The organism is Alteromonas gracilis, from assembly GCF_036870955.2.
GTDB classification, from domain to species: domain Bacteria; phylum Pseudomonadota; class Gammaproteobacteria; order Enterobacterales; family Alteromonadaceae; genus Alteromonas; species Alteromonas gracilis_A.
The window spans coordinates 1,326,444-1,557,129 of the sequence record NZ_CP145482.2; the positions used below are offsets into that span (position 1 = coordinate 1,326,444).

The window sequence follows — 230,686 nt, forward strand, 5'->3', positions numbered from 1 at the left end:
ACACTTAGCAGCCAGAGGGGAGGGCGTTTACCTTTTTCTGCTTTTCCTATGATCATGTGCTGATACAAATGCATAGGTATGACAGACTGCCAACCAGACTGGTTGGCGCTGGTGCGTTTGAGCCAGAGCCATAATATTGCAAGTGGAATAAGCGCAATAAACCAGACGGGGCGCAAGAAATGAAATTCACTTAATTGTGATAAAGAGGGTAAGGTTAAAAAATCCATCATTGAATAACCTCATCCGTAGATGTGTTGTTCTTGTCTATACTTTTTCGTTGCTTTAATGCATGAAACCCTTTTACGCTTAACGCGCCAAATGTCCAAAGTGCAGATAGCAGAAGCGCAAGTGCTAGGGGAAATAAAACAATGCCGTTAGCGGACGCATCTTCCTTGTTTCACCTTCTATCGGTTCAAGCTGATCTAGCTGCTGATAGATGGCATCGAGCTCCTGTGCATTGCGAGCTCTAAAATATTGCCCCCGGTAGCTACGGCAATATCCGTCAGCATGTCCTCGTCGAGTTCTTGAGAAGGGTTGACTTGCTTACTACCAAAAAAGCTCTGTATCAACATTTTATCAGCGCCAACACCAATTGTGTAAACCTTAATGCCTTTGTTTATTGCAAGTTCTTTGGCCTGCTCTGGAGTGATGTTTCCTGCCGTGTTTTGGCCATCGGTCAATAATATAAGTACATTATTTGACTCATCTCGTTCATTGAAACGCTTAACTGCAAGTCCAATAGCATCACCTATTGCGGTTTGCTCACCAACCAAGCCAATAACGGCCTCGCTAAGTAACGTTGCTACAGTATCACGGTCGTAAGTCAGAGGAGCTTGAACGTATGCAGTGTCAGCAAACAAAATAAGTCCAATACGGTCACCGACACGTCTTTGTATAAAGTCATATACAACGGACTTTGTCATCGTTAGACGATTTACTTGCCTTCCATTTAATTGCATATCGTCTATTTTCATACTGCCTGACAAATCAACGGCTAGCATCATTTCGCGCCCTTCGTTGGGAATACTAACAGGCTCCCCAAGCCATTGCGGCCTGGCCGACGCTGTTACGAGGAGTATCCAGATTAGCGCGCTTAGCAACATTGGAAGTTTGCCTGTCGAGGTGCTCGACTCTGCAGCGGTATCGCCGGGGCGAAGGCTAGGTACTTTAAGCGAAGCTAGGGGTGTTTGCTTTGCTTTAGGTAATACAAATCGAATGATTAAGGGAAGCGGAAGCGCAAAAAATGCCCACCACCACGAAAATTCAAGCATGGCCTGCCTCCACGTTCACTTTGCTAAGCTTGTTCATGTCCGACAATTTAGCGTTCTTTAGCCATAGCTCTACAGCGCGGTAGCACAATGTGAAATCTTGACCGTTTGTTTTTTGCTGATAAGTATTTTTCGAAAGCAGCTCAAAACCTTTTTCTATATCTTTCTTGCCCTTATCAACGTGGTCTAAAAGGAACGCGTGCCACAACTTACCATGAAGGCCTGCTATGCTGGCATCATTACAATACGTCAGCGCTGTGCGCTTTAACAAAGCGTTTAGTGCAGCTAAGCCAGTTATCCTGTGTATTGGTAATATCATTTATCAATATGAGGGCTTGTTTACGCGGTTTGTTAAAGCGTCTTTGAATCACAATCCACCTGATTAGCGCAAATGTTGCAAAGAGTGCCGTCGCTAGCAGGACCCACCATCCCCAGTCGAATGGCCAAACGTTAACTTCACTAGGTACATGAATATCCCTTAGCTGCGAGAGTGGGTCTTGTACAGGATCGACTTGTGGCGGTGTGTAGGAAGGAAGTCCCCCCTGTTGGAGCGTGTTTATGGGAGTTTGTCCTTTTACCTGCATTATAACTGTTCCCTCTGCATACTTTGGAGCTGCTCATCGAGTGGCACACCTGCTGATACAGAATAGCGAGAAATATTGTTAACCTTGAGTGTCTCACTAATATAGTGATTTTCATCCTCTCGCCATTGACGGTAAACCTCATGTTCTCTCGCATCACCCAAGATCCACTGCTGTTGGTTTACGCCATCAGATACACTAACGGGTTGCGTATTAGTCATTCGAGGCAATGTGTGCTCAATGGGATCATTGATAACCACTGCTCTCACCTCACAGTGGCGCGTTAAATGATTTAGGTGTCCTATCGCTTGAGGGCTCAAATGCTGAAAATCTGAAACCAAATATACCAAGCTACCAGGTCGTGCCAAGCGGCGTGCTCTAGCGCATGCATCGGCAAATGCTTGTTTATCATCGTTGCTATTTGGTTGTTGTATCTGACTTTGGCCGTGTAATTCTAGCAGTTCATGACAAACACGAAGCACCGCTTTCTTTCGCGTCAGTGGTTTTATTTCCTTGTGCTGATTGGCGTTAAAAATAAGCGCGCCAACTTTATCGCCTCTTGCTGCAGCCGACCAGCTAATGAGCGATGAAACATGTGCAGCCTGCACGGCTTTTGTCAGCAGCTGAGTGCCAAACGCCATTGAAGGTAAATAGTCACAAAACAAAAAGACAGGACGTTCACGTTCTTCTCTGTACACTTTGGTGTGGGTTTTACCCGTACGCGCGGTTACGCGCCAATCAATGGCTCGAATATCGTCGCCGGGCTGGTAATGACGAGCTTCGTCAAATTCCATACCCCGGCCTTTGTGCTTAGTTAGATAGCTTCCGGCGAGCCGAGCTTGAGGGGGCGCTTGGGCGCAAGACTAAAAAGCTTCGCGAGTTGTTGATAACGTAATAACTCGCCCGTTGATAAATTAACCCCGTCGCTCAGCAACTTCTGAAGCTGTGCTTGAACATTTGTCATGGTCTACGGTACTGCAACAGTGGCAACAATCTTATCTAAAACGTCATTAACCGTGATGCCTTCAGCTTCTGCTTGATAAGACAAGATAATGCGATGACGCAAGACATTATGCACTACAGCCTGAATATCGTCTGGTCCCACAAAGTCTCTTCCGCTTAGCCAAGCATGCGCTCGCGCGCATCTATCTAAACTGATTGTGGCACGAGGACTGGTCCCCATTGCAATCCACTGCGCTAGGTTGGTATCAAACTTCTCTGGTTGCCTTGTCGCAATAATAAGCTGCACAAGATAGTGCTCTAGCTCAGGAGCCATGTGTAGCGATAACGCCTCTTTGCGCGAAGCAAAAATATCTTGTTGCGTTAGCGTAGGTGGTGTCACTGGAGGTTGCGATAAGGCTTCACCTCGAGTTAAACGCAGAATCTCAAGTTCGGTTTCGGCACCGGGATAGTCGATATCAACATGCATTAAAAATCTATCGAGTTGTGCTTCTGGAAGTGGATAAGTGCCTTCTTGCTCAAGAGGGTTTTGCGTTGCCATGACCAAAAATAGTGGAGGGAGCGGATAGGTTTTACTTCCTACGGTTATTTGCCTCTCTGCCATCGCTTCAAGTAATGCAGATTGTACCTTCGCGGGGGCTCTGTTGATTTCATCAGCAAGAACAAGATTGTGAAATAAAGGCCCTTTTTGGAAAACAAACTCGCCAGTTTCTGGTCTGTAGATATCTGTGCCCGTCAAATCAGCGGGTAGCAAGTCAGGAGTAAACTGTACGCGATGGAAATCGCCATCAACGCCATTAGCAAGGGCATTGATAGCACGTGTTTTAGCGAGCCCCGGTGGACCTTCTACGAGAAGGTGCCCGTCCGCAAGTAGCGCAATAAGAAGACTTTTTGTTAGCGCGTGCTGACCAATAATTTGTTGGTCTAAGTAAGCATGTAACTGCTGAAACTGCTCTGCTGCCATGATGCAAAATTCCGTTTGAGTTCTCGTTATTAGGGAAGTGTCAGTTTAACGGTGCTAACGCCAGAAAAATTGTTATTCAGACGTTAGTACAGGAAAGTCTCTTACTGAGCTTTCAAAAATACCGGTCAGAATGACACAAAACAGACTATGATTTCCATATAAGGTTCATTCTATCTTTCTTCAAGTCGTTTAAATGCGATAAATGTGCGATGTAGTGCAGCAATGCACTAAATATTTGCTTCTACGTATAATTCACACAATAAATATTACATTTATCCTGACATCAACCCGGCATTATTTGCTATTTTGTTCATTGTTTGTAAAAATCGGGTGTATTACAGGTCAGACCACTTCGTGAGCATACAGCTTAAAGTGAAGTTGGTCATTAATTTAGGTGCATTATGGCAACAAAACAATCAGTTACTACCCGAGAGGGTGATCGCATCGCCATTGTCGCGGGGTTGCGTACTCCGTTTGCGAAAATGGCGACATATTTCCACGGTGTTCCGGCTGTTGATTTAGGCAAAATGGTCGTAAACGAACTTCTCGTTCGCCATGGTGTTCAAAAAGAATGGGTTGATCAGGTTGTTTATGGTCAGGTAGTGCAAATGCCAGAAGCGCCAAACATCGCGCGCGAAATCGTGCTTGGCACGGGCATGAACATTCATACTGACGCTTACAGCGTATCTCGCGCATGTGCGACGAGTTTCCAGTCTACCGTTAATATTGCTGAGAGCATGATGGCGGGTACGGTTCAAGTAGGTATCGCTGGTGGTGCAGACTCGACTTCAGTATCACCTATTGGTGTTTCAAAGAACCTGGCTCGCGCGCTTGTTGATTTGCAAAAAACCAAAACCCTTGGCCAAAAGCTCAATATCTTCAAGCGTTTAAGCTTAAAAGATCTTGCGCCAGTTCCTCCTGCGGTGGCTGAATATTCTACAGGTTTGTCGATGGGACAAACTGCAGAGCAAATGGCAAAAACACACCAAATTTCTCGTGAAGAACAAGACAAACTTGCACATCGCTCGCACAGCCTAGCAGCAGAAAGCTGGGAAGCCAAGCAAACTGGCTAGTGAAGTGATGACCGCCTACGCAGAACCGTACAAAGGAGCACTTGAGCGCGATAACAACGTACGTTTTGATTCAAAGCTTGAAGGTTACGCAAAACTTCGTCCTGTATTTGACAAAAAATACGGCTCAGTAACAGCGGCAAACGCTACTCCGCTTACCGATGGCGCTTCTGCGGTACTTATGATGACAGAAAGCCGAGCAAAAGAGTTGGGTTACACGCCACTAGGCTACATTAAGAGTTACGCGTTCTCAGCAATTGATGTATGGGAAGACATGCTAATGGGGCCGTCGTACGCCACACCTATCGCGCTAGACCGTGCGGGTATGACGTTAAATGACTTAACACTTATCGAGATGCACGAAGCGTTCGCCGCGCAGACGCTAGCTAACGTGAAGATGTTTGCGAGTGATAAGTTCGCCAAAGAAAAATTGGGCCGTGATAAAGCGACGGGCGAAATTGATATGGACAAGTTCAATGTAATGGGCAGTTCAATTGCCTACGGCCACCCGTTTGCTGCAATAGGTACGCGTATGATTACGCAAATGCTTAACGAACTGAATCGCCGTGGCGGTGGTACGGGTCTATTAACGGCTTGTGCTGCTGGTGGTCTTGGTGCCGCAATGATTGTGGAGACAGAATAAGATGAGTCAGGAACAAGAAATGACAAATGAAGTTCAGCCAACATCAGGTGCATTTACGTTAACGAAGCAAGATAATGGCGTAGCTATTCTTAGCATGGACGTACCTGGTGAAAGCATGAATACGCTAAAAGCAGAGTTTGGTGATGAAATTTCTACCATGCTTGACGACATTGAAAGCGACAACAGCATTAAAGGTGTCGTGCTTACAAGTGGTAAGCCAAGCTCATTTGTAGCGGGGGCAGATATTACCATGCTTGCTGCGTGTAAAACTGCTGAAGATGCAACAACAATTGCGGCTGGTGGCCAGGCTATTTTCGATAGAATTGAAAATATGAAGGCCACTTTCGTTGCTGCAATTCACGGTCCTGCATTAGGCGGTGGTTTAGAGCTTGCGCTAGCGTGTCACTATCGCGTATGTACTGATTCACCAAGCACACAGGTAGGCTTACCAGAGGTGCAGCTTGGTTTGTTACCAGGAAGTGGCGGAACACAGCGCCTTCCTCGTCTAATCGGTATTCAGCAAGCAATGAAAATGATGCTTACTGGCTCGCCAGCAAGAGCAAAACAAGCGAAGAAGTACGGTATTGTTGACGATGTAGTGCCGCAAAGTGTCTTGCTAAAGGTTGCAGAGCAATTTGCGCTGAAGCGCAAACCAGATCGTGAATCGCCGCAGAAAGGCGTGATGAATAAGATGCTTGAAAACACAGGCCCTGGTCGTGGCATGTTGTTCAAAAAAGCCCGAGAAGCTACGTTTGCAAAAACAAAAGGCAATTACCCAGCACCAGGTTACATCATTGATGTCATTGAAACTGGCATGAATGAAGGCATTAAAGCCGGGCTTAAAGCCGAAGCTGAAGCTTTTGGTAAGCTTGTTATGACGCCTGAATCATTTCAACTTCGTCAAATCTTCTTCGCAACAACTGAAATGAAGAAAGAGAATGGCGTAGAAGGTGTTAAACCAGAAAAAATGAAGAAGGTAGGTGTGCTTGGTGGCGGCTTAATGGGCGGTGGTATTGCCTATGTGACGTCAACTAAAGCAGGTGTGCCTGTACGTATAAAAGACGTGCGTGCTGAAGGTATCGCCAACGCAATGAAATATAGCTATGACATCTTGAATAAAAAGGTGAAAAAGCGTTTCATGCGCAATAGTGAAATGCAAAAGCAGTTAGCGCTTCTTACCGGTACCCTTGATTACAGCGGCTATCAAGACGCTGATATTGTGGTTGAGGCGGTTTTTGAAGATCTAGATCTTAAGCAGAAAATGGTGTCGGATATTGAAGAAAACTGCAAAGAGAACACAATCTTCGCATCAAATACTTCGTCTATTCCAATTACTCAAATTGCAGCTAAAGCAGCGCGACCTGAGAATGTGATTGGTCTACATTACTTCTCTCCAGTAGACAAAATGCCGCTGGCTGAAGTTATTGCTCATGATAAAACCTCTGACCAAGTCATTTCGTCTACTGTTGAATTTGCTAAAAAACAGGGTAAGACGCTTATTGTTGTTAAAGACGGCGCAGGTTTTTATGTAAACCGTATTTTAGCGCCTTACATGAATGAAGCAGCTAACCTTATTCTTGACGGTGAGCCAATTCAGCACATCGATAAGTCTTTGGTCAAGTTTGGCTTCCCTGTGGGCCCTGTGAAGCTTCTGGATGAAGTGGGTATTGATGTTGGTACTAAGATTATCCCGTTTCTTGTAGAAGCATTTGGCGACCGTTTCACTGCACCAAGTGCGTTTGACAAAGTGTTGGCAGATGGTCGTAAAGGCAAGAAAAACCAGAAAGGGTTTTATTCCTACGAGGGCAAAAAGCCGGGTAAAGAAGTCGATGAATCAATCTACGAACTTCTTGGGTTATCACCGTCTGCAAAACTTAGCGAAAAAGAGGTTGCTGAGCGTTGCGTGTTGATGATGCTTAACGAAGCTGCGCGCTGTCTAGATGAAGGCGTAATTCGCAATGCCCGCGACGGCGATATTGGTGCTATTTTCGGCATTGGTTTCCCGCCGTTCTTAGGTGGCCCATTCCGCTATATGGATACGCTAGGTGTTAAGCATGTGGTCGCTAGATTAAACCACTTCTCGACAGCGGTTGGTGACAAATTTGCGCCAGCTGACATATTAGTTAAGATGGCAGAATCTGATCAATCATTTTACTAACCTGTAAATAGATTGTTAAAAGCCGGGCTTTGCCCGGTTTTTTTATGTCAAATGTGTATTTTTGCTGGTTTATTGTTCAGTAATGAGTAAACTTCGGACTGTTAATTGATGTAGTGAGTCAATTTGTTGTCACTACAATCATGGGCTTATCAGTGGTAACTGCAAAAAGGTAAGCTTTATCGTCAATATTGTGTATCGGGAGGCGTCATGTTTTCACTTGTAGTACTTTGCGCACTGTTTTCTGTGTATTTTTACGTAGAAGCATTTAAGTGGGGCATGCATGCAAAAAAATGGGCGTTAGGTGGGCTAGTGTTTGGTCCTGCATTGCTTCCCATGTTCTCTATCGCACGTCATATTCACTGGCGCAACGCTGTGGGATTCAATAACCTTTATATCGCTGCCTAGGTCGTCTGGTAGGACGTTTGCTTCATCGGCATACACGAGATAAAAAAAGAGAGCCAAGCTCTCTTTTCAAAGAATTCGTTGTTTAAGGACGGCCACCAACGCCACCCCAAGTGCCTGCGCCGGTTTGTGGGCGTGTTGTTTGTGGCTGGGTCACCGTCTCTTTTTGAGAGTCACTTGTAGGTTTAGCACCTTCTTGCTTATCTGCTGCTACTGGAGTTGTGGTAGAAAGTACTAGTGCAACCGCGTACTCTTTCAACATAATAATTTCCTCTAAATTTTTTGAACGAACAAACAAAACCGAACTATTATTTTTGTATTCGGTTCTTTGTATAAGCTATTACTATGCCAATTTTGAAAAATTCTTTAAAATCAATTGGTTATTGATTTACTTCTGCTATGCGTCACATCATTGACGCAGAAGTTCAATAAGTGCGGTAGAACATGGCTGGTTAGTGCCAGATTTTTGAAACAAGAAGGAAAAGGTGTGCCGTTCACATGTGTTTTTGCAAAAGAGCATATGTCGGCAAGTACAATGTTTATCTAAACACTGCACCTGCTACAAATACGTTAGAAGTTGGATTGCCCAAGTAGCGTGTGAAGCTTCTGGTTTTCTGATAGGAGCTTTTCAAATCGTTCTGCGTTGAGCGGGCGGCTATACAAGAAACCTTGCAGCATTTCGCAATCATAGCGTCGAAGAATGTTTAGTTGAGCTTCTTCTTCAACGCCCTCAGCCACTACTTTTAGTCCCAAATTGTGCGCAATATTGATGATTGCTGCTGCCATGTGCCTATCGACATTGCTTTTCGCGATGTCGTCAATGAATGCTTTATCGATCTTTAGTGTGTTCAGCGGGAAGCGCTTTAAGTATGCCAATGAAGAGTAACCTGTACCAAAGTCATCTAAGGCTAGATGAATACCGCGTTCACGCAGTCGATTCATCATTCTAAGTCCGTTTTCGGGACTCTCCATTAGCGTGCCTTCTGTGATTTCGCATTCTAAGTGAAGCGGCGATAAGCCAACCTCATTCAATATTTTATTAATGCGTTCGTCTAAATCAGGCAATTCAAATTGCTTTGCTGAAATATTGACGGCGACACGACCGCTAAATAACCCTTGGTTTACCCACCGTTTGGTATCAGCACAGGCTTTGCGCAGGACTTGTTCGCCGATTTCTATAATCTGTCCTGTCTGTTCTGCCAATGGAATAAATTGACCCGGGCTAACAATCCCTTTCTGTGGATGTTCAAAGCGTACCAATGCCTCCATGCTAACCAGCTTGCCAGAGGCTATGTCGACTTTGGGCTGGTAGTAAACCGTAAAGAGATCGTCTTTAATTCCTTGTCTAATCAAATTTTCAATTTGCAGCTGACGCACGGCATTTTGGTTCATTTCACCACTGAAAAACTGGTAACTATTTCCACCATTGTTTTTAGCGAAATACATAGCGGTGTCGGCGTTTTTCAGCATTTCCTGCGGTGACGTACCGTCATCGGGGAAAAAGGCAATACCAATACTTGCACCCAGCACAAACTCTTGTTTATTGATGATAAACGGGCGCGATAGGGTATCCAACAGGCTCTGAGCATAGTGAGTCACTGTATGAATATCTGCGTTGTCATCCATAAGAATACTGAATTCGTCGCCGCCCAACCTATAACAGGTGGCGCTCTTCCCTGTAATACGTTGCAAGCGTTTGGCTATTTGTTTAATTAGGATATCGCCAGTTTGGTGACCTAAAGAGTCATTTATTTTTTTGAAGTTATCCATGTCCAGGCACAAGAGCGTATGCTGAGCACCTTTGCGTACCAAGTTTTGGTGACTTGCTTGAAAAAACGAGCGGTTTGGAAGTTCTGTTAGTGGGTCGGTGTTAGCTAGCTTCAACAGCTCTTTTTCGGTGCTCTTACGCGATGTAATATCACTGAAAACACCCACAAAATGACTTATTTTTCCATCTTCATCGTGAACAGCATCGATGTTAAGTTCCATCTCGTAACGCTCGCCATTTACGCGAACGCTCTCTACTTCTCCTGACCAATTACCTTTGGCTTTAAGTGTCTTCTTTATTTCTTCTGTAAAAGCATCAGGGTAAAGATGAAAATGCATGTAGCTAGCCAAAGCCTGGTCTCGTGTTTCACCTAGTTGTACGTGCAATATGCGTAGTTGACGCTAATAAATTTAAACTGCGTGTTAGTGATGAAAACACCTTCTGAGATGTTTTCAATAGAGCGTTTAAAAAGGTTTAATTGCTCTTCAGCTTCTTTTAAGTGATGGATATTTTTTAGTGTACCCGTCATGCGCACGGGTTGGTCATTGTGATCTCGAGACACTACTTTGCCGCGATCCAAAATCCATATCCATTGATTTGTAAACGTTTTCGCTCGATATGCCAGTTCGTAGAATTCGCTCTTACCCTCTAGGTGTTCCCTAAGCGCCTCTTTTACGCGATTGATATCGTTAGGATGAATATTGGCATCGTATGAACCAGTGGTACGTATATCGTCTTGGGGGAAGTCTAGCGTTCCCCATGTATTGGCACGATATACTTGTCCACGGTAAACATCCCAATCCCATAGTTCATCGCCTGAGCTCCAGAGGGTTAACTTTAGCCGCTCTTCAGACTCTTTTATCGCTAACTGATTAGCTTTACGGAGCTGATATTGTCGAATGATAAAACCGAACACGGCCATTGCAACAATGCAGTAAAAAACGAGTGCAACCGAGTGTAACCAAGGTGGTCTATCGACAGTAATACTAAATAATTTGCTTTCAGACCATTGTTTCCTCGGCTCTTTAGCCTGAACTTCAAATGTGTAAGTGCCAAAATGAATATTGTTGAATTGTGCTGTTCTTTCATTACCTGAATACGTCCACGTATCATCAAGACCTGTGAGTCGGTATCGGTAAGCAGTTTGACCTGGATAAATCGAATTTAAGAGGTAGAAAGAAATACTGAAGCGAGTCTCGTCATATTGCAGAAAAACCTCATTGCTGTATGTAACATTTTGCTCTGATGAGATGAAACTCTCGTCTTTCCCTTGTGTATCACGCTTATTCTTTGTTTCAATTTCGGTCGCACCAAAGATTTTAAACTCTGAAATCTCTGGCTTGGGGGTACTCGAAGCAATTGTGGATTTACTTATTTTGTTTTGGGTTATTCGATTGTACCCTTCCATACCACCAAAGAAGATGTCGTTTTCAGAAGAAACAAAGACCGAGCTCTCTCCGAGCGAGTTGAAGTTCAACTCAGAATTAGGGATCGTAACCACTTCTTCCAAGCTAGGTAATTCAATTTGGTGGATTCCTTTAGAATCCACATACCAGATACTATTTCCTAGGCCAGTAGAGGAGATAATGTAGCCAGAACCATCGTTTCTAGTTTGATGCTTTACTATTTCTAGTGTTTGGGCGTCTACCATGACAACACCATTTGCTCGCGTCGTTACCCAAAAGGCGTCATTTGTTTCGTATACTCCATACACACCATTTATTAATGAGTCGGATTCACCTTCACTTTTAAAGCTTTTAATAAGCCTGCTCTTTTCCAATGAGTAGACCATCAAACTGTTATCACTTCTCAGCCAAAGTCGATTAGAAGAGTCTTTATAGATAGGGATGAATTGCGTTGAGTCAGTTGTATTGTCAATCTTAGTGATGCTTATTGGCGTGGTTCCGTCGCCATGCTTAGCTATGCTCAAACCCTGAAGGCCATTAGCTTCTGACCATAACCATATGTTGTTGTCGCTTTGATACAAAAAATCAATAAACATGCCTTCAAAAATATGTTCTACAAGGCTTAGGCTGTTACCTTTGCGTTCAAAAATGTAAACACCATTTGAAGATGCTACCCAAAAGAATCCATTAGCATCTATTTCTAAATCCCAAAATGTAACAGTCTCGGGTAACTGTTTGAATGCATCAAAAAAGGAAACCTCAGCCGTATTATTCTGGATTAGCCCAATTCCTCGTTGCTGGGAGACAACATACATATTCTTGGCGTTATCCTCAGCAAAGCCCCAAATAGCAGAATAATCATCTTCTAGTTTTTTGTCTGAATTGAACACAGACTTGTATCGACTGATTGCATATTGGGAGTGGTATCTGTGGGCTCCCTTCTTTAGTGTGGTCAGCCAGATAGCATCCATTCTATCGATATAGATACCCGTGATATCAGCTAATGGTAACCCCGTGATTTCTTGATTTAGTCTATTTAAATAGGTGTATTTGAAGGTGTAAGCGTCGTCTATGGAGTTTTCAGCGGCATCATTAAGTATGTAAAGACCAGCTTTCGTTCCTATCCAGATGTCGGTCCCAATTTTTCGAATTGTGTTGACGTTGAGCGGATAAGTAGATTGGCCGAGTAGCTCTCCGGTAATGTGCTTTAAAATTCGCCCTGATGCACTTACAACAAATACGCCGTTGTCAGTAGCCAGCCAATAATTTCCGTTTATAGCTCTTATATCGCTTAATTTATCTATATCTAACGAAAAGCCCCATGGGTTAACGCTATCAGCACGGTAAAGCTCGTTATTCGTTTTATCAAGAATAGATATCCCCCGATTAGACCCAAGCCAAACACGGTTGGCTTCGTCTCGGATAACATGAATGAATGCTGGTGTATCTGAGAACTTAACAACCATCTCTATGCGATTGTGGTTCTTGGAATATTTGTACAAGTGTTTTGGATCTGTGAAGAGAATTTCACCAGTCGATGATTCGCTTAAATGCGTGATGAAATCTGTCTTAATAACAGAGTTTTCTTTGTCGAAAACTTTAAAGTTGTCTGATTCAGGCACATACTTTGCCAAACCAGCTTGCGTCGCTGCCCACAATTCACCTTCTGAATCCAACAATAACTTAGGAACATAACCTGAAGGGATTGAGTTAGGGTTTACATCAGAAGGGTGGTATTGCTTTACGTCATACCCAGAGTAGCGGTTAAGGCCGTTTGCGGTAGCTATCCAAATATACCCTTTTCGGTCTTCAACAATGTCGAGCACCGAACTATCAGAGAGACCGTGGCGTTTGTTAATTTGCTTAAAATTGAGATCAAATATCTCCGTCGCTTTCGCGGGAGAAGATAAAAGTCCCGACAAAACCAACCAAATAAGCGATATTGAAAAAATTAGGGTTGAGCGCACCTACACACCTTTGGCAAAACGCCATTTATTATTTTTTATTTTTATCTGGCGGCATCCCTAACGCCAGAATAACAAATATGCCGAATTAACCGCATCGCTACAAGGACTTTTTAAGATTAAGGGAATGATGGTTTACTTCTTAAGCAAAGATCCTTCTGACTCGAATCTCGTTATCGGCCAAAAGCTGTATAAATTAACGAAAATAGCGAATTGCCGCTCAAAAATTAACGTCGGTGAACGTTAAATCTTGAGGGGTTAGTAATAAGGAATTTGTTGCTTGAATTCAGAAATATCGTTAATTGTTCTTTCTCTTACATGTGGGATGGCTTCGTATTTACCCCGCGAAAACAGAATAAGTTCGCCACAGTATTGGCGTTCGGCGAGCTTTTCTGCAAAAGCGAGAATTTCTTCAAAACCAAGCTGCTTTATCCGCTCAGCCAGTTTTGTATTTCTATCGAAACCGAAATCCTGGGTGCCTAAGCTTACCCAAAGACGCTGTGACTTCATTGATAATGTCAGATCGCGTTCTTCCAACTGCTTAATTAGATTTTGTTGGATATTGGGCCAGTAAAAGCGATAAAACTCTATTTCACGCAGTTGCTGAAACAAAAAGGTAGTGGTCGCGTCGAGGAGGTGTTTTGGGCTGCACTGCGGGCTTTGAATATAAAACGCCATGCCTGGATGTTGGTTGTGGGGCACGTACCCCGTTCCCACAATATAGCCTAATTGTTGCTCGGTTCTCAGTGCATTGAAGAAAGGTGCGGCGAGCATTTGCTCTAAAACCATACATAACGCAGTATCGGTCAAATCAGGCGAGGGCGCTTGCAAATACAATACTATTGCTGCGTCATCATGATCGCACACAACTTCGTGGTAAAGACTCTTGCCTACAGGCAATTTAGATACAGCGCGGGAGAGTGCTTCGCCCCCTGCATTTTTGTTGCGATGTCCAACGGCTTGGGCAAACGCATTAGCCTCTTCGCTTGTCCAGTTTCCGTGCATAAACGCTTCTACAAAATAACGACTAAACGCCGCTTCTCTGTAGTGTAATAGCTGCTCGTAGCTAATATTTCCTACTACATCTAATAGTTCTACTGGGGCTTGAGTGTTGCGCTGTATCAATACACTCAATCGCGAAAACAAACGGTTTGTGGGTTTGTTTAGCAATGAATTCTGTAAACTTTGCGTTTGTAATGCCTTGTGGTGTTCAAAAACACGCTCGTCGGGAACATAGCTTTTTACCGCCTCAAGCAATTGGTCCGCTAACAACGTCTGTTGATTTGTAAAACCTCGAGTATGCAGCGTAAAGCCCGCTTGATGACCATAAATTCTATAATGCAAACCAGCAATTTCTGCACGATAGTACTTAGCCTGCAAGAAATCATTTAGCGCCCCTAGCCATATTCGCTTGGCGGCCACCGATTCAAGCGTGTCAGAAAAACTAGCGGCATCGAACGACATGTAGATATCGCCTTTAGGGCTATGAAATTGTTGGTCTTGCGCGAACCAAAAACGAAAGTCTTTATCATCGATAAGCTTGTTTGGTGAGTTATAGCCTTGCTCTGGCAATATTAACTGGTATTCCTCCCCTAGGTAGGGGTTCGGCGGAGGCAGACGGAGCGCTTCTATGGTGTGTGTCTCGCAAAGCGCATCGAGCAGTGTACTCTCCATTTTTTCTACGTGATATTCCGCCATATAAAAGGCGCACACATTTGTGGTCTTTAGGCTTTTTGAAATCAGTTTTACTCGCATGTTCTGTGGAGTGAAGTATGACAAAGCATGTTCCAACACACTCTGGTCGTAATCGCCGATGGTCGACCGTAAAATACCAATCTCATCAGGTGAAAAAATGAAAAGATGCTGGGCGTATTCTGACACCATAGATAGTGGTTTCACATTCTCTTCATACTCGAGCGCCAACGCGTTGAGCTTTGCTTTTTCGTTGTATCGCCAAGCTTGAGTTGTTGCATCTTTGATCAATGCAATGTAGCTAAACAGTGCCTTTAGAATTTCGGACTTATTGTCTAAACCCTTCTGTGTTAGCTGAAAACTAACGTTAAAGTCTTTAAATTGATCTCCCTCGATACCAGAGCTAAGCGATCAGGTTTAACGCCCAATCTTTATTTTTCAAATAGGCTAATAAACTACCTTCACCTTCATCACCAATAAGATGACTTATATAGTTCAGCGGCTTACTTCTAAAATCATTTTGAAGAGCGGGAAGCGCAAAAGTTACAATCATCCGCTTTGCATCTTGCAATGGATGAATGTTGATTTGTACGCCTAACTCTTTTTCGGTATACAGCGTAGGCCAATTGTCGTTTGCAACAGAGCCTTGTTCCATAGAGCCAAAACATTGATTTATCAACGCTTCAATATGCTCCAAGGGCATAGGGCTGGCAATACATAAACACATATTTTCAGCGCAATAAAATGTGTTGTGAAGGGAACGTAATCGCCGTTTTAGTTCATGAACAGCGTGTTTCGAGAAAATGTCACTATTGCCCACAGAAAACTTTGCGAAAGGATGCTCAGGGTTACAGGTTTCCTTATGAATTTGATAAAGGCGTCGAAGGTCGTCTTTCTTTTTAAACTCGAATTCCGCATGAATGTTGTTTATCTCTTTGCTTAACGAGTCTTCTTCAAATAAGGGTTGCCTGAGCATGTCTGCAAATGCAGGTAACGTCTGAGCGAGTGCATCGCCAGCACAGTTAAAATGGTAGTTCGTGTATTCAGTCCCTGTCCAGGCATTAATTGAGCCGCCGTGCTGTTCAATAAAACCATTAATTGCATTGGGCTTAGGTAGGTGGCGACTTCCCATGAATAGCATATGTTCAAGTAAATGCGCCAAACCCTGACAGTCTATAGGATCATAAAAATGTCCGGCTCGAACAGCCATCGAAACATAAGATTCATGTGCTGTTGGTGTGTGACAGAGCATAGCACGTAAGCCGTTAGGCAGAGTGATGTGGTGCGCATTTTCAAAGTTTATTGTGTTGCTCACGTTGTCTCAATGTAGTTATGGACGCCTTGCTGCCGTGGCGAAATTGTAGTTAGTGCTCGCGAAACAACTGAAAATGGATAAATTTTTCACTATTCAGCGTTTATCGCTATGCGTGATTACTGCTCTCTGATATCGTTACCATACTTTCATTAATACTATGCGCAATGTTATGTCAGGTCAAAGTAGCAACGACGACATTTATTTGTTTATTATGCGTCACGGTGAGGCAGAAACGCCTCGGTTAGACGACAAAAGTAGACAATTGACCCAGGTTGGTCGAGAGCAATCCAAGGCAGCTGCAGCATGGCTGAAATTACACTACTGCGAGAATGGGCAGATTGATCTCGCTCTCGTCAGTCCTTATCGACGCGCCAAACAAACTCACGATATGGTGTCTTTAGACATTGTCGCTAACAAAATAGAAAGTAGCGAAGACATTATTCCTGAAGGTTCGCCGAAAATTGTGAGCGACTACATTGACGCCCGCATTCACGCGGCGGCAAATGCAAAAAAACCTATCCGTTCTATGCTGCTTGTCAGTCACATGCCGTTTGTCAGTTACTTGGTTGATGAGCTGTGTCAGTCATATACGACGAGCTTATTTTCTACTGCATCTATTGCGGTAATAAAATATTCATTAAGCGCACACAAAGGCACCTTAGTTACCCATTACCAAGGGCTTTAAATCAGTACTTCTTTTATTATTTAAATAGACGCTTTTTTTACAAAAAAACGTCAAGTAAATTTCTCAACGGTCGATAGCAATTTTGAGAGTGTCAGAATTATTCTATTGAAGGGTTGGGAAATGGATAGCAAATCTATTCCTGAGCTCCTTAAGCGTTCGCTTCAGTCCCATATGGCTGAGGCTGATTTGCGTGAAGACGAGGAGACGCAGGATATTATTGCGAAGTTGTCTGTATTGTCAGACAAAGTTGCAGAAGCGAAAGCGAAAGCGCTGGCCAAAAGAGCACAGCGCCTTGTTGACGATGCTTAGTTGAGTTTTTCTATTCCGTTTTCTCTTGGAGGAACATAAAACTCTGGCATGATCCTCACGGTTTTTATCATATTCTCTGTTATATCAACGATTTCTAACGGGTATCCCGCCAAACGCACGCTTACCTTGTTTTCTGGAATATCTTCAAGATACTCAAGCAAAAGCCCGTTGAGTGTTTTTGGTCCCTCTGTTGGCAAATTCCAGTCCATTTCTTTGTTTAGCTCTCTGACGTTAGCACTTCCGTCTACGAGTACAGAGCCGTCCTGCTGAACATGCGCTTCTTTACTGTGATCTGGGACCATACTAGTAGTAAAGTCGCCAATGATTTCTTCCAAAATATCTTCAAGCGTCACTAGACCCATGATATCGCCGTATTCATCAACAACGAGGGCAATGCGTTCTTTCTCTGCTTGAAATTTGTACATTAGCGTATGCAGAGGTGTAGATTCAGGCGTGTAGTAAATTTCTCTAACCGCGCGCAATAGACTCGATTTAGTAAACTGATCTTTAGAAAGCAATCGCAACGCATCTCTCACGTGAACAAAGCCTACGGCATCATCAATGCTGTCTCGATACAACAAAACGCGGGTATGCTGAGCGTGAGTCAGTGACTTTTGGATTTTTTTCCAATCATCGTTGATGTCTATCGCAAAAATTTCAGCGCGAGGCACCATAATATCTTCCGCGGTCACGCTCTCTAAGTCGAGAATACTGACCAACATATCTTGGTGTTTTTTCGGAATCATCGTACCTGCTTCGAATACCACAGTACGCAATTCTTCACGACTTAATGAGTCATCACTGCCGTTAGCTGGGCTTATACGCAATAGCGCTAATATACCGTTTGTTATGCCGTTGATTGCCGCCACAAACGGATAAAGTAGCGTTAACAACGGAAGTAGGATGATAGAGCTAGGAAACGCCACTTTTTCAGGATACAACGCCGCCAATGTTTTAGGTGTTACCTCGGCGAAAATAAGTAGTACCAATGTAAGTCCAAACGTAGCTGCAAAGAGTCCCCAGTAGTCCCCGAACAACCGTATGCATAATATGGTAGCCAATGACGAGGCAGCAATATTTACAAGGTTGTTGCCTATTAAAATAAGGCCAATGAGGCGGTCTGGTCTGTCGAGAAGTTTCGCTACGCGAATAGCAGAGCGGTTACCTTCGCCTTGAAGGTGTTTAAGTCGATAACGGTTTATCGACATCATTCCAGTTTCAGAACTAGAAAAATACGCAGATAGTAGTATGAGTACGCCGAGCGCGATAAACAGCGTACTCGTTGATATGTCGTCCAATTAAGGGGTTCCTGTCTTGATCTAGCCTTCAAATGTAGTAATTTGAGTTCATTGTTTCAAGCGAAAAATGTCGATATGAGGCTAATTGCTTAGAAAACGTAACATTAAAGCAAGCTAGGTAATTTTAAAGAATAAGTTCTCTTACAAGTTTACTGCCAAAGTAGGCAAGAGATAACAAAATAACGCCGACAACGGTCATCACAATGACCTGCCTGCCTCTCCATCCTCGTAACTTTTGGCCGACAAGCAGTATCAAAAATACGACTAGCGCTGCAAGCGAGAGTGCGGTTTTGTGAGCATATGTTTTGTTAAACATATCGTCTAAAAACAGAAAACCACTTAACAACGACACGGTAAGAAGCGATGTTCCCGCCAGCAAAAGTTTAAATAAGATGCCTTCTACCAGCATAAGTGGCGGCAGCGAAGAATGCAGCAGCGAAGCTCCTTTTTGTTTTAACCTATATGTGATGTATGACATTTGTAGCGCATACAGAAATGCGATTACCAATGTACAATATGCAAAAAGCGACAAGCTAATGTGTACAACTAAACCTGGCTGCAACTCTATGTGCATTATGTAGGAGACTGGTATAAAGGTAGCTGCTAACACGGCGATACCTGCAAAACCGAATACCACGGGCAGCAAAATAAGATTTGGTATTGCGCGCGCGAAAACCAGCATTGAGACAGTTATTATCCACGAGACGAGCGATAGCACGTTTGTTACGCTCATGTCTTGTCCTGGCGCGACCATTATCACATTTACCAAAAACGCAATGTGCGCGATAGCACCAACGCTTGCCAACGACAAACCGAGGCGTTTATTGGGGCCCTCATGGTGTACAAACTTACCAATTAACACTGCGGCAGCTAAGGCGTACAAAAAGGCAGCGGAAATGGCAAAAAGGGTGTTCATGTTACGTCCTGTGATGTGATAGTGAGAATAGTCACCGTAAGAGTCGGTATTGATACTGCAACTTGAAAGTAAATTCAACCATCTACTTGATTTTGTTTGTTTCAGACCTCAACTAGAACACCTTGTGGGTGGAGAGCTCAGAATTTAAAATTTAACGCCAAATGCGGGTACGTTACGCGCCGCTTTTACGATACAATGTACGCATTACGTCTGAAATAAAAAGAAGTTTCATACTATGTTTGAAAATTTATCCGAACGCTTAGGCCAGACATTACGCAATGTTAGTGGCAAAGGGCGTCTTACCGAAGACAATATAAAAGAAACGCTGCGCGAAGTGCGCATGGCGTTGCTTGAAGCTGATGTTGCTTTGCCAGTAGTTAAAGCGTTCGTTGCTCAAGTAAAAGAGCGTGCAGTAGGCACGGAAGTTACTAAGAGTCTTAAGCCAGGCCAGGTTTTTATTAAGATTGTCCAGTCTGAACTAGAGTCAGTGATGGGTGAGGCGAATGAAAAGCTGAACTTGGCAACGCAACCTCCAGCGGTTGTTCTTATGGCTGGTCTCCAAGGTGCGGGTAAAACAACCTCTGTAGGTAAGTTGGCCAAGTACCTTACCGAGCGTGAGAAGAAAAAGGTTATGGTGGTCAGTGCCGACGTATATCGTCCGGCAGCGATTAAACAGCTTGAAACGTTAGCAAGCGAAGTTGACGTTGCGTTCCACCCTTCAACTATTCTGCAGCAGCCTATTGATATCGTTAATGATGCAATCGCCGAAGCGAAGAAGAACTTCTTTGACGTGTTGCTAGTGGATACTGCGGGTCGTTTACATGTCGACAGCGATATGATGGACGAGATCAAAGAGTTACACGCCGCAGTTAAGCCAGTAGAAACCTTGTTTGTGGTTGATGCCATGACGGGACAAGATGCGGCAAATACGGCGAAAGCCTTTAATGACGCGTTGCCACTAACCTATGTTATCCTGACCAAAGCGGATGGTGATGCGCGCGGTGGTGCGGCACTGTCAGTGCGCCATATTACCGGCAAACCGATAAAGTTTATTGGTATGGGTGAAAAGGTTGATGCGTTAGAGCCATTCCACCCAGAGCGTATTGCGTCTCGTATTCTTGGTATGGGTGACGTGCTTAGCCTTATTGAAGAGGTTGAGCGCAAAGTTGATAAGTCAAAAGCTGAGAAGCTTGCCAAAAAAGTTCAAAAAGGCAAAGGCTTCGACCTGCAAGACTTTAAAGATCAATTAGAGCAAATGAAGAACATGGGCGGCATGATGGGTATGCTAGACAAGCTGCCTGGCATGGGCGGTATGTCTGACAAAATTAAAGATCAGGCAAACGACAAGCAGTTTAACCAAATGGAAGCCATTATTAATTCCATGACGCCTAGCTGAACGTGCGCGCCCAGATATGATCAAGGGTTCTCGAAAGCGTCGTATCGCTGCGGGTTCTGGTACCCAGATCCAAGACGTTAACCGCTTGTTGAAGCAGTTTACGCAAATGCAGAAAATGATGAAAAAAATGTCGGGCGGCGGCATGAAGAAAATGATGCGCCAAATGAAGGGCATGATGCCTCCGGGTGGTGGCTTTGGAGGCCCAGGTGGTCCAGGTGGCCCGGGCGGATTCGGCGGCCCTGGTGGGTTCGGCGGTGGTGGTGGATTCCCACCACGTTAAAGAATTACCGCTCAGCTTAACAGTGGTTAAAAACCTCAATCGCAGCAATGCATTGAGGTTTTTTTATTTTTTTGCATCCAGTACCCCTCATCAAACGTTTGGCTTGTTGAACAGGACGTGAGCAGTACTTCTCGCATTGTGCGTTGAAGTAACGTCTCTTCACGAATCAACAAGTACGGAGATGAAGATGGAATTCAACAAAACATCACAACAAAAATTAAAACTATCATTACTCGCTACTGCTATGGCGTTCTCTTTAAGTGCCTGCGATGGTGATGACGGCGCCGATGGTATGAACGGAGTAGATGGAATTAACGGCGTACCCGGGCAAGATGGTGCTCCAGGTCAAGACGGAACTCCGGGCTTTGCTTCAGCCACTTTTTTAGTAGCAAATAATGGCGATGAAAACCGTAATACGGTTACCTCTATCGACCAAAACGCGAACGTGTTATCAACAGTAACAACAGGGGCCAACGAGGGGATTGTATTCACTCAGGGTGGAACGTTAGTGCAAGCTGGCGATAGTGATTTACCATTACTGAGAACGCAATGTAATTTTGATGCTCAAGCTGATTACATGATGAATGCAGGACACGAGATAACAGGCGCAACTACCGGGCTAGTTAATCCTAAAGGTATTACTTTTGCACAGAGCTCGGGTTTAATCATGGTAGCTGATTTCAATGGTCAAAAGGTAAGTGTTTTTGGAAGTCAAGCGGCAGGGAATGTTGCACCGATAGCTGAAATAATGACATCTGCAAAACCGTGGGACGTGGCTTATGACGAACAAAGCGATAGATTATTTGTAGCACTGACCGATGGTACATTAGCAGTATACGATAACGTCGCCGGATCTAATTTTGCGCCTTCTGTTATGCGCTCTGTAGTACCTTCCGATGCAGATGGAAATCAAATTTCGATTAATCTGCATGGTATTGTCTACGAGCCTATGTCTAATCGTATGGTGTTGTTTGATGTGGGTGATGCCGCTGTTGCCGATGATGGTCAAATTTTTGTCCTAGATAATGTTTCTTCGGCAGATGGGGCTGTCGTACCAAGCAGAGTGATTAACGGCGCGTCCACCCAGCTTGGTAATCCGGTGGATATTGTTCTTACGGGCTCTGACCTACGTGTAGCAGATAAGTCAAATGACGCTATTTTGGTGTTCTCAAATATTTTTAACGGTGCTAGTGGTGACGTTTCACCAACGCTATCAACGCCTTCTGTAAAACCAGAGTCGTTGGCCGAGCTAACTCCGCTCGATGAGATAAAGGATGCTTCAGACGACGGCATAACTACCATGCCCATAATGGGCCTTGCGGTATCAAGTAACCCCTCAAGTGACAGTGCAACAACAGGACAAGTAGCGCAATACAGTGCCGTTTTATCCAGTGAGTTAAGCACCTTCGACGCTAACATGAGCATTGAGAGCGCAGCATTCACAGCAAGTGGCGACGGTGTGATTACATTTGATAATGTGGATACTTCGACAGGTGGTTTACTTGTGGTAAATCGACTTAAAAGCACGCGAGACGGTATGGTATTTAGCGACAGTTTCGACCACATGATAGTGGGTAGCGAAACAGGTCTTGTTGCCCCTAAAGGGCTAGATATCGCCTCAAAAGCCGGCGTTGTATTTGTTGCTGACGTCAACGAAACTACACCCGCTGTGCGCGTGTTTTCACCTTGTGCGTCAGGCAGCGTCGCACCTCTGTTAACGCTCGAAGCCAACAACGGGGCGCGTCCTTGGGACGTGGACTATGACCCATCGACAGATAGCGCTTACTTGGCTTTGACCAACGGTTCAGTAGCGGTGTTTGAAGAAGTGTTGCGTAAAATGGAGAGTGGTGAAACCGTTATTACTGGTGAAGATAGACTGATTATTCCAGCGAGTGGGGGAGCAGCGTTTCCTGCGCCAACCAACATACATGGCATAGACTATGACACCCAAAGCGATAGCCTAGTTATTTCCGATGTGGGCAGCGCAGCAGATGCTACTGACGGGAAACTGTATGTCATACCCGGAGCGGGAGGTGCTGATGGCTTAACTGATGTATCGGTGAATATTGCTGGACCGAACTCAATGTTGGGTAATCCAGTGGACTTAATGCTTAGCAATGGTCACGTCTACGTAGCGGAAAAGTCAAATGGTATGATCCTGCGGTTTGACAATATTATAAACTCAGCTTCAGGGGATATCGCACCGACTTTCAACATGATGTACCCATCACCCGAGTCGGTTCATGTGTTGTCAGTGAAGTAAGAGATGTCTGTAGTAATTGCCGCAGCGGTACGTATTTATCGCCTAGCTTACTAAGGTAATTCAGTAGTCAAAATGTCGGCACGTTCAGAGTAGTCACGAACGTGCCACTTATCTTTTTTCCACTTTGTCGTCGAAACTCTGGTCCTCCAACACTAGCCTTTCCCTTTTTTGATGTTTACTGGTTTGCGATAGTGTACTTTGTAGCCAACAAGTAATAGTGCATCTGTCCAAGCGCGTAATTTCATAATACACTGACGTGCTACATCGTGCGCGTGTGCTCGCTTTCTATCAGATATGCAACTTTCTCCATATCGAAGCAGGTACAGTTTTGTGCTGTGTGAGCTTTCATACGGCAGAGTTATTGATACAGGAACACTATGGCAGGCTTAAAACGTATTATTCTTATCGACACCCACTTGCCAGGCGTTGTCGAATTAAAGCTTGATGGACATACCAATATTTGTGGTACCAATGCGTCGGGTAAAACCACGCTTCAACGACTTATACCCGTGTTCTATGGGGAATACCCTAGTCGAGTAGTACCAGCAACCCGCGACAGTTTCGAGCGTTGGTACTTACCCCGTTTGTCGAGTTTTATTATATATGAGTATACACGTGCTGAAGGCGATCTATGCCAGGCCGTACTTAGCTCAAACGGTACCGGTGTTAATTACCGTTTGGTAGGTAAGCCGTTTGATATCAATGATTACCTTATTGAACAAAAAAACGGTAAGCACGCCAGTGTCAGTAGTGCAGAGTTAGCGCGCGCTATGAAGCGCAATAACATTATGGTAACGAGCCTGCTCAATACCAAAGATTTTCGCGCCATTATTCAAAATGATCATGGCGTGTTGAATCAAAGCAACAATGCCAGGGAGTTGTTGGGCTACGCAAAAATCTTCAGCCTATGTGAGCCGTCAAAGCACATGCGCCACATAGAAAAGTTGGCCAAGGCGGTGCATTCCAAAGAAGGCAAGATGGAAACCATAAAAGCGATGATAGCCGCTATTTTGGAGGAAGATGGCGTAACACCGCCTACGTCGGGCTTAAGCCGCAACCGTGTAGATGACTGGATCAAAGAATGCCACCTTATAAAGCAGTTCGATAAAATTCGCCCAGAGTTTTCGAAATTAGAACAAGCTGATATGGCGCTGACCAGCACAGAGCAGGTACTTGCTAACCTCAAACATAGCTTTGAACTTGATAAAACCTATTTGGCTGCGCGTGTCGAAACCACCAAAAATGGGCTGGATGAAAACAGCTTTCAGCGTAAGCAAACTGACAGTGAATGGGGCGACACCCGCGACCACTTAAATCAGGTCATTTCATCAGCCCGTGCAGATGTAGAAAAGTTTACTAGTGAGCTTGATACTGTCGAGCGCGAATTTGACAAATGGCAAGACGAAAACATTGAGCAGCTTAAAGAAGACGTAGCCAATCTATCGCAATGGCAAAATGAAAAGTCTTTAGCTGATAGCCGCTACATATTGCTTACTGAGAAGCACCAAGATATTGAATCGGCATATAATAAGCGTTTGGCCGAGTTGGGTGAAAGACTCTCGATCACACTGGAAGAGATGTCTGCTGCACGTCAAGAAGCAGCAGAAAACAAAGCCGAGCAACAGCAAAATGAACGCGAAGCGCTGAGCCGAATTCGCGATGACTACAGTGGCCAGTTAAATGCGCTACAAAATGACTTTCAACAAAATACCAATGCGCTAAAGGTCACTGAGGCCGAACTGAAAGCGTCATTATCAAACGCCGGTTATAACGAATTCGAGCAATCACAGCTAGACATTCTAGATGCTGCTATTAAAGAAGCTTCAATAAACGAAGATGCAGCGAGAGCAGAACTTCGTCAAGCTCAACAAATACATAGTAAAGCCGTTGAATTTCGAAAAGAATGTTCAAGTGCGCTAGATAAAGCCCGGCATGCATTTCAAAACGAAGAAAAAGCCGTTAATAAGATTAATGGCTTACTTTATCCCGGTGAGGGAGCGCTGTTAGAATTTCTACGAGCCAACGTGGATGATTGGGAGCTCTCGTTAGGTAAAGTCATTCGTCCAGAATTACTGGAACGCACTGATTTGGCCCCAAGTATGGAAGGGACAAATGAGACATTCATGGGGGTTAAGCTTGCCCTTTCAGAGCTTGACACACCAGAATACGCGCAAACAGAGCAAGCCCTAAAGCAACAGCTTCAAGAAGCAGAAGTACGTCAAGCCGCTGCGCTCGCTGCACAAAATGAGTGTGAGCAACGACTGGCTAAAGCTAATGAAGATGTGCGTAATGCTGAGCTTATTGTTACCCAAAAAGACAACGCAGTAAAAAGTGCAGAGGCAAGCCGTAAGCGTGCCCAGCAAGATCGCGACACTGTGCTTAGCGAGTATCAACAGGCACTGTCAGCACGCAAGCAAAAGGCAAAGACTAAACTTGAAGCCAATCAACAGGCGCAAAACCAAGCGAAAGCACAATTTGAGCTAAGTCGCGACGAGATTAAAGATCAACAGCGCGAGGCAGAGACTGAGCACAAGTTTCATTGGCAACAACTTATTGCCGATAGCGAAGCGCGCATATCGCAACTTGATAGCGATATGAAAAAAGCCAAAGACAACGCTGCGCAAGACCGACAGGATATGCAGGACTGGCTAGAAAGCGAGTTGAATAACCGTGGTGTTGATGTCGATGAAATTGGTCAGCTTAAGAAGCAAATCAATAAACTCAAGGAAGATATTGCACGCACTGAAACGCACCGCCATAAGGTTGCCGATTACGAGCGTTGGTATACCAATGTATTCACTAAGCAAAAAGTCATTTGGCAAGAAGGGCTGTCTAAGTCGCGAAAACTTCTTGGCGAATCGGAGCGCAATTTGGCCAGCAAGCAAAGTGCGTATAAGACAGCGCGAGAGCAGCTGCAAGAGCAGCACACACAGCTAGAGCAAACACAGAAAACGGCCACCGAGCACTTAGAACAAGTGAAAGCGCTTAGCAAGTCATTGGCAAAGCTGACGCTGCATGCAGGAGATGAAATCTCAGATATCAAACACGATGATGTGAGCATTGGGCAGCGTATTTCAGAAGTGCAAAGCCAGCTGCAAGAGCGCGAAAACCTGCTGAGTGATATACGTGCTTATGTAGAGCGTTTCGATCAGCTTATTGCTGCACAAGCCGGAACCGGGCTGTCTGACACATGGGAGCGGGCACGAGAGGAGTGTGCAACGCTTAACGCCCATGGGGTTAAGAGCTTTGATCACCGCCGAATGGTATCGCACCTTGCCCAACTTCTTAACGTGATTGTGCCGCAAAAGCTTCAAGGCTTACGTGAGCAAGGCCGTATTTTTGGTGCAGACCTCTCGCAGTACTATTTTGTACTGGCTGATATCGATAAGCGAATTGTGTCTCAGAGTCGACGTATTACTCAGGAAGTTGATGGCGAATTGTTCCTTGACGGAGTTTCAGACTCGGCAGTGAAAATTCGCTCTCGCATCAGTGAACTTGAGTTTTGGCCTGAGCTTGAACAGTTTAGAAAGCTCTACGAGCACTGGATGGAAGAGGGCGCTAATGAACTACCAGAAGAAGAATATGGACAAAGTATGCGCCGTGTTCTTGATATTCTTGGTCGCGCCGCGCTTACAGGCGGAATTAGTAAATTGTTAGACATTGAATTACACCTTCGAGAAGGTAACAGCGACCTGGTTATTCGCACAGACCGTCAGCTTAATGAATCATCGAGTCATGGTATGGCATACCTGATTTTATGTAAGTTCCTGTTGGCCTTCACGCGCTTGCTGCGTGGGGACGCTGAAGCTACCGTTCATTGGCCTATTGATGAGCTAGGTACACTACACCAAAGCAATGTTAAAAAGATTTTTGATGCGTGTCAGAACAACAATATCAGCGTTGTGGGTGCTTTCCCTAACCCAGAGTCAGAAGTACTGACGTTGTTTGAAAACCGCTATCTTATTGACAAAGTGACACGCCAGCTTCAAGTGGTGCAGCCAAAAGCCAGCACGATTGCAGCACGTATTAAAGCGCGAAAAAATGAAGCAGCAGGTGAGGAGACATCAGCATGATGACAGAACAAGGCCGTGTACTTAGTGCACTTTTACAAGGCGCGTTTATTTGTCAGGTGACCGATGAAGAGGCGTGGCGTTTTCTAAAAAGTCGCGACAAAGCCGCACAACTTGAGCCGCATCTTGCGCTGCTTAACCGAACCTTATCGACCACCGCAGAAGGTGACGTTTTCTTTGCAAGCTACCTAACCATTGGTGAGAGTGAGCGCAAAGTACTGACTCAGCAGTTTCAGGATACGGCGTCAAACCTAGTACCGTTGGTGGAGTGGTTGTTGCTTGTACAGCAAGCCAATGAATCTGATATGCCGATCACAATGGGCAGCGCCATTCGTTTGAATGAGCTGCAAACAACCATTGAAGATACGCCAGCCTATGCAGAGCAGCTAGAAAAAATTTCGCGCTATCGCATGTTCGGCTCTACCAGTGTGAATTTAGATGGTCAGCTTAAGCAAGTATTTAAGCGATTGACGGAAATGGGGTATCTGATAAAACCCAACCCAGATAAGCAGATTTATTTGGGTACGGGCAAAATAGAGCACCTTTACGAGATGCTGCGATTTATCGATGAAACCGAAGCCCTAAGCTTGTCTGAGCAAGCGGAGGCCGCTATTTCGCAAGGTAGCTTGATATGAGTCAGGTGCTAATACAAGTTTAAGCACTAAATTGCTTAACGCCTTGGGGCGTCATAGTGATTTAATTATGCAGGCTTACATTAATGGTTCAGTGAAAGAACGCGACCATAGCCCAAAAGTCCTTGAACAGCTTGTACAGCTGGGCGTGCTTTGGCGCCCTGAAGCGCAGAGTGAGTTGCGTCTTAAAAGCGCGGTAAGAAGCCTGCTTGAAGGAAGCCTTCAGGACGAGCGAAATCGCACTATCAATGCCAATATTGGTGCGTCACTGGCAAGCCTCAAAACGCTGACAGAACACTATAAAGAAGCGCTCCATTACAATAAGTACAATGAAGCGGCTGCCCATATGGGAGATTTGACCGAACATGTGTATCAGCTGTCTGAGTCGCTTAGTAATAGTGTTCGCGTTATGTTCGGGCGCATTAATAATGAGTTTGGTTATGTGTCTTCTGTAGAAGCGAAGATTCGTGAAAATGAACTGGCACAAGGGCAGGTGACAGACTTGCTTTCTCAACTTGAGTGCTTTCGCTTCGACGAACTTAGTGAACTCGCTGGCTCTAACCGCGAACTACGTCACTTATTAGTGGTTTCGCTACAGCAACGCTTCGCAAAAGCAGCGCAAGAGCTGTCAGTGGTGCAAGCGCGCTTATTGGATTTACTAGGACGGTTCAGAGAGTTTCAAGGTCGCACGCGCTTGTTAAAAGGCTTCTTATTGCATATGGAGCAACAGCCTGATTTCACGCCGGGTAACTATGCGAACTTGACTAATGTTCCCGTTCTGTTTAATCAGTCTGCTAACACCATTGTTAATGCAAGTCCTGACGTGAACAATGTTGAGCACGAAGCTGACTACCAATATATTGTAGCGTCCCTAACCCATGTACATAAGCGTCAAAACAAGCATCAGGACAGCAAACCTGTCGATATTGATGTAACTGAGCAATCCACAGTTTCGCTTGAGAAAGACCCATTGCAAAAAGCCGTTGAGGATTATTTCTGCGATGTGATTGACTCAGGTCAGCCAAAAACAGCGCTAGATTATTTTGAAGAGAAGTCTCTTGATTTCGACCCTGAAGTTTGGATTTATCAAGTTATTGGCGGCTATCAGGCACTTGATGATCAGGACAAACAATTCTTTGCACTTGAGCCTCATGGGAACAATGACAAAATTTACACAGGAAACTTCTTCATCAACGATATTACGCTGGGCTTACGCTAGCGTTAGATAACACGTGTACACATCGCGGTTTGTAAAGCCAGCGGCAGAATATTTCTTCGTTTCTGTTTGCTGGCTTTTCTATTTATAGCATGCACGCTTTTCATTAAACCACTCATTTTTTGCTGTTATCAAAGCTTGGAATAAAGCGAAAAGGACCTATAATATACATACCGTTTACATAAATTTAACAGTGTGAACTTAAACATTCATCGCGGCGTAATACGGGTGTCAATTGAGCGCCTTACATTGCCCAATGTGCGGTGAACATATGAGCTCGCGTTTTTTAAGGCGTTTGCTCATTAGCTTCTGCAGGATGCAGAACATGTTGTGGTACTGCCGCGTACAGTACGAAGAGGAAGAATGTTATGCAATTATCAGATCAGCAAAATTTTAATCAGGCGTTAATAAAACTCTCTGTGCTGTTATATCAAGTAGATGGCATGGTGAGCCTCTCAGAACAGGACTACTTGAGTGATATGGTGGACTCACTAGATTGGCAAAGCCCAATTTGTCCAGAAGCTTTTCTCAACGATACGATTTATCAAACCCGAAAAGCGATTGATACGGGAGACGCACTGACGCTATTGCGTAGCCTAAAAAATGATTTAGCGTTTGACGCAGAGAAAACCCTTGAAGTGGCAATGGCAATTACTGGTGTCGATGGTGAGCGTAGCGAAGCTGAAACCGAACTGTTATCTGTGCTCACACATAAACTGCTAGCCAAAGCGCTTATTTCCGGTAAAGATACCCTCCAGTAATCACTGTCATAAATGGGCAGAATAAAGTTTGAATCTCATTTTATGTGCTAAAAAAACAGCGGCACTGGTTGCCGCGTCTGTTTCCCTTGCTGTGCTTAGTGCTTGTCATTCGTCACACAGCGCGCAATTCGATGCAGGAGAACAAACTTTCCCGCTTAAGGTTGCGCCATATAATGCATATCTCAAACAAGTGGAACGCTATATCGAGAAAAACCGTGTGTTCATTGGGGAAAACACATCTCAAGCGCAAGAAATAGCCATGAATATGCCCTTTGAGTGCGGAACCCAACACACTGAAACGGGCGTGCTTTTAGTACATGGTTTGGGAGATTCGCCTTATTTTTTCGTGATGTCGCAACAGCGTTGTGTTCTGAAGGAATTTATGTGCGAACCATATTACTTCCGGGGCACGGTACTAAACCAGGCGATATGCTGTCAGTGAGTTATGAGCAGTGGCAAACTGAAACCAATTTTCATATTGAGCTGTTTTCTCACGAAGTTAAAAATCTTTATGTTGGGGGCTTCTCCACAGGAGCCAATTTAACGACCATTGCGAGCTTTTTTAGGGACGATATTACTGGCTTAATACATTTCTCTCCGGCCTTTAAATCTCGCTTTTTTGTCTCGCGACTTGCTCCCTATATAGATACGCTTGTGCCGTGGCCAAATGTGGAAGAGGAAGACAACCCTTCACGCTATAACTCAACAGCTATGCCTGGCTTTGCAGCCTACCAAGAAAGCGTTAATCAACTACAAGCATTGTTTAACCGAGACGATGGTCCTAACTCACTTAATATCCCAGTGCTGATGACAGTGGCAGAAAAGGACAGCGTGGTTGATACAGAGAAAGTCGCAGAGCAATTTCGAGACAATTTTACTCATCCGCACAAGTGTTTGTTGTGGCAGGGGAAACAAAGCCAGATGTCTTGCCCAATAGCGTTGTTGTTCAAACAATGCAGCTGCCTGACGCGCATATCAGCGCTGCCTCTCATATGAGTAATCTGTTTTCGTCAACCAACAGTCTGTACGGCACACAAAGCAAATTTCGTATTTGTGACAATGGACAGGGCAGTAATAAAGAGTCGAAATGTAAGGCTGGTGATGAAGTGTGGTATGGTCCCTGGGGGTATAAAGAAAATGACAAGGTACACGCGCGCCTCACGTATAACCCGTATTTTACTAATATGGTAGACAATATTTTGAGCTTTATCGGTAAAACTAAAATAGAAGGGTTTTGCAAGGCTGTTTAGCACGACGTTTGCAAGCAGTCTTTACACATAAAAAAACGCCACGTATTACCGTGGCGTTTTTCGTTTACTGCGAACAGTAAACTAGTTGTGCGCTTGTGCTTCTTCCATCTCACGTTCAAGCCTTGCACTTTCATCTGCTCGAGGCTTGGTAAAACGTGCCAGTGCCAAGTAGAGAACTGGGGTAAGGTAGAGTGTAAAGACTACCGCGATACCCAAGCCACCAAAAACTACCCAACCGATAGCATTGCGTGCTTCAGCGCTAAGCGCCTGTCGACAAGATGAGGGGCAGGCCGCCTAGAATGGTCGATACCAACGTCATCATAATAGGGCGAAGACGTACTTTCCCAGCTTCTACAATAGCGTCATAGATTTCATAGCCTTTGTCGCGAAGCTGATCGGCAAATTCAATCAATAGAATGGCATTTTTAGCGAGCAATCCAATAAGCATGACCAAGCCGATTTGCGAATAGATGTTAATGCTAGTGCCAGTCAAAAATAGCGCATAAACCGCGGCAGCAATACCAAACGGTACGGTGAGCATAACTACCACAGCGCTATTAACACTTTCAAATTGTGCCGCGAGGACCAGCAAAACGATAACAAAAGCTAATATATAGGTAAGCGCAACCTGCCTTGAGGTTTCTTCAAAAGTTTGTGCTTCACCTAGAAAAACTAAACCAATTCCATCAGGAAGTGTGTCTTGAGCCAATAATCTGACCTTGTCTACAACATCTGATAATGGCACATCTTCAGGCAATTCCATTTCCAGCTGTATTGCACGTCTTTGCGCTTGACGCTCCAATTCCGCGGCCACACCCTCTTCAGTAATGAATGCTACGCTTGATAGAGGAACCAAATTTCCGCTATCACTCTTTACGTAAAGGCTAGTGAGATCAGAGGGATTGATAGTGCTGCGATTGTCAGTTTGTAGCATAATTGGAATTGATTGGTCACCCACATTAAGATCTGCAATATCGTCACCGTTTACAGCCGCACGCAGAGTGCTTGCAATGTCATTCAGCGGCACGCCAAGTTCTTCTGCGCGGCGTCTGTCTATGTTCACACGCATTTGAGGCTGTGTCGGATCATAGCTAATACGAGGGCGCCCAAGCTCAGGCAATGTATCTTCTATTTGCTTGGCAAATGCTTGAGAGGCTGCAAAAATATTCTCGTATGTGTTACCCGTCAACGCTATTTCAAGTCCGCCGCCTTGCCCGCGCAAGTTTAGACTGTTGCCACCAAACGCGTTGCCCGGTGCACCAGGAATTTGCTGAAGTTTGGGACGTATCTCGTTGACCACTTCTTGCAGCGACTTGTCGCGCTCGTCCCAATGTTTTAATGGCGCAGTTATAAAAATAATGTTGGGATCCCAGCGACCTACGATGGTGTAAATTGAGTCAATGGTGCCATTGTCGACATAAGGAAGCAGTAATTCCTCCATCTTTTCCGCTTGTCGGTCCATAAAGTTTAAACCTGCGCCATCAGGACCTCTTGCGAAAATTCGGATAGTACCTCTGTCTTCGCTTGGCAGTAATTCATTGTCGATATTTTGAGAAAGAATATATGCGCCGCCACCCGCTGCTAGACTCAATATGCCAACTACCCAACTATATTTTAGCGCCTTCAAAAGTGATGATTGATAAAGGCTAAGACAGGCATTGCCAAAGCGCCCAAAGGTTTTACTAAAAAGCCCGTTTGATTTGGCTTCTTTGACTTTAAGTCTGGCAGTCAGTGCAGGCACTAACGATAGAGCCACAAAAGAGGAAATAACCACGGCACTAAGCTAGGACACCGCCAAACTCTCTGAATAGTCTTCCCGCCGTTGAAGGTAAAAATGCAATAGGTATAAACACTGACGCCAAGACTGCTGTTGTTGCCACTACGGCGAAAAACACTTCTCTTGTACCAACAACAGCAGCTGCGCGAGCGCCTAACCCCATGCCACGACGACGCTGAATGTTTTCAGAAACTACAATAGCGTCATCAACGATCATGCCTGTCGCCAACACTAGAGCGAGTAATGTCAGAATATTTACGGAAAACCCCATAGCCCAGATAATGGCTAGTGCACCAGCAAGTGATACGGGGATTGATAAGGCGGGCACAATTGTGGCGCGCCACGAGCCGATAAATACCAATAACGTCACTACCACTAATGCAATGGTTAAGCTAAGAGACACCACCACTTCTTTCACGGAGTCACGAATAAACTCTGCGTCATCTGAGGTGACGACAATATTCATGTCAGTAAAGCGCTTATCTAAATCAGCAACCATAGCGAGCACTTCATCCGAAATTTCAATGGTGTTAGAGCTCGCTTGGCGAATGACGCCTACGCCAATCACGGGCGTACCGTCTAAACGGACCATGCTTGAGGTATCTGCTGGACCAAAATAGACGCTTGCGACATCATTAATTCTGATGTCACCAACAACAACAATGTTTCCCACATCTTCTGCGTTAACTGACGTCGCGTCGGCGCGAACAATTAGCGCTTGCTCGGCAGATTGAATGCTGCCTGCGGGGACATCAAACGGAGCCAGCGACAGGGCATTAGCAATATCTGTCATCGATAGACCGAAGCTGGTTAATCTAAGCGGGTCGACCGATACGCGTAGTACACGCTCTCGATCGCCATTTAACGTCACATCGGCAACACCTGGAATGCTCAGAAATAAGGGAGCAACGTCGGTATCAACGCGCTCCGTTAATGTTTCCATGTCCAACGTTTCGCTTGATATAGCAAGACTGACCACCGCTTGCGCATCACTGTCTGCACGGATAATGGCAACTTGCTCAACGTCTTCGGGTAGTTGTCGTTGTACGCGGCTTACCGACTCCCTCACTTCATTTGCAGCGTCTTCTAGATTAACACCAGGGCGAAATTCAACGCGCACGCGTGCAGAGTTCTCTTCACTTTGGGCATAAATGTTTTTTACACCGCTCACGCGGGCAACAGCACCCTCTAATAAGTAGGTAACTTCTGCGTCAACAGTTTCAGGTGAGGCGCCAGGAAAATTGGCTGTAACGGTAACGCGCGGCGTATCCACGTCAGGCAGTTCTCGTACTTCTAAGCCACTTAATGCTGCAAGACCTGCAATAGCAATTAGCAGATTGAGTACTACAATAAGAACCGGGCGTCTGATTGATAGTGATGGCAAATCACTGGTTGATGAGGATAGCTGTGGATCACTCACCTTGTGGTCCTCCTGCCAGTTCTGTGGTGATGGCTTGACCCGTTCTTAAGCGCTGAACACCTTCGGCAATTAGCGTGTCGCCTTCCGATATTTCGCCAGATACTAAAATTGTACCTCGGAGTCTCTGGTGAACACTTACATTTACGCGTTGCGCTTTACCTTCTTTGGCTAACCAGATGTATGCTCCTGTAGCTCCCCACAACAGCGCAGCTTCTGGAACTGCAGCGTAGCGATCTCCTTCAATGCTAAGATTGACACGGAAGCTCATCCCAGGGCGAAACGCATCTGAAGAATTATCAAGAATGGCACGAGCACGCAATGTACGGTCTGCTTCATTGATGCGAGAATCAATTTGCGCGATCTCCGCTTTAACTGTCTTTTCTTTGTCGCTCCAAGGCTCTAGCACAACTTGAGGTGCATTCATTAGCACCGAAAGTGCGGCTTCGGGCGCTCTGAAATTAATAAATAGCTTACTGCGATTGTCTAAAGTCGTAATAACCGTTTGTTCGGTGATACGGTCACCCACTTCAACATCGGTAATTCCAACAACACCGTCAAAAGGAGCGATAATATGACGGTCGTCTAAATCGGCTTTTGCTTCTTCTAGCGCAACTTCAGCCAAATCACGTTGAACGCGTGCCAAATCTAACTCGCTGACAGGCACAGCACCCTGTTTATAACTTGAAGCCAAACGTTCAACGGTTCTTTGGGCGTCAGCAAGCGTAAGCTCAGCGCGTTTTACCGCCGTTTGTTGCCGTCTGTCGTCAAGTCGGACAAGCACTTTACCTTTTTCTACCGCTTGACCCGGCACGAAGTTAATTTCAGTTACCTCATCTGAGACAGCGGGGTATAACACGATTGATTGAACAGCTTCTGCACTACCAACGGCCTCAACCTTGCGTGTCTCGTTCATAAACTCAACAGGTTTCGTGACCACAAGTTTGGCCTGCCTATCTCCCATATATTGGGCGTTGGCTAATGGCATCATTAACAACAAAGCACAAAAACTCGTCCATGTTTTTGCAGCGCTTAAAACTGATTTATTCATTTATTAACCCGTAGCGATATTCTATTTTTTACATTTGTTTGAATGAAATTGCTGTGCAAAAAATAATCTTAAAGCAATGTTCATTTGTACCTAATAGCATCGCATGCGGTTCAACTTAGCAGTTGCAGTTCAGCGTATTCCCTATACAAGGTATCGCTTTTCATTAATGACGCGTGAGTACCCATACCTACAACACGACCCTGATCCATCACCAATATACGGTCTGCGTGCTGAACGGTGGCCAAACGATGCGCTATAACGATACTGGTTTTCCCCTCCATTAATTTGTCAATGGCTTGCTGCACCATGCGCTCGCTCATAGCATCAAGTGCGCTGGTGGCCTCATCTAAAAGCAAGATAGGACGATCAGCGAGAATAGCTCGTGCAATCGCAATGCGTTGCTTTTGCCCACCAGAGAGTTTCACGCCGCGCTCTCCTAGTTGCGTTGCGTATCGAGCATCTAAATTATCGATAAACTCGTGAGCGAATGCTTGCTTTGCTGCCTCGATGACATCTTCATCACTCGCTTGAGGTCGGCCGTAGCGAATGTTTTCCATCACTGAACTTGCAAAAACAACGGGTTCTTGTGTCACCACAGCAATATGTTGGCGCAGATGCTCAACAGACATGGTATGAATAGCTATTCCATCAAAGCATATTTGCCCTTGGTTTGGATCATAAAATCTAAGCAGAAGTTGAAATAGCGTTGTTTTCCCAGCTCCACTAGGTCCTACAAGAGCAAGCCTTTCGCCTGCACGTATATCAATCGTTAAGTCATCAAACAGGGGGGAAGTATTTGGATAGGCAAAACGCACGTGTTCTAGTGTTATTCTAGGGGCGCTAGAAACAACCGCATTTAGTGCTTCTATCGATATATTAGGTTTTGTTGTTCTGCTACCGCGTGCATCATTTGTTTCTAAGGTTGTAATAATATGACTTGGCGATGATATATCGGGTTTGGTGTTTAATAACTCAAATAGACGCTCGCTTGCGCCTACGCCGCGCTGAACTTCGCCAATAACTTCACTGATTGTGGCAACGCTGCCCCCAGCCATAACTGCATAAAAAAGAAATGCTGAAAGTTCGCCTACCGTTATAGCGCCGCTAATGACTTGTCGTGCTCCCACCCAAGCAATAAAAATAATGGCTGTCATGCTAATACACATAATGCATCCGATTAGCAGCGAGCGGTAATGAATCCGCTTCTTTGCGACATCCATAGCGGATTCCACATGCTTCGAGAATAGTACTCGCTCATTTTCTTCTGCTGTGTAGGCTTGTACGGTCATGATTTCGTGCAGGCTTTCATCAATGCGTGCGCCTAAATCAGCCACCTTATCTTGGCTCTCTTTAGCAAAACGACGCACTTGTGGTGCCAATACCTTTATCGGCACCAAAACGGCGGGCACCGCTACAATGACACAGAATGTCAAAAGTGGACTTGAAAACCCCATAAGGCTTATTGCACCAACAAAGGTGACCACTGAACGTAGTGTCATTGAAAGACTCATTCCCACAACGGTTTGAATAATCGTCGTGTCGCTTGTAAACCTTGAGATAACTTCACCTGTGCGAAGCTCAGCGAAAAAAGAGGGGGCAAAGACAAAAGGTGTGAATAAACTTGTTTACGAATATCCGCGCTAACGCGCTCGCCAAGCCATGTCATGAGGTAGAAGCGAGCGTAAGTAGCCATGCATGCAATAAATGTCACCACGAGCACCAAGATAGTGGCTTGGTTAAGTGTTTCTGATGCATTGTCTACAAAACCATTGTCAATGGCGTATTTTATACCCTGACCTAATACCAACCAAGACAGCGCTGCCGTAAAAAGTGCAATAACAGCACCGACAACGCGCATGCGGTATTTCATCAAATGCGCGCCAATCCAATGAAACACTTCTTTGGTTGCTACGCTCTTAAGCCCCTTTGTCAAACTAACTCCACTACATTTCTATTTATTCAATGCTGTATGCACTATACGTGACTTGAAGGGGAAGTGGTTTGAATATTCGATGGCTTTGCCAATGTGAGTGATAAGCGTACGGATGCCCCATAAATCGATGGCCTATATTGCTGGTGCACCGCCTTCGAAAATTATCTTAATTTAAAAGCCCTTATTGCGGATAAAAACTTGCAATCAAACCCCATATCCGTATAATTCGGCGGCCTTCTAATTGGCGTCTATTTTTTAGTCGTCAAACGAAGGCTTAAGTTAACGGTAACGCTACAACGAGTTTGAGGCATTTATGGTTACTATTCGTTTACAGCGTGGTGGCGCGAAAAAGCGTCCATTTTATCAACTAGTGGTGGCTGATAGCCGTCGTGCAAGAAACGGTCGTTTCATCGAAAACATCGGTTTCTTCAACCCAACTGCACAAGGTCAAGCGGAACGTCTTCGCATCGACCTAGAGCGTGTTGAATACTGGGTTGGCGTAGGCGCGAGCTTATCAGATCGCGTTTCTAGCTTGGTAAAAGAAGCGAAAAAATCTGCAGCGTAAGCTGTTATTAACTGGTGGTATAGATGAGTCTAGCGTCTGACAAAGTGATTGTTGGCAAGATTGGCGCACCGTACGGTGTTAAAGGTTGGGTCAAAATCAACAGCTATACAGAAACACCAGAAGGTATTTTTGAGTACACGCCTTGGTTTCTTGGCGAAGAAAACGAATACCAAATTGACCAATGGCGACCGCACGGTAAAAGCCTCGTTGCAAAAATTGTGGGCGTTGATAGCCGAGATGATGCCGAGCGCATCAAAAACTTGGATATCAACATAAACGCTTCACAGCTGCCTGATTTAGGCGACGAAGGGGTTTATTGGCGTGAGCTCACCTGCATGAAAGTGGTAACAACGCAAGGTTACGACTTAGGTGTGGTGAAAGAAGTATTTAATACAGGTGCAAATGACGTTATTCACGTTAAAGCGAATGTAGGTGATGCTTTTGGTCAAAAAGAAAGACTAATACCTTTTGTGTTCGACGACGTCGTACAAGAGGTAGATAAAGAAGCGAAGGTCATTAAAGTTGACTGGGACCCGGGGTTTTAAGTGACGCCGGAAAAGTGGTTTGGAGTTGTTAGCCTGTTTCCAGACATGTTTGCCCCATTTACCCAACAGGGTGTGATAGGTCGAGCAGTTAAATCTGGAACATTATCGGTTGATACCTTTAACCCCCGTGACTTTACACATGACCGCCATCGTACAGTAGACGATCGCCCCTATGGAGGCGGCCCCGGTATGCTGATGATGGTTAAACCGCTAACTGACGCAATACAAGCCGCCAAGAAAGTGGGTGGCGAAAACAGTAAGGTGATCTACTTATCACCCCAAGGGAAACCCCTTGACCAAGCAGGCGTTCAGCGCCTTGCTAATATCGACCGCACAATTTTAATTTGTGGTCGATACGAAGGCATCGACGAGCGGGTAATCGAAAGCCATGTTGACGAAGAAGTCTCTATTGGTGATTACGTGTTAAGCGGCGGTGAACTACCAGCAATGGTCCTTATGGACGCGGTTGCTCGACTAGTTCCTGGCGTGCTGGGGCATAAAGCTTCAGCGGTTGAAGATTCTTTCACTGATGGTCTTTTGGATTGTCCGCATTATACGCGGCCCGAAATACTTGATGGTCAAAAGGTACCTGAGGTGTTGTTAAGTGGAGACCATGAAAAAATTAGGCAGTGGCGATTGATGCAATCATTAGGTAGAACCTGGCAGCGTCGCCCTGAATTGTTAAATCACCTAGCTCTGACTGAGGAGCAGCAGCGTTTGCTTGAATTATTCCAAGCGCAACTGCAGCAAGATGACAGTTAACTAGGACGAGAGGATATGATGAGCAAAGTCAGTCAAGATATCATCAAAAAAATCGAAGAAGCACAGCTAAAGACTGATGTTCCTGCGTTTGGTCCAGGTGACACAGTAGTTGTTAAAGTTCGCGTTACCGAAGGTGACAAAGAGCGTCTTCAGGCTTATGAAGGTGTTGTTATCGCTAAACGTAACCGTGGTCTGCACTCGTCTTTTACCGTGCGTAAAATTTCTAGCGGCGAAGGCGTTGAGCGTGTGTTCCAAACACACAGCCCGGCAGTTTCTTCAATTGAAGTTAAACGTCGCGGTGCGGTTCGTCGTGCTAAGCTTTACTATCTACGTGAGCGTTCAGGTAAATCTGCACGTATCAAAGAGAAGCTTAACTAAGATTACTAATCCTTGCGTTATTGTTAACTTCGAAAAAGCCCGCGTTATGCGGGCTTTTTTGTGCCTGCCTGTTAACACGAGTTTGACAATTGTGCAGTCTAGATATAGTTTCATTAGATAGACGGGTCACATCCACAGCGGAAAACTCTTGGCAAAATCATTGTTAATCAATAACTTTGAAATATACTCGGCGGTTGTTAAAACAAGACTCGTATGCGTTAATTTGAAACGCATCATGGCGTTGTTTGTTTTATTGTCGTCAACGGGAAGCGTGTATGCTGACGATAACGAAAGCAACGCAACAACGCGAGTTATTACCGCTTATTCCTATCACCTAAAACCACCTTATATCATTAATGAAAAAGTTGAGTCGGGTTTGTATTTTGATTTGCTAACGCTTTTAAGTGATGACGAAATTCAATATCAACTTGCCTACATGCCCAGAAAAAGAATAAATAAGCTGTTAGAACACGGTGACTTAAACGGCGTCATTATCGGCGTCAGCCCACACTGGTTTTCGGATAGAGGCAGAACCAAGTACTTGTGGACAGTGCCGTTTATCGAAGATAGAGATGAGATTATTTCTCACGCACAGGCTCCGTTTGAGTTTCGTATACATGCATTAACAGACAGAACAATGGCTTAAGCGTGAGAGGGCTATTTTATGTTGGGCTCAATGAGGCCGCCACATCGGGGCGATTAGAACGTTTTGATACTGAGTCGGAAGAACAAATCATCGATATGATCCATCATCAAAGGGTTGATTTTGGGGTGGTAAGTAGAAGCACGCTAGATTTTTTGCGCGACAAAAACAGCTACGTTGACGGTATGCATATCTCTACTATCCCTCATGAAACTTATTTCAGGCACCTCTTAGTGCCGCGAACGCTCGATAAAGTAGAAGCGCACTTAAGTCATAAGTTAGAGAGCGAATTGAAGTCACAAGCGTGGCGAAACGTACTAAATAAGTACTCCTTGACACTAACCGACGTCAGCGGCGCGCACTAGTACAATAAAATACGTTAAACTGTATTTGTGCGCTTTCATTCTGCTAATTGGCTTACTCAACTACCAAAGTAAGTGAATCGATAAGCGGTTTGTTCTCACTTTCAATGATATTAATGATGTGCTTGTGAAGGCGCTTTTTGTGTTCACCGAAAATAGCCCGTTTCTTGTTGAACGTTTTGGCGTAGTTCAATGCGCCTTCCATTAGAGTATCTTGGGTGTCAAAAGACTTCTCTACTACGTGGTCGTGTTCCAGTTCTTTCCCAGAAGCACGCTTGCCTGAAAGTTTCATTTCATTGAAGCGATGATACGGCATTGCCTTTTTAACGAACTCGATCATTCCTGGTAAGAATGGAATACTGAGATCAACCTCAGGGAAACAGAAGAAGCCTTTATCTGCGCGCATAAATCTGAAGTCGCAAGCACAGGCCAAGATCGCTCCATTACCAAACGCGTGGCCATTTATGGCGGCTATAACTGGAATAGGGAAGAGTAACAGCGTTTTAAATACATCATCCATTCCATGCATAAATGCCTTAATTTCATCAAATTTTTTGGCCTTCATCGCGGGCATAAGCCAATCTGTATCGATTCCCAAGCTAAAACATTTTTCATCGTTTGACGTTATGACCAAAGCTTTACAGTTTGCATTGTCTAAAATGCCATTTAATGCATCGAGCATCGCTGATGCAAAAGCCGAATTGTGGCGGTTTTCGCCGTTTTGCATTATCAGAAGTGCCACGTCGCCTTCATAGGTAACTTTTACTGGGTTCATGTTCGTTCTCTTTTTCATTTTTCGGCAATTTTCCTATAAAGTGAAAGCCATGAAAAATTGTCTGTACTTATTTTTACAAATAAGTGCCAAATACGATTTGTTACGTAATTGCATTCTCGATGTCGACATTGACTCGCGTTAATTTTACATCTGATTGAAAAGTGAGCGGTGCCAAGTTAGGTTGACAAATAATCACGTTAATCTCTCTGAATTCTAGGCTAGATTAAAGTATTATTCGTTAATGCTTGCGTTGTCTTTCGTGAGTTGTTAAAAAGTCAACGACGTTAAAGAAATATAGAAAAACTGGTTGTACAATAAAGTTTACATGCAGATTGCATACTCTTTTAACGTTTTATTTTTTGGTTTGCACAGTTAAGAGAGCTCCCATGATTAAGGACACAGTCAACAATGTTCACGTAAGTACGGAAGACGTACTTATCACTCCTGAGGCGTTAAGCGCCGAGTTACTGATTTCCGATAAGGCCTTAGCAGCCATATCAGCATCGCGCCAAATAGTTTCAGATATAATCCATCGTCGCGATCACAGAATGCTAGTGGTTTGTGGCCCTTGTTCAATTCACGATATTGAGGCTGCCAAGGAATATGCGCTTAAACTTAAAGAGCTTCATGAATCATGCAAGGATACGCTGTTCATTGTAATGCGTGTGTATTTTGAAAAACCAAGAACAACAACGGGCTGGAAAGGCCTTATAAATGATCCTCATATCGATGGTAGTTTTGATATTGAAACAGGTTTACGCAAAGCACGTGAACTACTTATTTGGTTAGCAGAACTTGAGCTTCCTGTCGCCACCGAGGCGCTTGACCCCATTAGCCCTCAGTATTTAGCTGAACTTTTCAGCTGGGCCGCGATTGGCGCACGTACGTCGGAGTCGCAAACTCACCGCGAAATGGCAAGTGGACTGTCTATGCTTAGTTGGATTCAAAAACGGAACTGACGGTAGTCTGGATATAGCGATTAACGCACTAAAATCGGCAGCATCTGGCCATCGGTTTATGGGTATAAACAAACAAGGGCAGGTGAGTATTATCGGCACCAGCGGTAACCCAGATGGTCATATTATTCTACGCGGCGGTAAGCAGCCAAACTATGATTCTGTTTGTGTATCCGAGTGTGAGCTAGAATTAGAAGATGCGGGTCTGACCGCAGGCCTTGTCGTTGACTGTAGCCACGCGAACTCTGCGAAAGACTATCGTCGTCAGCCGTTGGTAGCACAAAATGTTGTTAATCAGATCCTCGAAGGTAATCAGTCTATTATAGGCATTATGCTTGAAAGTCATCTTAAGCCGGGTAACCAAAAGTCAGACGGTAAAAAACCGGAGGAACTGGAATACGGTGTATCTATAACTGACGGTTGTATTGATTGGGAAACCACAGAGAACTTAATCGCTCAAACCAGAGATAAGTTAATAACTGTGTTACCCTTACGTCAAAATAAGCGCACGGTGGCATAAGCCTAATTAGGCGTGCCATTTGATCTAAGGACAACAAGAAATGGCAGATTTTTCGCAGCAGCTTTCTGCGCTGCGTGAAGGAATTGACGAGCTGGATACCCAGCTCGTCGAACTATTGGCAAAACGAAACCAAATCACTACTCAAGTAGGGCAATTAAAAGCACAAGCGGGTATGCCCGTTTATGTACCTGAAAGAGAAAAAGCGCTTATTGCGTCAAGACGTGCACAGGCCGAGGCTTTGGGTGTATCTGCAGACTTGACCGAAGATTTGTTGCGTCGTGTGATGCGGGAGTCCTATCATACCCAAAATAATAACTATCGTTGTGTAAAGCCGGACCTTGATAACGTGGTTGTTATTGGCGGCGCAGGGGCGTTAGGTCGTGTGTTTGTTAGCTTGTTTGAACGAAGTAACTATACGGTTTCAGTGGTTGAAAAAGACGACTGGGATAACGGTCGAGCTTATGCGGTATTGAGCTCAGCATCCCTTGTCGTTGTTGCTGTACCCATCAATTTAACCGAGTCGGTGATTGGTAAGCTTACCATGCTGCCAAAAGCGTGTGTGCTTGCCGATATTACAAGTATCAAAGCCAAACCGCTTGATGCCATGTTAGCTGTGCACGAAGGGCCTGTGGTTGGCCTTCACCCGATGTTTGGACCCGATGCGCCTGGAATGATAAAACAAGTGGTAGTGGTGTGTGACGGAAGACGTAGCGAGCAATATGCGTGGCTTATTGAACAAATGCGAATTTGGGGCGCTACTATTCACGATTCAACCGCCAAAGAGCACGATCAAGCGATGGCCTATATTCAGGTAATGCGACACTTCAATACCTTTGTTTATGGGCAACACTTAAAAGGCGAAAACCCCGACCTCGAGTCATTAACCATGTTTAGCTCGCCAATTTATCGTTTAGAACTTGCTATGGTAGGGCGCCTTTTTGCACAGTCACCACAACTGTACGCAGATATAATTTTTAATAACCCTGATAATTTTGCTTTGTTGAGACGTTTTCATGAACGGTTTGGCTTAGCTCTGACACTACTTGAAGAAGGCAACAAGAAAGGCTTTGTCGAGCAGTTTATGAAGGTTGGAGCTTGGTTTGGCGATTATGCTAAGAAGTGCCTTGTCGACAGCAAACAGATGTTGCTAAAAGCCGACGATGGGCAACTTCTTCGCGATAAATAAATATCAAAGTGGGGCACTAATTGGCCCCGCTTAATTGGTAAACTGCCTTAACCCTTCCTGCGTCGCCAATGCTAAGTATTGCGCTTCTTTAGCTTCGTCATTGGTCACGACCATCTGAGATTGGATGTTGTCGCTGAGCGAAGTGATGTGCTCGACCTTGTCTGTTGTTTGTTCGTGTTGTTCTTTCAAAGCATTAACAGAAGAAAGGATAACGGCAAACGCTTCAATGTTGTGTTGAAAGTCCGTCATCATCTGATCAAATAATGTCATAGTGGCATCTATATTGACTTTCATGGTGTCCGAAGCGTCAATAAGCTTCGTTGACTCCTGCTGTGTTTCACCCACAAGGCTTTCCATATCGTTCAAAAAATGGCTAATCTTTTGTGTTGCATCGGCCACTTTAGCAGAGAGTGTTCTGACTTCGTCTGCTACTACAGCAAAACCTCTACCTGCTTCACCCGCTCTAGCCGCTTCGATTGCTGCATTTAGTGCCAATAGATTGGTTTGGTCGGCAAACTCTTCGACCATTTTAAGAATACTTCTAACGTTGTCTGCATTGTCTTGCAGGCCTTTCACCGTTGCTGAGAATTGTTGAAGCAATGTTGTAATTTTTTCTATTTGTTGATGAGAGAGCTCCAGGTTACTGTTGGCGTTTTTAGCACTGGATAGGTTTTGTTGGTTTGTCGTGCTCACCTGGTGCGCTGAGCTGACAATATCATCTATTTTGTGACTCACCGTGTGCGTGGATGTATTGATGTCGTGGCTGAGTGTTTTTTGCCTATCGACCTGCTGATTGACTTCTACGATCGCCGTTGCCATAACATCATTTGCACTTGCTGCCTTTTGCGCATCTTGATTAATCTTGTTGATAAGTTGCCCTAAATTTTCGGCAAACAAGTTATAGGCTTGGGATACATCTCTGAACTCATCTCGGGTGAAAGCCGGTAAGCGGGTCGTAAGGTTTCCCTGCGTATGATTGATATTGTTCAGCGTGTCTAGCAGCGAACGAACAGGCCTAACAATAAGATAGTGTAAATAGAAAATAGTAAACGCAAAACTGAACGCGCCCAAAACAGATAAGGTAACCATTGCTGAGAACAGTGAAGCGCGCTCATCCGATGGCGCAGCGGCTACCTGATAAAATAGATAGAAATTTGCCACCTGAAATAAAAACAAAAACGTAATGTTCCCGACAATTTTCCGTGTAAGGGTGTAAAAGAAAGTCCGTTCTATCACATCATAAATTTGCCAAAACGCCTGCATAACAACATACACCTATTGATTGGTAAACTACTCTCCGAATCTAGTGTAGTACACAATGAAATGCTAAAGCTTTGCGCTAAATCATAAATTGTGCGTTTTGAGGGAATGATGCTGTTTGAAGCCCTAATTCAGGAGAAAAGAATCATGTAGATGAGGAATGGCGAACCGTGGAGGTTGCTTCGCATAAAAAACTGCCCCAACATGAATGGGGCAGGGGCATTTCTTTTACCTAAAATTGCTATTGTGCCAGCGCACTGGCGGCTGCCACCTTAGTCGGGCTAATTTCTTCACTAGGATAGCACCCGAGCACTTTGATATAGCGCGTAATACTGCGCAAAGACTCAAATGCTTTTTGAACCGGACCGTCTTCTACATTGCCTTCAACGTCAATGTAAAACATCTCTTCCCACGGATTACCCGGTATAGGGCGAGACTCGAGCTTGGTCATATTGATACTGTTGTCTTTTAGTACGAGCAAGGCTTCTACAAGCGCCCCTGGCTTTTGAACGGTAGACATCACAAGTGTTGTTTTTGCGGGAACCTGTAGCGGCACAACAACAGGGTTTCTAGCGACAACAATAAATCGACTGTGGTTCTCTTTCTGGTTAGCCAAATTGCTTTTTATAGCCATCAAACCATAAAGGTTGCCGCCAGCTTCACTACCGATGGCCGCGACGTCATCTCGTTCAAGTTCACTTACGGTCAACATTGCAGAAGATGTGCTGTCCATGGTTTTAACTTCAACATTGCCAAGCTCCGCTAAAAAGTGGCTGCACTGGGTGAAAACTTGCGGGTGGGCATACAGGGTTTTGATTTTATCAATACTGGTATTGGTTCCAACCAACAATGTGTGTCTAATTGGATGGGTTAGCTCACCTATAATACTCAACTGTGTATGCTGCAGTTGGTCGTATACCTCATTGATACTACCTGACGTAGTATTCTCAATAGGAAGCACGGCATAGTCCGCTTCTGTGTTTTCAACTTTATGAATGATCTCAGCAAAACTCTGACAGCCAATTTCAAGTAGCTCACCGGGGCGGCGAGAGAAATACTTTTGTGTAGCTAAGTAAGAATACGATCCTTTGTCACCTAAAAAGGCGACGCGATTGAGTGGTAACGAACTACCAGGGTTGGCTCTTTCCGCAAGCATGGCTTGTTGGTTCAATACAGAATCTTCGATAATTACGTGAAAGATTTGAGTTACATAATGGGGGTCAAGACCGATGCTCTGACCTTCCTTTATCAATCGCACGAGAAGTTGTTCTTCACGTTTTTGATCGCGCACTGGAATGTGGTGCTTAATTTTGGTTTCAGCCACTTCATTGGTGAGCTTTCTGCGCTCGGCAAGCAAGGTGAGTAACTCACTGTCAAGCGAAGTAATGCGCTCTCTTACAGTATCTAGTGCGTTGTCTGACATGATTTTCCCATTAATAATAGCTAAAAAAAACCTCCCAGTTGGGAGGTTTTTATGCATGCAACTGCGCCTCCCTAGTAAAAGGATGTAAACGCAAAAAAGAAAAGTGATGCATACAATGTATTCTGTTTCATGGTACTGAATGTATGTTGAACAGGTTTGTGTGTCAACTGATTTTTACAAAACCTGGTATGCTTTTTTAAAGCTGTGCTTGATAGTATGCATAAATTGGTATAGCCAAAAAAAGGCAGCTTTCATGCTGCCTTTCTGAATACGCAATAGGAGGCGCAATAAAGAGAAAACGCGTTACATTCGTCGAACGCTGATTTTCTGGTGCTTAATTGCCTAATAGTGCAGACAACATTTGGCGCACTTCAGTTGGCTCAAACGGTTTATCGCATAGTGCATTTACACCTGTCTGCTGAATGTTGGCCATGTGTGCACTCTCCGCAGACTCAGACGTTACCATGATAATTGGAATGTGTGTGGTCTCTGGGTTAAAGCGAATGAACTCCGACAACTCCCTGCCGTCCATTTCTGGCATGTTGTAATCGGTAACAACCAAATCGAATGGCTCGTCTTTAATAAAAGTCAGGGCCATTGCACCGTTTTCGGCTTCTTTGATTTTTTTCAACCCCATCCCTTCAAGAACTCGGCGAATGTGATTACGAGCTAGCTTACTATCATCGACAAGAAGCACTCTCACTTCCTGAACGTCAAAGAGTTCAAGGTCGAGTTCATCGTGATTAATCAAATCTAAGCTTGCGTTCAATGCGCGAGATAGATGAAGCGGTTCAAAGGGTTTTGGTAGAATTGCTGCAACGCCAGCTTGTTTAAACTCTTCTAGTTTGCTGATGCGATTTTCACTAGACACCAACATAAACGGGATGGTCTTAAACTCATCGTCTTCTTTAATGAATTTGAGCAGTTCGATAGCGGTACCGTCTTCGTAATACATCGCGCTGACGATAAGGTCTGCACCATGTGCTTTAACGGCTGAACGCGCTTCGGAAAGGGTACTGACAGGGTCAATTTCCTTCACGTTTTCTTTAAGAAGTAGAGTGGTAATAATCTTCCTTTGTGTATCAGAAGGTTCTACCAAAATAATATGTAAATCAGAAATTGACAGCTTTTCCATTTCAGACTCTTTTTGTATTTGTTTATGAAAATGTCAGGAGCAGTTAGCCCCCAGCAAGCTTTACCTTATAGCCTTTATCGGTAAGAAGTACACGAAGCTTTTCTCTATCATCCGTTTGTACTTCTATAATGCCGTCTTTGACAGCACCACCACATCCGCACTTTTTCTTTAATTCAGTGCCCAGCTTCTTAAGCGCGTCCGGCGCTAAATCCAAGCCCTTTATTAATGAAACGCCTTTCCCTTTTCGCCCTTTCGTTTCCCTGTGGATCCTGACGATACCATCAGACGATACCGAGCGTGTCGCTTCTTTGGCTTCAGGCTTGATTTTGCCGCCATCGGTACTGTACACCAAAAGGGCTTCTTGCCAATCTTGCATGGATACCTCAAATCATTGGATTTTGCCACCATAGCTAAGCATCAGTTTTTGCAATTAAAAACTTTAAACCTTTAACGATGGCGTTGTAAAAAAGTTCGGCTACTATAAAGAATAGCAAAACTGAAAGCTTGAGACGAAGCATTCTGCTTATTTAATTTAAAAGGAGTGACAATGGAAATTACGGCAAGCTACCGAAACCAAGGAAAAATGCTAACAATTGATGTGGGAACTAAATTTGATTTCAGTAGAGTAGAAGACTTTCGCAATGCGTACGCTGATTTAAATCCAGATGTAGAGCATATTGCGGTTGATCTATCTAGAACCGACTACATGGATAGTTCAGCGCTTGGTATGTTGCTAAATATGCAAAAAGCCCTTTCTGAAAGAAAGCTTACGTACAGTATCGATAATGCTCGCCCACAGGTGGCGAAAATTTTAAAGATTTCTAGATTTGATAAAAAATTCGAGATCAGATAATCACGTCTAGGAAACGCCTATGAAGATCCTGATTGTAGACGATGAAACAATTAATCGTACTTTGCTGGCGAATATGCTTTACAACGCAGGCTACGAGGACTGTATTGCGGCCGAAAATGGCGAAGAGGCGCTTGAGTTGTTTAAGCAAGAGCAACCTGACTTGGTTTTGCTTGACGTTGTAATGCCTGGTATGTCGGGCTTTGACGTTGCGCCTCAAATACGCGCTATTTCGGACAGCACTTATCTACCCATTCTTTTTATCACCGCGCTTGAAGACAAAGAAAGCCTTGTACGATGTCTGGAGGTTGGGGGAAATGACTTTGCGACAAAACCTTTTGATAGGCACATACTGGTTGCGAAAATTCGAGCGCACTTAAAAATAAGGGCCTTGAGTCTTCATATTGAAGAGCAAAACCAGACGTTAAGAATGTACCAGCAACGTGTGGCACGAGAACACGCTATTGTAGAGCATATATTTAGCCACGCTATTATCAACAGTCCCGACGTATTGTCGCATTTTGACTGTTGTTTGAAGCCAGCTGAAACATTTAACGGCGACTTATTTCTGTGTGAAGCAAGCCCAAGCGGTGGGATCTACTTTTTGGTCGCAGACTTTACAGGCCATGGCCTTGCCTCTGCAATAGGGGCTTTACTGGTTACACGCGCCTTTCATGAATACAGCCAAAAAGGTGTGTCCATTGCCGAGATTGTTTCTGAACTCAACAGTATCCTGCTACAAATATTGCCTGGTGATATGTTTATGGCGGCAGTGGTTGGTGAAATAAACGCGCAAGGCGATAAAGTCAGCTTGTGGCAAGGCGGAATGCCATGCGGTTATCGTACCATCGATGTCAAACTTCGCATTCCGCGTTTTCCAGTCACGCCACATGGCGCTGGGTGTTTTAGAGGACCACGAGCTCAACACCGACTACGACATCGTCCAATTAGGGCAAGGAGAGCAGCTCATTATCTATAGCGACGGTCTTATCGAGAATGTGGATGAGGATGATGAGATGCTGATGGAGGATGGCTTAATTGAACTTGTTAAGAATGATTCTAGTGAGCATGGCAGCGTAAGTGCGAAGCGAATATACAGTAAAGTGCAGGAGCATGCCGCGGCGCCTTTATTTGACGATGATGTCACCCTGGTCATTTTTACATCAAGACCCATAGAAACAAGAAATAAACAGACAACCAGCGGTTTGCCTTCAGTGCACGAAGTGACACTTGAGCCAGACCATTTACGGCAAGCTGACGTTCTTCAGCGAGTTTTGCAACTGGCAAGTAGCTGTGAAGGGGTACAGCGGGTGCGCTCTATTATGTATACCGTGTTGTCTGAATTGTTCAATAATGCGCTTGAACATGGAATTTTGCATCTTGATTCCAAGTTAAAATCTGAAGCAGATGGTTTTCAGTTGTATTACGAAAATAGAGAAACATCATTGCAGGCGTTAAAAGCTGGGCATATAAAAATACGTATAGAATCACAGCTAGGTAAAAAACCATATAATTATTAGTGTTGAAGACAGCGGCGATGGATTTGAGTGGAAAGGTTCGCAGCAATTCAATCACGAGGAATTTCATGGGCGTGGACTCGCGCTTATACACACGCTTTGTGAAAAGATGTGGTTTGAAAGTAATGGCAGTAAAGTGAACTGCATTTTAAATACAACGAACACAAACTTACTTTAACGTCAAATTAGTGTCACTAAACGAATATACTTACAAAACTAACGATAAAGGTGTTACACACATAGTTTTTTCTCGTGGGGTTTTATGCTAAAGGCATTTTTGAAGTTGTTTGAAGATATTCAGTCTAAAAAGACATCTTCGGTAACTGTGGAGCTGGCGACTGCCGCATTGCTGTCAGAGCTTGTCAAAGCTGATAACAAAGTTACGCAGAGTGAGTTGGCGGAGTACAAAAAGCAAATGCAGCGTCATGTTAATATTGACGATGAGGCCATGTTACTATTGCTTGAAAAGGGTGAGGAAACCGCAGATGACGCAGTAGACTTGGTTCGATTTACTCAGGTGCTTAATGAGCATTGTGACGCAGAAGAAAAACGTGATGTTGTTCGAAGCCTTTGGTCTATTGCCTATGCAGACGACACGCTTGCGCCCCTGGAAGAAAGCACTATTCGCCAAGTCGCTGATTTACTTTACGTACCTCACAGTCAGTTTATTAAAACAAAGCTTGAGGTGTCGGAAAACAGGCGCGGCTAGCGCCAAACTTCATTGATAAAAAAGGTTTTTATTTTTTACCTCTGTCCCTTACTATGTGTGGCGCTGAAATTGACTGCAAGTTGATTTACTGTGGTATTGCGGTGAGGAAGATGGTGTGTTTAAAACGTTAAAAGTGCCAATTGGCTTGGCGATCATGATATTTATGTCAATTCTTGTGGCATGTATCGTCGTGGTGACAAAAGCCGAGCAAAATTCGTCACTTAAAGCCGTTATGCAAGAAAATACCACTGCGCTTAGCAACACACTTGCGCTGCAGCTTGCGGTAGTGATGGAGCGCAGCCCTGGCGACCGAGCACTGTACTCACAACTTTTTCAGCCCCTGCGCGAGCACCAGTTTATCGTCTCAGCGACGTTGTATGACAACAACTACAATGCGATTACGCGGCTAAACGCTGAAGACGTCATCTCTTTCGAAGACAGTAAAGTTCCCACTCGCCCTGAAGACGTACCTTTTGGCGTCACCAGTCATGACAATATTATTGTTGCCCATCAACTAATTGGGAGCAGTTTATACCCGTTGGGTCATATTGTTATCTATGCAGACGCAGGGCAATCAGCGTCGAGCGGAGCATATCGCAACGTACTAAGTCAATTACCTGTCATTGTTGGCCTTTGGCTACTGTGCGTTAGCATGTGTACCTTTATTCTGTATCACCTCATAGCACCATTAACCTCGTTGAAAAAATTTACCCAAGAAGTTTTTGAGACCAAGGATTATTCACTGCGCTGCTCACACGACAATAATGATGAAATTGGTCGCCTAGCCAGAAACATTAACAGCTTGCTTGATACCATCGAAGTCGAATTGCTTATCAACTTCGAACAAAAGCAAACCTTGGTTGATCAACAAGAGACCATGTCGCAGTTAGCGAACTTCGACAGTTTGACCTAGTCTACCTAATCGCCAATTTGTATTGGATAATTTGCGCCTTGAACTAGCAAGGGCGAAGCGAAACGACGAAGACTTGATGCTACTTTTCTTTGACCTAGACGGCTTCAAAGGTATCAATGACTCGCTTGGCCATGAAACAGGTGACTTGATCCTTATAGAGGTGGCGGAGCGTGTGCAGAGGCTGCTGCGCGATGGCGATTTATTCGCGCGTCTTGGAGGCGATGAGTTTCTCGTCCTTCCTGATAGGGATGTATCACCTGCTGCCGCAGAAAGCCTAGCTTCACGCTTGATCACGTCATTTGACGAACCTTTTGAACTGAGAGGGTTGTCGCTGACCGTTGGACTGAGCGTTGGTATAGCAACGGCGTCAGATGCGAGTTATGACTTAAGTGAGCTGATGAGTAATGCAGACCTTGCCATGTATCGTTCAAAAGCCCGTGGTCGCGGTAGCTATACATTATTTACCCCAGATATGGTTGAGTCACATAAACGAAAACTACATCTCGCTAACGGTATAGAGCAGGGCTTGGCTAATGATGAGTTTGTTGTTTTCTACCAGGTCAAAGTAAATAACGAAGGGCGCGTGATTGGTGTAGAAGCTTTGATCCGCTGGGAGCACCCGGAATTTGGCCTGGTTATGCCAAATGAGTTTATCCCAATTGCTGAGCAGGGCGGGAAGATTACTGCTATAACTCATTGGGTTATAAAAAGAGTGTGCATGGACATGCCCGATATCAAACAGTGGGCCTCTAACACATTTAGGGTGTCTGTTAATCTGTCGGGGCATGATTTACGCAATGCCCAGCTCTTCGATTATATTTATAACACGTTTAATCTTTACGACATTAATCCAGAGAATTTTGAGTTCGAGGTTACCGAGAGCGCCTACTTAGAGAACTTTGCATTGTCGAATAAGTTTTTTAGAAGAATTGGTAACATGGGATGTGCCATTGCCCTCGATGATTTTGGTACTGGCTATTCGTCGTTGAGTTATCTTACCCAGATTAATATCGACACGCTGAAGGTGGACAGACAGTTCGTGACCGAAATTCAAACCTCAGAAAGAAGTAGGCTGGTTACGGGGGCTATCATTGATTTGGCAAAACGCCTCTCACTGTCGGTCTGTGCAGAAGGTATAGAAAACCACGAGCAGTGGGATTATCTTAAACTTCATGGCTGCGATAGCGTACAAGGCTTTATGTTTAGTAAACCTGTTCCGCTGAGCGAGTTACTAGAGTCACCTTCGCAATATACGTCGGCCGAACTTCACGTTTAGTGGGCTTTAATTTTTAAACAGTATTCCTATTCTCACTCTGATTTTTACATTAGAGTGTTTCTTATTGGCAACATTTCTCTGTTGGTAATTAACAACTGTTGGGTGCGTGTTGTGCTACAGCGTTGAACTTTATAGCTTTTTCTTAGTTGGTCTGAATTTAGCATATCTCATACCGAAAGCAGATGTATTTTGAATGTTGTCGAAAGTCTAGTCTTTGGTGTTTTTGCCGATGCGCACTGACAAAGTAAATGGTCTGTGTGACAGGGGAGTACCTGTACAATCGAGATAGATGGATTTTCGAATACTTACGGAGGATGCATGATGAAACGTCTTGAAAAAGTTCTACTTGGCTTGTGTACTGTTTTTGCTGTGCAAATTATTGTAGTTGCTGAGGCGCATGCGTCGTCGGCGGCAGATTTAATAGATAAACTAGACACAAACAAAGACGGTGAGATTTCATTGAAAGAAGCTGTTCGGCACACAGAATTACTGCGTAATTTTGGTTTAATTGATGACAATGAAGACGGCAAGCTTTCAGAAAGTGAGCTGGCAAAAAGTAAACTAACACCAAGTAACACCAATGTTGCTGCTCAGCCTTGAGGTGGTGAGACCTAAGAGAAAGAGGACAAGGTTCTGATAACAAAAATTTCGCTTGCTGAGCGCCTGGTTCAGTTAGGCTCCTTAAGACAACTAACGTTAGCAAGCTTTGTATTAGCGCTTATTCCTCTTGTCGCGTTATTGTGGCAAAGCCAAAGTGACCTCGCAAAAGTGGGTCAAATGACTACGTTGGAAACTCGCTTTGTTGTAGACGTTGTCGGCGATATGCAACGTCTCGACAATGCTGTCACCGACGTGGAGCGCAGTATTCGTCAATTCACCGTGCTGCGAAACGAACAAGTGGCAGCGCTGTCTGACAACGCATTGGAACAATTCGCATTAGCTGCAGATAAGTTATGCCAAGCGCTATCTGTTCCTCCTACATGCCAGCGTCTTTCTGAACAATTGGGAGAGTTAGCAGATTACCGCACTATAGAAGATCAGCTTCTGTTAAACGCCTATCTGGCGTCTATTGCAAGTAGTGTTGAACAATTGAGAGAAGACGTTGAGTCCACTATCAACCAACGGGTGCAGTTGCAGCAAGACGACTTAAATGCCATGCAGGCAAAACAAGCCTGGTCAACCGCAATGCTAGTGAGTGTTTCATTGCTACTTATTTTGTTGGGAAGCCAGTTAATCGTAAATCCAGTGAACAACCTTAAAAAGATCATTCGAATAGTCGCCCATGGTGACAGTGAGTTACCACCATTATCACGGCAGGCTCCAAGGGAGCTTATTGACGTAGAAAAAGACCTCCACTGGCTTTACGATAGAATGCAACAGTTAGAGCATATTCGCACGGCATTATTACGTCATGCAGCGCATGAGCTTAAAACCCCTTTAGCTAGTATCAAAGAGGGATGTAGTCTGCTGTCTGAAAATGTCGTAGGAGAACTAAACAACGGTCAGCGAGAAGTACTGTCGCTATTAAGTGCCAGCACACAGCGGCTAAATACCCTGGTTGAAAAGCTACTAGACTACAATTTGTTGCTGCAACAGGCTCAGCCAAAAATGGCACAAAGTGACGCGCAAAAGTTAGTAAATGCTTGCTTGGAAGACTATGCGCTAGCCATTCAAGACAGAGACGTAGAAGTCAACATTGAGCCGACATCGATTCACATTGACGAAGAGCTATTTCGTCGTATTTTGGATAATTTGGTATCTAACGCCGTAGCACATGGCGCATTGGGGCGACCCATAAACATTAACATCTACCGCCAGAACGATAATGTCATCTTGGACGTTGCTAACCGAGGCAAGCGCATAGCGCCAGAATCGGTGAAAACGCTGTTTGAGCCATTTATAAGAGGGACGGAACCCAGGAATGACAACGTTATAGGTACGGGCCTTGGGCTATCTATAGTGGCTGATTGCGCGCGTTTGATGCATGGCAATGTAAACGTGGTCGATGTAGATTATGCGGATGTTTGCTTTAGGGTAACTATTCCCCAATAGGAAAATTTTAATGAGAATAATAAGTGTGGTAATTGCCTTGATGGCGTTGACGGGATGTCAGATGCTTAAAGGACTTAACGACAAAGCACTGTCGCCTCAACCCTCAGAAAATACACAAACGCTCGCCGACGCGTTTTGTTTTTTCGAACAACCTCCAGCGTCCTTCGAATACAACTGCGACCCAGCCTATTGGCTTAGCCTATGGCTAACAGCAGATGCAACGCAGTGGAACAAACGGAAAGCCAGCATTAAAGACTTAGGCACAAGCGAATTTGATAGATTACAGGCGTACATATATACATTGCCCAACGACACGCCATACCAAGATAGACTGCGTGCTCAGCTAGCTGTGAATGACATGCTCGATAAATTCACTCCCACGGCGCAGCGGGTCGTGTCGGTGATTGCCTCACAGCAAAATACATTATTAATGGAACTGGAATCAGCGCTAGTCGTTTTAGAGAAAGAAAATACCTCTCGCGCACAGCAGCTTGAGGCACTAACTGGCGAAGCAGACAATTTGCGCACGAAATTAGAAGAACTGTTGCAAATCGAGGCAACATTGATGGATAAAAACAGGAGTACTCAACAATGAGCCAACCGTCAGGCAGTAACCCGAACTTATTGTTGGTTGATGATGATAAAAGCCTTTTGCGTTTGCTGACCATTCGTTTGGAAGGTGAAGGTTATGAAGTCACGGCAGTGGAGGACGGTCAATCTGCACTAAAAAAATTGCAAAACGATAGTTATGACGTTGTGTTAAGTGACTTGCGCATGCCCGGCTTAGATGGCTTGAGTTTGTTTGAAGAGATTATGGGGATACGCAAAGACATACCCGTAATATTAATGACAGCACACGGCACGATCGCTGATGCGGTCGCCGCTACGCAACGTGGTGTGTTCGGCTTCCTACCTAAACCTGTCGATCATGATGAGTTGCGCACTTTATTGCAAAAAGCACTTAGCCAGTCTCAAGCTGCACAACCCGGGGACTGGGCGAAAGATATTATTACTCGCTCACCTGATATGCTCAATGTACTTGACCAAGCCTACCGTATTGCACAACGCGAAGTGTCTGTGCTGATTAGTGGTGCCAGCGGAACCAGTAAAGAACTACTAGCCAATGCCATTCACAAGGCAAGCAACAGAAGTGATAAACCGTTTGTAGCAATAAACTGCGGGGCATTGCCTGAAAACTTGCTTGAGTCAGAATTGTTTGGCCATGCAAAAGGGGCGTTTACAGGCGCAGTTGCAGCGCATCCGGGTCTGTTTAGAGAGGCTGATGGCGGCACACTATTTCTAGATGAAATTGGTGATATGCCGATGACCCTCCAGGTGAAATTATTACGCGCTTTGCAAGAACGTCAGATTCGTCCGGTTGGAAGCAGCAAGCATGTTGACATAGATGTTCGCATCATCTCTGCTACACATAAAGACCTGCACAAAGAGATGGAAGAGGGGACGTTTCGAGAAGATCTCTATTATCGATTAAATGTGGTAAATCTCAAGCTTCCTTCATTGAAATCAAGAAGTGAAGATATCCCATTATTAGCGCGATCATTACTACAGCAAAGTGCGCAGCGTCACGCTGTAAATGTCAGTCAATTCTCAGACGATGCAATGCAGCAGTTAGTTACGTCGTCATGGCCTGGCAACGTACGCCAACTGGTGAATGTTGTGGAGCAATGTGTTGCATTAACACAAACCCCTGTCATTCCTCTTCATTTAGTTGAACAAGCGCTGTCTGCAACCAAACAAAGCTGGCCTACGTTAACAGAGGCCCGTGATGCATTTGAGCAACAGTACCTGCATAAGCTGCTAAAAATGACCGACGGTAACGTGACGCGGGCTGCCGAATTAGCAGGGCGAAATCGCACCGACATGCACAAACTGATGAAAAAACATGACTTGGACGCGTCGGACTTCAGAGCTTAGTGCAATGTCGCAGAGACAACACTAAATTGAGTTGTGAGAGTCATCGCTAACGCGCAATCAAAATAAGCTGTCTTGTTCTGGTTGCGCTTTAATCGCTAGGTCAGGTAGCGCGTCAAAAGGCGTTACGTCGTTGTACAAATCAATAAATTGCTGTGCTAACCATGGTGCGTCTTTATTGTCCGGGCGATGTAAAAAGAAATAAACCTCTTTACCTTCTTGTTGCCATTGAATCACTTTGTGCGCCCACGGCGTCAAACAACGTAAATTGTCTGTGTCGCTATCATTGCCTACGAAGCGCACAACGGGTCGCTGGCCTGTCGCTATGACATTGACCGGAACCCGAGGCTTTTTCCCTCTAACCTCTTCTAGCGTCGCGCAATCACTGTCTCCCGTAAAAAGCGCTCGTGTGTCCATAATAATTCTGTTCGCGTTGTGACGAATAAGCAGTTGATTAAGCGCTTTCTCTTCATCACCTTTAGCAAAAAATCGAAGGTGGCGCATTTCTACACCCACCGTTAGCCATGATGGAAGTGACGCTAAGAAGCGGTCCAGAATGTGAAGTTTATCCGGTCCAAAAGAAGCGGGAAGCTGCAACATCATAAGTCCTAAATTGTCTTTAAGAGGCGCTAAGAGATTTAGTTGTGATGTCACTTCATCATCGCAATGCTGAAGTTGATGCAAATGGGTAATATTTTGATGAAACTTAAAAGTGAAGCGAAAGCTTTTATCTACAGTATCGCGCCACCTAAGTACCGCATCTTCATGCGGCAGCGCGTAAAATGTTGTATTCCCTTCTACGGTATTACACTGCTTTGCGTAAACCTCTAACTGGCTATCTGTTTTGACAGAGTTAGCAAACCAGGTCTGCGGCCAGTGACTATGTTGCCACATAGGCAAGCCGATATAGATTTTTCCGTGAGATATGGCCGATTTGTGCATATTTGTCATTGGGCTTTAGGATGCATTTGTTTATACTATGCGGCCTTTAAATCATTACATTATGCATGTAGTGGGCAGGCCAACTAATTGGCCAGCAAGTTTACGCGAATTTAGTCCATCTAATAAGTCCTAAACAATGCTCAAATAAACGCCACTAACACTTCATGCGAAGAAAGAAAAAACATCAGGGGTCAAGGACCATGCGCACAGATTACTGTGGGAATATCGATTCATCATATATTGGACAAGAAGTCACCCTTTGCGGGTGGGTTAACAAGCGTCGCGACTTAGGCGGTGTTATTTTCATCGACTTACGCGATCGTGAAGGTATCGTGCAAGTGGTATTCGACCCAGATCTACCCGAGGTGCTGTCTGTTGCTAACACATTGCGTAGCGAATTTTGCGTAAAGCTAACAGGTAAAGTTCGAGCACGTCCTGAAGGTCAAGTGAACAAAGATATGCGTACCGGTGAAATCGAAATTCTTGGTACTGGTCTTGAAGTGATCAATAAATCTGACGTACTTCCACTTGATTGGAACCAAGAAAACTCAGAAGAGCAACGTCTGCGTTATCGCTACCTTGACCTTCGCCGTCCAGTCATGAGCCAACGCCTGCAGTTCCGTGCAAAAGTCACTGGCGCAGTTCGTCGTTTCTTAGAAGATGAAGGTTTCCTTGATATTGAAACGCCTATTCTTACTAAAGCGACACCTGAAGGTGCCCGCGACTACCTAGTACCAAGCCGTACTCATAAAGGTGAGTTTTTCGCATTACCGCAATCGCCACAGCTGTTCAAACAGCTTCTGATGATGTCAGGTATGGACCGCTATTATCAAATCGTGAAATGTTTCCGCGATGAAGATTTGCGTGCAGACCGTCAGCCTGAATTTACTCAAATCGATATCGAAACCACGTTCCTTGATGCGGACGGTGTAATGTCAATCACTGAACGTATGATCCGTGACTTGTTCAACAAAATGCTAGACGTTGAGCTGGGTGATTTCCCGCGTATGTCATACGCTGAAGCTATGAAGCGTTTTGGTAGCGATAAGCCAGACCTGCGTAACCCGCTTGAGCTTACTGACGTTGCTGATCTATTGGCTAATGTAGACTTTAAAGTCTTTAGCGGCCCGGCAAACGATCCTAAGGGGCGCGTTGCTGCCATTCGCGTGCCGGGTGGTGCATCGCTATCGCGTAAGCATATTGACGAATACACCAAGTTTGTCGGTATCTATGGTGCCAAAGGTCTTGCATGGATAAAAGTGAACGATGCTGCGGCGGGTCTTGAAGGTCTACAGTCGCCTATTCTTAAGTTCTTAAGTGAGGACATCACTAACGCCATGTTAGAGCGCACCTAGGTGCACAAACGGGTGATATCCTATTGTTTGGCGCGGATAGCTACACAGTGGTCACCGAAGCTATGGGCGCACTACGTCTTAAGCTTGGCGAGGACTTCGAACTGCTTGAAGGCGAATGGAAGCCACTATGGGTTGTAGACTTCCCAATGTTTGAAGAGTTTGATGGTCAGCTTCACGCCATTCACCACCCATTCACAGCGCCCCGTGGCTTAACGCCAGAACAGCTAAAAGCGAACCCTGCAGAAGCGTTGTCGGACGCTTATGACATGGTATTAAACGGCGTTGAATTGGGCGGTGGCTCTGTTCGTATTCATAACGAAGATATGCAGTCTGCAGTATTCAATATCTTGGGTATTGACGATGAAGAAGCGAAAAACAAATTTGGCTTCTTGCTAGATGCATTGCGTTTTGGTGCGCCACCGCACGCCGGTCTTGCGTTTGGTCTAGACCGTCTTGTTATGCTTATGACGGGCGCAACATCAATTCGCGACGTAATGGCGTTCCCTAAGACTACCACAGCAGCCTGCCCATTAACGTCTGCACCTAGCCCTGCTAACCCTCAACAGCTTGAAGAGTTGGCCATCGCTACGGTGAAAAAACAGTCGTAATTTATGGCATATAAAAAGCCAGAATCAGCACTGGTGGTGTTGTACGACCAACACCACCAAGTGCTACTTCTTCAGCGCCAGGATGATCCAACGTTTTGGCAATCGGTTACCGGCGCGCTAGAAGAAGGAGAGTTGCCCATCGACACTGCTTACCGAGAGGTAGCAGAAGAAATTGGTATTGATGCCAAGCAACATGGCTTTGTGGTCAATGATCACTGCAAACAAAATCAATATGTCATTCGTAGCCGCTGGCTACATCGTTACCCTCCTGGCACGGTTTACAACACCGAGCATGTGTTTTCCCTTCAAATCAATAGCGATATGCCCTTAACCCTTACCGAACATTTGCAATACGAATGGGTGTCACAACAAGAGGCGCTTGAGCGTCTTTGGTCACCGTCAAACCGAGAAGCGGTATCTTTGTTTGTACCGAGTGTGCCTTAATGGTTATACTGGGTATAGATCCAGGGTCTAGGATCACAGGTTATGGATTAGTTGCGCGCAAGCAAGGTAAATTGGTGTATGTAGCGAGTGGATGTATACGTGTCGGTACTGCTGAACTTCCAGCAAGACTAGCGAATATCTTCACCGGTATTGGCGACATTATTCGACAGTACGAGCCTTCACAGTTTGCTATAGAACAAGTGTTTATGGCGAAAAACCCCGATTCTGCCCTTAAATTAGGTCAGGCTAGAGGAGCCGCTATTGTTGCTGCCACGCAGGCGCAGCTACCCGTCGCGGAGTACAGTGCGCGACAAATTAAGCAAGCGGTTGTGGGAAAAGGCAGTGCTGACAAGTCGCAAGTTCAGCATATGGTTAAACACTTATTGAATTTGAGCGGCACACCACAGGCTGATGCTGCCGATGCACTCGCGGTTGCACTATGCCATGCGCATACTGAACAAAGCCTTATAAATATGGCAGGTCAAGCGCGTAAAACAGTGCGCGGCCGTTTGCGCTAATTCAAACACCGACTTCCTAGAGCCCGTCTTCCATATTAAATGCTTTTTGTGTCATTGCGTTAATTGCACGCAGACAACAACAGCTGTAGAAAAAGACTGACAAAGAGATAATGCATGATTGGACGAATTCGCGGTACGTTGGCTGAAAAACAGCCACCAGAAATTCTTGTAGATGTAGCGGGTGTTGGTTATGAGATTCATATGCCAATGACAAGCTTCTATCAACTTCCAGCCGTGGGCGAAGAAGTAGTGGTGTACACACATTTTGTGGTTCGAGAAGATGCACAACTCTTGTTTGGTTTTGCCGACAAAATGGAACGTGGACTGTTTAGAGAGCTAATTAAAGCCAATGGCGTTGGTCCTAAACTGGGGTTAGCTATTCTTTCTGGTATGTCTGCGACGCAATTTTTGGCCAGTGTGCAAAACGAAGATGTGTCTGCATTGGTGAGCCTTCCTGGCATTGGGAAGAAAACCGCTGAGCGTCTGGTTGTCGAACTTAAAGACAGGCTGGCGAAGTTTGGCAAAGCGCAAAGTATTGCTGTACCACCACCAAGCGCAGATTTATTATCGTCTAACACCATTGTTGAGGTAAATGACGCCCGCGAAGAAGCGCAAAGCGCACTTATTGCATTGGGGTACAAACCTGCACAAGCCAGTAAATTGGTAGAGAGTGTCTACACGGAAGGCATGGAAAGCGAAGCGCTTATACGAGAAGCCTTAAAGGCGGCAATTTAACACCGTTCTGATCATGTGCGACGACCCTGTTAATGTCGCAAGGTGATGTTCTAAGAAGATGAATTATGATTGAAGCAGACAGACTGATTACACCTGATGCCAGCAATGAAGATGAGGTGATAGATCGCGCCATTCGGCCAAAAATGCTGGAAGACTACACGGGTCAACCTCATGTATGTGAACAGATGGAGATATTCATCCAAGCGGCTCGAAACCGGGATGATGCACTTGATCATTTACTTATTTTTGGGCCTCCAGGGTTGGGAAAAACCACATTAGCCAACATCGTTGCAAACGAAATGGGCGTGAATATCAAGACCACTTCAGGCCCAGTCTTAGAAAAAGCGGGGGATTTAGCTGCGCTTCTTACAAACCTAGAGCGCAATGATGTCTTGTTTATTGATGAGATTCATCGTTTAAGCCCAGTGGTGGAAGAAATTCTCTATCCTGCCATGGAAGACTATCAGCTTGATATCATGATTGGTGAGGGGCCTGCTGCTCGTTCCATTAAGCTTGATCTTCCCCCTTTCACCTTGGTAGGCGCTACGACGCGCGCAGGCTCGTTGACATCACCACTGCGAGACCGATTTGGTATTGTTCAGCGCCTTGAGTTTTATTCGGTTAAAGACCTAACGAGTATTGTGGCGCGCAGCGCAAGCTTTCTTAATTTAGATATGAGTGAAGAAGGTGCGCAGGAAGTAGCGCGTCGTTCTAGAGGAACACCGCGGATAGCAAATCGCTTGTTAAGACGTGTACGCGATTATGCAGAGATTAAGGCTGATGGAACCGTGGGTGCCGAAACGGCAGCAAAAGCGCTTGATATGCTTGATGTGGACAAAGAAGGCTTTGACTACATGGACCGTAAGCTACTGACAGCCATTATTGAAAAGTTTGACGGTGGGCCCGTGGGGCTAGACAATCTCGCGGCTGCTATCGGTGAAGAGAAAGAAACCATTGAGGACGTTATCGAGCCGTTTCTTATCCAGCAAGGTTTCCTGCAGCGCACGCCCCGTGGTCGTATAGTTTCAAATCGCGCTTATCTACACTTCGGCTTTACACCTACGAAATAGCATACGTGAGGCTCAGGACATGCTTGAGCTAGTGCGTGAAACAGACAAAAAAAAGCCCGCTCATTGAGCGGGCTAAAACAACAAGTGTTGAAGGAAATAAATCCAGGGAACTCATGTCTAACAGGAGAATGTCTCTTGTATGACCGTGCTTCGCACCATCACACTCTGTATGACTGATGCTGTGCATTATAGGGAGCCCTCAAAAAACTACAATTGAGTAAAATTGTTATTTCAAATTAGAAAATCTAATGTGTTAATTATATGTTTATCAATGGTATAATTTTGATTAAAAGTCCTTTTTAACGGGGTTTGAGGCGCATATTTTTAATGTAGTTAGTCGTATTATTTTGTTGTTTCAACGGCGGGTTGGATTAATAATTTTCTTGGTAAGGGAATAGTTATGCATCAACATCAGGTAAGAGTGTATTACGAAGACACAGATGCAGGTGGAATTGTGTACTACGCAAACTACCTAAAGTTTATGGAGCGCGCTCGAACAGAGTGGTTGCGGGGTCTTGGTTTCGAGCAAGACACATTAATGGAACAATCAGTCGCTTTTGTCGTCAAACGCGTTGAGATGCATAACTATGCGCTTAGCGCGGTTCAACCAACTGTTGAGTATTGAGTCTCACGTTGTAGAATTGAAAGGCGCTAGTATGACGTTTCAACAAATCATAAAAAATGAACAAGGCAATAAATTGGTATCTGGAGATATTCAAGTTGCCTGCGTCGATTTGGCAACTATGAAGCCAAAACGATTACCACGTACTTTGTTAGGGGAAATTTCGCGTGTCATCTGATCTTACTTTTATCGGCTTGTTTCTACAGGCAAGTTTCATTGTTCAATTAGTCATGCTGCTGTTACTTAGTGTGTCGATTGCGTCATGGACCTTTATTTTCCAACGCAGTAAGGCGCTTTCAGCGGCGCGAACTGAAATGCGCCAATTTGAAGATAAATTCTGGTCAGGAGCAGACTTAAATCGTCTTTATCAAGAACTCTCTGCGCGAACCAACCTAAACGGTATGGCAAGCATTTTCTGCGCAGGTTTTAAAGAATTTGTTCGCCTGCGTAAATCAAACACTGCGACGAATGGCATTGTCGATGGTACCTACCGCGCGATGCGCGTTTCTATGTCGCGTCAAGTTGAAGAGCTTGAAAGTCGCTTACCATTCCTCGCTACAGCGGGTTCAATCAGCCCTTATATTGGTCTATTTGGAACGGTGTGGGGCATCATGAATGCGTTTATCGCGCTTGGCGAAGTACAACAAGCGACGTTGGCAATGGTTGCGCCAGGTATCGCTGAAGCGCTTATTGCAACCGCTATTGGTCTTTTTGCCGCCATTCCTGCTGTTATTGCCTATAACCGTTTTAGCCATCAGGTAGAAAAACTGGAAAACAGCTATGGTAACTTCATGGAAGAGTTTTCAGCCATTCTTCATCGCCAAGCAGTTGCTGCGCAAGCACAACAACAAGCCTAAGCGTTTACATCAAAAAGCGGAGGACTTGTTATGTACGTAAGAAAACGTCGTCGACCGGTATCTGAAATTAATGTTGTGCCATACATCGACGTGATGCTAGTACTGCTAATCATTTTTATGGTAACGGCTCCCCTTATCTCACAAGGGGTAAAAGTAGACTTGCCGAAGGCGAGTGCCAATCCTATTGAGCAAGAAGATAACCCACCTATGATTGCGTCGGTAGACGTGAAAGGGCGTTATTTCTTGAATGTAGGGAATGATCAAGAATCACCTATTAGCAAAGATGAGTTAGGCGCAATTGTAAAAGCGCAGTTGACTAAAGCACCAGACACGCTTATTGTGGTTAAGGGTGATGGTCAAGTTGCTTACAATGAGGTAATACAGTTAATGGTGTTATTGCAGCAAGCGGGTGTGCCGTCTGTAGGTTTAATGACGGATCCTGTTGAGTAGTATCGAGATGTCTAAACCTGAGATGCCGGACAAAGGGACTGCGAAAAAAGCACCCAGTAAAATGAGCCCCGAACAACTTGGATTATACAAGTCGTTGGGGCTCCATGCTGTGGTGGCTGCACTGTTGCTAATTAGCGTCAGTTTTTCTCCAGAGCCGTTGCCTAGTGTGCAAACCAATGCACCTGTTATAGAAGCAACGTTTATTGATGCCCAAGCCATTGCTGATAAAAAACGCGCTCAAGCACAAGCTGAGGCACAAGCAAGAGCAGAGGAACAAGAGCGTCAGCGAAAAGCAAAAGCAGCGGCCGAGAAAAAGCGCCAGCAACAGCTGGCAGCGGAAAGGGCAAAAGCGAAGCGAGAGGCTAAGGCGGCAGAGGTCAGACGCCAAAAAGAATTGGAACGTCTAGCCGCACAAAAAGAGCAGGAACGCAAAGAGAGAGAAGCAAAAGCGAAAGCTGACGCTGAGCGAAAGAAAAAAGAAGCGGCTGAACGCGCCGAAATGGAAAGGATCATGCAAGAGCAGCTAGCGCAAGAGCGTGCTGCTCAGCAAGAAAGACGAAGAAAGCAGGTGCTTACTGAGGTTGAGCGTTATACCGCGCTGATACAGCAAACCATCAAGCGCAACCTGTACTCTGACGATAGCTTTGAGGGCAAGACTTGCCGTTTGAATATACGCCTTGCAACAACCGGATTTGTTACGAGTATTCGCGTACTTGGCGGTAACGATGCGTTGTGCCGTGCAGCTGAAACTGCCGTACGCCGAGCAGAGAAGCTGCCTGTGTCAGAAGCGCCAGACGTGTACGAACAATTAAAAGACATTACGTTAAAAGTGGAATTATAGTGGTATGAAAAAACTAGGATTATGGATAGCGCTAATTACGATGGCTTTCAGTGCCAGAGTATTTGCTTCCTTAGAAATTGTGATAACTGAGGGGGTAGATAGTGCTCGCCCCATCGGTGTTGTGCCATTTAAGTGGAAAGGGCAAGGGGCCATGCCTGGCGAGCTTTCTAAAGTGATAATGGCTGACCTTATGCGCAGCGGCAAGTTTAACCCTGTTGCGGTAAGTGACATGCCTCAGTACCCAGAAACCGCTGATGATGTGAGTTATACGGCATGGGCTACGTTGGGTGTAGACACTGTGCTTGTTGGTAGTATTGAAGAGCAAGGCGCAAACCGTTATTTAGTTAGCTATCAGTTGATTGATATCCTTAAAGGTCAGCTTGACGGCGGGCAGGCCAAAGTACTTAAGAATGGTTCGCTAGTGACGAGCAATGAGCATGTTATTGTGGCTCGTCAGGCGGTGATTAATGGAAATGATTTTCGCCAATACGCACATCGTATCAGTGACATTGTGTATGAAAAACTCACCGATGTGCGCGGCGCCTTTCTTACTAAGATTGCCTACGTCATCGTACGAGACAGAGACACAGTGGAAAAACCGTATCAGCTGGTGATTGCAGATTATGATGGTGAAAACGAGACGCGTTTGTTGTCCTCGCCAGAGCCTCTTATGTCGCCAGTATGGTCTCCTGATGGTGAGAAGCTGGCCTATGTGAGTTTTGAAAACCGCCGCCCACAAATTTACATTCAAAACATTTATACCAGTGAGCGTACGCGTATCACAGACTTCCCAGGTATTAATGGTAGTCCGGTATTTTCGCCAGATGGCAAGCAACTTGCAATGGTGCTATCGAAAGATGGGAACCCAGAGATCTATATTATGGATCTCGCGACTAAAAACTTACGCCGTGTTACACGCAATAGAGCGATTGATACGGAGCCGTCATGGCTTCCAGATGGCAGTGGTTTAATATTTAGCTCTGAACGGGGTGGTAAACCCCAGATATATAGCGTAAATTTAAGTTCTGGGAAAGTAAGGCGAGTTACCTTTGTAGGTGAACAGAACCTTGGTGGTACAATTTCTCCTGACGGTAAGCAAATGATTATGGTTAATCAGACCAATGGTAACTACCACATTGCTAAGCAGTCATTAGATGGCGGTTCACCTTTAGTACTGACACGGACGTACTTAGATGAGTCACCAAGTGTAGCGCCGAATGGAAGCATGATTATATATAGCACCTTACATGAAGGTACCCAAGTGTTGTCACTGGTATCTTTAGATGGGCGCTTTAAAGCTAGGTTACCAGCAGCCAATGGGCAAGTTAAATCGCCAAGTTGGTCACCATTTTTGTTCTAACAATTTAACGACTAAACAATAAAATTTAAGGATTAGTAGGATGCAAATGAATAAAGTGATGAAAAGCTTCATTATCGCCTTGCCAGTAGTGACAATGATGGCGTGTTCGTCAGGCCCTAGCGAAGAAGAGTTAGCAGCAGAACGTAACCGTTTAGCACAAGAACAAGCGGCGGCTGAAGCAGAAGCTCGTGCAGCCGAAGCGCAACGCGTTGAAGCGGAAGCGGCTCAGCGGATGAAGCGTCAAGAAGAGATGGTTCAGCAAGAAATGGAAGCGTTGAAGAACGAACAAACCGTTTACTTCGATTTCGACCGCTCGAGCATCAAGCCTGAATTCCAACGTATTCTAGATAAGCACGCTGCATTCTTGGTGAAAAACCCAGGCATGAAAGTGACTATCGAAGGTCACACAGATAGCCGCGGTACTCCAGAGTACAACATCGCACTAGGCGAGCGTCGTGCACAGTCTGTTGAGACATATTTGCTAAATGCGGGTGTGAGCAGCAGCCAAGTGTCTGTAGTTTCTTACGGTGAAGAAAAGCCAGCTGTGATGGGTTCTACTGAGTATGCATTTGCTCAAAACCGTCGCGGAGTGGTTGTATACCGCTAATGACTATTCTAGCGAATAAGACATTAAAGATGGGCGTCACTTTAAGTGCCGCCCTTGCTGTATCTACCGCATTTGCGCAAGCGCCTGTGGTGGATGCAAATGGTGGCAGTGAGTTAGAGCAGCGAATTGCAGTGCTTGAGCGAATTGTTAAAAGTCGAACTGAAATGCAGCATAGGTTGCAAACTCAGTTAGACAACATGCAGATGGAAGTCGACCAATTGCGCGGCGCTGTTGAAGTGAATACTAACGAACTTCAAAAAGTGCTAGAGCGTCAGCGAGAGCTTTATCTTGAAATAGACAAGCGCGTAGAGGCTCTTAAACAAGGCGGTTCACTGCAGGGTAGCGCGACACCAAGCGCTGGTGTTGATACGCCTATGACGGGCTCTCCTTCGACAGCAACACCGCAAGCATCGCAGGCTGGCGAAGATGAAGCTTACGAAAGTGCCGTAAACCTTATTTTAAAATCTCGCGAATACGATAAGGCTATCCCGGCATTTCAATCGTTTATTGAGCGTTTCCCTTCAAGTAGCTATGCACCAAATGCGCATTACTGGCTAGGTCAGTTGTTGTTTAACAAACAAAACTGGAGCGAGGCGAGCGAGCAATTTAATATTGTTGCTAATCGTTTCTCTGACTCAACAAAGCGCCCTGATGCATTGCTGAAACTTGGCGTTATAGCAGAGCGTACTGGCGATGCAGCATCTGCTCGTCAACTACTGCAGCAAGTTATCACTGAATACCCAAATTCCTCGGCCAAACGGCTAGCGGAATCTCGATTAAATAACTTGTAATAAAAAAAGCCTCTTTAAAAGAGGCTTTTTTGTGTCTTTCCCGACCCGGAAAGACGAATTATCTATAGCTAGGTGAGCAAATCTGCGTCACCGATTTTTCTGTGACTCTGTAGAAAATCTACTAAACTCAATTACTACTGGTATAAATACTCAGCGATTTGTTTTCATTTTGACCGTTTAGTCGTAATTTGACAGAAAAATGAAAATAAAAAGACGTTATGGGTTGCGTCAGAAAAAAATCTGAGTATTATATGCCGCCGTTGCCAAGACATAGGCAACAACAGGAAAGAAAGGGTCGTTAGCTCAGTTGGTAGAGCAGTTGACTTTTAATCAATTGGTCGCTGGTTCGAATCCAGCACGACCCACCACTTTCTCTCCTAGCATCAAATGATGGGTCGTTAGCTCAGTTGGTAGAGCAGTTGACTTTTAATCAATTGGTCGCTGGTTCGAATCCAGCACGACCCACCATCATTTGAAATGCATTACACATCTAAGTGTCACTTGATGGGTCGTTAGCTCAGTTGGTAGAGCAGTTGACTTTTAATCAATTGGTCGCTGGTTCGAATCCAGCACGACCCACCATCAAGCTCAATACCAAATACTCTCCAAGAATTAAAACTCGCGCAGCGATTTTGAATGTGCTTTAGCTCTGGCTATTTGATCTTCTCTACTTGTCCCCATGTAACTAAATTCAAGCACTTATCAGAAGCACGGTTTAGTCATCACCAATACGACTATTTTATTACGCTATTGTTGTCTATGCAGTGTGTAATTTTTATGACAGTTGGGTATAATCCGCACCCTTGTCGCAACAGAGATGTAGGTTAATGTCAGTAGCATTTCGAGTGGATCAGGTTGAGTACCCGTTCCCTGCAAAACCACAGCCATTATCAGAAGCACGTAAAGCTGAGTTGAAGGCTGAAATTAAAGCCTTGCTAAAAGCCCGTAATGCGGTGCTAGTAGCACACTATTATACCGACCACGAAATTCAGGCGCTAGCTGAAGAAACCGGTGGTTGTGTAGCAGACTCGCTAGAAATGGCGCGCTTTGGTCGCGATGCGCAAGAACAAACGCTCATTGTCGCTGGCGTACGTTTCATGGGTGAGACTGCAAAGATCCTAAGCCCTGAAAAAAACGTGCTTATGCCAACACTGGAGGCAACCTGTTCGTTAGACATTGGTTGTCCGGTAAAAGAATTCAGTGAATTCTGCGACCAGCACCCTGACCATACTGTCGTTGTATACGCCAATACATCAGCCGCGGTTAAAGCGCGTGCAGATTGGGTGGTTACCTCTAGTATTGCATTAGAAATTGTTGAACACCTCGACAGTCAAGGCAAAAAGATCATCTGGGGCCCAGATCGCCACCTAGGCTCGTATATTGCCAAGCAAACTGGTGCAGACATGCTAATGTGGCAAGGCGAGTGTATTGTTCATGACGAGTTTTCTGCACAAAAACTGGCTGATATGAAAGCGTTATATCCAAATGCTGCGGTATTGGTGCACCCTGAATCACCTAAGCAAGTGTCGTCGAAATGGCTGATGCGGTTGGCTCTACCAGCCAGCTGATAAAAGCGTCTCAAACCATGGACAACGACACCTTTATTGTTGCCACAGATAAAGGCATTTTTTACAAAATGCAGCAGCTTACGCCAGAGAAGACCTTTATCGAAGCTCCAACGGGCGGTAACGGCGCGACGTGTAAAAGTTGTGCTCACTGCCCTTGGATGGCAATGAACGGCTTAGAAGCGATTAAGGCGTCTTTAATGGGCGAAAGTGACGGTCATGAAATCTTTGTAGACGATGATCTTCGCAAAGGTGCGCTTATCCCTCTCGATCGCATGTTAGATTTCTCGGCTGAGCTAAAAGCAAAAGGCGGTTTGTAAAACAGCGCGTTTTATAAGCACTTGCTCACTAATTTATAGCAAGTTCTTGATTAAGCGCGCGGCATTACCTACTATACGCGCGCTCAAGGAATTCCTTGATACCAAATTTGGAGAGATGGCTGAGTGGCTGAAGGCGCACGCCTGGAAAGTGTGTATACGTTTATAGCGTATCGAGGGTTCGAATCCCTCTCTCTCCGCCAAATACAAAACAACCGGCTTTTGCTAGGCTTTTTTTGTATTTGTTGGATTGTGACGGGTGAGAATCCGAGTGCAGGGTTCGACAAGTTGCGACTAAGCAACTTGAAACGAGCGGCTTGTCCGCGAAGCCCGAAGGGGTCAAAACGCATGAGCGTTTTGAATTAATCCCTCTCTCTCCGCCAAACATAAAAGAACCTAGCTTTCGTCGGCTTTTTTTGTATTGGTTGGGTCGTGACGGGTGAGAATCCGAGGGGAGCCACTCAAGGAGTCAGAAAAATCGTCAAGGTGTCGCCAATATTCAAATGGCTGCGGGCTAAACCATTCCATTGTTTTAGTTTATCTACCGTCACATTGTACTGTCTGGCAATCATCCACAAGCTATCGCCCGAGCGCACCTTATGCTCTATTTGCTGTTCGGCTGGTATAGGTAAAATCAACTCGTCTCCGGCGCGAATTCGGCTATGGGTGAGTTGATTAAAGGTACGAATATCGGCCACCGTCACATCAAAGTTCTGTGCTATTTCACTTAGGCTATCGCCGCGTTTAATGCGGTACGTTTTCCATTGGCTATCAGGTATGGCAGGTAGCGATGCCACATAGCTACTCCAACAGTGGGCTTTATCGATTTTTAGCACAATATGCTCAGGCCCGCTCAAAAGGGCACGGTAGCGTCTGTACCCTGGGTTCAGCATAGCTACTTCTTTCCATTCGCTGGCGCTATCAAGAATGACCCCATTTTGTAATGGCGCTACCGTTATAACAGGCGTATTCGCTATGGCTGGAAAGGCAATAGTTTGATGTTTTAAGATATGAGCGGCTGCCAATAATTTAGGCACAAAATCGCGCGTTTCTCGCGGCAGTTGAAGGCTGAAAAAGTCTGTGGATTTACCCGCACGTTTATTTCGCCTGATAGCATTAGCTACTCTGCCTTCCCCCGTGTTATACGCGGCAATGGCGTAAAGCCAGTTGCCATCAAATCGCTTGTGAAGGTAGGTCAAAAAGTCGAGCGCGGCGTTGGTAGACTCGACGATATCCAGCCTTCCGTCGTACCACGAATTCATTTTTACACCAAAATGCTTGGCTATAAGCGGCGTTAACTGCCAAAGGCCAGATGCATGCTTGTCTGAATACGCAGTGGTATTAAAGTCGCTTTCAAATAATGGCACCAGTGCAAGTTCTACAGGCAAGCCTCTGCGCTCAATTTCTGTCACGATATAATACAAGAACGGGTCAGCCCGCTGGCTAATTACATTCATGTAGTTGGGCTGATTGGCGTACCACTGAATACGGTTTTTAACACGCTGATGATCAGGCAAAGCGAATGACAATTGTATTCGAATGCGCTCCCATACATCTTCAGCTTTTGCTGGGTCTAACGGCGACACTGTTGCTATATCATCAGCCGCACTAGCCACGTTTTTAGGTGTGTTTTCTACTAGCTCTGTTGAAAGTGTATTGCTTTCGTGGGTAGGCATACTTTGTTGTTCAGGTCCTGTGCTTACGCAACCACTAAGGAAAATTGCAAAACACAGTACCCACTTACGGCTAATAGTACTGTAGCCGCGTACTTCTTGATACATCATGACTTAAAAAACCTTTAGTTCTAAATTCTTATAGGCAAATAAATAAACGGTTGCTGTTATAGCTCATTAACGGAACACCACGCTGGGGTTAAGGCGCTGTTCATGCCGCATTACTTCTAAATGCAAATGAACGCCTGTGGTCTTCCCTGTGTCACCAATTATCCCGATGCGCTCGCTCAACATGTACCCATTGACCTGGTGTGACATCGATAATAGCGAGGTGAGCATAAAGCGTTTGATAACCCCCTTGTGCTGGATAATGACAGCATTACCAAAATTGGGATGAAGTGTTTGTGCATCGCCTATTACTACAACACCGTCTGCGGCAGCGGAAATTGCGCTGCCGTAGGGGGCAACATAATCTACGCCTTGATGAGGCTTGTAATACCTGATTTTGCTCACGTTTCGAAAGGGCGAGCTAATATGGTAGTTCTTAAGCGGGTGCTGCCATTGTGGTGCATCGTTACCGTTTACGGAATCTATATAGTTTGTTACACACACAAGAAATACGATAGCACCACACAAACCCAAAATGGCTTTAAAGTTCATAGGGTGCTTTGTTTGTACAATATGCGTAAGACGCTGCTTGTAGTCGTCAGAGTCAAGTGCAGCCGTATTAAACTGAGTGACAGGGTTAGTATTGACTACCACGCTGCTGCGCAGCGATTGCAGCAGTGTTTGTGCGTATTCAAACGGTTTTAGCCCAAAACGAGCAATGGTTTGGTGGTCACAGCGGTGCTCCATTGCTCTAATAAACTGCCATTCCATTTTACGGATAAAAGGGTTTACCCATAACACAATACTTAGCAGTCGCCACACAACAACGGACGCAGGGTCTTTGTATGTGATGTGGGTGAGCTCATGCTGTACCAAAATGCGCAGTCTAGCTGCGCTCATCGATAACGCATAGTGCGGAAGCACAATAATCGGTTTTAGTACACCATATACGAATGGGCTGTGATTAAGTGGTGACACTACCACGTTTAAATCGGTATTTAGCCCAACATCTACAGGTTGGGTTTGGCGCATGATGGCGTTTAGTCGCCACCAATTAAGTGCCAGCACTAACATCTTACAAAACACCACGCCGAAATAAATTGCTATAAAAAGCGTCACTGCATAGTAGGTATCACTCAGTTCAGCGTGGGCGAGAGTAGCTTGTTTAAGCAAATGGGCATTCTCGATACTGGTATTAATCCACGCAATGTCCGGCGCAGTAACCGCAATGTTTGCAAATGGTGTTAGTAAGAAAGGCGATAGAGGTAAAAAGGTGACTATCACGCTGCACCACCATACGAGAGGCGAAGTATTTTGACCGCGAGTAAATCGCGCCATCACGCCATACACCGCGCCCGAAAACATCAACCAAGGCAACAACTGATGAGTGATAAAATGAACGACCATCGTTTCCACTATTTTGCCTTCTCATTTTTTGCGAGCTGTTGTAATAGCTCATCGAGTTCATCAATTTCTTCTTTCTCGATTAAACGGCTGTCGGCAAACATGGTAATGGGGAGCGGCTCATCTAGCTCCAATACGTTTACTGCAAAGTCCTGCATATAACTCGCTAAGGTCGGGATTTTTTCTAAATTAGCGGAAAAGATCTTTTTGTTACCGCGAGTGCCAACAGAGACGATGCCCTTATTGCCCATTCGTTCAAGTGTTTTTCGTGTTGATGAATATGACCAGCCGTATTTGGGCGACAAATATTCATGGATATCTTTGGCAGTGCGTGGCTGGTGTTTCCACAGCAGTTTTAAGATCTCTAGTTCTGTCGGATTCGGTGTCATGATAAATGGTTTAAGTGTGACGTGTGTCGCACTTTATCATCTGACTTTCGAGAAAACAAAATTAATTACTGAGTAAATGACAAAGGTGCAAAAGACATTGCTTAGCCTTTTGCGCCTAATCGTTGATTAATTATGATGTTAACGTGCTAACGAGCCGTCAATTTTGATTAAAGGGGGGACTACAAACTCTCGTTTTCATTATAAACAGTATTTGCAAAGCGCTTTAATTCTCTCAATGAGCGTATCACGAACACATTTTTTTCATCTTTTCGGCTCTCAATAGAGTGCAAAAATTTATCATTCCAAAACAAAGGGCAGAGCCGCAACGTCTTAAAAGACTTCACAGTACCATCAAGAACCGAACTGTTTTTTGGCCAACCCTCAGGCTTCTTATATATACTTTTCAACAAGCGTTTTACAACAAGCCAGTAAGTTACAGGGTAAGATAAATCTATATATACAAGCGTGTCGGCAGCAGCGATACGTTGGTAAAACGAATCTAATGAATTGAGCGGTCCGAAACCTTCAATGATCCATTCAGGGGACGAAATAATTTCAGAATGCATTGTCTCATAAGAGCTTCGCTCAATTTCCTTTCCAGAGCTTTCATACAGTATTGAGTCTATAGAATATTTCTTAATTCCAGTAGCCAAGGATAGGCGATGGCTTAATGTAGATTTCCCGTTTGCAGGCTTTCCAAATACTGCTATTTTCTTCATTGTTTGCTGCCAGTGTGGTGTTAGTTAGTTTTCAACAAAGCAAAAGATTTGAGAGCATTTCGAATAGCGTAAGCTGGTTTAGTATGCTCCCGAATCTGTATGCTTCTCATCCACTCAGTAACTTTCTAGTGTCGAGTTGAATCGACCTTTTGCCTTCTCAAGGCATAGAAAATAAGTCCAGCCAATTAAAATGAGCTGAAGCGGAGTTCGAATCAATAAATAGATTGCACCCCATTGGTGTCCACCAAGGCCTGTTGCATTTAGTGCTGCGTAAACATTTGCGGGGAAGAAAATGATAAAGATAGCAATAGCGGACTTAGCAGCAACGTTCTGTAGTTTTGGAACAAAAAGTGCTAGGCCCACGGCTAACTCCAAAGCACCAGTGAGGTAGATTAGTAATAGTCGATAAGGTACCCATGGAGGGAGCATCTCAACCATTCCTTCTGTTTTAACGATGTGCCCTATTGAGAAAAAGATAAATGTAATACCTAACCCCCAAAGCGCATATCTCCTCTTATCAAGTGATGATCCATTTAACTTAGAAGCCAAAAAGGCCAACGTTAATGGGAGAGTCAGTAAAGCAAGTATAATGATTGGCGTTGTCATATCAAAAGTCCGTCATGTTACCCAGTAAATTGTGTTTCGTTAACTTGTCTAGACCTAGGACAAGCAGTTGCATCTAGAGATCAAAGGATCTTCTTTAAACCAAAAAGGTAGAGTTCTTCTAATTCTGACCTGTCAGCGCCAGCGCGCGCGCGTAAGCTGAGCGTTTGCATTAAGCCTTGCAGTAGTTGGGCATTGAGCGTGTTTTGCTCGTCTTCACCGCAAACATCTAACCTAGCTTTTAAAAGCGCATCAATCTTACTCATGATGCCCTTGTAAAAATGATGAACATTACCGTTCTCGGCGCTCTCAGCTGGCATAGTACTTGTCGCCATACAGCCAAGATTGTCACTGCAGTAGAAATCTAACAGACAATCAAAAAAGCGTTTAAAGGCATCCTCTACGTGCTCATGCTCAAGTGCTTGAGCAAGTGGCGCTGATATTTTGTCGAAGTAGTGCTCAACAGACTGAATAAAGATTGCCTCTTTATTGCCAAACGCGTTGTACATGCTTGGTCTGTTGATACCCATAGCTTTTGCGAGGTCGTCAAGAGAAGTAGCTGAATACCCCTTCAGCATAAATAGACTCACAGCTCCGTCTAGTGCCTTATTCTTATCAAATTTTCTTGGACGCCCTCGCGCTTTTGATTTTTCTGTTTGCATAAATGTTCTTGCAATATTTTGTCTTAAATTTATTATATGCGAAACGGTACAAAAATAAAGTATTTTTGTGAAACTCCAATAAAGCATGAGAGATTAGTGCTTCCATGTTTTTGTTATATAAAGGCTTTATATGTATTTAACTATGCACCTGACGCTAAAAGGTGCCTATGATTTATAGATAGGAAATGTGAAATGTTGAAAACAAATCAAAATTCGGTGGAGCAACAAATAGAGATTGCTGACAGAGCTATCATGGAAAAAGACTATGACATGCTAATGTCAATCTATACTGATGATGCTGTACTGGTTGTAGAGCCAGGAAGAAATGCACGAGGAAAAGAGCAGCTCAGAAATGCCTTTGTAAAAATAAGCGAGTTTTTTAATAACGGCTTGCGCGTAGAGCAAAACGGGTTAGAGGTTTTAGAATCAGACGACACTGCATTAGTTTTGGCAAACACGGTTGTTTCTGGTCCAGACTTTCCCGCGGTGACGCGTAAAGCCACTTACGTGTTCAAGAAGTCAGAAGATGGAGTTTGGTTATGTACCATCGATAACTCATATGGGCATGAAATTATTGGTAACGCAATTGCCTAAAGCGCACTTCGCAATAGAAATATAAAAAAGATGTGAGCAGGCTAGCGTTAATAACGACTTTAGGGAAAATTCGTTGAGCTATGTCTTTGTTTCGCCTACTTACAGAAAAAACGCTAGCTTGATAGAGTTGATGATATGCGTAAAACAATCTCTTTGTCTCACTATGTAAAAAAAAGAAATGGCGTTTCTCTTGGCGCAAAGCGCTCGATGAGAAATATGCTGTATCGCTCTTTCGGTGCGAAGTCTTTTTCTGAGTTTTGGTATTATTGGAACCCGATTTGGAGTTTTTACCTTGCCAAGTTTGTCTTAAGGCCTGTAAAAAAGTACACATCTGCTTGGTTTGCTATTTTGGCAACTTTTTCGATAAGCGGTTTATTACATGATCTAGCCATATCATTATTCTACATGGACATTTATGTGCTTTTTACCCCGTGGTTCGCCTTAATGGGCTTGCTGGTTTTGTTGACGCAAAAGTACTCTGTTTCATTTTCGTCTTACCAGTGGTTTGTAAGAGCACTAGCAAACAGTATTTTCATTATTTTTAGTTTTAGTATTGTGCGGTTGCTCTCGTTTTAACATTCACACAAAGACGCAGAACTATTTCGGAATAAGGTTAGAGTTAGGTGGTAAGCGACGTAGAGATTATTCGGCTCCTCTTGTATATCACATTCATTTTCATAAATAATTGCTGTCATTGCTTACTGGGCAGACACATTTAAGTTCGAACCCACCCAGAAGGCTTTTTATTGTTTCTCTACAGTAACCTTAAGCACCCAGTCGCCGATGATTTCTAGTACTTTCGGTGACATGGTCTCTTCAATCTTGGCATATTCCGTCATAAAGCCGGTATTGGCTCGTTGAAATAGATGGTTTACTCCAGCTATTTCTTCAACTCGATGAAGAGGGTGTTCATGTAAAGCGTCGCTAATCTTTTTGAGATTCTGCTTCGCATCCATTTGAGTATCTTTGGCTCCGTGAATTGCTAATACTGGGATCTGCAATTTGCCAAGATACGCCGCAGGATTGTGTGCTAGAAAGAATTTTGTCCAATTTGAAGTCAACTCCTTAATGCGCGCCTGTGATAGCTTACCTCCACCAATTTTTTTGATCTCTGATTTTACATTTTCAGGTAGTGCTTGCCAGTTTCTTTCGTAAGTGCTCATTAGTTTGGAGGTTAGCGTTGTACTATCTGAATTCATCATCACTACTTCATTCAGTGCTCTTGTCATATTACTCCCCGCATTCGCTGCTTCCTCACTCAACCCAGTCGCCTTAAGGATTGTTTTCACTTGCCATACAGCAATCTCGTTTCCGTTCTGTCCAGGTCCAGCAAGTAAAGCAATAAAACTTACATTGGGTGAGGTTGTCGCAGCAATTGGTGCAATAAGGCCCCCTTCACTATGGCCAATTAATCCGATGTTCTCTTTCGCGACATTAGCGTGAGAAGAGAGGTAATTCACTGCTGCGCTCACATCGCTAGCAAAATCGGCGCTGGTGGCAGCTGCAAAATTACCAGTTGAATCACCCACTCCTCTATCGTCAAATCGCAAAACGGCTATCCCTTTCTTTGTCAGGAAGTCGGCTAGTACTAAGAACGTTTTGTGACCCATAACCGTTTGATCTCTATCTTGCGGGCCGGAACCGCTAATCAATACCACAGCAGGGTACTTGCCTGTTGAAGAGGGCAAAGTTAATGTGCCAGCAAGCTCTACATTTTGTTCTTGGTTTTTAAACTTTACTTCTTTGACCACATATTCATAAGGAAGCAATGGATGTTGCGGTCTTTTGACCACTGAGCTTATTTTTTTGCCCGCCTTTTTTAAGCTTAAGGGCAGTTTATTGGGACCTTGTAGCCAATGACCCTTTATTTCATTGTTTGCAAGGGTTAAACGGCCTATAAAAGAAGCACCGGCTGCGGCAATATTAATATTAACTTCTAACCCATCAACGGTTACCGACTCAATGGGTATATTAGTAGCGCCTTGTGCTGGGCTGTCCATTGTTGCGGTCAAATCTGAGTTAATATTAAACACGAGCGGGATACTCTGACCTTGCACTGAAAGTGCACCTTCCCAACTACCTGTTATATCTTTGTTTTTTTGTGGTTCTGCCAATGCATTTTTATTGCTGCAAAGCATGAATAACAAGACTAGCGTCAAAAGTGCTTTTACTGATTTCATGCTAGAGCTCCCCATTTTCGTCGAACTTTGCATTGACGGAACAAGAATGCCTTGCGTGACAACCCATTGAATTCGGTCTAAATAAATAGTGATAAGTAATGTACCAACCGCCTATTGCAAAAATAAACGCAGTAGAGGCGAAGTCTTTGTCTTTTGATAAATAAGCGGTAAGTAGAATTAGCCCTGCCCACACAATACTAAAGGCTATGGGTTTTCTATTTTCTTTTAAACATTTCATGACGCTGATCCTTAGAATAGAGTTTGTTGTACCATTGGTTCGAGTAGTACAAGTAATACATTATGTTTAGTTGTACTGCTAAGTCAAGTGGTACATGTTTAAAAGTTACTGTATGATGCAGGAATAAAGTAAGTGTGGGGATGAAATGAGGTATTGAGTACGATGAATATAGTCATTGATGTAGAGAGCGATACGCCAATATTTACTCAATTGGTAGAGCAGGTTAAGCAAGGAGTAGCGACTAAAACGCTCAAGCCAGGCGCGCCTTTGCCTTCAATTCGCAAACTTGCAAATGATCTAGGCATAAACCCAAATACAGTGTCTAAAGCTTACAAACTATTAGAAAGAGACAGCGTTATAACTGGCAAAGGGTACCGAGGGACCTTTATTCATGAAAACGCGTTAGAGTTTTGCGAGACAGATCTCAACGCGACAGCACTAAGTTTAATGGTAGAAAATGTAAGGCAATTACGAGAGCTCGGATTGACTGATTCTGAAATACGAAATGCTTTTGCGTCAGCCATGAAATAGTTGGAGAGAAGACATTGAATTTCCTTAATGAGTTATCTGAAACAATCATCAACTTTGTATTTCTATTTCAGCTCTTTTTTATTTCCATTTATGTATCAAGATCGTGGCGCGAGAGTAGGCGAGTGCTATTAACAAAGTACCCACAGTCTGTATTTCCAAATTTATACGCGAGGGATGAGGTAACCGAGAATAAACGGCTGATAGTAAGGAAATGGCTAGACTATGCGATATTTGTAATAGGGTTAGCGGTTTTGCTTTATTTACAAACTACGACAAAAAGTCCAAAGAATGTTGCTGATTACATGCTATTGGTCGCACTGTTTCAGCTCAGCCCAATGTTTGTTTCTGCCTATTGGTGTAATCAAAATAGCCGATTGATATCAAATCGTTACCCCAAAAAGAGGCGCACAGCTCAATTAACAAATTACACATTGTTTGATTTCATATCATTGCGCACATTGATTTTCACGTTAGCAGTTTACTTTATTTCAGTTGGGCTGGTTGTTTACATGTATTTTTTTGCAAAGCCAGGGGAGCTTAAGTCTGTATATTTGATAGGTCTTAGTACTGCGGTTACATTGTACATCTTTTGTTTAGTCTGTGTTCTTATATACGGCAAGAAAAAAGACCATTTTATCGAGCAACAAGAAAGAGTGCTTAAATTATCAGATAAGATAAGTACTTTGATGGCATCTCTCGGTGCGTACACTTGCTTTGTAGTAACTGTTCTCCTATTTGACGTGATAAACCTAAACCAAAGTACTGTCAGTATTGTTGCGAGTATCTTTGCGCAAGCAATTGTGTTTACCACACGTAATCAATATTACCCAATTAACCCCAGCGTATACAAAGAATAAGGTTAGGCATTACGGTTGCAAAAGAAACCGAAACGAGTAGGGAAGTGGACAGATTGGAATCAGCGACTAAGTCGCTGCGCTAAAAAGTCATATACAAAGCGTATGCGTTTGTTGTGGCGGAGCTCTGAGTGACAGACCAACCAAGTATCGTATTCGTAGATTGAGTAATCCTGAGTGAACGCAAATTCTAGCTCGTCAATTTCTGAACCGAGATAGGCGGGCAGTAGCACTAGCCCAAGTCCTTGTTTAGCTAACTCAATTTGACTAAGTTGACAGTCACTTAAACAAACGTAGTCAAGGCTTTCTTCAGCGATACCACTGTTGTGCAATAGTTGAGTTGTGTACTCAGTTTCAAGAAAGCCTATAATCGGAATCTGCTTTTCATCATCGTTTGAGTTTCTAAGAGCACTACAAAGACTGGCAGTGCCAAACAGATTAACGTGCATTTCACCAAGTTTACGAATGATGAGTGTTTCTTCATCAGGTCTATAGTGTCGAATTGCGATATCAGCATCACGGTGTATAAGATCGGTGCGGCTGTTCGATACTGTTAGTCTTATCTGCAATGATGGTTCTATAGTCCTGAGCTCAGCAATTAGCGATGGTAAGTTAAACACGGCGTCGATTTGGCTTACAGCAATAGTCACTATGCCAGAATGAGATTCTGTCGCCCCTTGCGCAATAAGAATGGTGTCATTCGCTAATTTCTCCATGCCTTGTAAGGCCTCGACAACGCGCTCTCCTTGAGGAGTTAGAATCAAGCCATTCTTGTAACGCTCGAATAGCACAATACCAAGACTTTTCTCCAACGCTGCTATACGGCGTCCAACGGTAGGTTGACTGGCATGAAGTTGTTTGGCAGCTGCAGTTAAAGAGCCTGTTTCTGCGGTTCTAAGAAAGGCTTTGGCGTCATTCCAATCGAAATCCATTACAAATCTCTATGTTTTGCAAACAACTAGTATACATGTTTGGACAGCCATTCCACACCAACTCTCTCATTGCGCTGCTTTTGATTGAATACCTTGTTTGATAAACCACACGGCAAGTGAAAACTCGCCAACGATTGTTGGAATTGCTACAAAAAGAAGTAAAGAGAAAGCATAATCAGAGTAAGCAGAAAATGTCAGATGTAATATGGTATCAATTAAATACGCTAATCCACCAAAGAACAGAAAGCTTCTAATGCTGGTGGGGACGGGTACAATCATTGAAAGCAATATCAAGTGAATACCGAAAAATGCGAGGCCTAACATCCAGATAGAGTTGAAACGATTTATACCATCTAAGATTAGACCTTCAGAATGGAAAGAAAGACTGTTAACGAGTGAAACAGTAGCTACCGCAAGAACAAGGGCGTGTATTAAGCGAAAAAGTGTACTGGCGATGGTGAGTGAATTGCGTTTGAACAGTTCATATAGCGTATATGCAACGACAACGTCAAAAAATATGGTAAGCACTAGGGCTGTTACACCGAGCTTAATAATATTTGATTGACTATATATAACTTCTAAAGGGGCATTCTTTATCGCTTCAATAACAAAAAAGTTTGCGTAGATAGCTAAAAAGAAAATAAAGAAATAGCTCACACCAGAGGTTAGAAACATGCGCTTTTCGTTTTGTTTTTTAATCATAAGCCCTAAACCCGTAAACATATTTGAATGACTGCCTACAAAAGCGCAAACAGTACTAACATCATCACAACTTGCATCATCAAAAAAACTATTACTGCTAGGCCGCTCAAATTTCGAATTGCTTGCTTGATTTCCTTTTTGCTTATCATTGTTATCCTTAGTGAGTCATTGATAGGCCTCTTATCGTTCTGTATGTTCAAGGTTTATAAGTCTTTTGCCCATTCCATAAAACTGAATGCATTGTATTCAGTAATGAATATTGCTGACGCGCTTCTTATCACCTAATTACTTATCAAGCGTTTCTTCTGCCAAGTGATACCAGTGATCTTGTATAAAAACGATTTTACTGTCTTTGAACTTAAAAATAGCCAAGCGAGATGGACTCGAAGTTACTTCAGTATCTTCTTGATTTCGGTACTGACTCACGAATTCTACCGCTGCTGTTTGATACCCATGAATCACTGATTTTAATACAGTGTTAGCTTCAACGGTGTTGGCATAGCCACCTCTTTCCATTTGACGAAGAAAAGCTTTTCTCCAAATATTCTTATCAAACTTAGCTTCATACTCTTCGTGTAAATAGACAACATCTTCGTGTAGCGAACCCAAAAATACATCAACATTCTCGGTGGTCGAATGTTGAACAACAGAAAGGTTTATTTTTTGATAGTAGTCTTTGATTAGGATTAATTGACACTGATTATCACAGTGGGTGTCCGCGTCAACTTGCATCGCAAGCACGAGTAATAGCATTGCTGTTAATTTTTTCATTAGTTCTTCCTTGTATATCAAGTCGTCACAGGTGGGCAGATATGAAGAGTTCTATTTTGAAGGTATATTAAGATGATGCCCATTCCATAAAACTGAATGTTAGCGATTCAAAAATGTATAGAGGGGGCAATGGATGGATTTAAAAAGGTGCATTTAGGGCGAGCTTGCAGCGCTAGTCATCAGTCCCTTATAGGTGAACTCAGGTTTCATTGTTCAACATTCACTGCTTTTACTCGCTTTATGTAAGTCTGCGCTTAATAAATGTCTGTTTTTAATGGTATAAATAGGAAAAATAAACGTCATGCTACAACAAAATATTTGGGCGAATTTTAGCCTAAAGTATATGATCTGATGAGGTTAAATTGACCGAAAATAGATGGAGTTTTGAGTAGCAAACCAGTAATGTGGAAACAGATGTTTTGATCATATTCCGCATTCAGAGGTAGCTGGTGACTTTTTTATCAAAGCTAGTATCGCAATACCTATCCAAAGCGTTGTTTGTTCCTTGTTTGCTTCTTACTCTTATCGTTACTTATGACGCTATTCACGCTTATTCTTCAATGAAAGATAACGGGTTAGCAATAGACGTTGTGGACACGTCAAAGTTAGCGCTATCACTGGTTCACGAAGTTCAAAAAGAGCGAGGGCTAACCGCGGGTTACCTTGGTGCTAAAGGCAGCAAATTTGGAAGCGAACTCAAATCGCAGCGGCTAAATGTAGACAAAGCTGCAAAGGCTTTTTCAAAAAGTGTGGAAGCAAACGCGGTTCACGGTCAGCTTTTACGTCACGCAAAAGCTATTCTAACCAAGCTTAACTCAGTTCCCGCGTTAAGAACCCAAGTCGATAACCTTGATATTGAGCTATCTAGCGCCTTAAAAACTTACACCGCTATTAATATTATGGGGCTCGACACTCTGCACATTGGTGTAAGCGGCACTAGCAGTGATACGCTTTCTAAATCGTTGAGCGGTGTTTTATATCTTTCTAGCGCAAAAGAAAGTGCAGGTATTGAAAGAGCAGTACTTACCAACGTTTTTTCAGCTTAAGCAGAATGAATAGTACGCTTAGAAGCTAGGTTTCAAACACTACTTACCAAGCAAGAGGTTTACCTTTCATTAGCGTTGGGTATTTTACCTGTCGATATGTCAACAAAAGTTCAGCAAGGGTTGACTAACCCGGCAGTAACTAAAATCAATCCTTACCGCGAAGAAATTCAGCAGAAGGACGCCAACTATACCAGTGATGCCGCTGAATGGTTTGCGGCCGCAACGGCGAGAATAAATGCGCTAAAAGCGCTTGAAGATGAACTTCTTACGTCAACACAAGAAAAAGCATCACGACAGTACACTAATTCACTGGTATCGCTTACCGTTGAGTTGCTTGTACTGTTTGTCGGGCTATTAGTGACATTTTTGCTATTTAAGGCTGTCTCTCTGCGGAAAAAGCAAAGTCTATGTATCGAAAAAGGAATACGAATTGCGTTGGACGAGCGTGATTTGAAAGATGAAATTGATATCATAAGCCGAGACGAATTGGGCACTGCGGCAGGGGATATCAACAAACTAACGCGCACATTCTTTGAAGACTTGATGTTGTTTAAGCAACGCTCGGCTAATATTAAGAACTCTTCTGCGGTGACTGCACAATCTATTGATAGTAACCAGAACTCGCTTGCCTCCCTACAACAAGAAGTTAGTCAAATTGCTGCCTCAGCGGAGGAGCTTCAATACAGTATTCAAAGTATCAGTCAAACAATAGAGAGCAACGTTTCAAGAACCGAAAGTGCATCCCGCGAGTCTCACCTTAGCAAAGACAAAGTTGCTAATGCGGTTAAATTGATAGCTCAAACCAGTCAAGATATGGAACAAACTGTCAGTAAACTTAGCACGCTTAACGAAAAAGTTGAGAGCATATCATCGATGGTCGGGCTTATTAGAGGTATTGCAGAGCAGACAAACTTGTTGGCACTCAACGCGGCAATAGAAGCTGCACGAGCGGGCGAGCAAGGTAGAGGTTTTGCTGTGGTAGCTGATGAAGTGAGAAGCTTGGCTAGCCGCACTCAACAAGCCACCTAGGTGACATTGCTTCATTTGTTGAAGAGCTGTTAGACAGTGCTGCGGAGTCTGCGGATATGATTGAGCGTAGTCACAATCAGTCATCAGATGCTGCGGCACAAGCTCATGAGATAAACGAGTCTTTAACGCGTATTGACGACATGATTGCCGAGATTAATGAATCTACTCAATTAATCTCAGAAAGTTCGAAAGAGCAAACCAAAGCAGTCGAGTCGATAACCAACGGTATTATTCATATAAATGAAGTGGCCACAGAGAACGTGAGAGACAACGAGAAAGTGCTGGAATTGGCAAAAACGGTAGAGGATGAAACTATCGCAGTAAATGAAATTGTACAAAGATATAAGTCTTAACGTTTACCATTTGCCGACGTTATCTCGGCTTTGACCTGCCAGCTTGTAGGCAATCGATTAGCCTAAACAAGTTGGCGTTGCGCCAGTGGTTCAATTATTGAGAAGTCATCATTTTTCTAGTCATTCTGATGCCGCTGAACTGGCGTAAAAACGCTGGAAAGAGTGCGTTATGAGACGCTTAAAGTACGTTATCTTTTTCAATCTGTTGCACTAATTCACCACTATTCAAATTTTCAATAGATGAGGAAAAGCAAGGTGAACTCTGGTGTAGGCCACGTTCTCCCTACGTATCTTCCACTATTTCCCAAATTAATGTTCGCTATATTTTAACAATCATTAAACATTATGTTTACATCTGTTTTCTTACTTGGTTATTGTAGATTTCCCACACCTAATGAGCCGTTCGCTAGCTGTTACTGTGGACAATCGCTCGAATTAAAAAAAGCACAATAATAAGTAAGAGAATTAAAATGAGTAAACGCTTACCCTCAAACTTTAAACGCAAACATGCTGCAACGCTTATCGCGCTAAGCTTGGGCCTAACCAGCCAAGCAGCTTTTTCTCAAGAAACTCCACAGCCAGAAGAAGATGAACTAGTAGAGCAGATCCTTATCACTGCATCAAAACGAAGCACGGGCTTACAAGAAACCCCCATCGCTGTGTCGGTAACCAGTGGCGAAGCCATCGAACAAACTCAGGTGCTCGATATTCAAGATATGCAAGCGTTGGTGCCTACACTTCGAGTAACTCCACTTCAGCGTTCGACCAACACAAACTTTTCAATTCGTGGATTTGGTAACGGTACAAATAATACGGGTATCGAGCCATCGGTAGGCGTATTCATCGACGGTGTATATCGCTCGCGAGCCGCCGCGCAAATAGGCGATCTCCCGCGCGTACAGCAAGTTGAAGTACTCAGTGGTCCTCAAAGTACGCTATTTGGTAAGAATGCCTCAGCGGGTGTTATAAGTATTAGAACGGATGCCCCATCTTTCACACAAGAGGGCAAAGTTACATTGGGCGTGGGTAACTACAACCAGCGCTTGTTGAGAGGGTATTATACTAACGGAATTACAGATGAGTTAGCATTTAGCATCTCTGGCGGCATAAACAAGCGAGATGGCTACACAGACAGTGTTGTTGATGGCGTGGATGAACTTAACAACCGCGACCGCTGGAACGTGCGAGGTCAAGCGCTCTATGAACCAACCTCAGATGTAAAGCTGCGTTTTATCGCAGATTACAGTGAAATTGATGAGCGTTGCTGTACTGTTGCAGACTTTATTAATGGCCCTACAACGGGTGTTGTAAGAGCGCTTGGTGGAACAGTGCTTGATACTGATGATCCGTTTGCTTATGAATCAGCACTCAATTTTAACCCAAATAACCAGGTTGAAGATGGCGGCGTGTCGTTGCAGCTTGATGTTGACTTTGAGACATTCTCATTCACTTCCATTAGCGCCTATCGTAACAATAAATCTAACTACTTCGCCGATGTTGACTACACCTCTTTAGATATTCTTTCAGAGGAAGGGCACACCGATATAGATACGTTTACTCAAGAGTTCCGATTAACGTCAATAGAGGTGACAACAAATTAGATTGGATGGTAGGTATGTTCTACTTCTCTGAAGAAGTAGATACGGGTGACACCTTATTCTACGGCTCTGCGGTACGTCCATTCTTTGATGTGCTTTTGGATGCTGGGGTAGCTCAAGCAATTGCACCGCTGCCATTAGAGGCCGTGTTCCCAAATGGGTTCTTAGGTACTTTTGAGCCACTTTATGGGCAAGCGCCGGGAACCTTCTTTGGTTCAGACCAGTTTGTAAACAGTGAGTTCTTACAAGAAAATGACGCGTTATCAATTTTCTTAAACCTAGACTACCACTTTACTGATCGTCTAACGGGTACATTTGGTATTAGCTATACAGACGATGAAAAGGACGTGTCTATAGAGCAGGTCAACACAGAAGTCTTGTCGTCGATAGACTTCATTACTACTCCTACTGTGTTCGGTGTACCGCTGCCAACCGCTGTTCCAGCACTTACGCCGTTTATTCCAACCTTGCAAGGTGTACAGTTCTTACCGCCGCAACTTACGTTCCCTAATGCCGTTGAGAGCGGCAATACCAATGATGATAAAGTAACCTGGAGTGCGCGCTTCGCCTATGAAGTGAATAAAAACATAAACGTGTTCGCGACGGCAGCTACAGGCTTTAAGGCGTCTTCATGGAACTTGTCTCGTGATACGCGCCCATTCGCTGCAGATCAAGCTGCACTTGAGTCTGCAAGCTTAACGCGCGCTAACCAAAGTTATGGAACGCGTTACGCAGGGCCTGAAGAATCAACGGTTTATGAACTTGGCATGAAAGCCAGATTTAAAGACGGCGCATTTAATATCACGCTATTTGATCAAACAATTGAAGGCTTCCAATCAAGTATTTTCGTGGGCACGGGTTTTGTCCTAGCAAACGCGGGTAAGCAGTCAACCAAAGGTATTGAATTCGACTCTACCTACAATGTGACTGACAACCTAGTATTTAATTTTGCTGGCACCATACTAGACCCTGTTTATGACTCATTTGAAGGTGCAAATGGGCTAAATGGACCTACAGATTTATCAGGAACTATGCCAGCAGGTATTCACGAAAGAAGCTTTGTGGCTGGGCTTACCTATCACCTTGATTTTGATAACGGTATGACGGGTTACGTTCGCAGTGACTACCTGTACGAGAGTGAAGTGCAAATTGTCGAAAACGTGCCACCTGAAATGACACGAGAAGTAGGAACATTAAATGCGAGTGCTGGCCTAGAGTTTGAAAATGGCTTAAGCGTGCAAATTTGGGTGCGTAACTTGAACAACGACGAGTATTTCTTGTCTGCGTTCCCACCGCCAATTCAAGCAGGAAGTTTCAACGGATATCCAAATCAGCCACGTACGTTCGGTGTAACGGTCTCTTATTTATTTGATTAACAGACAGTAAGTCGTTCGTTTTAAAGGCCAATCATTTGATTGGCCTTTTCTTTAATTGGGATGTCGTCGTTGTTCTCGTTCTCGGCTGCGTTCAATATAGACATTAGGCTATATTTTTAGCCAACAGATTGTGTAGCCCCTGCATATCTACTAGCTTTAAAAACATCATGCTTGAGTACAAGGTAATGCGAACTTTTTGGTTGATAGCGGTGTGTTTGCTCTCATTCTATACGTCGGCAAAGCAGGTGGTTTATGTTCCTCATGAAGTTGCCAGTGGGACAAGCGAACAACCTGATGACCTTGGTTTTAGAATGTTCAAAGCGCTTATTTCGGGCTTAGATAAACAATATCAGTTTGTTTATGAAGAAGCGTCTCAAGCAAGGCAGTGGGAATTGTTAAAGGCAAGCGACAATCTGTGTTTGTATAACAAGATGAGGACCGAACCCCGAGACAGACTCGCAAACTTTACAGAGTTTCCCTTATTGACCTTCCCACCCAACCGACTAATTAGTTCATCGCCTGTCATCCAAGGTAAGGAAATCTCTATCCAGTCACTACTTAATAATTCAACGATAACGATAGGAATAGAAGAGGGGAGGAGTTACGGGCGTGTGCTTGACGCGGTGATTACCCAATCTAAAGATAAGTTTTTTGTCGCTAATGGCACCAGCATGAACAAGCGCCTGTACGAAATGTTAGAGCGCGGTAGGGTCAATGCCATTATTGAATACACATTATCTTATAATAGTCTTGCTGCGCCTTATAATCTGCGTGATAAATATGTTTACCAAATTGAAGGCGTGGACAATTATGTTGATGGTTACATTGCCTGCTCTAATTCACTAATCGGTAAAGCTTTGATCAGCAAATTTGATAGTTTAATGAGGCAGGAGGCATATAAACAAAGCGCATCAGCGTTGATAATGCGCTATGTACCCGATGCAGAAAGAAGACAAATTATTAATAGATTGAATTTAAACTAATAGCGCTCTCTCTAATAAAATAAAAACAGAAAGCATATGGTCTTTCGGGGACATTCTCACCGTATCTTCAACGCCATCATTTTCGTCTAACTAATGCGCATCTGCTTGGCTTCATTCATGTATACGCAACCGCTTTTCAAGTCGTGAAAGATTCATTGTAATCGGCCTAGTTTAACGCTGTACAAAAAATAGCTTGTAATTGTGTAACCTTTGGGTATCATTGATACCTAGAGGTTACATATGGTCTGTTTAGGTATCACAATATCCTATGTATCCGCCATGGAATGTCTTCGCTAATCGTGCGTAAGGTGCTATTTTAAAAAGGAATAATACTATGACAAACGCGTCACCAACCGAAGTAACCGCAGCAATGGAAGAGGACTATCTATTGCTCATAGGACAATCCAGCATTGCAGCTGCTTTTGCCTTGTTCTTTATGGCTTTCACAAATGCTGGAATTGGACAAGATACAAATTGGCTGTGGGTGTTAGGTGGCGGTACATTGGCTGCACTAACCGCGGTCATCACTATAAGCATCAAGTCGCTAAAATATGCCAGAAACCTAAAAAGACCTGGGTTTTGGACGCTAAAATTCAATGATGAATATGTCGATCATGTAAGCGGGGCAAGTCTTCGCGTAACCTGCCATATTGTAGTTTGTGGCGGAATTATTATTGGGTTATTTGGCGGTGATGCTTGGTTTGAAACATTGATTTCGCCCCTGCCTTTAAACGCGGTAGTACAGTTATTGATAAGTATTGCGCTGCTTGTTCACGGTACTATGATTGTGACAAAGCTGCGCGAGGATGACCTAGATGAATGATGAGTTGGACAATCATATCCATAAATTCAGGTTACAGCATAAAATCTCTCAACAAGAGCTTGCAGATGCAATAGGTGTGTCGCGTAAAACCATTAGCACGGTAGAAACGGGGCGCTTTACACCTTCTGTGGTTATAGCGCTTCGCATAGCAAAGCACTTTAATGTTCCGGTGGAACAGCTATTCGAGCTGCGTTGAGCTTTTCATAACGCGTATGACGCTACTGCTTGCGTACCATTCAACCCGTCTTGTTCAGGTAGCGTAACCGGGATAAAGGCTTCTTTATGGTTTTCGACTTTGGCATTTACCAGTTCTCCGTTCGAGCGTAAAAAAGCCTTGCCCGCAACGCTGCCAAGTTTGTAATCGTGTTTTAGTTCTGTATCTGAACTTCCTAGAAGTTTGCTCTGCAACTTTTTGTCGGCAAATATTTGTATAATCTCTGCGTCATCAGGAGGGTTATCAATAAACGCCAGCTCTTTTTGGTAAGCACGCTCGTGCTGCAACAGGTAATCAATGGTTTTTGGGCACTGACCTGTAGCGCACATTATTGCACTTATGCGCTGAAGCCATGCAGACTGCGCTTGAAAGCCTTGGTCGACTGTACGGATAACCACAATTTTACGTGCTCCACGTGCATAGGCTTCAGTGACCGGAAGCGGTGCAGCTAAGCCGCCATCCAAATAAAAGTCAGTGTTGGCAGCATCAGTGCGATAGTCTTGTATTGTCTTTAGCGGCACGCCTTGTTTGTAAAGCATGGGCAGCGCACTTGATGCTTTAATTAAATCGACCCATGCATCCTGGCTAGTCAGTGGATTGAGGTAATAGGCTTTTCTATTACGCACATTGGTTGCCGTAAAGAGTACTTCTCGACCATTCACGTTTTCAATGGCAGTGTCGAAGTCCAGTAAACGCTTAGCTTCTTTTGTCTTATCGAAATACCAATCTAGATCAACAATGTGCTTGCCCGTCAATGCTCGTCCTAGCTGAAAGAATCGGCGGTGACGTGTAAGCCCGCGAATCAAACGTTTTGCATACCCTTTTTGCCTCGACACGTAGCTGGTAATGTTTTGCGAACCTGCTGAAGTTCCAATCAGAATATCAAAAGGGTCAAAATTACTTTCTAACCATGCGTCTAACACGCCAGCGGTAAATATTCCGCGCTGGCCCCCGCCTTCCGCAACTAACGCAGTTTTTACTTTGTTGGCAAAAGGCACTGTATTGTTTCGAGTATTTTGAGATGACATAAAATTGGACCTTTTGTTACCACGTTACTAATGACTACTAGGTTGAATGTTAGGCCGATCACGTCAAAGTAGAAAATTGAAAGATTGAATCAGAGCGATTGAAAAACCCGTACTAACAGCTACTTATTTGTAAATGTTGTGTTAAATTGTTGTCTTGGCTGTTTCTTTGCCAGAAGCTTTTGCCCAGTGAGCAGGAAGTTTATGAAAAGCGCTATGAGCTTTAATGAATACTCATATAAACCGGTTTATGGCAGTCAAACGTCAGTCGAGGCATGTAATGGGGAATAAAGATAATAATATGAATAGCGTAATATTCGGTGCAGGAAGTATTGGTTGCTATTTAGGCGGGTGCTTGTTGGCTGGCGAGGCAAGCTTGGCTCGCACATTGACATTCATAGGCAGGACACGCCTTCAAAAAGACATCGCAGAAAGTGGGCTTACTCTGACAGATTGGCAAGGAAGACATAACACTGTCGATTCATCAAGCATTAACTTCTCGACAACTCACGACGCACTTGAAAACGCCGATTTCATTTTATTGTGTGTAAAGAGCCAAGATACGCAAGAAGCGGCTGAGATAATAAATGTCCACGCTAAACCCAGTGCGGTGGTGGTAAGTTTTCAAAACGGTGTAACTAACGGTGACATTCTTGCGCAACGTCTATCGCAAAAAATAGTAAAAGGAATGGTGCCATTTAATGTGTTTTATGAAGGTAATGGTCATTTCCACTGTGGTACAGAAGGGCAACTAGCCATTGAAGATAGACACAAAGACTGTGGTAGCCTGCTACGCTTGTTTGAGCAAGCAGCGCTTCCGGTAACCGTGTATGAGGACATTGCGGCGGTTCAGTACTCAAAGCTCATCATGAATTTAAACAATGCCGTCAATGCGTTGTCTGGCGTTCCCTTGAAAGAGCAGCTTGGCAATAGGGCGTATCGGTTAGTGATGGCACAGGTGCTTAAAGAAGCGCTACAGGTATTTAAAGCACACGGGATAACACTGGCAAGAACTGGAAAGGTTATTCCCAGATTAATGCCAGCTATCATGGTATTGCCCAATGCTTTGTTTCAAATTGTCGCAGCGTCGACACTTAAGATCGATCCGCAGGCACGCTCATCAATGTACGAAGATTTAGTATTAGGTAGGCGAACTGAAATAGACTTTTTAAACGGTGAAGTAGAACGACTAGGTAAAATCAGGGGCATTGCTACGCCAGTTAACAGCAGAATAATTGCATTGGTGAAAGATGCAGAGCGCAAAAAAAGGGGAGCCCGATGCTTACGCCATCACAAATTGCATAACGCTTACGGATAAGGGAAAAACAAGGCAATAATAATTGGGTTAGGGAACAAGTATAGGTTCCCCAACCGCAAGCACAAAACGTAGATTAAAGCCTTAGTTGTTTACCAGCTTATCTAGCTCTTCAAGTGATGTTGCTAACTTAACGCCCGGCACGTTGCTGCCAATCGTTGTTACAAATGAACCCTCTACTTTTCCGCGTTTGAAGGTAGTCAAACTAATACGGTACAAGCCTCTCACCAATGCTTTCGTTGGCGAGCCTAGTTCAGTTTTTATACGCACTAGAGAGTTGTACTCTGAGTGACGTTTCTCTTCATACGTATCATCACCATCATCATCTTCATCAAGCACTTGTATTGCTTCTTTAGCCTGCTGGATATTGGATGGATCAATAACGTCCATTCGTTCTACTCTTAGCCATGTATCGAACCAAGTTTTGTCGTCTTTACTAAACTTTTTGGAAAAGTTGTCTTGAACAAAGTCCCCGTCTTCTGGCTTCGCAAGGTCTCCAACAGGCGAAATCATCCGAACACCAAGCTCATCAATGGCACCGGGTACCCACATGTAAATGAAATAAGCGTCTTTATCATTAATCACAGCATCGGGTTTGACATCAGAGTCAATGTAACCAAAATACTCCACCGTATTGGCGTAGGGCACAGATACTTTTGTGAAACCTACTCGTTTTGTCATTGAAGAGGTCAATGTAGGTAGACCATCACCGTCAACGAGTTTGTTTAGGCTGAATTGAGCAGAAACTGAAGCACTTAATGTAAGGCAACTAAGTGCAAGAAGGGTTTGTCTTATTTTCAAAATGAATGTCCTTTTTAATTTGTCCTAGCTTCACTATTGTTGTCAAAATGAACAGGCAAAGCAAACGCTTTCGAAAAGTAAAAGACAACACTATGTTTTGTTTGATTTTACTTACGCTTTGGCGGCGTATGTTGTGCTTTCGCTTGTATCTTACTAAACAATCTCCAAGAAGTAGCCCAGATATATTTGAGCACAATGCTACAATAGCGGGCCTTCAATTTTTAGACGCGGTTTTTTATGAGTTTTTCATCCTTAGGGTTACAGGCAGAATTACTGAACATACTCGATGCTTCAGGGTACGAAACCCCAACGCCGATTCAACAAGCTGCTATTCCATCGGTTTTAGTAAGCGACGACGTGATGGCTGGAGCGCAAACGGGTACCGGAAAAACTGCTGCGTTTGCCTTGCCGCTAATTCAACGCATTATCACGTCAAAAAAAGCAAATCGTGAAATTCGCGTTTTGGTACTAACGCCAACACGTGAGCTAGCACAACAAGTACATCAAAGTTTTGAACGCTACAGTGAAAATCTGCAGCTTAACACTGTTGTTGCCTATGGTGGCGCTAGCATAAACCCGCAACTTAGCGCGCTTAACAAAGGGTGCGATATACTTGTGGCTACACCTGGGCGTTTGTTAGAGCTTGTGATTAAGGAACTCATTGATCTTAGCAATCTAGAAACCTTGGTGCTGGATGAAGCTGACCGCACGCTAGACATGGGTTTTATTACTGATATTAATCGCATATTGAAGCGCTTGCCCGATAGCATTCAAACGTTGTTTTTCTCGGCAACATTTAACGATGACGTATTTGCCTTGAGCAAAACGATGCTGAACCAGCCGAAGCTTATTGAAGTGTCACAACGAAATGCAACAGCGGCAAAAATTGAACAGCGCTTTTATGAAGTAGATAACTCTAGAAAAGCAGCATTAACGGCTTTTTTGATTGGTGCAAACAACTGGCACCAAGTGCTTATTTTTACGAGAACCAAACAAACTGTTGATGACCTTGCAAAAGAGTTAAAGAAAGACGGTATTAGCGCGGCTGCTGTGCATGGTGATAAATCGCAAGGCGCGCGAGATAGAGGCTTGGAGGACTTTAAAGCAGGTAACGTCAGGGTACTGGTTGCTACCGACGTCGCAGCGCGAGGTCTTGATATTGAACAGCTTCAATACGTCATTAACTACGAACTTCCCTATAATGCCGAAGATTATATCCACCGAATTGGGCGAACCGGTCGCGCAGGAAATACGGGGTTAGCAATAAGTTTAGTGTCACATAAAGAGAAGTACCTTTTAGCTGACGTAGAAAAGCTTACTTCAGAGCACTTTTTATTGCAGTGGCAAGAAGGATTTGAACCTAACCCCGATGCGGTAGAGCCTGCTAAAAACAACAAGCGCAAGCCTTCGAAGAAAAATCTACGCGCGCAAGCGCTAGGGCAAAAAAGCAGTAAAATAGCGAGATCAAGTGGTTCCCGTCGCCGCTAAAAAAGTAAAAACAAGATTAGTGGCTGTTGGTAAATTTTCTAACATACGCTATTTTTGAAACGTGGAGTGAATCAATCAAAGGATGTGTCATGGAAGGTAAGGTAGCGCTAAATTATGTCGAATTTGCATCGTTAAATTTGTCAGCGTCAAAACAGTTCTTTAATGATGTTTTCGACTGGGAGTTTACTGATTACGGCAGCGAGTACAGTGCGTTTTCAAACGCGGGGATCGACGGTGGCTTTTTTTCAAGTGACAGGGTGACGCAGGCACAAAATGGTGCTCCTCTCATTGTTTTCTATTCACCTAACATCAATGAGACGCAACTAAAAGTAGAGCGTTCAGGTGGTGTAATTAATAAACCTATCTTTGCTTTTCCCGGTGGCTGTCGTTTTCATTTTGTCGAGCCTGGAGGCAATGAGTTAGCGGTATGGTCTGAAGCTGAAAACTAAAAAAAACGCCCCACTAGTGTGGGGCGCTTGTCTTTTATTAGGCGTTGAATTTACGCTTGTTCAAGCACAATTCTTAGCATTCTACGAAGTGGTTCTGCGGCGCCCCACAGTAGTTGGTCACCTACGGTAAATGCCGAAATGTACTCAGGCCCCATGGTAAGCTTGCGAATTCGTCCTACAGGGATAGACAATGTGCCAGTTACTTTTGCAGGTGTTAACTCTTGCATTGTGGCGTCGCGGTCGTTCGGCACAACTTTTACCCACTCATTGTGGTCGGCAAGAATCTGCTCTATTTCATTTACGCTTAGGTCTTTCTTCAGCTTTAGGGTAATTGCTTGGCTGTGACAGCGCATTGCTCCCACACGTACACAAATCCCGTCAATAGGGACTTCGTTGTCTGTGGTACCTAAAATCTTATTCGCTTCTGCCTGTGCTTTCCATTCCTCACGACTTTGTCCTGAAGGCAATTGTGAATCAATGTATGGGATAAGACTGCCCGCCAAAGGTACACCAAACTGTTCACTAGGGTAATCGCTGCTTCTGATAAACTCCGCCACCTGCTGGTCGATATCTAAAATGGCCGTGGCTGGGTCATTTATTTTGTCCTTCACATTGCTATGAATAGCACCCATTTGGCTGATTAACTCTCGCATATGCTTAGCACCAGAACCTGAAGCTGCCTGATACGTCATGGGACTTGCCCACTCTACAAGGTCTTTCTCAAATAAGCCGCCTAATGCAAGCAGCATCAGTGAAACGGTGCAATTTCCGCCAACGTAGGTGCGAATACCTTTCTTTATGCCGCTATCAATTTCTTTCTTATTAACAGGATCTAAAATGATTACGGCATCATCTTTCATGCGAAGTGCTGAAGCTGCATCAATCCAGTAGCCGTTCCAACCCGTTGCGCGCAAATCACTGTATACCGCTTTGGTGTAGTCACCGCCTTGGCACGTGATAATAATATCTTGTTTAGATAAAGCGTCGATATCGAACGCATCTTCTAAAACACCTGCATCTTTTCCTGCGAAATCCGGTGCCGCACTACCTTTTTGTGAGGTAGTGAAAAAGGTGGGCTCAATGTGCGCAAAATCCTGCTCTTCTTGCATGCGCTGCATTAATACTGAGCCAACCATACCGCGCCAGCCCACTAGACCTACTTTTTGTTGTGACATTAAACTGAGAACCCTTGTTTCTTAAAATGATAAGTACGCAAGATATGTCTAAAACACACCCGCTCAATACCTGTCGTTTTTATCGTTATTTTCGCAGTCTATGCTGAATTAATCGCACTGGCTAGAAGGTTTTTATAAATATTCCGTCAACCATATAAACAATTTAATGACTACAAATACATTGCGGAAAATTATATAGATTTTGTTGAAGCTGCTTTCGATAAAGTCGCTATTATCATTTCTTTATGGGTTGATAAAGTTGACGGTACTCACTTACAAACAGCTTCAAGGGTTTAATTATGAAAACAATCGTAATAACAGGTGCTACAGACGGCATTGGCTTAGAGACGGCAAAAATGCTAGCGAAAGAGGGGCATCACATTATTGTGCACGGTAGAAGCAAATCGAAACTGACTGCGCTGCTAGAGACGCTTGAAGTAGACTTCCCGCAAAGCAACATCGACACAGTACAAGCAGATCTTTCTTCTTTTGAGGAAGTGAGAAGGCTTTCAAACGACATTAAGCAGAAAGCGGCGAAAATAGATGTATTGATAAACAACGCAGGCGTTTTTGCTATGAAGGATCCGCGTACTGCATCTGGCTTGGATGCGAGGTTTATGGTGAATACGATCGCGCCTTACATGCTGACAAAAGCGCTTCTAGAGAGCATGCACGCACAAAGTAGAGTGGTGAATGTATCCTCTGCCGCACAAGCTCCCGTAAATCTTGCTGCATTGCGTGGCGAGGTAAGTCTATCTGATGGTGCTGCGTACGCCCAAAGCAAACTCGCTATTACTATGTGGACTATGTTCCTTGGCAAACGCCAAAAGGAAAGCGGCCCGAAAATGGTGTCGGTAAACCCTAAGTCTTTGCTTGGAAGTAAAATGGTGAAAACAGCATATGGCATTGCTTAGGTGGCGATTTAAAGCTTGGGGCTAAGATATTTGTCGAAGCAGCGTTATCTACTCGCTTTGCCAATGTTACAGGTGAGTATTTCGATAATGATCATGAAACATTTGCCTCGCCACATGCTTATGCTAACGACGCAACGCATTTAGCAACACTTATTGATGAAATGGAATCAATCATTGCAAGTAACGCATAGTAAGTTCCAGCTAATTTTTATTGCATCAGTCATCGTTTTATCCGGGGAGTTAGACAATGAATGCAAATGTAAACTATCACGTAAAAAAGCCGTTTACTCAGGCGTTTGAGTTTGATGTAGATGGTATTGACGGTAATCTAATTTCACCCGAGCTTTCAACAAAAAGTGTCCAAGTTCACGACGTTCGAAAAAGCCAAACTGCGACGGATTTTGTTCAGCATGGTATCAAGTTCTTAGACGATTTGTCGCCCGCACCACAGCCTTTCAAGGGAGGAGCTGAACAAACTTACAATTGTTCTATTTCAGACTTGCTACGCGCTCATATAGGCGCCAAAGAAGCTATTGTGTTCGATCACACTATTCGCATCGATAGTGATGATGCGTCGCGACGCCCCGCTCGAAATGTGCATAACGACTACAGTAAAGAAGGAATAGAGAAGCGTCTTGTAGACTTACTTGGCGAGCACAGAGCAGCACAGTTTCAAAATGGTCATTTTGGGTTTGTAAACGTGTGGAGGCCTATTGAAAATACAGTAATGTCTTCACCGTTGGGTTTTATCTGCCCTGATTCAATGAACATCAAAGATTGGGTGACCATTGACTTGGTTTACCCCGACCGCAAAGGCGAAATATTAGGTGTTATTGCCAACCCGCAACATCGTTGGTTTTATAAATCTAAAATGGGTATAGACGAGGCAATCGTGTTCAACATCTACGATAACAAGGGCATACCTTTCCTTGCGCATAGCGCGTTAGACATGAAAGAGAAGGGCGCAGAACATACCATTCGTAAAAGTATTGAAAGCCGTATACTGGTGAAATACTAGTTGCAAGCAAGGAAGTCATATTGGCTCTCTTTGCTTGCTATTGACGTAGGCTAAAAGTGTTTACACCACCAGTGATGAAAGCTTTTTGTCCCAATATGGTATACCGCTGAAGCGCTCTGCCAAAAAGTCGATAAATGCACGTACTTTGGGCGCGAGTAAGCGATTTGAAGGGTATACCGCCCATAACGCACAATCCGTAGCCAATGGGTAGTCTTTTAAAATTTGAACTAAGTCGCCACTCTCAAGGTGTGTATAGCTACACCAAGTTGCAGTAAGGGTGATACCGCAGCCTTGAACACAGGCATCGCGAACTGCTTCGCCGTTGTCCATACGTAGGAAGTTTGGTGTTTTGACAGAGGTTATGCCGCCGCTCGTTTTAAAGTCCCATACCTCTAACCCGGTTAGATTTACTATCTTATGGTTTTTCAGTTCTTGCGGGGTTTGAGGGCAGCCATATTTTTCGATGTAAGCCTTGGACGCGACAATGATACGTTTGTCACCTAAGCAAGTTTTTTAGCATGAAGATTTGAATCTTTTAATTCTGCATCACGAATAGCGACATCAAACCCACCTTCAACCACGTCCAGTATACTGTCACTAAATCTGAAATCGATATTGAGATCTGGATATCGCGTGAGAAACTCGTTTATTGCAGGGACTAAATGCATTCTGCCGAACGAGGCTGGCGCCGTTACGCGGAGGGTGCCTTGTGGCGTTTGAGCGCCACTACCGACGGCGGCTCTCGCAGTCTCTATGCTGTCCAATACCTCTTGGGCATGAGGATAAAAGAGCTTTCCTTCATCGGTTAGCGAGACTTTTCTCGTGGTTCTATGAATCAATCGCACACCTAGATTTTCTTCTAATTTACTGATGTGTGCACTGGCCACTGCGGGTGAGATATTAAGCTCTTTACCCGCTAAACTGATGTTTGAAGTACTGGCAATACGCACAAAGAGTTTCAGGTGTTCTACATTCATGACTATTATCAAAAAAATCTATAAAGTTGATGCTTTTATAACTCAACTATCATAATAGATTCCAGTATTAAATCATTCAAAAGTAAGATTGTGCGTTGCGTCTTACCAACAACGAGAGTGCTGTTTTGAGGGCGCTTGCAATTTGCCGCTACTGTTTCTACTCTGATCTATAAACCGCAAGAATAGTTAGTGAGTCGATGGCCGTAAAAAATATCATGTCAAAACGTGTGGTTAGCGTTCACTTAGACGACAGCTTACAGTCGCTAAGGGAATTGTTTGCTGCCACAGGTTTCCATCATTTAGTTGTTGTTCACGACAACGAATTAAAAGGAATAATTTCAGACCGAGACCTTATGAAAGCAGTGAGCCCTTTTGTTGATACAATCAGCGAACGTTCACTAGATAGGGGGACACTGGAGAAAAAAGCACATCAAATAATGACACGAAAAGTGATCACGCTGTATCCCCATGACTCGATATTTACCGCGATAGAGCTCTTTAACAATCACAAAATATCCTGTATTCCCATTGTTGATGATGCTAATCGGCTTATGGGGATAGTATCTTGGCGAGACATCATGAAGTTTATGCAGGAACGCGTTGAGTCTCGTTTGAAATGAGCTTTGCCGTGGCAGATCACAGCAAAGCATCATCTGTTCAAAGTTACCTAATGTTAGTTGTTGCGATAACTCGCTTTAAACATCAAGCTATATAACACTGGCACTGCGATAAGCGTAAGTACCGTAGCAAACGCCAAACCGCCCATTATGGTTACTGCCATGTCGGCAAAAAAAGCGTCGAACAACAGGGGGGCCATGCCCAAAATGGTCGTTACTGCCGCAAGCGAAACGGGGCGAACACGACTTAGCGTTGCCTCTACAATGGCTTTGTGAATAACAAGGCCTTCCTCTATCTGAAGGTCAATCTCTTCAATAAGCACAATGGCATTTTTAATAAGCATACCGAAAAGACTTAAAAAGCCTAACAGTGACATAAATCCAAACGGCATATCGGTTGCCAAAAGCCCTGTCACAACACCCACTACAGCCATGGGGACCACTAACCAAATAATAAGAGGCTGACGAGCATGGCCAAACAGCAATACCGAGATAATAAACATAACTAAGAATCCTGCGGGTAAGTTTAGCTCCCAGTGCTTGTTGGGCCTCGCTGGAACTCTCATATTCACCACCCCACTCAAGGTTATAGCCAGGCGGCAAATCTATGGATTCAATAATAGTGCGAATACGCGCCAACGCTTTGGCTGCCGTTTCATTAACACCAGGCTCGGCTTCAACTGTGATGGTGCGGATCCTATCTTTTCGATGGATGCGCATTTCTTCGGTCATCAACTCTAACCCATGCGAGACTTGCGTAAACGGGATGTATTGGCGCTGTTGAGTAGACCACACTTGTGACTCGCGGATAGACTGTAGGTCTGTATCGTCACTGTTGCCCATCTTAGCGATGATTCCGTATGCATAGTCACCGTCTTGTACGGTACCTAAATTAACGCCGCTGCTGGCGTATTGCACTGTTTGGCTAAAGTCAGAGTGTGACACACCAGCAATGCCTGCATTGTAGTCATCGTATTGAGTATTTACGGCAAAACCTTTTTCACGCCAATTATGCCGTATATCAATGATATCGCCATCTTCAAAGAGTCGCGCCTTAGCTTGCTCTGCAAGCCTGCGAAGCACCTCTGTATCGGGGCCTGAAAAACGTGCTTCAAGCTTGGCGCCCGAGCCTGGGCCAAACTGCATGCGTTCCATGTAAAAGTTTGCGTCCAAGTCAATGTCGTTCAACTGACCGCTTAGCGCATCTTGAATGGCCGGGATATTGTTAAGCGCGTTGGCACGCACCATAAAGAAAGCATAGTTTTCATTGGCACTTTTAGGCGCGTAGGTCAGTGTAAAGCGGTCTGCGCCTTGACCAATAAAAGTGGTGACAGCCGTCACGTTGTCGAGCGCCAATATGCGTTGCTCGGCTTCTTTGGCTATAGATTCGGTAGCGCGTATATCACGGTCCTGAGGTCCCCAGTAGTGCACAAAGAAAAGCGGGGCATTGGACGGCGGGAAGAACCCTTGCTTGACCATACCAAAACTACCGTATGCAACCACGGTAATAAGTAAGAGCGCACCAATAGTTACCCAACGAAGCTTAAGGGCACCAATAAGCATCTTCTTAAACCACAGCTGCATGGTCGATGGTTTCTCTTCATTTTCAATAGACATCCCTTTTTTATAAAAGTGGGCGCCTAGCACGGGAACCAGTGTTACTGCTAATACCCAGCTAATCATTAACGAGACTAAAACTACGGCAAACAGCGAGTACAAAAACTCACCTGTAGCGTCATTCGATAAACCAATGCCTGAAAATGCGGCAATACCAATAACGGTCGCACCTAAAAGCGGCCACTGCGTGCGTTTAACAATAAAGCTTGCTGCTTCTTTCGCCGATGCGCCTGTTGCCATGCGCAGCATCATACCTTCGGCAACAACAATAGCATTATCGACAAGCATGCCCATGGCAATGACCATGGCGCCTAGAGATATACGCTGAAGCTGAATGTCCATCAGCCACATAATAAGGATTGTGCCGAGCACGGTAACAAGGAGCACACTACCTACTACTATCCCCGAGCGCCAGCCCATAAATAAACACAAGGTAAGGGTAACCACAGTCACCGACATGACCAAGTTGCTAATAAAGCCATCAACTGACTCGTCAACCACTGAAGCTTGGTCATATATTGGTGTTAGTGTAATGCCGACTGGCAGCTGCTGTAACAGGGTATTCACTTTGGCGTTAACGCGCTCACCTACATCAACAATATTTACATCACTTAGCGCAGACACACTTAAGGTCAATGCAGCTTCACCGTTGTAGCGAACAAGTACGGGCTGGATATCTGCTGGCTCTAGTTTTAATGTAGCAACGTCTGCAACGCGCAATGAACGGTTGGTTCCAGGCACAACAAGTGACAAATTTGATATCTCTTCTAATCTATCCGGTGCTCGCTCGACTACAATGCGGACGTTTTTTGCGTCTACCTTTACGCGTCCTCCATTGAAAGGGCGAAGGTTGTCTTGAAACAGTGATGCTAAATCGGGAAACGATATACCTAAGCCTGCTAACTGGTAGGGGTTTATGTAAGCAACAATCTGTTCTTTTTGAACGCCGGTTACGTTAACTTTTGCTACGCCCTCTGTCGTTAGCAGGTCGCGACGAATAATACGTGCAAATTCGCGAAGCTCTCGAGTATCAAAGTCTGGGGCACTTAATGCGTAATACAAGCCGTATACGTCACCAAAATCGTCGAATACCACTGGATCTTGCGCACCTGCTGGGAGCGATGAGGCGGTGTCACGAAGCCGCTTTCTTAATTCGTCCCAAATTTGTGGGAGTAGGTGACTGTCGTAAGTGCTTTTCACCTCAACAGTAATCTCTGAGCGCCCTGGTGATGAAACTGACGTTACCTCTTTAAGCTGAGGCATTTGCTGAATAGCAATTTCAAGGCGCTCTGTGACCTCTCGCTCTACTTTTTCGGCGCTAGCACCTGGGTAGGAGGTGTACACTTTTACTTGTTTGATGGTAAACGCAGGGTCTTCAAGTCGCCCTATTTTCGACATGGCAAGTACACCGCCGATAAGCAGTATCACAACCATAAGCCATACATTTACGGGTTTATCTATGGAGTAGCGTGCAATGTCCATAAGCTACTTTTCTCCCTTGTACGGAAGTACCTTAAGACCATCTCGCATTTGTGCTGCGCCTGCGGCTACAACAAGTTGCCCTAGCGTCACATCGCCTTCAATAACCGCAAGGTCGTTCTCAATATGGCGCACATCAATAGCTTGTTTAGCCACCATTTGTGTTTCCTTATTGTATAGCCAAACGGCAAAACCATTTTCTTCGTCACCCACAAGGGCTTTAACAGGTACGACAAAACCGTCAGGGTACAAGGTACCTTGAAGGCTTACTTTAACCACAGCGCGTGCTCCTGGTGTAAGCGGTAGCTCGTCTCGTGGCGCCATAGCAAAGACAACTTCATAAGTCTGTGAAACAGGATCTGGTTGAGTAGAGTGTTCGACATATTCGACGGGGTACCACTGAGTGCTGTTTGTAGCCAGAGTTGCACTCGCTTCTTTAATTCCGCGGCCAAGGTTGGCAGTTAGTAGACGTTCCGGCACATTAATATTGAAATATATTTTTGATACATCTTGCAGCCTCGCAATAGATGTCCCTGACTTTACAAAGCTATTATTTTCCACAAGGCGTTCTGACACTTTCGCATCGAAAGGGGCATACAGTTGAGTGTAACTTAAGTCTTGTTCAGCGTTTTTTAAATCAAGCACTGCAAGCTCATAAGAGGTCATGGCCGAGTCGAGTGAGCTTTGTGCGACAAGTTTTTGAGAAAACATTTTTTCAATGCGATCGAGTTCTCGTTTAGCCTGCTCTAATCGCGTTTTAGACTGTTCTAGTCGACGCTCAAAAGGCTTTCTATCGATGGTCGCAAGCAGTGTTCCCTTCGCTATGTCGCTACTCGGTTATCAAATCTGTTTGTGTAAGGCGACCTGAAACCTCAAAGCTGACATCAACGGTTTTAACCGCAGATACCACCGCGGGAAACGTGAATTCATCAAAGTTAGGAATAGGGCTTACAGAGGCTAACTTCACATAGCGAGGTGCTTCAGTCGTTTGCTCTTGCACATCTTCTGACGTACAAGCACCTAATGTTAAGACGGAGAAAAAGCTCATTAAGAGCGCGTAAGAAAATGGTTTCATGGACATGGCTATAGGTAATCCATTGGTAGTGTGAAAATAAGGTTGAAGCTAAATGCTTTTGTTTACTTGATTCGCGAGTGTAAAAACAGCAGCGTCAACGATTCAAAGTAAACTGGTGAGTGCATTTTAATGCCCGCACATTGAAAAGTAAACTATTCAGTGTAAAATGATGGTAAAGCATGAGATAAACATTTGTTTAAAGCCTAAAAAGTGCGGTTTAGCATGATGCCAATGGCGCGATAGGTAACAATAAAGTAAGGCACCCATTCACAAAGTGTATAAAGCCGTTAGAATGGCGATTGAGAGCAACACGAGTAAAATTTATGACAAACAATACGCGCACGCGCAGTGACCTAAAGCGAGAAGCGATTATTCAAGCCGCTACGCAAGCTTTTCAAGAGTTTGGCGTAAATGGCACCAGTATGGATAAACTGGCTGAGCTTGCGAATGTGTCAAAGCGTACGGTTTATAACCACTTTGCGACAAAAGACGAACTGGTCATGTATTTAGTTACGCAACAGTGGCAAAGCGCAATTCTCAACGTGACGGCGACCTACGACAGCGGCAAAGCGCTCGATACACAGCTATGTGAGCTGATAATGCACGACATCGAGTTTATGGTCAGTGAATCACATCTCGACCTGGCGCGTGTTGCCATAGGGCATTTTTTTTACGAACCTGAAAAGCTTAAAGACGAAGTTGCTCAGTTAAAGGCCCAAGAAACAGCAATGCACAGGTGGCTCAAAGACGCACAAGCAGATGGTAAATTGCAATTTGACGATCTTGACCGCGTCGTGGAAGAAATAGACAGTCTGGTAAAAGGGAAGTGCTTCTGGCCGCAGCTATTTAAGATTGAAGATGCATTGAGTGACCAAGATAAGCTAAACGTGGCGCAAAACACAGTTGCACTCATACTAAGCCGTTACCAAATTTCGTAAAGCACTGTGTGTTGCTAGAGGCCTATATTATAAGAAGCCGTCTTGCTGTATTGAAGGTTAGATTGCAAAAAGGTTTGGCCAGAAATAGAAACGGCTTCTCGTGCATCTCTCGCAAAGCGTACCAGCTTCAATAGCCTCCTCTTTTAAATAACATCGTCTGATTCTGCGTTACCATTAGGGTTATTAGCGCGTGGCAAAGTGTGCAGAGCCCTTGTCCTGTTTATTTATGTAAACCAAACCCGTCCTCAGCGCATAAAGCGTTGCAATGCTTACTGCTGCAATTAATCCACACAGCTCTCGATAACAATTAAATCAATTTATAAAGAGTTTTCAAATTTTGTTGTGTTCGTACTCGTCATTTTTAAATTATTTCTATAGAATACGCCCAATAATGACAATCATTCTTATTTCTAATTGTAAGTAAGCATAAAAAAAGCGTGGTAAACAGGCTTAGCCGAAGAGCACAACATAAAAAATACACACGAATACACATAAGAAAACTTGGAGAATTACATTGAAATTTAAACTGACGAGCATTGCTACTGCAATGTTACTTAGTCCAGCTGTGGCTGCTGATGCGATGGAAGATATCGAGCGACTTACTGTTGAAGGCAAGTATCTTTCTGTAAACCAAGCAAACTCTATCAAAAGCCCAACGCCAATTATCGATGTTCCTCAAAGCTTGTCTATTATGACAGCAGAAGATATCACTGCACGTGGCATTACCAGTATTGGTCAAATTATCGACTACACGCCGGGTGTTAACACTTCTCAGGGGGAAGGCCACCGTGATGCAGTGGTATTTCGCGGCGTACGTTCTACGGCAGACTTCTATTTAGACGGTAATCGTGATGACGTTCAATACTACCGTGCACTATATAATGTAGAACAAGTTGAAATTCTTCGTGGACCAAACGCGCTATTGTTTGGTCGCGGTGGTACAGGCGGTATCCTAAATCGTGTGTCTAAGAAAGCGAAAACTGGCGAGCAGTTTGTAAACTACAATGTATCTGCCAACACATTTGGTGCGTACAACCTGCAGTTAGATACAAACATTGAAACAACTGAAGATTCAGCCGTGCGCATTAACGCGATGTACGAGAGCTTAGATAATCACCGTGATTTCTTCTACGGTGACCGTTACGGTTTTAACCCAACGGCTCGCATCGTATTAAGCGAAGACACCATTGTTGATTTATCATACGAATATATCGATCACGAGCGCTTTATTGACCGTGGTGTACCAACAGGTGCCAACGGAGAGCCAGTAGAAGCGTTTGAAGATATTGTATTTGGCGACCCAGAAAATAACTATCAAACACTAGATGCGGACGTATTCCGCGCAAATCTTCAGCACACATTTTCAGATAACCTAAAAGGTAATTTTAATGCCTTCTACGGTGACTATGACAAAGTGTACGCCAACTTTTATGCTTCTGGTTTCGATCCTGAAACTAACATCGTTACGCTAGATGGCTACGTTGATAATACGCAGCGTGAAAATCTTATTCTTTCTGCAAACTTAGTTGGCGAGTTTACAACGGGTAGCATCGATCACACCGTTATTTTCGGTGGTGAGGTTATCAATACCAAGTCTAACCAAGACCGCTTTAACCCTGTTTTTGACTCTACAGGAAACGACAAAGAAAGTTTCTTAGTGTCTCGTCCACTTAGCTTTAGAGGCCTTAGCGGCACAAATGCAGAAGGCGTTGCAGTTACAACGGCATTTTCTGCACTGAATGACGATACGCACGTTGACCTTGACGTATACTCATTCTACGTACAAGACGAAATTGCGTTGACAGAAAACTTCGACTTAGTTATCGGTGCGCGCTTCGATAGCTTTGATATTGAAGTGTTTGATGCACGTCCAACCGTACTTGAAACACGTAACCGCAAAGATGAAGAAGTATCTCCACGTGCAGGTCTAGTCTATAAGCCACAAGAGAACATCTCTATCTACGCAAGCTATAGCGAATCATTCCTACCGCGTAGTGGCGAGCAATACGCTAATATCAATGGTGACGCAGATCGCCTAGACCCAGATACGTTTACAAACCAAGAAATTGGTATTAAATGGGATTTCGCTGACAGCATGAGCTTCACTGCAGCCATTTTTGAAAATGAGCAAGTGTCTCTTGATAATGATCCTAATGACCCAGAAGGCTTCGTAGAAGTTGATTCTGACGTGTCTGGTTTTGAGCTTCAGCTACAAGGCTACATCACAGACCAATGGCAGATTACTGCAAACTACAGCAACTTAGATGGTGAAAATGCTGACGGTGTTGAATTGCGTGAACTACCTGAAAATACCCTATCTGTGTGGACAACGTATCAAGTAAACGATGTATTTGGTTTCGGTGTAGGTGCAACATACCAGGATGAGAGTAATATTCTGACTGCAGCTAACTCTCCAGTTCTGCCAAGCTACACACGTGTTGATGCATCAGCCTATTACGATGTTAACGACAAAATGCGTCTTCAGCTTAACGTTGAAAACCTAACTGATGAATTATACTTCCCGAATGCGCACTCAACGCATCAGGCAACAGTAGGTGCGCCAATTAACGCAAGATTGTCATTAATTGGTTCTTTCTAAAACCTCAATTCGTTTTAGACAATAATAGAAAAGCCATTCGTTAACGCGAATGGCTTTTTTGTTTGAGTCGTGTTCAATAGGCCGCTGGTTTTAAATGGCTTTATTATGATTTTGCAAAGTCGATAAGTGTCTGTCCATCCATTCTATAGCCTAACCATTCACTTTTAGGTTTTGCTCCTAGCGACTCGTAAAAATCGATAGCAGGTGTATTCCAATCTAATACGCTCCATTCGAAGCGCCCGCATTGGTTATTGACAGCAATGTTGGCCAAGTGCTGTAGCAATGCCTTACCTGCGCCTAATCCTCTTGAAGCTGGCGAAACATACAAGTCTTCAAGGTATAGACCGTTCTTTCCTTGCCACGTTGAGTAGTTAAAGAAGTAAACTGCGAAACCTATCGCTGCACCGCTGTTTTCGCACATAATACAATGGGCCGTTGAGCCCTCAGCAAATAAAGTACGATGCAAATCCTCTTCGGTAGCCTCTACTTCGTGCTCTGCTTTTTCGTAAATCGCTAGCTCTAGAATAAACTGGCGTATCTGCGTTACATCGTTAGGCGTCGCGTTTCTTATCGTTATGCTGTCAGTCATAAAAGTTCCACAGTTGATTTTTCACAAAAGGGTAGGGCTTTTTACTAACGAAGTCTAATAAACTGAAGAAACACCAAAAAAAACGGCCTCATTAGAGGCCGTTAAGTCACTTTTAAAATATGGCGCGTTAATCTACAGCGTTATTGGTCTGAGGTTGACCTAATACATCGCCGTTGTTACCGCCTTTAGATGCCCTTTTACGCATGAAGACTTTTCGTTTAATAAACGAGAATGGACCGCGTAAGTCTAGCAATATAAGGTATAAGCAAGGCACTAGTATAAGCGTTACGAGCGTGGCATACAGTACTGCAAACCCAAGCGCTGCCGCCATAGGGATAACGAACGCCGCCTGTAGACTTGTTTCAAACATAATTGGCAGTACGCCAACAAATGTTGTGATAGATGTCAGAGTAATCGCTCTAAAGCGAGCCGTACCTACCTCGACGACTGCATCTTTAACGCTGTAGCCTTGTGCACGACGTTGGTTGACAAAATCTGTCATAACCAACGAGTCGTTAATAACAACATCGACAGCAGCGATAAGACCAAATGTAGACATCATTGAAAGGTCAAGACCTAAGAGGTAATGCCCCCAAATAGCACCAGTAAGGCTAAACGGTATGACTGACATAATGATAAGCGGCTGGCCGTAACTTTTAAGTGGTACAGCAAGCAGAATGTAAACCATTATCATAGCGGCAAGGAAAAACAAGATTTGCTCGTTTTGCTGTGCCTGCTGCTCTTCAATATCACCACCAAGCTCTGTCATTACCGATGGGAATGAGGTCTTCAGTTGAGGCAAGAGTTTTTCTCTTATTTCCTCTACAACTTCGTTAGGCTCTACTTTTTCTTCATCGATATTGCCCCAAACATAAACGCTGCGATAGCCGCCTTCGCGACGGATATAACTAATACCTGGTTTCTCTTCAAGGGCAACAACATCACCCAACATGACCTCTTCACCTTGTGGTGTTTTGATCAACGTATATTTAAGGTCTGCAAAGCGCTCACGGGTTAGCTCAGGATAGCGCACCATAACACGCACCTCTTCACCATTGCGGATAACGCGCTGTGCTTCACCACCATAGAATCCGGCACCTACTTGAGACGCAATACTCGACAATGTAAGCCCCAAATCGTAAGCAACCTAAGCAGCAGTGTCATTTGAACTTCTTTGCTGGGCGGATCTATCGTTGAACTTACGTCAAACAAACCGTCTTGTTGTTGAAGCATTTCGATAAATTTAAGACCCGCAGCATTGAGCGTGTCTATATCTGGCCCGAACAATAAATATCCAAACTCACCATCATCACCGTCGCCGTTTACATCATCGATAACAGTGAACGACTTCATGCCTGAAATTTCAGGAATAGCCTCTCGCCAGCGTCTGGCTAGCTCAAAGGTATCAATAGGTCTTTCTTCTTCATTTACGAGAGGCGCAAGTATTCGACCCTCAGTGCGGCCATCGTTAAACGCTAATCGGTCGCGGATCATACCCGTGCCAAATTCCTCAACAATCTCGTCTTCAACACGTAGAATGGTTTGTTCAACCACTTTTAGTGCATCAATGGTGGCTAGGTCTGACACGTTTTCGTTCATTTCAATGCGTACGCTTGGGAAATCATGCGGCACTTTTGGGTTTGGTACCATGCGCACATAATTAGCGTTGATAAGACCGAAGCTTAGCATCAGCATAGCGACAAACATCATTAACACTGCCCAGCGCCATTCAATAGCTCGCTCTACGGTGCGTTTGTATGGACCGTTAACAAACTTGAAGAAGTTCTTGTTAAAACGTGAGCGCCAGCTGGTCGATTTTACTGGCGAAAACTTTGTGTGCGCCAAGTGAGCAGGCAGAATAAGCTTTGATTCAACGAGGCTAAATGCCAAGCAAAGAATAACGACCACGGCAATGTTATAGAAGAACGCTCCTTCTGGGCCACTACTTAGCGTGAAGGGCGCAAATACAGCAATAGTGGTAAGTACACCAAAGGTTGCGGGGGTTGCTACACGCTTAGCACCGCGGATAACGTTATCGATGCCGCCGCCCTTACTTTCAATTTCGGTATAGGCACTTTCCCCTATGACAATGGCGTCATCAACGACAATCCCCAGTACCATGATAAAGGCGAATAACGACAATATGTTAATGCTGACACCAAATAACGGCATCATCATCATTGCTCCCAAGAAGCAGACAGGTAGACCAATCATTACCCACATGGCCAACCTAAAGCGCAAAAACAGCGTGAGCATGAACGCTACAAGCACAGAACCTTGCACTAGATTAGACAGCATCATATCGAGACGCGCATTTAGGTAGTAGGTCATATCTACAAGCACTTCTAGGCTGATACCTTGAGGAAGCGTCTCGTTCTTTTTCTCAATGTAAGCTTTTACTGTCTCTGCAACAGGAATGGTGTTTTGCGTTTTGGTGGCTTTAACTGCAATGTAAATGGCGTTCATGCCGTTGTATTTGAAATAACGCTCGCCTTGTTCGAAGCCATCGTTAATGTAAGCTACATCACCTAGGGTTACTTTAGCGCCCGCATTGCCAATTTTAATCGGTATTTGCCTAAACTCTTCACCGCTGTAGTACTGGTTTTCAACGCGTACTGAGATAATTCCCGAGTTAGTACGAAGTTGTCCAGCAGACATATTTGCAGAGTAGCTATTTATTGCCTGAGTGATATCAGAAATGTTAACCCCGTACATGCGTAGCGTGTCAGGCTTTACTTCTATGGCAATTTCGTCATTTGGCGCATTCACTTGAACCAGTGAAATCGAGCCTAATTGAAGTAGCTCATCTTCAACTTCTTTAGCAAGAATTTTCAGCTCAGACAGCGGCAAATCGCCAACTAAAGGCATTTCTATAACCTGTTGCTGAAACTCAACTTGAGAGACATTCACAGGCTCCATGCCTGCAGGGAAGGTTGCAATACTATCTACGCGCAACTTTACCTTGTCTAATACGTCAGTCAGCTCCGCTTTCGTATCAATCTCAAGCGTTACAGCGCCGCCTCCTCGTCTAGCACGCGACACGGTACGCTTAATCTCAGTGACGTCTTTAAGCGCTTCTTCAACTTTTACAAATATGCTTTCTTCAACTTCTTGAGGTGATGCACCAGGGTAATTCGCTTCAACGTTAATATAGTTAATTTCAATGTTTGGAAACATCTGGCGCTGAATGGTGAAAAAGCTGGCAATACCCATAATAATGATAAAAATCATTAACAGGTTGGCGGCGACAGAGTTGCGAGCAAACCAGGCGATAATGCCGTGTTGGGTGTCGTTGTGATTTTCCATGGCAGCTTCCTTAGTTTGTCTGCGCAGTCACAAGATCAGACGAATTCTCTATGACTTTAACTGCCATCCCGTTTTGAGGGTATTCGGGCAATGTCATAACTACTTTGTTTGCATTGAACGTACCCTGAATTAAAAAGTCGCCGTTTTCTTCACGCAAAACCCTAACCTTGTGTGAGGTCAATTTATTGTCTTCATCCAGAGTCCACAATAAGCGGTTTGTAACCAGTTCCTGTGGCACACGGTAAACTTCGCTCAGCGTTTTTCCTTCAAATGCAATCGTGCTGTACGAACCAAACTTTACAATGGGCTTGTTTGAGTTGATGGCATAGGGGTCTTCGATACGCGCAACAAAATAGCTCATGCGAGTATTGTTATCGATGACACCAGTATCGCGATGAATAGTGCCTTTTACAGTAGCGCCCTGTACATCGGCAATATCAATAGCTATTTCGCTGCCCACGGTATTATCTGCCAGAAACTGTCTGTCGAACCCTGCTACGGGAAACGTAATTTCGCCATACTCGATATTGTTAATGACGGCAACAGGACTGCCTTGGGTTACGTAGTCACCTGTGCTAATACTACGAGATACTACCAGCGCATCATAGGGAGACTTCACGTGACAGTTGTCGAGGTCGCGCTTGGCTATCTTAAGCTGTGCTTCTGCAGACTTAACACCTGCTTTCGCACTCATCACCTGTGGTTTGCGCAGGTAAAGGTCGGTAACCCGTGCGTCTGGCATTGTTTTGGCTTCTTTGGCCGCCACGTCCGCTTGCGCTTCTTCTTGAATAAGGGTGGCTCTGGCGCTAGCTAGATTAGCTTCAGCAAGTAAAAGCGCTGCCTCATACGCGTCTGGCTCAATGGTGAACAGGGTCTCACCGCGTCTAACAAGACCGCCAGAAACAAACTTCGGATTCCAGCTTTGAACTTCACCAGATACTTGTGCTGCCAAATTGGTCGTTTCAAGGGGAGTAATTTCACCATAGGACGTCAGTTGAACGCGAACGTCTTCAGGCGATATTGATTCAATGGTTACCGTAGGACGTGTGTCTACTTCTTCTTGTATTGCTGAGTCAGAGGCTGAGGCTTCTATACCTTTCATTCCCATATAACCAGCAACTAAAACTCCAACGGGTAACGCAAGTCTCATCCATTTCATAACCAATTCTACTTTAGTATCAAACACAGCCTATAGTGTAGCGCTAAAGTGTTTCAGTTATATAGTCCAAATGTAACGAAACATGAGTCAATTTTGTGTAAAGAGTGATATCGAGGACACGATGTGTTTACAGTTGGTCAAGTGATGACGCAGCAACTACATTGTTTCTACCTGTATCCTTGGCGTGATAAAGGGCTTTGTCAGCTTGCTTGATTGCAAATGAAACCGTGTTGTTTGTGTTTACTTCGCATACACCAAAGCTACTGCTGACGGGCAGTTTGAGGTTGTTGATATTTAACGGAGAGTCACTCAAGTTTTGTCTAATTTGTTCAAGTGCCTTAACGGCACTGGCTTCATCGGTTTCAGGGAAAATGAACATAAACTCTTCGCCACCCCAACGGGCCAGAATGTCTTGGCCTCTTAGTCGAGATGTAAAAATTTTCGAGATTTGTTTCAGCACTTCATCGCCTTTTTCGTGACCCAGCGTGTCGTTGATGGTTTTGAAGCGGTCAATGTCTGCAATGGCGACAGAGAAGGGACGTTCACTGCGCTGCAAGCGTGCGTATTCTCTTTCAAGGCACTGCTGTGCTCCGCGACGATTGAGCAGCTGTGTTAGATGGTCATGTTTGGCTTGACGCTCAAATTGATCGCTTAAATACAAAGCGGTTTCGTAACTCTTTTGGCGACTGTATTCGTAAAATGCTGAAAGGAAGGACACCGTTAAAAAGGAATAGAGTAGCCGAGATTTAAACGCATATGTATAGCTGGTAAGTAACAGTATGTCGTCCAGTGCAAACAACAAAACAGCGCTTACTATGGTATAGGCGAGTAGGGCGAGCATGCCCATAACGAAACCCGCGAAAAACATAGTGACAGGGGGCACTAAATAGATCCAGAGCGGCCCAGTGTTGTCTTTTCCACCTGTAACTAATAGCAAAAGAGTTAACACCATCAGACATGATATTAAAAGGCTAATCGACGCTGTTCGCGCCGCTGGCGACCTAAACCGAATTTGAAGCTGTTGGGAAACTGCAAACACCGTGCTGGCAATAAGAAGGATGATTGCCAGCGGTAATTCTTGGGCAAATAAGGCTCGCATACCCAGTAAAAAGGTAATCGACATACCTACCGCAGCGAATAGGTTAACCACCACTATTCTGCGATTGGTTTCATCTCTGTAGTGGTGACTTACACCACTGTAAACATAGAGCTTAATGCGACTTATCATTTATTCTTTTTATTGGTTCATATCTTTCGCAATCATTGCTGACAGTGTATCAACGGCTTCTCGCATCGCATTGATACTCGCTGAAAAGCCATCGTTTGATAGATTAGTTCGCAAATGAAAAGGCGTAATTGTGCTTTTATCGGCTATAGATGTTATCACATACTCACCACTAAAGATGACTTCTCCCGTATGACTACTTACAAGGTCATTGATATACAGTGAAATATTTGCAGACGTTGCCGCATTGTAATGGTCTTTTCGGACCAGTCTTACATTGTGACTGGCCAGTGAGTGACTCAGTGCTTTACTTAAACCGGCTTCAACAGGCTCAGCCCAAAGGTGTTTTGTTGATATGTGTAGGTTGGTATCGCTTATTTGATAGACCAATCCGCGTTGTTTTAAATACTCCGGTAAGCTTATGCCGTTAAGCACCAGTGTCGACGTAACCTCACTTGATGCTGACTTGGCAGGCGAATGCAATAAATAATAAGTGAGCGAACTGGGCGTACCGCTACACGCTGTCAACAAAAACGCTGCGCTAAGCCAAAATGTGGCAACCTTCAACGTCCTCATGACGAAATTCTTACGAATGTGTCCCAGGCGTCTCATCCTCTTGTTTCCTTTTTTGCAAACTGTACAAAAGTCATAGGGATACTCTTAATCTTCACGCTTTGCTTTAGGTTGAATATCTGCACCATCGTTACTCGAAAAAATCAGGCTATTAGGTGTTTGATTTAACTTAAGCAATAGGGGCTGGATATTGCGCATGGTCTCTTGCAGCGCATCAACTGTTTCTTTAACTTCAGATTGATTAAAGCCGCCTTCGCTGTAATTTTTTAGCAGGCCATCTAAGCTTAGTAATACTTGGTTCAAATTGTTATTGAGGGCTTTCGCGTCAATGTCTTCGATAAGTAAATCGAAGTCATTGCTGGCCGTCTCAACTGATTCGGCGGCCTGTTTCATATCTTCAACGGCAAGCTGAACATTTTCAACCATCTCTTTTAGGGGAAGCTGATTAATTTTATCCAAAATTGCATCGGCTTTTTGGGTGAGCTGCGTAAACTCATTACTGACGGTAGGTATAACTTCATAGCCATTGATTATCTCAATTTTGGCATCGCCTGCATGTTCTGGAAAGTGCTGTAAGTCAACATACAGGCCTCCGGTCAAGACGTTACCCATGCGAAGCGATGCGCGCAAATCGCTTTCGAGCCAATTTCGTATGGTTTGCTTAATGGCGTTAAGACCTTCTTCGGTATCAGGTTGCCTTGCTTTGCCAGGGTAAATACTGATAAGCACAGGAATAGGGTAGTCTTGCTGTAAAATATTGCCCTGAACCGCAGGCTGTGTATTAATGCCTGTTACGTTACCAATTTCAATGCCGCGATACTCTACAGGGGCGCCTACAGTGAGGCCTCGAACACTTTCATCTATAAGAAGAAGGTACTCCGCTGAAACTTTAAATCGAGCGTCTGATGCAGCCGTTTTGTCGCCATAGATAGTAAAAAAGGCGTTTTCTACAACCTGCTCGCCCGTAGCCACACCTTCAGGAATACCAAATGTTACCCCGTTGGCCAACAAAGTTTCTAAGCTACCGGTTTCAACACTTAAACCACTGGATTCTAGAAGCAGTTTTACACCGCTTACATCCCAAAAGCGCGTATTTTCGGTGATCAGCTTGTGATACGGGGCTTCAATAAAAGCATCGTAATAAACCACTCGCTCTTCAATGTTGAAGGTGGCATCTTCAAATTCACCCACCTGGAAGCCTTTGTAAATGATAGGGTCGCCAGGTTTGTAGGCAAACTCATCATCGCTTTTCAACATAACATGTAGCCCCGGTGTACCTGCAGGTGTAACTGGGGGTCTATCCAATGCAGTGAAATGCAGTTTTTCGTTGCCTTTATCATTGGCAGACATGGCAATGTAACTGCCTGAAAGTAAGGTGTTTAGGCCGGAAACTTCAGAAAAACTGATGCGCGGCGCCACGACCCAAAAATCGGCATTTTCATTGAGTAAGTGTGCCGCACTTGCATCTATTCTTGCGGTGACCAAAACGCCATTCAAATCCGGCTTGAGCGTTATTTTTTTGACTTGCCCGATGTCCAGATCACGCACTTTTATCGGTGTTTTATTTACTTCAATACCCGTTGCCGAGGGAAGCTCTATGGTAATAAGTGGGCCTTGGTTCTTCCACTGATAGTAAACCATCCAGCCGCCGATAATAATCACCAAAATAGGAATAATCCAAATGCGTGATATCGAGCTTGTTGGTTTCACTGTCGCTTCATCGACCTGCGAATGTTCGGTCATGGTAATTGCTTCCACGGCTGCCATATTAGCCGCGAGTCAAAGGTCATTGCGGCAATCATTGTTACAAAAACCACTGCACAAAAGGCTAACGCCGCTTGGCCTGGGTAAATAGAGAGAGTGCTGCCCATCTGAATAAGTGCAACGAGTACTGCAACCACAAATACATCAATCATTGACCAACGGCCAATAGCTTCGGTAATACGATAATAACGAATCCGTAGTTTCTGCGAACTTGTTTTTTCGCGCTGAACGGAAAAATTGAGCCATGCAAGTATGACTATTTTCGCAACAGGTACAACAACACTAGCAAATAAAATAACTAATGCTACAGGGTAAGAGCCTGACTCCCATAAGGAAATAACACCACCAATTATGGTGTTAGGCGTTTCTTGCCCGAAAAGTTCAGTATACATAATTGGCAGAACATTAGCAGGAATATACAACACACAGGCTGTCAAAAGCAGTGCCCATGTACGCTGAATACTTTCACTTGCTTGCGCTTCACTCAAGGGCTTGGGCGAGGGGGAATGCCCCTAGCCAGCCACATTTCAGTTCGCGTCGTGTCGAACTGACTTATACATAGGGCAGTAAACGCCGAAAAACCAATGAATGCGTAAAACGACATGCCTATAGCCACATCGGCAAGCTCGGTGATTTTTATCAGGCTTACCAGTGCTCCAACCAAAAAGATCTCGGCCATACTCCAAGGCAGCAAGGTTTTAACAACACGAAATAACCTGTATAGATAAAAAGGGCGACGCTGCCTCATTTGAGCAAAAGAAAGTAAAAACATGCCGGATAACACAATGCCGGGTAGTAAAACGGTGGCAAGACTGGTGATAATAGCCAGCGATAAGTAGTCTTGCTCAATAAGAACCGTAATTCCACTGGGTAAATCGATACTGTGTTTTTGACCGCTTGCTTTAAACGTTAGAAAGTTAAACTGCAGGGAGAGCAGTAAAAGCACTAGAGCACTAAAAGAATACGCCATTAGTCTTTCATTAGCATAATTGCGAAACGACACTAGGGTGTGATTACAAACAGGGCACACCGCGCGTTGTCTGTGGGCAAGATGAGGAATTTTAACGGGTGTATGGCATTGTTCACATACAAACGTTAGGTTTTCTGTTTGTGCCATAAAAATTAGTGTGTCGCACCGCCAATGTGTATTATCAAAACTATTATAACTTGTTGATTTTCAGAATTTACAGCATAGCGCATTGCGAGGGTATCGGGAAGTGATGCAATTTTTAAACAGCGAAAAACAAGCACACCTCAAAAGTAAACTCACTGAAACGTCTGATGGGGTGCAGCGCCTTTATCACACTGGGAGAAGGCGAGGACGGCACTTTGTGTCAAAGCGTAGCATCGGCATTGTACGTTTTTGGCGCAGCCTGACGTTTGCTCAACGGTGCTACCTTGTTGCAACGGGTATGGGGGTGCTGGGGATGTATTTTAACGTCCAAAGTGCCGCTTTTGATGTTGTAATGTATGCCTTTGCGTTAGCAGGGATTGTTAATGAAATATGGCCCCGTTTTATGATTGTGTGGCACAGTCTGCCAGGCAAGGCGGTCATATTATTTGTGTACGCCATTATTGCTAATTTTGCATTAGCGTCGGCAAGTGGCATGGTTAACGATATCGCGGGGGTATCGGCCAGCGCATTACCATATAGTCACAACTTCGCGCTTATCCTTACTATGCCAACGTGGTTCTTCATTACGTCAATCATGGCGCTGCTCCTTTTAATACTGTTAACGCCACTGTATATGATGGTACTTCTGGTGCTTAAGCCCTTTGGTGTTAAGCGTATTTGGCATCCGCCTGAGTACCGATTTGTGCTAACCACCACATTCATTCGCTTCATTTGGACTATTTTGTTACTGGTTGAGTTTTCATTGCTTTCGGCGCAAGCGGGATTGATGTGGGAGGATGAAGAGCAAGTAGCAAGCGATATGGTTTCGGTTCAATTTGCTTATGATTCCTTTGTTCAGAAAATTGCCGAACAACAAAAAGCGCAAAAAAACGAAGGCGATTTGTTGTCTGATGAGGGGGCTGAATCGCCCGGCTCAACAGTTAAATTAGGGGATGAGACAGGTGATGAAGCGAGCAATTCGGAAAATGACGTGGCACTTAATGACGCAACCAAAGCGACTAATGACATCAACAATGCAAACGCAGACATTGAGGAAGAATTTGAACAGGCATGGAAAGATGCAAAAGTGAGAAGTAAAGAATTCAAAAAGATGCAGCAACGCGCTCTAGCTGACTTCATTTATGTATTTGAAGCTGATTCACGCTCTCGATGTGCACACGCCGAAAATACTAGAGTAATAGAGCTAAACGACTATGAAATTTTAGAAATAACAAGAGATAAAGACGAAAGTAACGAAATTGGATATCAGTTTGAAGTTATCCCTTGTAAGTCTGCTGCTATAGGGCTTTAGGGCAAGGAAGTGTCGGATAAATTTACATGTGAAATTTTTAATGTCTTTATCTGGTTGATAGTAAAGAGTTTTGTTGTTTGGCTTGTTTCTTGCCTTGCCAAAGACTCATTACAAAAGAAAACGGAGTTTCGATACACATGACTAGCGATAGATCTACTTTTTTCTCAAAAAGCCTTTTGGTTGGTACGCTTGCACTTTGTGCCTCTAGTGCCATCAGTGCACCAATCATTCTTAACAATCACGGTTTTGAAACTGGCGATTTGACAGGTTGGGACTACATTGGCGAAGTATTGGCCGCGGGTGTTACTGACGTCACTACCAACAACGACACAATCTATACACTTAGCCCTTTCCAATCACGTATGGCATACCTTAATGGCCAAGGTGCTTCAGTTACTGAAATTGAAGAGTTCTTAGGTATAGAGGTTGGAAGCCTATACCAGGCGCAAATTGTGGGTGATTCAACTAACCAAAACGGTGGTGGTGAAGGCCCTGAAATCCCTGAGGGTCCGGGAGACGGTGAACAGCCTGGCGTCTTTAATACGGCCAGTCAGTCTGAGCTAGAAGACAGCCCAACTAATGGTAATTACGAACTCACAAATGGTTCTGCCATTGCGCAGACGTTTACTGCTCAGGCTGGTGACACCATTTCTATGTCATGGAACTATGTTGCGCGTGATTATATCCCGTATACAGACCCATCGTTCGCTATACTGATTGGTCCTGACGGCGAGGCCATTATCGACGTGCTGGCAAGCACTACTGGCCCTGGTTTTACTACAGGCTCTGATGGCATATCGGGTGTATTTAATTTTACCGAAGAGCTCACTCAAGACGGCGAGTATACCTTAGCCTTCGCTGTGACCAACTCTGGCGATGAGGTCTTAAATCCTGCTCTGTTCTTGGATAACGGTGTTAGCGAATGTGTGCCGAACTGTAATGACATTGGTTCTCCCGAGAATCCATTATTGCCGGAAGAAGATGACACGCCAGAAGTATTTGATTTCACCTTTGAGGTAACCGAGCCAAGCACGCCAATATTTATCGACCCTATTGTCGCGGTAGGGTACGACTACGTAGTTCACAGTGGTCCTAATGTGGCAAGCGTAATTTTGCCAAATATCGGTGATGGAGAGTTTGACCTATATGGTTGGGATGGCAGTGATTATTCTATCTTCTTAGGGTCTGTATTGGCTGGCGTGGAATTTAATTTCGCACCTGGTGGCGTGGACAGATTCCGCGTGTTAGGTATTGAGACTGAAGCTGGGCTTGACCCCACTGACGCAAATGCATTTATTACTGGACTGACGTTTGTAGACACAGGTACGGTAGATATTAGCCAGACGCCTTTAACGGTTGAAGTTGATGAAGTGCCTGCACTTAGGTCACATTGCCGCTATTGGCGATTGGCTTGTTTGCAAGCTTCCTTATGCGAAGAAAAAGCAAGCGATAGAGCTTAAATAACATGATAGTGAATAAAAAATTGAAGCAAGCATTTGTGCTTGCTTCTTGTTTGTCCCTATTAGGTGTATGCGGTTCAACAATGGCTGCAGACACTCAGTCGACGTCATCAAAAGAGCCATCCTCAGCACTTGATGAAGTACTTACTTCTCAAAAATGGCAAGTGGATTGCGACCCTGCTAAAAAGTCAGATAGTGTAAGTTGTGTGGCGTTTCAACAGGTAAAAGCAACGCCCAGTGAGCGCACGGTGTTAGGGGTAATGTTCGCAAAAAATAAGCAGGACACGAGACCCCATCTTGTGCTGCGCTTTAGTGGTAAAGCTGATATGTCAAAAGGGGTAGCGATAAAAGTCGATAAACATGATTTTTATCGTGCGCCCATCAACGGTTGTGGTGAAGCTGCGTGTGAAGTTAAGACGTTGATTGACGACACTCTATTGCTGCAAATGTTAAAGGGCGAGAATATGTACGTTGCGTTCTTTATTGATGGTGTGCAAGTGACATATCCCGCCTCTCTTGATGACTTTGACGCTGCGGTTAAAGAGGTCGTGACCTCTATTTAGTTTTCTTCATCCGCATGCATACTGAGTGAACCAAACTCGCGAGCATGTGCTTCTTTGTAAGCACGGTTCGCTTGGTTGAACTCAGTGAATGTTTCCGAGAATTCCGGGTGTGTCTCCAGCAGCGTGTTAATGGTTATAAGAAGTTCTTCTTGTTTCTCTCGCTGTTCAATATTTCCTAAGGCCGCCGCACTCTGCGCTGTTGACATGTTGCCGCTAATAATTTCATTAGAGACTGCCTCTTGCCTTATGCGCCAATCAAATGCGTTACGGCAGACTTCTTTTTTCATGTGTGAGCGGTTTCTCTCACTCGTCTGCATTCAAAATGCAGATCTTTGTCATCGACAAGCGCATTAAAGGATTCCATAAACTCGAAGCGCTTTTCCTCTTTCATTTTAAAAAAATATTGAAGCGGCTTCTTACCTACCACTTCAATGGTTTCGACGTCGCCTTTTTCCTGTGCTGCGAAAGCTGTCGATGAGATGAGAAGTGAGCACAGTATTCCTTTTGCTATTAATTTTGAAAACATAATCTAGTCCTTTTTATGTTAAAGCACTTTTATAGTAGCACTCTAACCAAGGCCCAAACATACGACTTAGCTAGATTTTATGTAAAGATGTGTGTCTTTACACCAATCGAATTTTGTACTGACTTCAGACAACGCCCACAGTTTTTGCATCACCTCTCCATCAAGCACAAAAGGCTGAAGCGCGCATTGACCGACAGGACCGCCAAAGTTCATAAGACCTGTAGGGCCGTAATAAGCACGTTGCTCGAGATCTTCTTCAATTGCGCACATAACACTAGGATAGGCGCCTTTTTCTGCAGATTGCGCTAGACCAAGTTTGACCATGATAGACCACGTCAAACGTGTTGTTATACTGGCACTGTCTCTTATCAGGGATGTATTTGAAGCACCCGGATGGCACACGTATACCTTAACCTGCTTTTTATTGGCGGCTATTTTGTTTTGAAGTTCATAGGCAAACATCATCTGAGCCAGCTTACTTTGACTGTATACCTTGTTAGGGTGATAGTTGTTATCCCAATTTATATCGTTAAATTGAATGCTTCTTAAGCCCATTTTGTGGCCTTCACTCGAGACCACGACTATCCTGCCTTGCGACGCCTCCAATCTGTCAAATAGCAACCCACAAAGTAAAAAGTGCCCGTAATGGTTTACGCCCAACTGACTTTCAAAGCCATCCTCGGTAAATTGTTGAGTTGCTATTTGCGCAATAGCACCATTACATATAAGCGCATGTACTATTGGAACCTGTTCTAACACCGTATGTGCACATTGCTTTACTGATTCTAAACTTGCTAAATTTAAGTGAATAAATCGCACTTGCGCACTATTCCCAAACTCTTGTCTTAAATCAGATATCGCCAATTTGGATTTACTCTCGCTGCGGTTGAGCATAACGATGCTTGCGCCTTTCGATAGAAGTAAACGACAGGTCTGGAATCCCACACCGGAATTGGCACCTGTGACAAGGTAAGTCTTGTCTTTCAAATTGTTCATACGAGTTGGCGTCCAACCTGCTCTCTCGTGTAAAGATGATTTAGTCATAGCTTTTGTCTCAAAATTTAAGTTGTTTTGTATTTGCAATATAGTGATTTTGATGGTGATTAAGTAGGCGGATTTGGCGCTAAAATTTGCCAATTTGTATCATTGCGTTGTAGTGTGAGCAGGTGGTTGATAGTGTTTGTTTCGAGTTTGATAGCCTAGTTTAAATGCGAAGGGGGCCTTGGTGAGTAGAACATTGCTAAGAGAGCTTATCGAGAAAAAGGTTAGCCAAAACGGCCTGGTTGACACTGGAATTGAGGGAGTGCAGCTTTTTAAAATTACCGCACCGATTGACTGTGCTCCCGTAGTATACGAGCCGTCATTAACCGCAATTGTAAGTGGCGCTAAAGAAGCCATACTTGATGGTGATAAGCATATTTTCGACACAAGTAAATACACATTGTGCACCATGCCTATACCAGTCGAAGCGGGTATCCCAGAGGCTTCTGAATCGGCGCCATTAATTGGGGTCTATGTTTCTCTTGATAGCAGTATCATGAGAAAATTAGCCATAGAGTTAGAAAGCTTGAGCTTGGATGAAGAGAGTAATTTAGCAGTACATTCGATTGCGGGTATGGCCTCAGCGAAGTGGGATGATGACTTTGCCGACGCCCTTTATCGCCTTCTATTACTTACCGACAGCGAAGCTGATATGGCAGTGCTAGGAAAAAGTCGACTGCGGGAACTCTACTACACTTTATTAAAAGGTGAAGCTGGTAGTACAGTGCGTCAGAGTTATAACGCCGGAAATGCCATATTGCGCGCAATTGAATTCTTAACTGCCAATGCCCATAAAAATATAACTATTGATGAAATTGCTTAGTAAGGTTGCCATGAGTCGAGCGGTCTTTCATCGAAAATTTAAACAAGCAACAGCTATGTCTCCAATCCAATTTGTCAAATCTATGCGGCTAAATAATGCTGCCAAGCGGATAGCACAGGGCGTTAATGTAAGCGTTGCAGCCATGGATGTCGGGTATGTAAGTTCTTCTCAATTTAGTCGCGACTTTAAACGTGCGTATGGGCAGTCTCCAAAGCAATGGGAAAAGGCGCACAAAAGTAAGTCAAACTTGCAGTAATACTTGAAGATCTTGGATGAAAATGCTTTCTCGCGTTGTCGAAATTACTCAGACACAAAAAAGCCCGCTTGAGTAAAGCGGGCTTTAGACATTTATGAGTCTCGCTTAGAAGCTAGCGTTGCCAGGTGTACGTGGGAATGGAATAACGTCACGTACGTTTTGCATACCTGTCACATAGGCAACCAGTCGCTCGAAACCAAGACCGAAACCTGAGTGAGGCACAGTGCCGTAACGGCGAAGGTCGCGATACCATGCATAGTCTTCTTTTGAAAGGCCCATTTCATCTAGGCGTGCATCGAATACATCTAGGCGCTCTTCACGTTGTGAACCACCAATGATTTCACCAATGCCTGGCGCAAGCACGTCCATGGCGGCAACCGTCTTACCGTCATCGTTAATGCGCATATAGAACGCTTTAATATCTTTCGGATAGTTCTGCATGATAATTGGCGCGCCAACGTGCTCTTCAGCTAGGTAGCGCTCGTGCTCAGAAGAAAGATCGATACCCCATTCAACAGGGAACTCGAAGTCTTTGCCGCAGTTTTGCAATATCTCGATGGCGTCCGTGTAATCCATGCGTACGAAATCTGAGTTAACTAGCTTTTCTAGGCGCTCAATCGCATCCTTTTTGATGCGCTGCGCGAAGAAGGCCATGTCATCTGGCAGCTCTTCTAGTACCGCTTTGCAAACGTATTTCAGCATGTCTTCAGCAAGTTGTGCCACATCTTTAAGTTCAGCAAACGCCACTTCTGGTTCAATCATCCAGAATTCTGCTAAGTGGCGAGAAGTATTTGAGTTTTCTGCACGGAACGTAGGTCCGAAGGTATACACCTTAGACATTGCTGTACAGTAGGTCTCAACGTTTAACTGACCTGATACCGTTAAGTAGGTTTCTTTTCCGAAAAAGTCTTCTGAGTAATCAACGTTACCTTTGTCGTCACGAGGAATGTTCATCATATCAAGTGTTGATACGCGGAACATTTCACCTGCGCCTTCAGTGTCACTTGCAGTAAGGATTGGCGTAGAGATCCAAAAGTAACCTTTTTCGTGGAAAAAGCGGTGAATTGCTTGCGATAAGCAGTTGCGCACACGCGTTACCGCGCCAATTACGTTGGTGCGCGGGCGAAGGTGAGCATATTCACGCAAGTATTCAATGCTGTGACGTTTTGCGGCCATTGGATATGTGTCTGGGTTTTCCACCCAACCCAAAATTTCTACGTCTGTTGCATCAATTTCAACTGACTGACCTTGGCCTTGAGATTCTTTTACCGTACCAGTAACAGACAACGAGCAGCCCGCTGTTAAGCGCTGCACGTCGGCGTAATTAGACAGAGAATTTAGCGCAATAACCTGTACAGGATCGAAGCAGCTACCGTCGTGTAGTGCAATAAATGATAAACCTGCTTTAGAGTCTCGGCGTGTTCTTACCCAACCTTTTACGGTCACCGATTCGCCAACGGCGTACTTACCTTTAAGTACGTCAACTACGGGCGCATGCGTCATGTTAATATCTCCGTCTTACTAATTTTATGCTGTTGCTCACTATTGAGTCATATTCAACAGCAAAGTGCAAAATGCACGAAAACTTGTTTTATGGTCAATGTTCTGGATTGCTGTGCCGATAAAAAACACAAACCTAGCTAGGCATTTTTACGCATTCATACCTAGAAGCATGCTATGGTGGTGTAAAAATAGACAAAAAGGCACAATCCACTAGCACGCTAGTATACTCAACCTAAAGCGGGATGCCAGAGAACAGAGTGACAAATGGGAAATAAAAACAGTTCATCATCATCAAATTCACCGTTGACCTCGTCATCAGGCGAAAACATCAAGCCTCAGCGTGAAGAAAAGCCCGATATCGTCACTTATGAAATGCTGGCAGAAAGGCGTTCAACACCGCGTTCACAAACCACGTTTTACAAAGTCATGTTAGGTTTAAATATATTGGGGTGGGTTGGACTTGTTGTTGTTCTTATTTTATTTCACTACGCAAGGCCAGACTTTATAAGCGGTGTTCAAGAATATTGGGGCATTAAAGGTGACACATCATGGTCACAGACCCACGTAAATGCAATGACAATCATGTTGCTCGTATGCTTAGCGCTCAGTGTGGTTAGTTTTGTTATGCGAGCAAAACGTACTCGACGACAAAGCGATAACTTTGGCGTAAATTTGATTGTGCTTATTGCGATAGTAGCTATCAGCTTAATTACTGTAGCTACTACGCTAGGTTTTTAGACGATTTTTGCGGTATTTAAATAAACGCGGCTTGAATCAAATAATAGGTATAAGCAGCGTAGGCGAGTACAAAGGCGCCACCCTCTAACCTGTTTAAACGACCTTGGCGTTTAAAGCCGATGCAGAATATAAATAGTGCAACGGTAGAGGCAAGCATAACTACAACGTCTCGATATAGGAAATCTGCGCTGACTGCCATAGGCTGAATAGTACCTAAGCAATACCCACAACGGCAAGCGTGTTAAACATATTCGAACCAATCACGTTACCAATCGCAAGGTCGTGTTCACCTTTACGCACAGCCATAAGAGAAGATGCAAGCTCTGGAAGTGACGTGCCGATAGCGATTACTGTAAGCCCGATAATAGTATCGCTAACACCGAAGAAGGTGGCGACCTCAACGGCGCCCCACACCAACATGCGAGAACTGGCTACCAATAACAACAAGCCAGCAATAAGCCACATAACATGAGTTTTCACTGTCCCTTCGCTGGCATTTATCTCGTCGCTGTATTCAGAAGCCAGTGCATCATTATCACTTTTCATTCCATGATAAATACTCCATGAAATAAGCAATACAAATAAACCGAGTAACGAGAAAGCATCATCTTTTGAAACGTGTTGGTCGAGTACCTGCCACGCAGCGAAGAAGGTAATGCCCAGCAGAACTGGTAGCTCTTTTTTTATAATTTCAGATTTGACCGCAATAGGGCTGATTAATGCAGTCAAACCAAGAATAAGCATGACATTAGCAATGTTAGAACCGTATGCGTTACCTAGAGCAATGCCAGAATTGCCTTGAATGGCGGCAAAAATAGATACGATAATCTCGGGGGCGGAGGTGCCAAAACCAATGATAAGCATACCGATTAGAAGAGGGGATACACCGAAGTGATTGGCTACCGAAGCAGCGCCACCAACAAACTTTCCTGCACTCCAAAGCAAAACGGGTAACCCGATTGCGATAGCCAAACTGGCTAATAACATACCTACTCCTTAAATTTTTGTATTTCGCTACGCGTCATTTCAGCTAACTATCACTGGCGTAGCCCTCTTCTAAAAGAGGTCACTCGCGTCTTCATCACTGCATAAGAATTCGTTGTCTTAACGATGAAAAAAAGCCGTGCTGATATTGCTTTGCAAAACGCTAGTTAAGCGTAAACTCAGCGCAGTTTTAAATGTGGTTGCGTTTTGTGCAATCACCTACGTTATTGTAACCGACAACTTACTTTTTAGAAGCGAATTACATGCACAATACACTGATTGTTACTGATGATGTTACCCCTTTTTGTAACACCGCTTTAACAGTACTCACTTTTCAAGACTATCTTGCAGAGTTTCCAAAACTGAACGAGCCAAAAACTCGCGTCATAAACTTATGTGACACGTCTCGCTATTTAAGCGAAGGCTACTACTGTTCATTGTTGGCGCAAGCAAGAAGTCACTCAGTGTTGCCGTCGGTTAATACCATTAACGACCTACGCATGGCTGAAGAAAAAAGCATAGACCGTATTGTGTTTTCTATGTCTGTTGCAAAAGACGACACTGCGCTTACCGATGAACCTTTATTGGTACTGTTTGGTGAAGTGAAAGATCAGCGCTTTAAGCGCCTTGCAAGACAAGCATTCGAAAAGTATCCATGCCCAGTTTTATTGTTAACGCCTACAGTCACGCATACCAAGGCGTCGACAAAAGCGTCTGGCAAAGTGCAGTTAGAAGGTGTGGCGAGTGTTCAGGCCAAAGCATTTAATGAATTGAATGATAAACAACAAGCGCGTTTTGTTGAGCAGCTAATCGCCTATACCAAAATACAATGGCGTGCGAGCAAGGCAAGCAAGAAGGCGCGTTGGGATATGGCCATTTTGGTTAATCCAGAAGAAAGCACGCCGCCAAGTGACGAGAAAGCGATTAAAAACTTTGTGCGCGCAGCCGAAAAAGCGGGTTTTCGTGCTGATGTAGTAAGTCGTTTGTCGCACGAAGAACTGGGTCACTATGACGCCTTGTTTATTCGTGAAACGACAGCGATTGATCATCACACTTATCGACTGGCCCGTGCGGCTGAGCGAGAAGGCATTGTGGTGATGGACGACACTCAGTCAATTTTAAGATGCTGCAATAAAGTGTTTTTGCAAGATGCATTTGCCTATCAAAAAGTACCTAGCTCCAAAGGCAACGTTTGTATCAAGTGCAAGTGATGAAGTGTGCGACAAACTTATTAATGACCTTGGTCTACCGCTAGTGCTCAAATTGCCGGAGAGCTCATTTTCTAGGGGCGTATACAAAGCAGAAAACAAAGAAGCACTTAAACAGCGACTAGAACAAATGTTGGCGGAATCCGCATTGGTGTTGGTTCAAGAATATATTTTTACCGAGTTTGACTGGCGAATTGGCGTGTTAGGTGGAAAGCCAATCTACGCGTGTCAGTATTTTATGGTGCGCAACCATTGGCAAATATACAACCACCAAGGTGACAGATTTTCATCAGGTGGGTTTACCACAATGCCCACCTTTGAAGTGCCTAAGCCTGTGCTTCAAGCGGCAGTTAAAGCAGCTAAAGTGGTTGGTAATGGCTTGTACGGTGTCGATATTAAACAATCAGGTAACGCGGTATACGTAATTGAAGTTAACGACAACCCAAGTATCGACTCAGGCGTCGAAGACAAATATTTAGGCAAAGCCTTGTATGAACTCATCATGCAAGAATTCGCGGACAGGTTGGAGCAAAGAGGGCGATGATTACATCGGCTGATTTAAGACATGACAATGAACTGGAAATGCCATTGTCACGCAATGAGCAAAACGGTGTTTCCTTGCGGGTGGCTACACAAGCAGACTTAAATGCACTGCAGTTTATTGAAAAGACTTGTTTCACCACTGACAGATTAAGCAAATCGCGATTTAAGTTTTATATTGAAGCGCCACATGCAGAGCTTGTTGTTGCCGAGATTCAAAGCGCGATAAACAGCGGTGCGTCAAAAGATTCGGCTTCTGGCATTGTAGGTTATGGGCTTTTACTGTTACGACGAGGTACACAGCTGACCAGGCTATATTCAATTGCTGTGCTACCAAGCGCAAGAGGCTTAGGTATTGCTGAGCATCTAATAAACAGCTTGGGGGAGCGGGCGCTTTCGCGGGGAAAGCGCTTTATGCGCCTTGAAGTCGCAGTAGGCAATAGCGGCGCTATTGCACTGTATAAAAAACTTGGCTTTAGTCAATTTGGTATGTACACCGACTATTACGATGATCATACAGACGCGCTACGAATGCAGAAAGTCTTGGTGCCAACACGTGCCGCCAAGCCAACAGTGTATCCTTGGTATCAACAAACCACTGATTTTACGTGCGGTCCGTCAGCGCTCATGATGGCCATGTGTGCACTAGATAATGCTTATGAAATGACGCAGCAAAAAGAGTTGGCACTGTGGCGGCAAGCTACCACTATTTTTATGATGTCAGGTCATGGTGGTTGTCACCCAGTAGGCTTGGCGCTCGCTGCCCATAATGAAGGTTTTACGGCTAGAGTGGTAATTAACCAAGACGTGCCTTTGTTTGTAGATGGCGTGCGCAATGCGGAAAAAAAGGCTATTGTAGAAAGCGTAGAAGCACAATTCAAAAAAGATGCTGCTGAACACGATATCAATGTTGAAATAGCAGACTGGCACACCGACATGATTGATGACGCGTTGCGAGCGGGCAGTACGGTGTTATGCCTTATCAGTACGTATGCGTTTGACAAGAAAAAAATTCCGCACTGGGTGGCCATTACCAGCTTTGACGCACATTGTTACTATCTGCACGACCCAGACGCAAGCGAAGGGCAACCTATTGAATACCAACATATTCCGGTAGCGCGTGAAGACTTTATGCGCCTTGCAAGCTACGGTACGCGTAAAGTGAGAACACTGGTTTTACTAAACCAACCTCAATAACGTTAACGAGTGCGATAGCGAAATAGGAAAGCCAGCCTAGCGGGCTTTCCTTAATGGTGCGCTAGCGAAACACGTACTTTGTTGTTTAACGACTTTAATTTGCTCACTAATTGCGATAGCTCTTTTACTGAACCTGTGTATTCAATGTGTTTGTTAAGTTGCTCGCCTTTGACGGCATCTTTGAACAACGAAGCGCTTTCAAAACAAGCAGTCTGCTTGTCTAATTGTTTCCATTCACCCTGTAAATCTCGGGGGATGCAATGGCGCTTAGCATTGATTTTGTCTTTAATTTGCAACACTTTTCCGATCAATAATTGTGCGTCAGTTGGCATAATGACTTCTCCTATACAACACTTCTAATAGGGTAAGTTTTTGTTTAAAAATGATTCTTTAGAGTTCTTGTACCCAAAAATCATCTTGTGACCCTACCGCTTTAATGACTTGTGTATTACCTACATGTCATTCACTTACCTTTCACTTGTAGCATTGCATCTTCAATGCCAAAGTGAATAGAAAGTAAGCTAACACAATGAAATACCGTGTTAATTATCGAATCAGCGTGTTAGGTATAGGAATTTAGTTGTATAAAAAGCAAACAAACAGTTTGCATTGTGATACACACATTACTGTCTAGCTGTGTAGTAATGTTGCGTAATGCAAAACGCAAAACCCAGCATGATGGACGTTCTTAGCTGCTATACGGCCAGTGGTTTAAAGTCTTTTAACAATGAAAGTGCGCTGTCACCCAGCATAGAGTAAGGGTCAAACGTGTCTTTAGTACTAAATTGTAGAACAGAACGCTTGGTAATTGCCTTTTCTGATACATAGCCCATTTCCCACGAACTAAACGCCCGTTGTTCAATTTCAGTGTACGACAACAACATAATGGCGTTATGCCTAGTATCCGTTTGTATTAGCGAGAAGCAATTATTCACCGCTGACCGAGACCCCTCTAGGCATTGCAAAAAGTAGCGTGAATTAAAACATAGCATGCCAGTAATACCATGCTGTTTGTTATTCTTCCGAGCGGAGGACAAAATTGACTCAATGTCACTTGGTTTAAAGTTATCGCCAATAGTACTTGCGTAAATCAGTCTAACGAGAAACATAATTACTCCTCATCGTGTAGGAGGTTGTAAAAGGTTGTCTTCACAAGGCCGATAGCCCAAATAACCTAACCACAAGTGGGTAATACAAGATCCATTCATTATTCAAAAGTGAAAACGCATAAGTAGTGGTGTAGCACCACCATACATAAAGGTAAACATGTCATCATTGCCTTGGCTGCGACTTAAAATATAGCCGTTTTTCGGGTAATGTGAGCATTTCATAGCCTCGAATTACCGCCATGTTGGCGCAAATACTCAAACACTTCGTCAGGAAGTAAATCTAGGTCACATACTTTTTGCGCCGCATCTAACTTAATTGCTTCCCTAGGCATGCCAAAGATGACACAAGAGGCTTCGTCTTGGGCAAGGGTAAACGCGCCAGCGTGCTTCATTTTCAGTAACCCAGCCGCACCGTCTTTGCCCATTCCTGTCATAATGATGCCTATTGCATTTTTTCCCGCAGCGGTACTTACACTATCAAATAGCACGTCAACCGAGGGCTTATGCCCGCTAACGCGTTCTGAATCAATTAATACTGTGCGGTAGTCTGCGCCGCTTCGTTCAATGCCTAAATGCACATCTCCTGGCGCAATATAAACCGAGCCAGGAAGTAACCTTTCAGAACCTTGAGCTTCGGCTACGTTTACACTGCATGACAGGTTAAGCCGCTGTGCAAACGTTTTGGTAAATCCAGGGGGCATGTGCTGAGTAATAACAATTGCGGGGGCATCTGCTGGCATAGACTCTAGAAAGCGTTTTATAGCTATTGTCCCTCCCGTAGACGCGCCAATAGCAATGATTTTTTCGGTGCCCGTAATAATGGACTGCTGTTTAACAGTGTCTGTGGTTGTCAACTTTTTTACTTTTGATTGCGATGCAAATCGAATTTTTTGCAAAATAAGTTCACTGTACTTTTCTATTCCTTCAGCCACGCCAATTTTGGGTTTTGGAATATAGTCCACCGCGCCTAGCTCTAAACTCCTCAACGTTGCTTCGGCGCCTTTCTCAGTTAATGTTGAAATCATAACTACCGGTGTTGGTCTGGCTTTCATCAACTTTGATAAAAATGTAATACCATCCACTTTGGGCATCTCAATATCTAATGTGATCACGTCGGGCTTGTGGGCATTTACCATATCGCGAGCCACATAGGCATTGGGCGCTGTGCCTACCACAACCATATCTTTAGTGGCGGATATAATTTCCGACAACAAGCTACGAATAAGCGCAGAATCATCGACTATCAAAACTTTTATCATCGCGTCTCCTAGAATAAATCGACGGGGTTATCGATGGTTGCATTCTTAAGCCTAACTCTATACTCGCTCTCTCTGTCCAAAATGGTGGTATTGTGAAGTGCTTTTATTTTTTTAATTCTGACCAAGCCATCTTCTTCAAAAAAGTAGACCTTTCTTGGGTAGTCAGACAGCACGTCACTTGCGACAACGGGAATAGATTCTTTTTTCAGGTACTCAAAGGCAAAATCTACATTTCTTTGACCAATGTTGTTATGTATGAGGCCTTTCATAACATTGCCACCCCCAAATACTTTCGCCACTATTTGGTTCTTTTTTGCACCTAGTTTGAGCATTTCGTTAATCAACAATTCCATTGCATAGGTGCCGTATCTCGCCGACTCGGAAATCAGAATCGATTTCTCAGTATCATCCCGTGGCAATAAAAAGTGGTTCATGCCTCGCACATTGTTCGCTGGGTCAAACAAGCAAGTTGCTATACATGAGCCCAGTACAGTAACAATAAGGTGGTCATTTGACGTTGCGTAAAATTCACCGGGGAGGATCTTAACGGCGTTGCAATTGAAATATCGATCGAAGTAAAGGTTAGCTTCTGGCGAGGCGTCAAAGTTCACCTGCATCACACATTCCTTCCATGCTTTTGGTAAACGGTTCGCCCTACTGACTTAAGACTCGAATTAAGATTAGAAACCGTTTCCGAATGACCCGCAAAATACAATCCATTATCTTTAAGTTTCAAAGCAAACCTAGGTGTAGCAAATGGGCTTGCGTCGTTTTGTCGAAATAAATCATGACATTTCTGCAAAAAATGACGTCTAAATCGTCAGGAATACCTGCCCACGAACTATCAATAAGGTTCAACTGTTTAAAACTAATCAGCTGCCGCACCTCAGGTATGACGCGTACAAAGCCTTCATTACTGCTTAGTACCTTTGTGAAAAAAGCGCTTTTTATCTTCTATCGACAACGTGGATGCCGTGTCCTCGGTGTAAATCCCTTGGGTTGCTTTTAACAACACATTGCTATCAATGTCTGTTGCAATAATATCAACCTAGTACGTCAAAACTGCCGTACACTTTGATTACCGTCATAGCAATAGAGTAGACTTCTTCTCCTGTGCTGCTTGCAGCGCACCAAATGGTTTTGTGCCCTGCATTAGCTGAAAGAAATTTCCCCAATACGTCAAAGTGGTGTGGCTCTCTAAAAAAGGAAGTGAGGTTTGTGGTTAGTCCATTAATAAAGTTTTCCATTTCACTATTGTTGGTTTCTAAATAGTGTAGATAATCGGCAAAGCGCGACAAACGTAGCGCTCTCAAGCGACGTGACAGTCGACTATAAACCATAGAATCTTTGCTCTGTCCTAAGCAAATACCGGCGCGCTGATGCAGTATCTTGCGCACTTTATCAAAGTCGTTGACGGTAAACTCAAACTCTCGATGTTCCATACACTGCAGCCGTTGGCGTCTACCTTAAAATGACTCCCATTCATCATCTTCGGTAGAAGCCATCTTCACTAGCCGTTTCTTTGCCTTTGGTGCCGACATTTTCTCAACGGCTGAAAGCATTGTTTTTTGCGGACTACCTTGTTCTTCGTCTAGTTTAAAGGCGGAGATTTGCTTATTCATGCTTTGCGCTTGAGCTTGTAAGCTTTCTGCGGCCGCTGCCGCTTCTTCAACAAGCGCAGCATTTTGCTGAGTGACCTCGTCCATTTGAGAGACCGCCTTGCTCACTTCATCAATACCTGACGCCTGTTCAGAAGATGCTGCAGCAATTTCGCCCATAATGTCGTTGACCCGTTTAATGGAAAGGACAATTTCTTCCATGGTTTTTCCAGACTTATTAACTAGCTCGTTACCATTTTCAATTTTGTTAACCGAGTCTGAAATAAGGTTTTTGATATCTTTAGCGGCTTCTGCTGAGCGTTGTGCAAGTGAACGTACTTCAGAGGCCACCACCGCAAAACCTCTGCCTTGTTCGCAAGCTCTTGCAGCTTCAACCGCAGCGTTTAGTGCCAATATATTGGTTTGAAATGCAATCCCGTCAATAACGCCAATGATATCCGAGATTTTTTGCGCAGACTCGTTTATGGAACCCATGGTATCGACTACTTGGCCAATGAGCTTGCCGCCATCAATGGCTATGGTTGAAGCTTGCGAGGCAAGGCCGTTCGCTTGATCTGCATTTTCAGAGTTGAGCTTAACCGTGCCTGTTAGCTCTTCCATACTTGACGCGGTTTGTTCTAAGCTGGATGCTTGTTCTTCGGTTCGACTTGATAAATCGCTGTTGCCTTGGGCTATTTCAGTAGCGGCGGTGTTAATTAAGTCTGACGCAGAACGAATTTCTGAAATCATGTTCACGAGATTTTCAATAAACGAACGCATAGCTGAACTAATTTGAATAAATTCACCCTGAAACTCAACTTCTAATCGCGTTGTTAAATCACCGTCAGCCAGGTTCAGCAGAACGCGTTTAATTTCATTAACTGCCTCTTTAGTTGCCGTTATATCCGTGGCGTATTTAACTACTTTGAACGGTTTGCCGTTAACATCAAATATCGGATTGTAAGTGGCTTGGATCCAAACATCTCTTCCGCCTTTTGCAATGCGTTTAAATTCTCCGCTTGCGTGAGTGCCTTCGCCAAGTTGTGCCCAAAAATCTTGGTATTCTGGGCTTCTTCTATATTCGGCATCAACGAATAAACTATGGTGTTTACCTTTAATTTCAGAAAGCGAATAGCCAACGGTATTCAGGAAATTGTCATTAGCCGTAATGATGGTGCCATCCAAATGAAACTCGATCACTGCCTGTGACTTGCTTATTGCGTCAATCTGCCCAGCAAAATTTGCATTACGCATCTTTTCTGCGGTCACATCAGTAGCATATTGCACAACACCAGTAACCTGCCCAGAGCTATTCATTATGGGATTGTAGGAGGCCTGTAACCATACCTCTTCACCATCCTTGCGCACATACCGATACTCACCAGTCTGATAATTGCCTTGTTTCATTTGTGACCAAACTTCTTGGTTGGTCGCTACACTTTTATCGTCAGAAGGGGTAAGTATCTTGTGGCTCTTCCCTTGAATGTCTCGTAGCTCAAAGCCTGTAATGGAAAGAAAATTCTCATTTGCATTTAATACATGCCCATCGCTACTAAACTCAACCACGGCCTGCGAACGGTCAAGGGCATCTAACATGCCACTTTTCAGTAACAGTTCGCTAATATCCAGCCACTCAACGGCCGTTCCGATACTAGCGCCATTTTCATCTTTAAGTGGCATGAGCGTCAGGCGAAAGTTAAGCGAACCTACCGTTATCGACGACACCATTACGTCGCGTAAATTTGCAAGAATACTGCTCTGGTGAGCGGGGTTTTTATGAAATTGGTCAATACTCTGCCCAATCAGGTTATCGGCAGAAAACTGTGGCAATACCTTGCGTAGCTCTTCTTCACTTTTCTTAAGCAATGAAACCACCGCTTTATTCGCATAGATAATAATGCGGTCTGCATTAGCGATCATAAAGCTTGTCGAGCTTTGTTCTAAAGTTTGAACGCGATGTGTGGTATACACTGAGTCACTATTGGATTTTAGGAAGTTTGCCAATTTCATAGATCGCTCCTGATCAACAATTCACAATATCTGAAAGTGCATCTAAGTAACCAAATACGCCATTTCTGTGTTTTCAGTTACGTCACAGCACTTTACAAAAACGCTTTGCGCTTGAGGTGTTCCTCGTTGTGCGCTAAGCGATAATGCAAACAGCTAAGCTCCTTTTTGCAGCGCTTTTAACTGCATTACCTTTTTTGCTTGGGGCCAAGTCTTCTAAACACGCTGTTATTTATTGCAGCGGAATGCGCATTAATGCTGTCATCTGCTACATCAGCTAGAGTGAGAGATTTATTAAATTTTGTTTAAAATCTCGGCTGTTGGGGAAAGTGTAGACAAAGAATTGAAATAATGTGTAATTTGTTAGACTTTAGTTTAATAAAATTTTTGATGGTGCGTTTTTTACGGGAAACACGCCTAAGCGTAACCCGTTGGTCTTTTTCTTACCTTTTTCACTTGGCAGTAGCAAAGGTGTGGCGTCCAAATTAACAAATTCAATAATATTGCGGTCACTAAGCTGAACACTACTGATGATGGGGTAAGAGGCACGGACGGGGAAAAGTTATCTAAAACTTTGTCTAGCGTATTGTATTGCGCTGGGTTTGCCATAAACACGAGCTTTTCGAAGTAATGCCCGTGTTCTAATTTACGCATACCTTGTTCTATCGCGGTAATTTGTGCGAAGCGCTCGGCTTTCAAAGTAGCATTGTCTCGAACGACAGCTTCATTGTTTTGTTGCAAGCTTTCCAGCATGGCTTCTACCGAAGAAAAACCATGCTGCTTCGCTAGCTCGGTTGAGCTTGTCACTTCATCACGAAGCGCATCATAATATCCACTTAAGTACTGACGATAATGGTCGGCCAAAATAGGTACTTGTAGTGTAATGATAAACAAAACGGCAAATAGCACCTTATCAAATACTCTAACAATCATCTCTCTATTTACTCCATCATCTAACTTACTGGCCAGCCGCTTGTGTTGAGCAATCAATAACTTAACTGTGACTTGTGCAATGTCACCTCACTGCTACTTCAAACTAGTATAGATGGCATGCGTTAACATACTGAGTTGCTCTGAGTTTATGATGTAAGGAGGCATAATGTATACCAGCTTCCCGAAAGGTCGTATCCATACGCCATGCTTCACAAAATGGCGCTGAATTTCAGCGACATTAACCGGTTTTACGGTTTCGACAACACCTATAGCGCCCAGCACGCGTACATCTGCAACACGCGGAAGCTCTGCACATTTTGCAAGCTCGGCCTGTAATTGTTTCTCAATGGCAGGAATTTGTTGTTGCCAGTGATTTTGATTAATCAACGACAAACTTGCATTAGCGACGGCGCAGGCTAGTGGATTTCCCATGTACGTAGGCCCATGCATGAATACACCAGGTTCGCCTTGGCAAACACCAAGCGCCACATCCTCGGTGCACAAAGTGGCCGCTAACGTCATGTAACCGCCGGTAATAGCCTTACCTAAGCACATGATATCTGGTGAAATACCTGCGTGTTCGCACGCAAATAGTTTACCGGTACGCCCAAATCCCGTGGCAATTTCATCGCAAATCAACAATACATCATAGTTGTCGCACAGCTGGCGACAGCGCTTTAAATATTCCGGGTGATAAATGCGCATGCCGCCCGCACCTTGAACAATAAGCTCTAAAATAAGGGCGGCCATTTCGTGGTGATGCTTTTCAAACAATTCTTCTAATGGAAGAATGTCGTCTTCGCTGAAGGTTTGGCCAAAACGGGTTTGTGGGGCAGGGGCGAATATCTGTTTACTAAGCACGCCTTCAAACAAGCTGTGCATGCCGTTTACCGGGTCGCATACACTCATGGCGGCGAAAGTATCACCATGATAGCCGTTGCGAGGCGCAACAATACGCGATTTCTCAGCGCGTCCTTGGCATGCCCAATACTGAATAGCCATTTTTATGGCAACTTCTACCGATACCGAGCCAGAGTCGGCCAAAAACACGCGCTCTAATCCTGCGGGCACCATATCGAGCAAGGTTTTACACACATCTATGGCGGGCTGGTGGGTAATACCGCCAAACATGACGTGAGAAAATGCCTCTATTTGATCATGAGCGGCTTTATTCAGTACAGGATGGTTGTAACCATGAATGGCGGCCCACCAACTCGACATACCATCAACCAGTACTTCGCCAGTGGCTAGAGTAAGCTCAGCGCCTTTGGTGCTGGTGACTTCGTAACAAGGAAGCGGGTTAACCGCAGACGTATAAGGGTGCCAAATGTGTTGTTTATCGAATTCTATATTGTTCAAAATTTAACCGTTAGTAAAGCTTTTGAAATGGTCAGAGTTGACAACTTTGCAATGACGCATAGACTAAGCCAGCATTCTTAATTAGTAAAGGACAGTCAATGACACTGGCTTCAGCGCAACAGGCGCAAACGACAACTATTCGTAACGATTGGACCAAAGCCGAAGTAGAGGCATTATTTGCAATGCCGTTCAACGACCTGCTGTTTGAAGCGCAGGTGGTTCATAGACAAAACTTCAACCCAAACGAAGTACAAGTAAGTACGCTATTGTCGATTAAAACAGGTGCATGCCCTGAAGACTGTAAATACTGCCCGCAAAGCGCGCGCTATGACACTGGCCTTGAAAAAGAGCGCTTGCTTGAAATTGAAAAAGTGATCCAGCGAGCGAAAGAAGCCAAACAGGTTGGCTCAACGCGTTTTTGTATGGGCGCTGCGTGGCGAAATCCACGGGACCGAGACATGCCTTACATTGTCAAAATGGTTGAAGAGGTGAAAAGTCTTGGCCTTGAAACTTGTATGACCCTTGGCATGCTAACTCGCGATCAAGCGGTAGCCTTAAAGCAAGCAGGCCTTGATTATTACAATCACAACCTTGATACATCGCCAGAATTTTACGGTGACATTATTACCACACGTACGTATCAAGACCGTTTAAACACGCTAGAAAACGTGCGTGCAGCGGGCATGAACGTATGCTCTGGCGGTATTGTAGGTATGGGCGAGACAGTAAGCGATCGCGCAAGCATGCTTGTGCAGCTAGCGAACTTACCTGAGCAGCCGCAAAGTGTACCAATTAACATGTTAGTGAAGGTTAAAGGCACGCCGCTTGATAATGTAGAAGATCTCGACTATTTCGAATTTATTCGCACTATTGCCGTTGCGCGTATAATGATGCCTAAATCTCACGTGCGTTTATCGGCAGGCCGCGAGGCAATGAACGAGCAAATGCAAGCTATGTGCTTTATGGCTGGCGCAAACTCTATTTTCTATGGTTGCAAGCTGTTAACCACGTCAAACCCAGACACCCACGAAGACGTAATGTTGTTTAAAAAGCTTGGTATCAATACCGAGCGTACGCGCGATTTTTCTGATGAAGCTCACCAACAAGTGTTAGAAGAAGAGATAGCGCAACAGCAAGAGCAAACAGACAGTAGCGATTTGTTTTATGACGCTAGTAAACCAAAAGCAAAAAGCGATAAAACGCCCAGCACGATGGATGCCTAATGGCTTTTAATTGGTTAGAAGCAAAACTGACGGAGCGCGCCCAGCAAGGCCTGCTTCGTCAGCGCCATTGCCAGCAATATGAAAGAGACAACATTGTTTGTATTAATGGCGAGCACTACCTTAACTTTTCGAGCAACGATTACCTGGGTATGCGTCAGCATGAAGGGGTTTTGCAATCGTGGGTAGAAGGGTTGGCGCAATTTGGCGCAGGTAGCGGTGCATCTCCGCTAGTGACAGGGCATACACAAGCGCATTTAGCGCTTGAGGCATATATTGCCGATGGTCTCAATCGCGAGGCGGCATTGTTGTTTAATTCAGGTTTTGCGGCTAATCAAGCCTTGTGCATGGCGTTGTTTTCACGTCATGCGGGTAAGCCTGCTTCATCAAGCTCTGCGTCTAGTTCAAAACCGCAAAGCCATATATTGGCTGACAAACTGATGCACGCGTCATTTTTAGAAGGCGCCATGTGCGTGGGAGATCAAGCGCAGCTACGCCGCTTTAAGCACAACGATTTAGCGCATTTAGAAAGCCTGTTACAGAAGCGCGGCAATATAGAAGACAATCAAGATACGCTTATTGTTAGTGAAGGCGTATTTAGTATGGACGGTGACTATGCACCAAGCATTGAAATAGCGGCGTTAGCCAAACAGTACAATGCATGGTTTATGCTAGATGACGCCCATGGCATGGGCGTTCTGGGTGAAAATGGTTTTGGCACGGTTGAAGCGTTGGGGCTAACACAAGAGCAGGTGCCTATCGTCATGGGCACTTTTGGCAAAGCCATAGGTACCGCAGGCGCGTTTATTGCCGGAAGTCAGGTGCTGATTGATTTTTTGGTTAATTTTGCCAAACACTATGTGTATTCAACGGCCATGCCCCCGGCACAGGCGGTGGCAACCCTTTATTCACTTACCCATATTGCTAGTGACAGGCCGCGCCGCGATGCCTTAACGCAAAATATTATGCATTTCAGAGATGCCTTTAACGCTAAATTTAGTGGCACAACAACGCTTACGCTTGCGGATTCAAACAGTGCTATTCAGCCTATTATTGTTGGTTGCCCTAAACGCGCGGTGGCATTAAGTGAAGGACTAAAACGCCGCGGTATTTGGGTAACGGCCATTCGTTATCCTACAGTGCCTAAAAACGAAGATAGGCTGCGCGTTACCTTGTCAGCCAATCATACTCAGCAAGATATTGATGTGCTGCTTGATGCCATTGCGCTTGCCGCCGAGGAGTGTAGCGAGTGAACGCCGAGCAAAATAATATCGCATTAGATGAAAACGCAAACTCAAACGCAATGGATGAGCGTGCAGTAGCCTCTCGTTTTTCAAAAGCGGCGACGCGCTATGACAGTATTGCCTGTATTCAAAAAGTGATTGCCCATGAGGCGCTGAATAACTTACCGCAAAAGCTTTCAGGTAACGCGCTTGATATCGGCTGTGGTACGGGCGTGCACACACAAGCGCTGAGCGAGCGGGGCGCGAATACTACGGGTGTCGATATTGCCGAAGGAATGCTTAGCGTAGCAAGAGAAACCTATCCAGGCCCACATTTTGTGCGTGCTAGCGCCATGTCGCTGCCTTTTGAGTCGGGTCAATTTACTACCGTGTTTTCATCCATGGCACTGCAATGGGCAAGCTCACCTACTATTGTGGCACAGCAGATCAGTAAAGTGCTTAGCCAGAGCGGTGTTGCCGAATTGGCCATTATGGTTGATGGCTCATTTAGTGAGCTTAAAAAAGCACGCAAAATTGCGCAGCTTGTTGAGGCAACCACGCCAATGCCGTCAACGACCATGTGGGTTAATGCATTTAAACAATCTTCCCTCGTACTTACGCGCGTGATCACCAAAGATTATGTGGACAGTCACTCATCAATTATGTCGCTGCTTCACTCTGTGAAAGGGGTAGGCGCTGGTGAAACCGGAAAGAAGCAGCCGCCATTATCACGCAGAGATATCAAGAAACTCGCCATGGCCTATCAGAACATTAGTGCCGCGGGCAGTAAGTTACCGCTTACCTACCGCGTAAGTCATTTCAGGTTGGAACAACGATGAAGCAGTATTTTGTAACCGGGACAGACACCGAAGTGGGCAAAACCTATGTAACCTGTCACCTTCTTCGCGCAGCAACTCAAGCAAAACTTACCACGATAGGTTACAAACCTATCGCAGCGGGCTGCGACTTAGTTGATGGCGAATGGGTAAATGAAGATGCCGCCAACATTCAACAGGCAAGCGGCTTATCTTTAGCTATCAGTGAAATAAACCCCATTGCACTAAAGCCGCCTATTGCACCGCACATAGCGGCAAGCGAAGCAGGCGTCGAGCTTACGCAAGATGCCATTGAAAAAGGGCTAAACCACTTACAAAGCTACAATGTAGACTTCCTTTTAATGGAAGGTGCGGGTGGTTGGCGACTGCCGCTGTCTTTGGGTAATGACAACGCGCCGACACGTTATCTATCTGACGTGGTTAAATCGCTAAATATGCTGGTTATTTTAGTGGTGGGAATGCGTTTGGGTTGTTTAAATCACGCAATGCTTACTGCCGAAGCTATTATTGCCGATGACCTAACCATTGCTGGCTGGGTAGCAAACGATGTCACTGGCAACATGACGCGATACGATGAAAACCTCGCATCGCTAAAAGCCATGATGCCAGCGCCATTGCTGGCGGAAATACCTTTTAAAACCCAACCCTCTGACGCTGTTTTACAGTGCGCTATCGAGCAATTGGTTTAAGCTATCGCTTAGCATTAATTGGCGTTTTCTCATTACCTAAAAAGATAAAGCCGTCGTGCTCATGTTCGTTACCGGCCTTGTTTTCGCGACCATCTTCAAAAGTAAGTGTGGCTTCGCTTAATTTAAGAGCCGTCCCTTCGCGAATGGCAACAACCGGAGTTGTTGGGTTGAGAGCGGTAAATTCTGCAAGACGCTGATCACGCGTTTCGCCATTGTGGCCTGGCGGCTGGTAATCGGTGTAATGTGGGTTAATTTGAAAGGGCACAATATCGAGCGCATCAAAGCTCGGTGGCTCAATAATAGGCATGTCATTGGTGGTGCGAATTGATTGCCCACAAATATTTGAACCTGCGCTCCAACCAATATAAGGCGTGCCATCGGCAATAGCATGTTTCATAGGTACCATTAACGCATTGGCGTACAGAGTCGACAATAAGTGAAAGGTGTTTCCTCCGCCTACCACAATAGCTTGGCCGTTTTGTTTTGCGTTGTTTATAGCGGCTACTGGGTCGTCAACACTGTGTAAGCCCGTTACCTTACATTCTGGTAGCGCAGTGGCCACGGCATCGACATATGCATCATAACTTTGTGTTACGGCGGCATAAGGAACAAATAGAAGGTCGCGAATATCACCTAAGTGTGCAAAAATAAGCGCTCTGGCGTGTTCGAGGTAAGGCTCACTACCTTGACGTGAACTGCTCAGCATAAGTACATGTGCGGTCATACAAACTCCACAATTTTTCTGACGGCGTATCATACGTGAAACTGAACATAAAGTTTAGTCACGCTCCGTTATAGCATGGTGAAAGGAAGTTAAATGGAACAGTCAATATCGGTGTTGTTCGTGTGTTTGGGTAACATTTGTCGCTCTCCAACAGCAGAAGCGGTGTTTAAACAAAAAGCGGCAGAGGCTGGATTGTCGTTAAATATTGACTCGGCAGGCACCCATGGTTATCACATTGGTAGCCCACCAGATAAGCGCTCTCAGGCGGCAGGCGTTGAACGCGGTTACAGTTTTAAAGGGCTGAAATGCCGTCGTGTTGACGAAAGTGATTTTGAAAAGTTTGACTATATCTTGGCTATGGATAACAGCAATTTGTCTAACCTGCACGGCATGTCACCAGCGCAATATCACGACAAAATTAAGCTGTTTTTAGACTATGCAGACGAAGAAGACAAAGAAGTGCCTGACCCTTACTACGGCGGAAAACGCGGCTTTGAGTTGGTACTAGACTTAATAGAAGCTGCGTCAGACGGATTAATTGCGCATATTAAGGCAAACAGTGCTAACGCTCAACACGATTAAGTCTGCAACTAGCCCTTATAAGACACCCGCGGTGATCACCGCGCTGCTGTATGTTTTATTCACTGTTTCAGCGGCGGCAATACTTGCGGTTGTCATGTTATCTGACTCGCCAAACACGCTAAAACAGCACATCACGCTACAAATTCAAGTGCCGTTGGTATTAACCGCTGTATTGGTGGGGGCGGCACTATCAACAAGTGGCGCAACACTTCAGGTGGTGCTAAAAAATCCGCTGGCCGACCCAGGTATTGTGGGTATAACTAGTGGTGCCAGCCTGGTGGCGGCTATTCTATTGCTGCTTACGCCTAACTGGGCAAACGCGTACATGCATTATGTATTGCCCGTCGGATGCTTTTTAGGGGCGCTTGCCTCTACCTTCATCATTTATCGGCTTGCGCGAAAATTGCTGGGGTCTGCTACTGCGGTTATTTTGTCGGGCATTGCAATTTCTACCCTAAGCGGCGCTATTATTGCGTGGCTTTACATGCTAAGCGATGCGAACGCGCTTCGAAATCTCACATTTTGGCTGATGGGCAGTTTGTATCAAACTAACTGGCCTATTTTAGCGTTAGGTGCTCCTTTTGTGGTGGTGGCCGTTGGTTATCAGCTTTACGTTGCCAAGCACCTTAACAAGCTCTATGCTGGCGATATTGCCGCGAAAAGCAGTGGTGTTAATGTTGAACAGTTAACAGAGCGTGCGCTGGTTGCCAGTGCTGTCGCGGTGGGGGCTGCGGTGTCTATGGCGGGCTCGATTGCCTTTGTCGGTTTGCTGGTACCGCATATTCTGCGCCGTGTTGTGGGGCACAATAATGCACTATTGCTACCGCTAAGTGCGCTCGCGGGCGCGTGCATGCTGTTATTGGTAGCATTGTGCTCTGAGCTTACGCGCGCCATTACATTGCCGGTATCAATGATTACCGCAACCCTTGGTGGCCCATTATTAATTTGGGCATTGTCAAAAGGGCAGGTTAAGGGGTAACCCTTAACACATGGCATGAACAGCATGAATAAACACACACACAATGCTAACCCATCGTTAAGTAATACCAACAAAGTGGCGGATGAACACGGGCAAGCGGTGAGTGCAGCTGTTGTGTCAAACAGCGCGTCACAAAGCTCGTCAAACAGCGCGTCAAATGTATCATCGCAAGTCGCATCAGAGGTTGCATCGCTATATGACGTGTCCGTATCTAACCGCCTTCATAGCGCGTCATTAACTGTGACCAAAGGCCAGTGTGTACACATTCTCGGCCCAAACGGCGCGGGTAAATCTACGCTGCTATTGGTATTAGCTGGGTTATTAGAAGCAGATACGGGTAGCGTTGCATTGTTCAATAAACCGGTATCGTCGTGGTCGCTGGCGAGCTTAGCGTCAATGCGCACGTTACTTGCCCAGCAAACCGAATGCAGCTTTCATTTAACCGTGCAAGAGTACCTGCAGTTTTATGCAGATATACAGACTTCTTCAGGTATACCGTCGCTACTTGAAAAAGCCTTGGAAGTTACCGACTTTCTACCCAAAATACTGACCCAATTGTCTGGCGGCGAGCGTCAACGGGTAGAGATATGTAGAGCACTGCTTCAACTTTGGCCAGCGATAGAGCAGGGCGAGGCCTTGGTGCTTTTAGATGAGCCGTTACAAGGGGTAGATATTCGTCATCAATATGCCGTGGCGCAGCTGGCAAAAGCATTAAGCGAAAAAGGCAATACGGTTATAATGAGCTCACATGATATAGCACTTAGTGCAAATTACGCGACCACCTTATGGCTAATGCAAAAAGGCAAGATAGTAGCAGAGGGTAATCCGGCCGATGTTGCCACTCAGGTCAACCTTGAACGTGTGTTTGAATGCCATTTTGCTATAAGCAAGCACGATAACTTTCTAGAAATTCAAGTTTGCGCACCTATTACCTTGGAATAAATGTGGTAAAGTGCCTTAAGTGCCCAAAAACAATAATAGCATTCAATTTTTCAAATTAGACTGATTGTAAAAAAGCGCTACACTTGAGTTAGCATTTTCAGTAAAACATTTGCCCTACGTACATATTTTTCAGGAGAACACCGTTGAGTAATTGGCAAGTAGACAGTTGGAGAAATAAACCTATTCTTCAGCAACCCGAGTACGACGATAAAGTAAGACTAAACGAAGTAGAGCAAACACTTAGTACGTATCCGCCACTTGTTTTTGCGGCTGAAGCACGCGAGCTTCGACGTCAGCTAGGTGAAGTAAGCTTGGGCAAAGGCTTTTTACTACAAGGCGGTGACTGCGCAGAATCGTTTGACGAGTTTAACGCACCAAAAATTCGCGACACCTTTAAAGTGTTGCTGCAAATGGCGATTGTTTTAACCTTTGCTGGTCGTTGCCCGGTAACTAAAGTGGCGCGCATGGCGGGGCAATACGCAAAACCTCGTTCATCTGACTTTGAAACCCGCGACGGTGTGACTTTGCCAAGCTATCGCGGCGATATTATTAATAACTTTGAATTTACCGAAGCTGCACGCCGCCCTGATCCAGACTGGTTACTTGAAGCCTATCATCGCAGTGCATCAACGCTTAACTTGCTGCGCGCGTTTGCACAAGGTGGTTTGGCCGACCTACACGAAGTAAACCGTTGGAACATGGCGTTTGTAGAGAATAACCCGCTTAAAGAGCGTTATTCTGATATGGCTATGCGTATTCAAGACACCCTCGAGTTTATGGACGTTATTGGTATTAACGCGCAAACTAGCTCGACGTTACATGAAACATCGTTGTTTACGTCGCACGAAGCACTTCTACTTAACTATGAGCAGGCGCTTACTCGCGTAGACACTTTAACAGGCAAACCATACGATTGTTCAGCGCACATGGTATGGATAGGTGAGCGTACGCGTCAGCTTGATCATGCGCACGTAGAGTTCTTCCGAGGTATTCACAACCCAATTGGTGTGAAAGTAGGACCAAGCATGCAAGAAGACGAGCTTATTCGTTTGATTGACGCATTGAACCCGCTTAACGACCCTGGTCGCTTAACCTTGATCACGCGTATGGGCGCAGACAATTTGGCAGATAATCTGCCGCGCTTACTACGTCGCGTTAAAGAAGAAGGGCGTCATGTGGTGTGGAGTTCTGATCCAATGCACGGCAATACCTTTTCGGCATCAAGCGGCTATAAAACCCGGAACTTCGATGCTATTTTGCGTGAAATTAAGCAGTTCTTCCAAGCGCATGACGCAGAAGGCACTCATGCTGGTGGTATTCACCTTGAAATGACAGGGCAGCATGTAACCGAGTGTACAGGTGGTGCATATCAAATTAGCGATGACGACCTAGCACAAGCGTATAAAACCCAGTGCGACCCGCGCTTAAATGCCGACCAAGTATTGGAGATGGCGTTCTTGGTGGCTGACCACCTTAGAAATGCGTAACGCGCTTAATTTAAAAAAGCGTATTTAGCAAAGTAAACAAAAGCCCCAGCTGTTGCTGGGGCTTTTTTATGAAATAAGAGTTAGCTAACAGCAGTCACATCAAAAATGAATGTGTCTAGCATCCACGCTAAGCGTGTACCAATGTTTGTGCACGTTGCTGTGTACTGGGGTGATAGAGATAAACGCGATTTCTACCTGCGTGCTTACTTTGATAAAGAGCTTCATCTGCGCAGCCATATAACTTATCAAAATTGTATCCGCACTGGGTAGAGTCTGCTACGCCAAAGCTTGCGGTGACATTAAACGCTGCACCAGAGGGTGAACAATCCATAGCTTCTATGGCTTGACGACAATCCTCGGCAACGGCCATGGCCTGCTGTGCATCGCACCCTGCAAGCATAATAGCAAACTCTTCACCGCCCATACGGCCAAACTAGTCGGTGGCGCGCAATAGAGGCTTAACGGCTTGTACGGCGTTAGTGAGTACCCAATCGCCCACAATATGGCCAAAACATCGTTGATTACTTTTTTACAAAAGGTGGAAGTCAGAGTGAATAGCTCTCGCTTGGTGATAAAAAATTTGTCTTCACATCAAATTGTTACTTTGTCTGAATCTCTTTTTGAACAAGCACTGTATAACGTAATTGATAACAAACATAAGTTTAGCGAACGCACAGTGAAGCAAAGAGCAAGCAGTATTGGCGACAACATTCAATTTCAAATATTTGACGAAGGCATTGGATTTAGTGACGCAATACTCGACGCGCTGTTTGCACTTTTTAAATCTACGCGTCAGCAAGGCAGTGGCATAGGGTTAGAGCTAAGGCTAAGCGTTAGCATGGGTATTGTTGATGCGCACAACGGCACTATAACGGTTAGCAATGATATAGTGGCTTGCTGCTTAACTTTAGTTTGTCCGTATTAATCAGTGGCTATGTGACAAATAGTATTTTAGTAATTGAAGGCGAGGCGAGCATTCGCCAAATGCTGAGTATTGCGTTTAGGGCCGAAGGGTACGACTGCCTTGAAGCGCCTACCGTGGCAAAGGGCATTAGCATTTTCAGTATACAGAGCCCGATTTGGTCATTCTTTGATTTGGGCTTGCCTGGTGGTGAAGGTGCTGACGTGTTATCCCGCATTCGTCAAACCAGCAGAGTTCCTGTGCTGGTGCGTCAGTTACGTAAGAAACTTGACGATCATGGCTGCAGTTCATCATTTATAGAAAATATGCCCAAGAAAGGGTACCGGTTTTCTCATTCGTAATAGAGGTTGGTAAATGTCGCATTTCACTGTATTGGGCTTAGGCAAGTTTGGTTTAACTGCAAGCTTAGAACTTATTCATATGGGGCACACAGTAACTGGCATTGATAAAAATGAGCGCTTAGTTGAGCACTGTGCAGGTGATTTAACCCAGGCGCTAATTTGTGATGCTAGCGATGAACGGGCGCTTTCAGAGCTTAATTTATGTGAGAGCGAAGCGGTATTGGTCGCCATTGGCGAAGATATGCAGGCCAGCTTGCTGTGTACATTAGCGCTTAAACACCTTGGGGTGAAAAATATTTGGGTAAAAGCAAATAGCAGCGCTCATCACACAATATTGTCGAAGTTGGGTGTGTCAAAAATCATCCACCCAGAAGAAGAAATGGGCGCACGGGTTGCTCAAGCCCTAAATTACCCAATGGTGAATGACTATATTGGTATTGGGCACGGGCATTATATTGTCGACCTTATTTTAGATAGTGACTTCGCCCGCCAGCCAATAAGCAGCGTTTTGTCTGGTTTTGAAAAAGACATCAGCTGCCTTCTAGTAAAACGTGGACAGACACTTAATAAATCACCAGCTGGCGAATTTGAAATACAGGCGCACGACACCGTCATCCTTTGCGGGCCACGTGATTCACTGGTAAAAATTGCGCCTAGGTTTGTGAAATGAACAAATGGAGTCCGGCTTTCAAGCCGTTAGAACGCAAACCTCAAGGTGCTGCAAAAGTACATGCTGCACCGCCGCTTATTTTAAGCCTGAGTTTTCTAGCCGTGATTGTTATAGGCACGTTACTGCTCAAACTTCCTGTGATGACGGTTGAACCTATTACTTGGGTTGAAAGTTTATTCACGGCAACGTCTGCGGTTACTGTGACGGGGCTGGTTATGGTCGATACGGGAACGGCGTTTACCATAGCGGGGCAAACCGTTATCGCCATACTTATTCAGTTGGGCGGCCTCGGCCTTATGACATTTGCTGTAGTCACGCTTATTGCACTGGGCAATAAAATGAGCTTTCTACAGCAATCGGCCGTGAAAGAAGCATTTAACCAAACCGATATGTCTACATTGGTGTCTACCGCGAAAGCCGTATTGGCCTTTGCATTTGTGGTTGAGATGATGGGATTTATGATCTTAAGCGCATTTTGGTGGCCCCAAATGCCCGCATCAGATGCCATGTTTAACGCGTTTTTTTACACGATATCGGCGTTTAATAATGCCGGCTTTGCCTTAAGCAGTGACAGTTTGTCTGCCTATGTCGGCAGCCCTGTAATCAATATCACGATAACGGCGTTGTTTATTGTTGGCGGACTGGGTTTTTCTGTGTGGTTAGAATTGCTTAAAAAAAGAAAATGGCAGCCTATTTCTGTTTATGGCAAAACCATGATCTTGGGCACATTGGCGCTTAATGTGCTGGCGTTTATCTCAATATTGATGATCGAAATAGATAACCCGGCTACCTTGGGTGAATTAGACACAGCATCAGCAGTATGGGCATCTTGGTTTCAGGCTGTTACACCTCGTACCGCGGGGTTTAACACCATTGATATAGCGTCGCTTGAAGATGCCACAACGGCTATTATGTTACTGCTCATGTTTATTGGTGGCGGTTCAATGAGTACCGCAAGCGGCATTAAATTGATGACGTTTGTGGTGCTGCTACTTGCTGCGTATAACTATATTAGCCGTGGTGCTGCACCTACACTTTACGGTAAGGCAATAAGTACTGAAACAGTAAGCAAGGCGCTGGCGTTAACGCTTATTTCGATTGGCATCACCTGGATAGCTATTTTCTTACTTCTGATTACTGAAGATGCCCCATTTTTAGATATCGTGTTTGAAGCGGTTTCTGCATTAGGCACGGTGGGGTTATCGAGAGGATTAACGGGAAATCTGTCAGACAGCGGAGAATTTATTATTATTCTCTTAATGTACATTGGTCGACTCGGCCCGTTAACACTGGCGTACTTTATCGCCAGCCCTCGCATGAGCAGAATTAAACACCCAGACGCAAAACTGGCAATAGGGTAATGCATTAGGCTAGTCGTCGTTCAATAAAGGTTCGACAACAGACTCTAGCCCGTTAAGTTTTATTTCGTACATCAATGCAAGTTGTTCCCCCAGTTTGTTTTGGGGGAACCCTTGTTTGTGAAACCACACAAGATACGGTTCAGGCAAATGAAATAATCGCCTTCCAGCGTATTTACCAAATGGCATCACTTGGTTAATGGCATCTTTTATTAGTGTCGGATCCATCTATCTTATTGCTCGTTGTCAGCGTGCTTTTCGCGTTGCTGTGCGTGCCATAAAGTAGCGTACTCAGCGTTGGCGGCTAAAAGCGCAGAGTGCGTGCCCGCTTCTACAATATGACCGTTTTTAAGCACCAAAATTTTGTCAGCATCAACAATCGTTGATAAGCGGTGGGCAATGACCAAGCTAGTGTGCCCTTTAGCGGCATCGCGAAGGGCAGAAAGAATGGCACGCTCTGAGGTGCTGTCTAACGAACTTGTGGCCTCATCAAAAATCATAATAGGCGCGCCTTTAAGTAGCGCTCTTGCTATGGCAACACGCTGCTTTTCGCCACCAGACAGTTTCAAGCCTCGTTCGCCCACTGTGGTTTCAAGTTTATCGGGAAGTTTGGCAATAAAGTCTTCTAGGTGCGCCAGCTTAATGACATTTTCAACGTCTTCAATAGAAGTATCTGGATTACCATAGCGAATATTTTCAAGCAGTGTGGTGTTAAACAGCACGGTATCTTGCGGGACAATACCTATGTGGCTGCGTAAGCTCTGTTGAGTAATACTGCGAATGTCTGTCCCATCAATGTGAATGCTACCGCTGCTTGGCTCGTAAAAACGAAACAGTAGTTTCATTAGCGTTGATTTTCCTGCACCGCTTTCACCCACCACGGCTACCTTAGCACCTGCGGGTACTTCAAAACTGATGCCCTTTAAAATTTCGCGCTTTTCGTTATACGCAAACGCCACGTTATCAAAAGTGATGACGGGGTTGGTTGTGACCAGTGTAGACGCATTATCGGCATCTTTAATGGCTGGCGCTTGAGAGAGTAAGTCGAATAACTTATCGATATTAGCAAGGCTGCCGCGAATTTCGCGATACACAAAGCCCAAAAAGTTAAGCGGCATAAATATTTGCATGGTAAAGGCGTTTATCAGTACAAAATCACCTATGGTCATTTCGCCGTTAATTACTCCAAACGCGGCATTAGCCATCATAGAGGTCATTGCAATAGCAATAATACTGGCCTGCCCACCGTTTAATGCGAAAAGGGACAGTCGGTTTTTACGGCGTGCTTTTTCCCATGCTGCAAGGTCGGTATCGTAGCGATTGGCCTCGAATGCCTCGTTGTTAAAGTATTTTACCGTTTCGAAGTTGAGCAAGCTGTCTACGGCTCGCGAGTTGGTGGTAGAGTCGGCCTCATTCATTTGAGTAACAAAGCGTGTGCGCCAGTCTGTGGCTTTCATAGAAAAGCCAATATAAGCCACCACGCTGCATATGATGATCATGGCGAAAGATACGCCAAACTGCACCAACAGCAGGCCCACAACAAGCGCAATTTCTAGCAGGGTAGGCACTATGTTAAACACCATAAAGCGCATTAAAAAGCTAATGCCGTTGGTGCCGCGCTCAATATCTCGCGACAAGCCGCCCGTTCTGCGGTTTAAATGAAACCCCAAGTCGAGGTTATGCAAATGTTTGAACACTTTAAGCCCAAGTCTTCGCATGGCTCGCTCTGTAACGCGGCCAAATAGCGTGTCACGCACTTCGCCAAGCAAAACGTTTATAAGCCGCAAAGCGCCATAAGCAATAATAAGGCTAATAGGCACCGCTAAGGCTAATGTGGTTAAGTCGCCGTTTAAACTGTCGACCGTGTACTTAAGCACGTAGGGCAGACCAATACTGGCGAGTTTAGCGGCTATCAAACAAAGAAGTGCCAGCGCTACACGGCGCTTGAACTCAAGTAAATAAGGCCAAAGTTGCGAAAGAACGTGCCATTTAACAGGTTCATCGACATTGGTGGGAAATCGGTTTCTTCTCATTTTTTAGTGTGAAATGTAGTAAGGGTAAAAATACAGCAACGCAATGTGGTATAGCGTACACCAGTTTTAGTTATAACATCGATGAAAATACGGGATGAAAGATCTAAGAGATTAATTTGGTCTTAATTATATTCATGAAGGTATTTAAATCTGTTTTCTTGCGTCGTACACTACGAGTGGTTTAGTTTAGTAACTACTAAATGTGTAGCGTTAGAAAAGCGTAAAGTAAAAAAGATATGCAATGCCAACGGGCAACGCAGCGAGGAGTGAGTTTGTTAGAAGATAGTTTCGGTAGACAGTTTCATTATTTACGTTTGTCAGTGACCGAAGCGTGCAACTTCCGTTGTCAGTATTGTTTGCCTGATGGATACGACGGCCCTTCTAGCGATGAGTTTATGTCGCTTGCTGAAATAGATACCTTGCTAAAAGCCTTTGCTCAACTGGGTACGTCTAAAGTACGGCTAACGGGCGGAGAGCCCACACTTCGCCGCGACTTTCTGGATATTCTACGTTTAACCGCTAATACGCCTGGAATAACCCGTGTGGCTATGACTACGCATGGTGGTCGCATGGAAAAATTTGCTGCCCAGTGGAAAGAGGCTGGCCTTCACCAGGTTAATGTGAGCATTGATAGTTTAGACCCACGTCAGTTTGCAGCTATTACCGGGCAAGATAAACTTAAGACCGTGTTGCGAGGCCTAGACGCAGCCATCGACTGCGGCCTAGACGTAAAGGTGAACTCGGTACTGCTTAACGATTTTTCAGATAGCCGCTTGAACCGTTTTCTTGCATGGCTAAAAGATATGCCCGTGACCTTGCGTTTTATCGAACTGATGGAAACTGGCGACCTTCATCAATTTTTCAATAAACAACATCAAAGTGGCACGCCATTAAAAGATATGCTGGTGGATATGGGGTGGCAGCCTTTACTACGTCGCAAAGACGCAGGCCCTGCTCAAGAATTTTATCACCCAGATTACGCGGGCAAAATTGGCCTGATAATGCCGTATAGCAAAGATTTTTGTAAAACCTGCAACCGACTTCGCGTTTCTGCGCCGGGCAAATTGCATTTATGCTTGTTTAGCGAAAACGGTATTGATATGCGCGAGCTATTGGCAGGTGGTGACGTAAATGAAGTTGTGCAGTTTCTTCAAAATGTGCTTGGACAAAAGCACGAAACGCATTATTTGCACGAAGGCAAAACCTAGCGCGACTAAACACTTAGCCATGTTAGGTGGTTAAGCAAAACTATACGTTAGCAGGTATTTTTAGCCGTATTTGTTTGGTTTGTTGCAAAAATGAGCTATATTCAGCGGTTAATACATAATCAAAAATAATAATGATAAAGGAAGTTTATGCATATCATGGACAGTGCGCGTCTTTCTTACCACTACATCACCGAAGCAGACGCCGACTTCTTATGGGAACTAGACCAAGACGAACAGGTAATGAAGTATATCAATGGAGGAAAGAAGTCCTCTAGGGAAGATATACGAGATATATTTGTGCCTCGCTTTCTGGCCTACTCTAACCCTGCATTAGGGTGGGGGCTTTGGCGTGTTGAAACCTTGGAAAACAAAGAAAGTATAGGTTGGATATTAGTTCGCCCCTTTGGCTTTTTTACGAAAGACCCCGAAAGCGATAACATGGAGTTAGGCTGGCGCTTCAAACGCAGCATGTGGGGTAAAGGCTATGCAACCGAGGCTGCTATGGCAGTGAAAGATGCATTGTTTGATATAGGTGTCGAAAAGTTCTCTGCAATCGCCAACCCAGATAACGCCGCTTCTATCAACATCATGAAAAAGCTTGGTATGACCTTTAGTCATGAGCTTGAATACATAGACAAGCTGTTTCATGAAACCGTTGTGGTGTACACCAACTAGCAGGCTCTCCTACCTGTTAAGTATATGCATTACTGAATCGTAACGAGAACGCTGCTCTTCTGAAAGGGTAGCCGTTTCTAGTGTTTCCCTACATTTCTTGATGGCACTAACGGCATTAGGTTGCAGCTGCGAATTATTTTTGCGTGAGCGAATAATGGCCTGTAAATAATTAAGCGCGATTGAGGGGTTTTTCGGCATAACGCGAAATGCCTGCGCAAAAGTAGTGTACGACTGTTCCAAATGCCCTTTCTTGTATTGTGCGACCGCTGTGTTGTTGAGCGTTTTGGGACTTAATGAAATGGTTTTTCGCTCGTCTCGCTCTTGCTTTAGGTAGGTTGCCAGTAAGTCCACCTTGCCGTCTTGCGAGTCCTGTCTTTGCGCAATCATGTCCAATATTTCTATAGATTTGGTGCGCATGCCAATTTCATGCAGCGCTTTTGCCCTGTCAAGCAATGCTTCTGTGGAATGGTAAGAGTCGCCATCTATATTAAAGTCTGACAGTAACTGCTGGGCTTTTACAACATCGTCTTTCAAGTAGTGAAGTCTAGCGTCGATGACGGCTAACTCTTCACTAACAGCGGCCTTTGGGTGCGAACGCTTAAGTTGACGCAAGTATTCGCCTGTTTGCTTTACAATATTGTTTACGTGCTCGGGGTCTGACGTCATCGCGAAGTCAACGCCTGCCCGCGCTGCTGTTAGGTAGATATCTGGACTGTCGTGAATGGAGCCTTTTGCGTATCTAACCAGCTTTTTTGCACTGTTAAATTGGCTTTCATAGTCATGTGTAATTCGCGCAAGATCTATGGCTTGCTGATGTCTTGGGATGTTTCTTGGCGATATGTCGCAAGCTAGAGAAGTACTTTCCAGTGCATCTTCAAATGCGGACTGCTTAATGTGAAGAGAGGCAAGCAAGTCGTATGCATTAAGTGCAGCGTCAGGGCGCATGGCGAGTTGGATAATTTCTCTTTCGGCATCATCAAATTCATCAAGTGCTATTAGCGCCGTGGCAATACCCAACTTAGCCCAGCTAAAATCTTGAATGTTGATGATTGATTCGTAAAACGAGATGGCCTGTTGATATCGCTCTGTTTTAATTAACAGCTCGCCCTTAATTTTTAATGCAAGGGGGAAATGCTCTGAATGCTCGGGTTGTAATAAGAGGTTTTCTACTTCGGCAAGCGCCTTTTCAAAGTCTTTCTTATCCATTTGCAGATACACATTTCTCAATGCTTTTTTACGCGCCAGTACGCGAGATAATCGCTTATCGAGCTCGTTAACCGAAAAAGGTTTGGCGATAAATTCATCGGGCTGTAACTCTAAAATGGCATGAACCACTTCAGAGGAGGTGTCGGCACTTGTGAAAATAAAGGCACTTGTTAGCGGTAATGATTGTTCTGCGTTAAGTTGCTCTAGTAAAAAATAGCCACCTTGTTCAGAGCGTAAGCTGTAAGAGCAAATTATGCCGTCGTAATCTCGTTCTTGCATTGCGACGAGCGCATTTGACGGTCGGTCTACGTAGTCCATATTCTTGAAACCTAGCTGCTCGAGCGCATAATGCATATGGCTTTTCGCCAGCACTTGGTCTTCTGCAATCAGCAACTTAGTGTTTTTGGCTAAGCTAAGCTTCATTAACGTAAACCCGTAATAAGGTACAAAATTCAACCATAGCACGATAGTGCCATAAATTAAGTATAGTTGTTATAACAATTAGATGCGTTTAGACACGCATATTGGAGTTATCGGGCGTTTACAGGCAAAACTTTAATAACGAATAGGAATTAACGTAGAGAGGTTATGTGTAAAGTGGTGGACGCTACTGGGCTTGAACCAGTGACCCTCGCCTTGTAAGGGCGATGCTCTCCCAACTGAGCTAAGCGTCCATTTGATATTTGAGGAATTACATAAAGAAGATGGTGGACGCTACTGGGCTTGAACCAGTGACCCTCGCCTTGTAAGGGCGATGCTCTCCCAACTGAGCTAAGCGTCCACTATGTAATTCAAGAAACTAAATCTTTTAGAAAGATGGTGGACGCTACTGGGCTTGAACCAGTGACCCTCGCCTTGTAAGGGCGATGCTCTCCCAACTGAGCTAAGCGTCCATTTAGTTTCAAAACAAAGAAGGTGGTGGACGCTACTGGGCTTGAACCAGTGACCCTCGCCTTGTAAGGGCGATGCTCTCCCAACTGAGCTAAGCGTCCATCTCTTTGTTTGCTTGCCTAAGCAAGTGGGGCGGTATTATAGAGTCGGTTCCGTTAGTGTCAACTATAAAATTAAAGAAAAGTGTCCGTATGGCTGAAAATTAAACATTCTGTTCGTATCTTGATTAAATTGATGAAAAGCTCTGCATTTTTCAACGCCGCGCAAGCGTTCAAACCAAAATCGGACACACACTTATAACCTTAAATTAAAGTCTAGGACAGACACTTTTTCTATCAAACACTCTTAACGTTACCGAAACTAATCACTGTTTATTGGTAGAAATGTCTAATTAAAAATAAGAGTAGGGGGGAATGACTTAAGTGACTGTCCACAACTTTTCGGTCATTTTTAAATTAATGTGTCTGTCCTTTTTTGTGCTTTCGTGTGGCTTATCGATGTTTTAAACAAAGAAGACTGTGTTAACTGTCTTTTGTCACAACGCTGACACTGGTAGAATGCGCGCAACTTATGAAACTTATTAACACATAGAGAGTGACCATGTCGGTTGTTACACGATTTGCACCTAGCCCTACAGGCTATCTTCACGTTGGTGGCGCACGAACAGCGCTTTATTCTTGGCTTTTAGCAAAAAATAACGGTGGGGAGTTTGTACTTCGCATTGAAGACACTGATATAGAGCGTTCAACAGAAGAAGCAAAACAAGCCATTTTAGATGGCATGCAATGGCTTGGACTAACGTGGGATACAGGTCCTATTTATCAAACTGCTCGTTTCGACCGCTACAAAGAGCTAATTCAACAGTTGCTTGACGAAGGCAAGGCATATAAATGCTTCATGAGCTCAGAAGAACTTGATGCGATTCGCGAAGCGCAAAAAGAACGTGGTGAAAAACCTCGTTATCCTGGTACATGGAGAGATAGAACAGATCATCCAGAGAGCCAGCCTTTTGTTATTCGATTTAAAAACCCGCTAGAGGGTAAAGTCGTTATTAATGACCACGTCCGTGGAAAAATTGAAATCAGCAATACAGAACTTGATGATTTGATCATTCAGCGTTCTGACGGTACTCCTACATATAACTTCTGTGTGGTTGTTGATGATTGGGATATGGGTATAACACATGTTGTTCGTGGTGAAGATCACATTAACAATACGCCGCGCCAAATCAATATTCTTGAAGCGCTTGGTGCACCAGTACCAGAGTATGCACACGTTTCTATGATCTTAGGTGACGACGGTAAGAAGTTGTCGAAGCGTCACGGTGCGGTAAGTGTTATGCAATATCGTGATGATGGCTTCTTACCACAAGCTGTTCTTAACTATTTAGTTAGGCTTGGTTGGTCTCATGGCGATCAAGAAATTTTCTCTTTAGATGAGATGATTGAGAAATTCAGTCTAGATGCGATTGGTCAGTCGGCTTCTGCATTTAATACAGAAAAGTTAGTGTGGCTGAATCAACACTATATTAAGTCATTACCTGCTAGTGAAGTTGCTTCTCATGCCAAATGGCATTTTGATGTACTAAATGTAGACTTAACAGCTGGACCCGCATTGGAGTCGATAATTGCAATTCAAGCTGACCGTGTTAAGACGCTTAAAGAGCTCGCAGAGATTTCTACCTATTTTTATCAAGACTATGAAGAATTTGATGCTAATGCGGCGAAAAAGCATCTTCGCCCAGTGGCAAAAGGCCCTCTTGAACTAGTTAAAGATAAATTAATGGCAATTGATGACTGGAGTCCAGAAAACATCCAGGCCGCTATTAATGGAACCGCAGAAGAATTGGAAGTTGGTATGGGGAAAGTAGGTATGCCGCTACGTGTAGCTGCAACTGGTGGCGGTAACTCTCCGTCTCTAGATATCACCTTGAATCTACTCTCAAAAGAGAAAGTTGGCGAGAGAATCGACAAAGCGCTCACTTTTATAGCAAACAGAGAAAATTCATAAAAAAACCGTTGACATGACAGGGGGGGATGCCTAGAATGCGCCCCGCTGTCACGGAACAGTCACACAAAAAGTGATTGGTACTATGACGGGGCCATAGCTCAGCTGGGAGAGCGCCTGCATGGCATGCAGGAGGTCGGCGGTTCGATCCCGCCTGGCTCCACCAAGCTGCAGAGTATGTGGTTTGATATAGGCTGGAGTTTTTAACTTCGGACGGAAATTTCAGTAAGGATAAGGTTGCTTGATTCGCAGAGCTCATCTCGCCTTACAGAAATTTAGTGAAGCTCGACTTCACTAGCAAAATTTCTGTCCCCTTCGTCTAGAGGCCTAGGACACCGCCCTTTCACGGCGGTAACAGGGGTTCGAATCCCCTAGGGGACGCCATATTTTATCGCGTCACAGTCGATTAAAACTGTGAAATAGGCTGGAGTGTTTAGCTCCGGACGGAAATTTCAGTGAGGATAAGGTCGCTCGATTCGCAGAGCTCATCTCGCCTTACAGAAATTTAGTGAAGCTTTGCTTCACTAGCAAAATTTCTGTCCCCTTCGTCTAGAGGCCTAGGACACCGCCCTTTCACGGCGGTAACAGGGGTTCGAATCCCCTAGGGGACGCCATTTTATCGCGTCACAGTCGATTAAAACTGTGAAATAGGCTGGAGTATTTAGCTCCGGACGGAAATTTCAGTAAGGATAAGGTCGCTCGATTCGCAGAGCTCATCTCGCCTTACAGAAATTCAGTGAAGCTGTGCTTCACTAGCAAAATTTCTGTCCCCTTCGTCTAGAGGCCTAGGACACCGCCCTTTCACGGCGGTAACAGGGGTTCGAATCCCCTAGGGGACGCCATTTTATCGCGTCACAGTCGATTAAAACTGTGAAATAAGCTGGAGTTGATAATTCAACTTCTGACTGAAAAATCAGTAAGGAAAGGTCGCTCAGTTCGCTAGCTCACTTTGCCTTACTGAAAATCTCGAAAGCGAAGCTTTCGAAGTAAGATTTTCAGTCCCCTTCGTCTAGAGGCCTAGGACACCGCCCTTTCACGGCGGTAACAGGGGTTCGAATCCCCTAGGGGACGCCATATCGAAAAAACCAGCCATCCGGCTGGTTTTTTTGTTTCTACGTTGAAAAAACGCTCTCACTACTTTGCTTTTCAAATTACTGTAGTTGGACAGTCACTCACATTGTCAAAACCAGGTCAAAAATGGGCAGTCACTAATTTGACCTGCCTGCTTATTTCGTTGCGTAATTGCTCCTGTACACCAATGCTAAATAAACTAGCGCGTTTCATTTGTTTAACAAACAACATGGCTTGATAGGCTGGTATAATCGACCAAAACTAAGAGAGGTATTACATGCAGAATTATCCGATTGGAAAGCCTGGTGTCCCTTGGGGCGATGAAGAAAAAGCACAATGGAAAGCTCAACAGCAAATTCAGAGAAGCTATAAAGAGCAAGTGTTGGACAAGCTGACTAGCATAATTCCATCGGGCTTCTTGCTAAAGCAATATGGCTCGCTGCCTTATGATGAAAGTAGATACCCCCTGAATGTAGTAGTACCTAACCACTTTGATCCCAGCAAGCCATCTGCGTTGGTGACAGGTGGCGTACATGGTTATGAAACCAGTGGCGTTCAAGGTGCTTTGCAGTTTATCGAGACCAAACTGGCTGATTATGCTGATAAATTTAACGTTGTTGTTGTTCCTTGCGTCAGTCCTTGGGGTTACGAAACAATTAATCGTTGGAACCCTGCGGCTTTAGATCCAAATCGTTCTTTTTATAAAGACTCACCTGCGCCTGAAGCTGCTTTGCTTATGTCTATGGTGAAAGAGCTGAACCTTGAGCTTACATTGCACATAGACTTGCATGAAACTACAGATACTGACAACAGTGAGTTTAGACCAGCGTTAGCTGCACGAGATGGAACAACTCACGATAATTGGAATATTCCTGATGGTTTTTACACAGTCGCGAATACGCCGAATCCGCAAATTGAATTTCAAAAAGCGGTAATTGATGCGGTAAGAACCGTAACGCACATCGCGCCTCCTGATGAAAATGGGAAGATTATTGGTGCAGATGTGGTGAGTGATGGCGTTATTTGCTATGACAAAAAAGCCTTGTTTCTGTGTGGCGGTATGACTGACGCTGTCTATGTTACAACCACAGAGGTGTATCCAGATAGCGCCAATGCAACACCAAGAAACTGCAATGATGCTCAGGTCGCTGCTATTTGTGCTGCACTAGATTTTATTAAATAGACGCTTGAACGTTTAGACGTCTAGATGTATATTTGTACCTTCTCTAAGAGGAGGCGCATTGTGTTTATTTATTCGGCAGTAATTTACGACGGCAACAAGCAAAATCTCGTTCGACACGAATGTAGGACAGACACCGAATTTTCGAATTATTTAGAAAATGAGTTTGGTTGCCATGTCTGTTTATGGTCAAATAAAGAACTTTCTGAAAGCACATTGGCGGCCGTAGAGGCTTCCCGTGTGACAATAGGTACTCAAAAGTAGTAGGTAAACCCTCTCGATGAATTCAGCATCACCCTGTATAGCTTTATGTAAACTTGACGAAGACGATGTCTGTATTGGCTGCAATAGAACAATTGAAGAAATAACCAATTGGCGTCATTACTCTGCCTCACAGAGGGAATCAATAGTTTCGCGCCTTAATAATTTATCAGAACAAAAATCGGACACACACTCTTAATCTACTAAGTTATAGATGTACACATCAAGGTGCATAGATTGAGCCTTTTTGGTGGACAGACACTCATCTCCTCGTAAATCGCTTCTTTTATCAAGCCGATAGCTCACTTTAGCTATAAATAGTATGTACCTAAATATTTAACGGGCATCTCACATTGAAGTGTCTGTCCCTTTTTCAACACGCTATTTATTAACTTGTCTGTAAGGTTAATTGTGTTTATTTCATGGCTACTACATCGGCTTTTTGATAAACTCTCGCGCCGTTTTTTTATGCAGTTTGAAAGAGATAGAACCTGATGAAAGTAATGCTAGCCCCTATGGAAGGGGTTGTTGACCACTTGATGAGAGATATGCTGACTCGTGTTGGGGGCTTCGATCAGTGCGTAACTGAATTTGTCAGGGTGGTCGATCAAAAACTGCCTAAAAAAACTTTTCTTCGTCTTTGTCCCGAGTTACTTAATGGAGGCAAAACGCCTGCAGGTGTTCCTGTGCGAGTTCAACTGCTTGGACAGCACCCAGAGTGGTTGGCTGAAAATGCAGAAACTGCGGTTGAACTAGGCTCACCTGGCGTTGACCTTAATTTTGGCTGTCCGGCTAAAACAGTAAACAAAAGTAAAGGTGGAGCAGTGCTCTTAAAAGAGACTCAAACCTTGTACGATATTGTCAAAGCAGTCAGAGACGCTGTACCTAAGCATATTCCAGTGTCTGCAAAAATTCGGCTAGGCTTCGAGGATAAATCCTTAGCGATAGATAATGCCATAGCAATAACGGAAGCTGGTGCTTCAGAGTTGGTTGTTCACGCCAGAACTAAAACTGAGGGGTACAAGCCGCCTGCATATTGGGATTGGATTGCAAAGATAAAGCAGAATACGCAAATACCGCTCGTTGCCAATGGCGAAATTTGGAGTGCTGAAGACGCTAAGCGCTGTCAACTGCAGTCAGATTGTGTAAACCTCATGATTGGTAGAGGTGCTCTCGCGTTGCCTAATTTGGCCCGTTGCATAAAAAATGATGAAGAGCCTATGCCATGGCCAGAGCTCGCAGCATTACTTATTCAGTACTCAGGCTATGAAATTTTTGGAGACAAAGGTAAATATTACCCAAATCGCATTAAGCAATGGTGCGGCTATTTAAAAAGACAATATCCACAGGCTGAAGTGTTGTTCAATGACATTAGGCGCCTGACAAATTCACAAGACATCGTCGATGTGTTAGCCAGACAGGCTTCTGACTGACAAGCCCAACCCAGAGTAACTTGGCAAGCGTCCATTCATTGGCTAGGCTGAGATGAGCTGGGAAATCGCAAACTACACTCTCAGTGCTAGTAAAGAATAATAAAAGCTCTGGGGAAAACATGAATAAATCACGCACCACGCTGACACTGTCGCTGGTATGCTTTTTATCAATTGGCTTGATGTCATGCGGTAAAGAAAGTGACAGTGGTAGCAACAAAACACCAAAAGTAACAATCAATCCCAATCCATATCCGAGTACCTACAAGCCAATCGAAGGCGAACCTACGTTGATCACAAATGTTACTATCTTAGATGGTATCGGTGGCAAAATTGAAAACGGGAGTATCTATTTTTCCGATGGAAAGATTCAAGCCATTGCAAAAAGTGCATTGCAAAAAGTGGACAGTCACTCGAAACATCTAGCAGTACTAACGTAATCGATGGACAAGGTAAGTGGGTTACACCTGGTATTATCGATAATCACAGCCACTTAGGTGTGTATCCATCGCCTTCTACGCGTTCTCATTCTGACGGAAACGAAATGACCAGCCCAGTGACTGCTCAAGTTTGGGCAGAACATTCAGTTTGGCCACAGGATCCAGGTTTTGGGCGCGCACTAGCAGGAGGAGTTACGTCTCTACAAATCTTACCCGGTTCTGCCAATCTCTTTGGCGGGCGTTCTGTTGTACTCAAAAATGTGCCTAGTCGAACGATGCAAGACATGAAGTTTCCTCATGCCCCGTATGGCATGAAAATGGCTTGTGGAGAGAATCCAAAGCGCGTTTATGGCGAAAAAGGAGGCCCAATGACAAGAATGGGGAACGTGGCTGGTTATCGTCAAGCGTGGTCTGATGCACAAGACTATATTCGCCTATGGGAGGCTTATGAGCGAGATTACAACGCAGGTAAGGACCCGAAGCCACCCAAAAGAGACTTGAAGCTAGAAACGCTTGCTGGCGTGTTGAACGGCGAAATTCGTTTGCATATGCATTGTTATCGCGCCGATGAAATGACCGTGATGATTGATGTAATGAAAGAGTTCGGATATCACATTGGCACGTTTCATCATGCGGTAGAGTCGTACAAAATTGCAGATATTTTAAAAGAGAATAATGTTTGTTCTGCGATGTGGGCCGATTGGTGGGGGTTCAAAATGGAAGCCTATGACGGCATACGCGAAAATATTCCCGTAGTTCATGCTGCGGGCGCTTGCGCAATTGTTCACTCTGATAGCGACCTGGGTATTCAACGCCTAAACCAAGAGGCTGCAAAGGCATGGTCTGACGGTAAGCGCGCAGGTATCGTAATTTCAATGGAAGACGCATGGACTTGGCTGTCTTCTAATCCAGCAAAATCGTTAGGTATTTTCGATATGACAGGGTCCTTGGAGGCCGGTAAGCAGGCAGACGTTGTTTTGTGGAATGGCAACCCCTTTTCCACTTACACAAAAGCGGAGCGTGTTTACATTGATGGAGGGTTAGCCTATTCGCTTGCTGATTCGACTTCATGGCCTGTAAGTGATTTTGAGTTAGGTCAGGTTGGAGAGGGAGATTCAAAATGAAAAAACTTATCAGTTTAGTAGCAACCTTTCTTGCCGTGAATTTTGCCTTTGCCGACAGCTACGCCATTGTAGGCGGAACGGTCCATACAATGGATGAACAAGGAGTTATTAAAGGTGGCACAGTATTGATACAAGATGGAATAATTGAGCGTGTGACAGTGGAACAAACTGTTCCTGACGGTTATACAGTTGTTGACGCTAGTGGCAAGGTTATTACACCAGGCTTCTTCGGTGCATTAACATCATTAGGGTTAGTGGAAGTTTCTTCATCGTCAGGTGTTGCGGATGCAAGCATTGAAGCAACGCCAGTATCTACGACAGGCGCAGCGTTGGATGTGCAATACGCTATTAACCCAGACAGCTCTCTTTTTGCGGTCACCAGACTTGAGGGAGTGACATCTGCCGCAACAGCGGTAAATGGAAGCAAATACTTGTTCGGAGGCTTAGGAGCTATTATTCAGCTTTCTGGACAGTCACCTATTCGAAAGTCAGCAGCGTTTATGACCATAGATGTTGGAAGCGAAGGCGCTGAGCATTCTGGGGGCTCACGAGCTGCGTTATGGGTGATGTTGGATAAAGTATTGAATGAAGCCGCTAATGCATCTGATAGTTTATCACCAGAGAAACCGTGGTACGGGCTCAATACTCGCTTAGATGTTGAAGCACTTAAACAAGTATTGTCTGGTGACGTTCCGCTTTTAATGCGTGCAGACCGTGCAGCAGATATCCTCCAAGTTATTGCGTTTAAGGACAGGCACCCATCAATCAATGTGGTTTTAGTACATGGCGTAGAGGCATGGAGAGTTGCGAGTAAGCTCGCGACTGCGAATATTCCAGTAATTATAGACCCAGAGTACAACCTTCCCGGTGGATTTGACCAAATGGGGGCAACGATGAGTAACGCTGCTCGCCTTCACCGAGCCGGCGTGAGTGTCGCAATTGGAATGGACACTCACAATATCAGGTTGGCGGCACAACACGCAGGGAACGCTGTAGCAAACGGGTTGCCTCACGAAGCGGCATTACGAAGCTTAACGCTAGTTCCTGCGCAAATATTTGGGCTAGAGGAGGTAGTGGGCTCGCTTAAAAGCGGCCGCAAGGCAGATGTTGTTATTTGGTCTGGCGATCCGCTGGAGGTTACTGAAGTCGCAGAGCTTGTATTTATTGATGGCGTACCTGTGAAAATGGAGTCTCGTCAGACTAAACTCCGAGATAGGTATTTGTCTTTAGGCGTTAATAGCAGTAAACCATCGCAGTGTCAACGTACAGACTAATCGTGAGTATTGAGGGAAAGGCTTTCGAAAGAAAACCTTTTTAAGAAAGGTATTTAATAGCATTGTTCACATTTGGTCGACAGTTTCTACCACAGGACTTCGCGAAGTTGGTCATTGCATTTGGGCATCCGACTGGCCCTGTGAAGAGGCTTTCAAAATTACTTGTTACTATCTGCCAGTTTTGCCTAGTTATACCAAATCTTTCAAAGACCAGACTCGGTAGTCGAGGAAGTGTAGCTAAAGGACGCTCTTTATTGGTTTGGAGAGGGTTGCGTAACAGAGTGATGTAATCTTCAAGCTCAAACGGAATGACGTTTTTAGTTTTGGAGTTAACCTGACTTTTAAATGGCATGAGGAATTTTGGTGTTTTGTTTACTCGTTTTGCATTCAACCTATATTGGATACTGGTGTATTTAGAGCTCTCGAGCGATTTTGCTATCTTAGCGCGTATCGGGTTTAAATCAACATAAGCCATGACAGATGCTAGCGCTTTCTCATCTAGGATTGCCTGAGAACGAAACCTTCTTTCCCAAAAGTATCCTTTGCAGTTATCTTCTTTATTAGCTCGTCGGGCTATGTATTCATTGAGCATTCGCATAAACCAACTGATGCTTTGTAAACGGCTTCTGTAAAGAGCTGCTAATTGCTGTAGTTGGTGCAGAGTGTCAGGGAGAAGGTCATCACCATAGTCACCATCTAAATAGTGACGAACTACCGGGGGACATTTGTAAAAATGCCTCCAGCGCAGCAGCACTTCATCCATAGACCACCTATCTGCTTTTCCTTTTGCAATATGAAGGACGACATGAATATGGTTGTGCATCACTGCATAAGCACATAAATCTATTGCAAACGCTTGTGACAGCTTGTGAAGTCTATCTTGAATCCATTTTCTTCTATGTTCATAGTCAATACCGGTACGGGCATCTCTGCCGCAAAGATATGATTGTCTGACACAGCGTGAAACACAGTGGTAGTAGGAAGTAACATCTACATTAATTTGTTTGTAGCGAGGTAAAGGCATATCCATATCCCAATAGTCGTTCTATTTGAATTATGTCGGATTTGCTCTCTTAGGAAACCGTATTTTGGTGTAGTTTTGGTACAGTTATTTCGCTTACGAACTGTTTTGGTGTAAACACCTAAAACGGACATACACTTTTGCGAACGCATTCTATGCCAAAAGAGTGTCTGTCCATTTCTTGCAAGGTTTTAACAGTTTCTTTGGTTGCAATGAGGCGCAATGGCCTCAGCTAAGTGTCTGTCCGATTTTGCGATTTAATAAGTCTCAGACAAAAACGTCAACACGAGACCCAACGCGTCCGTCAGGACTGCTAGTCGTCTGCTGCGAGGGTTGCGCTTGATTTGACTGATTCTCTTGCTCATTTCGCTGCTCTACTTGCTGTTGAGGAGCACGTTGAGGTGTCTCAAGAACCGTTGATACTGGGCCCGAATTAACTGATGAAACATCCATAATAGACTCCGTATAGACAATTTACTTAAATATAAAATAGCACAATTATTCGCCACTGAGGATTAACTTTCTTAAGTGTCTGTCCATTAAATCGGCGATCATGGGTTGGGCTTCTGCATTTGGGTGAATGCCATCGCTTTGCATTAATTTATTATCAAGCGCTATCTCTTCAAGAAAAAAGGGAATCTTTACAATATTCAAATCGTTCGCGACTTGTGAAAAGCTCTTAGTAAACATTTGAGTATATCGTTTCCCGTAGTTAGAAGGGATTTGCATTTCTTGAAGGAAAACTTGTGCGTCACTGTCTTTTGCTACTTTCACCAAGCTCGCTAAGTTATCTCTAATTTTCTTGATGTTGTGGCCTTGTAGGCCATCATTACCACCTAACTCAATCAGTACATGAGTGGGTTGATGTTGTTCCAAAAGGCGAGGAAACCTGGCTAAACCGCCGTCGGTTGTTTCACCACTCACCGCAGCATTTACAATTTCAATCGGAATGTTGTCGTCTTGCCACATTTTTTGTAACAAACTAACCCAGCCTTCGCGTTGCTGCAATCCATAGGCGGCGGATAGACTGTCACCTAATATGAGCAAAACAGCATTTTCGTTTTTTAGGTCACTCTCAGCTTGATCTGATAGCGCGTGAAACGGTATTAAAACAATGAACAAAAATGCGAACAAATTACGATATCTAACAAACACGAATTGATGACCCCTTATGATAAAAGCAAACTCTGTAACTAAAGTAGTTGATACGAGTGAAGGTTCTTTGCAGATCCTTCGTCCAATTTCCTTCGAAGTCAAGCCCGGTGAGTCCGTTGCCATTATTGGTGCGTCAGGTTCGGGTAAATCGACGTTGTTAGGGTTGCTAGCTGGCCTTGATCAGGTCACGAAGGGAGAAATTTACCTTGATGGCGAAGGGCTTCACCAAATGGATGAAGAGCAACGCGCAATACTGCGAGGCAATAAAGTTGGGTTTATTTTTCAAAGCTTCATGCTTGTTCAAAGTCTTACCGCGCTTGAAAACGTTATGTTACCTGCCGAGATTGCAGGCTTGGACAATCCAAAGGCTATGGCTAACGACATTTTAGAGCAAGTAGGGTTGAAACACAGAGCCCATCATTTTCCTAATCAACTATCTGGCGGCGAACAGCAGCGTGTGGCTATAGCGCGCGCTTTTATTACATCACCAAAAATCCTCTTCGCTGATGAACCTACAGGGAATCTAGACGCAAAAAACAGCGAGAAGATTGAGTCTTTGTTATTCAAAATGAATAAAGAAAAAGGAACGACACTGGTGCTTGTTACACATGACAACACACTAGCAGAGCACTGTGACAGACAACTAACGATGAATGCGGGTGAATTAGTTGAAACGACTGCTTCGTCGCCAAGTGATAATGCGCGAGAGGCAGTCTAGATGTCGACATCATTTAATTTGGCATGGCGCTTATTTCGTCACGAAGCCAGACGTGGAGAGCTGACCATCATTCTACTGGCCATTGTCTTGTCAGTAGGTGCTGTTCTGTCGCTCTCTTTATTCAGCGAGCGTCTTCAGGGAGCCCTCAAGTCGCGTTCAGCTGCATTTATTGCCGCCGACGCTCAATTACGGTCAGATGAACCTATCGATACGTCTTGGCTACAGAAAGCGCAGGATAATGGGGTAGCTACCGCACAACAAGTTGAAACGCGTTCAATGGTGTTTAAAGGCGACAGTATGTCGTTGGTAGACCTGCGTGCAGTCAATCAAAACTATCCTCTAAAGGGGACAGTCACTGTTGCTGAGCAGCCATTTGGTGAGAAACAAGATATAGACATTCTGCCTTCGCCAGGCGAAGTCTGGGTTCAATCTAGGTTATTTCAAACTCTGGGCGTAAATGTAGGAGACGAAATTGAAATAGGAGATGGAACATTTATGGTTGGTCGCGTTTTGGTTGATATACCTGACGCTGGCTTCAGTATTTTCAATACTGACCCCATTGTTTTAATGAATTTAGATGATTTAGATAAAACAGCGATAATAGGTCCTGGAAGCAGAGCGCGTTATGTTGGATATTTTGCTGGAGAACCCGACGAATTAGAAAGCTTTAGCGACTGGTTGTTTCCCAACCTAAATGATGATTTACATTATTGGCGGACAGTCGCTGATGATGAATCAGCGATTGGACGTTCAGTGGCAAGTGCAGAGCGATATTTCTTGTTGGCAAGTCTATTGGCTATTGTTTTAGCTGCAGTGTCTATCGCGGTTGCCGCGCAGCGTTATGCACAGCGACATTTTGACCCTGTAGCCATAATGAAAACGTTGGGAGCCACAAGTAAAGTTATTCGAAAAATCTACCTTATCCAAATTCTGTTAATTACGGCATTAGGAATTTTGATAGGCTTGATACTTGGCTTCATCGGACAGCAAGTTGTTGTGGTGTTGGTAGCTGATCAAGTTGATGTGTCATTGGATGTCTGGCATTGGCGCCCCGTTATTATTGCTGTGGCAACAGGCGCAACTTGTGCACTGTTATTCTCGCTTTATCCACTTCTGCAGCTTTTCTCTGTGCCTCCTTTACGGGTTTTGAGAAAGGACATTAGTGCAAATTTGCGTTCTCGCAGTATTCAATTTGTGGCATCTGGTGGAGCGATTTTTGCGCTTATGTGGATGTACAGCAGAGATTTGCAGATTAGTGCGATTTTATTCCTTTCTGGCGCGGCGTTGGTTGCGGGACTGCTTGCAGCGACCTATGGGCTTATTGCTGTTGGTCGCCGTTTAGGTAGCGGCCGAATGGGTCCTTGGCAATTGGCTTGGGCTCGAATAAAACGACGAGCAATGGACAACAGTGTTCAGCTTATCAGTTTTTCTGTAACAATAATGTTGCTATTGGTCGTTCTGGTGATGCGTAATGATATGGTTTCACAATGGCGTTCACAGCTTCCTGAAGGGACACCCAATTACTTCCTAATTAACATAACTTCCGATATACAACCTGAGTTGGACAGACACTTCTCTCAAAACGACGTGCAAATTGAAGAGTTTTATCCAGTAATTCGTGGCCGATTTGTTGCTGTGAATGATGAAGGTGTGAATACAGAAGTGTCCAAAGAAGACGAGCCTAACCGAGAGGGAAGGAGAGGCCTTGGTAGAGAGGCCAATTTGACGTGGAGTAATGTACTTCAAAAAGAAAACAAGGTTGTTGAAGGTGCATGGCATGGTGAGATTGCTGAGGCAACCTCAGTTGATGGACTATATCCAGTATCGGTTGAGCAAGAAGTTGCAATGCGTCTTGATATAAAAATGGGTGATAAGCTTACTTTCAATGTGGGCAGCGAAATTGTTGAAACTCAGGTTACAAGCATTAGAGAAGTTAACTGGCAAACGATGCAGCCTAATTTCTTCTTTGTCATACATCCTGATGCTATGGCTTCGTTTCGCCCAACTTATATAACGAGTTTCTTTCTTCCGACAGAGAGAAAGCCAGAACTGACAGACCTCCTAAAGCCTTTTGGTTCGATAACCATGTTTGATGTCGATGCGCGAATTAATCAACTTAGAGAGATAGTTGATCAAGTTTCTGTCGCGGTAGAGTTTATACTAGTGTTAGTTCTGATGGCTGGAAGTTTGGTATTGATAGCACAAGTTCAGGCCAGTATGGACGAAAGAAGGCAAGAAATTGCTATTTTAAGGACTTTGGGCGCCAAAGGTGGGCTTATTCGAAAAAGCGTGATTTTTGAGTTCGTCATTATTGGTACTGTTGCTGGCTTCATGGCTGCATTAGCCAATGAATTGAGTCTGTTCCTCCTTCAAACCAACGTATTTCAAATGGAAGCGAGTTTACATTTAGAATACTGGGCAGTCGCGCCTACCGTAGGTGCCGTTGTAGTAGGGGTACTCGGAGCTTTTGGTTGTTGGCGGTTACTCACATTGAATACCTACCAAATGCTGAGAAAGATGGTGTAGGTACGCAAACGATTGTTTGATTTGCTTAATGGACAGTCACTCACTTTTGTGAAGCGCGAGTGACTGTCCATTGTATTCAAAATTCTGGGATAGGTTCTGCTCTTGATTCGAGTGTCTGTCCGATACCCTTAAGTTACACGATGGCTTTTGATCAGTTCTTCAAGTGCTCGGGAAGCTATCCTTGATAAATTTCTGCTAACGCAACTGTTAAGGAAGGGTATGTAAATTCAAAGCCAGCGGTGGTGAGTTTTTGTGGAATAACTTGTTGGCCTTCTAAAATCATCGTTGAAGATTCACCCATAGCAATTTTCATTACAAAAGAAGGGACGGTAAACAGACAGGGACGGTTCAGAGCCGATGCCAACTGGTTTGAAAATTCACTGTTTGTTACGGGACCTGGCGCCGTTAGGTTAAATGCGCCATTGCAAGCCTCGTTTTCGAGCAAAAATGCTATAGCGTCAACCATGTCCTGAAGGTGGATCCATGAAAGGTATTGGTTACCATGTCCTAGTTTACCTCCTACGCCCAACTTAAACGGCAATGCCATCTTTCCAAGAGCTCCACCTTTATCGGTCAACACTACGCCTGTGCGCAGCAGAACTACTCGCGTGACGCTATTGTCCACTCCGTTAGCAATCGACTCCCATTTACTGCACAGTTGATGAGTAAATTCATCGTTCGGCTGCGTATCTTCAGTGACCTGTTTATCAAGCTGATTTCCATAAAAGCCAATAGCTGAGCCTGATATAAAAACCTTTGGAGGGGTTTTACAATCATTTATTTTGGCGACGATCTCAGCCGTGGCAGACCACCGGCTTTCGCAAATTATTCGCTTTTGAGTGTCTGTCCACCGCTTATCTGCAATGGGCTCGCCAGCAAGATTAATGACAGCGTCAAATGCTGACATATCCTCGATTTTTGAAACAGAGTCCAAGATGTCAATATCACCGCCAAGTAGTGCTTGCGCCTTGTCTCTATTTCTTGAAACAACAGTAAAGCTGTGTTTCTTTTGGTGCTGACGTATGAATTCACTTCCAATAAGACCTGTTCCGCCAGTTACGAGGATATTCATTTACATTCTCCGTTACGCAGGCTTATTGCAAGAGAGCATAAGAGACACCGAATCAGAAAAACGCAGTGCATGAGGCTTGTCTACTTCTACCTCAGCGTAACGCACAGAAGGGTGTTCAGCGGCTATACTGAGAACATCCGCTGTTAGCTTTTCCAGTAAAGAGAAACGGTTATCTTCTACTAACTTTATGATTGCTTTGGTGATGGTTTTATAATTCAGCGCATCACTCATGTCATCTGTGTTTGTTGCCTTCTCCGCGTCATAGTCAATCTTGACATTCACAACAACGTCTTGCTTATTTTTTATTTCGTCTTCGTTGATACCAATGTAAGTGCGAAGTCTTAGGTTTTTGATTCTTATTGTGGCGAGGTTGAAATTCATTACAGTCTCTTGTTTGTAGTTAAATATAAGTCGTTGTAAAGTATTGTCGTTTCAGTAAGGAATGTAGCATAAAATGTCAATGGAACTACGCTCTCCAACCGCAAAAATTCTAATAGTACTTGCTTGCCTAGTGGTTGTAATGGCAGGTGTAAAAGCTGCTAGCGCTATTATGGTGCCCTTCTTTCTCTCTATATTCATTGCTATAGCTTGTAGCCCCGTTATTCACTGGACCTCAAAATTTGGGATTCCTAAATGGCTATCAATCACCTTTGTTATACTGCTAATCGTCATTTTTGGTTTTCTTTTAGCTGGACTTGTCGGGCAGTCAATGACCGAGTTCAGAGAAAACCTTCCGCAGTATCGAAGCAAACTCGATTCTGAATTTGCATGGGTGGTCTCTAAACTGTCTGAATACAACATTCATATCAATAGAGAACTCATTGCATCACATTTAGATCCCGCGACCGCTATGTCTGTTGCAACTAACTTTATAAGCGGTATGGGCGGTGTACTTTCCAATCTCTTCTTAATACTTCTAACCGTTATCTTCATGCTTTTCGAGGCTGATAGTATCCCTCGAAGACTGCATATTGCGTTGGCAGATCCAAACATGAAGCTAAAGCATATCGATAGATTTATTCGCTCCGTGAACAGTTACCTCGCAATAAAAACAGTAGTTAGTTTAGGGACTGGACTTATCATAGGGTTATGGTTATACGTGATGGGCGTAGATCATTTTATGTTGTGGGCAGTGTTGGCATTTATGCTTAATTTTATCCCCAATATTGGATCAATAATTGCCGCGGTGCCTGCAGTACTTATTGCATTCGTGCAACTAGGACCCGCGCAAGCAGGGTTTGCGGCTTTAGGCTTTGTTTTAGTAAATACTATTATGGGGAATATGGTAGAGCCGAGACTTATGGGGAAAGGCATGGGCTTATCTACACTTGTTGTCTTCTTGTCTTTGATTTTTTGGGGATGGCTATTAGGTACCGTAGGAATGCTGTTGTCTGTTCCATTAACGATGGTCGTTAAAATTGCCCTCGAGTCTAGAGAAGAAAGCAAATGGTTGGCGGTGCTTCTGTCCAGTGAAGGTGATAAGCAAGACGCCTAGGTACAGGCTAACTTGTGATGTGGACATACACTTGGCTCGTTTCCCAAAAGTGGACAGACACTACTCAATATTGCGATTTAATTTTGAGCTTAGATGAAATAATCGCATACCATTGAACTAAGTTAATCGAGTGTCTGTCCGTTTAGTGCGTTTCGCGTTTAGGTGCGTTCAGAGAAGGTTTTGATTTAAGTGTGTGTCCAATTTCAACGTTTTTTCATTTCTTGTGCATTAGAAATTGTAAAAAGTGTCTGTCCACTAACTTTGCATTAACTTTGCGTGCTGAATTGGTGATTAGCGTGCTTCACTTTCTTGTGGAAAGCTTACCGTCACACTTGCGCCGCCGAGAACACTGTCTTCAATTTTCATTCTACCTTCGTAAATCGAGACTAAATCAGCAACAAGTGCCATACCAATACCGTGACCTTCTGTATAGGTATCTAAGCGCTTACCACGTTCTAACAAAATTGCTTTTTTATCTTCCGGAATGCCGGGGCCATCGTCGTCAAACCTTATGATCAACCAATTGTTATCCGTATTCGCCGATACTGATATCGTGGAGTTTGCTGCTTTGCATGCATTATCCAGAATGTTTCCGCATAACTCCATCAGGTCAGTTTCATCTCCCTTGAAGCGCGCCTGTTTGTCTATGTCAAACTCAATCGTTAACGCTTTTTCTTGATATACTTTGTCCATGGCATCAGCAAGTTTATGTAGCACGGGCTCAACGCTAATGGCATTTTGCCACCCCGTCTTGCCTGCGCTAGCACGCTTTAGTTGTCGTTGAATAATTCTATCAATTTGTGACAGTGAATCGGTCACTTCTATTGGTAACTCGTTGTGACCAGCTGCGACTGCAAGTGGTGTTTTTAAACTATGAGCTAAATCTCCCAAACTATTTTTATAACGCGTACGCTGCTCGGCTTCGGTGTGGAGTAGGTCATTTATAGAGTGTTTTAATGAATTGAATTCAATAGGGTAGCGTTCGTCTAGCTCTGGCTTCTTACCACTTGAAGTAAGTGAAATCTCTTCAATTAGTTTTCTAACAGGCGATAGAACAAGACTAATGCCAACCACAATAAACACGAGTAACGCAAAGCAAAGCGTGAATATCCAACGCCATGTAGTAGTTAGAAACGTATTTCTTTCCTGCTCAAAGAGTGTTTTGTCGTTGAAAATGTAAAAGCGCACTGGCTCAAAGTCGCGGCTTGACGCAAACTCCGCAGTAAATGCATAAACAAAAAAGTCAGAGGTGTTTGCAAATTTAGGGGTATGCTTGTCGATAAAAAGTTCATTCCCTACTGCAACGTCTATATCCGGTGCAGTGAACGTATACTCTAATGCTGAAGCTGACTGCCATATAACTTCATCCCTAAAAACGATTAGTCCTAAATACCCAGAACCAGGGAGATTTAATTGCTCTTCGTAAAGGATCTCGGGCATGTAAGGCAAGTCGCCATCTAGCTCAAATGCAGATAATAAACCCAAATTCATCAACCGCAATTCGCTCATTTTCGCTTGGGTCAAACTTTTGGTATAGGCATCGTCAAGAATGATGACGGTGAAAGGTGCAAATAGGGCAAGTAGCCCTATTGCCAATAAAATACTTCTAAGGCGAAGCGACAATTGCTTCATAAATTGCGATTTATCCGGTAACCACGACCACGCAGGGTTTCAATAGGTTTCAAAACGCCTTTGGGGTCAAGTTTTTTGCGCAATCTGCCTACGAAAACTTCAATCACATTACTGTCTAAATCGAAGTCTTGGTCATAAATATGCTCTGTAAGCTCAGTTTTGGAGATGACCTTTTGCGGATTTAACATCAAGTATTCCATGACCTTGTATTCGTAGGCTGTTAAATCTAATGCATTCCCATCTAGGCAGAGTTCTTCGCTTACCGTATCAAGCGTAATCGGGCCAAATTGAATAGTAGGATTTGCTTGGCCTGATGCTCTTCGAATTAGAGCCTTGGCTCTAGCCAGCAGCTCTTCATTGTGAAATGGCTTAGTGAGGTAATCATCTGCGCCTGCATCAAGACCTTCAACTTTCTCCTGCCACCGATCTCTTGCTGTAAGTATCAGAATGGGGCATGAAATATCGGCTTGTCGGGCCTTTCGTATAACTTCGAACCCGTCCAATTTTGGCATGCCTATGTCTATTATCGCCAAATCATAGTTGTACTCTTTTATGAGAAAAAGTGCATGCTCTCCATTGTCTGCCAAATCTACGCTATATCCATTTTGTTGAAGCAGAGCATCTAATTGAGTTAGTAGCCTACTGTCATCCTCGGCTATGAGAATACGCATATTAATCCTTATCTTTGGATGTCTTAACCTTGCCTGAGCGTTTATCTACATCCACCGTTACCACTCGTCCTGATTTTTTCAGTACTTTCACACGATACTTACTGGAAGTTTGTTCTACCTTAAGTACACGGCCATTTTCCGCTTTTCGTGCGCGTTCAGCAGCTTCACTTTTGGTGATACTGGCATTGTTGCTTTGCTGTGCAATAGCTGTGTTTGCGCATGAAAATGTCAGCACAATACAAAGCATTACAACTCGAAGCGATAATGTCATACAACCTCACCATTAAAATCTCGCCCAGACCAAACTATCGCTAAGTATACCTTGGCTATCTGAACCATTACTGAATTAACTTTAGTCTACCTCGCTTGCAATAAACTGTATATAAGCCTTAAGTCACTATTGCAGAAGTTCTTTTTACAAGATGAAAAATCGGACAGTCACTCGCTCTAGATTAAGAATCAACAAACCATGTTGATGTTAATAACCAAATGAAACCTATTTGAAATGGACACTCACTTTTGTTGGGCAGAGCGAAAAACGGAATCCAACTTTACAGCCGAGTTTGATTATTGATGTGTCTGTCCGATTTTAGTTCGATTTTAGTTTTCGTATGGAAGGGAAAGTGTCTGTCCGTTTTTTAATGCGTTGCAAAAGTGAGTGTCTGTCCTTTATTTCCTTCTTTTTTCCTCGCAGAAACAAAAAAGCCTAGCAGGTGCTAGGCTTTTTGATGGGTGTCCATTCTTTTACGGCAAAACTTTTTTGTACGGTTTTACTATTACGCTTTCGTAGACGCCAGCTTCGATGTATGGGTCGGCATCGGCCCATGCTTGCGCATCTTTTAGCGAGTCGAATTCAGCCACCACCAATGAACCTAGGTGAAACCCGCAGGGCCAGGGTCGGGGCTATCAACGGCAGGGAAGGGGCCTGCCATAATTAGCCGACCTTCTGCTTTTAACGCATTTAAGCGCTCTAAGTGTGCAGGGCGTGCTGCAAGGCGCTTGTCTAAGCTATTTGCAACGTCTGTTGCACAAATCATATATAGCATCGGTTTTTACCCTTTATTCGTCGCGGCTTTCATACCTTCAACAAAGCTACCAAGTTCACTTAGCATCTTATCGTTGTCGTCAAGGTTCGCAGCTATAATATTTACTGTGGCAGAACCAGATATTGCGCCAGAGGCACCCGCATCAATTGCAGACTTAACTTGCTCTGGCGTCGAAATACCGAAACCCAGAAGGGCAGGCGCAGCCTTATGTTTATTCAATCGTGCTATCAAATCTGCAGCAGGAACATTGGCGGCAGTTTCCGCACCGGTTACGCCTGCGCGCCCAAGCAGATACGTATACCCCTTCGAATACTCGCCAATTTTTTCCATTGTTTCATCAGTTGCATTGGGCGGCGCAATAAGGATTTGCGAGATACCCGTTGCATCTGCAGCTTTTTGAAACGGAACGGCTTCTCTAATTGGCACATCGGCTACCAATATTGAGTCCACGCCCGCTTCCTGCGCTTTGCTGTAGAAAGTTTCAATGCCCTGCGCCATCACTAAGTTGCTGTATAGCAGTAAGCCAATTGGCACGTTAGGGTATTTTGCGCGAACGCGAGAAATTACGCCCATGCAATCAGCAACGGTAACTTTGTTGCTCAAAGCGCGAATAGCTGATGCTTGAATTGTTGGGCCATCTGCAATTGGGTCTGAATAAGGAATACCCAACTCAAGTGCATCAGCGCCGCTTTCAATTAGCTGGCAAATAATAGCTTCAGATTGCGCAAGGTCAGGGTCGCCAACCATAACAAAAGGGACAAATGCGCCTTGGTTCTTTTCATCCAATTGCGCAAACATTTGTGCATATCGTTCCATTATAAATCATCCCCTAAAATGTTAATTACGTGCGCAAGATCTTTATCACCGCGACCCGACAAGTTCACAACAATGATTGTTTCTTCTTCGGCTTCATCGGCCATATTAAGCGCATGTGCCAAGGCATGTGATGATTCTAGTGCGGGTATAATACCCTCCTTGCGTGCCAGTAGCTGAAAGGCATTCAAAGCTTCTTCATCTGTTGCTGCAACATATTCAGCGCGGCCAATATCGTGCAGATACGCGTGCTGAGGGCCCACTGCTGGGTAATCGAGCCCCGCTGAAACTGAATAACTTTCTTCAATTTGGCCTTCTTTGTCTTGCATGATAAAGGTGTAAGCACCATGTAAAATACCCTTAGTACCAGTAACAATAGTGGCACCGTGCTCTTTGGTGTGAACCCCTTTACCAGCAGGCTCTACACCCACTAAGCGCACTGATGGCTCATCGATAAAGTCTGCAAACATACCGATGGCGTTTGAACCACCACCCACGCACGCCACCACGGCATCAGGTAGACGGCCTTCTTTTTCCATAATTTGTGCGCGAGTTTCTTCGCCAATCATGCGGTGATATTCACGTACGATAGTAGGGAAGGGGTGCGGACCTGCTGCTGTACCCAATAAGTAGTGGGCTGTTTCATAGTTGGCAGACCAGTCGCGCATCGCTTCGTTAACGGCATCTTTAAGCGTACCAGAACCCGCATTTACTGGTATAACTTCAGCGCCCATTAGCTTCATACGGAATACGTTAGGTGCTTGACGTTCTACGTCTTTTGCACCCATATAAATACGTGCTTTTAGGCCCAAAAGCGCGCAAGCTAATGCTGTTGCAACACCGTGCTGACCCGCGCCTGTTTCGGCGATAACTTCAGTTTTGCCCATGCGTTTAGTAAGCAGTGCCTGTCCCAATACCTGATTGGTTTTGTGTGCACCGCCGTGCAATAGGTCTTCACGCTTTAGGTATAATTTTACTTTTGGATTGCTAACTAAGTTACGGGTTAGCGTCATCGACGTTGGGCGGCCCGCGTAGTCTTTTAGCAGTGAAAGAAATTCTTCGTTGAACGTGGGATCGTCTTTGGCATCCAAAAACGCTTTTTCCAGCTGATCAAGGGCGGGAATAAGCAATTCGGGCACGTACATGCCACCAAATTCGCCAAATTTTGTATCTAGTTGGTTCATTACGTTGTCCTGTTTCTTGAATTAATATTGGCGGCACACTTCAAATAGTGCACTCAATTTGTCAGCTGATTTGATGCCAGGCGCATCTTCTACCCCTGAATTCACATCAATGATGCCGCAACCTGCGGCGATAGCGCCTTCTACGTTCTGCGGGTTTATGCCGCCCGCAAGAACGAGCTTATGCTTTTGCTCGGCGCTGTCTAACAATTGCCAGTTAAATGATTCCCCCGTGCCACCTTTGGCATCGCCTACTTGGCAATCTAGAAGCACGCGGCTAATTAATGGGTTATTTAAGTGTCTGTCCACTATTTCGGGTAGCGAGTTTGTTGTATCTGCTTTCACGCCTTGTGCAACCCAAATCTCGCAACCCTCAGGCAGCTTATCTGAAAGTGTGGCCACATAATGTTCATCTTCACTACCGTGTAATTGCACGGCAAATAAACTAAGCGATGCCGCCAGTGATGCAACTTGGTCTACGTCACTATTCACAAATACACCGACAAAAGCGCCGTTAACTTGTTGAGTTATAGTTTGCGCCATATCGCGAGCAACATAGCGGGGCGATTTCTCAGCAAAGATCAGACCGCCAAAACTGGCGCCTAGGTCAAATGCCATCTGCGCTTGCTCTGGGGTAGTTAACCCGCATACCTTTACTGCACCATTTACCAAGGTTTTAACCGCACGAGGCAAATCGTCTTGCGCCATCAGTGCACTGCCTACCAAGAACCCATCCGATATGGCAGCTAGTCTCAACACGTCATCATGGGTATAAATGCCAGATTCGGAAATGACCACAAAGTCGTGGGTAGCAGCCTCTAGCATGGGCACTAGGCGTTCTGTGGTAGCAAGGTCGGTAGATAAGTCGCGCAGGTTACGGTTGTTGATACCGATAATGCTAGCCTCTAACGCTATAGCGCGCAGCATTTCTTCTTCGTTACTTACTTCAGTAAGAATGTCTAGGTGCAGGCTATCAGCAACGGCGGCTAACTCGCGATACTCGTCGTCGCTTAGTACGCTAAGCATAAGCAATACGGCATCGGCGTTATAATGGCGTGCCAGATACACTTGATAGGTTTCAACAAAGAAATCTTTGTTCAGCACAGGCTGCGCAACGCGCTCGGTCACATAGGCAAGGTATTCGAACTTGCCTTGGAAGTACTTTTCGTCAGTCAGTACAGAAATACCAGCAGCATAGGGGGTATATGCGGCCAAAATTTCGTCTAAATCAAAATTGTCGCGAATAAGGCCTTTTGAAGGCGACGCTTTTTTGCATTCAAAAATGAAGCCAGCGTTAGGCTCGCTAAGTGCCGCAAACAAACTTTTTTGAGACGGCATCAGAGCGCCCTTAAAGCTTTCCAATGGCAAAGCCGTTTTTCTAGCCGCAATTTCTTCACGCTTGTCTGCAACAATTTTCTCAAGCACATTAGCCATTCGTGCTTACCTCCTGAGTAATTTTGGCTACCTTTGAAAGTAACTGCATGGGTAACCCCTTGGACATGGCGTCCATCGCCATCTCGGCGCCGTCTTTGAAGCTATCAGCTTTGCCCGTCACTTTTAACAATGCGCCACAGTTCATCGCAATGGCCGCACGGTGCGCTTCTTTGCCTTCGCCGTTCAGCGCAGCTTCAACAAACTGTCGGTTTTCTTCTGGTTCACCGCCTTCGATAGCCGATAACGGATAGCGCGGTAAACCGAAATCATCTGATGTCACGGTTAGCTTGCGAATATCTCCGTGCTCTAGGTCGTAAATCATCGACTCGCCGTGCAGCGCCAGCTCATCAAGGCCATCGCCGTGCACTATCATTGCGCGATGTTGGCCAAGCAGCATAAGGGTTTTTGCATACGGTTCAAGCAGTTCGGGGGAGTATACGCCGAATACACCATGAGTTGGACCCGCTGGATTTGCTAGTGGACCCAAGATGTTAAACAAGGTTCTGGTCTTCATCGCAGCGCGCACGGGGGCTGCGTGGCGCATACCGGCGTGATAAACAGGAGCAAAAAGAAATGTGAAATTTGCTTCATCTAAGCATTTTCGCGATAACTCGGGGCTAATTTCTAAATTCAACCCGAATTGACGAAACAAATCGGCTGAACCTGATTTGCTCGACACACTACGATTACCGTGCTTAGCTACTTTTACACCGCATGCAGCCGCTACCACACCCGCTGCACTTGAGATATTAATCGTGTTGTGGCCGTCACCACCTGTCCCCACAATGTCGGCAAACTCGTAGTTCGGCGTTGGGAAGGGAAGGGCATTGGCAACCATTGCACTGGCTGCACCTGCAATTTCACTTGGCGATTCCTTCTTCATTTTAAGCGCGGTAAGCACTGCTGCTATCATTACCTCGCTTTGTTCACCGTGCATAATGCTGTTAAACAAGCTGTAGGCTTCGGTTTGCGAGAGCGACTCACGCAACATTAATTGTTCAAGAAGTGGGCCTGCGTTAAGCATGATTGGCTCCCTGTAACGTTAAATAGTCAATACTTTGCTTAAGTAGCAAACTGCCTTGGGCGGTTAAAATAGATTCCGGGTGAAACTGAAAGCCCAACATACGATCGTCTTCGCTATATACTGCCATCACTGCTTCGCTGCCATCGTCATTCACTGTCGATGCGCATACCGTCAGTGCATCTGGTAGTTTATGTGCAACCAAAGAGTGATAACGCGCCACGTGCAAGGGTTGTTGTAACCCTTCAAACATTGCCTTTTCAGTGTGAGTGATTGCCGATGATTTACCGTGCATGACTTGGCTTGCGCGTCCAACTGTACCACCGTAGTGTTCTACAATGGCTTGGTGGCCTAAGCAAATACCAATTACAGGGAATACGCCTCGTACTTTGTTAAGTAGTGCTGGCATGCAGCCTGCCTCACTGGGTGCGCCAGGCCCTGGCGATAGCATTAACAATACTGGGCCTTTTGTTGCTTGTTCTTGCATGCGTTCAAACAACATGTCGGCCGAAACGGTATTTCGATAAACCTTAATATCTAAGTCTAGCGTGCGTAGTTCATCAACCAAGTTGTAGGTGAATGAATCTACATTATCTAGCAAAAAGAGGGTGGTCACTTGTTGGTTCATGCGTTGCCCTCCGTGCTTGATACATATTCTTCTTTTAGTGCCGCTTTAACAGCGCCAATAACCGCTTGCGCTTTGGCGCGCGTCTCATCGGCTTCGGCTTGTGGGATTGAGTCATGAACTACGCCAGCACCCGCTTGGATGTAAGCGGTGTTGTTTTTGACAAATGCCGAGCGAATAACAATACAGGTGTCCATGTCACCCAGCCCGTTAAGATAACCAACCGCACCGCCGTAGCTGCCGCGACGTTTTTGTTCTACTTCACGAATAAGTGTGGCAGCACTCACTTTCGGCGCACCTACTAATGTGCCCATGTTCATACACGCTTGATAGGCATGTAGCGCATCTAAATCGTCTCGAAGCTGACCTACCACTCGCGATACAAGATGCATTACATGTGAATAACGGTCTACTTTTAGTAGGTCTTTCACGTAGCGGGTACCTGGGCGACTTACTTTAGCAACGTCATTTCGCGCAAGGTCAACAAGCATAATGTGCTCTGACTTTTCTTTAGTGTCTTCGCGAAGATTTAGTTCAATGCGACTGTCCAAATCTCTATCAATCGAGCCGTCGGCGCGTTTTCCGCGTGGTCGAGTGCTTGCAATGGGGTATATTTCAACCTGGTTGCTTTCGCTTTCGTATTTAAGTGCAGATTCAGGCGAAGCGCCGAAAATACTAAATGCTTCATCCTGCATGTAAAACATATACGGACTTGGATTAGATTCTTTCAGCTTTGCATAAGCGAGTAGTGGCGATGGGCAGGGGAGAGAAAATGTGCGTGATGGCACAACCTGAAATATGTCGCCAGCCAAAATATGCTGCTTTAAGTCGAGTACGTGGTTGCAAAATTGCTCGTCGGTGATGTCCACAGAAGCATCGTGGTTATCTGTTAAATTGAGTGACTGTCCACCTTTTTCGAGTGACTGTCCACTTGGCCCTTTTAGGACAGGCTCCGCTGGCATATCGTGCAGCTGTTGGTGGATAGCTTCTAGGCGCTGGGCAATGGTGAAGTATTGCTGAGCGACATCTTGCCCGCTAAATACACTACCAATGATATGCGTTTCGCGCGTTTGATGGTCAACGGTAATGAGCGTCTCGGCAAGGTAAAATACAAAGTCTGGACAGTCATTTTCGCCTTCTGCAACCTCGGGGAGTTTTTCGAAACCTACCAGCATGTCATAGGCAAATACACCACCAAGAAATACAGCGTGGGGGTGCTGACGTATGGGGGTAACCTTATTGACAACAATACGCAGTGCATCCATAACACTTGCGGCTTTTAAACGACTGTCTTCGTCTAAATCTGCATCGGCATCGTCACACTCTAGGGTAACCGTTGTTGATGTACTGTCTACTACATTTAGACCATCAGGGCTTTGCGTAGTGAAAAGTGGAAGCACAGAGGCGCCATTGCCAGTAAGTGCTGTAATTTCAACGCGATTGCCTCTGCATTCCATACGCAGTGCAGCGTCAACCATCAGCAAGCTTTGTAAGTCATCTTTCGAATCAATCTCTGCCGACTCTAGCAATAACGCGTTGCTTGTATTTCCACACAAGTGAGCAAAAGCCGCGAGTGGGTCGTCAATGTAATGACCTACTTGTTCTATTGTCTCAACCTTGCCTGGGGAAGTGCCCAGTTCCGCTAAACTCATTTTTGCTTCTCTCCAACTGCAAAAAGATAAAAAAAAGGCCCGTATAAACGGGCCTTTATGTGTTTTCATTCACGCACTACAGTGCACACCGCCCGTTAAGTTAGGGAGTGCCACCACCAAGTTGCAACTGTCATTGCTGTAGAAATTTTTTGCGTGTGCATGAATTACTCGTTGTTTGTTCAAACTTCAATAGGATTTGAAGCCGTTAGTACGTATACTTTGTGTATATAGAAGAAAACAAATTGCCTTTTGTGTCAACCATAAATTTGCATAAGACATTGAAAATAGATCTACATAGTCATACAAAATTCTCTGACGGGCATTTAACCCCTGAAGAACTTGTCCTTCGCGCGCACACCATGCAGGTGGATGTGCTGGCGATTACTGATCACGATACCGTAGCTGGATTAGACAAAGCGCACAGCGTTCAAGCAAAGCAGAAGCGCCCGCTTACGCTAATTGACGGGGTGGAAATATCCACGTTGTGGCATGGTTTCGATATTCACGTTGTGGGGTTAAATGTTAACCGCCAGTGCCCAGAATTTTTAGCGCGCTTAGACGGGCAAGCACAAGTGCGCGAAGCGCGTGCAGGGAAAATTGCTGAAAAATTAGAAAAGTGTGGCTTTGAAGGCGTGTTACCCAGAGCTAAGGCACTTGCCGGAGTCGGTCAAGTAACCCGTGCACACTTTGCAAGAGTGTTGGTCAACAATTACGGCGTACCTACCATGGAAGCGGCGTTTAAAAAATACCTTGGCAAAGGCAAGCGGGCGGCGGTTAAAGCTGAATGGCCGAGTATTGAAACGGCGATAACGTGGATTCAAGATGCTGGCGGCCAAGCGGTACTTGCACATCCAGCCCATTACGATATGACCGCAAAATGGCTACGCCGTCTGGTAGCGCTTTTTGAACACGCTGATGGTGATGCCATCGAAACAGCGTTTCCGGGCATTAATAAAACCAAGCAAGAATTGATTAATGAACTTGCGCAAACCCATAGTTTATTGGCATCTGCAGGGTCAGATTTTCATTTCCCTTCACGATGGACAGAGCTAGGCAAAAACTTAGGGATTAGCAGCAAACTTACACCAGTTTGGCACAATTGGACGCAGTTTGACGCACGAGGGGCAAATAACTAAGCATGCGCAAATACTGAGCGTGTGTAAATAGTTAGGCATGCCCAAACCAACAAGACCAAGGCTAGCTTGATAGAGCAAGCAAGTTGAGACGAGAGAGGCGTTATGAGTCAGTTTTTTTACGTACACCCTGACAATCCGCAGAAGCGTTTAATAACGCAAGCATGCGAATTGATTCGAGAGGGCGCAGTTGTGGTTTACCCCACTGATTCTGGGTATGCCATTGGTTGTCAGATGGAAGACAAAAGAGCGCTTGATCAGCTCTGCCGTATTCGACAAATAGACAAAGAGCATAACTTTACCCTTATGTGTCGTGACATGTCGGAATTGTCGATTTATGCGAAGGTCGATAATACCGCTTTTCGTCAAATCAAAAACAATACGCCAGGGCATTACACCTTTGTGCTAAAAGCCACGAGAGAAGTGCCTAAACGGCTGCAAAACCCGAAGCGGAAAACCATTGGTATTCGCGTGCCTGACAACGCTATTGCGCTTGCTCTGCTTGAAGAGCTTGGTGAACCACTGATGTCTACGTCGTTGATTTTGCCGGGAAATACAATGGCGGAATCTGACCCTGATGTTATTCGCGATAATCTTGAAAAACAGGTTGGGCTTATTATTCACGGCGGTTATATTGGTGAGCAGCCTACAACGGTTGTGGATCTTTCCGAAGATACGCCTGTTATTGTGCGTCATGGTACGGGTCACCCCTCACCGTTTGAATAAAGTACTGTTTAAATAAGGTGCCGTGCTAGCCATATTGCGTGCTGGCGCCATGCGCAAATGCGTTGGCAACACATTACACTGCATAACCTAAACGACAAATAACAATAAGCGTGTAAAACGCATAACAAGAACGAAGAATTGTGCCGGAATTAAAAGAAAACAGCATTCAGAACGACGCTGTTGTGACTGCGCCAGATAACGAAGTAGCACTGCAAAATACCGCGGCAACGCCGGTTCAGCAGCCATTGCCGCTTGCGTTTATTAATGGCGAAGCCGTCATAGAAAAGCCTGAAGACCTTTTTATTCCACCTGATGCGCTAGAGGTTATTTTAGAAACCTTTGAAGGCCCCCTAGATTTACTGCTGTATTTAATCAGAAAGCAAAAGTTTGACATCACTACGTTGCCTATTGCCGATGTGACCAAGCAATACATGGAATATGTTGACGCAATGATGTCGCTAAAGCTTGAACTGGCAGCTGAATACCTGTTGATGGCCGCTATTCTTGCCGAAATAAAGTCAAGATTATTGTTGCCGAAACGCAGTGATGAGTCGGACGAAGAAGAAGATCCACGAGCCGAGCTTATTCGCTGGTTAAAAGAATATGAGCTGGTGAAGCAGGCCGCAGAAGACTTAGACTTACAGCCTCGCCTAGAGCGTGACATTTACAACGTACATGTAGAGACAAGCGATAACGTAGCACCTGTTCGCATTGAGCCTGATGTTACCCTTGCTGAAATTGTGCTTGCCTTTAGCGCAGCAATGAAACGGCATGAGGCCTTCGAGCATCACACCATTGAACGGGAGGCGCTTAGCACCAGAGAGCGCATGTCGTTGATATTGTCTGTGCTAAATAATACCGAATATACGCCTCTTGAGCGCCTTTTTACGGTAGAAGAAGGCAAGGCTGGCGTTGTGGTTTGTTTCCTCGCCATTTTAGAATTAGTAAAAGAACAGCTTATTTTGTGCATTCAGGCAGGTCCTTATGCCAAAATTCATGTAAAATTAGGTGCTCATGAAGAAAATTAACACGGCGCAGCTAAAGCAGTTGGTTGAGGCAGCTATCTTTGTTGCTGATAAACCTATTTCAAGACAACAGCTTAAAGAGACTGTACTGAATGAATTTAGCGTGGCGGATAGAACCTTAAGCAAGGTCCTAAACGAGCTAAAGTTAGATTATCAACCTCGCGGTATTCAGTTAGTAGAAGTTGCAAGCGGCTTTCGATTTCAGTCGTTAGATGCGCTTAGCCCGTGGTTAAGTAAATTATGGCAAGAAAATGCGCCCAAATATTCACGAGCAATGCTCGAAACATTGGCGCTTATTGCATACCGTCAGCCCATTACGCGCGGAGAAATTGAACAAGTGCGTGGTGTTGCGGTAAGCAGCAATATTATAAAGACACTCACAGAACGAGATTGGATTAAGGTAGTGGGTCACAAAGAGGTGCCGGGCCGACCTGCATTATACGCTACCACAAAAGGCTTTTTGGATTATTTTTCGATGACGTCGTTAGGTGATTTACCTAACGCTGAAGCGTTTGAGAATATGGCTGAAAGCATTGCGTCTGACTCGCCGCTTAAGGTGTTAAATGAGGCACCGTCTGAATAGACCGTGCGACCGTAAACAAGCAATTAAAGAGTGAAACCATGACTGAAAAGTTGCAAAAAGTACTGGCTAACCAAGGGCTAGGCTCGCGACGAGAAATGGAACGTTGGATAGAAGAAGGACGTGTATCTGTAAATGGTGCCGTTGCTACTCTCGGCGATAGAGTTGATCACACCGCGCAAATACGTGTAGACGGGCATTTATTGTCACGTCAAACCGAGCAACCAATATGCCGTGTATTGATGTACAACAAACCCGAAGGCGAGTTGTGCAGCCGTCACGACCCTGAAGGCCGAGACACCGTGTTCGACAGATTACCTGCTATTCGCTTAGGTAGGTGGATCACTGTTGGTCGTCTTGATATGAACACCAGTGGCTTATTACTGTTTACCAACGATGGTGAATTAGCGAACCGTTTGATGCACCCTAAATGCGAAGTTGAACGTGAGTATGCGGTGCGTGTATTTGGTGAGGTTACGGGCAAAACCCTCAATACCTTGCAAAAAGGTGTTGAGCTGGAAGACGGCGAAGCAAAATTCCTGACAATTTCAGGTACGCCAACGCCACAGCACGCTGAAGAAGAAAGCATGAACCGCTGGTTTAACGTAACCTTGAAAGAAGGGCGCAATCGTGAGGTTCGTCGTTTGTGGGAGTCGCAAGGCGTACAAGTGAGCCGACTTATCCGCGTTAAATACGGGCCAATTGAACTGCAAAAACGTTTACCACAAGGCGCTTGGGTAGAGCTAGGGCTTGAAGATGTCAATGCACTTCGCAGCCATGTTCAACTGCCAGATGAAACGCAAACTATGGTGAACGTGCGACAAGGCAAGCTTGATCATGCCAGACTTAGCCGTATGCGCCGTTCTGTTAAAAAGCACAAAGTGCGTAAGCAGCAGGGGTTAAACAAGCGAGCAGGGCGGCCTAGTAAACGCAAGTAGTATTGTCCAACACCTAAAATTGTGATGCAGAGAAGCCGCTAAATAGCGGCTTTTTTGTGCTTGAATTATTGTTACGTTCAATGAAATTTTTTGGGCTGAATCAATTTGAACGAAAACGATCGCATTGAGGCGCTATGGCGATGCCTCTGTCATTTGCCCACGTTTCAATTTTTTCTTTGTTATCAGTAACGAAGCTATTGAAGCTATCAATTATTTCGATGTGGCGTTTCGTTGAAATTTGGTACTTCACTGGGTCTGCATTTACGCGACTAGAAACCGAAACAAGAGCAGGAGATTTGCTTAAATGCTTAAGCTCATTTTGGATTATGGCAATGTTGACATCAATGCCATCAATCATTTCATTCACCAACATTTGTGCGAGTACCCTTAAGGAGGTATCTCTTACTATCTCCAATTTACCCGTCTCAATTGCATCTTTCCATTTGCTTGATGGCGTAAACCCTATTGGTAAGCCTAATCGCATGAAGGCGTCTGGTGGCATGTCTCTATTTTTATCGAGCACTACAGTAGTATCACACACGGTGATCATCGGCGCACTGTAAAGAATATTATTCGTTGAGCTTAACTTCCAACGCGCGTTATCAGGCAGTCGGATATCAATGGCATTTTCATCGAACCAAAAAGGAAAGCGATTCAATGGTAGAGGAATAAATGATAGCTCAATGTCATTTTGTAAAGCGAATTCATGGAGAATTTGATACAGGAGACCGTCGTGTTTACCTTCAGTAAAGTTCATTACTGGCGCATAGTTGATATCTTCTACACCAATCCGCAATGTTTTTGGCTGCGTTTGACTTTCTGTGGCAAGTGAATATGGGCTCACAAAACATATTGTAGCAGCGAGGGCGCATAGAAGGTTTTTAAACATATTTATCTTCAACACTATACCAAAAGCCTGTCTAGATACATTGCCATAATTCACATCAACGGCAGATTAGCACAAGGAAAAATATAACGGGAGCAATACATTACATTTGCTACTTAAGTATAAAGGCGATCTTCCTCAGCATGTTACTCGTAGGTATTGATATTCATTAATGTTGACAAGGAGATGCTATGAAAGACATGCCGCAGTTAGGAATAGGCACATTTCGACTTGAAGGTGACGTGGCGCGAGATGCTGTCACCAATGCATTAGATGCGGGTTTTAGACATATAGATACAGCACAAATATATGGAAATGAGGCGCAAGTTGGCGATGCAATTCAAACTAGTGGCATCGCACGCTCAGATCTATTTGTCACCACAAAAGTATGGTATGAGTCGCTAGGTGACGATCAGTTCATTCCCAGCGTTCACGAGAGTTTGGCAAAGCTGAAGCTTGAATATGTCGACTTGCTGCTCGTTCATTGGCCTTACCCTGGGACAGACATTGCGCTTGAAGCTTACTTAACTCAACTCGCTCAAGCGAAAAAGCTAGGCCTGGCAAGGCACATAGGTGTGTCCAACTTCACCATATATCTGATGAACAAAGCAGAGGCAATTCTAGGTGAAGGTGAGTTGTATACCAATCAGATTGAACTGCATCCGTTTATGCAAAATCAGCAGGTGGTAAAAGCGTGTCGCGACAAAGGGATCCGTGTTACCGCCTATATGCCTTTTGCCGTTGGTGATGTCATGAAAGACGATACGTTAAAGCAAATCGCAGATGCACATGTTGCTACCCCTGCGCAGGTCGTTCTTTCTTGGATGGAAAAGCGCCATTATTACGCCATACCTTCTTCAACAAGTAGACAGCACCTTTCTGAAAACCTAGCCTATGGTGGAGTTCAATTGTCGGATGAAGAGTTGCAGCGAATAGACGGTTTAGATAATGGCAAGCGAATTGTTGATCCTGATTTCGCGCCGCAGTGGGACTGATTAGCCAATAAATTAAGTTAGCAGCTATAAAGTACAAAAACGGTGAGGCGAGCGGCAGCGCGCCCCACCGTTTTTTTGTGTCTGTCCCTTTTTTTAAAAAAATGTTTGCATAAATAAACGCTGTATACTGTATTAATACAGATGGTACAGTTGAGTGTGATATGCAAAATATACAAAAAGTGAAACCGTTAAGTATTCAGGTCTCCACTGGAGATGCTCGTCCTATATTCAAGCAAATTGTCGATCAGGTTCGTATGCTGGTGGCGCGCAATGAACTAGAGGTCGGGGCCAAACTTCCAAGCGTACGAGGGCTTGCTACGCAACTGCTGGTTAATGCTAATACCGTGGCAAAAGCCTATAACGAGCTTACCTCACAAGGTGTACTTGAATCGCATCAAGGCAAAGGGCTATTTGTGGCGCAGCAGCGCCAAATGCTGAGTCAGGAAGCACAGCAGCAGAAACTAGACAGTGCTGTTGAAGTCTTTGTCAATGAAGTGGCCTATCTAGATTACAGCCAAGAGACGTTGCTTAGTACAGTAGCAAATGCGCTGGAAAGCGTTCGCCCTCGTAAAGCGTCAAACGGTGAATAACATGTCTGAAGTGTGTATCGAAACGGATTTGTTAACTCGTCAATTTGGTAATAAAAAGGCGTTGGATGGCTTTACGCTGACGGTACCGCGCAGCGGTATTCATACCATTGTAGGCAGTAATGGTGCGGGTAAGTCTACGCTATTTAGACTGTTGCTTGGCATTGATACGCCAACTTCAGGAAGCTGTCATGTTTTAGGAAGACCCTCTCAACACCTAACGTCCAAAGACCGCGCTCAAATAGGTTATGTAAACGAAGAGCATACATTGCCTGAGTGGATGTCCGTGTCCAGTGTAATGAAATTGCAGCGCAGCTTTTACCCACAATGGGAACAAGATGTTTTTAACCGAACAATTAGCTACTTCGATATCGATCCAAAACAGAAGGTGTCGGGGCTATCAAGAGGAGAAAGGGCAGGTTTTAGTTTGTCTTTAGCACTGGCGCAGCAGCCTAAACTGTTGATTCTAGATGAGCCTACGCTTGGGTTAGACGTGGTGGCTAAGCAAAGCTTTTTAGAGTCATTGATGCTGATAGGCACTGAACAAGATGCGGCCATTATTTACTGTTCACACCAAATGGAAGAGATAGAGCGCTTGGCAGATAACCTCATTCTTATGGAAAAGGGAAGGCTTATCAATAATTGCACGCCCGATGAGTTTCTCTCTCGAGTTACGGCGTGGACGGTAGATTTCGACGGCAGGACCTTTGAGCCAGAAAATATTCCGGGCTTTTTAAGCTACAAAATTATCGAAGGGCTGCATCACATTGTGGTGGCCGACCAAGTAAGCGATACAAACTTTGCTTCCCTGCTAAAGCTTATGGGGGCCAAATTTGTGCAGTCTATGCCAGTGAACCTTGAAAACGCGGTTAACGCTTACCTCACTAGAAACCATAACAAGCCTGTGGAGCTGTCGTAATGTTTGCACTCTATAAAAGCGAATTTCAACGCTTTGCGTTACTTGCCTCAACGGCGTTAGCCTTACTTCTTGCGGCATACTTAATGCTGCCCAAAATGGGCTTGTGGGATATTTTGCACCGCAATATGGGTTTTTTACTTACGGTGGGTAGCATTATTGTCTCGCTCGTTTTTGGTATTGTGCACGCTCTGTTATGGAAGAAGAAAAACTTCTGGGTTTTTCTTATCCATCTACCATTAGACAGCAGCAAAATCTACCTAAGCCTCATGCTGGCAGGGATTACCGTTCTTATGAGTACGATTTCCTTGTCGCTACTCATTACTACGCTGGGGTACGACAACTTCACCAATAAAGTTGTCGATTGGCGTCACTACCAGTTTATTGGCTATCTGACTTTACTTAATGCGGCGTGCTACATGGTAGGGACGCTCTCGGTATTGCATCGTTCCCGATTTGCTATTTTGGTGTTTTACACATTATTTATTGCTTTTTTCCCAGAGCCCAAAAACACCCTAGCGCAATACGTACCTCTAGTGTTTATGCTTTGCGCCTTGTTCTATTTAAACATTAAAAGCTTCAAGCCAGATTTGAATAAACCACTGGATACTCCCTTGGGCACAGGCTTGTTGGCAACCGGCGTGAGTTATAGTGTGGTTATTGTGCTCATACTTGCTACTACTATATTTTATCACTTGCCGATGATGGCCATAGGTAAACATCCTGATATGAACCCGATTGATGGGACACGAAAATTAATCTGGGAAAACAACTTTGAAAACGCGGTAGGCTACATATTAGAGGGCAGTGGTCATGTGCAAGCCGCGCACTATGCGAATCAAGCCAAGCTGGCGGACATTATGTCGTTACCGGTGACTCCTTGGCAGTCGGCGCGAAGAAATCAGCTGCATCGATTTGATAATCAAGACGCTATTGTCGACCCCGATACGCGAAATGTGTGGAAGTTTTCACATGACGAAATGCTGCTTGTAGGCGTTGATGGTTACTCCGGCAAGTCTTTAGGTGCTATTGGGCGCGATGGCTTTCTGGCGTCGGTTAATGATGCGAAAAGCAGTGACCGTTTTGAGTTTGTTCCTCATTTAAGCCAAGGCAAGTTTTTATCGACGCCAGATGGCCTATACAGCATCGATTTTGAAACAAAGTCCTTGCTTGTCAAACACCGTCCTAATGCCGGGGAGCGCTATATCAGTGCATTATGGTTGTCAGAACAGGTAGGCAGGATTTCCACCTCTACTCAGCTTTTGATGTTTAATCGTAATACGCTATATGATGATTTTGCCGAGTTCGTGGTGGATTACCAGTTTGTTTATCCAGCAAGTGTTGGTGGAGCCGACACTGCATATGGATTAAAAGTGGCCGATGGATATTTACTTATCTTTACTGGCGAACATTACTTCGGGTTTGATCGCCCAGGCGCCGAAGTGTTTATTACTCGCCTTGATGGCAGTAGCGAAAAACTAGGGGAGCGAGAGTTCTATTTACACAGTTTACCTGGTTGGGTACGACACTATAACTTTATTGTCGCGCCGTTTATCTTTGTGTCGGAAGAGCTGCTTGCCCATTTCATTGACCCATTTGAAAGCCGTTACATGAGCCTTGAAGACATAAAAAATCAACACTATCCGCTTTACATTTGGGTGGTTGCCGCACTACTTCAATTCGCATCGGTGCTAGTGTTGTGGCGCCTTACCAGAGCGCTTGTCGACAAAGCGAGTCTTCGCCTTACCTGGCGTATATTGGGTATGGTATTGGGGCTTCCCGCGTTACTCAGTTTTGTGTTGCTTCAGCCGCTAAGGCGAAGTTAACACGCCTAAATACTCACTAAAGGGTTAACTACCAAAACGGCAATCACGTAAGGCACAAAACGTGGTTGCCGCTAACAAACACTCGTTGAAAGCAGTGTTTGCTACTTCAATCTGTTTTTAAATTTTAAAGGAATGCTATGAATACCAGATGGCAGGTATCAGTGTATCTATGGTTATGTGTGTCCTTGATGGGTGTTGCGATGAAAGTATCCTACGCCGCGCAGGAAAATAATGAATATGTACCCATTGAGCGAGCAAAGCAGCAGGCGCTTTCTAAACCGAAGTCTGCGTTAATTAGTAGGGCCGTATTTAATAAAGAGCAACCCATCGAAAGCGTATTGCTATCGCCCGATGGCCTTAAAATGAGCTATGTCATTAAGGAAAATAAGCGCAAGCAACTTTGGGTTTATGACGTTGCGTCGGATAAGCATGTAAAGCTTATCACTGCGCACAACTTTGAAAACCTAAGTTGGACTGCAAACAGCAATCGTCTTGTTTATGTGGACGCAAAACGGATTGTATTTGTTGGGCTATCTAAACAACAGCTTGCGCAAACGCGCTATCGCTTAAGCGATGCTAACACTTTGTTTGTCAAAACAGACAGTCATAACCCCGATGCATTTTGGCTGCTTAAATACAATGTTAACCAAAGCATGTACTCGCTAGTAAAAGTGGACAGTCACTCAAATGAGCAATCGGACAGTCAAGCACTATCAAAACCGGACAGTCACTCAAATGAATCTGTTCAGTATCGCTCGTCACTTCCAATAATGAATTTTTGGGCAGATGAAGAGGCGGTAAGGTTTGTCTCACTAATGGGTAACGATTATCAAAGTGTTGTTCAGCTGCTTGCTGATGAAGAACGAGAAATCATAAAGTGCGAGGTGTTTGATACGTGTAAAATACAACACTGGTCTGCGAAAACCCACACGCTGCTGCTCTCTGGTCAAATTGATAATGACACAGCGACGCTTCACGCCATAAATACGAAGACCTAAGCATCAAGGAAGCCATTACAACCCAAAATAGTCCACCGTTTGATGCTTCACAGTTTTTTGTATCACCGGAGGGCAAACCGTTTCTTTTGGGCTATGAAACACAGTATGTACACTACCAAGCCTTAACGACAAATGCCGAGGTGTTGCTCAATAAGCTGACGAGCAAAACAAGTAATAATATTTATCGTTTTACCCCTGATAAATCGTTAACACACTGGCTTGTTGCCGAAGAAGATCAGCAAAGTGGTAGTGTGCATTTCAGGCTGTATTTGGCCGAATCTGACACCTGGATAACTCCTTTATCGCACATTGAATCCTCGCAAACAGACGCATCATGGTCTGCGCGTAGAGTGCCAATTCAGTATCAAGCCAGTGATGGCATGCCGCTGTTTGGTTACCTGACATTACCTAATGGCTATGTGGCCAGCGAGGTTCCCTTGGTTGTTTTTCCTCATGGAGGGCCGTGGAATAGAAGTCATGGCTCCTACAATCGCATTAGCCAGTTTATGGCAAACCGAGGTTATGCCGTGTTCGAGCCCAATTTTCGGGGTTCAACGGGTATGGGACAGACATACATGACAAGCGCCCAGCGCGATTTTGGCAATGGACGTGTTCAACAGGATATTATCGACGGTGTGGATTACTTGCTTGAAAATGGTGTGGGCCGTGCAGATCGTTTAGCTATTGTTGGGCATTCGTTTGGTGGTTTTAGTGCAATTAATGCGTTGGCATTTACACCCGATAAATTTAGCGTTGCTTTTGCCGCCGCCGCTCCCAACAATATGTCTGATACCATCAGGCACTACAAATCAGCTATACCCGCAGTTTTCTTGCCAATGCGTTTGCCTCGCTTTTCCGCTTTGATGGTTGATATAACCAATCGCCAAGACGTGACACACCTTTATGAAAAGTCGCCTGATAAGCACTGGCAGAAGATTGATAAGCCTCTGTATATGTGGGCAGGTGCGCAAGATGATAGGGTAGCGATTGAAGATGTGCGAGAATTTGCGTTAAGGCTACAGGCTGATGGCAAGGCCATTAGTTTAGTGAGTGATGCCCGAGAAGGGCACAGCCCAAAAAGTACGCTTGCAAAAGACGGTTACCTTTACTTACTTGAGCGTGCGCTGTTTACACATCTTCATGGGAGAATGGAGAAACAAGTAACACCATCGCTCACACGCTATTTCGACAAATTTATGACTATCGATACCAATAGTGTTAAAAATTAAAGCGTTTACAGGTTAACTAGCGGGTTTTCGCCTGGCTCAATGTGTTTTATCACTTTGGCAGGATTACCTGCTAGTACCACATTGTCGCCAAACGACTTTGTCACCACAGCACCAGAGGCAACAACAACGTTATTGCCAAGCGTTACGCCTGGATTTATGACCGCCATACCCCCAATCCAACAGTTATCGCCAAGTGTTATAGGCTTGGCGAACTCAATGCCGGTGGCTCTTTGTATTGGGTCAATTGGGTGAGTAGCGGTATATAGCCCTACCTGAGGAGCGAGCATGCAATTGTCGCCTATCGTTACGCGAGCAGCATCTAAAATAACGCAGTTGAAATTAGCATAAAAGTTTTCGCCAACATGAATATTCTCGCCATAGTCGCACTTAAATGTCGATTCGATATAAAGCCGCTTACTAGGTGCTTCCAAACAAGGTTTTTAAGAGTTGGGTGCGCTTTTTATGCTCGGTTTGGCAGGTAGCATTTAAAAGGTCGAGCTGTTTACGGCACTGCTTTCGCAGCGTGGTGAGTAGTTTGTCAGACGGGTAATACAACTCGCCTGACAACATCTTTTCCTGTTCGGTCATAGGTAGGTGCTAGCACTTAAAAAAAAGCGCTACGTTACTGTGCTCCGCCATAACTGACAACCACTTTTTTATCAAAAGCATCATTGTCGAAGACTAAATTGACAGGCCGCTCTAAGATAATAGTTCCATCAATTACAACGTCGCTCTCGATAGTCAGTGTCGGTTTGTTGTCAGAGCGTTCACCCCATGAATTTTCACTCTCGCGATAAATTATGTTACCGACAATATGCGTGTTGCCCTTAAGCGTAATGTCACCGTTTAGTGTTTCAACATCATCTTCTACCACAGTATCGGTGGCAGTGATATCTCCGTTCACCGTTTCAACATGGCCACCAATTTTACTTTGCTCTGGCAGGGTAATATTACCATTTACAGATTCAACGTTACCTAACACACTAAGGTGTGACGTTGCTGAAATATCACCGTTAACGATGTCGATACTACGAACCGAAACATGGCTTTCCATTTCTAAATTACCATTCACTATGCTGACATCGTCTGCACTAAGCGTGGTCGCTGATTTCAACATTGCCATTAACCGATGAAATATCTCCCGCGTGCTTACCTTCAGCGATATCAATGTTGCCCAATATCGAACTGAAATCGCTGCCTTCCATCGCGCTGGCATCGCCGATATGGATAACACAGCCTGACAACATAGAGGCCGAAGCAAGTAGCATAGCGCCAGCAACAAGAGACTTTTTCATATTTTTATTTCCTTTTAAACAGCGGAGCGAGCCTTAGTTCGCTCAATGTAACGCAATGCGTTGTGATTAATTGTAAACAGTCGTAACGAGATATTAATCGACTATTTGTCATAGAGATATCATATAACGTGCCATGTTTTTTATCTAATGATAACAATGGGTTATGTTTTTTTGGGTCGTGGTTTTCGTAAATGGCAAGCGTGACTTCCTTATTTTTGGCAAATCTCGCTAATAAGTAGGTAAATTACTCATAAGTGGGTGATTATTAGCTAGTAAACTGTAGGAGCTATGCATCTGCGCAGCCTATTAAATTTTAAATTGGCGTACAGTGGATATGAAAGTGGACAGACACTTTGAAAACCGTTCATCCATTATGGACAGACACTCATAGAAGTGTCTGTCTATAATGGTTTTCTAATCTTTTTATGAAAAAAGAGTGTGTGTCCAAAATCGGCTGAAAGCTTATTTTAGTGAGGTAATGAAGGCATTTAAGTGTCTGTCCAAAACTGTTTGCAACGCTGTTTATTGGATATGGGATAGTAAAGAATGTGTCTGTCCCAAAAGTGCTGCAAAGCGATTTTGGTAAGTGGCAATGTTTGTTTAAATTTTTGGGCGCGATTAGAAAAGTAGAATAGGTATTATTGGCTCATCAACGTTGAGAGCTGTAAAGAGGCCTGCGGTTTGCATGGGTTTGCATAGATTAGTATTTGTGTGCAAAGTGCTCGTCTCGTTATTGGGTTTAGCAATCCAAGTTTTATGGGCATGCATATGATGGCAAAAATGGAACGGAGAATTCATGCAGGATAAATACACGCAGTTAGCGCAAGCAAAACGGCTTGCATTGGGTTGCCTTATTGTTGCCGCTAGTGTGTTTATGATCACCACGATGGTGCCAAAATTTATGCCCGAGTTAGCCAATGCGTGGTGGCTTGGGCTAGTTAAAATGGCTAGTGAGGCCGCTCTGGTCGGGGGGCTCGCCGATTGGTTTGCAGTAACGGCACTTTTTAAACCTATTCCCGCAAAATATCCCATCCCCCATACTAACATTGTGGCAAGTAACAAAACTGTTATCGCCAATAACCTTTCGTTGTTCGTAAAAGAAAAGTTCTTTCACCCAGAGGCTATAGAAAAGCTTATTCGCAATAGTGACCCAGCGAAGGGAGCTGGTCGTTGGCTAGTAGTTGATGCTAACGCAACACGGTTGAGTCGCTTTATCTGCGATGCGCTAGCTGGGGTGTTAAGGGTGCTAGACGATGAACCAGTAAAAGCGTTCATTGCACGTACTGCAGAAAAAGGCATTAAGCAGCTTGATTTGCGCCAGCTTATGGCTACATCGTTAAACGCGGTTACCAAAGAGCGGCAGCATCAAGTGGTATTAGATAGGGTGTTGGGCAAGTTAGCTAACCTGATGGCGCAGCCTGATACGCAAATTTACATTGCTGATACGTTAGTGATGTGGCTTAAAACGGAATACAGTCGCATTGAAAAGATTTTACCCTCTAGCTGGTTAAGTGAGCAAGGCGCATTGATTGCTGTAAAGGCTGTGTCCAGTATTTTAGAAGATATTTATCACGACGAAGAACACCCTATTCGCCATGCATTTGACGAACAAGTGCACGAGTTTCTCTATGAACTGCAACACAGTCCGTTAATGGAAAAGAAGGTAAATGGTTATAGAGAGAAGATAGTGAACGACCCCGCGCTTAAGAATTACGTGCATCAATCATGGGGACGCTTCCACGCTTGGTTACTAACGTCACTGGATGAAAAAGAAGGCAAGGCAGAAACCAAAGTGGCGTCCTTGCTAAAAGACATTGGCGCAAATCTAACGAGCGACAGCGATTTATCTCACGCCTTTAATAAGCATATCGGGGAAGCGGCAAAATACATGGCCCCAGAATTGGCTGAATTTTTAACAAGGCACATTCGAGACACCATTAACAGTTGGGATGAACGTGAAATGGCGCAGCAAGTCGAGCTAAACATTGGGCGAGATCTTCAAAAAGTTCGCATAAATGGAACCATTGTAGGCGGCCTTATTGGTGCTATTTTATTCTCAATAGAAATGCTCGTGGGCGGTTAAGGTAGTGTATTTAACTGTACTGTTTATTCAACATGGTAAGTCTTAAGAATGGTGTGAAGTTGTCCAGATTGCTTCAGTTTTTCAATTCTCTGCATCATTATTCTCGCGGCGTTACGATGTTTAGATAATTTGGATAATACCATGTAACCACCTTGCTCTTCGATGTGAGTAAATTCTCCACGCTTGACTAAGTTCGTGTAGTTTAGCTGCGCCAAATATTGTTCCGCTGCGACAGTTGGCATGACAAAAGTGTCGATACGCCCTTTGACCAACATATTAATCATGGTCGTAATATCTTTTAATTCAGTTTTATTGATTTGCGAATCATTATCGAATGCTCGGAAATGCAAAGCGCCGCGTTGTACGCCTACGTCAAGCGAATGAAAATCGGAAAGTTGGGTAACTTTGAAGGTGCTGTCAGCAAGTTGGTAACTGGCAATTTCAGTGGTTGAAGTAATAAATGGGGGCTCAAGAAAAATAAAACTTTTCTCTCGCTGCGCATTTTTAGACAAGCCAAAAATCATATCTACTTTGCCTTCTTCCACCATTCGAAGGCATCGTATCCACGGACAAGAAACCATTCTTATTTTATATCCCAGCGGCACTAAAAGCGCCTCGGCCAAGTCCTTATCTAAGCCAGAAATCTCCCCATGACTGTCGACAGTAGAAAATGGTGGGGTAGGCTCGACAGCGATGTGTATTACAGGCGTAACTTTTTGGTTGAGAGAATTATCGGCAGTCGCCTTTACTGCAGTAAATGCTGTCAGTGCCACTAAGTACAGTGTAAGACAACAGCATTTGTCAACGAGTGAGGTAAGTTTTGAATAAAACAAAAATTCAACGAGTAAAAGTAGATTATACTCATGAACATATGTGAAGCCCGTATTTCTGTCAACGACAAATAGCAGTAAGTCAAATGTCTCATTTAACAGAAATAGAGGTTTATTTATGGACAGTTATTCTATAAATTTCAGGATATTAAGCGTCATTTGTTCATTTCGGAGCAAAAACTATGAACCTTCAGCTTACTGAACATCAATGTAGAGTTATCGGTGTATTGTTAGAAAAAGAGGTTACTACGCCTGACCAATATCCACTTTCCCTCAACGCATTGACCAATGGATGTAACCAAAAGAGTAACCGTGAGCCAGTAATGAGCTTGTCAGAGGGATACGTGCAGAACACTATCGATGAGTTAGTTGCGTTAAAGTTAGTTGATGACGAGGGCGTATTTTCTGGTCGAGTGCCAAAATACAAACATAGATTTTGCAATACTGAATTCGGCAGTTTTAAACTGACTGCGCAGCAAAAAGCCATAATTTGCGTATTATTGTTACGCGGCCCGCAGACTCCAGGAGAGTTGAGAAACCGAACCAACCGATTGGCTGAGTTTAGTAATGTAACGGAAGTCGAAAACTGTCTAGCTGAATTGGATAATTTAAACGGCGACCAGGTAGTCATAAAACTTGAGAGAGAGCCTGGCAAAAGAGAGTCTCGTTATGCACACCTATTTTCAGGTAAAGACTTTGCTCTAGAGGAAGTCACAAAAAGCAGCACAGCGCCTTCTGACTATCATCAAGACCAGGACCGCCTGTCGGCACTAGAGCAAAGGGTCGAGCGTTTAGAAGCGTTGTTAGATGAGTTTTTAAAATAGGTAGGCTTTTAAATTTAGCGCTATGACTTGGCCGCCAAAAGGAAAACTAAGTTTTCGGCATCCACTTTGCCTTTGAGGCGGCCAACCAATTCTGAGCGTTCTAATCTTTTGATCTCGTAGTTTGCACTGTAAAGCGCGTCTACGGTCTCTTCGTTAACGCTAAATGGTGGTCCTGCCATGGCGCTTTGATCGTATTCGAAGGACACGATCAACTGCTTTGCACTTTTGGTTATTTTGTTTAAGTGAGCCGCGTACATTGCTCTTAGGTCTTCAGGCAGCGCTACCAGCGCAGCTCTGTCATACACGCCTGTTACAGGCCCTATGTCGTCAGCGTCGAGTTTGAAAATATCACCAACAAAAATGGTTAGTGCATGTGTAGAGTAGGTTGCACCTTTTGTCGTAATGTCTATTTTCGGTGTAACGCCAAGTTCTTCAAAGAGCTGTTTAATAGCGACTTCACTTAATTCAGCTCCCACTACCTCAACACCTTGCGATAACAGCCATCCAATGTCTTTTGTCTTGCCACACAAGGGAACAAAAATACGTTGGTTCTGTGGTGGGTCCAGAAGCGTATCAGCATACTTTACAAGCAATGCATTACCTTGTGGCTCGTGAAATCCAATCTCATTTTTCTGCCACTTGCTATGCCAAAAGCTGTGTTCCATAAAACGCCTTCACTGTTTGCTTGTTTTGTATGAGCCCCAAGCGAGCGCACTCATCTTGGTGTAGAAAGGTAGCAACTGCGTTACTACCTACTGATATTGCTTAATTGTCTAACGGTGTATTAAAGTCTTCTGAAAGCTCAAAGTCACCTTCAATGTTATCAATTTTGTTATCCACAAAATTAATCACCATATGCTTTTGGAAGTCATCACCGCGCTTTTTCATACCGCGCTTCATATTGTAGATGTAATACCAAGTATCGTCGTCAAAAGAATCTTGAACAACTGGGTTTCCTAGTACATAGATAACTTGTTCTTTTGTCATGCCGACGCGAAGTTGCTCAACATCGCGTTGGTCTAGAAAGTTTCCTTGTGGTACATCAATTCGATAAATCCAATTTGAGCAAGCTGTAGATGTAAGCGTAATGCCAAGAATTACTAATAGGTGTTGCAACTTCATGCGTGATTTTGTCCAGTATTGCCTTTGTTCGTGCCTGTTATTCGCTAAAACGCTAAAAGCAGGCTGTTTTATTGCAAGCGCGAAAGCATGCTACATTGACAACTATGACCAATCAACTGCATTTTAGTTCGATGCAGCGCTTTTCAGCAGTTCTTTGGCATTGGCTAAGGCAGATTTGGTTACTTTATCACCTGCTAGCAGACGCGCTAGCTCATCAATTCGGTCTTGCTTGGTAAGCGCTAGCATTTGTGTTTCAGTACTTTCTCCGTCAGTTAACTTGGTAACAAACAGCTGGTTATGCGCTTGTGCTGCCACTTGCGGCAAGTGAGTGACACACATGACTTGTGATTGCCCACCTAGTTTTCGAAGCAGGCCACCGACGATAGAAGCTGTTGGCCCACTTATACCAGTATCAACTTCATCAAAAATCATGGTTGGCGTGGCTTGACTATCACTAGCAATAACTTGAATAGCAAGTCCTATGCGAGAGAGTTCGCCACCTGACACCACTTTTTCTAACTTGTCGGCATCTTGTCCTGGGTTGGTTGACACTTTAAATTCTACGGCATCAAGTCCAGAGCTTACTCGGTTTCTTTAATTCATCGTAGTTTACTTCGATACATACTTTTGCGTGGGGCATATTCATTTGACGAATTTGTACTTCAATGTCATCCGCAAGTTTTACAGAAGCTGACGCTCTACTTTCAGACAAGCGCTTTGTTGTCGCTAAATAGGCTGTCTTTGCCTTTTCTACTTCAGATTCTAGTGTACCCAGCAAGGTTTCTTGCTCACCCAATAAGTTAAATTCGCTAGCAAGCTCTTGGTGATGTTTAAATAAATCTTCTGGCATCACGCTATGCTTTCTAGCCAGTTCCATTGCCTTAGAATAGCGCGCTTCAACTTGTTGAAGCCTTAATGGATCAATTTCAAGGTGGTCGCAATAGGCTCGTAATTCTCCGGCTGCTTCTTCTACTTGAATAGCAGCGTCATTCAGCATAGCAACAATAGGGGTAAGTGTTGCATCGTGAGCTTCTAGTTCACCAAGACGTTCAATGCTGTTTTGGATAACAGACAATGCGTTGCCTTCATCACTTTCATACAGGTTGTACACGCTGGTTTGCGCTTGTTCGAGTAAGCTTTGACCATTGCTCAACCGCTTGTGTTCGGTTTCAAGCTCTTCAAATTCACCTTCTTCAATGGCGAACTCATCAAGTTCCTGTACCTGATACGTGAGTAGTTGCAGTCTGTCTTCGCGTTGTTGGGCTTGGGCTTGCAATTCGCTAAGCGTTTTTTGTTTTTCTCGCCATGCCGCATAGGCGTGCTTTACTGCATTGAGAAGGGGGGATGAGCTGCATATGTATCGATTAAGTGACGCTGATGGTCTTCTTTTAACAACTGTAGATGTGTATTTTGCCCGTGGATTGCAAGCAAGTATTGGCCTAGACCTTTTAATTGCTGCAAAGACGCAGGAATACCGTTGATAAAGGCTTTTGAACGCCCTTCTTTTGAAATGACACGACGAATGAAGCAGGTGTTGTCATCTTCGTCTGACGTAAGTTCGTGCTCTTCCAAAAATGCTTTAGCGAGTGTGTTATCTTGCAACGAGAAATGCGCAATAATTTCTGCCTTTGCAGTGCCTTTTCGCACAGCATTGGCATCGGCGCGTTCACCTAAGCAAAGACTTAGCGCATCAATAGCAATGGATTTACCCGCACCAGTTTCACCTATGATGGCTGTCAGCCCGTTTTCAAGCTGAACCGATAATTGTTTTACAACCGCAAAGTTTGTAATTGAAAGATGCGCTAACATAACCACACTCTATAAAATTGAACATGATGATATATACAGTACGTGTAAATATATACAGTATTTTTTACATGTAAAGCGAAGTGTGGTTCTGAACAGTGGATAATGATTTAAGTATTTGAATTTAAAGTGATTAAATTTATATTGTTTGTGGGCTACGATATCTTTTCAATAAAAAGTTTAGAGTAATATACTGCATAAAAAAGAGAGGCAAGCGCCTCTCTTTACAGTTTTATATATTTGGTTATTGTAGCTCACCGCTACCTGATTCAATGTGTGCGCGAACAAACCATTGAAATTGTTCTAGTTCAGCTAATTGGCCTGTAATCATGTCTTCAGACACGGCGTCAAGTTCGCCTAGCGTATCGATAGCAGAGCGATGGTCGCCATTGACTCCTGAATACACTGCGTCAAGTGCTTTAAGGTGATCCATCACTAGGCCCTTGCCAATGTTATAATCTTCCCAGCTGCGGGCTTCAACGATGGCCTTCGGTGTGCCTTTAGGTACGCCACCCAACGTGGCTATACGCTCTGCGATTGTGTCTGTCATACCGCGAACTGCATCGACTTGAGGGTCAAGCATTTCGTGTACGCCAATAAAATTAGGGCCTACAACGTTCCAATGAATATGCTTTAACGTTAACTGTAAGTCTAGTAACGCGACTAGGCGCTTCTCCAATACCTCGATGGTTTTTGCAGCGGCGTCGTTGTCCATACCTGGTGCTGTAAATTTGATATTGGTAGTGCTCATGATATCTCCTGATTATCTAGTGCGAAAAAGGTCGAAAAATGAATTGTTCAAATTCGACGAGATACCATGGAAGTTGCAACCACTATGCCGAGGTGCCGTTTAAAACCTAAGTAGACGGAATATATGAGGAAAATTTATTTTATTAAAAAATCTTTATTTTTCAATAAAATACTGGGTAAGAAAAACCTACAGGGTGTTGTAAGATGTGCAGGGTAGGCGAGGCAATTAGTATAACTTACTGCCCCAGCCAAGTTTTTTACGCAAAACATTAAAGTAGCTATAACCCTTTGGATGCACTAGATGCAGTTTGTCTGCACTTTTGTTGATTCGAATCTCATCTCCTGGCAATACCTAAGCAAAACAATGTGGCTGTCACAGCTCACTTGAAGCGAATCGCTGTTCACCTTGGATACTTTCATAGACACTTGGCTGTCTGCATCAACAACAATAGGGCGACTGCTCAAGGTGTGCGGAAACATAGGAACAAGTGTAAGCGCGTCTAGCTTAGGCATAATTATTGGGCCACCTACCGAAAGAGAGTAGGCGGTAGAGCCAGTAGGTGTGGCAACAATAAGACCGTCACTGCGCTGACTAAAGACAAACTGGTCGTCTATGTAGATCTCAAATTCCATCATGTGGGCTACTTTGCCGTGGTGAAGGACAACCTCATTTACCGCAGAGTTATTGCTCTTGAGTTTTTCGTGGCGATACACTTCTACTTCTAATAGAAAGCGCTCTTCAACAACGCACTCGCCTGTGAAAATAAGCTCAAGTTGTTGTGTAATTTCGTCAGGGTGGATGTCGGTTAGAAAACCTAGGTTACCGCGGTTTACACCAACAACATGGATATCGAAACGAGCAAGTACACGGGCTGCGCCAAGCATACTACCATCGCCGCCAACAACGACCGCTAAATCGGCCTCTTTACCAATAGTAACAAGGTTACAACTACGAAAATTGTCAGTCTCTAGCTCTTTCGCAATGCTTTCTTCAACTAATAAATAACAGCCTTTCGCCAGTAAATAGTCAGCCAAAATATTGAGACTATCATGCGTGGCCGCGTGTTCAGGTTTTCCAATTAAAGCAACGGTTTGATAGGGCATGGAACGCTAATGTCCTTTCATTTCCAATGAGTTGGACATTAGCACAGGTTTTTTGCAAAAGGAAAGCGTTTAAGCTGCAGTTAGCAACGAATAAAACGCTTTAACCTCACATACATGGCAAACTTCCATAAGCACGATCTCGTTTAACGATCTTCCAATCGATTGTAATCCAGCAGGCCACCGTCAACGACATTGTGTGTTTCAAACCACGATAGCAACTTGTCGCTAAACGACCAGAAATTAGGGTGGGTTCGGCGTATTCCAACGTTATCCATCAGCGCTTTATAATCAGTTTCATTCTGAATCGCGTGGAGCTGCGCGACCGTTTCGTCTATCTGGGACGCTTTCAGCTGCCAAAATGCATCTGGATAGCTTCCCAAGATTCCGTGAACGATTGTTAGTGAGTCCTGCCCAAGGTTGCGATTTTCATCTTCTCCAAACAAGCTGTTTACGTTGTAGTGCGCACTGTTGCGCAAAATAGTAAACACATCAAATTTATCTGGTTTTTCATCGTCTTGTATGACGACAATGGTTGTCTCTGGCAAGATTGTAGCTTGCTTGGCAGGTAAGCGATTAATAGTCGCTAATGTATTTAGCTGTTTGTCGGTGAGTAGGTTGCTTTCAAATACATTGGTTGAAGGCTGAACTTTTGCCAAGTGTTTCGCAAGCATGCTGTAAAGCTCAAGCTGTGGCGATGATGTTGCGTATTCTATGCCACTGGCTTGGTTAAAATCGTTAATGTCACCCTCGAGGTAGTCAGTCAGCTCAGGGCTTGCTTTTTGATACCATTGAGACAAGAGTTTTTTGCGGCTATCTACCAGTAATAAAGTCAAGAAGTTCGACTCACCTTCCATTCGCAAAAAGTCCATATACAAGCGAGTCATTAGCTGGTGACCGTAATTACCATAGACATCAAACCCTGCCACAAGCAGGTAGTGAATTCGTTCCAGAAGTGCGTAGTCAATGACCCATGCTGTTTTTGGTGCACTGCCAACCATGCCTTTTACTACAGTCGCATTATCAAAATGCCTAAAGACGGTTAACGTTGCGTTAGTGTTTTCACCATCGCCCGCCCAAATGCTATCTAAGTTTAAGTGCTCTCCCTGCTCGAAGGCTTTGTTCAAAAATGCGTTTCGTGCACGAAGATAATCACCTTGACGCTCTGCATACTTAACCCAATTCACAGCAAGCGCTGTGCTTTCTTTCTCTGCTAGGTAGATGTAGATTGTGCCGCTGTGAATTATAGAACGCGTTAACTTCTTCTGTAGCCGCCACGTCAGGGTCTACAAAGAAGACCCAAAATCGGTCGTTGATCACGTTCAGCGCAACTTGCCCTCGGCAGACTGGGCCTTTGATATACCCCATAATGGTATTTTGTGCGCGCTCAAGCATAAATCGATAGCGGCTTTTTACTGGTAAGTGGGCAAATGCAGTAAGCGGGTTTGCAGCAACGTCAGGCTTGTAAGACGGAAGTGAAGGAACAGTGAAATCGGCATCGACAAACCATTCATTCCACTTTTTCATAAGTGCTTTGTTTATGGCATATGGCTGATGAGTTTTGCTCACAATAGTCGCATGTACTGGCTGCAGTCGGTAGAACACACGCTCTACGCCCGGATCATCAAATGGACGCCTTGTGGCAATGATATCAATAGGCATGCCTGGCCCAGTGCGTGAGCGGACCAAATTAAAGAACAAGGGTTTCGTATTATCTGTTGATGTCCAGTTTTCTTCGAAATACAAATGAGAAGTAAACAAATGCTCATAGATATATCTGGCAGACAATTGCGCTTTTTTGCTCTCGCCGTTTATCCATTTCTCGAAGGTAAGAACAGAGGCTTCGTCTTTTGCATTAACCAATGGCGCTGGCGGAAGTGGAGCGCCATTTTGCAACCATCTAAGTACGATAGTCTGTTCTTTATCATCAAGCCCTGGAAGTGCATACGGCATACCGCCCATTGGTGTGTTAGCAATATAATTGTCCATTTCATCAATGGTTGGGCACTGTTGTTTTCGGCTTAAACTAATATCGAAGCCTTCGCCTAAGTGCGTAGTAGTGGGCTGAGGGTATTGCTTTTTCAGCAGCAACATTTGGGCGAGTACCGATGACTGCAATGTATAATCTTGCGAATCGTTCGCATGAGGAAGAACACTAAAAAAGTCGCGCTCTCGCCATGCTTCAGTCGAGAGTGCATCTAAAAAAAGCCTGTTAGGCTGTGCGGCGGTTAGACGAGTACCTTGATACACTTTTTCTTTGTTTGCTCCGCGAGCAATGCCTTCAGGCGAAGACATCTTAAGCTGACAAGGCGCATCGTAACATGCGTGACACACAACGCATCGCTTGGTTAAAACGGGGTTAACTTGTTGAATAAAAAAGTGTTCGGGAAGTGCTTCGGTTAGCGTCTCGGTCTGATAGGTTTTCAGAAGCGGCGCTTCTGGCGTATTCCAGAGCCACGCCGCTACTATTGCAATGATAAAACCTAAAGCCAAACTGAGCTTTACTAACTTACCGAGTATTCATTTTTTTATTCCTTTATAGAGTTTCAGCATGGTTTAGCTGCATAAGTCAATAATGCGTTGTAGTTGCTTATTGACGTCATTATTTTATACGGCAGCGCTTGCAAAAATGATTCATGGCCTTGCATACGCATGTTTACAGATTGCGCTACACTGAACATAGCGCCTAATAATGTGCTAAAAACACAGGAGAAGTCATGTCATATCAGATAACCTTACCTCGGTTAATGCATATTGGTAAGGGGGCAAGCGAGCGAATAGTAGAAACGCTGAGTAGTTTAAATTGCAAAAAGCCTTTGCTCGTAACCGATAAGGTAATGGTTGAATTAGGTTACGCAGACAATGTGACAGCTCATTTGGCGGCACACAATATTGAGGTGGATGTTTATTCTGACACGGTGCCCGAGCCTACCGTTTCATCCATCACTGCCGGGGTTGAATTGGTTCGCCAACATACGTACGACAGTATTATTGCGCTTGGCGGTGGAAGTCCTATTGATAGTGCAAAGGCCATTGCTATTTTGGGGAAATTTGGAGGGCAAATGCGCGATTACAAATTTCCTATCGTGACAGATCAAGCTGGTTTGCCAATTATTGCAATTCCGACAACAGCGGGTACAGGTTCGGAAGTAACGCGGTTCACTATTATTACCGATGATGAAAGCAGTGAAAAAATGTTATGCGTTGGACGGGGCTTTATGCCTAGTGCTGCGCTGGTAGATTATGAGTTAACCCGAAGCTTACCTCAACGCGTCACCGCAGACACAGGAATAGATGCACTAACACACGCTATCGAAGCCTATGTTAGTCGTAAGGCAAATCTTTACAGCGATGCACAAGCGCTATCAGCAATGGCTCTCATTGCCCCAAATCTACGTACGGTGTTCGCTGATCCCACTAACGAACGAGCACGAGAAGCCATGATGTTAGGGTCAACCTTGGCAGGCATAGCATTTTCTAATGCATCTGTGGCGCTAGTGCATGGGATGAGTCGCCCCATAGGTGCGTTATTTCATGTGCCACACGGGTTATCGAATGCCATGTTACTTCCAAGTGTTACGGCCTTTTCTATTCCTTCAGCAACAGCACGTTATGCACAGTGTGCTAGAGCAATGGGATTGGCAACACAGCTAGACTCTGATGAGAGCGCGAATGATACTTTGCTCGGTGAACTAACCAAACTTAATTTGGATTTACAAGTACCAACACCCGAAGCATTCGGCATTGAGAAAGAGGTGTTTTTCGCCAGTATGACAACTATGGCAGAACAGGCAATTGCTTCAGGCTCGCCAGCAAACAACCCTCGTATTCCCACCCTTGATGAGATGGTATCGATTTATGCGTCTTTATGGTCGTAAGCGCTATGCCAATGATGAGGAGGGTGCCTGAAAACGACGGACTTATTTTGTTGGTGGGAAACGCAAAAATAAGTGCCCGTAAATTTTACGGGCCGTAACTTCTATCTCGATTGTTATCTGGCTGTCCAGCCTCCGTCCAAAATCATGGTTTGGCCCGTAATATTGCGCGCACTGTTAGACATCAAAAATGCTGTGGTGTCGGCTAACTCTTCAACGCTAATAAACTGCTTTTTAGGCATGGGTTCTAGCATGATCTTGTTAACCACGTCTTCTTCTGAGAGATTATTTTCTTTTGCTTGTGCGGCAATTTGCTGCTCTACCAGTGGTGTTTTTACATATGCTGGGCAAAGGGTATTGATGGTGACATCGCAATCATAGGTTTCTAGAGCAACGGTTTTGGCAAAACCCAATAAACCGTGTTTCGCTGCCACGTAGGCAGACTTAAAGGGTGATGCAACCACTGAATGTATCGAGCCAACATTGATAATGCGACCAAAATTTTGTGCACGCATATGAGGCAAAAACGCTTGAGTCAGTAGAGCAGGGCCCACCAGCATGATGTTGATAAGCTGCTGCCATTTCTCTGCTGGGAAGTCTTCAAGACGCGACACATGTTGTATCCCAGCATTATTGACCAATACATCAACGTTAACGCCGTTGAGTTTCTCAGGTAAGGCTGCAACTTGATTTGGGTTGCAAACATCGACTGATATTGCACTGGCTGCCCCCTTGTTTTGAATGATTTCGTCAGCAGCGCGCTGTGCCGCATTTTCATTAATATCGGCAATGACAACGTGATGCCCTTGTGTTGCCATATTACTAGCAATACCAAAACCTATCCCGCTTGCTCCCCCTGTAATTAGGATTGTGCGCTTAGTCATTGTTGGCCTCGCTATGAAGTTTGTTTTCCGCTTCATCCATATTTGCTGTATTGCCATCCTTATTGCTTGCGGATATGGCAGTAAGCATTTGTTTAACGGCTTTTATTTGTGCCCCTTTTTGATTGGCGTAATCGGCAGACGAATAACCCCACCAGTCCCAGCATCCTTGAGGGTTTAATGGCATAAAGAGTGACTTTTTAGTTTGTGGGTAGAGCACTACAATCTTGTTGTCATCTGCCCATTCATTGATGCTAGGTTTGAGTAATGTAAGCATCGCCCACTGCATCTGCATACTGATTGCATCCGTGAAAACTGATATGTGCACGACACTGTGCGCCTGAAGCGCAATCATCTGGTACGTAAACAAATCCCTCGCTTGCAAGCGTTTTGGCGTCGCTGCCTGCTAGTTGTTGTTGGTCGAGTGAGTACAATTTACCACTGAGGACATCATCCGGAGCCGATAGGTCTGATATTAGGTGGTTTAGCATGTCGCCTGCCGCGTCATAGTCGCAATTTCCTATGAATGGGCTTTCAGCTTTCATGCAATTGACGCCTTTTGATTGCGTTGGAAATACATGGGCAATGGGCTTGTCACTGACATATTTTATGTTATTTGTGTCTGTCCACGACGCGTACTGTTTGTGTAATAGGTTGCTTACCTCACCAATGACTCTTACATCTTGCGTTCCGTGAAATAACCAAACCTTGGCATCACGTAGATTGCTTAAAGGCGCAATTTTCTCTTCTTCTTCGTACTGAGCGGCAACATTGTTTAACCCACTTAAATCTATCTCTCCATCAACCTTATTAACGCATTGTGCAAGTGCAGTTGTAATATCACCTTTGGCGCAATAGTAGGGACCAGCGGCAAGTATTCCTGCACCTTTAACCCAATTGCTGTGAGCAACGTGAAATTGTGTTGCCATGTACCCACCCGAGGACATACCTGAAACGGTAACGTTGCCAAGCGTCAGAGATAACGGCGGTAAGGTGTCATCTGAGCGAATATCTTGGGCTAAGGCAGTGCTGGTCAAACTAGCAATTGCTACTGTTGTGAAAAGCTTTTTATAGAGTGTTTTCATGCTTAATCCTTTTCTAAAAACGTCTTAATGGCATCAGCTTGTGCTAGCACATTGGTTACGCCCTCTAAATGTCCAAGGCTGCCATTGAGAGTTTCAATCTGCGAGTCTTTGTTCATGCCCTTAAGGCTACGGTGAGCGTCTTGCGCCAAATACGGCATCAACAATAAGTCTGACTGTGAGGGAATGAATAATGTCTTCGCTTTGATAGTGCTTAGCCCGCGATTAAGGTTCTGGTTGTGCCCCGCAACAAAGAGCTGACACGCTCTTACCAAATACAAAAGATGGTTGGCATCCATGTTCTTGCTCCGCATATGTGCGCGCTCGCGCAACCACGCTACGATACTGTGGTCGTGAGTAATACTTTCCAATGGGCTAGATTCGACATTGCTAAACCCTAACGTGTAGCCTTGTTGGTTGAAGAACGCTGGGGTTAGGGCGTTTTGCGTTATCAACATTAACGAAGCGGCAAGGCTTAAGCACTTGGTGGTGTCTTGTCATAATAATCACCGCCGTTAAAGTGGGTGTCCAACTTTATTGGGGTTGCCCAATGTTCAAGCGCTGCTGTGGTCCATGCATCACTCTCAGCGGTGCCTATAACTGAGATGATCCTCTCAACCCAATCTGGATAAGCGCTAGCCCAATCTATTGCCTGCATTGAGCCCATAGAAGGGCCAACAACAGCATGCAGCTTTTTAATGCCCAGGCTCTCTAGCAGTGCTTTTTGCACGTTTACAAAATCGCGAATGGTGACCACTGGAAAGCGTAAACCATAGGGTTTGCCTGTGTCGGGATCAATACTTGCGGGGCCTGTGGTAACAACGTTATCGTCATAAGCGTTTAGGTTAACCAGGGTATCAACGCTTACGACATAAAACCTGTTGGTATCAATGGCCTTACCAGGGCCAATAATACTATCCCAATAACCCGGTGAAGCATCAGTCAGTGAGTACTTTCCAGCCGCATGTGAACTGCCTGAGAAGTAATGAGTAATAAGTACGACATTGTCTTTTTTCTCAGACAGTGTTCCATAAGCTTCCCAGCCTATTTTTACTTGTTTGATCTCCTTACCACCAAAGGTGGTGAAGGAGTCTAGCTCAAAAGTCTGTTTGCTAACCAACATAGCCTCATGCGTTGCTTTTGTTGGCATGTGCTCTTTTTGAGCGCCAAGGGTCATATGGCTGCAAGACATTAAGAAAAATAGTGCAAGGTAAGACCGTAACGAACTTATGCCTTTATAGGGCGAATGTTTCTCGCTTGGTCGCGTTGCGCGATAAAAGCGCTTATCCATAAGGGTGTTCATCCTTTAAAAAATACTGAATAAACCAATGGCCATCGCTAGACCGATAAGAGGCACCACGACTGTCAAAGCGCCCACTGCCCAGTACGCAGCCTGATGAGTTTCATGGCAAATAGCGCGAATGGTGGTGACCACGTAGCCATTATGCGGCAGCGAGTCTAACGCTCCCGACGAGATTGATACAATGCGATGTAGTTGGTCAGGCTCAACACCTTGGTCAAGATAGTGAGGAGCGACCAAAGGTAGGGCAATGGCTTGTCCGCCTGAAGCGCTCCCCGTGAGTCCGGCAATGACGCTCACAGCAATAGCTGCACCTATGAGTTCATTGCCAGGAATGGCTGTCATCATATCAACGGTAGTTTGAAACGCATCCGTGTTTTTCGCGATTGAGCCGAACCCAACGACCGCAGCAGTATTACCAATGGCAATAAGCGCGCCTGTTGTACCTGCATTGATAGCAGTGGGTAAGCTATGAAAATGCGTGTAGTTAATTATCAGTAAGCACAATACACCGCCGCCTAGTGCTAAAATCAAAGCTAACTGCGCCAGTGATTCGTGAAATAGGAAAGAAATAACAAGCACAACAATTAATGGAATAATGCCAGTTAGAGGGTGAGGTAAGTCACGTTCTCTAACAACGGGGTCGGTAGCTCTGGCTTCAAACACTTCGCCGTTGTTTACCGCTTTACGGATCATTTTAGCTAGCCACCAATAACCAAAAGCGGCCATGAATACGGCAACGACTAAACTAACTTCCCATGCTGCAAAAGGCGACGTGCCTAGATACTTGATAGGGATCCAGTTTTGAATCTCGGGCGAGCCCGCCGAGGTCATGGTAAACGTGACAGAGCCAAACGCCATGGCGGCAGGAATAAAACGTCGAGGCAAATTAGCATCTTTAAACAAACTCACCGCCATTGGATAAACTGAGAAGGCTACGACAAAAACACTTACGCCGCCATACGTTAAAATAGCGCAAGCAAGCACCACGGCAAGCACAGCACGTTTATACCCAATCTTATTTATTATCCATCGCGATACCGCGTCTGCCGCGCCAGTATCTTCCATGAATTTTCCAAACAGTGCACCGAGTAAGAACATAAAGAACCATGAAGCGATAAACCCAGAGAACCCACTCATGTAAGTTTCTACGAAGTTCACCTCTCCAGTGAAGACGGCAATGTTGTTCGTTAGGGCTACGACTAGCGCACACAAAGGGGCTGCAATAAACAAATTCATACCACGAATTGTTAAAACAATAAGTAGTAATAATCCGCCTACTAAGCCAATCATACTTAACATAGTTTTTTCCTTTAAAAATCTGTGACCGCAGATGATCCGGAACAGTTAAGTCGATATGTAATAGGAACTTGCGCATATCCATCTTGTTGACCTGATGGAGCGCGAGCGCTTGTGTACAAAACAAAGCGCAACATTAAGCTCATCGCTAGGAAAACCTCAGCACATTGATGATCGCGCTCTCTATTTCGTAGTTGCAAAGTTTGACGTTACTTTTCCGAAAATCCCATAGTACGATGGTACTACATACTGTTAACAAATAATTAACTAAAGTGATTTGGACCGTAGGCAATACATCCGGCAGTGAACAAAACTTAAAAGAAAAAAGGACTCACTATGTCACTATCTACACACACTACAAACAACACTGCGACGCGTTTCACTCGCAGTAGCTCTTCGTATCCCATGCGTCGCAGCATGTGCGCAGCAGCCGTCGCTGGAGGGTTACTCTCAATGCCAGTACTTGCACAGGAAGCGTCGGAAGAAAGTGCTGAAAAGGGAAAGCTTGAACGCATCGAAGTGACGGCGCGTCGAACGGTAGAATCGCTTCAAGAAACGCCGGTAGCCATAACATCAGTAGGTGCGACTGAACTTGGTGAAAAGGGGATCATGGTTCTTACCGAGATTCAGCAATTTTCACCAAACACAACGCTACAAGCCAGCCGTGGTACTAACAACACGTTAACTGCATTTATTCGCGGCTTGGGTCAACAAGACCCTTTGTGGGGCTACGAGCCGGGTGTCGGTATTTATATTGACGACGTTTACATTGCGCGCCCACAAGGAGCGGTGCTTGATTTACTTGATGTACAACGTATTGAAGTACTTCGCGGCCCGCAAGGCACACTCTATGGTAAAAATACCATTGGGGGCGCGGTGAAATATGTCACTAAGGAAATGTCAGGCGAAACACAAATGAACGTTGAAGCAACCGTTGGTAGCTACAACCAACGCGACGTGCGCTTTACAGGGCAAATTCCACTTGTTGACGATACCGTATATCTGGGAGTGGGGTATGCTAATCTGAATCGAGATGGCTTTGGCGAATACTTGCTGAGTGCGCTTCCAAATCAAGACAAAGAAAACTACAACAAAGATTTATGGGCCGCACGAGTAACATTAGAAGTGCACCCTAGTGACGACCTGTTTTTTAGAATTGGGTGGGACAAAACAGAAGATACCTCAAATGCAAAAGGCGGTTACAGACTGTTACCCAGTATTCTAACAGAGGCCCCGGTGCCTGATTCGGTATTTGATTCCTACACCAGTCTGCCTACCTGGAACAAAGTAGAGTTAGAAGGCTTTACTTGGTTGGCACGTTACAACATGAGTGAAAACTTAGAGTTGAAATATATTGGCTCTCACCGCGAGAGTTATTCGCCTACTAATATCGACTTTGATAATACACCATTACCCATTTTTGATGTTCCTGCAGAATACGATGACAGCAATGACACCCACGAATTGCAGGCAAACTACTTTGGCAGCAACTTTAGTTTAGTATCTGGCTTGTACTATTACGACGGCGAGAGTTGCGGTAACTTTGACGCTATTCTTGGCGTACTTGGTGTCGCATTAGGCGCTCCTGGGCTAACCCGTGAAGTGACTGGCTGTAACAACTCTGAAAGTTGGGCAGCATACACCCAATTAAACTACGACATTAACGACCAGTTATCGTTGTCACTTGGCGCACGTTACACCGATGAAGAAAAGTCAGCATTTGTGAACAACGGCCTTATTTTTGACAATGTTTATCCATCTACGGGGTGGGTAGATGGCTACGTTAGACCAGACGGCCAGCTAGTACCACAAGTGCTAGGAACGGATACTGACGGTGACGGCATTTTAGATGCACCTGCTGTGGAAAGTTGGTCACGTTTTACACCTCGCGTGGGTATTGAATACCAAATGAATCGCGACACTATGTTCTTTGCGAGCTATTCACAAGGCTTTAAGTCGGGTACGTTTAACCCTCGCGCCCAAACCAACGAGCCTGGCGTAAGACCAGAAGTAGTAGACAGCTATGAGTTGGGCATGAAAAGCGATTTAACTGATGCACTTCGTTTAAACGTAACGCTGTTTTCTTATGACCACAAAGATAGACAATACATTGGTGTGGAAGGCGATTTGTCAGACCCAACGGCACTTGATCAGCGCTTGAGAAACGCAGCAGAAACCGCGGCAAAAGGCGCAGAAGTTGAAATGACATGGGTGGCAACTGAAAACCTCCAGTTCGATATGGCGTATGGTTACATCGATTTCGAAATAGAGAAAAACTTCGCTACGCCTCCGCTAATTGGATTGGCAAGTACGCCAGAAAACACGTTTAACTTTAATGCGAGCTACCTACTAGAAACTAGCTTTGGTGATATTGCGTTTAACGCTAACTACTACTTTAGAGACGACTACCTTGTCTTTGAAACGAGCGATCTAATTCAACAAGATGCCTATGGCATGGTGAATTTGAGTGCGCGATGGGAAAGTGTTGAAGGCGACTGGTATGCGGGCTTGCACGTGAAAAACCTAACGGACGAAGAATACCTTGTTGGTGGTTACGACTTTGTCACCCGCGATGAACAAGGAAACTTTGGTCCGGGTCTTGGTGGCGATACAACCCTAATTGGCTATTACGGTGACCCACGCACTGTGCACCTGACGGTAGGGTATCGTTTCTAAATCATTTAACTGCAACGCAGTTGTAAAACAACATGTAACACGCCGGCTCGCAATGAGTGGTCTATCACTACTCATTTTGGCTCGGCGTGATACTATGTTAATTAACAAAGTTGTTACACGTTGATAGCCTCATGCCTGTTAAAATATTGATTGCTGACGATCACCCCTTATTTCGAGCGGCGATGTGCCATGCGCTTACTACCATGTCCAACACGGTATTGGTTGAAGCGTCGACGTTTCCTGAAACCCTTTCTTGTCTTGAAGACGACGACGCCATCGAGCTTGTCTTCCTTGATTTGACGATGCCAGGCAATGAAGGTCTAAATGGCCTTTCAAGTATTCAAGCCCAATTCCCTGATATTCTGGTTGTTATTGTCACGGCTCAAGAGTCTCCGTCATTGGTGCAAAAAGCGTTGGCACTTGGCGCCAGTGGTTTTATTCCGAAGTCTGCTTCAATAGAAAGTATTGTTGAAGCTGTAGAGCAAGTCTTAGACGGCGAAACATGGGTGCCATCCAATTTGCAGTCTGAGCGTTATGTTGATGAGGCCGATGAATTTCACAATAAATTACGTCAATTAACTCCCCATCAACTCAAAGTGCTTAGGATGGTATCAGACGGTTTGCTAAACAAGCAGATTGCTTACGAGCTCGCCATATCTGAATCTACCGTTAAACAGCATGTTTCGGCAGTGTTGAAGAAGCTCGGCGTGATAAATAGAACGAAAGCGGGAATTGCGTTTAAAAATGCCATGCAGGTGTAGAAAACGGCAATGGAGAAATAGCATTCCCTTCATACTTTTGGGTAAAACTACATACATTTGCCATTATCTTTACTACGCTTTGTTAAAAGATTAAGGAGATGGGTGGTAAAAGTGAATTACAACGAGGTTATGCTCGAGGCGAAGGGAGAACCGCGAGCGCTGTTAACGCAGTTGTTAAAGCCAATGGCATTTGCTTTCTTTGTTCTTTATGCAATGCTCTCACTGAGCCATGGATTGTTACTGACTGCTGATTTCAAATGGATCTTGGTTGCCTCAGCTATTGTAACCACTCTGTATAGCTTAACGCTGATGCTTATTGCGAAACGTATAAGCGCAGAGAATCAGCGACTGGGCATTTTATCTCTCCTCATATTTGGCGCGACCAACAGTCTTCTTCATTTTTGGTTATCCCAATCTCCTGAACAAGCTACCAATTTTGTTTTGGTCATCCTTGCCTCTGGTATTGTGTTGTCTAATAGACGTGATTGGACAACCGTCGTAGCATGCAATTGGGTAGGCTGGTTTTATGTCAATCTTTCTGCCGATATGCCAATGATGTTGCATTTTCTTTTTGCGCTGATTATGGCAACGCTACTGAGTTGGTTTGCCCACCTAGCACGACAGAAATTGATCATCAAACAAGTAGAATTAGCGCAAGAGAGAGATAATGCTGTTGCACATGAGTTAAAAGCAAAAGCGGCCAGCGAAGCCAAAAGCACGTTTCTAGCAAATATGAGTCACGAGATAAGAACACCTATGAATGGCGTGATTGGTGTTATTGACGTCATAAGCCGAACTAATCTAGCGGGTAATCAGGCACAGTTAATAGAGACTGCGAAGCGAAGTGCAAATTCGCTCATGGTTATCATCAACGATATTCTGGATATTTCAAAAATAGAAGCTGGTGAGCTGAGCCTTGAAAGTATTGAGTTCGATATCCTCAAACTTATAACAGAGTTGCGGCAAGACTATAAAGTACAGGCCGAAAGTAAGGGGTTATTGTTCAGGATAGAACCGAAATCGATAGAAAGTAATAGGGTCATTGGTGACCCATATCGGCTAAAACAAGTCTTCAATAACCTCGTTTCTAACGCCCTTAAGTTTACAGAAAATGGTGGCTTGACCATCAAATACAACACAGTTTTGGCTGGCGATAAGGTGAGGTTGAATGTTGACGTGATTGACACCGGAATAGGAATAGATGAAAACGTCATTCCTCATCTCTTTAACCCATTTTCTCAAGCTGATAGCTCAACTACAAGAAAGTTTGGTGGCTCTGGGCTAGGACTTGCGATAACTCGGCAATTATGTGAGTTAATGGGAGGCGAAATCAGTGTAACGAGCACACCAGGAAAGGGTTCTACATTCTCATTTTTTGTAATGTTAGTGGCAGGACAAAACGAAGCGAGTAGCAGTTCAAGTCATGCGCAATCGTTGGCATCATGTGTCGACGTCACATTACTGCTGGTGGAAGATAACGAAATAAACATGCAGGTCATGTTAGCGGTTTTAGATAACTTAGGTTGCAAAGCTGACGTCGCTCGGGACGGTAAAGAAGCCTTAGACATATTATTGAAGACAAATATGAATGCATACGACCTGATTTTAATGGACTGCCAAATGCCTACGATAGACGGCTTTGAAGCCACTCGTATGATACGTGCAGGTAAGGCTGGCGATAACGTGAAGAACATTCCAATTGTCGCGCTAACCGCCGACGCTATGGAGAGTCAAAAGCAAAAATGCTTTGATGCAGGGATGAATGATTATCTCACTAAACCCATTGATGTCGATGTATTGAAAAAAGTGTTGGAGTTCTATGCTAAAAGGTGATCACTCTATCCAACGCCTTGCTTTAATAGGCGTTTAAGTGCAGCAGGTTTTACTGGTTTGGGCAAATATGCCATTCCTAAAGACGCCGCTTCTTCTCTAATTTCATTACTGCGATTGGCCGTGATAAGAAGTGTAAGGCCGAACGTCACTTCCTGTAGCTGCAATGCTTTTACGCACTCTGTCCCGGTTTCTCCTGCGTTAAGGTGATAGTCGGCTATCAGCACATCAAAGTGTGTAGTTGCAGGCAAGCTATCATTTATTCCCTTTATCCACGTTACGTTCGCTCCCCAGTCGCCTAGCAGCGACTGCATAGCGCAAGCCACTTGCTCGTCATTTTCAATGAGTAAAATAGTACGCTCTTTTAAAAAGGTACTGGCGCTTAAGGACGCTTTTTTTGCTTCATCTTCATGTGGCTTCGTATTTTGTGATTCTGCATGAACGAGCTTCTTGGCGGTATTGTCATCGGCCAGTGGAACCTGCACAGAGAAACTGCTCCCTTTATCCAACTCGGATTTAAGCGTGATGCGATGCGCTAACAGGCGACATATTCTATCGACAATAGTGAGCCCTAATCCAATGCCTTCACTGCTGTTATGATTTTCTAACTGATGAAACTCGCTAAATATATCTTGCTGCTGATGCGCGGCAATGCCACTACCGAGTATCATACACCACTACTTTTATGGCTTGAGCGTCTGATATTCGTCTTACACCCACTAACACTTTACCTGTATGCGTATAACGTACCGCATTTGAAAGCAGGTTTTGTAATACTCTTCGAAGTAAGTTCTTATCACTGTATACGAATACTCTTGTGGGTACATAGCGAAGCGCTATGCCTTTTTGATGTGCGATAATGGTGAACTCTTGAACCAGAGAAGACAGCATTTCATCTAGTGAAAATACGGTTTTTTGCGCCTTCAATACGCCCGCATCTAACTTCGTCATATCAAGAAGCATGGTCAGCAGGCTTTGCGCGTTATTCAACGAATTAACCACACCTTCAGATAAGCTAGACAGCTCGCCGCCCGCTGTTTTCTTGCTTAACATAGACGCAAACAAGGTAGCGGCATTGAACGGTTGCATAAGATCGTGCCCAGCGGCAGCGAGAAATTTTGTTTTACTGTCGTTGGCCTGCACCGCTTGACGTTTAGCTTCTTCAAGTTCTGCCGTGCGCTTTATTACACGGGCTTCTAACTCTGTTTTCGCTGTTTCTAACGCTTTTTGAATAGCGATATATTCGGTTATGTCGCTGTAAGTTGTCACGTAGCCGCCACCTGGAAGTGGGGCACCATTTAGTTCTATTACTCTGCCATCAGGTTGTTTACGGATAAACTTATGGCGGCTTCCATTAAGCATAAAGTCTACGCGCTTATTAATTTCGTCTTGAATTGCTTGCGAGGGCGCTTGGCTTTGCAATGAGGCACTAAAAAGGCCGCGCTGGGCATTATAGTTAAGAATATCGGTGATGGGCATGCCTGCTCGTAAAAAGCTCTTAGGGTAATTGAAAAGCTCGACATATCTATCGTTCCAGGCAAGTAGTTGAAGTTTATCATCAAGCACACTGATCCCTTGTTCGATGTTTTGCACTGAGGACTGCAGCACTTCGTGGTTAAACTGGAATGATTGAGAAGCTTCTTCAACCCAATCCACTAACTCAGGTAGTGCGTCACTGCCGGTGTCAGCAACGGCGCCAAGTAAAATACGCGCACTCGGCGCACCTACTTGTGCGGCAAGCAATTTATCAACGCGTTCGATAAGTGCATGACTGGCGTAACCTCCGGCAAAGGCGCGATTTACATCTACCGATAATTGTTGCGTGAGTTTTTGTTGTGCATCAACGTCAAGCACGCGTTCGGTAAGCGACATCAAATCTTTCACTTTTACCATAAACCTAGGGGCAGTAGCGTGTTTGGCGTTACCTTCGTCGGGCAACGATGTCTTAGCATGTGTTGCCAGTGCAACAGCAATAAAGGTAGCGCAATTGGCCAACAACGAATAGCCAAACCCAAGGCCTAGTGCTTCGTCAGTAGGGGGCGGGTTAAAATAGTAACTGGATAATAAACTTGGGTAGAGTAGAAAAGTACACCAACAAATAAAGCCTGCTAGCAGCGCAAGTAAAGCGGCAGCGCGGGTACTTTTTTCCAATACAGCCCAAACATAAGAACAGGCAGGCATTGGCCTAACAGCGCTATGGCTAGCACGCCGCTTTTAACAAGGGGAGCGGCTTGACTGATGTTAAGGTGATACCAAAGCGCGATACTTAACACCACCAACACGGTTAGCCGCCGTATGGTTAATATCTGGTTTGGCTGCATAGTATGGCCAGGCGCTGTTTTTAAACGAGCCTTTAACCACAGCGGCGTAACGACGTTGTTTGAAATCATAATTCCCATGGCCAATGTGGCTACGATGACCATGCTGGTGGTTGCCGATAGTCCACCGATAAAAGCAAATGAAGAGACAGCGATGTTGTCCGCTTGAAGAGGCAAGGCTAATACGTAAGCGTCAGAATTGATACTCGCTGGCAGTAGCATTTTACCCGCCAACGCAATAGGAATGAGAAACAGCGTCATACCCAATAAATAAAGTGGGAAGAGCCATCTTGCAGTACGCAGTTCACCCTCACCATTGTGTTCAACAAAATTCATATGAAATTGGCGGGGCAGCACAAACATAGAGCAAATACCCAATAGGACGTGTGACAAATACACCCAGGGTGCACTATCTGCGTAAATGACTTCTCTGGCGGCCTCGTTAGACGAGGCTTTTGCCACGAGATCAAGCACGCCGTCAAAAAGAGAGAAACACACGAAAATACCCACGGCCCACAGTGCAAGCAGCTTAATCAAAGATTCGAAGGCAATCGTCAGTAATAGCCCAGGGTGCTTGTCCGTAAGGTTCAAAGAGCGGGTACCAAATATGATGGCAAAAAGCGCCATAAGACCCGCTACATAAATGCTCACTTGAGGGTTGCTTGATTGTTGATCGCCAGTAATAAGGCTAATGGATTTTGTGATGGCATCAAGCTGAAGCGCAATGTAAGGAATAACCCCGACAAAACATAGCAACGTGACGAAGGCTGCAATTAAGTGAGAGTGCCGATACTTCAGCGAGATAAGATCGGCCAGCGAACTAATATTATGTTGTTGGCATAAGCGACTAATATGCAAAACAACCGGAAACGCAAATGCCATGGTTAAGATGATCCCCATGTAGGTGGGAATAATTGCCCAGCCATACTGTGCCGCTTGTGACGTTGTGCCGAAAAAAGCCCAAGAGGTGCAGTGAACACCAAGACCAAGACTGTAAAGGATGGGATGTTGCTGATTATCGCGCAGGCGTTTATCGCCCCAAAATGCGACGGCAAAAAGCGCAAACAAGTACACGCCAACAAGGGTGCCTACTGTCCAAATACTTAACATAAGAAATCCGTGAAAAAACAACAGCTCAGTCAATCATGAGCACGGTGTTTACATTAACATGGTTTTTACATGTCGTCGTTTTATTGTGAGTGGTTTTACATCGTACTTTAGTGCTGTTTGGCGACAGCTGAGTTTCAAAAGAGTCGCCGTTTGCTTAGTGCTATATCGCTATCCACAAAAGCGTCGCGACCGCCCCAGCCAAAACGGCATAGACCAACATAGGCAAAACCGTTTTTCGCAGAATCTGGCCTTCCGCATTGTGTAACCCGAGTACACTAGCTACAGCAACAATGTTGTTAATACATACCATGTTACCCAATGCTGCGCCGACGGATTGAAGCGCAAGGACAAGCGTGAGGGGAAAGTCCGTACGGCTGGCTACTTCGGTTTGTATAGCGCCAAACGTTAAATTTGAAATTGTTGCAGAGCCTGAAAAAAAAGAACCCAAAGCTCCCAAAAAAGGCGCGAAGAAAAGCCATGCACTACCAAACGTGTTTGCCAGATTATCGCCTATTAGGTAAACCGGAGCGCTTTTTTCACCCATCATCATCAAGGTCACAAATATAAGTGCCCCAGTGAGTGCAAAAAGCGGCTTTTTCATTTGCGAGACGGTGTTACTCACCACCTGAGATACCTCTGAAATACTGCTTTTGCAGATAGCGAGCATCGCAAAAGACACAAGCCAAAATGGCAAAATTGCCGGAATATAGAGGAGCGATAAGCTCCACTGTGTTTGCGTGTTTAAGATAGCTTCCCAGCTTATTACACCTGAATGACCTATGGTGAATTGGCCTATGTTTTCGATTGAAAAACTGACTATAGGATGGGGAGAGGATAGCCATGCTTTAAAGGGTAGAAACGGTAGACGAGTGACAATTAATACCAAAATGGTTCCCCAGATCGGAAAACTGGCTTTTGCAAGGCTCATTGTTGGAATACTGGAGGCATTAGCAGAAGGTGTTGACGCCTTCTCCAATCCTACACCTCTTTTGGCAAACATAATTGATGCCGTAAGCCCAATAAGACCGCCGATAAGCGAAGGGAATTCATAACTAAAAAAAGAAACGGCAACGAAAGGAAGCATGGTGGCCGCGATACAACACAACACATATAAAGCATTTGCTTTTATCTGTTGCCAGCTAAGCAAACATTTGAGCGCGATAAAAGGGATAACAAAGCTACATACTAAATGGATAAGCGCTGATAGCTTGCCAATATTGAGCTGCGCATCTTCAGATAGCGCTAAAGGTGCAAAACCAAACCATGTTGGTGTGCCAACGGCACCAAATGAGACAGGTACTGAGTTCATGACCAAAACGAGCATAGCTACACGAAGCGGAGCGTAACCGATACCCACAAGGATAGGGGCGGCAAGGGCCGCGGGGGTGCCAAAACCACTTGCACCTTCAATTAAGAAGGGAAACGCCCACCCAACGATAACAAGTTGTGCCACGGGATTGGTCGAAACGTTGTTGAGGTGCGACTTTATGACTTCCATCGCGCCAGTACTATCGAGCACCTTAAAAAGAAAAATAGCGCTACCAATAATTAGTACAGGTGTCAGTGAGAGTAAGCCTCCTAATATTACATTGGCGTGTACCTGTAGCGATGTGAAAGGAAAAACAAATAGGCAAAGCAGATAGACAGTGGCGGCCGATAGAGGAAGTGCCACGCTTGCTGGTAAACTTTTTTTCTTTACCATGAGGTAGATAAGGAATGCCACAGGGAAGTAGGCACACAGTAAAAGCAACGAAGAAGGCATTGTTATTCCTTAACAAAAATGCACGAAATAATAATAGGGCGAGATTTTTTAAAATTCATCCACAAAAATAATGTGGATACCCTTGATCGCCCCAAAACTAGCCCCATTAATAAGCGCAACAGAATAATTTCCAGAAACTATTCGTAGTTTTTGGTCAATGCCTAATTAGAAAAACGTTTGGAGGTAGGCATGAGCGATAATCGCGACGTGCAGGCAGAACAAGAGAATACAGTAGATGAAACTGTGCAAGCGGCGGATGCGCAGGTTGACGCAGAAGCGGTTGAGGGTGCTGACGCACCGCTTGATGAAAACGCACAGCGTATTTACGAGCTAGAAACTGCATTGTCTGAGGCGCAAGCCACAGTAAAAGAACAGCAAGACAGTGTACTTCGTGCCAGAGCCGACGCTGAAAATGCCCGTCGTCGTGCGGACGGTGAAGTAGAAAAAGCGCGCAAGTTTGCGCTAGAACGCTTTGCTGGTGAGCTTCTTCCGGTTATCGATAACCTAGAGCGTGCTATCGAAATGACCGATGCTGAGAACGAAGCTGTGAAGCCGTTGTTGGAAGGCGTGGAAATGACCCACAAAAATTTCCTAAGCACTATTGAGAAATTCGGATTAAGCCTTATTGATCCGCAGGGCGAAACCTTCAACCCTGATTTGCATCAGGCAATGTCGATGCAAGAAAGCGCAGACCACGAGCCAAACACGGTAATGGCGGTTATGCAAAAGGGTTATCAAATTAACGGCCGACTGCTGCGTCCTGCCATGGTAATGGTATCGCGCGCACCAAGCGGCGGTGTGGATACGCAAGCGTAATGTACGCTTTTTGCGACAAACACACAAAAATGTCAGTTTTTTTACTGACAACTATTGAAAAAATTGGGGAATAACCCCACTAAAAGTGCAGAATTAAGAAACTTTTTCGGAGACACGAAATGGGTAGAATCATTGGTATCGACTTAGGTACAACGAATTCATGTGTCGCAGTTCTAGACGGCGACAAACCTCGCGTAATTGAAAACGCGGAAGGCGATCGTACAACCCCTTCAATCATCGCTTATACAAACGATGGTGAAACACTTGTAGGTCAATCAGCGAAGCGTCAGGCAGTAACAAACCCTGAAAACACCTTATTCGCTATCAAGCGTTTAATTGGTCGTCGCTTCCAAGACAAAGAAGTACAGCGTGACATCGACATCATGCCTTTCAAAATTGTAGGCGCTGATAATGGTGATGCGTGGGTAGAAGCGAAAGGCGAGAAAATGGCGCCACCGCAGATCTCTGCTGAAGTACTTAAGAAAATGAAGAAGACCGCTGAAGACTATCTAGGCGAAGAAGTGACTGGCGCAGTTATCACTGTACCTACTTACTTCAACGACTCTCAGCGTCAAGCGACAAAAGATGCGGGTCGTATCGCAGGTCTTGAAGTTAAGCGTATTATCAACGAGCCGACTGCTGCTGCTCTTGCTTACGGCATGGACAAGAAGCAAGGCGACAACGTTGTTGCGGTATACGACTTAGGTGGTGGTACATTTGATATCTCTATCATCGAAATTGATGAAGTAGATGGCGAGCACACGTTTGAAGTACTAGCGACTAACGGTGACACACACCTTGGTGGTGAAGACTTCGATAACCGTGTTATCAACTACCTAGTTGAAGAGTTCAAGAAAGATCAAGGCATCGACCTTCGTAAAGATCCGCTAGCTATGCAGCGTCTTAAAGAAGCGGGCGAGAAAGCCAAAATCGAACTTTCTTCTTCACAACAGACAGAAGTTAACCTGCCTTACATCACTGCTGATGCAACAGGTCCTAAGCACTTAGCGATTAAGCTTACTCGTGCAAAACTTGAGTCGTTGGTTGAAGACCTTGTGAAGAACTCACTACAGCCGCTTAAGCAAGCGCTAGCTGACTCAGACCTATCTGTAGGCGACATCAACGACATCATCCTTGTGGGTGGTCAAACACGTATGCCACTTGTACAGAAGTATGTTACTGAGTTCTTTGGCAAAGAGCCACGCAAAGACGTTAACCCTGATGAAGCAGTAGCAGTAGGTGCGGCAATTCAAGGTGGTGTACTTTCTGGTGATGTTAAAGACGTACTACTTCTAGACGTTACGCCTCTGTCTCTCGGTATTGAGACAATGGGTGGTGTAATGACTGCGCTTATTGAGAAGAACACGACTATCCCTACTAAGAAGTCACAAACGTTCTCGACAGCGGAAGACAACCAGTCTGCGGTAACAGTACACGTACTACAAGGTGAGCGTAAGCAGTCAAGCGGCAACAAGTCTCTTGGCCAGTTTAACCTTGAAGGTATTCGTCCAGCAGCGCGCGGTGTACCGCAAATCGAAGTAACGTTCGACCTTGATGCTGACGGTATCCTACACGTGTCTGCGAAAGACAAAGACACAGGTAAAGAGCAGAAGATCACTATCAAAGCTTCTTCAGGCCTAAGCGATGAAGAAGTAGAAAAAATGGTAGCAGACGCAGAAGCGAACAAAGAAGCGGATGCGAAGTTTGAAGAACTAATTCAAGCGCGTAACCAAGCAGATGGTATGATCCACGCTACACGTAAGCAGCTTGAAGAAGTCGGCGATGCATTAAGTGCAGAAGACAAAGCGCCTATCGAAGAAGCCCTTACTGCTCTTGAAACAGCGTCTAAAGGCGAAGACAAAGCGGAAATCGAAGCGAAAACGCAAGAACTTATTCAAGCGTCTAGCAAGCTGATGGAAGCTGCGCAAGCACAACAAGCGGCCGCTGGTGGCGCTGAAGGTGCTGAGCAACAAGCGTCTGGTAAAGCAGATAACGACGTTGTTGACGCTGAGTTCGAAGAAGTCAAAGACGACGATAAAAAGTAAGCTGTTGCGAAAGGCCCACTGTACAGTGAGTGGGCTGTTTTTAGCAGTTCAGGCGCAGCAGGAATTTCTTGTTGCGCCTTTGTTGTGTAAATGACTTGGAACATTTAATTGCAAAGTCAGGTTGTTTTCACAACAGTGAGATGTAGATTCGATAGGCACAATGGGTCTGTCGACAAAATGTAGGATAAGTGAACGATATGTCTAAACGTGACTACTACGAAGTACTCGGTGTAGATAAGAGCGCAGGCGAACGCGAAATTAAAAAAGCGTATAAAAAGCTTGCGATGAAGTATCACCCAGACCGTACACAAGGCGACAAAGCACTGGAAGATAAGTTTAAAGAAATCCAGGAAGCCTACGAAATTCTGTCAGATTCGCAAAAACGTGCCGCTTACGACCAGTATGGTCACGCAGGTGTAGATCCAAATCGCGGTGGCGGTGGCTTCGGCGGCGGTGCCGACTTTGGTGATATCTTCGGTGACGTATTCGGCGATATCTTTGGTGGTGGCGGTCGTGGCGGCCGTCAATCACGTGCTCGCCAAGGCTCAGACCTTCGTTACAACTTAGAATTAACGCTTGAAGAAGCTGTACGTGGTAAGAGCGTCGATATACGCGTACCTACGTTAGTTGAATGTGAAGTCTGTGATGGTTCAGGCGCGAAGAAAGGTTCTTCACCTAAAACGTGCCCAACCTGTCATGGTAATGGCCAAGTGCAAATGCGTCAGGGCTTTTTCGCGGTACAGCAGACATGTCCAACGTGTGGCGGTAAAGGCAAGATCATTGAAGACCCCTGTGATAGCTGTCACGGCCATGGTCGCAAAGAAAAAACCAAAACCCTCAACGTTAAAATTCCAGCGGGCGTTGACACAGGCGACCGTATTCGTCTTTCTGGAGAAGGTGAAGCTGGCGAAAACGGCGCACCAGCAGGTGATCTTTACGTTCAAGTGCACGTGCGCGACCACGAAATTTTTCAGCGTGATGGGAACAACCTGTACTGTGAAGTACCGCTAAGCTTTACAACTGCTGCACTGGGTGGTGAGCTAGAAGTGCCAACACTTGATGGCAAAGTTAAGCTTAAAATAAGCCCAGAGACGCAAACTGGCCGAATGTTCCGCTTGCGCGGAAAAGGCGTTAAGTCAGTACGCAGTGGTGCCATGGGCGACTTGATGTGTAAGGTTGTGGTGGAAACACCTGTGAACTTATCGTCACGTCAAAAAGAGTTACTGCAAGAGCTTGAAGACTCTGTTGGCAAGGCTTCTGGCAAGCACAGTCCAAAAGCTCAAGGCTTTTTCGACGGTGTGAAAAAGTTCTTTGACGACTTAACTAATTAAGTCTCACTTATATAACGATGGTCAGCGTAGTGATTTTTCATTTCGCTGACCACGTTTCCTCTTTGAACATTCCTTTGTGCTTTTCCTAGCACGTTTAAAACAAAATCTTTCTTTGATACTGTAATACGGTAATTACGGATAATTCATAGCCCAGAAGGATTTTGCAATGGCGAAGTTACTATTTTATATAGGCACCTTTTTACTACTCGTAGTGGTTGGTGGTGCAATCGTTTTCTCAAACTACAGCGCAAGATTTGGCAAGGTGGGCGATAAATGTGTCGACAACGTTGAAACTAGCCAAATGCAATACTGCGTTAAATACGAATTTGAGTACCTTACACTCACCACCAGCTTCAAACAGCCAAATGGCGACGACGTCTCATTCTGGTAAACCCTCATATTTAATTTATGCCGTCGCTGTCAATCAGAGTGTTAGTAGTGATTTTGCCGCAAAGAAAACTAAAAGCGGTCAAAGTGGTGCAGAGTTAACGTTTATTGCGAGTTTTCCAACCAGAGCACTGAAAGGCTTCAGGGATGCAGTGAGAACGTTTTTCGAATCCACGGGTTCGAGTATGAGACCACAATGCAGAATAGCCTTTAACGGCGATGAAGCAATGATGCAAGCTGAAGTCTCTTGTTAATAATATCCGTTAGGTTTGGCTTTGGGGTGAATTGACCAATGTTTAACACCCATTGTCCTGATTTACCTGTGCTTTCATCTCAGCATTGCACATTAGCGCTTGTGCTAAACAAAAAACTTAGTCACGATGAAAGTATATTATTACCGAGTTTCGTTTTTTAAGCGAACCGTAACCAAGTGAAAAATAAACCTAAAGGGAACAGGCATGAGACGTTTTTCAAAACTAATGGTAGCCGCAGCCTCTGCAGCAACGCTAATTTCAAGTACCGTAGTTGCAAGCGAAGTAACCGAAGCTTCTTCGGCAAAACACGCGAAGGCAGCGACGCAGTATCGCCAAGCAGTTTTTCAACTAGTAAGAAGTAACATGGGGCCACTAGGCGGCATGGCCAAAGGAGCGTTGCCATTTGATGAAAGCGTAATGCAAACCAATGCAGTTCGTCTCGAGCAGCTCGCCGACATGATGGGTGATTATTTGTCAGTAGATACGCGAAAATTTAAAGTGAAAACGGGTGCTAAGGATGACATTTGGGAAAACTTCTCTGATGTTGAAAAGAAGGTGATGGCGCTTAAAACTGCTGCGCAAGGTTTAAAAGCTGCAGTAAAAGCAGGCGATGAAAGCGCATATCGTGGTGCCATTGGCAAAATTGGCGCAAGTTGTAAGTCTTGCCACGATGATTATAAAAAAGACTAGTTAAAGCATCACTTTTTTAGTGGTGTAATTTTGTATATTTTACGGTGTTTTAGTAAAAGGGGCTTGCCAAATGACAAGCCCCTTTTGTGTTTATAAGCCTGAAGTCTTATACGCAAAATTGGCCAATCCGTTATAGGGTGTTTTAAAACCCTACAATGGATTTGGTTATGACTTATAAGAATGAATATGTTGCCTCTACTCAATCACCAGATGAATTCTGGTTAGATAAAGCGAATGCATTAGCCTGGTTCAGTAAACCTCAAGTGGGTTGCTCGCCCTCATCAAACGGGTATTACGATTGGTTCAAGGGAGGCAAGCTTAATACTAGCTATTTGGCGTTAGACCATCACGTAAAAGAAGGGCGCGGTGACAAAACGGCGCTTATCTACGATTCTCCGGTAACCAATACGGTTACTCACTATACGTACAACGAGTTATTAGCGCAGGTGGCAACGTTCGCTGGCGCGCTGACACGATTGCAGGTAGAGAAGGGGGATCGCGTTATTATTTACATGCCAATGATTCCGCAAGCGGCTATTGCGATGTTGGCCTGCGCGCGAATAGGAGCCATCCACTCTGTTGTATTTGGCGGATTTGCTTCAAATGAGCTTGCCGTAAGAATTGATGACGCAGCGCCTAAGTACATCATCACCGCATCGTGCGGTATTGAAGGCAAGAAACTTTTACCCTATAAGCCTCTTGTCGACGAGGCGATTCAACAGGCTACACACAAGCCCAATGGATGCATCCTTTTTCAACGTCCTCAGCACAAAGCGAAGCTTGAAACAGGTTACGATCATGATTGGCAGTATTTGATGACGACAAGCAAGCCAGTAGATGCTACTCCCCTTGATGCGACAGACCCACTTTACGTGTTGTATACATCAGGAACGACAGGCAAACCAAAAGGCGTTGTTCGCGATAATGGAGGCCATGCCGTAGCACTTCACTATTCTATGCAAGCTGTTTATGGTATTTCAAGCGATGACGTTTTTTGGGCTGCTTCTGATGTAGGGTGGGTTGTTGGACACTCATATATTGTTTATGGCCCTTTGATAAAAGGCGCTACCACCGTTATGTACGAGGGGAAATAGGGTGGGGACACCTGATGCTGGGGCATTTTGGCGGATGGTAGACACGCACAAAATAAACGTGTTGTTTGCTGCGCCAACCGCGTTTCGTGCTATTCGAAAGGAAGATCCTGAAGCCCTTAGAATTTCAGACTACGATATTTCAAGTTTAAGAACCCTATTTATGGCAGGAGAAAGGCTCGACCCGCCAACGTACTACTGGGCGCACGAAAAAGTAGGGGTGCCTGTTATTGATCACTGGTGGCAAACCGAGACAGGTTGGCCAATATGCTCAAACCCCGTGGGTATAGAAGTGATGCCAACGAAACCTGGTTCATCTAGTGTGCCCACGCCTGGCTTCAATGTGCAAGTATTACAAAGCGCTACGCAAGCCCAAGGTGCAGGCGAAAAAGGTGCAATTGCTATTCAATTGCCACTTCCTCCAGGCTGTCTGCAAACTATTTGGCAAGATCATGCGCGTTTTGTTGATGGTTACCTGCGTGAATTTGAAGGGTATTACAGCACCTAGGTGACAACGGCTATATAGATGATGATGGCTTTGTTTTCATCATGGGTCGCACCGATGATGTAATTAATGTCGCAGGCCACAGGCTTTCAACGGGCGAAATGGAAGAGGTACTCGCTGCGCATCCCGCCATTGCCGAATGCAGTGTTATTGGTATTCATGACACCTTAAAAGGTCAAATGCCGGTGGGCCTGGTGTTATTAAAAGATGGTGTGAGCATAGATGAAAAGCAGTTAGAGCAAGAGCTTATAGCTAGTGTTAGACAAGCAATTGGCCCAGTCGCAAGTTTTAAGCGAGCCATTGTCGTGCCAAGGCTGCCTAAAACTCGCTCAGGTAAAATCTTGCGAAAACTCCTTCGGCAAATCGCCGCTAACGAGTCTGTGACTATTCCCTCAACAATTGATGATCCGGCTAGCGTAAGTGAAATAACCAATCTAATGTTAGAAAAAGGGCTTGTGGTCGAGCCCCAATCTTAATAATAGTAATA

Annotated in this window: 184 protein-coding genes, 13 tRNA genes and 31 pseudogenes (1 of these 228 running past the window's edge); 126 read left to right on the forward strand and 102 right to left on the reverse strand. The window is 44.5% G+C overall.

Going from position 1 to position 230,686, the window contains the following annotated elements; translation table 11 throughout:
• The 6 genes and pseudogenes from V6N89_RS06350 to V6N89_RS06370 form a co-directional block, all read right to left on the reverse strand.
• A protein-coding gene (locus V6N89_RS06350) for a VWA domain-containing protein (RefSeq protein ID WP_346993551.1) crosses the window boundary here: on the reverse strand, positions 1–230 show its beginning. It extends 1,747 nt beyond the left edge of the window; 230 of the gene's 1,977 nt are visible here — the first part of the coding sequence; the start codon lies at positions 228–230; its stop codon lies off the left edge, out of view.
• Positions 227–1,271, reverse strand: a pseudogene (locus tag V6N89_RS06355) (vWA domain-containing protein). The gene V6N89_RS06350 and the pseudogene V6N89_RS06355 overlap by 4 nt, the downstream one beginning before the upstream one ends.
• The gene (locus tag V6N89_RS21705) at positions 1,264–1,587 is read right to left on the reverse strand and encodes a DUF4381 domain-containing protein (protein ID WP_431189770.1); all 324 of its coding nucleotides are present in this window, start codon (positions 1,585–1,587) and stop codon (positions 1,264–1,266) included. The pseudogene V6N89_RS06355 and the gene V6N89_RS21705 overlap by 8 nt, the downstream one beginning before the upstream one ends.
• Positions 1,508–1,852, reverse strand: coding sequence for a DUF4381 domain-containing protein (locus V6N89_RS06360; RefSeq protein ID WP_338516853.1), 345 nt, complete (start codon positions 1,850–1,852; stop codon positions 1,508–1,510). Before V6N89_RS06360 ends, V6N89_RS21705 begins: the two co-directional genes overlap by 80 nt.
• A pseudogene (locus V6N89_RS06365) lies at positions 1,852–2,813 on the reverse strand (DUF58 domain-containing protein). The gene V6N89_RS06360 and the pseudogene V6N89_RS06365 overlap by 1 nt, the downstream one beginning before the upstream one ends.
• A gap of 3 nt (positions 2,814–2,816) precedes the next feature.
• Positions 2,817–3,773 (reverse strand): AAA family ATPase, encoded by a 957-nt coding sequence (locus V6N89_RS06370; protein WP_338516855.1) that lies wholly within the window; start codon positions 3,771–3,773, stop codon positions 2,817–2,819.
• 401 nt (positions 3,774–4,174) lie between these two features.
• Here V6N89_RS06370 and fadI point away from each other — a divergent pair.
• The 3 genes and pseudogenes from fadI to V6N89_RS06385 all read left to right on the forward strand — a co-directional run bounded on the left by fadI (position 4,175) and on the right by V6N89_RS06385 (position 8,049).
• Positions 4,175–5,486: pseudogene (gene fadI / locus V6N89_RS06375) on the forward strand (acetyl-CoA C-acyltransferase FadI).
• Between the two features lie 19 nt (positions 5,487–5,505).
• On the forward strand, positions 5,506–7,644 hold the full coding sequence (fadJ, locus tag V6N89_RS06380) for a fatty acid oxidation complex subunit alpha FadJ (protein ID WP_338516856.1): 2,139 nt from the start codon (positions 5,506–5,508) through the stop codon (positions 7,642–7,644).
• A 207-nt stretch (positions 7,645–7,851) separates the two neighbouring features.
• Positions 7,852–8,049, forward strand: a complete 198-nt coding sequence (locus tag V6N89_RS06385; protein WP_338516857.1) for a hypothetical protein — start codon at positions 7,852–7,854, stop codon at positions 8,047–8,049.
• Between the two features lie 82 nt (positions 8,050–8,131).
• Here V6N89_RS06385 and V6N89_RS06390 read toward each other — a convergent pair whose 3' ends face one another.
• The 4 genes and pseudogenes from V6N89_RS06390 to V6N89_RS06410 all read right to left on the reverse strand — a co-directional run bounded on the left by V6N89_RS06390 (position 8,132) and on the right by V6N89_RS06410 (position 16,191).
• Complete coding sequence (locus V6N89_RS06390; RefSeq protein WP_346993552.1) at positions 8,132–8,308, reverse strand: hypothetical protein; 177 nt, start codon at positions 8,306–8,308, stop codon at positions 8,132–8,134.
• Between the two features lie 308 nt (positions 8,309–8,616).
• A pseudogene (locus V6N89_RS06400) lies at positions 8,617–13,187 on the reverse strand (EAL domain-containing protein).
• A gap of 255 nt (positions 13,188–13,442) precedes the next feature.
• Positions 13,443–15,167 carry an insulinase family protein gene (locus tag V6N89_RS06405; RefSeq protein WP_338516861.1) on the reverse strand — a complete coding sequence of 575 codons (1,725 nt, stop codon included), beginning with the start codon at positions 15,165–15,167 and terminating at the stop codon, positions 13,443–13,445.
• Between the two features lie 112 nt (positions 15,168–15,279).
• Positions 15,280–16,191: an insulinase family protein gene (locus tag V6N89_RS06410; protein WP_346993554.1), complete on the reverse strand. Its 912-nt coding sequence runs from the start codon at positions 16,189–16,191 to the stop codon at positions 15,280–15,282.
• 169 nt (positions 16,192–16,360) lie between these two features.
• Here V6N89_RS06410 and sixA point away from each other — a divergent pair, with 169 nt between their 5' ends.
• Together sixA and V6N89_RS06420 are read left to right on the forward strand one after the other, a co-directional pair.
• Positions 16,361–16,876: a phosphohistidine phosphatase SixA gene (gene sixA / locus V6N89_RS06415; protein WP_338516863.1), complete on the forward strand. Its 516-nt coding sequence runs from the start codon at positions 16,361–16,363 to the stop codon at positions 16,874–16,876.
• A 120-nt stretch (positions 16,877–16,996) separates the two neighbouring features.
• On the forward strand, positions 16,997–17,185 hold the full coding sequence (locus tag V6N89_RS06420; protein WP_338516864.1) for a hypothetical protein: 189 nt from the start codon (positions 16,997–16,999) through the stop codon (positions 17,183–17,185).
• On the opposite strand, the gene V6N89_RS06425 is transcribed toward V6N89_RS06420, so the two are convergent.
• Positions 17,182–18,483, reverse strand: coding sequence for an HlyC/CorC family transporter (locus tag V6N89_RS06425; protein ID WP_338516865.1), 1,302 nt, complete (start codon positions 18,481–18,483; stop codon positions 17,182–17,184). The two genes, V6N89_RS06420 and V6N89_RS06425, sit on opposite strands and share 4 nt — an antisense overlap.
• Positions 18,484–18,607: 124 nt before the next feature.
• The gene (locus V6N89_RS06430; RefSeq protein ID WP_338520232.1) at positions 18,608–19,399 is read right to left on the reverse strand and encodes a cytochrome C assembly family protein; all 792 of its coding nucleotides are present in this window, start codon (positions 19,397–19,399) and stop codon (positions 18,608–18,610) included.
• Positions 19,400–19,634: 235 nt separating this feature from the next.
• On the opposite strand from V6N89_RS06430, the pseudogene ffh reads away from it, so the two are divergent.
• The 8 genes and pseudogenes from ffh to V6N89_RS06470 all read left to right on the forward strand — a co-directional run bounded on the left by ffh (position 19,635) and on the right by V6N89_RS06470 (position 31,013).
• Positions 19,635–21,075 (forward strand): annotated as a pseudogene (ffh, locus tag V6N89_RS06435) (signal recognition particle protein).
• 187 nt (positions 21,076–21,262) lie between these two features.
• Positions 21,263–23,338 carry a hypothetical protein gene (locus tag V6N89_RS06440; protein WP_346993555.1) on the forward strand — a complete coding sequence of 692 codons (2,076 nt, stop codon included), beginning with the start codon at positions 21,263–21,265 and terminating at the stop codon, positions 23,336–23,338.
• 377 nt (positions 23,339–23,715) lie between these two features.
• On the forward strand, positions 23,716–27,411 hold the full coding sequence (locus V6N89_RS06445) for an ATP-binding protein (protein ID WP_346993556.1): 3,696 nt from the start codon (positions 23,716–23,718) through the stop codon (positions 27,409–27,411).
• On the forward strand, positions 27,408–28,043 hold the full coding sequence (locus tag V6N89_RS06450; RefSeq protein ID WP_338516868.1) for a condensin complex protein MksE: 636 nt from the start codon (positions 27,408–27,410) through the stop codon (positions 28,041–28,043). The genes V6N89_RS06445 and V6N89_RS06450 overlap by 4 nt, the downstream gene beginning before the upstream one ends.
• A gap of 67 nt (positions 28,044–28,110) precedes the next feature.
• The gene (locus V6N89_RS06455; protein ID WP_346993557.1) at positions 28,111–29,259 is read left to right on the forward strand and encodes a phosphoenolpyruvate carboxylase; all 1,149 of its coding nucleotides are present in this window, start codon (positions 28,111–28,113) and stop codon (positions 29,257–29,259) included.
• Positions 29,260–29,624: 365 nt separating this feature from the next.
• Positions 29,625–30,017, forward strand: coding sequence for a TerB family tellurite resistance protein (locus tag V6N89_RS06460; protein WP_338516869.1), 393 nt, complete (start codon positions 29,625–29,627; stop codon positions 30,015–30,017).
• Positions 30,018–30,045: 28 nt separating this feature from the next.
• Positions 30,046–30,459: a hypothetical protein gene (locus V6N89_RS06465; RefSeq protein ID WP_338516870.1), complete on the forward strand. Its 414-nt coding sequence runs from the start codon at positions 30,046–30,048 to the stop codon at positions 30,457–30,459.
• Entirely contained in the window at positions 30,402–31,013 is a 612-nt protein-coding gene (locus V6N89_RS06470) for an alpha/beta hydrolase (protein ID WP_346993558.1), read from the forward strand. The genes V6N89_RS06465 and V6N89_RS06470 overlap by 58 nt, the downstream gene beginning before the upstream one ends.
• 335 nt (positions 31,014–31,348) lie before the next feature.
• On the opposite strand, the pseudogene V6N89_RS06475 reads toward V6N89_RS06470, so the two are convergent.
• From V6N89_RS06475 to V6N89_RS06485, 3 genes and pseudogenes are all read right to left on the reverse strand, one after another.
• Positions 31,349–34,464 (reverse strand): annotated as a pseudogene (locus V6N89_RS06475) (efflux RND transporter permease subunit).
• Entirely contained in the window at positions 34,457–35,512 is a 1,056-nt protein-coding gene (locus V6N89_RS06480; protein ID WP_338516872.1) for an efflux RND transporter periplasmic adaptor subunit, read from the reverse strand. Before V6N89_RS06480 ends, V6N89_RS06475 begins: the two are co-directional and overlap by 8 nt.
• Before the next feature lie 110 nt (positions 35,513–35,622).
• Positions 35,623–37,445, reverse strand: a pseudogene (locus V6N89_RS06485) (ABC transporter transmembrane domain-containing protein).
• A gap of 313 nt (positions 37,446–37,758) precedes the next feature.
• Between V6N89_RS06485 and rpsP the strand changes: the two are divergent.
• From rpsP to V6N89_RS06515, 6 genes are all read left to right on the forward strand, one after another.
• Positions 37,759–38,010: a 30S ribosomal protein S16 gene (gene rpsP, locus V6N89_RS06490; protein ID WP_131095552.1), complete on the forward strand. Its 252-nt coding sequence runs from the start codon at positions 37,759–37,761 to the stop codon at positions 38,008–38,010.
• Positions 38,011–38,033: 23 nt separating this feature from the next.
• On the forward strand, positions 38,034–38,555 hold the full coding sequence (rimM, locus tag V6N89_RS06495) for a ribosome maturation factor RimM (RefSeq protein ID WP_346993559.1): 522 nt from the start codon (positions 38,034–38,036) through the stop codon (positions 38,553–38,555).
• Positions 38,556–39,317, forward strand: a complete 762-nt coding sequence (trmD, locus tag V6N89_RS06500) for a tRNA (guanosine(37)-N1)-methyltransferase TrmD (RefSeq protein WP_159623113.1) — start codon at positions 38,556–38,558, stop codon at positions 39,315–39,317.
• An 18-nt stretch (positions 39,318–39,335) separates the two neighbouring features.
• The gene (gene rplS / locus V6N89_RS06505) at positions 39,336–39,695 is read left to right on the forward strand and encodes a 50S ribosomal protein L19 (RefSeq protein WP_024015986.1); all 360 of its coding nucleotides are present in this window, start codon (positions 39,336–39,338) and stop codon (positions 39,693–39,695) included.
• 235 nt (positions 39,696–39,930) lie between these two features.
• Complete coding sequence (locus V6N89_RS06510; RefSeq protein WP_338516874.1) at positions 39,931–40,341, forward strand: hypothetical protein; 411 nt, start codon at positions 39,931–39,933, stop codon at positions 40,339–40,341.
• Positions 40,342–40,343: 2 nt separating this feature from the next.
• The gene (locus tag V6N89_RS06515) at positions 40,344–40,703 is read left to right on the forward strand and encodes a hypothetical protein (RefSeq protein WP_338516875.1); all 360 of its coding nucleotides are present in this window, start codon (positions 40,344–40,346) and stop codon (positions 40,701–40,703) included.
• A 52-nt stretch (positions 40,704–40,755) separates the two neighbouring features.
• Here the strand turns inward: V6N89_RS06515 and V6N89_RS06520 are convergent, their stop codons facing one another.
• Complete coding sequence (locus tag V6N89_RS06520) at positions 40,756–41,493, reverse strand: enoyl-CoA hydratase/isomerase family protein (RefSeq protein ID WP_346993560.1); 738 nt, start codon at positions 41,491–41,493, stop codon at positions 40,756–40,758.
• Between the two features lie 368 nt (positions 41,494–41,861).
• On the opposite strand from V6N89_RS06520, the pseudogene V6N89_RS06525 reads away from it, so the two are divergent.
• Positions 41,862–42,951 (forward strand): annotated as a pseudogene (locus tag V6N89_RS06525) (3-deoxy-7-phosphoheptulonate synthase).
• 40 nt (positions 42,952–42,991) lie between these two features.
• Positions 42,992–44,137: a bifunctional chorismate mutase/prephenate dehydrogenase gene (gene tyrA, locus V6N89_RS06530; protein WP_338516878.1), complete on the forward strand. Its 1,146-nt coding sequence runs from the start codon at positions 42,992–42,994 to the stop codon at positions 44,135–44,137.
• 30 nt (positions 44,138–44,167) lie between these two features.
• Here tyrA and V6N89_RS06535 read toward each other — a convergent pair whose 3' ends face one another.
• The 4 genes from V6N89_RS06535 to yciH all read right to left on the reverse strand — a co-directional run bounded on the left by V6N89_RS06535 (position 44,168) and on the right by yciH (position 48,331).
• Complete coding sequence (locus tag V6N89_RS06535; RefSeq protein ID WP_346993561.1) at positions 44,168–45,400, reverse strand: methyl-accepting chemotaxis protein; 1,233 nt, start codon at positions 45,398–45,400, stop codon at positions 44,168–44,170.
• 238 nt (positions 45,401–45,638) lie between these two features.
• Positions 45,639–46,877, reverse strand: coding sequence for a prephenate dehydratase (pheA, locus tag V6N89_RS06540; protein WP_431189771.1), 1,239 nt, complete (start codon positions 46,875–46,877; stop codon positions 45,639–45,641).
• Between the two features lie 277 nt (positions 46,878–47,154).
• On the reverse strand, positions 47,155–47,955 hold the full coding sequence (locus V6N89_RS06545) for a response regulator (protein ID WP_338516881.1): 801 nt from the start codon (positions 47,953–47,955) through the stop codon (positions 47,155–47,157).
• 43 nt (positions 47,956–47,998) lie between these two features.
• Positions 47,999–48,331, reverse strand: a complete 333-nt coding sequence (yciH, locus tag V6N89_RS06550) for a stress response translation initiation inhibitor YciH (protein WP_338516882.1) — start codon at positions 48,329–48,331, stop codon at positions 47,999–48,001.
• A gap of 171 nt (positions 48,332–48,502) precedes the next feature.
• Here yciH and V6N89_RS06555 point away from each other — a divergent pair, with 171 nt between their 5' ends.
• The 9 genes and pseudogenes from V6N89_RS06555 to V6N89_RS06600 all read left to right on the forward strand — a co-directional run bounded on the left by V6N89_RS06555 (position 48,503) and on the right by V6N89_RS06600 (position 57,207).
• Positions 48,503–48,808, forward strand: a complete 306-nt coding sequence (locus V6N89_RS06555) for an STAS domain-containing protein (RefSeq protein WP_338516883.1) — start codon at positions 48,503–48,505, stop codon at positions 48,806–48,808.
• A 19-nt stretch (positions 48,809–48,827) separates the two neighbouring features.
• Positions 48,828–49,784, forward strand: coding sequence for a fused response regulator/phosphatase (locus V6N89_RS06560; protein ID WP_346993562.1), 957 nt, complete (start codon positions 48,828–48,830; stop codon positions 49,782–49,784).
• Positions 49,696–50,325 carry a SpoIIE family protein phosphatase gene (locus V6N89_RS06565; RefSeq protein ID WP_346993563.1) on the forward strand — a complete coding sequence of 210 codons (630 nt, stop codon included), beginning with the start codon at positions 49,696–49,698 and terminating at the stop codon, positions 50,323–50,325. Before V6N89_RS06560 ends, V6N89_RS06565 begins: the two co-directional genes overlap by 89 nt.
• 259 nt (positions 50,326–50,584) lie before the next feature.
• A complete protein-coding gene (locus V6N89_RS06570) occupies positions 50,585–51,031 on the forward strand; it encodes a TerB family tellurite resistance protein (protein WP_346993564.1) in 447 nt (148 codons plus the stop codon).
• A gap of 115 nt (positions 51,032–51,146) precedes the next feature.
• Positions 51,147–53,220: pseudogene (locus V6N89_RS21710) on the forward strand (EAL domain-containing protein).
• A 318-nt stretch (positions 53,221–53,538) separates the two neighbouring features.
• Positions 53,539–53,820 (forward strand): calcium-binding protein, encoded by a 282-nt coding sequence (locus tag V6N89_RS06585; RefSeq protein ID WP_346993565.1) that lies wholly within the window; start codon positions 53,539–53,541, stop codon positions 53,818–53,820.
• 63 nt (positions 53,821–53,883) lie between these two features.
• Complete coding sequence (locus V6N89_RS06590; protein WP_338520233.1) at positions 53,884–55,272, forward strand: sensor histidine kinase; 1,389 nt, start codon at positions 53,884–53,886, stop codon at positions 55,270–55,272.
• A gap of 10 nt (positions 55,273–55,282) precedes the next feature.
• Positions 55,283–55,867: a hypothetical protein gene (locus V6N89_RS06595; RefSeq protein WP_338516889.1), complete on the forward strand. Its 585-nt coding sequence runs from the start codon at positions 55,283–55,285 to the stop codon at positions 55,865–55,867.
• Complete coding sequence (locus V6N89_RS06600; protein WP_346993566.1) at positions 55,864–57,207, forward strand: sigma 54-interacting transcriptional regulator; 1,344 nt, start codon at positions 55,864–55,866, stop codon at positions 57,205–57,207. The genes V6N89_RS06595 and V6N89_RS06600 overlap by 4 nt, the downstream gene beginning before the upstream one ends.
• A gap of 57 nt (positions 57,208–57,264) precedes the next feature.
• On the opposite strand, the gene V6N89_RS06605 is transcribed toward V6N89_RS06600, so the two are convergent.
• Positions 57,265–58,155, reverse strand: coding sequence for a DUF72 domain-containing protein (locus V6N89_RS06605; protein ID WP_338516891.1), 891 nt, complete (start codon positions 58,153–58,155; stop codon positions 57,265–57,267).
• A 191-nt stretch (positions 58,156–58,346) separates the two neighbouring features.
• Here V6N89_RS06605 and aspS point away from each other — a divergent pair.
• The 17 genes and pseudogenes from aspS to V6N89_RS06690 all read left to right on the forward strand — a co-directional run bounded on the left by aspS (position 58,347) and on the right by V6N89_RS06690 (position 70,489).
• A pseudogene (gene aspS / locus V6N89_RS06610) lies at positions 58,347–60,109 on the forward strand (aspartate--tRNA ligase).
• 3 nt (positions 60,110–60,112) lie between these two features.
• Positions 60,113–60,553, forward strand: a complete 441-nt coding sequence (gene nudB / locus V6N89_RS06615) for a dihydroneopterin triphosphate diphosphatase (protein WP_346993567.1) — start codon at positions 60,113–60,115, stop codon at positions 60,551–60,553.
• On the forward strand, positions 60,553–61,071 hold the full coding sequence (gene ruvC, locus V6N89_RS06620) for a crossover junction endodeoxyribonuclease RuvC (protein WP_346993568.1): 519 nt from the start codon (positions 60,553–60,555) through the stop codon (positions 61,069–61,071). The genes nudB and ruvC overlap by 1 nt, the downstream gene beginning before the upstream one ends.
• A 114-nt stretch (positions 61,072–61,185) precedes the next feature.
• Positions 61,186–61,806, forward strand: coding sequence for a Holliday junction branch migration protein RuvA (gene ruvA / locus V6N89_RS06625; RefSeq protein ID WP_338516892.1), 621 nt, complete (start codon positions 61,186–61,188; stop codon positions 61,804–61,806).
• Between the two features lie 65 nt (positions 61,807–61,871).
• Positions 61,872–62,876, forward strand: a complete 1,005-nt coding sequence (gene ruvB, locus V6N89_RS06630) for a Holliday junction branch migration DNA helicase RuvB (RefSeq protein ID WP_338516893.1) — start codon at positions 61,872–61,874, stop codon at positions 62,874–62,876.
• A gap of 400 nt (positions 62,877–63,276) precedes the next feature.
• A pseudogene (gene ybgC / locus V6N89_RS06635) lies at positions 63,277–63,676 on the forward strand (tol-pal system-associated acyl-CoA thioesterase).
• The gene (gene tolQ, locus V6N89_RS06640; protein ID WP_338516894.1) at positions 63,666–64,355 is read left to right on the forward strand and encodes a protein TolQ; all 690 of its coding nucleotides are present in this window, start codon (positions 63,666–63,668) and stop codon (positions 64,353–64,355) included. The pseudogene ybgC and the gene tolQ overlap by 11 nt, the downstream one beginning before the upstream one ends.
• A 30-nt stretch (positions 64,356–64,385) precedes the next feature.
• Entirely contained in the window at positions 64,386–64,805 is a 420-nt protein-coding gene (gene tolR, locus V6N89_RS06645) for a protein TolR (RefSeq protein ID WP_346993569.1), read from the forward strand.
• Positions 64,806–64,812: 7 nt separating this feature from the next.
• Entirely contained in the window at positions 64,813–65,646 is an 834-nt protein-coding gene (gene tolA, locus V6N89_RS06650; protein ID WP_346993570.1) for a cell envelope integrity protein TolA, read from the forward strand.
• Positions 65,647–65,650: 4 nt separating this feature from the next.
• Positions 65,651–67,006 (forward strand): Tol-Pal system beta propeller repeat protein TolB, encoded by a 1,356-nt coding sequence (gene tolB / locus V6N89_RS06655; protein WP_346993571.1) that lies wholly within the window; start codon positions 65,651–65,653, stop codon positions 67,004–67,006.
• 40 nt (positions 67,007–67,046) lie between these two features.
• Positions 67,047–67,613, forward strand: a complete 567-nt coding sequence (gene pal, locus V6N89_RS06660) for a peptidoglycan-associated lipoprotein Pal (protein WP_338516895.1) — start codon at positions 67,047–67,049, stop codon at positions 67,611–67,613.
• On the forward strand, positions 67,613–68,404 hold the full coding sequence (ybgF, locus tag V6N89_RS06665; protein ID WP_338516896.1) for a tol-pal system protein YbgF: 792 nt from the start codon (positions 67,613–67,615) through the stop codon (positions 68,402–68,404). Before pal ends, ybgF begins: the two co-directional genes overlap by 1 nt.
• A gap of 292 nt (positions 68,405–68,696) precedes the next feature.
• Positions 68,697–68,772 (forward strand) — tRNA-Lys (locus V6N89_RS06670).
• Positions 68,773–68,796: 24 nt separating this feature from the next.
• A tRNA-Lys gene (locus V6N89_RS06675) sits at positions 68,797–68,872 on the forward strand.
• A gap of 38 nt (positions 68,873–68,910) precedes the next feature.
• A tRNA-Lys gene (locus tag V6N89_RS06680) sits at positions 68,911–68,986 on the forward strand.
• Between the two features lie 245 nt (positions 68,987–69,231).
• A pseudogene (gene nadA / locus V6N89_RS06685) lies at positions 69,232–70,289 on the forward strand (quinolinate synthase NadA).
• Between the two features lie 109 nt (positions 70,290–70,398).
• Positions 70,399–70,489, forward strand: a tRNA-Ser gene (locus V6N89_RS06690).
• Between the two features lie 258 nt (positions 70,490–70,747).
• Here V6N89_RS06690 and V6N89_RS06695 read toward each other — a convergent pair.
• The 6 genes from V6N89_RS06695 to V6N89_RS06720 all read right to left on the reverse strand — a co-directional run bounded on the left by V6N89_RS06695 (position 70,748) and on the right by V6N89_RS06720 (position 75,844).
• Complete coding sequence (locus tag V6N89_RS06695; protein ID WP_338516897.1) at positions 70,748–72,070, reverse strand: LysM peptidoglycan-binding domain-containing protein; 1,323 nt, start codon at positions 72,068–72,070, stop codon at positions 70,748–70,750.
• Positions 72,071–72,136: 66 nt separating this feature from the next.
• Positions 72,137–73,474 carry a M23/M56 family metallopeptidase gene (locus tag V6N89_RS06700; protein ID WP_346993787.1) on the reverse strand — a complete coding sequence of 446 codons (1,338 nt, stop codon included), beginning with the start codon at positions 73,472–73,474 and terminating at the stop codon, positions 72,137–72,139.
• Positions 73,475–73,482: 8 nt separating this feature from the next.
• Positions 73,483–73,860 carry a BlaI/MecI/CopY family transcriptional regulator gene (locus V6N89_RS06705; protein ID WP_338516898.1) on the reverse strand — a complete coding sequence of 126 codons (378 nt, stop codon included), beginning with the start codon at positions 73,858–73,860 and terminating at the stop codon, positions 73,483–73,485.
• A gap of 179 nt (positions 73,861–74,039) precedes the next feature.
• Positions 74,040–74,579, reverse strand: a complete 540-nt coding sequence (locus V6N89_RS06710) for an adenylate kinase (protein WP_338516899.1) — start codon at positions 74,577–74,579, stop codon at positions 74,040–74,042.
• A 114-nt stretch (positions 74,580–74,693) separates the two neighbouring features.
• Positions 74,694–75,185, reverse strand: a complete 492-nt coding sequence (locus tag V6N89_RS06715) for a DoxX family protein (protein ID WP_338516900.1) — start codon at positions 75,183–75,185, stop codon at positions 74,694–74,696.
• 80 nt (positions 75,186–75,265) lie between these two features.
• A complete protein-coding gene (locus tag V6N89_RS06720; RefSeq protein ID WP_338516901.1) occupies positions 75,266–75,844 on the reverse strand; it encodes a TetR/AcrR family transcriptional regulator in 579 nt (192 codons plus the stop codon).
• 192 nt (positions 75,845–76,036) lie between these two features.
• Here V6N89_RS06720 and V6N89_RS06725 point away from each other — a divergent pair, with 192 nt between their 5' ends.
• Together V6N89_RS06725 and V6N89_RS06730 are read left to right on the forward strand one after the other, a co-directional pair.
• Positions 76,037–76,438 carry a YybH family protein gene (locus tag V6N89_RS06725; protein ID WP_338516902.1) on the forward strand — a complete coding sequence of 134 codons (402 nt, stop codon included), beginning with the start codon at positions 76,037–76,039 and terminating at the stop codon, positions 76,436–76,438.
• 135 nt (positions 76,439–76,573) lie between these two features.
• A complete protein-coding gene (locus V6N89_RS06730) occupies positions 76,574–77,014 on the forward strand; it encodes an acyltransferase (RefSeq protein WP_346993572.1) in 441 nt (146 codons plus the stop codon).
• A gap of 167 nt (positions 77,015–77,181) precedes the next feature.
• Here V6N89_RS06730 and V6N89_RS06735 read toward each other — a convergent pair whose 3' ends face one another.
• Both V6N89_RS06735 and V6N89_RS06740 read right to left on the reverse strand, forming a co-directional pair.
• Positions 77,182–78,618, reverse strand: coding sequence for an alpha/beta hydrolase family protein (locus tag V6N89_RS06735; RefSeq protein ID WP_346993573.1), 1,437 nt, complete (start codon positions 78,616–78,618; stop codon positions 77,182–77,184).
• A gap of 1 nt (position 78,619) precedes the next feature.
• Positions 78,620–78,856 carry a hypothetical protein gene (locus V6N89_RS06740; protein ID WP_338516905.1) on the reverse strand — a complete coding sequence of 79 codons (237 nt, stop codon included), beginning with the start codon at positions 78,854–78,856 and terminating at the stop codon, positions 78,620–78,622.
• A gap of 162 nt (positions 78,857–79,018) precedes the next feature.
• Between V6N89_RS06740 and V6N89_RS06745 the strand changes: the two genes are divergently transcribed.
• Entirely contained in the window at positions 79,019–79,387 is a 369-nt protein-coding gene (locus V6N89_RS06745) for a GntR family transcriptional regulator (RefSeq protein ID WP_338516906.1), read from the forward strand.
• Between the two features lie 916 nt (positions 79,388–80,303).
• On the opposite strand, the gene V6N89_RS06750 is transcribed toward V6N89_RS06745, so the two are convergent.
• From V6N89_RS06750 to V6N89_RS06760, 3 genes are all read right to left on the reverse strand, one after another.
• A complete protein-coding gene (locus V6N89_RS06750) occupies positions 80,304–81,173 on the reverse strand; it encodes a LysR family transcriptional regulator (protein ID WP_338516907.1) in 870 nt (289 codons plus the stop codon).
• Between the two features lie 66 nt (positions 81,174–81,239).
• Positions 81,240–81,875, reverse strand: coding sequence for a DUF4386 domain-containing protein (locus V6N89_RS06755; RefSeq protein WP_338516908.1), 636 nt, complete (start codon positions 81,873–81,875; stop codon positions 81,240–81,242).
• Positions 81,876–82,160: 285 nt separating this feature from the next.
• Positions 82,161–82,646: a hypothetical protein gene (locus tag V6N89_RS06760; RefSeq protein WP_338516909.1), complete on the reverse strand. Its 486-nt coding sequence runs from the start codon at positions 82,644–82,646 to the stop codon at positions 82,161–82,163.
• A gap of 560 nt (positions 82,647–83,206) precedes the next feature.
• Here V6N89_RS06760 and V6N89_RS06765 point away from each other — a divergent pair.
• The 8 genes and pseudogenes from V6N89_RS06765 to V6N89_RS06800 all read left to right on the forward strand — a co-directional run.
• A pseudogene (locus V6N89_RS06765) lies at positions 83,207–83,953 on the forward strand (nitrate- and nitrite sensing domain-containing protein); the annotation flags it as partial.
• Positions 83,954–84,235: 282 nt separating this feature from the next.
• Complete coding sequence (locus V6N89_RS06770; protein ID WP_346993788.1) at positions 84,236–84,721, forward strand: methyl-accepting chemotaxis protein; 486 nt, start codon at positions 84,236–84,238, stop codon at positions 84,719–84,721.
• A gap of 56 nt (positions 84,722–84,777) precedes the next feature.
• Entirely contained in the window at positions 84,778–85,074 is a 297-nt protein-coding gene (locus V6N89_RS06775) for a hypothetical protein (RefSeq protein WP_338516912.1), read from the forward strand.
• 470 nt (positions 85,075–85,544) lie between these two features.
• Entirely contained in the window at positions 85,545–86,675 is a 1,131-nt protein-coding gene (locus tag V6N89_RS06780; RefSeq protein ID WP_346993574.1) for a TonB-dependent receptor, read from the forward strand.
• Positions 86,645–88,048, forward strand: coding sequence for a TonB-dependent receptor (locus tag V6N89_RS06785; protein ID WP_346993789.1), 1,404 nt, complete (start codon positions 86,645–86,647; stop codon positions 88,046–88,048). Before V6N89_RS06780 ends, V6N89_RS06785 begins: the two co-directional genes overlap by 31 nt.
• A 185-nt stretch (positions 88,049–88,233) precedes the next feature.
• Positions 88,234–89,031: a hypothetical protein gene (locus V6N89_RS06790; RefSeq protein WP_338516915.1), complete on the forward strand. Its 798-nt coding sequence runs from the start codon at positions 88,234–88,236 to the stop codon at positions 89,029–89,031.
• 334 nt (positions 89,032–89,365) lie between these two features.
• Positions 89,366–89,854, forward strand: coding sequence for a hypothetical protein (locus V6N89_RS06795; protein ID WP_338516916.1), 489 nt, complete (start codon positions 89,366–89,368; stop codon positions 89,852–89,854).
• The gene (locus tag V6N89_RS06800; protein WP_338516917.1) at positions 89,847–90,050 is read left to right on the forward strand and encodes a helix-turn-helix transcriptional regulator; all 204 of its coding nucleotides are present in this window, start codon (positions 89,847–89,849) and stop codon (positions 90,048–90,050) included. The genes V6N89_RS06795 and V6N89_RS06800 overlap by 8 nt, the downstream gene beginning before the upstream one ends.
• A 5-nt stretch (positions 90,051–90,055) precedes the next feature.
• Here the strand turns inward: V6N89_RS06800 and V6N89_RS06805 are convergent, their stop codons facing one another.
• Positions 90,056–91,096, reverse strand: coding sequence for a patatin-like phospholipase family protein (locus tag V6N89_RS06805; RefSeq protein WP_338516918.1), 1,041 nt, complete (start codon positions 91,094–91,096; stop codon positions 90,056–90,058).
• A gap of 298 nt (positions 91,097–91,394) precedes the next feature.
• Here V6N89_RS06805 and V6N89_RS06810 point away from each other — a divergent pair, with 298 nt between their 5' ends.
• Positions 91,395–92,411 carry a 2-dehydropantoate 2-reductase gene (locus tag V6N89_RS06810; protein WP_338516919.1) on the forward strand — a complete coding sequence of 339 codons (1,017 nt, stop codon included), beginning with the start codon at positions 91,395–91,397 and terminating at the stop codon, positions 92,409–92,411.
• Between the two features lie 81 nt (positions 92,412–92,492).
• Here V6N89_RS06810 and V6N89_RS06815 read toward each other — a convergent pair whose 3' ends face one another.
• On the reverse strand, positions 92,493–93,209 hold the full coding sequence (locus V6N89_RS06815; RefSeq protein WP_338516920.1) for a LipL32 family surface lipoprotein: 717 nt from the start codon (positions 93,207–93,209) through the stop codon (positions 92,493–92,495).
• A gap of 237 nt (positions 93,210–93,446) precedes the next feature.
• Here V6N89_RS06815 and V6N89_RS06820 point away from each other — a divergent pair, with 237 nt between their 5' ends.
• Both V6N89_RS06820 and V6N89_RS06825 read left to right on the forward strand, forming a co-directional pair.
• Positions 93,447–94,697, forward strand: coding sequence for a DEAD/DEAH box helicase (locus V6N89_RS06820; protein WP_346993575.1), 1,251 nt, complete (start codon positions 93,447–93,449; stop codon positions 94,695–94,697).
• An 89-nt stretch (positions 94,698–94,786) separates the two neighbouring features.
• Positions 94,787–95,146, forward strand: coding sequence for a VOC family protein (locus V6N89_RS06825; protein WP_338516921.1), 360 nt, complete (start codon positions 94,787–94,789; stop codon positions 95,144–95,146).
• Positions 95,147–95,196: 50 nt separating this feature from the next.
• On the opposite strand, the gene asd is transcribed toward V6N89_RS06825, so the two are convergent.
• Positions 95,197–96,321, reverse strand: coding sequence for an aspartate-semialdehyde dehydrogenase (asd, locus tag V6N89_RS06830; protein ID WP_338516922.1), 1,125 nt, complete (start codon positions 96,319–96,321; stop codon positions 95,197–95,199).
• Between the two features lie 296 nt (positions 96,322–96,617).
• Between asd and V6N89_RS06835 the strand changes: the two are divergent.
• Together V6N89_RS06835 and V6N89_RS06840 are read left to right on the forward strand one after the other, a co-directional pair.
• A pseudogene (locus tag V6N89_RS06835) lies at positions 96,618–97,426 on the forward strand (SDR family NAD(P)-dependent oxidoreductase).
• Positions 97,427–97,482: 56 nt separating this feature from the next.
• Positions 97,483–98,253: a CmcJ/NvfI family oxidoreductase gene (locus V6N89_RS06840; protein ID WP_338516925.1), complete on the forward strand. Its 771-nt coding sequence runs from the start codon at positions 97,483–97,485 to the stop codon at positions 98,251–98,253.
• Between the two features lie 60 nt (positions 98,254–98,313).
• On the opposite strand, the pseudogene V6N89_RS06845 reads toward V6N89_RS06840, so the two are convergent.
• Positions 98,314–99,230: pseudogene (locus V6N89_RS06845) on the reverse strand (LysR family transcriptional regulator).
• A 197-nt stretch (positions 99,231–99,427) separates the two neighbouring features.
• Here V6N89_RS06845 and V6N89_RS06850 point away from each other — a divergent pair.
• Positions 99,428–99,850, forward strand: a complete 423-nt coding sequence (locus V6N89_RS06850) for a CBS domain-containing protein (protein WP_346993576.1) — start codon at positions 99,428–99,430, stop codon at positions 99,848–99,850.
• 53 nt (positions 99,851–99,903) lie between these two features.
• On the opposite strand, the pseudogene V6N89_RS06860 reads toward V6N89_RS06850, so the two are convergent.
• From V6N89_RS06860 to V6N89_RS06870, 3 genes and pseudogenes are all read right to left on the reverse strand, one after another.
• Positions 99,904–102,946, reverse strand: a pseudogene (locus V6N89_RS06860) (efflux RND transporter permease subunit).
• Positions 102,947–102,949: 3 nt separating this feature from the next.
• Positions 102,950–103,768 (reverse strand): efflux RND transporter periplasmic adaptor subunit, encoded by an 819-nt coding sequence (locus V6N89_RS06865; RefSeq protein ID WP_338520236.1) that lies wholly within the window; start codon positions 103,766–103,768, stop codon positions 102,950–102,952.
• 4 nt (positions 103,769–103,772) lie between these two features.
• Complete coding sequence (locus tag V6N89_RS06870) at positions 103,773–104,018, reverse strand: hypothetical protein (protein WP_346993578.1); 246 nt, start codon at positions 104,016–104,018, stop codon at positions 103,773–103,775.
• Between the two features lie 323 nt (positions 104,019–104,341).
• On the opposite strand from V6N89_RS06870, the gene V6N89_RS06875 reads away from it, so the two are divergent.
• Positions 104,342–104,956: a TetR/AcrR family transcriptional regulator gene (locus V6N89_RS06875; protein WP_338516930.1), complete on the forward strand. Its 615-nt coding sequence runs from the start codon at positions 104,342–104,344 to the stop codon at positions 104,954–104,956.
• 514 nt (positions 104,957–105,470) lie between these two features.
• Positions 105,471–107,555 (forward strand): TonB-dependent receptor, encoded by a 2,085-nt coding sequence (locus tag V6N89_RS06880; RefSeq protein ID WP_338516931.1) that lies wholly within the window; start codon positions 105,471–105,473, stop codon positions 107,553–107,555.
• A 103-nt stretch (positions 107,556–107,658) separates the two neighbouring features.
• Here the strand turns inward: V6N89_RS06880 and V6N89_RS06885 are convergent, their stop codons facing one another.
• From V6N89_RS06885 to V6N89_RS06920, 8 genes and pseudogenes are all read right to left on the reverse strand, one after another.
• Positions 107,659–108,144: a GNAT family N-acetyltransferase gene (locus tag V6N89_RS06885; protein WP_338516932.1), complete on the reverse strand. Its 486-nt coding sequence runs from the start codon at positions 108,142–108,144 to the stop codon at positions 107,659–107,661.
• A 127-nt stretch (positions 108,145–108,271) separates the two neighbouring features.
• A pseudogene (locus V6N89_RS06890) lies at positions 108,272–111,450 on the reverse strand (efflux RND transporter permease subunit).
• Positions 111,451–111,460: 10 nt separating this feature from the next.
• Positions 111,461–112,609, reverse strand: coding sequence for an efflux RND transporter periplasmic adaptor subunit (locus V6N89_RS06895; RefSeq protein WP_338516933.1), 1,149 nt, complete (start codon positions 112,607–112,609; stop codon positions 111,461–111,463).
• Between the two features lie 127 nt (positions 112,610–112,736).
• Entirely contained in the window at positions 112,737–113,837 is a 1,101-nt protein-coding gene (locus V6N89_RS06900; protein ID WP_338516934.1) for a GGDEF domain-containing protein, read from the reverse strand.
• Positions 113,838–113,846: 9 nt separating this feature from the next.
• Positions 113,847–114,410, reverse strand: coding sequence for a PqiC family protein (locus tag V6N89_RS06905; protein WP_338516935.1), 564 nt, complete (start codon positions 114,408–114,410; stop codon positions 113,847–113,849).
• 84 nt (positions 114,411–114,494) lie between these two features.
• Positions 114,495–116,150, reverse strand: a complete 1,656-nt coding sequence (pqiB, locus tag V6N89_RS06910) for an intermembrane transport protein PqiB (protein WP_338516936.1) — start codon at positions 116,148–116,150, stop codon at positions 114,495–114,497.
• The gene (locus tag V6N89_RS06915; RefSeq protein WP_338516937.1) at positions 116,147–116,659 is read right to left on the reverse strand and encodes a paraquat-inducible protein A; all 513 of its coding nucleotides are present in this window, start codon (positions 116,657–116,659) and stop codon (positions 116,147–116,149) included. Before V6N89_RS06915 ends, pqiB begins: the two co-directional genes overlap by 4 nt.
• Positions 116,656–117,141, reverse strand: a complete 486-nt coding sequence (locus V6N89_RS06920; protein ID WP_338516938.1) for a paraquat-inducible protein A — start codon at positions 117,139–117,141, stop codon at positions 116,656–116,658. The genes V6N89_RS06915 and V6N89_RS06920 overlap by 4 nt, the downstream gene beginning before the upstream one ends.
• 250 nt (positions 117,142–117,391) lie before the next feature.
• Between V6N89_RS06920 and V6N89_RS06925 the strand changes: the two genes are divergently transcribed.
• The 3 genes from V6N89_RS06925 to V6N89_RS06935 all read left to right on the forward strand — a co-directional run bounded on the left by V6N89_RS06925 (position 117,392) and on the right by V6N89_RS06935 (position 120,620).
• The gene (locus tag V6N89_RS06925; protein WP_346993790.1) at positions 117,392–118,597 is read left to right on the forward strand and encodes a hypothetical protein; all 1,206 of its coding nucleotides are present in this window, start codon (positions 117,392–117,394) and stop codon (positions 118,595–118,597) included.
• A 137-nt stretch (positions 118,598–118,734) separates the two neighbouring features.
• Complete coding sequence (locus V6N89_RS06930) at positions 118,735–120,057, forward strand: hypothetical protein (RefSeq protein WP_346993579.1); 1,323 nt, start codon at positions 118,735–118,737, stop codon at positions 120,055–120,057.
• Positions 120,058–120,062: 5 nt separating this feature from the next.
• Positions 120,063–120,620 (forward strand): invasion associated locus B family protein, encoded by a 558-nt coding sequence (locus V6N89_RS06935; RefSeq protein ID WP_338516942.1) that lies wholly within the window; start codon positions 120,063–120,065, stop codon positions 120,618–120,620.
• Here the strand turns inward: V6N89_RS06935 and V6N89_RS06940 are convergent.
• The 3 genes from V6N89_RS06940 to V6N89_RS06950 form a co-directional block, all read right to left on the reverse strand.
• Positions 120,617–120,907: a hypothetical protein gene (locus V6N89_RS06940; protein WP_338516943.1), complete on the reverse strand. Its 291-nt coding sequence runs from the start codon at positions 120,905–120,907 to the stop codon at positions 120,617–120,619. The genes V6N89_RS06935 and V6N89_RS06940 overlap by 4 nt on opposite strands.
• Positions 120,904–121,146 (reverse strand): hypothetical protein, encoded by a 243-nt coding sequence (locus V6N89_RS06945; RefSeq protein ID WP_346993580.1) that lies wholly within the window; start codon positions 121,144–121,146, stop codon positions 120,904–120,906. The genes V6N89_RS06940 and V6N89_RS06945 overlap by 4 nt, the downstream gene beginning before the upstream one ends.
• A 66-nt stretch (positions 121,147–121,212) precedes the next feature.
• Positions 121,213–122,190, reverse strand: coding sequence for an SDR family oxidoreductase (locus V6N89_RS06950; RefSeq protein ID WP_338516945.1), 978 nt, complete (start codon positions 122,188–122,190; stop codon positions 121,213–121,215).
• Positions 122,191–122,371: 181 nt separating this feature from the next.
• Between V6N89_RS06950 and V6N89_RS06955 the strand changes: the two genes are divergently transcribed.
• Positions 122,372–123,010, forward strand: a complete 639-nt coding sequence (locus V6N89_RS06955) for an AraC family transcriptional regulator (RefSeq protein WP_338516946.1) — start codon at positions 122,372–122,374, stop codon at positions 123,008–123,010.
• Between the two features lie 55 nt (positions 123,011–123,065).
• Entirely contained in the window at positions 123,066–123,266 is a 201-nt protein-coding gene (locus V6N89_RS06960) for a helix-turn-helix domain-containing protein (RefSeq protein WP_338516947.1), read from the forward strand.
• Positions 123,267–123,371: 105 nt separating this feature from the next.
• On the opposite strand, the gene asnS is transcribed toward V6N89_RS06960, so the two are convergent.
• On the reverse strand, positions 123,372–124,769 hold the full coding sequence (gene asnS / locus V6N89_RS06965) for an asparagine--tRNA ligase (protein ID WP_338516948.1): 1,398 nt from the start codon (positions 124,767–124,769) through the stop codon (positions 123,372–123,374).
• Positions 124,770–125,033: 264 nt separating this feature from the next.
• On the opposite strand from asnS, the gene V6N89_RS06970 reads away from it, so the two are divergent.
• Positions 125,034–125,507: a hypothetical protein gene (locus tag V6N89_RS06970; RefSeq protein WP_338516949.1), complete on the forward strand. Its 474-nt coding sequence runs from the start codon at positions 125,034–125,036 to the stop codon at positions 125,505–125,507.
• A 16-nt stretch (positions 125,508–125,523) separates the two neighbouring features.
• Here the strand turns inward: V6N89_RS06970 and V6N89_RS06975 are convergent.
• A pseudogene (locus tag V6N89_RS06975) lies at positions 125,524–126,494 on the reverse strand (calcium/sodium antiporter).
• 260 nt (positions 126,495–126,754) lie between these two features.
• On the opposite strand from V6N89_RS06975, the pseudogene V6N89_RS06980 reads away from it, so the two are divergent.
• Both V6N89_RS06980 and V6N89_RS06985 read left to right on the forward strand, forming a co-directional pair.
• Positions 126,755–128,243 (forward strand): annotated as a pseudogene (locus tag V6N89_RS06980) (RimK family protein).
• A gap of 38 nt (positions 128,244–128,281) precedes the next feature.
• The gene (locus tag V6N89_RS06985) at positions 128,282–129,436 is read left to right on the forward strand and encodes a GNAT family N-acetyltransferase/peptidase C39 family protein (RefSeq protein ID WP_431189791.1); all 1,155 of its coding nucleotides are present in this window, start codon (positions 128,282–128,284) and stop codon (positions 129,434–129,436) included.
• Between the two features lie 50 nt (positions 129,437–129,486).
• On the opposite strand, the gene V6N89_RS06990 is transcribed toward V6N89_RS06985, so the two are convergent.
• The 8 genes and pseudogenes from V6N89_RS06990 to bioA form a co-directional block, all read right to left on the reverse strand.
• A complete protein-coding gene (locus V6N89_RS06990; RefSeq protein ID WP_338516950.1) occupies positions 129,487–129,768 on the reverse strand; it encodes a hypothetical protein in 282 nt (93 codons plus the stop codon).
• 363 nt (positions 129,769–130,131) lie between these two features.
• A complete protein-coding gene (locus tag V6N89_RS06995) occupies positions 130,132–130,545 on the reverse strand; it encodes a BLUF domain-containing protein (RefSeq protein WP_338516951.1) in 414 nt (137 codons plus the stop codon).
• A 218-nt stretch (positions 130,546–130,763) separates the two neighbouring features.
• Entirely contained in the window at positions 130,764–131,804 is a 1,041-nt protein-coding gene (locus V6N89_RS07000) for a protein-glutamate methylesterase/protein-glutamine glutaminase (RefSeq protein WP_346993582.1), read from the reverse strand.
• An 8-nt stretch (positions 131,805–131,812) separates the two neighbouring features.
• A complete protein-coding gene (cheD, locus tag V6N89_RS07005) occupies positions 131,813–132,421 on the reverse strand; it encodes a chemoreceptor glutamine deamidase CheD (protein WP_431189772.1) in 609 nt (202 codons plus the stop codon).
• A pseudogene (locus V6N89_RS21715) lies at positions 132,421–133,246 on the reverse strand (CheR family methyltransferase). Before V6N89_RS21715 ends, cheD begins: the two are co-directional and overlap by 1 nt.
• Before the next feature lie 24 nt (positions 133,247–133,270).
• Positions 133,271–135,412 (reverse strand): methyl-accepting chemotaxis protein, encoded by a 2,142-nt coding sequence (locus tag V6N89_RS07025; protein WP_346993584.1) that lies wholly within the window; start codon positions 135,410–135,412, stop codon positions 133,271–133,273.
• A 414-nt stretch (positions 135,413–135,826) separates the two neighbouring features.
• Positions 135,827–136,342 carry a DUF2937 family protein gene (locus V6N89_RS07030; protein WP_338520237.1) on the reverse strand — a complete coding sequence of 172 codons (516 nt, stop codon included), beginning with the start codon at positions 136,340–136,342 and terminating at the stop codon, positions 135,827–135,829.
• 93 nt (positions 136,343–136,435) lie between these two features.
• Positions 136,436–137,701, reverse strand: coding sequence for an adenosylmethionine--8-amino-7-oxononanoate transaminase (gene bioA, locus V6N89_RS07035; RefSeq protein WP_346993585.1), 1,266 nt, complete (start codon positions 137,699–137,701; stop codon positions 136,436–136,438).
• A gap of 98 nt (positions 137,702–137,799) precedes the next feature.
• Here bioA and bioB point away from each other — a divergent pair, with 98 nt between their 5' ends.
• The 4 genes from bioB to bioD are packed head-to-tail and all read left to right on the forward strand — an operon-like array spanning position 137,800 to position 141,669.
• Positions 137,800–138,924 carry a biotin synthase BioB gene (bioB, locus tag V6N89_RS07040; RefSeq protein WP_338516958.1) on the forward strand — a complete coding sequence of 375 codons (1,125 nt, stop codon included), beginning with the start codon at positions 137,800–137,802 and terminating at the stop codon, positions 138,922–138,924.
• The gene (locus V6N89_RS07045; RefSeq protein WP_338516959.1) at positions 138,924–140,174 is read left to right on the forward strand and encodes an aminotransferase class I/II-fold pyridoxal phosphate-dependent enzyme; all 1,251 of its coding nucleotides are present in this window, start codon (positions 138,924–138,926) and stop codon (positions 140,172–140,174) included. Before bioB ends, V6N89_RS07045 begins: the two co-directional genes overlap by 1 nt.
• Complete coding sequence (locus V6N89_RS07050) at positions 140,171–140,983, forward strand: methyltransferase domain-containing protein (protein ID WP_346993586.1); 813 nt, start codon at positions 140,171–140,173, stop codon at positions 140,981–140,983. The genes V6N89_RS07045 and V6N89_RS07050 overlap by 4 nt, the downstream gene beginning before the upstream one ends.
• The gene (gene bioD, locus V6N89_RS07055; protein WP_346993587.1) at positions 140,980–141,669 is read left to right on the forward strand and encodes a dethiobiotin synthase; all 690 of its coding nucleotides are present in this window, start codon (positions 140,980–140,982) and stop codon (positions 141,667–141,669) included. Before V6N89_RS07050 ends, bioD begins: the two co-directional genes overlap by 4 nt.
• Here bioD and pepE read toward each other — a convergent pair.
• A pseudogene (gene pepE, locus V6N89_RS07060) lies at positions 141,640–142,393 on the reverse strand (dipeptidase PepE). The gene bioD and the pseudogene pepE sit on opposite strands and share 30 nt — an antisense overlap.
• 93 nt (positions 142,394–142,486) lie before the next feature.
• On the opposite strand from pepE, the gene V6N89_RS07065 reads away from it, so the two are divergent.
• The 4 genes from V6N89_RS07065 (at position 142,487) to V6N89_RS07080 (ending at position 146,383) form a co-directional block, all read left to right on the forward strand.
• A complete protein-coding gene (locus V6N89_RS07065) occupies positions 142,487–142,975 on the forward strand; it encodes a low molecular weight protein-tyrosine-phosphatase (protein ID WP_226432815.1) in 489 nt (162 codons plus the stop codon).
• A gap of 31 nt (positions 142,976–143,006) precedes the next feature.
• A complete protein-coding gene (locus V6N89_RS07070; protein WP_431189792.1) occupies positions 143,007–143,954 on the forward strand; it encodes a FecCD family ABC transporter permease in 948 nt (315 codons plus the stop codon).
• Positions 143,955–143,978: 24 nt separating this feature from the next.
• Positions 143,979–144,896, forward strand: coding sequence for an ATP-binding cassette domain-containing protein (locus V6N89_RS07075; RefSeq protein ID WP_338516962.1), 918 nt, complete (start codon positions 143,979–143,981; stop codon positions 144,894–144,896).
• 143 nt (positions 144,897–145,039) lie between these two features.
• Positions 145,040–146,383, forward strand: a complete 1,344-nt coding sequence (locus tag V6N89_RS07080; protein ID WP_346993589.1) for a class II 3-deoxy-7-phosphoheptulonate synthase — start codon at positions 145,040–145,042, stop codon at positions 146,381–146,383.
• 127 nt (positions 146,384–146,510) lie between these two features.
• Here the strand turns inward: V6N89_RS07080 and V6N89_RS07085 are convergent, their stop codons facing one another.
• Positions 146,511–146,807, reverse strand: a complete 297-nt coding sequence (locus V6N89_RS07085; protein WP_338516963.1) for a GGDEF domain-containing protein — start codon at positions 146,805–146,807, stop codon at positions 146,511–146,513.
• 126 nt (positions 146,808–146,933) lie between these two features.
• On the opposite strand from V6N89_RS07085, the gene V6N89_RS07090 reads away from it, so the two are divergent.
• From V6N89_RS07090 to V6N89_RS07105, 4 genes are read left to right on the forward strand one after another with little or no spacing between them, the layout of a single operon-like run.
• Positions 146,934–147,308 carry a sensor histidine kinase gene (locus tag V6N89_RS07090; RefSeq protein WP_338516964.1) on the forward strand — a complete coding sequence of 125 codons (375 nt, stop codon included), beginning with the start codon at positions 146,934–146,936 and terminating at the stop codon, positions 147,306–147,308.
• 11 nt (positions 147,309–147,319) lie between these two features.
• Positions 147,320–147,646, forward strand: a complete 327-nt coding sequence (locus tag V6N89_RS07095) for a response regulator (RefSeq protein WP_338516965.1) — start codon at positions 147,320–147,322, stop codon at positions 147,644–147,646.
• Between the two features lie 13 nt (positions 147,647–147,659).
• Entirely contained in the window at positions 147,660–148,316 is a 657-nt protein-coding gene (locus tag V6N89_RS07100) for a potassium channel family protein (protein WP_338516966.1), read from the forward strand.
• Entirely contained in the window at positions 148,313–149,677 is a 1,365-nt protein-coding gene (locus tag V6N89_RS07105) for a TrkH family potassium uptake protein (protein ID WP_338516967.1), read from the forward strand. Before V6N89_RS07100 ends, V6N89_RS07105 begins: the two co-directional genes overlap by 4 nt.
• Before the next feature lie 9 nt (positions 149,678–149,686).
• On the opposite strand, the gene V6N89_RS07110 is transcribed toward V6N89_RS07105, so the two are convergent.
• Together V6N89_RS07110 and V6N89_RS07115 are read right to left on the reverse strand one after the other, a co-directional pair.
• Positions 149,687–149,902, reverse strand: coding sequence for a DUF3820 family protein (locus tag V6N89_RS07110; RefSeq protein WP_159622940.1), 216 nt, complete (start codon positions 149,900–149,902; stop codon positions 149,687–149,689).
• Between the two features lie 5 nt (positions 149,903–149,907).
• Positions 149,908–151,707 carry an ABCB family ABC transporter ATP-binding protein/permease gene (locus tag V6N89_RS07115; RefSeq protein ID WP_338516968.1) on the reverse strand — a complete coding sequence of 600 codons (1,800 nt, stop codon included), beginning with the start codon at positions 151,705–151,707 and terminating at the stop codon, positions 149,908–149,910.
• A gap of 272 nt (positions 151,708–151,979) precedes the next feature.
• Here V6N89_RS07115 and moaA point away from each other — a divergent pair.
• Positions 151,980–152,949: pseudogene (moaA, locus tag V6N89_RS07120) on the forward strand (GTP 3',8-cyclase MoaA).
• A gap of 113 nt (positions 152,950–153,062) precedes the next feature.
• A complete protein-coding gene (locus V6N89_RS07125) occupies positions 153,063–153,590 on the forward strand; it encodes a GNAT family N-acetyltransferase (RefSeq protein WP_338516969.1) in 528 nt (175 codons plus the stop codon).
• A gap of 9 nt (positions 153,591–153,599) precedes the next feature.
• Here the strand turns inward: V6N89_RS07125 and V6N89_RS07130 are convergent, their stop codons facing one another.
• The 5 genes from V6N89_RS07130 to V6N89_RS07150 all read right to left on the reverse strand — a co-directional run bounded on the left by V6N89_RS07130 (position 153,600) and on the right by V6N89_RS07150 (position 155,788).
• Positions 153,600–155,261: a response regulator gene (locus V6N89_RS07130; protein WP_338516970.1), complete on the reverse strand. Its 1,662-nt coding sequence runs from the start codon at positions 155,259–155,261 to the stop codon at positions 153,600–153,602.
• A 133-nt stretch (positions 155,262–155,394) separates the two neighbouring features.
• A tRNA-Val gene (locus tag V6N89_RS07135) sits at positions 155,395–155,470 on the reverse strand.
• A gap of 31 nt (positions 155,471–155,501) precedes the next feature.
• Positions 155,502–155,577: transfer RNA gene (locus V6N89_RS07140), tRNA-Val, on the reverse strand.
• 36 nt (positions 155,578–155,613) lie between these two features.
• A tRNA-Val gene (locus V6N89_RS07145) sits at positions 155,614–155,689 on the reverse strand.
• Between the two features lie 23 nt (positions 155,690–155,712).
• A tRNA-Val gene (locus V6N89_RS07150) sits at positions 155,713–155,788 on the reverse strand.
• Positions 155,789–156,287: 499 nt separating this feature from the next.
• On the opposite strand from V6N89_RS07150, the gene gltX reads away from it, so the two are divergent.
• The 11 genes and pseudogenes from gltX (at position 156,288) to V6N89_RS07205 (ending at position 164,474) form a co-directional block, all read left to right on the forward strand.
• Positions 156,288–157,697 carry a glutamate--tRNA ligase gene (gltX, locus tag V6N89_RS07155; RefSeq protein ID WP_338516971.1) on the forward strand — a complete coding sequence of 470 codons (1,410 nt, stop codon included), beginning with the start codon at positions 156,288–156,290 and terminating at the stop codon, positions 157,695–157,697.
• An 87-nt stretch (positions 157,698–157,784) separates the two neighbouring features.
• Positions 157,785–157,860, forward strand: a tRNA-Ala gene (locus V6N89_RS07160).
• Positions 157,861–158,002: 142 nt separating this feature from the next.
• Positions 158,003–158,078, forward strand: a tRNA-Glu gene (locus V6N89_RS07165).
• Between the two features lie 154 nt (positions 158,079–158,232).
• Positions 158,233–158,308 (forward strand) — tRNA-Glu (locus tag V6N89_RS07170).
• A gap of 152 nt (positions 158,309–158,460) precedes the next feature.
• A tRNA-Glu gene (locus tag V6N89_RS07175) sits at positions 158,461–158,536 on the forward strand.
• A 156-nt stretch (positions 158,537–158,692) separates the two neighbouring features.
• A tRNA-Glu gene (locus V6N89_RS07180) sits at positions 158,693–158,768 on the forward strand.
• Between the two features lie 274 nt (positions 158,769–159,042).
• A complete protein-coding gene (locus V6N89_RS07185; RefSeq protein ID WP_338516972.1) occupies positions 159,043–159,948 on the forward strand; it encodes a M14 family metallopeptidase in 906 nt (301 codons plus the stop codon).
• Positions 159,949–160,225: 277 nt separating this feature from the next.
• On the forward strand, positions 160,226–160,405 hold the full coding sequence (locus V6N89_RS07190; protein WP_338516973.1) for a DUF1289 domain-containing protein: 180 nt from the start codon (positions 160,226–160,228) through the stop codon (positions 160,403–160,405).
• Positions 160,406–160,700: 295 nt separating this feature from the next.
• Complete coding sequence (gene dusC / locus V6N89_RS07195; protein WP_338516974.1) at positions 160,701–161,639, forward strand: tRNA dihydrouridine(16) synthase DusC; 939 nt, start codon at positions 160,701–160,703, stop codon at positions 161,637–161,639.
• 119 nt (positions 161,640–161,758) lie between these two features.
• Positions 161,759–163,200, forward strand: a pseudogene (locus V6N89_RS07200) (amidohydrolase family protein).
• Complete coding sequence (locus V6N89_RS07205; protein ID WP_346993590.1) at positions 163,197–164,474, forward strand: amidohydrolase family protein; 1,278 nt, start codon at positions 163,197–163,199, stop codon at positions 164,472–164,474. Before V6N89_RS07200 ends, V6N89_RS07205 begins: the two are co-directional and overlap by 4 nt.
• Positions 164,475–164,514: 40 nt before the next feature.
• On the opposite strand, the gene V6N89_RS07210 is transcribed toward V6N89_RS07205, so the two are convergent.
• From V6N89_RS07210 to V6N89_RS07220, 3 genes are all read right to left on the reverse strand, one after another.
• Positions 164,515–165,504, reverse strand: a complete 990-nt coding sequence (locus tag V6N89_RS07210) for a transposase (RefSeq protein WP_346993591.1) — start codon at positions 165,502–165,504, stop codon at positions 164,515–164,517.
• A gap of 258 nt (positions 165,505–165,762) precedes the next feature.
• Entirely contained in the window at positions 165,763–165,948 is a 186-nt protein-coding gene (locus tag V6N89_RS07215) for a hypothetical protein (protein ID WP_338516978.1), read from the reverse strand.
• 45 nt (positions 165,949–165,993) lie between these two features.
• Positions 165,994–166,650, reverse strand: coding sequence for an arylesterase (locus V6N89_RS07220; RefSeq protein WP_338516979.1), 657 nt, complete (start codon positions 166,648–166,650; stop codon positions 165,994–165,996).
• A gap of 16 nt (positions 166,651–166,666) precedes the next feature.
• Between V6N89_RS07220 and V6N89_RS07225 the strand changes: the two genes are divergently transcribed.
• Positions 166,667–167,368, forward strand: coding sequence for an ABC transporter ATP-binding protein (locus V6N89_RS07225; protein WP_338516980.1), 702 nt, complete (start codon positions 166,667–166,669; stop codon positions 167,366–167,368).
• Complete coding sequence (locus tag V6N89_RS07230; protein ID WP_346993592.1) at positions 167,369–169,894, forward strand: ABC transporter permease; 2,526 nt, start codon at positions 167,369–167,371, stop codon at positions 169,892–169,894.
• 175 nt (positions 169,895–170,069) lie between these two features.
• On the opposite strand, the gene V6N89_RS07235 is transcribed toward V6N89_RS07230, so the two are convergent.
• Positions 170,070–170,966, reverse strand: a complete 897-nt coding sequence (locus tag V6N89_RS07235; protein ID WP_338516981.1) for a TIGR01777 family oxidoreductase — start codon at positions 170,964–170,966, stop codon at positions 170,070–170,072.
• Positions 170,967–170,978: 12 nt separating this feature from the next.
• A complete protein-coding gene (gene folX, locus V6N89_RS07240) occupies positions 170,979–171,347 on the reverse strand; it encodes a dihydroneopterin triphosphate 2'-epimerase (RefSeq protein ID WP_338516982.1) in 369 nt (122 codons plus the stop codon).
• Positions 171,348–171,420: 73 nt separating this feature from the next.
• Here folX and V6N89_RS07245 point away from each other — a divergent pair, with 73 nt between their 5' ends.
• Complete coding sequence (locus V6N89_RS07245) at positions 171,421–172,461, forward strand: AI-2E family transporter (protein WP_338516983.1); 1,041 nt, start codon at positions 171,421–171,423, stop codon at positions 172,459–172,461.
• Between the two features lie 291 nt (positions 172,462–172,752).
• Here V6N89_RS07245 and V6N89_RS07250 read toward each other — a convergent pair whose 3' ends face one another.
• The 10 genes and pseudogenes from V6N89_RS07250 to V6N89_RS07295 form a co-directional block, all read right to left on the reverse strand.
• Positions 172,753–174,093: an ATP-binding protein gene (locus tag V6N89_RS07250; RefSeq protein ID WP_338516984.1), complete on the reverse strand. Its 1,341-nt coding sequence runs from the start codon at positions 174,091–174,093 to the stop codon at positions 172,753–172,755.
• Positions 174,090–174,764, reverse strand: a complete 675-nt coding sequence (locus V6N89_RS07255; protein ID WP_338516985.1) for a response regulator transcription factor — start codon at positions 174,762–174,764, stop codon at positions 174,090–174,092. Before V6N89_RS07255 ends, V6N89_RS07250 begins: the two co-directional genes overlap by 4 nt.
• A 1-nt stretch (position 174,765) precedes the next feature.
• The gene (locus tag V6N89_RS07260; RefSeq protein WP_338516986.1) at positions 174,766–175,035 is read right to left on the reverse strand and encodes a PepSY domain-containing protein; all 270 of its coding nucleotides are present in this window, start codon (positions 175,033–175,035) and stop codon (positions 174,766–174,768) included.
• A gap of 473 nt (positions 175,036–175,508) precedes the next feature.
• A pseudogene (locus V6N89_RS07265) lies at positions 175,509–175,810 on the reverse strand (YciI family protein).
• Between the two features lie 6 nt (positions 175,811–175,816).
• Entirely contained in the window at positions 175,817–176,626 is an 810-nt protein-coding gene (gene trpA / locus V6N89_RS07270) for a tryptophan synthase subunit alpha (protein ID WP_338516987.1), read from the reverse strand.
• The gene (gene trpB / locus V6N89_RS07275; protein ID WP_159627987.1) at positions 176,626–177,807 is read right to left on the reverse strand and encodes a tryptophan synthase subunit beta; all 1,182 of its coding nucleotides are present in this window, start codon (positions 177,805–177,807) and stop codon (positions 176,626–176,628) included. Before trpB ends, trpA begins: the two co-directional genes overlap by 1 nt.
• Positions 177,808–177,828: 21 nt before the next feature.
• Positions 177,829–179,238, reverse strand: a complete 1,410-nt coding sequence (gene trpCF, locus V6N89_RS07280) for a bifunctional indole-3-glycerol-phosphate synthase TrpC/phosphoribosylanthranilate isomerase TrpF (protein WP_346993593.1) — start codon at positions 179,236–179,238, stop codon at positions 177,829–177,831.
• Positions 179,231–180,262 carry an anthranilate phosphoribosyltransferase gene (gene trpD, locus V6N89_RS07285; protein ID WP_202264728.1) on the reverse strand — a complete coding sequence of 344 codons (1,032 nt, stop codon included), beginning with the start codon at positions 180,260–180,262 and terminating at the stop codon, positions 179,231–179,233. Before trpD ends, trpCF begins: the two co-directional genes overlap by 8 nt.
• On the reverse strand, positions 180,255–180,887 hold the full coding sequence (locus V6N89_RS07290) for an aminodeoxychorismate/anthranilate synthase component II (RefSeq protein ID WP_338516988.1): 633 nt from the start codon (positions 180,885–180,887) through the stop codon (positions 180,255–180,257). The genes trpD and V6N89_RS07290 overlap by 8 nt, the downstream gene beginning before the upstream one ends.
• The gene (locus V6N89_RS07295; RefSeq protein ID WP_346993594.1) at positions 180,884–182,536 is read right to left on the reverse strand and encodes an anthranilate synthase component 1; all 1,653 of its coding nucleotides are present in this window, start codon (positions 182,534–182,536) and stop codon (positions 180,884–180,886) included. The genes V6N89_RS07290 and V6N89_RS07295 overlap by 4 nt, the downstream gene beginning before the upstream one ends.
• 278 nt (positions 182,537–182,814) lie before the next feature.
• Between V6N89_RS07295 and V6N89_RS07300 the strand changes: the two genes are divergently transcribed.
• The 5 genes from V6N89_RS07300 to rluB all read left to right on the forward strand — a co-directional run bounded on the left by V6N89_RS07300 (position 182,815) and on the right by rluB (position 186,938).
• Positions 182,815–183,672, forward strand: coding sequence for a PHP domain-containing protein (locus tag V6N89_RS07300; protein WP_346993595.1), 858 nt, complete (start codon positions 182,815–182,817; stop codon positions 183,670–183,672).
• A 102-nt stretch (positions 183,673–183,774) separates the two neighbouring features.
• Positions 183,775–184,395 carry an L-threonylcarbamoyladenylate synthase gene (locus V6N89_RS07305; protein ID WP_338516989.1) on the forward strand — a complete coding sequence of 207 codons (621 nt, stop codon included), beginning with the start codon at positions 183,775–183,777 and terminating at the stop codon, positions 184,393–184,395.
• A 182-nt stretch (positions 184,396–184,577) separates the two neighbouring features.
• Entirely contained in the window at positions 184,578–185,423 is an 846-nt protein-coding gene (locus tag V6N89_RS07310) for a segregation and condensation protein A (protein ID WP_346993791.1), read from the forward strand.
• Positions 185,410–186,003 (forward strand): SMC-Scp complex subunit ScpB, encoded by a 594-nt coding sequence (gene scpB, locus V6N89_RS07315; RefSeq protein ID WP_202264736.1) that lies wholly within the window; start codon positions 185,410–185,412, stop codon positions 186,001–186,003. The genes V6N89_RS07310 and scpB overlap by 14 nt, the downstream gene beginning before the upstream one ends.
• Positions 186,004–186,041: 38 nt before the next feature.
• Entirely contained in the window at positions 186,042–186,938 is an 897-nt protein-coding gene (gene rluB, locus V6N89_RS07320; RefSeq protein WP_202264738.1) for a 23S rRNA pseudouridine(2605) synthase RluB, read from the forward strand.
• 100 nt (positions 186,939–187,038) lie between these two features.
• Here rluB and V6N89_RS07325 read toward each other — a convergent pair whose 3' ends face one another.
• Positions 187,039–187,782: a hypothetical protein gene (locus V6N89_RS07325; RefSeq protein ID WP_338516991.1), complete on the reverse strand. Its 744-nt coding sequence runs from the start codon at positions 187,780–187,782 to the stop codon at positions 187,039–187,041.
• Positions 187,783–188,015: 233 nt separating this feature from the next.
• On the opposite strand from V6N89_RS07325, the gene dkgB reads away from it, so the two are divergent.
• The 6 genes from dkgB to V6N89_RS07355 all read left to right on the forward strand — a co-directional run bounded on the left by dkgB (position 188,016) and on the right by V6N89_RS07355 (position 194,375).
• On the forward strand, positions 188,016–188,819 hold the full coding sequence (gene dkgB, locus V6N89_RS07330; protein WP_338516992.1) for a 2,5-didehydrogluconate reductase DkgB: 804 nt from the start codon (positions 188,016–188,018) through the stop codon (positions 188,817–188,819).
• Positions 188,820–188,980: 161 nt separating this feature from the next.
• Positions 188,981–189,409 carry a GntR family transcriptional regulator gene (locus V6N89_RS07335; protein ID WP_274743010.1) on the forward strand — a complete coding sequence of 143 codons (429 nt, stop codon included), beginning with the start codon at positions 188,981–188,983 and terminating at the stop codon, positions 189,407–189,409.
• A 1-nt stretch (position 189,410) separates the two neighbouring features.
• Positions 189,411–190,325 (forward strand): ABC transporter ATP-binding protein, encoded by a 915-nt coding sequence (locus tag V6N89_RS07340; RefSeq protein WP_338516993.1) that lies wholly within the window; start codon positions 189,411–189,413, stop codon positions 190,323–190,325.
• The gene (locus V6N89_RS07345; RefSeq protein WP_346993596.1) at positions 190,325–192,148 is read left to right on the forward strand and encodes a hypothetical protein; all 1,824 of its coding nucleotides are present in this window, start codon (positions 190,325–190,327) and stop codon (positions 192,146–192,148) included. The genes V6N89_RS07340 and V6N89_RS07345 overlap by 1 nt, the downstream gene beginning before the upstream one ends.
• A 137-nt stretch (positions 192,149–192,285) precedes the next feature.
• The gene (locus V6N89_RS07350) at positions 192,286–193,146 is read left to right on the forward strand and encodes a hypothetical protein (RefSeq protein ID WP_338516996.1); all 861 of its coding nucleotides are present in this window, start codon (positions 192,286–192,288) and stop codon (positions 193,144–193,146) included.
• A gap of 86 nt (positions 193,147–193,232) precedes the next feature.
• Positions 193,233–194,375: an alpha/beta hydrolase family protein gene (locus V6N89_RS07355; protein ID WP_338516997.1), complete on the forward strand. Its 1,143-nt coding sequence runs from the start codon at positions 193,233–193,235 to the stop codon at positions 194,373–194,375.
• A gap of 5 nt (positions 194,376–194,380) precedes the next feature.
• Here V6N89_RS07355 and V6N89_RS07360 read toward each other — a convergent pair.
• The 3 genes and pseudogenes from V6N89_RS07360 to V6N89_RS07370 all read right to left on the reverse strand — a co-directional run bounded on the left by V6N89_RS07360 (position 194,381) and on the right by V6N89_RS07370 (position 195,670).
• Positions 194,381–194,963 (reverse strand): annotated as a pseudogene (locus V6N89_RS07360) (sugar O-acetyltransferase).
• A 34-nt stretch (positions 194,964–194,997) separates the two neighbouring features.
• Complete coding sequence (locus V6N89_RS07365; RefSeq protein WP_346993597.1) at positions 194,998–195,492, reverse strand: hypothetical protein; 495 nt, start codon at positions 195,490–195,492, stop codon at positions 194,998–195,000.
• Positions 195,467–195,670: a hypothetical protein gene (locus V6N89_RS07370; RefSeq protein WP_338516999.1), complete on the reverse strand. Its 204-nt coding sequence runs from the start codon at positions 195,668–195,670 to the stop codon at positions 195,467–195,469. Before V6N89_RS07370 ends, V6N89_RS07365 begins: the two co-directional genes overlap by 26 nt.
• Positions 195,671–196,466: 796 nt before the next feature.
• Here V6N89_RS07370 and V6N89_RS07375 point away from each other — a divergent pair.
• On the forward strand, positions 196,467–197,753 hold the full coding sequence (locus V6N89_RS07375; protein ID WP_338517000.1) for a DUF445 domain-containing protein: 1,287 nt from the start codon (positions 196,467–196,469) through the stop codon (positions 197,751–197,753).
• A gap of 23 nt (positions 197,754–197,776) precedes the next feature.
• Here V6N89_RS07375 and V6N89_RS07380 read toward each other — a convergent pair whose 3' ends face one another.
• On the reverse strand, positions 197,777–198,526 hold the full coding sequence (locus V6N89_RS07380; RefSeq protein ID WP_338517001.1) for a substrate-binding periplasmic protein: 750 nt from the start codon (positions 198,524–198,526) through the stop codon (positions 197,777–197,779).
• A gap of 239 nt (positions 198,527–198,765) precedes the next feature.
• Here V6N89_RS07380 and V6N89_RS07385 point away from each other — a divergent pair, with 239 nt between their 5' ends.
• Entirely contained in the window at positions 198,766–199,407 is a 642-nt protein-coding gene (locus tag V6N89_RS07385) for a YceH family protein (RefSeq protein ID WP_338517002.1), read from the forward strand.
• A 20-nt stretch (positions 199,408–199,427) separates the two neighbouring features.
• On the opposite strand, the gene tmpT is transcribed toward V6N89_RS07385, so the two are convergent.
• The 6 genes and pseudogenes from tmpT to V6N89_RS21720 all read right to left on the reverse strand — a co-directional run bounded on the left by tmpT (position 199,428) and on the right by V6N89_RS21720 (position 206,481).
• Positions 199,428–200,072 carry a thiopurine S-methyltransferase gene (gene tmpT, locus V6N89_RS07390; RefSeq protein ID WP_346993598.1) on the reverse strand — a complete coding sequence of 215 codons (645 nt, stop codon included), beginning with the start codon at positions 200,070–200,072 and terminating at the stop codon, positions 199,428–199,430.
• Between the two features lie 100 nt (positions 200,073–200,172).
• On the reverse strand, positions 200,173–200,529 hold the full coding sequence (locus V6N89_RS07395) for an outer membrane protein assembly factor BamE (protein WP_338517003.1): 357 nt from the start codon (positions 200,527–200,529) through the stop codon (positions 200,173–200,175).
• Between the two features lie 123 nt (positions 200,530–200,652).
• A pseudogene (recN, locus tag V6N89_RS07400) lies at positions 200,653–202,338 on the reverse strand (DNA repair protein RecN).
• A 241-nt stretch (positions 202,339–202,579) separates the two neighbouring features.
• On the reverse strand, positions 202,580–203,086 hold the full coding sequence (dps, locus tag V6N89_RS07405; RefSeq protein WP_338517004.1) for a DNA starvation/stationary phase protection protein Dps: 507 nt from the start codon (positions 203,084–203,086) through the stop codon (positions 202,580–202,582).
• A gap of 225 nt (positions 203,087–203,311) precedes the next feature.
• Positions 203,312–204,189: pseudogene (gene nadK / locus V6N89_RS07410) on the reverse strand (NAD(+) kinase).
• 143 nt (positions 204,190–204,332) lie between these two features.
• A pseudogene (locus tag V6N89_RS21720) lies at positions 204,333–206,481 on the reverse strand (fatty acid cis/trans isomerase).
• A 422-nt stretch (positions 206,482–206,903) separates the two neighbouring features.
• Here V6N89_RS21720 and V6N89_RS07425 point away from each other — a divergent pair.
• Positions 206,904–208,064 (forward strand): iron-containing alcohol dehydrogenase, encoded by a 1,161-nt coding sequence (locus V6N89_RS07425; protein WP_338517006.1) that lies wholly within the window; start codon positions 206,904–206,906, stop codon positions 208,062–208,064.
• Positions 208,065–208,177: 113 nt separating this feature from the next.
• Here the strand turns inward: V6N89_RS07425 and V6N89_RS07430 are convergent, their stop codons facing one another.
• The 5 genes and pseudogenes from V6N89_RS07430 to V6N89_RS07450 all read right to left on the reverse strand — a co-directional run bounded on the left by V6N89_RS07430 (position 208,178) and on the right by V6N89_RS07450 (position 212,626).
• Complete coding sequence (locus V6N89_RS07430; protein WP_346993601.1) at positions 208,178–208,945, reverse strand: 3-hydroxybutyrate dehydrogenase; 768 nt, start codon at positions 208,943–208,945, stop codon at positions 208,178–208,180.
• Positions 208,938–209,219, reverse strand: coding sequence for a hypothetical protein (locus V6N89_RS07435; RefSeq protein ID WP_346993602.1), 282 nt, complete (start codon positions 209,217–209,219; stop codon positions 208,938–208,940). The genes V6N89_RS07430 and V6N89_RS07435 overlap by 8 nt, the downstream gene beginning before the upstream one ends.
• Entirely contained in the window at positions 209,197–210,027 is an 831-nt protein-coding gene (locus V6N89_RS07440) for an extracellular catalytic domain type 2 short-chain-length polyhydroxyalkanoate depolymerase (RefSeq protein WP_338517008.1), read from the reverse strand. The genes V6N89_RS07435 and V6N89_RS07440 overlap by 23 nt, the downstream gene beginning before the upstream one ends.
• Before the next feature lie 2 nt (positions 210,028–210,029).
• Positions 210,030–211,201, reverse strand: a pseudogene (locus tag V6N89_RS07445) (E22 family MetX-like putative esterase).
• A 129-nt stretch (positions 211,202–211,330) separates the two neighbouring features.
• Entirely contained in the window at positions 211,331–212,626 is a 1,296-nt protein-coding gene (locus V6N89_RS07450) for a GntP family permease (protein WP_338517009.1), read from the reverse strand.
• Positions 212,627–213,028: 402 nt separating this feature from the next.
• Here V6N89_RS07450 and V6N89_RS07455 point away from each other — a divergent pair, with 402 nt between their 5' ends.
• The 3 genes from V6N89_RS07455 to V6N89_RS07465 all read left to right on the forward strand — a co-directional run bounded on the left by V6N89_RS07455 (position 213,029) and on the right by V6N89_RS07465 (position 217,893).
• Complete coding sequence (locus V6N89_RS07455) at positions 213,029–215,299, forward strand: TonB-dependent receptor (RefSeq protein WP_346993792.1); 2,271 nt, start codon at positions 213,029–213,031, stop codon at positions 215,297–215,299.
• Between the two features lie 131 nt (positions 215,300–215,430).
• Complete coding sequence (locus V6N89_RS07460) at positions 215,431–216,060, forward strand: response regulator transcription factor (protein WP_338517010.1); 630 nt, start codon at positions 215,431–215,433, stop codon at positions 216,058–216,060.
• Between the two features lie 111 nt (positions 216,061–216,171).
• Positions 216,172–217,893 carry an ATP-binding protein gene (locus V6N89_RS07465; RefSeq protein ID WP_338517011.1) on the forward strand — a complete coding sequence of 574 codons (1,722 nt, stop codon included), beginning with the start codon at positions 216,172–216,174 and terminating at the stop codon, positions 217,891–217,893.
• A 5-nt stretch (positions 217,894–217,898) separates the two neighbouring features.
• Here the strand turns inward: V6N89_RS07465 and V6N89_RS07470 are convergent.
• Both V6N89_RS07470 and V6N89_RS07475 read right to left on the reverse strand, forming a co-directional pair.
• Positions 217,899–221,318 (reverse strand): annotated as a pseudogene (locus V6N89_RS07470) (hybrid sensor histidine kinase/response regulator).
• Between the two features lie 160 nt (positions 221,319–221,478).
• Positions 221,479–223,080: an L-lactate permease gene (locus V6N89_RS07475; protein ID WP_346993603.1), complete on the reverse strand. Its 1,602-nt coding sequence runs from the start codon at positions 223,078–223,080 to the stop codon at positions 221,479–221,481.
• Positions 223,081–223,269: 189 nt separating this feature from the next.
• Here V6N89_RS07475 and grpE point away from each other — a divergent pair, with 189 nt between their 5' ends.
• The 7 genes and pseudogenes from grpE (at position 223,270) to V6N89_RS07510 (ending at position 230,675) form a co-directional block, all read left to right on the forward strand.
• Complete coding sequence (gene grpE, locus V6N89_RS07480; protein ID WP_346993604.1) at positions 223,270–223,896, forward strand: nucleotide exchange factor GrpE; 627 nt, start codon at positions 223,270–223,272, stop codon at positions 223,894–223,896.
• A 119-nt stretch (positions 223,897–224,015) separates the two neighbouring features.
• A complete protein-coding gene (dnaK, locus tag V6N89_RS07485) occupies positions 224,016–225,941 on the forward strand; it encodes a molecular chaperone DnaK (protein ID WP_338517014.1) in 1,926 nt (641 codons plus the stop codon).
• A gap of 197 nt (positions 225,942–226,138) precedes the next feature.
• Complete coding sequence (gene dnaJ / locus V6N89_RS07490) at positions 226,139–227,272, forward strand: molecular chaperone DnaJ (RefSeq protein WP_338517015.1); 1,134 nt, start codon at positions 226,139–226,141, stop codon at positions 227,270–227,272.
• A 166-nt stretch (positions 227,273–227,438) separates the two neighbouring features.
• Positions 227,439–227,663 carry a hypothetical protein gene (locus V6N89_RS07495; RefSeq protein WP_338517016.1) on the forward strand — a complete coding sequence of 75 codons (225 nt, stop codon included), beginning with the start codon at positions 227,439–227,441 and terminating at the stop codon, positions 227,661–227,663.
• Complete coding sequence (locus V6N89_RS07500; protein WP_346993605.1) at positions 227,638–227,913, forward strand: hypothetical protein; 276 nt, start codon at positions 227,638–227,640, stop codon at positions 227,911–227,913. The genes V6N89_RS07495 and V6N89_RS07500 overlap by 26 nt, the downstream gene beginning before the upstream one ends.
• Before the next feature lie 204 nt (positions 227,914–228,117).
• Positions 228,118–228,603 (forward strand): c-type cytochrome, encoded by a 486-nt coding sequence (locus tag V6N89_RS07505; RefSeq protein WP_338517017.1) that lies wholly within the window; start codon positions 228,118–228,120, stop codon positions 228,601–228,603.
• Positions 228,604–228,770: 167 nt separating this feature from the next.
• A pseudogene (locus V6N89_RS07510) lies at positions 228,771–230,675 on the forward strand (propionyl-CoA synthetase).
• Positions 230,676–230,686: the final 11 nt, after the last annotated feature.

Coding starts and splice junctions, on each gene's coding strand:
- V6N89_RS06875 (WP_338516930.1), top strand. CDS start 104,342: ATGACAAACAATACGCGCACGCGCAGTGACCTAAAGCGAGAAGCGATT.
- tyrA (WP_338516878.1), top strand. CDS start 42,992: ATGGCAGATTTTTCGCAGCAGCTTTCTGCGCTGCGTGAAGGAATTGAC.
- V6N89_RS06440 (WP_346993555.1), top strand. CDS start 21,263: ATGGAATTCAACAAAACATCACAACAAAAATTAAAACTATCATTACTC.
- V6N89_RS06710 (WP_338516899.1), bottom strand. CDS start 74,579: ATGAAGAAAATAGCAGTATTTGGAAAGCCTGCAAACGGGAAATCTACA.
- V6N89_RS06705 (WP_338516898.1), bottom strand. CDS start 73,860: ATGACACCGAATCCGACAGAACTAGAGATCTTAAAACTGCTGTGGAAA.
- V6N89_RS06600 (WP_346993566.1), top strand. CDS start 55,864: ATGAGCCAACCGTCAGGCAGTAACCCGAACTTATTGTTGGTTGATGAT.
- dnaJ (WP_338517015.1), top strand. CDS start 226,139: ATGTCTAAACGTGACTACTACGAAGTACTCGGTGTAGATAAGAGCGCA.
- V6N89_RS06940 (WP_338516943.1), bottom strand. CDS start 120,907: ATGAAAAAAGAAGTCTGCCGTAACGCATTTGATTGGCGCATAAGGCAA.
- V6N89_RS07115 (WP_338516968.1), bottom strand. CDS start 151,707: ATGAGAAGAAACCGATTTCCCACCAATGTCGATGAACCTGTTAAATGG.
- V6N89_RS06585 (WP_346993565.1), top strand. CDS start 53,539: ATGATGAAACGTCTTGAAAAAGTTCTACTTGGCTTGTGTACTGTTTTT.
- scpB (WP_202264736.1), top strand. CDS start 185,410: ATGAAGAAAATTAACACGGCGCAGCTAAAGCAGTTGGTTGAGGCAGCT.
- V6N89_RS07425 (WP_338517006.1), top strand. CDS start 206,904: ATGTCATATCAGATAACCTTACCTCGGTTAATGCATATTGGTAAGGGG.
- V6N89_RS06800 (WP_338516917.1), top strand. CDS start 89,847: ATGAATGATGAGTTGGACAATCATATCCATAAATTCAGGTTACAGCAT.
- V6N89_RS06720 (WP_338516901.1), bottom strand. CDS start 75,844: ATGCAAACAGAAAAATCAAAAGCGCGAGGGCGTCCAAGAAAATTTGAT.
- V6N89_RS07245 (WP_338516983.1), top strand. CDS start 171,421: ATGTCAATGGAACTACGCTCTCCAACCGCAAAAATTCTAATAGTACTT.
- V6N89_RS06795 (WP_338516916.1), top strand. CDS start 89,366: ATGACAAACGCGTCACCAACCGAAGTAACCGCAGCAATGGAAGAGGAC.
- V6N89_RS07365 (WP_346993597.1), bottom strand. CDS start 195,492: ATGTTGAAATCAGCGACCACGCTTAGTGCAGACGATGTCAGCATAGTG.
- tolR (WP_346993569.1), top strand. CDS start 64,386: ATGTACGTAAGAAAACGTCGTCGACCGGTATCTGAAATTAATGTTGTG.
- V6N89_RS07075 (WP_338516962.1), top strand. CDS start 143,979: ATGAATAAACACACACACAATGCTAACCCATCGTTAAGTAATACCAAC.
- rpsP (WP_131095552.1), top strand. CDS start 37,759: ATGGTTACTATTCGTTTACAGCGTGGTGGCGCGAAAAAGCGTCCATTT.
- dps (WP_338517004.1), bottom strand. CDS start 203,086: ATGAGCACTACCAATATCAAATTTACAGCACCAGGTATGGACAACGAC.
- V6N89_RS06695 (WP_338516897.1), bottom strand. CDS start 72,070: ATGATGTATCAAGAAGTACGCGGCTACAGTACTATTAGCCGTAAGTGG.
- gltX (WP_338516971.1), top strand. CDS start 156,288: ATGTCGGTTGTTACACGATTTGCACCTAGCCCTACAGGCTATCTTCAC.
- V6N89_RS07255 (WP_338516985.1), bottom strand. CDS start 174,764: ATGCGTATTCTCATAGCCGAGGATGACAGTAGGCTACTAACTCAATTA.
- V6N89_RS06920 (WP_338516938.1), bottom strand. CDS start 117,141: ATGGCGTATTCTTTTAGTGCTCTAGTGCTTTTACTGCTCTCCCTGCAG.
- V6N89_RS07350 (WP_338516996.1), top strand. CDS start 192,286: ATGAATACCAGATGGCAGGTATCAGTGTATCTATGGTTATGTGTGTCC.
- V6N89_RS07385 (WP_338517002.1), top strand. CDS start 198,766: ATGAACCTTCAGCTTACTGAACATCAATGTAGAGTTATCGGTGTATTG.
- V6N89_RS06885 (WP_338516932.1), bottom strand. CDS start 108,144: ATGACTGACAGCATAACGATAAGAAACGCGACGCCTAACGATGTAACG.
- V6N89_RS06390 (WP_346993552.1), bottom strand. CDS start 8,308: ATGTTGAAAGAGTACGCGGTTGCACTAGTACTTTCTACCACAACTCCA.
- V6N89_RS07110 (WP_159622940.1), bottom strand. CDS start 149,902: ATGGATCCGACACTAATAAAAGATGCCATTAACCAAGTGATGCCATTT.
- V6N89_RS07460 (WP_338517010.1), top strand. CDS start 215,431: ATGCCTGTTAAAATATTGATTGCTGACGATCACCCCTTATTTCGAGCG.
- V6N89_RS06790 (WP_338516915.1), top strand. CDS start 88,234: ATGCGAACTTTTTGGTTGATAGCGGTGTGTTTGCTCTCATTCTATACG.
- V6N89_RS07340 (WP_338516993.1), top strand. CDS start 189,411: ATGTCTGAAGTGTGTATCGAAACGGATTTGTTAACTCGTCAATTTGGT.
- V6N89_RS06560 (WP_346993562.1), top strand. CDS start 48,828: ATGAAGATCCTGATTGTAGACGATGAAACAATTAATCGTACTTTGCTG.
- pal (WP_338516895.1), top strand. CDS start 67,047: ATGCAAATGAATAAAGTGATGAAAAGCTTCATTATCGCCTTGCCAGTA.
- V6N89_RS06510 (WP_338516874.1), top strand. CDS start 39,931: ATGGCGTTGTTTGTTTTATTGTCGTCAACGGGAAGCGTGTATGCTGAC.
- V6N89_RS06725 (WP_338516902.1), top strand. CDS start 76,037: ATGTTGAAAACAAATCAAAATTCGGTGGAGCAACAAATAGAGATTGCT.
- trpCF (WP_346993593.1), bottom strand. CDS start 179,238: ATGGCTAATGTGCTTGAGAAAATTGTTGCAGACAAGCGTGAAGAAATT.
- V6N89_RS06555 (WP_338516883.1), top strand. CDS start 48,503: ATGGAAATTACGGCAAGCTACCGAAACCAAGGAAAAATGCTAACAATT.
- V6N89_RS06450 (WP_338516868.1), top strand. CDS start 27,408: ATGATGACAGAACAAGGCCGTGTACTTAGTGCACTTTTACAAGGCGCG.
- V6N89_RS06905 (WP_338516935.1), bottom strand. CDS start 114,410: ATGAGGACGTTGAAGGTTGCCACATTTTGGCTTAGCGCAGCGTTTTTG.
- V6N89_RS06595 (WP_338516889.1), top strand. CDS start 55,283: ATGAGAATAATAAGTGTGGTAATTGCCTTGATGGCGTTGACGGGATGT.
- V6N89_RS07440 (WP_338517008.1), bottom strand. CDS start 210,027: ATGAAAACACTCTATAAAAAGCTTTTCACAACAGTAGCAATTGCTAGT.
- trpA (WP_338516987.1), bottom strand. CDS start 176,626: ATGGAACGATATGCACAAATGTTTGCGCAATTGGATGAAAAGAACCAA.
- V6N89_RS06935 (WP_338516942.1), top strand. CDS start 120,063: ATGATAGTGAATAAAAAATTGAAGCAAGCATTTGTGCTTGCTTCTTGT.
- V6N89_RS06945 (WP_346993580.1), bottom strand. CDS start 121,146: ATGTTTTCAAAATTAATAGCAAAAGGAATACTGTGCTCACTTCTCATC.
- V6N89_RS06950 (WP_338516945.1), bottom strand. CDS start 122,190: ATGACTAAATCATCTTTACACGAGAGAGCAGGTTGGACGCCAACTCGT.
- V6N89_RS06360 (WP_338516853.1), bottom strand. CDS start 1,852: ATGCAGGTAAAAGGACAAACTCCCATAAACACGCTCCAACAGGGGGGA.
- V6N89_RS06570 (WP_346993564.1), top strand. CDS start 50,585: ATGCTAAAGGCATTTTTGAAGTTGTTTGAAGATATTCAGTCTAAAAAG.
- V6N89_RS06430 (WP_338520232.1), bottom strand. CDS start 19,399: ATGAACACCCTTTTTGCCATTTCCGCTGCCTTTTTGTACGCCTTAGCT.
- ruvA (WP_338516892.1), top strand. CDS start 61,186: ATGATTGGACGAATTCGCGGTACGTTGGCTGAAAAACAGCCACCAGAA.
- V6N89_RS06900 (WP_338516934.1), bottom strand. CDS start 113,837: ATGATAAGTCGCATTAAGCTCTATGTTTACAGTGGTGTAAGTCACCAC.
- V6N89_RS07065 (WP_226432815.1), top strand. CDS start 142,487: ATGGAACAGTCAATATCGGTGTTGTTCGTGTGTTTGGGTAACATTTGT.
- V6N89_RS07450 (WP_338517009.1), bottom strand. CDS start 212,626: ATGTTAAGTATGATTGGCTTAGTAGGCGGATTATTACTACTTATTGTT.
- V6N89_RS06805 (WP_338516918.1), bottom strand. CDS start 91,096: ATGTCATCTCAAAATACTCGAAACAATACAGTGCCTTTTGCCAACAAA.
- ruvB (WP_338516893.1), top strand. CDS start 61,872: ATGATTGAAGCAGACAGACTGATTACACCTGATGCCAGCAATGAAGAT.
- tolA (WP_346993570.1), top strand. CDS start 64,813: ATGTCTAAACCTGAGATGCCGGACAAAGGGACTGCGAAAAAAGCACCC.
- V6N89_RS07105 (WP_338516967.1), top strand. CDS start 148,313: ATGAACAAATGGAGTCCGGCTTTCAAGCCGTTAGAACGCAAACCTCAA.
- yciH (WP_338516882.1), bottom strand. CDS start 48,331: ATGCAAGATTGGCAAGAAGCCCTTTTGGTGTACAGTACCGATGGCGGC.
- sixA (WP_338516863.1), top strand. CDS start 16,361: ATGTCAGGTCAAAGTAGCAACGACGACATTTATTTGTTTATTATGCGT.
- V6N89_RS06985 (WP_431189791.1), top strand. CDS start 128,282: ATGCCATTGTCACGCAATGAGCAAAACGGTGTTTCCTTGCGGGTGGCT.
- rplS (WP_024015986.1), top strand. CDS start 39,336: ATGAGCAAAGTCAGTCAAGATATCATCAAAAAAATCGAAGAAGCACAG.
- V6N89_RS21705 (WP_431189770.1), bottom strand. CDS start 1,587: ATGATATTACCAATACACAGGATAACTGGCTTAGCTGCACTAAACGCT.
- V6N89_RS07030 (WP_338520237.1), bottom strand. CDS start 136,342: ATGATTGTTAGAGTATTTGATAAGGTGCTATTTGCCGTTTTGTTTATC.
- tolB (WP_346993571.1), top strand. CDS start 65,651: ATGAAAAAACTAGGATTATGGATAGCGCTAATTACGATGGCTTTCAGT.
- pheA (WP_431189771.1), bottom strand. CDS start 46,877: ATGCATAAAAACCTCCCAACTGGGAGGTTTTTTTTAGCTATTATTAAT.
- V6N89_RS06770 (WP_346993788.1), top strand. CDS start 84,236: ATGTTGTTTAAGCAACGCTCGGCTAATATTAAGAACTCTTCTGCGGTG.
- V6N89_RS07345 (WP_346993596.1), top strand. CDS start 190,325: ATGTTTGCACTCTATAAAAGCGAATTTCAACGCTTTGCGTTACTTGCC.
- V6N89_RS07250 (WP_338516984.1), bottom strand. CDS start 174,093: ATGAAGCAATTGTCGCTTCGCCTTAGAAGTATTTTATTGGCAATAGGG.
- ruvC (WP_346993568.1), top strand. CDS start 60,553: ATGGTTATACTGGGTATAGATCCAGGGTCTAGGATCACAGGTTATGGA.
- V6N89_RS07290 (WP_338516988.1), bottom strand. CDS start 180,887: ATGAACCAACAAGTGACCACCCTCTTTTTGCTAGATAATGTAGATTCA.
- dkgB (WP_338516992.1), top strand. CDS start 188,016: ATGAAAGACATGCCGCAGTTAGGAATAGGCACATTTCGACTTGAAGGT.
- cheD (WP_431189772.1), bottom strand. CDS start 132,421: ATGCAGGTGAACTTTGACGCCTCGCCAGAAGCTAACCTTTACTTCGAT.
- V6N89_RS07125 (WP_338516969.1), top strand. CDS start 153,063: ATGCATATCATGGACAGTGCGCGTCTTTCTTACCACTACATCACCGAA.
- V6N89_RS06960 (WP_338516947.1), top strand. CDS start 123,066: ATGTCTCCAATCCAATTTGTCAAATCTATGCGGCTAAATAATGCTGCC.
- V6N89_RS07025 (WP_346993584.1), bottom strand. CDS start 135,412: ATGAAATTGGCAAACTTCCTAAAATCCAATAGTGACTCAGTGTATACC.
- V6N89_RS06735 (WP_346993573.1), bottom strand. CDS start 78,618: ATGAAATCAGTAAAAGCACTTTTGACGCTAGTCTTGTTATTCATGCTT.
- V6N89_RS06995 (WP_338516951.1), bottom strand. CDS start 130,545: ATGTTTCTCGTTAGACTGATTTACGCAAGTACTATTGGCGATAACTTT.
- dusC (WP_338516974.1), top strand. CDS start 160,701: ATGAAAGTAATGCTAGCCCCTATGGAAGGGGTTGTTGACCACTTGATG.
- V6N89_RS06930 (WP_346993579.1), top strand. CDS start 118,735: ATGACTAGCGATAGATCTACTTTTTTCTCAAAAAGCCTTTTGGTTGGT.
- nudB (WP_346993567.1), top strand. CDS start 60,113: ATGGCATATAAAAAGCCAGAATCAGCACTGGTGGTGTTGTACGACCAA.
- V6N89_RS06460 (WP_338516869.1), top strand. CDS start 29,625: ATGCAATTATCAGATCAGCAAAATTTTAATCAGGCGTTAATAAAACTC.
- V6N89_RS06745 (WP_338516906.1), top strand. CDS start 79,019: ATGAATATAGTCATTGATGTAGAGAGCGATACGCCAATATTTACTCAA.
- V6N89_RS07100 (WP_338516966.1), top strand. CDS start 147,660: ATGTCGCATTTCACTGTATTGGGCTTAGGCAAGTTTGGTTTAACTGCA.
- V6N89_RS06760 (WP_338516909.1), bottom strand. CDS start 82,646: ATGAAAAAATTAACAGCAATGCTATTACTCGTGCTTGCGATGCAAGTT.
- V6N89_RS07495 (WP_338517016.1), top strand. CDS start 227,439: ATGGCGAAGTTACTATTTTATATAGGCACCTTTTTACTACTCGTAGTG.
- V6N89_RS07395 (WP_338517003.1), bottom strand. CDS start 200,529: ATGAAGTTGCAACACCTATTAGTAATTCTTGGCATTACGCTTACATCT.
- V6N89_RS06700 (WP_346993787.1), bottom strand. CDS start 73,474: ATGGTCGTTCATTTTATCACTCATCAGTTGTTGCCTTGGTTGATGTTT.
- V6N89_RS06870 (WP_346993578.1), bottom strand. CDS start 104,018: ATGAAACCATTTTCTTACGCGCTCTTAATGAGCTTTTTCTCCGTCTTA.
- V6N89_RS07185 (WP_338516972.1), top strand. CDS start 159,043: ATGCAGAATTATCCGATTGGAAAGCCTGGTGTCCCTTGGGGCGATGAA.
- tmpT (WP_346993598.1), bottom strand. CDS start 200,072: ATGGAACACAGCTTTTGGCATAGCAAGTGGCAGAAAAATGAGATTGGA.
- V6N89_RS07455 (WP_346993792.1), top strand. CDS start 213,029: ATGCGTCGCAGCATGTGCGCAGCAGCCGTCGCTGGAGGGTTACTCTCA.
- V6N89_RS06740 (WP_338516905.1), bottom strand. CDS start 78,856: ATGAAATGTTTAAAAGAAAATAGAAAACCCATAGCCTTTAGTATTGTG.
- fadJ (WP_338516856.1), top strand. CDS start 5,506: ATGACAAATGAAGTTCAGCCAACATCAGGTGCATTTACGTTAACGAAG.
- ybgF (WP_338516896.1), top strand. CDS start 67,613: ATGACTATTCTAGCGAATAAGACATTAAAGATGGGCGTCACTTTAAGT.
- grpE (WP_346993604.1), top strand. CDS start 223,270: ATGAGCGATAATCGCGACGTGCAGGCAGAACAAGAGAATACAGTAGAT.
- V6N89_RS07205 (WP_346993590.1), top strand. CDS start 163,197: ATGAAAAAACTTATCAGTTTAGTAGCAACCTTTCTTGCCGTGAATTTT.
- dnaK (WP_338517014.1), top strand. CDS start 224,016: ATGGGTAGAATCATTGGTATCGACTTAGGTACAACGAATTCATGTGTC.
- trpB (WP_159627987.1), bottom strand. CDS start 177,807: ATGAACCAACTAGATACAAAATTTGGCGAATTTGGTGGCATGTACGTG.
- V6N89_RS07230 (WP_346993592.1), top strand. CDS start 167,369: ATGTCGACATCATTTAATTTGGCATGGCGCTTATTTCGTCACGAAGCC.
- V6N89_RS06445 (WP_346993556.1), top strand. CDS start 23,716: ATGGCAGGCTTAAAACGTATTATTCTTATCGACACCCACTTGCCAGGC.
- V6N89_RS06895 (WP_338516933.1), bottom strand. CDS start 112,609: ATGAAATGGATGAGACTTGCGTTACCCGTTGGAGTTTTAGTTGCTGGT.
- V6N89_RS07210 (WP_346993591.1), bottom strand. CDS start 165,504: ATGGATATGCCTTTACCTCGCTACAAACAAATTAATGTAGATGTTACT.
- pqiB (WP_338516936.1), bottom strand. CDS start 116,150: ATGACCGAACATTCGCAGGTCGATGAAGCGACAGTGAAACCAACAAGC.
- V6N89_RS06455 (WP_346993557.1), top strand. CDS start 28,111: ATGCAGGCTTACATTAATGGTTCAGTGAAAGAACGCGACCATAGCCCA.
- V6N89_RS07500 (WP_346993605.1), top strand. CDS start 227,638: ATGGCGACGACGTCTCATTCTGGTAAACCCTCATATTTAATTTATGCC.
- V6N89_RS06825 (WP_338516921.1), top strand. CDS start 94,787: ATGGAAGGTAAGGTAGCGCTAAATTATGTCGAATTTGCATCGTTAAAT.
- V6N89_RS07225 (WP_338516980.1), top strand. CDS start 166,667: ATGATAAAAGCAAACTCTGTAACTAAAGTAGTTGATACGAGTGAAGGT.
- V6N89_RS06385 (WP_338516857.1), top strand. CDS start 7,852: ATGTTTTCACTTGTAGTACTTTGCGCACTGTTTTCTGTGTATTTTTAC.
- V6N89_RS06780 (WP_346993574.1), top strand. CDS start 85,545: ATGAGTAAACGCTTACCCTCAAACTTTAAACGCAAACATGCTGCAACG.
- asnS (WP_338516948.1), bottom strand. CDS start 124,769: ATGACGCATGCGCCCGTAGTTGACGTACTTAAAGGTAAGTACGCCGTT.
- V6N89_RS06990 (WP_338516950.1), bottom strand. CDS start 129,768: ATGCCAACTGACGCACAATTATTGATCGGAAAAGTGTTGCAAATTAAA.
- V6N89_RS06750 (WP_338516907.1), bottom strand. CDS start 81,173: ATGGATTTCGATTGGAATGACGCCAAAGCCTTTCTTAGAACCGCAGAA.
- V6N89_RS07375 (WP_338517000.1), top strand. CDS start 196,467: ATGCAGGATAAATACACGCAGTTAGCGCAAGCAAAACGGCTTGCATTG.
- V6N89_RS07215 (WP_338516978.1), bottom strand. CDS start 165,948: ATGGATGTTTCATCAGTTAATTCGGGCCCAGTATCAACGGTTCTTGAG.
- V6N89_RS07045 (WP_338516959.1), top strand. CDS start 138,924: ATGGCTTTTAATTGGTTAGAAGCAAAACTGACGGAGCGCGCCCAGCAA.
- asd (WP_338516922.1), bottom strand. CDS start 96,321: ATGTCACAACAAAAAGTAGGTCTAGTGGGCTGGCGCGGTATGGTTGGC.
- V6N89_RS07000 (WP_346993582.1), bottom strand. CDS start 131,804: ATGATAAAAGTTTTGATAGTCGATGATTCTGCGCTTATTCGTAGCTTG.
- V6N89_RS07190 (WP_338516973.1), top strand. CDS start 160,226: ATGAATTCAGCATCACCCTGTATAGCTTTATGTAAACTTGACGAAGAC.
- V6N89_RS06370 (WP_338516855.1), bottom strand. CDS start 3,773: ATGGCAGCAGAGCAGTTTCAGCAGTTACATGCTTACTTAGACCAACAA.
- V6N89_RS06520 (WP_346993560.1), bottom strand. CDS start 41,493: ATGAAAAAGAGAACGAACATGAACCCAGTAAAAGTTACCTATGAAGGC.
- V6N89_RS06775 (WP_338516912.1), top strand. CDS start 84,778: ATGATTGAGCGTAGTCACAATCAGTCATCAGATGCTGCGGCACAAGCT.
- V6N89_RS07260 (WP_338516986.1), bottom strand. CDS start 175,035: ATGACATTATCGCTTCGAGTTGTAATGCTTTGTATTGTGCTGACATTT.
- V6N89_RS06605 (WP_338516891.1), bottom strand. CDS start 58,155: ATGACAAATATGCACAAATCGGCCATATCTCACGGAAAAATCTATATC.
- V6N89_RS07305 (WP_338516989.1), top strand. CDS start 183,775: ATGAGTCAGTTTTTTTACGTACACCCTGACAATCCGCAGAAGCGTTTA.
- bioB (WP_338516958.1), top strand. CDS start 137,800: ATGACACTGGCTTCAGCGCAACAGGCGCAAACGACAACTATTCGTAAC.
- V6N89_RS07235 (WP_338516981.1), bottom strand. CDS start 170,966: ATGAATATCCTCGTAACTGGCGGAACAGGTCTTATTGGAAGTGAATTC.
- V6N89_RS07435 (WP_346993602.1), bottom strand. CDS start 209,219: ATGCTTACATTACTCAAACCTAGCATCAATGAATGGGCAGATGACAAC.
- V6N89_RS06810 (WP_338516919.1), top strand. CDS start 91,395: ATGAATAGCGTAATATTCGGTGCAGGAAGTATTGGTTGCTATTTAGGC.
- V6N89_RS06840 (WP_338516925.1), top strand. CDS start 97,483: ATGAATGCAAATGTAAACTATCACGTAAAAAAGCCGTTTACTCAGGCG.
- V6N89_RS06565 (WP_346993563.1), top strand. CDS start 49,696: ATGGCGCTGGGTGTTTTAGAGGACCACGAGCTCAACACCGACTACGAC.
- V6N89_RS06420 (WP_338516864.1), top strand. CDS start 16,997: ATGGATAGCAAATCTATTCCTGAGCTCCTTAAGCGTTCGCTTCAGTCC.
- V6N89_RS06535 (WP_346993561.1), bottom strand. CDS start 45,400: ATGCAGGCGTTTTGGCAAATTTATGATGTGATAGAACGGACTTTCTTT.
- V6N89_RS07335 (WP_274743010.1), top strand. CDS start 188,981: ATGCAAAATATACAAAAAGTGAAACCGTTAAGTATTCAGGTCTCCACT.
- V6N89_RS06545 (WP_338516881.1), bottom strand. CDS start 47,955: ATGGAAAAGCTGTCAATTTCTGATTTACATATTATTTTGGTAGAACCT.
- V6N89_RS07430 (WP_346993601.1), bottom strand. CDS start 208,945: ATGACTAAGCGCACAATCCTAATTACAGGGGGAGCAAGCGGGATAGGT.
- V6N89_RS07475 (WP_346993603.1), bottom strand. CDS start 223,080: ATGCCTTCTTCGTTGCTTTTACTGTGTGCCTACTTCCCTGTGGCATTC.
- bioD (WP_346993587.1), top strand. CDS start 140,980: ATGAAGCAGTATTTTGTAACCGGGACAGACACCGAAGTGGGCAAAACC.
- V6N89_RS07370 (WP_338516999.1), bottom strand. CDS start 195,670: ATGAAAAAGTCTCTTGTTGCTGGCGCTATGCTACTTGCTTCGGCCTCT.
- V6N89_RS07295 (WP_346993594.1), bottom strand. CDS start 182,536: ATGAGTTTAGCGGAACTGGGCACTTCCCCAGGCAAGGTTGAGACAATA.
- V6N89_RS06715 (WP_338516900.1), bottom strand. CDS start 75,185: ATGACAACGCCAATCATTATACTTGCTTTACTGACTCTCCCATTAACG.
- V6N89_RS06730 (WP_346993572.1), top strand. CDS start 76,574: ATGCGTAAAACAATCTCTTTGTCTCACTATGTAAAAAAAAGAAATGGC.
- V6N89_RS06970 (WP_338516949.1), top strand. CDS start 125,034: ATGGGAAATAAAAACAGTTCATCATCATCAAATTCACCGTTGACCTCG.
- trpD (WP_202264728.1), bottom strand. CDS start 180,262: ATGCTTAACGCAGGCCCACTTCTTGAACAATTAATGTTGCGTGAGTCG.
- V6N89_RS06925 (WP_346993790.1), top strand. CDS start 117,392: ATGCAATTTTTAAACAGCGAAAAACAAGCACACCTCAAAAGTAAACTC.
- V6N89_RS06820 (WP_346993575.1), top strand. CDS start 93,447: ATGAGTTTTTCATCCTTAGGGTTACAGGCAGAATTACTGAACATACTC.
- V6N89_RS06755 (WP_338516908.1), bottom strand. CDS start 81,875: ATGATTAAAAAACAAAACGAAAAGCGCATGTTTCTAACCTCTGGTGTG.
- V6N89_RS07085 (WP_338516963.1), bottom strand. CDS start 146,807: ATGGGCGGTGAAGAGTTTGCTATTATGCTTGCAGGGTGCGATGCACAG.
- rimM (WP_346993559.1), top strand. CDS start 38,034: ATGAGTCTAGCGTCTGACAAAGTGATTGTTGGCAAGATTGGCGCACCG.
- folX (WP_338516982.1), bottom strand. CDS start 171,347: ATGAATTTCAACCTCGCCACAATAAGAATCAAAAACCTAAGACTTCGC.
- V6N89_RS07505 (WP_338517017.1), top strand. CDS start 228,118: ATGAGACGTTTTTCAAAACTAATGGTAGCCGCAGCCTCTGCAGCAACG.
- rluB (WP_202264738.1), top strand. CDS start 186,042: ATGACTGAAAAGTTGCAAAAAGTACTGGCTAACCAAGGGCTAGGCTCG.
- V6N89_RS06480 (WP_338516872.1), bottom strand. CDS start 35,512: ATGAATAAATCAGTTTTAAGCGCTGCAAAAACATGGACGAGTTTTTGT.
- V6N89_RS06850 (WP_346993576.1), top strand. CDS start 99,428: ATGGCCGTAAAAAATATCATGTCAAAACGTGTGGTTAGCGTTCACTTA.